The 224,092-nt window shown below is 58.8% G+C and carries 223 protein-coding genes, 1 other RNA gene and 1 riboswitch (2 of these 225 cut by a window edge); of the genes, 85 read left to right on the forward strand and 139 right to left on the reverse strand.

Features of this window, described 5'->3' with window-relative positions; all coding sequences use genetic code 11:
• The 8 genes from NOR97_RS12915 to NOR97_RS12950 all read right to left on the reverse strand — a co-directional run.
• Positions 1 to 465, reverse strand: partial view of a trypsin-like peptidase domain-containing protein gene (locus tag NOR97_RS12915; protein ID WP_257599352.1) — the 5' portion only. The gene continues 1,110 nt to the left of window position 1, outside the view; only the first 465 of its 1,575 coding nucleotides appear in the window; the start codon lies at positions 463 to 465; its stop codon lies beyond the left edge, outside the window.
• Between the two features lie 150 nt (positions 466 to 615).
• Positions 616 to 1,119 (reverse strand): Hsp20/alpha crystallin family protein, encoded by a 504-nt coding sequence (locus NOR97_RS12920; RefSeq protein WP_257599353.1) that lies wholly within the window; start codon positions 1,117 to 1,119, stop codon positions 616 to 618.
• Between the two features lie 196 nt (positions 1,120 to 1,315).
• On the reverse strand, positions 1,316 to 2,434 hold the full coding sequence (locus NOR97_RS12925) for an ABC transporter permease (RefSeq protein ID WP_257599354.1): 1,119 nt from the start codon (positions 2,432 to 2,434) through the stop codon (positions 1,316 to 1,318).
• Positions 2,435 to 5,131 (reverse strand): ribosome-associated ATPase/putative transporter RbbA, encoded by a 2,697-nt coding sequence (gene rbbA, locus NOR97_RS12930; protein ID WP_257599355.1) that lies wholly within the window; start codon positions 5,129 to 5,131, stop codon positions 2,435 to 2,437.
• A complete protein-coding gene (locus tag NOR97_RS12935; protein WP_257599356.1) occupies positions 5,128 to 6,087 on the reverse strand; it encodes an HlyD family secretion protein in 960 nt (319 codons plus the stop codon). Before NOR97_RS12935 ends, rbbA begins: the two co-directional genes overlap by 4 nt.
• 383 nt (positions 6,088 to 6,470) lie before the next feature.
• On the reverse strand, positions 6,471 to 7,010 hold the full coding sequence (locus NOR97_RS12940) for a nuclear transport factor 2 family protein (protein ID WP_257599357.1): 540 nt from the start codon (positions 7,008 to 7,010) through the stop codon (positions 6,471 to 6,473).
• A gap of 296 nt (positions 7,011 to 7,306) precedes the next feature.
• Positions 7,307 to 8,092, reverse strand: coding sequence for a formate/nitrite transporter family protein (locus NOR97_RS12945; RefSeq protein WP_257599358.1), 786 nt, complete (start codon positions 8,090 to 8,092; stop codon positions 7,307 to 7,309).
• A gap of 349 nt (positions 8,093 to 8,441) precedes the next feature.
• The gene (locus NOR97_RS12950) at positions 8,442 to 8,888 is read right to left on the reverse strand and encodes a universal stress protein (protein WP_257599359.1); all 447 of its coding nucleotides are present in this window, start codon (positions 8,886 to 8,888) and stop codon (positions 8,442 to 8,444) included.
• Between the two features lie 374 nt (positions 8,889 to 9,262).
• On the opposite strand from NOR97_RS12950, the gene NOR97_RS12955 reads away from it, so the two are divergent.
• The 3 genes from NOR97_RS12955 (at position 9,263) to NOR97_RS12965 (ending at position 10,850) form a co-directional block, all read left to right on the forward strand.
• Positions 9,263 to 9,643 (forward strand): hypothetical protein, encoded by a 381-nt coding sequence (locus NOR97_RS12955; protein ID WP_170350271.1) that lies wholly within the window; start codon positions 9,263 to 9,265, stop codon positions 9,641 to 9,643.
• A gap of 133 nt (positions 9,644 to 9,776) precedes the next feature.
• Positions 9,777 to 10,064 (forward strand): flavodoxin domain-containing protein, encoded by a 288-nt coding sequence (locus NOR97_RS12960; RefSeq protein WP_257599360.1) that lies wholly within the window; start codon positions 9,777 to 9,779, stop codon positions 10,062 to 10,064.
• Positions 10,065 to 10,092: 28 nt separating this feature from the next.
• Positions 10,093 to 10,850 (forward strand): IS5 family transposase gene (locus tag NOR97_RS12965; protein WP_257599340.1). Its coding sequence is split into 2 segments (ribosomal slippage): positions 10,093 to 10,417 and positions 10,417 to 10,850, totalling 759 coding nucleotides; the frame shifts between segments, so codons are not numbered across the junction.
• A 147-nt stretch (positions 10,851 to 10,997) separates the two neighbouring features.
• Here the strand turns inward: NOR97_RS12965 and NOR97_RS12970 are convergent.
• Positions 10,998 to 11,222 (reverse strand): helix-turn-helix domain-containing protein, encoded by a 225-nt coding sequence (locus NOR97_RS12970; protein WP_257599361.1) that lies wholly within the window; start codon positions 11,220 to 11,222, stop codon positions 10,998 to 11,000.
• A gap of 137 nt (positions 11,223 to 11,359) precedes the next feature.
• Here NOR97_RS12970 and NOR97_RS12975 point away from each other — a divergent pair, with 137 nt between their 5' ends.
• Positions 11,360 to 11,968: a hypothetical protein gene (locus tag NOR97_RS12975; protein ID WP_257599362.1), complete on the forward strand. Its 609-nt coding sequence runs from the start codon at positions 11,360 to 11,362 to the stop codon at positions 11,966 to 11,968.
• Positions 11,969 to 12,223: 255 nt separating this feature from the next.
• Here the strand turns inward: NOR97_RS12975 and NOR97_RS12980 are convergent, their stop codons facing one another.
• Positions 12,224 to 13,540: an adenylate cyclase gene (locus NOR97_RS12980; RefSeq protein ID WP_257599363.1), complete on the reverse strand. Its 1,317-nt coding sequence runs from the start codon at positions 13,538 to 13,540 to the stop codon at positions 12,224 to 12,226.
• A 122-nt stretch (positions 13,541 to 13,662) separates the two neighbouring features.
• Here NOR97_RS12980 and NOR97_RS12985 point away from each other — a divergent pair, with 122 nt between their 5' ends.
• The 4 genes from NOR97_RS12985 (at position 13,663) to NOR97_RS13000 (ending at position 18,651) form a co-directional block, all read left to right on the forward strand.
• Positions 13,663 to 13,941: a hypothetical protein gene (locus tag NOR97_RS12985; RefSeq protein ID WP_170347524.1), complete on the forward strand. Its 279-nt coding sequence runs from the start codon at positions 13,663 to 13,665 to the stop codon at positions 13,939 to 13,941.
• Between the two features lies 1 nt (position 13,942).
• A complete protein-coding gene (locus tag NOR97_RS12990; RefSeq protein ID WP_170347523.1) occupies positions 13,943 to 15,580 on the forward strand; it encodes a sulfatase-like hydrolase/transferase in 1,638 nt (545 codons plus the stop codon).
• 99 nt (positions 15,581 to 15,679) lie between these two features.
• Entirely contained in the window at positions 15,680 to 17,347 is a 1,668-nt protein-coding gene (locus NOR97_RS12995) for a sulfatase-like hydrolase/transferase (protein WP_170347522.1), read from the forward strand.
• Between the two features lie 59 nt (positions 17,348 to 17,406).
• Positions 17,407 to 18,651 carry a DUF3179 domain-containing protein gene (locus tag NOR97_RS13000; protein WP_257599364.1) on the forward strand — a complete coding sequence of 415 codons (1,245 nt, stop codon included), beginning with the start codon at positions 17,407 to 17,409 and terminating at the stop codon, positions 18,649 to 18,651.
• Between the two features lie 332 nt (positions 18,652 to 18,983).
• On the opposite strand, the gene NOR97_RS13005 is transcribed toward NOR97_RS13000, so the two are convergent.
• From NOR97_RS13005 to rpsL, 5 genes are all read right to left on the reverse strand, one after another.
• Positions 18,984 to 19,741, reverse strand: a protein-coding gene (locus NOR97_RS13005) for an IS5 family transposase (RefSeq protein ID WP_257599340.1) whose coding sequence is annotated in 2 segments (ribosomal slippage) — positions 18,984 to 19,417 and positions 19,417 to 19,741 — 759 coding nt in all. Because the reading frame shifts where the segments join, the coding sequence is not laid out codon by codon here.
• Positions 19,742 to 19,927: 186 nt separating this feature from the next.
• A complete protein-coding gene (gene tuf, locus NOR97_RS13010; protein WP_170419827.1) occupies positions 19,928 to 21,103 on the reverse strand; it encodes an elongation factor Tu in 1,176 nt (391 codons plus the stop codon).
• Positions 21,104 to 21,163: 60 nt separating this feature from the next.
• Positions 21,164 to 23,281 carry an elongation factor G gene (fusA, locus tag NOR97_RS13015; protein WP_171172533.1) on the reverse strand — a complete coding sequence of 706 codons (2,118 nt, stop codon included), beginning with the start codon at positions 23,279 to 23,281 and terminating at the stop codon, positions 21,164 to 21,166.
• Positions 23,282 to 23,299: 18 nt separating this feature from the next.
• Positions 23,300 to 23,770 carry a 30S ribosomal protein S7 gene (rpsG, locus tag NOR97_RS13020; RefSeq protein WP_010441203.1) on the reverse strand — a complete coding sequence of 157 codons (471 nt, stop codon included), beginning with the start codon at positions 23,768 to 23,770 and terminating at the stop codon, positions 23,300 to 23,302.
• 15 nt (positions 23,771 to 23,785) lie between these two features.
• Entirely contained in the window at positions 23,786 to 24,157 is a 372-nt protein-coding gene (gene rpsL, locus NOR97_RS13025) for a 30S ribosomal protein S12 (RefSeq protein ID WP_005621086.1), read from the reverse strand.
• Positions 24,158 to 24,547: 390 nt separating this feature from the next.
• Between rpsL and NOR97_RS13030 the strand changes: the two genes are divergently transcribed.
• A complete protein-coding gene (locus tag NOR97_RS13030) occupies positions 24,548 to 25,354 on the forward strand; it encodes a putative rhamnosyl transferase (RefSeq protein ID WP_170347259.1) in 807 nt (268 codons plus the stop codon).
• 4 nt (positions 25,355 to 25,358) lie between these two features.
• Positions 25,359 to 26,165 carry a putative rhamnosyl transferase gene (locus NOR97_RS13035; protein WP_257600873.1) on the forward strand — a complete coding sequence of 269 codons (807 nt, stop codon included), beginning with the start codon at positions 25,359 to 25,361 and terminating at the stop codon, positions 26,163 to 26,165.
• On the opposite strand, the gene NOR97_RS13040 is transcribed toward NOR97_RS13035, so the two are convergent.
• From NOR97_RS13040 to rplJ, 6 genes are all read right to left on the reverse strand, one after another.
• Positions 26,150 to 27,019 (reverse strand): DMT family transporter, encoded by an 870-nt coding sequence (locus NOR97_RS13040; protein ID WP_170347261.1) that lies wholly within the window; start codon positions 27,017 to 27,019, stop codon positions 26,150 to 26,152. The genes NOR97_RS13035 and NOR97_RS13040 overlap by 16 nt on opposite strands.
• 89 nt (positions 27,020 to 27,108) lie before the next feature.
• Entirely contained in the window at positions 27,109 to 27,591 is a 483-nt protein-coding gene (locus tag NOR97_RS13045; protein ID WP_257599365.1) for a hypothetical protein, read from the reverse strand.
• A gap of 186 nt (positions 27,592 to 27,777) precedes the next feature.
• A complete protein-coding gene (rpoC, locus tag NOR97_RS13050; RefSeq protein WP_257599366.1) occupies positions 27,778 to 32,019 on the reverse strand; it encodes a DNA-directed RNA polymerase subunit beta' in 4,242 nt (1,413 codons plus the stop codon).
• 50 nt (positions 32,020 to 32,069) lie between these two features.
• Positions 32,070 to 36,206 (reverse strand): DNA-directed RNA polymerase subunit beta, encoded by a 4,137-nt coding sequence (gene rpoB / locus NOR97_RS13055; RefSeq protein WP_170347264.1) that lies wholly within the window; start codon positions 36,204 to 36,206, stop codon positions 32,070 to 32,072.
• 250 nt (positions 36,207 to 36,456) lie between these two features.
• Complete coding sequence (gene rplL, locus NOR97_RS13060; RefSeq protein ID WP_152459178.1) at positions 36,457 to 36,834, reverse strand: 50S ribosomal protein L7/L12; 378 nt, start codon at positions 36,832 to 36,834, stop codon at positions 36,457 to 36,459.
• A gap of 79 nt (positions 36,835 to 36,913) precedes the next feature.
• Positions 36,914 to 37,432: a 50S ribosomal protein L10 gene (gene rplJ, locus NOR97_RS13065; protein WP_170347265.1), complete on the reverse strand. Its 519-nt coding sequence runs from the start codon at positions 37,430 to 37,432 to the stop codon at positions 36,914 to 36,916.
• A gap of 330 nt (positions 37,433 to 37,762) precedes the next feature.
• Between rplJ and NOR97_RS13070 the strand changes: the two genes are divergently transcribed.
• Positions 37,763 to 39,034 carry a DUF2254 domain-containing protein gene (locus NOR97_RS13070; protein WP_257599367.1) on the forward strand — a complete coding sequence of 424 codons (1,272 nt, stop codon included), beginning with the start codon at positions 37,763 to 37,765 and terminating at the stop codon, positions 39,032 to 39,034.
• Between the two features lie 65 nt (positions 39,035 to 39,099).
• On the opposite strand, the gene rplA is transcribed toward NOR97_RS13070, so the two are convergent.
• The gene (gene rplA / locus NOR97_RS13075; RefSeq protein WP_257599368.1) at positions 39,100 to 39,798 is read right to left on the reverse strand and encodes a 50S ribosomal protein L1; all 699 of its coding nucleotides are present in this window, start codon (positions 39,796 to 39,798) and stop codon (positions 39,100 to 39,102) included.
• 1 nt (position 39,799) lies between these two features.
• Positions 39,800 to 40,249 carry a 50S ribosomal protein L11 gene (gene rplK / locus NOR97_RS13080; protein WP_170347267.1) on the reverse strand — a complete coding sequence of 150 codons (450 nt, stop codon included), beginning with the start codon at positions 40,247 to 40,249 and terminating at the stop codon, positions 39,800 to 39,802.
• 382 nt (positions 40,250 to 40,631) lie between these two features.
• On the opposite strand from rplK, the gene NOR97_RS13085 reads away from it, so the two are divergent.
• Complete coding sequence (locus tag NOR97_RS13085; RefSeq protein ID WP_257599369.1) at positions 40,632 to 41,861, forward strand: peptidoglycan-binding domain-containing protein; 1,230 nt, start codon at positions 40,632 to 40,634, stop codon at positions 41,859 to 41,861.
• A gap of 87 nt (positions 41,862 to 41,948) precedes the next feature.
• Here the strand turns inward: NOR97_RS13085 and nusG are convergent, their stop codons facing one another.
• The 10 genes from nusG to ccoN form a co-directional block, all read right to left on the reverse strand.
• On the reverse strand, positions 41,949 to 42,482 hold the full coding sequence (nusG, locus tag NOR97_RS13090) for a transcription termination/antitermination protein NusG (protein WP_152459924.1): 534 nt from the start codon (positions 42,480 to 42,482) through the stop codon (positions 41,949 to 41,951).
• Between the two features lie 199 nt (positions 42,483 to 42,681).
• The gene (gene secE / locus NOR97_RS13095) at positions 42,682 to 42,879 is read right to left on the reverse strand and encodes a preprotein translocase subunit SecE (protein WP_050605011.1); all 198 of its coding nucleotides are present in this window, start codon (positions 42,877 to 42,879) and stop codon (positions 42,682 to 42,684) included.
• A gap of 99 nt (positions 42,880 to 42,978) precedes the next feature.
• Positions 42,979 to 43,137 (reverse strand): cbb3-type cytochrome oxidase assembly protein CcoS, encoded by a 159-nt coding sequence (gene ccoS / locus NOR97_RS13100; RefSeq protein WP_117872195.1) that lies wholly within the window; start codon positions 43,135 to 43,137, stop codon positions 42,979 to 42,981.
• 5 nt (positions 43,138 to 43,142) lie between these two features.
• Positions 43,143 to 45,320 (reverse strand): heavy metal translocating P-type ATPase, encoded by a 2,178-nt coding sequence (locus NOR97_RS13105; protein ID WP_257599370.1) that lies wholly within the window; start codon positions 45,318 to 45,320, stop codon positions 43,143 to 43,145.
• Between the two features lie 2 nt (positions 45,321 to 45,322).
• Positions 45,323 to 45,781 carry a FixH family protein gene (locus tag NOR97_RS13110; RefSeq protein ID WP_170347270.1) on the reverse strand — a complete coding sequence of 153 codons (459 nt, stop codon included), beginning with the start codon at positions 45,779 to 45,781 and terminating at the stop codon, positions 45,323 to 45,325.
• A gap of 2 nt (positions 45,782 to 45,783) precedes the next feature.
• Complete coding sequence (gene ccoG, locus NOR97_RS13115) at positions 45,784 to 47,211, reverse strand: cytochrome c oxidase accessory protein CcoG (protein ID WP_170347271.1); 1,428 nt, start codon at positions 47,209 to 47,211, stop codon at positions 45,784 to 45,786.
• Between the two features lie 420 nt (positions 47,212 to 47,631).
• Positions 47,632 to 48,495 carry a cytochrome-c oxidase, cbb3-type subunit III gene (gene ccoP / locus NOR97_RS13120; protein ID WP_257599371.1) on the reverse strand — a complete coding sequence of 288 codons (864 nt, stop codon included), beginning with the start codon at positions 48,493 to 48,495 and terminating at the stop codon, positions 47,632 to 47,634.
• On the reverse strand, positions 48,492 to 48,677 hold the full coding sequence (locus NOR97_RS13125) for a cbb3-type cytochrome c oxidase subunit 3 (protein WP_170347273.1): 186 nt from the start codon (positions 48,675 to 48,677) through the stop codon (positions 48,492 to 48,494). Before NOR97_RS13125 ends, ccoP begins: the two co-directional genes overlap by 4 nt.
• Positions 48,678 to 48,689: 12 nt before the next feature.
• Positions 48,690 to 49,418, reverse strand: a complete 729-nt coding sequence (gene ccoO, locus NOR97_RS13130) for a cytochrome-c oxidase, cbb3-type subunit II (RefSeq protein WP_170347274.1) — start codon at positions 49,416 to 49,418, stop codon at positions 48,690 to 48,692.
• 14 nt (positions 49,419 to 49,432) lie between these two features.
• On the reverse strand, positions 49,433 to 51,040 hold the full coding sequence (ccoN, locus tag NOR97_RS13135; protein WP_170347275.1) for a cytochrome-c oxidase, cbb3-type subunit I: 1,608 nt from the start codon (positions 51,038 to 51,040) through the stop codon (positions 49,433 to 49,435).
• A 201-nt stretch (positions 51,041 to 51,241) separates the two neighbouring features.
• Between ccoN and NOR97_RS13140 the strand changes: the two genes are divergently transcribed.
• Positions 51,242 to 52,081, forward strand: a complete 840-nt coding sequence (locus tag NOR97_RS13140) for a universal stress protein (RefSeq protein WP_257599372.1) — start codon at positions 51,242 to 51,244, stop codon at positions 52,079 to 52,081.
• 37 nt (positions 52,082 to 52,118) lie between these two features.
• Here the strand turns inward: NOR97_RS13140 and NOR97_RS13145 are convergent, their stop codons facing one another.
• Both NOR97_RS13145 and fnrL read right to left on the reverse strand, forming a co-directional pair.
• On the reverse strand, positions 52,119 to 52,373 hold the full coding sequence (locus tag NOR97_RS13145; protein WP_170347277.1) for a GlsB/YeaQ/YmgE family stress response membrane protein: 255 nt from the start codon (positions 52,371 to 52,373) through the stop codon (positions 52,119 to 52,121).
• A 71-nt stretch (positions 52,374 to 52,444) separates the two neighbouring features.
• Positions 52,445 to 53,188, reverse strand: a complete 744-nt coding sequence (fnrL, locus tag NOR97_RS13150) for a transcriptional regulator FnrL (protein WP_257599373.1) — start codon at positions 53,186 to 53,188, stop codon at positions 52,445 to 52,447.
• A 61-nt stretch (positions 53,189 to 53,249) separates the two neighbouring features.
• On the opposite strand from fnrL, the gene hemN reads away from it, so the two are divergent.
• Both hemN and NOR97_RS13160 read left to right on the forward strand, forming a co-directional pair.
• Complete coding sequence (gene hemN, locus NOR97_RS13155; RefSeq protein ID WP_257599374.1) at positions 53,250 to 54,605, forward strand: oxygen-independent coproporphyrinogen III oxidase; 1,356 nt, start codon at positions 53,250 to 53,252, stop codon at positions 54,603 to 54,605.
• Between the two features lie 212 nt (positions 54,606 to 54,817).
• Positions 54,818 to 56,746, forward strand: a complete 1,929-nt coding sequence (locus NOR97_RS13160) for an elongation factor G (protein WP_257599375.1) — start codon at positions 54,818 to 54,820, stop codon at positions 56,744 to 56,746.
• A 24-nt stretch (positions 56,747 to 56,770) separates the two neighbouring features.
• Here the strand turns inward: NOR97_RS13160 and NOR97_RS13165 are convergent, their stop codons facing one another.
• From NOR97_RS13165 to NOR97_RS13185, 5 genes are all read right to left on the reverse strand, one after another.
• Positions 56,771 to 58,348: an ABC transporter ATP-binding protein gene (locus tag NOR97_RS13165; RefSeq protein WP_170347281.1), complete on the reverse strand. Its 1,578-nt coding sequence runs from the start codon at positions 58,346 to 58,348 to the stop codon at positions 56,771 to 56,773.
• On the reverse strand, positions 58,345 to 59,451 hold the full coding sequence (locus tag NOR97_RS13170) for an ABC transporter permease (RefSeq protein WP_257599376.1): 1,107 nt from the start codon (positions 59,449 to 59,451) through the stop codon (positions 58,345 to 58,347). Before NOR97_RS13170 ends, NOR97_RS13165 begins: the two co-directional genes overlap by 4 nt.
• Positions 59,452 to 60,546 carry a microcin C ABC transporter permease YejB gene (locus NOR97_RS13175; protein ID WP_152459198.1) on the reverse strand — a complete coding sequence of 365 codons (1,095 nt, stop codon included), beginning with the start codon at positions 60,544 to 60,546 and terminating at the stop codon, positions 59,452 to 59,454.
• Position 60,547: 1 nt separating this feature from the next.
• Entirely contained in the window at positions 60,548 to 62,452 is a 1,905-nt protein-coding gene (locus tag NOR97_RS13180; RefSeq protein ID WP_257599377.1) for an extracellular solute-binding protein, read from the reverse strand.
• Between the two features lie 170 nt (positions 62,453 to 62,622).
• Positions 62,623 to 63,135 (reverse strand): cytochrome c family protein, encoded by a 513-nt coding sequence (locus tag NOR97_RS13185; RefSeq protein WP_170347303.1) that lies wholly within the window; start codon positions 63,133 to 63,135, stop codon positions 62,623 to 62,625.
• Positions 63,136 to 63,255: 120 nt separating this feature from the next.
• Between NOR97_RS13185 and NOR97_RS13190 the strand changes: the two genes are divergently transcribed.
• A complete protein-coding gene (locus tag NOR97_RS13190; RefSeq protein ID WP_170347284.1) occupies positions 63,256 to 64,089 on the forward strand; it encodes a prephenate dehydratase in 834 nt (277 codons plus the stop codon).
• A gap of 4 nt (positions 64,090 to 64,093) precedes the next feature.
• On the opposite strand, the gene NOR97_RS13195 is transcribed toward NOR97_RS13190, so the two are convergent.
• From NOR97_RS13195 to nudC, 4 genes are read right to left on the reverse strand one after another with little or no spacing between them, the layout of a single operon-like run.
• The gene (locus tag NOR97_RS13195; protein ID WP_170347285.1) at positions 64,094 to 64,636 is read right to left on the reverse strand and encodes a chloramphenicol phosphotransferase CPT family protein; all 543 of its coding nucleotides are present in this window, start codon (positions 64,634 to 64,636) and stop codon (positions 64,094 to 64,096) included.
• A 24-nt stretch (positions 64,637 to 64,660) separates the two neighbouring features.
• Complete coding sequence (locus tag NOR97_RS13200; protein ID WP_257599378.1) at positions 64,661 to 65,128, reverse strand: GNAT family N-acetyltransferase; 468 nt, start codon at positions 65,126 to 65,128, stop codon at positions 64,661 to 64,663.
• A gap of 24 nt (positions 65,129 to 65,152) precedes the next feature.
• Positions 65,153 to 65,623, reverse strand: a complete 471-nt coding sequence (locus tag NOR97_RS13205) for an SRPBCC family protein (protein ID WP_257599379.1) — start codon at positions 65,621 to 65,623, stop codon at positions 65,153 to 65,155.
• A gap of 37 nt (positions 65,624 to 65,660) precedes the next feature.
• Entirely contained in the window at positions 65,661 to 66,644 is a 984-nt protein-coding gene (gene nudC / locus NOR97_RS13210) for an NAD(+) diphosphatase (protein ID WP_257599380.1), read from the reverse strand.
• Between the two features lie 263 nt (positions 66,645 to 66,907).
• On the opposite strand from nudC, the gene NOR97_RS13215 reads away from it, so the two are divergent.
• From NOR97_RS13215 to rsgA, 3 genes are all read left to right on the forward strand, one after another.
• Entirely contained in the window at positions 66,908 to 68,695 is a 1,788-nt protein-coding gene (locus NOR97_RS13215) for a 5'-nucleotidase C-terminal domain-containing protein (protein ID WP_257599381.1), read from the forward strand.
• 39 nt (positions 68,696 to 68,734) lie between these two features.
• Positions 68,735 to 68,833, forward strand: an RNA gene (ffs, locus tag NOR97_RS13220) — signal recognition particle sRNA small type.
• A 168-nt stretch (positions 68,834 to 69,001) separates the two neighbouring features.
• A complete protein-coding gene (rsgA, locus tag NOR97_RS13225; protein WP_257599382.1) occupies positions 69,002 to 70,027 on the forward strand; it encodes a ribosome small subunit-dependent GTPase A in 1,026 nt (341 codons plus the stop codon).
• A gap of 39 nt (positions 70,028 to 70,066) precedes the next feature.
• Here rsgA and NOR97_RS13230 read toward each other — a convergent pair whose 3' ends face one another.
• Positions 70,067 to 70,987 (reverse strand): hypothetical protein, encoded by a 921-nt coding sequence (locus NOR97_RS13230; RefSeq protein ID WP_306977342.1) that lies wholly within the window; start codon positions 70,985 to 70,987, stop codon positions 70,067 to 70,069.
• Between the two features lie 70 nt (positions 70,988 to 71,057).
• Positions 71,058 to 71,280: riboswitch (cobalamin riboswitch) on the forward strand.
• Positions 71,281 to 71,370: 90 nt separating this feature from the next.
• Here NOR97_RS13230 and NOR97_RS13235 point away from each other — a divergent pair.
• The gene (locus NOR97_RS13235; protein WP_257599383.1) at positions 71,371 to 71,790 is read left to right on the forward strand and encodes a hypothetical protein; all 420 of its coding nucleotides are present in this window, start codon (positions 71,371 to 71,373) and stop codon (positions 71,788 to 71,790) included.
• On the opposite strand, the gene NOR97_RS13240 is transcribed toward NOR97_RS13235, so the two are convergent.
• The gene (locus tag NOR97_RS13240; protein ID WP_170347291.1) at positions 71,771 to 72,283 is read right to left on the reverse strand and encodes a dual specificity protein phosphatase family protein; all 513 of its coding nucleotides are present in this window, start codon (positions 72,281 to 72,283) and stop codon (positions 71,771 to 71,773) included. The two genes, NOR97_RS13235 and NOR97_RS13240, sit on opposite strands and share 20 nt — an antisense overlap.
• 170 nt (positions 72,284 to 72,453) lie before the next feature.
• On the opposite strand from NOR97_RS13240, the gene NOR97_RS13245 reads away from it, so the two are divergent.
• The 5 genes from NOR97_RS13245 to NOR97_RS13265 all read left to right on the forward strand — a co-directional run bounded on the left by NOR97_RS13245 (position 72,454) and on the right by NOR97_RS13265 (position 76,753).
• Positions 72,454 to 74,220, forward strand: coding sequence for a DNA polymerase III subunit gamma/tau (locus NOR97_RS13245; protein ID WP_257599384.1), 1,767 nt, complete (start codon positions 72,454 to 72,456; stop codon positions 74,218 to 74,220).
• A 421-nt stretch (positions 74,221 to 74,641) separates the two neighbouring features.
• Positions 74,642 to 74,995: a YbaB/EbfC family nucleoid-associated protein gene (locus tag NOR97_RS13250; RefSeq protein ID WP_170347293.1), complete on the forward strand. Its 354-nt coding sequence runs from the start codon at positions 74,642 to 74,644 to the stop codon at positions 74,993 to 74,995.
• 61 nt (positions 74,996 to 75,056) lie between these two features.
• The gene (gene recR, locus NOR97_RS13255; protein ID WP_257599385.1) at positions 75,057 to 75,650 is read left to right on the forward strand and encodes a recombination mediator RecR; all 594 of its coding nucleotides are present in this window, start codon (positions 75,057 to 75,059) and stop codon (positions 75,648 to 75,650) included.
• Between the two features lie 80 nt (positions 75,651 to 75,730).
• Entirely contained in the window at positions 75,731 to 75,976 is a 246-nt protein-coding gene (locus tag NOR97_RS13260) for a hypothetical protein (protein ID WP_257599386.1), read from the forward strand.
• Between the two features lie 288 nt (positions 75,977 to 76,264).
• Entirely contained in the window at positions 76,265 to 76,753 is a 489-nt protein-coding gene (locus NOR97_RS13265; protein ID WP_257599387.1) for a hypothetical protein, read from the forward strand.
• Here NOR97_RS13265 and NOR97_RS13270 read toward each other — a convergent pair.
• Positions 76,750 to 77,391, reverse strand: a complete 642-nt coding sequence (locus tag NOR97_RS13270; RefSeq protein WP_257599388.1) for a ribonuclease T2 — start codon at positions 77,389 to 77,391, stop codon at positions 76,750 to 76,752. The two genes, NOR97_RS13265 and NOR97_RS13270, sit on opposite strands and share 4 nt — an antisense overlap.
• A 131-nt stretch (positions 77,392 to 77,522) precedes the next feature.
• On the opposite strand from NOR97_RS13270, the gene NOR97_RS13275 reads away from it, so the two are divergent.
• The gene (locus NOR97_RS13275; protein ID WP_257599389.1) at positions 77,523 to 78,281 is read left to right on the forward strand and encodes a DUF1013 domain-containing protein; all 759 of its coding nucleotides are present in this window, start codon (positions 77,523 to 77,525) and stop codon (positions 78,279 to 78,281) included.
• Positions 78,282 to 78,332: 51 nt separating this feature from the next.
• Complete coding sequence (locus NOR97_RS13280; protein ID WP_170347299.1) at positions 78,333 to 78,722, forward strand: hypothetical protein; 390 nt, start codon at positions 78,333 to 78,335, stop codon at positions 78,720 to 78,722.
• Positions 78,723 to 78,777: 55 nt separating this feature from the next.
• Here the strand turns inward: NOR97_RS13280 and NOR97_RS13285 are convergent, their stop codons facing one another.
• Both NOR97_RS13285 and NOR97_RS13290 read right to left on the reverse strand, forming a co-directional pair.
• Positions 78,778 to 79,809 carry a permease gene (locus tag NOR97_RS13285; RefSeq protein ID WP_257599391.1) on the reverse strand — a complete coding sequence of 344 codons (1,032 nt, stop codon included), beginning with the start codon at positions 79,807 to 79,809 and terminating at the stop codon, positions 78,778 to 78,780.
• Complete coding sequence (locus NOR97_RS13290; protein ID WP_170347301.1) at positions 79,802 to 80,110, reverse strand: helix-turn-helix transcriptional regulator; 309 nt, start codon at positions 80,108 to 80,110, stop codon at positions 79,802 to 79,804. The genes NOR97_RS13285 and NOR97_RS13290 overlap by 8 nt, the downstream gene beginning before the upstream one ends.
• A 133-nt stretch (positions 80,111 to 80,243) precedes the next feature.
• Here NOR97_RS13290 and NOR97_RS13295 point away from each other — a divergent pair, with 133 nt between their 5' ends.
• The 6 genes from NOR97_RS13295 to NOR97_RS13320 all read left to right on the forward strand — a co-directional run bounded on the left by NOR97_RS13295 (position 80,244) and on the right by NOR97_RS13320 (position 89,275).
• Entirely contained in the window at positions 80,244 to 81,704 is a 1,461-nt protein-coding gene (locus NOR97_RS13295) for a PLP-dependent aminotransferase family protein (protein WP_257599392.1), read from the forward strand.
• Positions 81,705 to 81,829: 125 nt separating this feature from the next.
• Positions 81,830 to 83,605: a sulfoacetaldehyde acetyltransferase gene (gene xsc, locus NOR97_RS13300; RefSeq protein ID WP_257599393.1), complete on the forward strand. Its 1,776-nt coding sequence runs from the start codon at positions 81,830 to 81,832 to the stop codon at positions 83,603 to 83,605.
• Positions 83,606 to 83,627: 22 nt separating this feature from the next.
• Complete coding sequence (gene pta, locus NOR97_RS13305) at positions 83,628 to 84,635, forward strand: phosphate acetyltransferase (RefSeq protein WP_170345636.1); 1,008 nt, start codon at positions 83,628 to 83,630, stop codon at positions 84,633 to 84,635.
• Between the two features lie 90 nt (positions 84,636 to 84,725).
• Positions 84,726 to 87,545, forward strand: coding sequence for a molybdopterin oxidoreductase family protein (locus NOR97_RS13310; RefSeq protein WP_257599394.1), 2,820 nt, complete (start codon positions 84,726 to 84,728; stop codon positions 87,543 to 87,545).
• Positions 87,546 to 87,653: 108 nt separating this feature from the next.
• Positions 87,654 to 88,403: a 4Fe-4S dicluster domain-containing protein gene (locus NOR97_RS13315; RefSeq protein ID WP_170345634.1), complete on the forward strand. Its 750-nt coding sequence runs from the start codon at positions 87,654 to 87,656 to the stop codon at positions 88,401 to 88,403.
• Positions 88,403 to 89,275 carry a DmsC/YnfH family molybdoenzyme membrane anchor subunit gene (locus NOR97_RS13320; RefSeq protein WP_257599395.1) on the forward strand — a complete coding sequence of 291 codons (873 nt, stop codon included), beginning with the start codon at positions 88,403 to 88,405 and terminating at the stop codon, positions 89,273 to 89,275. The genes NOR97_RS13315 and NOR97_RS13320 overlap by 1 nt, the downstream gene beginning before the upstream one ends.
• Before the next feature lie 135 nt (positions 89,276 to 89,410).
• Here the strand turns inward: NOR97_RS13320 and dapA are convergent, their stop codons facing one another.
• Positions 89,411 to 90,283 (reverse strand): 4-hydroxy-tetrahydrodipicolinate synthase, encoded by an 873-nt coding sequence (gene dapA, locus NOR97_RS13325; protein ID WP_257599396.1) that lies wholly within the window; start codon positions 90,281 to 90,283, stop codon positions 89,411 to 89,413.
• 134 nt (positions 90,284 to 90,417) lie between these two features.
• Between dapA and NOR97_RS13330 the strand changes: the two genes are divergently transcribed.
• Complete coding sequence (locus NOR97_RS13330; RefSeq protein ID WP_257599397.1) at positions 90,418 to 92,391, forward strand: lytic transglycosylase domain-containing protein; 1,974 nt, start codon at positions 90,418 to 90,420, stop codon at positions 92,389 to 92,391.
• Here the strand turns inward: NOR97_RS13330 and NOR97_RS13335 are convergent.
• On the reverse strand, positions 92,365 to 93,234 hold the full coding sequence (locus NOR97_RS13335) for a DMT family transporter (RefSeq protein ID WP_257599398.1): 870 nt from the start codon (positions 93,232 to 93,234) through the stop codon (positions 92,365 to 92,367). The genes NOR97_RS13330 and NOR97_RS13335 overlap by 27 nt on opposite strands.
• Positions 93,231 to 93,896, reverse strand: a complete 666-nt coding sequence (gene mnmD, locus NOR97_RS13340; RefSeq protein ID WP_257599399.1) for a tRNA (5-methylaminomethyl-2-thiouridine)(34)-methyltransferase MnmD — start codon at positions 93,894 to 93,896, stop codon at positions 93,231 to 93,233. The genes NOR97_RS13335 and mnmD overlap by 4 nt, the downstream gene beginning before the upstream one ends.
• A 55-nt stretch (positions 93,897 to 93,951) precedes the next feature.
• Here mnmD and NOR97_RS13345 point away from each other — a divergent pair, with 55 nt between their 5' ends.
• On the forward strand, positions 93,952 to 94,986 hold the full coding sequence (locus tag NOR97_RS13345) for an FAD-binding oxidoreductase (protein ID WP_257599400.1): 1,035 nt from the start codon (positions 93,952 to 93,954) through the stop codon (positions 94,984 to 94,986).
• Here NOR97_RS13345 and NOR97_RS13350 read toward each other — a convergent pair.
• From NOR97_RS13350 to NOR97_RS13365, 4 genes are all read right to left on the reverse strand, one after another.
• Positions 94,978 to 95,769 (reverse strand): acyl dehydratase, encoded by a 792-nt coding sequence (locus tag NOR97_RS13350; protein ID WP_257599401.1) that lies wholly within the window; start codon positions 95,767 to 95,769, stop codon positions 94,978 to 94,980. The genes NOR97_RS13345 and NOR97_RS13350 overlap by 9 nt on opposite strands.
• Before the next feature lie 15 nt (positions 95,770 to 95,784).
• Positions 95,785 to 96,327 (reverse strand): NADPH-dependent FMN reductase, encoded by a 543-nt coding sequence (locus NOR97_RS13355; protein ID WP_257599402.1) that lies wholly within the window; start codon positions 96,325 to 96,327, stop codon positions 95,785 to 95,787.
• Positions 96,328 to 96,459: 132 nt separating this feature from the next.
• Positions 96,460 to 97,131 carry an OmpA family protein gene (locus tag NOR97_RS13360; RefSeq protein WP_170345626.1) on the reverse strand — a complete coding sequence of 224 codons (672 nt, stop codon included), beginning with the start codon at positions 97,129 to 97,131 and terminating at the stop codon, positions 96,460 to 96,462.
• 126 nt (positions 97,132 to 97,257) lie between these two features.
• The gene (locus tag NOR97_RS13365) at positions 97,258 to 97,950 is read right to left on the reverse strand and encodes a YafY family protein (RefSeq protein ID WP_257599403.1); all 693 of its coding nucleotides are present in this window, start codon (positions 97,948 to 97,950) and stop codon (positions 97,258 to 97,260) included.
• Between the two features lie 106 nt (positions 97,951 to 98,056).
• Here NOR97_RS13365 and NOR97_RS13370 point away from each other — a divergent pair, with 106 nt between their 5' ends.
• On the forward strand, positions 98,057 to 98,248 hold the full coding sequence (locus tag NOR97_RS13370; RefSeq protein ID WP_170345624.1) for a hypothetical protein: 192 nt from the start codon (positions 98,057 to 98,059) through the stop codon (positions 98,246 to 98,248).
• A gap of 2 nt (positions 98,249 to 98,250) precedes the next feature.
• Here NOR97_RS13370 and NOR97_RS13375 read toward each other — a convergent pair whose 3' ends face one another.
• Positions 98,251 to 98,898 (reverse strand): RluA family pseudouridine synthase, encoded by a 648-nt coding sequence (locus NOR97_RS13375; RefSeq protein WP_257599404.1) that lies wholly within the window; start codon positions 98,896 to 98,898, stop codon positions 98,251 to 98,253.
• Between the two features lie 99 nt (positions 98,899 to 98,997).
• On the opposite strand from NOR97_RS13375, the gene NOR97_RS13380 reads away from it, so the two are divergent.
• Positions 98,998 to 99,408 carry a nuclear transport factor 2 family protein gene (locus NOR97_RS13380; protein ID WP_170345622.1) on the forward strand — a complete coding sequence of 137 codons (411 nt, stop codon included), beginning with the start codon at positions 98,998 to 99,000 and terminating at the stop codon, positions 99,406 to 99,408.
• A gap of 2 nt (positions 99,409 to 99,410) precedes the next feature.
• The gene (locus NOR97_RS13385; protein ID WP_170345621.1) at positions 99,411 to 100,121 is read left to right on the forward strand and encodes an SGNH/GDSL hydrolase family protein; all 711 of its coding nucleotides are present in this window, start codon (positions 99,411 to 99,413) and stop codon (positions 100,119 to 100,121) included.
• Here the strand turns inward: NOR97_RS13385 and rarD are convergent.
• From rarD to NOR97_RS13450, 13 genes are all read right to left on the reverse strand, one after another.
• Positions 100,112 to 101,017 (reverse strand): EamA family transporter RarD, encoded by a 906-nt coding sequence (rarD, locus tag NOR97_RS13390; RefSeq protein WP_257599405.1) that lies wholly within the window; start codon positions 101,015 to 101,017, stop codon positions 100,112 to 100,114. The two genes, NOR97_RS13385 and rarD, sit on opposite strands and share 10 nt — an antisense overlap.
• Before the next feature lie 263 nt (positions 101,018 to 101,280).
• On the reverse strand, positions 101,281 to 103,734 hold the full coding sequence (locus tag NOR97_RS13395; protein ID WP_257599406.1) for an FAD-dependent oxidoreductase: 2,454 nt from the start codon (positions 103,732 to 103,734) through the stop codon (positions 101,281 to 101,283).
• An 89-nt stretch (positions 103,735 to 103,823) separates the two neighbouring features.
• A complete protein-coding gene (locus tag NOR97_RS13400; protein WP_257599407.1) occupies positions 103,824 to 104,801 on the reverse strand; it encodes a GlxA family transcriptional regulator in 978 nt (325 codons plus the stop codon).
• A gap of 5 nt (positions 104,802 to 104,806) precedes the next feature.
• Positions 104,807 to 105,700, reverse strand: a complete 894-nt coding sequence (locus NOR97_RS13405; protein WP_257599408.1) for a homocysteine S-methyltransferase family protein — start codon at positions 105,698 to 105,700, stop codon at positions 104,807 to 104,809.
• Between the two features lie 11 nt (positions 105,701 to 105,711).
• Positions 105,712 to 106,764 carry an alcohol dehydrogenase family protein gene (locus NOR97_RS13410; protein WP_257599409.1) on the reverse strand — a complete coding sequence of 351 codons (1,053 nt, stop codon included), beginning with the start codon at positions 106,762 to 106,764 and terminating at the stop codon, positions 105,712 to 105,714.
• 12 nt (positions 106,765 to 106,776) lie between these two features.
• Positions 106,777 to 107,253, reverse strand: a complete 477-nt coding sequence (locus tag NOR97_RS13415; RefSeq protein WP_257599410.1) for a cupin domain-containing protein — start codon at positions 107,251 to 107,253, stop codon at positions 106,777 to 106,779.
• 15 nt (positions 107,254 to 107,268) lie between these two features.
• Positions 107,269 to 109,719, reverse strand: coding sequence for an FAD-dependent oxidoreductase (locus NOR97_RS13420; protein ID WP_257599411.1), 2,451 nt, complete (start codon positions 109,717 to 109,719; stop codon positions 107,269 to 107,271).
• Positions 109,720 to 109,734: 15 nt separating this feature from the next.
• Entirely contained in the window at positions 109,735 to 110,115 is a 381-nt protein-coding gene (locus tag NOR97_RS13425; protein ID WP_257599412.1) for a GFA family protein, read from the reverse strand.
• Positions 110,116 to 110,119: 4 nt separating this feature from the next.
• Positions 110,120 to 110,743 (reverse strand): LysE family translocator, encoded by a 624-nt coding sequence (locus NOR97_RS13430; protein WP_171726145.1) that lies wholly within the window; start codon positions 110,741 to 110,743, stop codon positions 110,120 to 110,122.
• Positions 110,743 to 111,312, reverse strand: a complete 570-nt coding sequence (locus NOR97_RS13435) for a helix-turn-helix domain-containing protein (RefSeq protein ID WP_257599413.1) — start codon at positions 111,310 to 111,312, stop codon at positions 110,743 to 110,745. Before NOR97_RS13435 ends, NOR97_RS13430 begins: the two co-directional genes overlap by 1 nt.
• A gap of 334 nt (positions 111,313 to 111,646) precedes the next feature.
• Positions 111,647 to 112,396, reverse strand: coding sequence for a hypothetical protein (locus NOR97_RS13440; RefSeq protein WP_171205289.1), 750 nt, complete (start codon positions 112,394 to 112,396; stop codon positions 111,647 to 111,649).
• A 141-nt stretch (positions 112,397 to 112,537) separates the two neighbouring features.
• Complete coding sequence (locus tag NOR97_RS13445; RefSeq protein ID WP_257599414.1) at positions 112,538 to 112,993, reverse strand: GAF domain-containing protein; 456 nt, start codon at positions 112,991 to 112,993, stop codon at positions 112,538 to 112,540.
• Positions 112,994 to 113,064: 71 nt separating this feature from the next.
• Positions 113,065 to 114,237, reverse strand: coding sequence for an acetyl-CoA C-acyltransferase (locus NOR97_RS13450; protein WP_257599415.1), 1,173 nt, complete (start codon positions 114,235 to 114,237; stop codon positions 113,065 to 113,067).
• Positions 114,238 to 114,339: 102 nt separating this feature from the next.
• Between NOR97_RS13450 and NOR97_RS13455 the strand changes: the two genes are divergently transcribed.
• From NOR97_RS13455 to ggt, 3 genes are all read left to right on the forward strand, one after another.
• The gene (locus NOR97_RS13455) at positions 114,340 to 114,678 is read left to right on the forward strand and encodes an STAS domain-containing protein (protein WP_117872067.1); all 339 of its coding nucleotides are present in this window, start codon (positions 114,340 to 114,342) and stop codon (positions 114,676 to 114,678) included.
• 21 nt (positions 114,679 to 114,699) lie between these two features.
• A complete protein-coding gene (locus NOR97_RS13460) occupies positions 114,700 to 115,149 on the forward strand; it encodes an ATP-binding protein (RefSeq protein WP_170345607.1) in 450 nt (149 codons plus the stop codon).
• 217 nt (positions 115,150 to 115,366) lie between these two features.
• Positions 115,367 to 116,944, forward strand: coding sequence for a gamma-glutamyltransferase (gene ggt / locus NOR97_RS13465; RefSeq protein ID WP_257599416.1), 1,578 nt, complete (start codon positions 115,367 to 115,369; stop codon positions 116,942 to 116,944).
• A gap of 35 nt (positions 116,945 to 116,979) precedes the next feature.
• On the opposite strand, the gene hspQ is transcribed toward ggt, so the two are convergent.
• A complete protein-coding gene (gene hspQ / locus NOR97_RS13470; protein WP_050604943.1) occupies positions 116,980 to 117,306 on the reverse strand; it encodes a heat shock protein HspQ in 327 nt (108 codons plus the stop codon).
• A gap of 80 nt (positions 117,307 to 117,386) precedes the next feature.
• On the opposite strand from hspQ, the gene NOR97_RS13475 reads away from it, so the two are divergent.
• Entirely contained in the window at positions 117,387 to 118,268 is an 882-nt protein-coding gene (locus NOR97_RS13475; RefSeq protein WP_257599417.1) for an AEC family transporter, read from the forward strand.
• 60 nt (positions 118,269 to 118,328) lie between these two features.
• Positions 118,329 to 118,910, forward strand: a complete 582-nt coding sequence (locus NOR97_RS13480; protein ID WP_170345604.1) for a lytic transglycosylase — start codon at positions 118,329 to 118,331, stop codon at positions 118,908 to 118,910.
• A 12-nt stretch (positions 118,911 to 118,922) separates the two neighbouring features.
• Here NOR97_RS13480 and NOR97_RS13485 read toward each other — a convergent pair whose 3' ends face one another.
• The 4 genes from NOR97_RS13485 to NOR97_RS13500 form a co-directional block, all read right to left on the reverse strand.
• On the reverse strand, positions 118,923 to 119,519 hold the full coding sequence (locus NOR97_RS13485; protein WP_170345603.1) for an outer membrane lipoprotein carrier protein LolA: 597 nt from the start codon (positions 119,517 to 119,519) through the stop codon (positions 118,923 to 118,925).
• Positions 119,520 to 119,558: 39 nt separating this feature from the next.
• A complete protein-coding gene (locus tag NOR97_RS13490) occupies positions 119,559 to 122,483 on the reverse strand; it encodes a DNA translocase FtsK (protein WP_257599418.1) in 2,925 nt (974 codons plus the stop codon).
• Between the two features lie 14 nt (positions 122,484 to 122,497).
• On the reverse strand, positions 122,498 to 123,679 hold the full coding sequence (locus NOR97_RS13495; protein WP_170345601.1) for an aminotransferase class I/II-fold pyridoxal phosphate-dependent enzyme: 1,182 nt from the start codon (positions 123,677 to 123,679) through the stop codon (positions 122,498 to 122,500).
• Positions 123,680 to 123,787: 108 nt separating this feature from the next.
• A complete protein-coding gene (locus NOR97_RS13500; protein WP_257599419.1) occupies positions 123,788 to 125,116 on the reverse strand; it encodes an amidase in 1,329 nt (442 codons plus the stop codon).
• A gap of 52 nt (positions 125,117 to 125,168) precedes the next feature.
• Between NOR97_RS13500 and NOR97_RS13505 the strand changes: the two genes are divergently transcribed.
• Positions 125,169 to 126,431, forward strand: coding sequence for an FAD-dependent monooxygenase (locus tag NOR97_RS13505; RefSeq protein ID WP_257599420.1), 1,263 nt, complete (start codon positions 125,169 to 125,171; stop codon positions 126,429 to 126,431).
• Here the strand turns inward: NOR97_RS13505 and NOR97_RS13510 are convergent.
• The 4 genes from NOR97_RS13510 to NOR97_RS13525 form a co-directional block, all read right to left on the reverse strand.
• The gene (locus NOR97_RS13510) at positions 126,428 to 126,613 is read right to left on the reverse strand and encodes a Trm112 family protein (RefSeq protein ID WP_170345599.1); all 186 of its coding nucleotides are present in this window, start codon (positions 126,611 to 126,613) and stop codon (positions 126,428 to 126,430) included. The genes NOR97_RS13505 and NOR97_RS13510 overlap by 4 nt on opposite strands.
• Positions 126,610 to 127,251, reverse strand: a complete 642-nt coding sequence (locus NOR97_RS13515) for an LON peptidase substrate-binding domain-containing protein (RefSeq protein ID WP_257599421.1) — start codon at positions 127,249 to 127,251, stop codon at positions 126,610 to 126,612. Before NOR97_RS13515 ends, NOR97_RS13510 begins: the two co-directional genes overlap by 4 nt.
• Before the next feature lie 27 nt (positions 127,252 to 127,278).
• Entirely contained in the window at positions 127,279 to 128,193 is a 915-nt protein-coding gene (gene trxA, locus NOR97_RS13520; RefSeq protein WP_170345597.1) for a thioredoxin, read from the reverse strand.
• 75 nt (positions 128,194 to 128,268) lie between these two features.
• Positions 128,269 to 129,057 carry an exodeoxyribonuclease III gene (locus NOR97_RS13525; RefSeq protein ID WP_170345596.1) on the reverse strand — a complete coding sequence of 263 codons (789 nt, stop codon included), beginning with the start codon at positions 129,055 to 129,057 and terminating at the stop codon, positions 128,269 to 128,271.
• Between the two features lie 242 nt (positions 129,058 to 129,299).
• On the opposite strand from NOR97_RS13525, the gene NOR97_RS13530 reads away from it, so the two are divergent.
• Positions 129,300 to 130,118, forward strand: coding sequence for a DUF2189 domain-containing protein (locus tag NOR97_RS13530; protein ID WP_257599422.1), 819 nt, complete (start codon positions 129,300 to 129,302; stop codon positions 130,116 to 130,118).
• 219 nt (positions 130,119 to 130,337) lie between these two features.
• On the opposite strand, the gene NOR97_RS13535 is transcribed toward NOR97_RS13530, so the two are convergent.
• Positions 130,338 to 131,024 (reverse strand): response regulator transcription factor, encoded by a 687-nt coding sequence (locus tag NOR97_RS13535; protein ID WP_117872957.1) that lies wholly within the window; start codon positions 131,022 to 131,024, stop codon positions 130,338 to 130,340.
• A 162-nt stretch (positions 131,025 to 131,186) separates the two neighbouring features.
• On the opposite strand from NOR97_RS13535, the gene ribA reads away from it, so the two are divergent.
• The gene (ribA, locus tag NOR97_RS13540; RefSeq protein WP_170345594.1) at positions 131,187 to 132,278 is read left to right on the forward strand and encodes a GTP cyclohydrolase II; all 1,092 of its coding nucleotides are present in this window, start codon (positions 131,187 to 131,189) and stop codon (positions 132,276 to 132,278) included.
• Positions 132,275 to 132,775 carry a L,D-transpeptidase gene (locus NOR97_RS13545; protein ID WP_257599423.1) on the forward strand — a complete coding sequence of 167 codons (501 nt, stop codon included), beginning with the start codon at positions 132,275 to 132,277 and terminating at the stop codon, positions 132,773 to 132,775. The genes ribA and NOR97_RS13545 overlap by 4 nt, the downstream gene beginning before the upstream one ends.
• Here the strand turns inward: NOR97_RS13545 and NOR97_RS13550 are convergent.
• On the reverse strand, positions 132,759 to 133,418 hold the full coding sequence (locus tag NOR97_RS13550) for a YggS family pyridoxal phosphate-dependent enzyme (RefSeq protein ID WP_170345592.1): 660 nt from the start codon (positions 133,416 to 133,418) through the stop codon (positions 132,759 to 132,761). The genes NOR97_RS13545 and NOR97_RS13550 overlap by 17 nt on opposite strands.
• 101 nt (positions 133,419 to 133,519) lie before the next feature.
• A complete protein-coding gene (locus NOR97_RS13555; RefSeq protein WP_170345591.1) occupies positions 133,520 to 134,569 on the reverse strand; it encodes a porin in 1,050 nt (349 codons plus the stop codon).
• 285 nt (positions 134,570 to 134,854) lie between these two features.
• Between NOR97_RS13555 and NOR97_RS13560 the strand changes: the two genes are divergently transcribed.
• The 4 genes from NOR97_RS13560 to holA all read left to right on the forward strand — a co-directional run bounded on the left by NOR97_RS13560 (position 134,855) and on the right by holA (position 139,450).
• Entirely contained in the window at positions 134,855 to 135,337 is a 483-nt protein-coding gene (locus tag NOR97_RS13560) for a DUF3576 domain-containing protein (protein ID WP_170345590.1), read from the forward strand.
• A gap of 72 nt (positions 135,338 to 135,409) precedes the next feature.
• Entirely contained in the window at positions 135,410 to 137,947 is a 2,538-nt protein-coding gene (leuS, locus tag NOR97_RS13565; RefSeq protein ID WP_257599424.1) for a leucine--tRNA ligase, read from the forward strand.
• Positions 137,934 to 138,425, forward strand: coding sequence for an LPS assembly lipoprotein LptE (gene lptE, locus NOR97_RS13570; protein ID WP_152459267.1), 492 nt, complete (start codon positions 137,934 to 137,936; stop codon positions 138,423 to 138,425). The genes leuS and lptE overlap by 14 nt, the downstream gene beginning before the upstream one ends.
• The gene (holA, locus tag NOR97_RS13575) at positions 138,422 to 139,450 is read left to right on the forward strand and encodes a DNA polymerase III subunit delta (protein WP_257599425.1); all 1,029 of its coding nucleotides are present in this window, start codon (positions 138,422 to 138,424) and stop codon (positions 139,448 to 139,450) included. Before lptE ends, holA begins: the two co-directional genes overlap by 4 nt.
• Position 139,451: 1 nt before the next feature.
• Here the strand turns inward: holA and NOR97_RS13580 are convergent, their stop codons facing one another.
• Positions 139,452 to 140,636: a TIGR03862 family flavoprotein gene (locus tag NOR97_RS13580; RefSeq protein ID WP_257599426.1), complete on the reverse strand. Its 1,185-nt coding sequence runs from the start codon at positions 140,634 to 140,636 to the stop codon at positions 139,452 to 139,454.
• A gap of 48 nt (positions 140,637 to 140,684) precedes the next feature.
• On the opposite strand from NOR97_RS13580, the gene NOR97_RS13585 reads away from it, so the two are divergent.
• Positions 140,685 to 140,981 carry an HNH endonuclease gene (locus NOR97_RS13585; protein WP_257599427.1) on the forward strand — a complete coding sequence of 99 codons (297 nt, stop codon included), beginning with the start codon at positions 140,685 to 140,687 and terminating at the stop codon, positions 140,979 to 140,981.
• On the opposite strand, the gene NOR97_RS13590 is transcribed toward NOR97_RS13585, so the two are convergent.
• The 3 genes from NOR97_RS13590 to NOR97_RS13600 are packed head-to-tail and all read right to left on the reverse strand — an operon-like array spanning position 140,982 to position 143,064.
• Entirely contained in the window at positions 140,982 to 141,719 is a 738-nt protein-coding gene (locus NOR97_RS13590) for a VOC family protein (protein ID WP_257599428.1), read from the reverse strand.
• The gene (locus NOR97_RS13595) at positions 141,716 to 142,324 is read right to left on the reverse strand and encodes an enoyl-CoA hydratase/isomerase family protein (RefSeq protein ID WP_170345584.1); all 609 of its coding nucleotides are present in this window, start codon (positions 142,322 to 142,324) and stop codon (positions 141,716 to 141,718) included. The genes NOR97_RS13590 and NOR97_RS13595 overlap by 4 nt, the downstream gene beginning before the upstream one ends.
• Positions 142,321 to 143,064, reverse strand: a complete 744-nt coding sequence (locus NOR97_RS13600) for an SDR family oxidoreductase (RefSeq protein WP_257599429.1) — start codon at positions 143,062 to 143,064, stop codon at positions 142,321 to 142,323. Before NOR97_RS13600 ends, NOR97_RS13595 begins: the two co-directional genes overlap by 4 nt.
• A 140-nt stretch (positions 143,065 to 143,204) precedes the next feature.
• Between NOR97_RS13600 and NOR97_RS13605 the strand changes: the two genes are divergently transcribed.
• The 5 genes from NOR97_RS13605 (at position 143,205) to lpxK (ending at position 149,248) form a co-directional block, all read left to right on the forward strand.
• A complete protein-coding gene (locus NOR97_RS13605; RefSeq protein ID WP_257599430.1) occupies positions 143,205 to 144,719 on the forward strand; it encodes a DUF2125 domain-containing protein in 1,515 nt (504 codons plus the stop codon).
• Between the two features lie 172 nt (positions 144,720 to 144,891).
• Entirely contained in the window at positions 144,892 to 146,238 is a 1,347-nt protein-coding gene (locus NOR97_RS13610; RefSeq protein WP_257599431.1) for a TldD/PmbA family protein, read from the forward strand.
• The gene (locus NOR97_RS13615; protein WP_257599432.1) at positions 146,225 to 147,025 is read left to right on the forward strand and encodes a 3'(2'),5'-bisphosphate nucleotidase CysQ; all 801 of its coding nucleotides are present in this window, start codon (positions 146,225 to 146,227) and stop codon (positions 147,023 to 147,025) included. The genes NOR97_RS13610 and NOR97_RS13615 overlap by 14 nt, the downstream gene beginning before the upstream one ends.
• Positions 147,022 to 148,260 (forward strand): 3-deoxy-D-manno-octulosonic acid transferase, encoded by a 1,239-nt coding sequence (locus NOR97_RS13620; protein WP_257599433.1) that lies wholly within the window; start codon positions 147,022 to 147,024, stop codon positions 148,258 to 148,260. The genes NOR97_RS13615 and NOR97_RS13620 overlap by 4 nt, the downstream gene beginning before the upstream one ends.
• Entirely contained in the window at positions 148,247 to 149,248 is a 1,002-nt protein-coding gene (gene lpxK, locus NOR97_RS13625; RefSeq protein WP_257599434.1) for a tetraacyldisaccharide 4'-kinase, read from the forward strand. Before NOR97_RS13620 ends, lpxK begins: the two co-directional genes overlap by 14 nt.
• A 39-nt stretch (positions 149,249 to 149,287) precedes the next feature.
• Here lpxK and NOR97_RS13630 read toward each other — a convergent pair whose 3' ends face one another.
• Positions 149,288 to 149,950, reverse strand: coding sequence for a DsbA family protein (locus tag NOR97_RS13630; RefSeq protein WP_257599435.1), 663 nt, complete (start codon positions 149,948 to 149,950; stop codon positions 149,288 to 149,290).
• A 13-nt stretch (positions 149,951 to 149,963) separates the two neighbouring features.
• Positions 149,964 to 150,470 carry a DUF721 domain-containing protein gene (locus NOR97_RS13635; protein WP_170345576.1) on the reverse strand — a complete coding sequence of 169 codons (507 nt, stop codon included), beginning with the start codon at positions 150,468 to 150,470 and terminating at the stop codon, positions 149,964 to 149,966.
• An 81-nt stretch (positions 150,471 to 150,551) separates the two neighbouring features.
• On the opposite strand from NOR97_RS13635, the gene mutY reads away from it, so the two are divergent.
• Positions 150,552 to 151,607, forward strand: a complete 1,056-nt coding sequence (gene mutY, locus NOR97_RS13640) for an A/G-specific adenine glycosylase (RefSeq protein WP_257599436.1) — start codon at positions 150,552 to 150,554, stop codon at positions 151,605 to 151,607.
• A gap of 61 nt (positions 151,608 to 151,668) precedes the next feature.
• Entirely contained in the window at positions 151,669 to 152,805 is a 1,137-nt protein-coding gene (locus NOR97_RS13645) for an alkane 1-monooxygenase (protein ID WP_170345574.1), read from the forward strand.
• A 79-nt stretch (positions 152,806 to 152,884) separates the two neighbouring features.
• Here the strand turns inward: NOR97_RS13645 and NOR97_RS13650 are convergent, their stop codons facing one another.
• The 4 genes from NOR97_RS13650 to NOR97_RS13665 form a co-directional block, all read right to left on the reverse strand.
• A complete protein-coding gene (locus NOR97_RS13650) occupies positions 152,885 to 154,267 on the reverse strand; it encodes an adenylate/guanylate cyclase domain-containing protein (protein ID WP_257599437.1) in 1,383 nt (460 codons plus the stop codon).
• A gap of 140 nt (positions 154,268 to 154,407) precedes the next feature.
• Positions 154,408 to 155,508: a site-specific DNA-methyltransferase gene (locus NOR97_RS13655; protein ID WP_257599438.1), complete on the reverse strand. Its 1,101-nt coding sequence runs from the start codon at positions 155,506 to 155,508 to the stop codon at positions 154,408 to 154,410.
• 107 nt (positions 155,509 to 155,615) lie between these two features.
• Positions 155,616 to 156,233 (reverse strand): ribonuclease HII, encoded by a 618-nt coding sequence (locus tag NOR97_RS13660; protein WP_170345571.1) that lies wholly within the window; start codon positions 156,231 to 156,233, stop codon positions 155,616 to 155,618.
• A gap of 110 nt (positions 156,234 to 156,343) precedes the next feature.
• Positions 156,344 to 156,802 carry a hypothetical protein gene (locus NOR97_RS13665; RefSeq protein WP_257599439.1) on the reverse strand — a complete coding sequence of 153 codons (459 nt, stop codon included), beginning with the start codon at positions 156,800 to 156,802 and terminating at the stop codon, positions 156,344 to 156,346.
• 176 nt (positions 156,803 to 156,978) lie between these two features.
• Here NOR97_RS13665 and NOR97_RS13670 point away from each other — a divergent pair, with 176 nt between their 5' ends.
• The 3 genes from NOR97_RS13670 to NOR97_RS13680 all read left to right on the forward strand — a co-directional run bounded on the left by NOR97_RS13670 (position 156,979) and on the right by NOR97_RS13680 (position 159,620).
• Positions 156,979 to 157,266: a hypothetical protein gene (locus NOR97_RS13670; protein WP_257599440.1), complete on the forward strand. Its 288-nt coding sequence runs from the start codon at positions 156,979 to 156,981 to the stop codon at positions 157,264 to 157,266.
• A complete protein-coding gene (locus NOR97_RS13675) occupies positions 157,238 to 157,939 on the forward strand; it encodes a helix-turn-helix domain-containing protein (protein ID WP_170345568.1) in 702 nt (233 codons plus the stop codon). Before NOR97_RS13670 ends, NOR97_RS13675 begins: the two co-directional genes overlap by 29 nt.
• A 106-nt stretch (positions 157,940 to 158,045) precedes the next feature.
• The gene (locus NOR97_RS13680; RefSeq protein ID WP_170345567.1) at positions 158,046 to 159,620 is read left to right on the forward strand and encodes a DUF427 domain-containing protein; all 1,575 of its coding nucleotides are present in this window, start codon (positions 158,046 to 158,048) and stop codon (positions 159,618 to 159,620) included.
• 101 nt (positions 159,621 to 159,721) lie between these two features.
• Here NOR97_RS13680 and NOR97_RS13685 read toward each other — a convergent pair whose 3' ends face one another.
• From NOR97_RS13685 to NOR97_RS13710, 6 genes are all read right to left on the reverse strand, one after another.
• A complete protein-coding gene (locus NOR97_RS13685; protein ID WP_257599441.1) occupies positions 159,722 to 160,516 on the reverse strand; it encodes a DUF1217 domain-containing protein in 795 nt (264 codons plus the stop codon).
• Positions 160,513 to 160,914, reverse strand: coding sequence for a flagellar biosynthesis repressor FlbT (gene flbT / locus NOR97_RS13690; protein WP_152459291.1), 402 nt, complete (start codon positions 160,912 to 160,914; stop codon positions 160,513 to 160,515). Before flbT ends, NOR97_RS13685 begins: the two co-directional genes overlap by 4 nt.
• Positions 160,914 to 161,288 (reverse strand): flagellar biosynthesis regulator FlaF, encoded by a 375-nt coding sequence (gene flaF / locus NOR97_RS13695; protein WP_257599442.1) that lies wholly within the window; start codon positions 161,286 to 161,288, stop codon positions 160,914 to 160,916. The genes flbT and flaF overlap by 1 nt, the downstream gene beginning before the upstream one ends.
• A 77-nt stretch (positions 161,289 to 161,365) precedes the next feature.
• On the reverse strand, positions 161,366 to 162,577 hold the full coding sequence (locus NOR97_RS13700) for a flagellin (protein ID WP_170345564.1): 1,212 nt from the start codon (positions 162,575 to 162,577) through the stop codon (positions 161,366 to 161,368).
• 209 nt (positions 162,578 to 162,786) lie between these two features.
• A complete protein-coding gene (locus NOR97_RS13705; protein ID WP_170345563.1) occupies positions 162,787 to 163,146 on the reverse strand; it encodes a flagellar biosynthesis protein FlgN in 360 nt (119 codons plus the stop codon).
• Complete coding sequence (locus NOR97_RS13710; protein WP_171230574.1) at positions 163,136 to 163,411, reverse strand: rod-binding protein; 276 nt, start codon at positions 163,409 to 163,411, stop codon at positions 163,136 to 163,138. The genes NOR97_RS13705 and NOR97_RS13710 overlap by 11 nt, the downstream gene beginning before the upstream one ends.
• Before the next feature lie 110 nt (positions 163,412 to 163,521).
• Between NOR97_RS13710 and NOR97_RS13715 the strand changes: the two genes are divergently transcribed.
• The 3 genes from NOR97_RS13715 to NOR97_RS13725 are packed head-to-tail and all read left to right on the forward strand — an operon-like array spanning position 163,522 to position 166,331.
• Entirely contained in the window at positions 163,522 to 164,745 is a 1,224-nt protein-coding gene (locus tag NOR97_RS13715) for a flagellar hook-length control protein FliK (RefSeq protein ID WP_257599443.1), read from the forward strand.
• A 3-nt stretch (positions 164,746 to 164,748) separates the two neighbouring features.
• Entirely contained in the window at positions 164,749 to 165,411 is a 663-nt protein-coding gene (locus tag NOR97_RS13720) for a flagellar hook capping FlgD N-terminal domain-containing protein (RefSeq protein WP_257599444.1), read from the forward strand.
• 53 nt (positions 165,412 to 165,464) lie between these two features.
• Positions 165,465 to 166,331, forward strand: a complete 867-nt coding sequence (locus NOR97_RS13725; protein ID WP_257599445.1) for a phosphotransferase — start codon at positions 165,465 to 165,467, stop codon at positions 166,329 to 166,331.
• Positions 166,332 to 166,340: 9 nt separating this feature from the next.
• Here the strand turns inward: NOR97_RS13725 and NOR97_RS13730 are convergent, their stop codons facing one another.
• The 5 genes from NOR97_RS13730 to NOR97_RS13750 all read right to left on the reverse strand — a co-directional run bounded on the left by NOR97_RS13730 (position 166,341) and on the right by NOR97_RS13750 (position 171,632).
• The gene (locus tag NOR97_RS13730; RefSeq protein WP_257599446.1) at positions 166,341 to 167,642 is read right to left on the reverse strand and encodes an FAD-binding oxidoreductase; all 1,302 of its coding nucleotides are present in this window, start codon (positions 167,640 to 167,642) and stop codon (positions 166,341 to 166,343) included.
• Positions 167,639 to 168,457 (reverse strand): ABC transporter permease, encoded by an 819-nt coding sequence (locus NOR97_RS13735; RefSeq protein WP_257599447.1) that lies wholly within the window; start codon positions 168,455 to 168,457, stop codon positions 167,639 to 167,641. The genes NOR97_RS13730 and NOR97_RS13735 overlap by 4 nt, the downstream gene beginning before the upstream one ends.
• Entirely contained in the window at positions 168,454 to 169,344 is an 891-nt protein-coding gene (locus NOR97_RS13740) for an ABC transporter permease subunit (RefSeq protein WP_170345556.1), read from the reverse strand. Before NOR97_RS13740 ends, NOR97_RS13735 begins: the two co-directional genes overlap by 4 nt.
• Positions 169,344 to 170,471: an ABC transporter ATP-binding protein gene (locus NOR97_RS13745; protein WP_170345555.1), complete on the reverse strand. Its 1,128-nt coding sequence runs from the start codon at positions 170,469 to 170,471 to the stop codon at positions 169,344 to 169,346. Before NOR97_RS13745 ends, NOR97_RS13740 begins: the two co-directional genes overlap by 1 nt.
• Positions 170,472 to 170,546: 75 nt before the next feature.
• Complete coding sequence (locus NOR97_RS13750; protein WP_170345554.1) at positions 170,547 to 171,632, reverse strand: polyamine ABC transporter substrate-binding protein; 1,086 nt, start codon at positions 171,630 to 171,632, stop codon at positions 170,547 to 170,549.
• Between the two features lie 140 nt (positions 171,633 to 171,772).
• On the opposite strand from NOR97_RS13750, the gene NOR97_RS13755 reads away from it, so the two are divergent.
• Together NOR97_RS13755 and NOR97_RS13760 are read left to right on the forward strand one after the other, a co-directional pair.
• Complete coding sequence (locus NOR97_RS13755) at positions 171,773 to 172,456, forward strand: GntR family transcriptional regulator (RefSeq protein WP_171205251.1); 684 nt, start codon at positions 171,773 to 171,775, stop codon at positions 172,454 to 172,456.
• Between the two features lie 77 nt (positions 172,457 to 172,533).
• Positions 172,534 to 173,931: an aspartate aminotransferase family protein gene (locus NOR97_RS13760; protein ID WP_170345552.1), complete on the forward strand. Its 1,398-nt coding sequence runs from the start codon at positions 172,534 to 172,536 to the stop codon at positions 173,929 to 173,931.
• Positions 173,932 to 173,984: 53 nt separating this feature from the next.
• On the opposite strand, the gene NOR97_RS13765 is transcribed toward NOR97_RS13760, so the two are convergent.
• Entirely contained in the window at positions 173,985 to 175,301 is a 1,317-nt protein-coding gene (locus tag NOR97_RS13765; RefSeq protein ID WP_257599448.1) for a lytic murein transglycosylase, read from the reverse strand.
• Positions 175,302 to 175,363: 62 nt separating this feature from the next.
• Positions 175,364 to 176,077: a YafY family protein gene (locus tag NOR97_RS13770; protein WP_257599449.1), complete on the reverse strand. Its 714-nt coding sequence runs from the start codon at positions 176,075 to 176,077 to the stop codon at positions 175,364 to 175,366.
• 87 nt (positions 176,078 to 176,164) lie between these two features.
• On the opposite strand from NOR97_RS13770, the gene NOR97_RS13775 reads away from it, so the two are divergent.
• Positions 176,165 to 176,863, forward strand: a complete 699-nt coding sequence (locus tag NOR97_RS13775; protein ID WP_257599450.1) for a glutathione S-transferase family protein — start codon at positions 176,165 to 176,167, stop codon at positions 176,861 to 176,863.
• Positions 176,860 to 177,246, forward strand: coding sequence for a DUF1801 domain-containing protein (locus NOR97_RS13780; RefSeq protein WP_257599451.1), 387 nt, complete (start codon positions 176,860 to 176,862; stop codon positions 177,244 to 177,246). The genes NOR97_RS13775 and NOR97_RS13780 overlap by 4 nt, the downstream gene beginning before the upstream one ends.
• On the opposite strand, the gene rnr is transcribed toward NOR97_RS13780, so the two are convergent.
• Genes rnr through dapE form a run of 3 tightly spaced genes read right to left on the reverse strand, consistent with a single transcriptional unit; the run spans position 177,237 to position 181,261 of the window.
• The gene (gene rnr / locus NOR97_RS13785) at positions 177,237 to 179,495 is read right to left on the reverse strand and encodes a ribonuclease R (RefSeq protein WP_257599452.1); all 2,259 of its coding nucleotides are present in this window, start codon (positions 179,493 to 179,495) and stop codon (positions 177,237 to 177,239) included. The genes NOR97_RS13780 and rnr overlap by 10 nt on opposite strands.
• A gap of 47 nt (positions 179,496 to 179,542) precedes the next feature.
• Positions 179,543 to 180,118 carry a TIGR04282 family arsenosugar biosynthesis glycosyltransferase gene (locus tag NOR97_RS13790; protein ID WP_257599453.1) on the reverse strand — a complete coding sequence of 192 codons (576 nt, stop codon included), beginning with the start codon at positions 180,116 to 180,118 and terminating at the stop codon, positions 179,543 to 179,545.
• A 3-nt stretch (positions 180,119 to 180,121) separates the two neighbouring features.
• Complete coding sequence (dapE, locus tag NOR97_RS13795) at positions 180,122 to 181,261, reverse strand: succinyl-diaminopimelate desuccinylase (RefSeq protein ID WP_257599454.1); 1,140 nt, start codon at positions 181,259 to 181,261, stop codon at positions 180,122 to 180,124.
• Between the two features lie 210 nt (positions 181,262 to 181,471).
• Here dapE and NOR97_RS13800 point away from each other — a divergent pair, with 210 nt between their 5' ends.
• Positions 181,472 to 182,530 carry a transporter substrate-binding domain-containing protein gene (locus tag NOR97_RS13800; RefSeq protein ID WP_170345545.1) on the forward strand — a complete coding sequence of 353 codons (1,059 nt, stop codon included), beginning with the start codon at positions 181,472 to 181,474 and terminating at the stop codon, positions 182,528 to 182,530.
• On the opposite strand, the gene NOR97_RS13805 is transcribed toward NOR97_RS13800, so the two are convergent.
• Positions 182,527 to 182,871 carry a hypothetical protein gene (locus NOR97_RS13805; protein ID WP_257599455.1) on the reverse strand — a complete coding sequence of 115 codons (345 nt, stop codon included), beginning with the start codon at positions 182,869 to 182,871 and terminating at the stop codon, positions 182,527 to 182,529. The genes NOR97_RS13800 and NOR97_RS13805 overlap by 4 nt on opposite strands.
• 109 nt (positions 182,872 to 182,980) lie before the next feature.
• Between NOR97_RS13805 and NOR97_RS13810 the strand changes: the two genes are divergently transcribed.
• Positions 182,981 to 183,706, forward strand: coding sequence for an MSCRAMM family adhesin SdrC (locus NOR97_RS13810; RefSeq protein ID WP_257599456.1), 726 nt, complete (start codon positions 182,981 to 182,983; stop codon positions 183,704 to 183,706).
• Positions 183,707 to 183,847: 141 nt separating this feature from the next.
• On the opposite strand, the gene dapD is transcribed toward NOR97_RS13810, so the two are convergent.
• The 3 genes from dapD to NOR97_RS13825 all read right to left on the reverse strand — a co-directional run bounded on the left by dapD (position 183,848) and on the right by NOR97_RS13825 (position 186,339).
• Positions 183,848 to 184,675, reverse strand: a complete 828-nt coding sequence (dapD, locus tag NOR97_RS13815) for a 2,3,4,5-tetrahydropyridine-2,6-dicarboxylate N-succinyltransferase (RefSeq protein WP_152459315.1) — start codon at positions 184,673 to 184,675, stop codon at positions 183,848 to 183,850.
• Between the two features lie 108 nt (positions 184,676 to 184,783).
• Entirely contained in the window at positions 184,784 to 185,383 is a 600-nt protein-coding gene (locus NOR97_RS13820; protein ID WP_152459316.1) for a GntR family transcriptional regulator, read from the reverse strand.
• A 44-nt stretch (positions 185,384 to 185,427) separates the two neighbouring features.
• Positions 185,428 to 186,339 (reverse strand): threonine/serine dehydratase, encoded by a 912-nt coding sequence (locus NOR97_RS13825; RefSeq protein WP_257599457.1) that lies wholly within the window; start codon positions 186,337 to 186,339, stop codon positions 185,428 to 185,430.
• Positions 186,340 to 186,418: 79 nt separating this feature from the next.
• Here NOR97_RS13825 and NOR97_RS13830 point away from each other — a divergent pair, with 79 nt between their 5' ends.
• Together NOR97_RS13830 and NOR97_RS13835 are read left to right on the forward strand one after the other, a co-directional pair.
• Positions 186,419 to 187,261 carry an LOG family protein gene (locus NOR97_RS13830; protein WP_257599458.1) on the forward strand — a complete coding sequence of 281 codons (843 nt, stop codon included), beginning with the start codon at positions 186,419 to 186,421 and terminating at the stop codon, positions 187,259 to 187,261.
• A gap of 3 nt (positions 187,262 to 187,264) precedes the next feature.
• Complete coding sequence (locus tag NOR97_RS13835; RefSeq protein ID WP_257599459.1) at positions 187,265 to 188,362, forward strand: cystathionine gamma-lyase; 1,098 nt, start codon at positions 187,265 to 187,267, stop codon at positions 188,360 to 188,362.
• Here the strand turns inward: NOR97_RS13835 and NOR97_RS13840 are convergent, their stop codons facing one another.
• A complete protein-coding gene (locus NOR97_RS13840; RefSeq protein WP_117871931.1) occupies positions 188,363 to 188,746 on the reverse strand; it encodes a hypothetical protein in 384 nt (127 codons plus the stop codon). It abuts the gene before it with no gap.
• A 160-nt stretch (positions 188,747 to 188,906) separates the two neighbouring features.
• Between NOR97_RS13840 and NOR97_RS13845 the strand changes: the two genes are divergently transcribed.
• From NOR97_RS13845 to NOR97_RS13855, 3 genes are all read left to right on the forward strand, one after another.
• Positions 188,907 to 189,827, forward strand: a complete 921-nt coding sequence (locus NOR97_RS13845) for a J domain-containing protein (protein ID WP_257599461.1) — start codon at positions 188,907 to 188,909, stop codon at positions 189,825 to 189,827.
• On the forward strand, positions 189,824 to 190,162 hold the full coding sequence (locus NOR97_RS13850; RefSeq protein WP_170345537.1) for a hypothetical protein: 339 nt from the start codon (positions 189,824 to 189,826) through the stop codon (positions 190,160 to 190,162). The genes NOR97_RS13845 and NOR97_RS13850 overlap by 4 nt, the downstream gene beginning before the upstream one ends.
• A 63-nt stretch (positions 190,163 to 190,225) precedes the next feature.
• Positions 190,226 to 191,884 (forward strand): U32 family peptidase, encoded by a 1,659-nt coding sequence (locus NOR97_RS13855; protein ID WP_257599462.1) that lies wholly within the window; start codon positions 190,226 to 190,228, stop codon positions 191,882 to 191,884.
• Positions 191,885 to 191,890: 6 nt separating this feature from the next.
• Here NOR97_RS13855 and NOR97_RS13860 read toward each other — a convergent pair whose 3' ends face one another.
• The 5 genes from NOR97_RS13860 to NOR97_RS13880 form a co-directional block, all read right to left on the reverse strand.
• Positions 191,891 to 192,508, reverse strand: coding sequence for a cytochrome P460 family protein (locus NOR97_RS13860; protein WP_257599463.1), 618 nt, complete (start codon positions 192,506 to 192,508; stop codon positions 191,891 to 191,893).
• A 285-nt stretch (positions 192,509 to 192,793) separates the two neighbouring features.
• Positions 192,794 to 193,981, reverse strand: coding sequence for a 23S rRNA (adenine(2503)-C(2))-methyltransferase RlmN (rlmN, locus tag NOR97_RS13865; RefSeq protein WP_257599464.1), 1,188 nt, complete (start codon positions 193,979 to 193,981; stop codon positions 192,794 to 192,796).
• Between the two features lie 86 nt (positions 193,982 to 194,067).
• Positions 194,068 to 194,445 carry a lysozyme inhibitor LprI family protein gene (locus NOR97_RS13870; protein ID WP_257599465.1) on the reverse strand — a complete coding sequence of 126 codons (378 nt, stop codon included), beginning with the start codon at positions 194,443 to 194,445 and terminating at the stop codon, positions 194,068 to 194,070.
• Between the two features lie 86 nt (positions 194,446 to 194,531).
• The gene (locus NOR97_RS13875) at positions 194,532 to 194,702 is read right to left on the reverse strand and encodes a hypothetical protein (protein WP_170345532.1); all 171 of its coding nucleotides are present in this window, start codon (positions 194,700 to 194,702) and stop codon (positions 194,532 to 194,534) included.
• 142 nt (positions 194,703 to 194,844) lie between these two features.
• Positions 194,845 to 195,381 (reverse strand): invasion associated locus B family protein, encoded by a 537-nt coding sequence (locus tag NOR97_RS13880; protein WP_257599466.1) that lies wholly within the window; start codon positions 195,379 to 195,381, stop codon positions 194,845 to 194,847.
• 179 nt (positions 195,382 to 195,560) lie between these two features.
• Between NOR97_RS13880 and NOR97_RS13885 the strand changes: the two genes are divergently transcribed.
• Positions 195,561 to 196,559, forward strand: a complete 999-nt coding sequence (locus tag NOR97_RS13885; protein ID WP_170345530.1) for an asparaginase — start codon at positions 195,561 to 195,563, stop codon at positions 196,557 to 196,559.
• Between the two features lie 5 nt (positions 196,560 to 196,564).
• On the opposite strand, the gene NOR97_RS13890 is transcribed toward NOR97_RS13885, so the two are convergent.
• From NOR97_RS13890 to NOR97_RS13940, 11 genes are all read right to left on the reverse strand, one after another.
• On the reverse strand, positions 196,565 to 196,885 hold the full coding sequence (locus tag NOR97_RS13890; protein WP_170345529.1) for a YciI family protein: 321 nt from the start codon (positions 196,883 to 196,885) through the stop codon (positions 196,565 to 196,567).
• Between the two features lie 22 nt (positions 196,886 to 196,907).
• On the reverse strand, positions 196,908 to 197,336 hold the full coding sequence (locus NOR97_RS13895; protein ID WP_257599467.1) for an SRPBCC domain-containing protein: 429 nt from the start codon (positions 197,334 to 197,336) through the stop codon (positions 196,908 to 196,910).
• Positions 197,324 to 197,653, reverse strand: coding sequence for a helix-turn-helix transcriptional regulator (locus NOR97_RS13900; RefSeq protein ID WP_117872947.1), 330 nt, complete (start codon positions 197,651 to 197,653; stop codon positions 197,324 to 197,326). The genes NOR97_RS13895 and NOR97_RS13900 overlap by 13 nt, the downstream gene beginning before the upstream one ends.
• A gap of 42 nt (positions 197,654 to 197,695) precedes the next feature.
• The gene (gene serB / locus NOR97_RS13905; RefSeq protein WP_257599468.1) at positions 197,696 to 198,574 is read right to left on the reverse strand and encodes a phosphoserine phosphatase SerB; all 879 of its coding nucleotides are present in this window, start codon (positions 198,572 to 198,574) and stop codon (positions 197,696 to 197,698) included.
• Between the two features lie 35 nt (positions 198,575 to 198,609).
• Positions 198,610 to 199,338, reverse strand: coding sequence for a metallophosphoesterase (locus tag NOR97_RS13910; protein ID WP_257599469.1), 729 nt, complete (start codon positions 199,336 to 199,338; stop codon positions 198,610 to 198,612).
• A 118-nt stretch (positions 199,339 to 199,456) separates the two neighbouring features.
• Positions 199,457 to 201,052 carry a phosphoglycerate dehydrogenase gene (serA, locus tag NOR97_RS13915; protein WP_257599470.1) on the reverse strand — a complete coding sequence of 532 codons (1,596 nt, stop codon included), beginning with the start codon at positions 201,050 to 201,052 and terminating at the stop codon, positions 199,457 to 199,459.
• A gap of 64 nt (positions 201,053 to 201,116) precedes the next feature.
• On the reverse strand, positions 201,117 to 202,271 hold the full coding sequence (locus tag NOR97_RS13920; protein WP_257599471.1) for a phosphoserine transaminase: 1,155 nt from the start codon (positions 202,269 to 202,271) through the stop codon (positions 201,117 to 201,119).
• 195 nt (positions 202,272 to 202,466) lie between these two features.
• Positions 202,467 to 205,322, reverse strand: a complete 2,856-nt coding sequence (gene gcvP, locus NOR97_RS13925) for an aminomethyl-transferring glycine dehydrogenase (protein ID WP_257600875.1) — start codon at positions 205,320 to 205,322, stop codon at positions 202,467 to 202,469.
• 114 nt (positions 205,323 to 205,436) lie between these two features.
• Complete coding sequence (gene gcvH / locus NOR97_RS13930; protein WP_170345522.1) at positions 205,437 to 205,802, reverse strand: glycine cleavage system protein GcvH; 366 nt, start codon at positions 205,800 to 205,802, stop codon at positions 205,437 to 205,439.
• A 17-nt stretch (positions 205,803 to 205,819) separates the two neighbouring features.
• Positions 205,820 to 206,917: a glycine cleavage system aminomethyltransferase GcvT gene (gene gcvT / locus NOR97_RS13935; protein WP_257600876.1), complete on the reverse strand. Its 1,098-nt coding sequence runs from the start codon at positions 206,915 to 206,917 to the stop codon at positions 205,820 to 205,822.
• A 287-nt stretch (positions 206,918 to 207,204) separates the two neighbouring features.
• Positions 207,205 to 208,392 (reverse strand): Zn-dependent hydrolase, encoded by a 1,188-nt coding sequence (locus NOR97_RS13940; protein WP_257599472.1) that lies wholly within the window; start codon positions 208,390 to 208,392, stop codon positions 207,205 to 207,207.
• A gap of 136 nt (positions 208,393 to 208,528) precedes the next feature.
• On the opposite strand from NOR97_RS13940, the gene NOR97_RS13945 reads away from it, so the two are divergent.
• Genes NOR97_RS13945 through NOR97_RS13960 form a run of 4 tightly spaced genes read left to right on the forward strand, consistent with a single transcriptional unit; the run spans position 208,529 to position 212,028 of the window.
• The gene (locus tag NOR97_RS13945) at positions 208,529 to 209,179 is read left to right on the forward strand and encodes a histidine phosphatase family protein (protein WP_257599473.1); all 651 of its coding nucleotides are present in this window, start codon (positions 208,529 to 208,531) and stop codon (positions 209,177 to 209,179) included.
• An 18-nt stretch (positions 209,180 to 209,197) separates the two neighbouring features.
• On the forward strand, positions 209,198 to 209,812 hold the full coding sequence (locus NOR97_RS13950) for a glutathione S-transferase family protein (RefSeq protein WP_257599474.1): 615 nt from the start codon (positions 209,198 to 209,200) through the stop codon (positions 209,810 to 209,812).
• A gap of 14 nt (positions 209,813 to 209,826) precedes the next feature.
• Complete coding sequence (locus tag NOR97_RS13955) at positions 209,827 to 210,882, forward strand: saccharopine dehydrogenase (protein ID WP_170346655.1); 1,056 nt, start codon at positions 209,827 to 209,829, stop codon at positions 210,880 to 210,882.
• Positions 210,883 to 210,885: 3 nt separating this feature from the next.
• A complete protein-coding gene (locus tag NOR97_RS13960; RefSeq protein ID WP_257599475.1) occupies positions 210,886 to 212,028 on the forward strand; it encodes a saccharopine dehydrogenase family protein in 1,143 nt (380 codons plus the stop codon).
• Between the two features lie 90 nt (positions 212,029 to 212,118).
• Here NOR97_RS13960 and NOR97_RS13965 read toward each other — a convergent pair whose 3' ends face one another.
• The 4 genes from NOR97_RS13965 to NOR97_RS13980 form a co-directional block, all read right to left on the reverse strand.
• A complete protein-coding gene (locus tag NOR97_RS13965) occupies positions 212,119 to 212,322 on the reverse strand; it encodes a hypothetical protein (RefSeq protein WP_257599476.1) in 204 nt (67 codons plus the stop codon).
• 58 nt (positions 212,323 to 212,380) lie between these two features.
• Positions 212,381 to 212,608, reverse strand: a complete 228-nt coding sequence (locus NOR97_RS13970) for a DUF1127 domain-containing protein (protein WP_171637256.1) — start codon at positions 212,606 to 212,608, stop codon at positions 212,381 to 212,383.
• A 238-nt stretch (positions 212,609 to 212,846) separates the two neighbouring features.
• Positions 212,847 to 213,164 carry a DUF3775 domain-containing protein gene (locus NOR97_RS13975; protein WP_117871872.1) on the reverse strand — a complete coding sequence of 106 codons (318 nt, stop codon included), beginning with the start codon at positions 213,162 to 213,164 and terminating at the stop codon, positions 212,847 to 212,849.
• A 41-nt stretch (positions 213,165 to 213,205) separates the two neighbouring features.
• Entirely contained in the window at positions 213,206 to 214,024 is an 819-nt protein-coding gene (locus tag NOR97_RS13980) for a DUF1365 domain-containing protein (RefSeq protein WP_257599478.1), read from the reverse strand.
• Between the two features lie 146 nt (positions 214,025 to 214,170).
• Between NOR97_RS13980 and NOR97_RS13985 the strand changes: the two genes are divergently transcribed.
• Genes NOR97_RS13985 through NOR97_RS13995 form a run of 3 tightly spaced genes read left to right on the forward strand, consistent with a single transcriptional unit; the run spans position 214,171 to position 215,939 of the window.
• Positions 214,171 to 214,827 (forward strand): sigma-70 family RNA polymerase sigma factor, encoded by a 657-nt coding sequence (locus tag NOR97_RS13985; RefSeq protein ID WP_170346661.1) that lies wholly within the window; start codon positions 214,171 to 214,173, stop codon positions 214,825 to 214,827.
• Positions 214,828 to 214,837: 10 nt separating this feature from the next.
• Positions 214,838 to 215,488: a ChrR family anti-sigma-E factor gene (locus NOR97_RS13990; protein ID WP_257599479.1), complete on the forward strand. Its 651-nt coding sequence runs from the start codon at positions 214,838 to 214,840 to the stop codon at positions 215,486 to 215,488.
• 46 nt (positions 215,489 to 215,534) lie between these two features.
• Positions 215,535 to 215,939, forward strand: a complete 405-nt coding sequence (locus NOR97_RS13995) for a hypothetical protein (protein WP_170346663.1) — start codon at positions 215,535 to 215,537, stop codon at positions 215,937 to 215,939.
• A gap of 3 nt (positions 215,940 to 215,942) precedes the next feature.
• On the opposite strand, the gene NOR97_RS14000 is transcribed toward NOR97_RS13995, so the two are convergent.
• The 6 genes from NOR97_RS14000 to NOR97_RS14025 form a co-directional block, all read right to left on the reverse strand.
• A complete protein-coding gene (locus tag NOR97_RS14000) occupies positions 215,943 to 217,172 on the reverse strand; it encodes a DNA recombination protein RmuC (protein ID WP_170346664.1) in 1,230 nt (409 codons plus the stop codon).
• A 57-nt stretch (positions 217,173 to 217,229) separates the two neighbouring features.
• Positions 217,230 to 219,092 (reverse strand): DNA mismatch repair endonuclease MutL, encoded by a 1,863-nt coding sequence (gene mutL, locus NOR97_RS14005; RefSeq protein WP_257599480.1) that lies wholly within the window; start codon positions 219,090 to 219,092, stop codon positions 217,230 to 217,232.
• Between the two features lie 263 nt (positions 219,093 to 219,355).
• The gene (locus NOR97_RS14010) at positions 219,356 to 220,285 is read right to left on the reverse strand and encodes a metal ABC transporter permease (RefSeq protein WP_257599481.1); all 930 of its coding nucleotides are present in this window, start codon (positions 220,283 to 220,285) and stop codon (positions 219,356 to 219,358) included.
• On the reverse strand, positions 220,282 to 221,487 hold the full coding sequence (locus NOR97_RS14015; protein ID WP_257599482.1) for a metal ABC transporter permease: 1,206 nt from the start codon (positions 221,485 to 221,487) through the stop codon (positions 220,282 to 220,284). The genes NOR97_RS14010 and NOR97_RS14015 overlap by 4 nt, the downstream gene beginning before the upstream one ends.
• Before the next feature lie 3 nt (positions 221,488 to 221,490).
• Positions 221,491 to 222,294 (reverse strand): metal ABC transporter ATP-binding protein, encoded by an 804-nt coding sequence (locus NOR97_RS14020; RefSeq protein WP_170346668.1) that lies wholly within the window; start codon positions 222,292 to 222,294, stop codon positions 221,491 to 221,493.
• 3 nt (positions 222,295 to 222,297) lie between these two features.
• On the reverse strand, positions 222,298 to 223,251 hold the full coding sequence (locus NOR97_RS14025; RefSeq protein WP_257599483.1) for a metal ABC transporter solute-binding protein, Zn/Mn family: 954 nt from the start codon (positions 223,249 to 223,251) through the stop codon (positions 222,298 to 222,300).
• Positions 223,252 to 223,452: 201 nt separating this feature from the next.
• Between NOR97_RS14025 and deoC the strand changes: the two genes are divergently transcribed.
• Positions 223,453 to 224,092 carry the 5' portion of a deoxyribose-phosphate aldolase gene (gene deoC / locus NOR97_RS14030; RefSeq protein ID WP_257599484.1) on the forward strand. It continues 359 nt past the right edge of the window, so 640 of the gene's 999 nt are visible here — the first part of the coding sequence; its start codon is at positions 223,453 to 223,455; its stop codon lies off the right edge, out of view.

Raw genomic sequence — 224,092 nt, forward strand, 5'->3', positions numbered from 1 at the left:
GCCTTCGCGCAGCGCACCGGACATTTTTCTGGCGAAGGGTCGTCGGCTGGAGCGCGCATACACATAAGCGTCACTTATTATGTCTTCGACCGTGTGATGTGCCGGGAATGAGTGGTCACACACCCTGTAGCGCGACATGGGCCCCTCTGCACCGAACTCAATCATGTCGCCATGCCCAAGAACTGCCGAAGCAGTTTTTTGACCATTGACCCAGATATCCCGGCCAGGCAAAGCGTTTAGCGCGTAACCGCCTTGCGACCACTGAATGGTTGCCACGTCTTCGTCATGCGGGGGCAAATCCTCTTTTCGCCTGAACTTCAGGATACGATCAGGACCCACCGAAGCAGCCAAAGCGTTGCCGACAAGCCAGGTAACGGTTCCGCGGGACGGCCCCGTCAAGCTCTCCAGAAATGCACGGACATCGCCCGTTTCACTTTCCACATCGCTTTTGTCCGGCGTCCGCATTGTCCATCTCAGTTCTCTAGCCCTATTGGCACATTATCATGCGCAGCAGTGAAACCGCTATGGTGGGCAATAATGTGCTCGTTTTAAGAACACCAAGGGTCCGCGCATGCTGCCCGGACCATGATGGTTGCGCGTGCGCCTCTATTGCTCCTATTTCGATGAGACCTTAATCTTCCGGCTGGGATCCTGAGGTTCTGTTTTCGGCATCGTGACGTGCAGGACGCCTTTGTCGAACGCAGCGGAAATCTCCTCGATATCGACTGCATCAGGCAGCGTCATTGTCCGAGTGAAACTGCCATAGCTTCTCTCGCTAACGCGCAGATCGCCTGTGTCATCATGCGTAACATTCTTCTGGCCCCGCAGCGTCAATCTACGGTCTTTGATTTCGACTTCGACATCGTCTTCTTCGAGACCCGGCAATTCCGCGGTGAGAATGATCGCTGTATCCGTTTCGTGGATGTCAATCGCCGGCGAAATCGCACCCGTCATGTCCAACGACGGGAAGCCCGTGCGTTGCGCGGCTGTTTCCAGCGGAAGGAATGGCGCTGCGCCCCCGAAAAAGCGCGACATCATGGATTCCATTTCGCGTCGAAAATTATCAGAGAGCGGATGTGTTCCGGCAAACAGTTGCGGGGTATTTTTATCTTCAAGCATTTTCTGATCCTCCTCTTTTGGTGCGATTGGGGGGAGGCGGTATTATTGCAAAAAAAGCGTCTAATTACCTTGATCTTGCGCAACCAAGCGTCCTCGGTATCGCGCCAAAAGGACAACCCGGCCGTATCAGTATTCCGAATGAAACAAGGCGCATTTCCAATCATACGTCCAAGCCAAGGGGCAAACTGATCTGGCTTTATTGCGCCAACGAGCGTCTGAAAAGTATCAGGCTTGACACCAGAAGGATTGCGCCCAGTAACGCCATCCATAGGAACTCTGGCCATACCGTTTCAAACCCAGCACCCTTGAAGATGATGGATTGGCTGGCGGACATGTAATGGCGGGACGGAAGGATCGATGTTCCGACCTGAAGCCAGTCGGGCTGCCCCTCGATCGGTGTCTCACCTCCCGACAGCATCAGCATCGGAAGGACAGTCAGCATTACCAATAGTGCGAACTGCGCCATTGAGCGTGCAATCGTTGCAAGAAATACCCCAAGTGCGGTTGCTGTGAAAAGAAACAGCGCGGTGCCAAAAAGAAACAACACCTTCGACCCCGCGATGTAGATCCCCAGGAAACCTTGCATAACAAAGGTCAGCGATAAGGCGGCCGCGACAAGAACCACCGCTGCGTTTGCCCAAATCTTGGCCATCGCAATGTCAAACGGGGTAAGCGGCATCGCAAGCAGATGTTCGATTGTGCCATGTTCACGCTCGCGGATCATCGCGGCACCGGTGAGGATCGTGGTCAGCCACATGATCTGGCCGATGAGCGCCACGATGCCGGCAAAACGAACGGTATCACGGTTGGGATTGAACGCACTGCGCATGATGATATCGACGGGCAATGACTCAGCCAGGTCCGCACCAATGGCAAAGCGACGGATATCGGCGTTGAGGATATTGATGATATAGTTTGCACCAATCCCAGCCTGTTCCATCGCCGTCGCATCAATCAGAACCTGAATTTCCGGCGTGCGCCCGGCGCGAACATCTTTCTCGAACCCTGGTGGCACCGCGACCACAAACAGGAAATGCCCGGCATCCATCTTTTCGGCTCCGGTACCCGGTGCGATCTGGACAACGGGTTGAAACTCCGGAGGGAAGAATGCCGTGGCAAGAGACCGTGAAAGGGGCGAGCCATCCTCATCGGCAAATGCAATGGAAGCATTGTTGACCGAGTTCGAAACCCCCGTCGCCTCCATCACGGGTGCCAGCGTGAATGACCAGACCAGCAGCGCCATCATCACCCAATCACGCCGAAGGCTCATCATTTCTTTCAAGCCAAGCCAGAAGATGCAGGACAACCGTTGCATTCATTTCTCCTGTGCTCGAAGTAAAAGGGCAGCGATCAACGTCAGCACCGGTCCGAAACAGGCCAGGGCCAGAAGATCAGGGGCAAGCGCATCCCAGCCCAGCCCTTTGGTGAAGGCGCCGACATTCAGATGCAGGAAATAGGATGACGGCCAGAGCGACCCGATTGTCTGCGCGCCGCCTTCAAGCGTTGACACCGGTTGTAACAACCCGGAGAACTGAATCGTAGGTACGACCGAGGCGATCGCGGTGGCGAAGGTAGCGGCCACCTGGCTTGAAGTCATGGTCGCAATGAGTAACCCATAGGATGTTGTAGCCCAGACATACAGCAACGCGCCGATTGCCAGAGGAACCGGGTTGCCTTTGAGCGGTACATCAAAAACCAAGACCGTCATTCCAGCCAAGAGCAGGAAATTGGCGAACGCGATTGCGATATAAGGGATTTGCTTGCCAACCAGAAACTCAAGCCGCGTCGTTGGCGTTGCATAGAAATTAGTGATTGTTCCCAACTCTTTTTCACGTGCGACGCTGACCGCCATCAGAACTGCCGGTAACATTATCAAAAGGATCGCAGGCATGGCCGGGGCCATTGCGGCAATACTCTCGAAACTCTGATTGTACCTGAAGCGTGGCTCGATACGGGCGATCTCGACCGGATGCACACCGTTTTGGCGGGCCATTGCCGCCAAAAAGGTATTGTGGAGCCCCGCCACATAGCCTTCTACAGTCTCGCCTTTGAACGGAATTGCGCCGTCCACAATTGCAAGCACGTCCGTTGCTTCAACAGAGCGGATCTTGCGCCCGAAATCAGGTGGGAGTTCGACAACCAGCGAGGCATCTCCTCGGGCCAGCCGTTCATGGCCCTCATCGATACTCGTCAGTGGCTGCGTTGGGTTGAAGTAGCGCGATCCTGAAATCTCTGCAATGTAGGCGCGGCTTTCTGGCCCCTGTGACAAATCCAGTACCGCGAAATCCAGTTCTTCGATGTCCAGCGTAATCCCATAGCAAAAGACCAGCATCAGGATCACCGAGCCCAGGAACGCAAACGCCAAACGCACGCGGTCGCGCAAAATCTCGATGGTTTCACGCCTCGTATATGCCAGTGTGCGCCTGATACCCCCGCCAGCGCTGTCATCAAGGGCATGAACCGATGCCTCAGGAGCTTTCACCGGTGCCGGAGGGTCAGCTGCCTTCAATACCGTGACAAATGCTTCTTCCAGACTGTCTACCTGTGCTCCGGCGATCAACTCATCCGGTGTTCCCTCAGCCAGAACACGGCCCGCGTGCATGAACGACACCCGATCACAGCGCTCTGCTTCGGCCATGAAGTGGGTCGAGACGAAAATCGTCACTTCTTCATCTCTCGAAAGCTCGATCAGCAACGCCCAAAACGAGTCGCGCGCCTCAGGGTCCACCCCCGAAGTTGGTTCATCCAGGATCAGTACGCGAGGTCGGTGGATCACAGCGACCGCCAGGGAGAGACGTTGCTTGATGCCAAGTGGCAGCGCCGTGGCCAGCATGTCCATATGTGCAATCAGGCCAAAACGTTCCGCCAGTTCATCGATACGTCTATCGCGGTCCGTGATCGCAAAGATGCGGGCATGTAGCTGGAGGTTCTGCCGAACGGTCAACTCGCCATAAAGCGAGAATGCCTGACTCATATAGCCAATCTCGCGACGCATCCTCAGGTCGCGTGCATCAACCGGCCTTCCGAACAACAGCGCCTCACCCTCACTTGCGGGCAGAAGACCTGTCAGCATTTTCATGGTAGTCGACTTGCCGCAGCCGTTCGACCCGAGGAAGCCGAAAATCTCACCACGGTTGATCGAGAATTCGACGTTATTGACTGCCGTGAAATCGCCAAAGTGCCGCGTCAATCCGCGTGCCGTGATCACCGGGTCTGCCTCACGGTGACGTGTAGGCGCTTTCCTTGGTGCGATCAGGGGATCTCCGTGCGCCTGCAACCGCCGGTAGGACGTTTCAAGATCGCTGGCTTCCCCCTTCAATTCTGCCGGAGAACCATGGAAAAGCATGCGCCCGGCATCCATCGCGACGATAAAGTCGAATTGTTCGGCTTCTTCCATATAAGCTGTCGAAACCAGTATGGAGAGGTCGGGTGTAGTCTCTCGGACCGCGTCGATCAGCGCCCAGAACTGACGCCGCGACAGTGGGTCGATGCCGGTGGTCGGCTCATCCAGAACCAAAAGCTTAGGGTCATGGATCAGTGCACAACACAGCCCAAGCTTCTGTTTCATGCCGCCCGAGAGTTTTCCCATCAGCCGATCAGAGAATGGCGCAAGCCCGGTTGCCGACAGCAATGCTACGATCCGGATGTCACGCTCCTGCTGCCCTTGTCCGAAGAGACGCGAAAAGAACTCAAGGTTCTCGCGCACCGACAATTCTGCATAGAGGTTCCGGCCCAACCCCTGCGGCATAAATGCGATCGCTGGGCAGATTTTGTGACGATGGGCACGGTCGTCGATCGAACCTCCAAGAACCTTGATCGTGCCGGATTGAAGCTTCTTCGCGCCGGTGATCAAACCCAAAAGCGTTGATTTGCCAACCCCGTCAGGCCCGATCAGCCCAATAAGCTGACCTACCGGCAGGTTAAGCGACAGGTTATCGAGTGCTGTCCGCTGGCGGTACTTATGCGTGACACCACTGACGCAGAAATCAGATGGGCCCGCCTGGGAATTCATTCGAACAGTTCGGGTGGAATCCGCCTTTCCAGATATTCCGGCCATACACTGTCAGAAGAAAGCCTGATCACAGCGATACCGCGAAGGCCAGTTTTCACATGTTCGATCCGTTCTGTGATCAGATCCTCAGGAATGCGAACCCGAACGCGAAAGACCAACTGTTCACGCTCGCTCAATGTCTCTACCTGCTTCGGAGTGAACTGGGCTTCGGGGGATACAAAAGTGACGGTTGCAGGAACGGCAAAATCCGGCAAGGCATCAAGTACGATGCGCGCCTCAGCCCCGATGGGCAGCAACCCCGCTTCGCGTGCGGGCAGGTACACGTCCATATAGACGTTCTCTAAGCTGAGAAGCGTAAGGATCGACTCACCCGCGCCAACAACTTCACCGGGCTCAGCCAGTCTGTAAAGAATGCGCCCTGGCATAGGGGCAACAAGCGAAGCATCCTCGATCTGGGCGGCGATCCGGCGCACTTCGGCTTCGGCAGCCGCGATCTGGCTGTCCGAGGTTGCAACCCGGGCCTTGGCGGCACCCAGAACGGCGTCGGCAACCTGAAATGCGGTTTCGCGATCTTCAAAGACTGTCATCGAAATGTTTTGACCGGCCAACAGTGCCTTTGCCCGTTCCAGTTCCTGCGCCGCGCGACGCTGTTGGCTTTCTCGTTGGACAACAACAGCCTCGGCTTCGGCCTTGGCTTGACGCGCCAATGCTACTTCGGCTTTGGCGCGATCAAGCGCTGCAGACAGTTCATCGGTGTCCATCTTGACCAACAGTTCACCCACAACAACCAAGTTGCCTTCTGCCGCCAAAACCTGTGCAACCCGCCCTGCGAAGGTGGGGGCAATTTCCACTTGTTCGGCCTCTATCCGTCCATTGCCCTGTACAAATCCAACTGGCAATTCACTGCTGTCTTCTGAAACGAATATGTACAACGCCGCACCTGCGAGAAGGAGCATTACGACGATCAGTATTGCGCGCACATTCTTTTTCATGATCTGGCGTACCGCGGTTAGAGCTACTAGGTGACGTTATCTCAAATCCCGCAAAACGCTTTGTTTTGGATCAAACAGAGCCCTTTAGACGGTTGTTCAGGCCAAACTCGGGTAGAAATCCGGCGCAGCAGTCTGATTGTTAACCCGCATCAATGGCTCAATGCGGATTTCACGACGTGACTTTAGATTTCGGTTGCGCCGAACTGACGGAATTGTTGCGCATGGGCAAGCATCACGCGGTCGAAACAAATGCCCAATTGTCCATCCATCGTGTCAAAGCACTTAAAAGTCACGCTTCCAGCGTGCGGATGAAACCAACACTGCATCAGTATTGCGGGTTGCCCCTGCTACTTCGGCAACATGAAAAACTCTTCCAGTACAATCTTTCCGTCTGCTACTGAATAAACTGCAATCTCACTCAAAGTGATACGTTGCCCAGTTTCCTTCTGCTTTACGTCAGCCTTATATCGCACACTGAAGCGGTTTGGGGGATGAACATAGGGGCCATCGACGTCAAATTCGATAATTTCATGAGTTGCCAGCCAATCCTCTCTTTTCCCTTTGATAGCATCACGGCCTTTGGTGATGCGAAACTGTCGAACCGGAGGCACAACCGCTTCTATGGATTGAGCGTTCTCGGCATACATTTCATCAACATTTGTAAGGCCCCTGCGATCACGCATCGCCTGAACAAATGTTCTTCCAATATCGACTAATTCTTCCATGATAGCCCTCATTTTAGGCATCAATTGTATCACATCTTGCCTTTTCCAATCTTGACGAGGATCAATGAATTTAGATGTTGGCGAAGAATCCAGTTCGGGAACGAGAGGGCAATTAGTGCAGTGGTAAAGAACGGCCCAATTCCCGGCACCGTCATCAGCCAATGCGCCATCTCCTTGCCTCGTGGACGGTGAGTCACCTCCGCATCCAACTCTCATATCTGACTGATCAACCGACTCGCATCCCGATCAGCGGACTTAGGCAAGCCTGTGCCGCTTCCCCTTGTGTTGCAACATCATGCGACAACCGATATCGACCACGAAGACAACTATGCTCCTGGCATCTAGACTATTGAGTGCAGGAAAAACTTGTTCTGGGCTGCACAATTAGACAACGCCTTCAAAACCAACTGAAACCGATCGTTTTGTTCTGGCGGGCGCAGTGATCGAAGAAGTGGGTCTTACCCTTTAGTAGCGCCAAGGTAAGCAAACCAGTAGGCCAAGGCGACTCCTCCCGCCCCGCCGACAATGTTGCCCAGAGTAACCCACAATAGATTGGTCGCCACTGAGAAAACCGGCACAGTTGCCCCCGCCGCCCAACCCTGCGGAAAGAAAAACATGTTCGCAATCGAATGCTCGAGTCCCAGCAACACAAAAGCAGTGACGGGCCACAAAACGGCGAGAACTTTGCCGGCAACGCTGCGGGCGGCAAAGGACAGCCATACAGCAAGGCATACCAACCCGTTGCACAGTGCGCCACGGGCGAAGGCCTCCATCGGTTCCAACCCCGCTTTGGCATCGGCTATCACCACGGCGGTATTGCCCATCGGCCCCTCGAGCAAGCCGGTCAGAGAGAAGGCCAACGCAAGCCCGAGGGCGCCCACGAAGTTTCCGGCGTAGACGATACCCCAGCTTCGAAACAGCAGTCGCAGTGGTATCTTGCGGTCGACCGCTGCGATCACCATCAAAACATTGCCGGTGAATAATTCTGCACCACCTGCGATCACCAGGATAAGGCCCAGGGAAAACACCGCGCCACCCAGAACGCGGATCGGCCCCGCAGCGCTGTCTGCGCCAGTAACCGCCATCGTATAGGCCGCTGCGCCAAACCCTATGAATGCCCCGGCCAGCATCGCAAGAACGAACACGGGTGCCAATGGCAACTTTGCCTTTGTGACCCCAGCAGTCTCAACTAATGTCGCAATTTCAGAGGGTTTATGAGCGTCGAACAGGCGCGGGGTGTTCATGTCGGGCTCCAAAGTTAGCACGGATTTACGTATCAGGGATTGTACAGTCTATCTTCTGACCTTGAACCAATGCACAAATAGGAAGGGGAAGTTCATCTGTTCCGCCACAGTTCGGGTAGTTTCGCCTAACACAGTTTGGTCGCCGGTCATCGCCACAGGCACCCATGACCTCTGTTTCAGCCTCCGTTTTCGTGCCACCGTCATGAAGCAGTGGATATCTGACTCCATTTTCACAGTCGGGAGTTCAGCGTCACGGGGTAGCCATCGAAACTTAATTCTGCCACGAGATTTCAATGCAAAGCTTATTGATCGTCATCGTTTTTGTGCCGATTGGGACCAAGTTTGAAATTTAGGCAACGGTCAAAACCGCACAAGTGGCATTCCGACTGATGCCTTGAGAGGTGCTCCCTTGAATCAGGCTACCAATGCTTCCCAATCCGCGGCGGCCCGTCACAATCAGGTCAGCATCGCATTGCTCGGCGCGTGCTATGATCTCGTCGACCGGATCACCGCGTTGGGTATGCGTTTGCGAAACCGTCTGATTGTACTCTTTGGCAATCTCTTTGCCCGCGGAAATGATCTTGTCTGCTGCCTGCTGAACCTCTTCGTCTGAAGGCATTGTCGTGACGGCGTGATAGCCAGCAACAGCGCCCATTGCGAAAGCCACGGTTTGCGGCTGAGGTGTATGGACAAGGTGAATTTGGGAGCCATATTTGCTTGAGATATCACAGGCAACGCGTAGAGCTGCTTCTGACGCCTCTGATCCATCCAAGCCAACCACAATTATTTTGAACATGCCGCACTCCCTCCTTTGTGAGGGGTCAGTATGAGTGAACTTGCAGCAACTAGCATTGACTCAAATCAACACTTTTCGCTGCAAATTCGAGCGTAGCCGTCCGTCCATTTCCAGAAGATTCACGGTAACCGAACAAATTTAATGACCGTTGGAGCTGCAAACTAGTCGCGCCAAAGGGGCGACAGCGTATTTTTACTGCAAAAAGCCTCCCGCAGGCACTGCTTTGTTCAAAGGGTGTTAATTTGGGTCCAATGATAAAGATCAAGAGTAATGGCGAGAAAATTGCTATTATGGGCGTGCTTTTCAGTCCCTTTGGCGAGGTTGGCAGCTTTCATACGACACGAAATTCAATCTAATTCCTGAGGATAACGACTATGCAGCCCTCCCCGCCTTGGATTCGCCCAGCTGCAATAGCCGCGGCATTCTTCGGTCTCCTGACAATATTCTCCGGCGGAACGGCCCTGTTTGGGGGTGCCGCCGCTAAAGCAGCAGTTGGAGATGCAGTTCCACTCGTGCTTTGGTTCAATTTTCTGGCTGGATTTGTCTATTTGCTTGGTGCAATCGCGCTCTTTAAATCAACAACCTGGGCAACTCGAATTGCCTGGGTGATAGGCTTATCAACACTACTTGTGTTCGCTGTTCTGATATTAGTGGCACTGTTTGGAACGCCGTTTGAATGGCGAACCGTCGGTGCAATGACCATACGCACTGGATTTTGGCTGGCGATAGCTGTCGCGCTTTCCAGAACCGCATGAGCCGACCAAACGACGCCGCACCCGCGTCCAAAAAACTTGGCAAGACAGTCACTTTTGATTGAGATCAAGGGCTGAAGCGAACGGTTTCGGCATAGTTGGCGCGCTTTTCGGATCGATTTACGGGAGGATCGAAATGACAGTGCTGATTGCCTACGGCACCGTTGAAGGTCAGACTGCCAAGATTGCTCGTTTTATCAACGATGTCACAAGAAAAGCCGGCTACGATACAATACTGATCAACACCGGAGACCAGATACGACACGTGTCCCTGACAGGTGTGGACAGGGTCATTCTTGCGGCTCCTGTCCATGAACGCCGGCACCCCAAGCTATTCGAAGCGTTTGTTGAAACGCATAGAGACGCGCTTGCGTCCCGGAAGTCGCTAGGGTCAGGACGCATTGATTTCCCGCGCATGACGTGATTCACGGCCCCAAAAACGGAGCGGTGATATGAGCGACCTTTACTGGCTGAGCGATGAGCAGATGGCCAAGCTTACCCCTTTTTTCCCGAAGTCGCACGGCAAGCCACGTGTCGATGACAAGCGCGTCCTGAGTGGGATTATCTTCATCAATCGCAATGGTTTGCGCTGGCGTGACGCTCCTGCCGCCTATGGTCCGCACAAGACGCTCTACAGCCGCTGGAAGCGCTGGAGCGAGAAAGGCATCTTTGCGCGGATGATGGCGGGTCTGGCCGCCGAACACGGCGAACAGAAGACCGTGATGATCGACGCGACCTACCTCAAGGCCCATCGAACAGCGACCAGTCTGGCCGCGAAAAAGGGGGGCGTGGGCGCCTGATCGGTCGAACCAAAGGCGGCATGAACACCAAACTGCACGCCATCTGCGATAGCCAAGGCCGCCCACTCAACCTGTTCGTCACCGCCGGTCAGGTCAGCGACTACATCGGTGCGCGGGCGTTGCTCAGCAGCCTGCCAAAGGTCGACTGGCTGCTCGGGGATCGCGGTTACGATGCCGATTGGTTCCGGGAAGCGTTGCAAGACAAAGGGATACGCGCCTGCATCCCTGGACGAAAGCAGCGCAAGAAAGCCGTCAGATACGATAAGCGTCGATACAAACGCCGAAACCGGATCGAGATCATGTTCGGCAGGCTGAAGGATTGGCGGCGCGTGGCAACCCGCTACGACCGTTGCCCAAAGGTCTTCCTCTCTGCCATCGCTCTGGCCGCGCTCGTCATCTACTGGTTATGAATCCTGACCCTAGTCTCTTTCAGTGCGCACGACACAAAGCAAAAAGTCGTGACAAACGAGTTTTCGAGCCGACCTTGGATTACCTCAGTTGATTTTCATTTTCTCTACCCCATTCCTTTTTTGACCATGTTGTCATGTGCATAGCGTTCACGTTTTCTCTGAAGGATACCGTTCAGGGTAGAGCTCCTCGACCGGCACTCCAAGCTTACCGGCGATGGCGGCTTCGATACGTGCGGAACGTCGATAGCCCTGTGAAACAACAGTTACAGAGGAATGGGTGACCCCAATTTCTCGCGCGACTTCAGACATTGAAGACTTCGCTATCTTCAGCCTTGCTTTCGTTAATTCGTGCCGGGTCAGGTCAATAGCCATGGGTAGTCCAACTTTGTTACCTGGATAAAAGGTTCCAGGCACCAATCGGTCAACAGAAATTTAGCCTTAGAGGATTGAAAACAAAACAATATCGTGGCATACGTCTAAAATAGTGAGATGCTAATTAGTGAGATACCATGTCATATTTTGCCGAGCTTTTTAGGGAAAGATACCTCGAAGAGTATCGGGCAGCTTCGGCAACGGATGACACGGCCAAGCCACCTCCTTTGCAAAAAATCGAGGTTTGCGATTGTCCTTCCTGTTTTCGAGAAGAATTGGCCAGCCAGGCATCACGGCGATTTAGCGAAAGAAACAAGATCCACCCAAAATTGAAAAAGTGGACTCGCTCGGGGTCAGCTGTTTCTCATGCTGAGGTTCGTGGCGCTTGGAAAGCTCACAACACCTTGCGCGAGTTTGCGAAGCACTTTGCCATTCGCACCCCATTCGCTGCCCGAGTCCTTGATACGTATGACCTTAGCTTCAGCGAGACTCTTGCCCAACGGTTTCGTTCAGGCGAGTTGCTGCCGAACATAGCGAATGAACAAGGAATATCGCAGAAGCTCCTTGTCAAAATAATCCAGGCAACAGGCACAAAGGTATCCAAGGGGCGCCGCCGCCCCGTGTACGACGAAGCGAAAATCGCACTGCGATACGCCGAAGTAAAATCCGTGCGCAGAATTCAGATTGAATTTGGCATGTCGTGGGCGACCGCGGATAAGATCGTACGAGAAATGGGCCTCAAATAGACGGATACACTTTCATCAGCGCTCGCGCGAATTTCAGCAGTTAGGGGGGGGCGGGAAGCGGAAGTTCGCTGCGATTGCAACGATTATCTCATCGGGAGCCAAGAGCGGACCTTTGTCCGTCCATCAAACGCCCATTCGGTATCGATGAACTTTGTTTTGATCTCGTATGGAGGTTCGTCCACTTCGCAACCAACGCACCTCCTCCTTGGAAGCGCAGGCCTCTAAACGAATTATTACAAACCCTATAGAATATCGTCAGGGCTTGACGGGCCCTGACCAACCGGCAGCTTTCATTGCACTGATCAGTTCTTGAACTGGCTGTGGGTCGACAAACACGCGAGTCTTCAGTTCTTCGAGGGGGAAGCTTGGCCAAGTGTCCGAAAATACTTGTGCAAGCCGCTGTGCCTCTGCTTGTTCCCCGTTCCGCAAGCGGGCCGCCATAAGATAAGCCGCGGAAATTGGCCCGAATGGCCCACCGCGAGATATCGATTCATCAAACGTCCGGATTGCGGCAGCATAGTCGCCCGTATGGAACTGAGCCGCACCCAGTGCGTTGTCAAAAACAAGTCCCCCTCCTCGTGGGGCAAGTGTTCTATATCGCGCTGATTGAGACAAAACTCGGTCAAAATCGGATGTATAAAGGGAAATCAAGGCGTCGAATTCAACAACGTGTGAATCATCGGGCGCCAAACCTACAGCCCGTTGGGATAGTCGAACTGCGCTATCGTAGTTGCCCACCCCAAATTCAAACCAGGCTCGCGCTGAAAGCGGCCAAGGTGCATTCGGAGCCATTTCCAAAGCGTAAGCACTATTCTTGTCCGCTGCGTGCAAAAACTCGTCTGAACCGGGCTTGCCCGATTGCATAATGGCGAGCATTGTTTCGACCTGAGAAGCACCAGCATATCCCCCGTAATATAACGGGTCTCGTTCAATCGCTGTTTTAAAAATCAACAACGCGGGCTGAAGCCGGGCCAGATCCGTAACAGGGAAAATCAGATCCCGGCCTGCGTCGCTTAGGTTCATTGCCTCGACACGGGCAGGTGACACGTCGTAGATTGCAGTTTTGCCGGTTTTGGGTGCTACAGATTGCGAATTGCGGCCAATCAGGACACCAAAAAGAATGCTGACTATTAATAGTGAAAGCGAGATAACGACTGCGGTAGCCCGTCGCCTTCCGCGTAAGCTTCGTCTGCTTCGACTGGAGCCCGGCAAAAATTCGGGTGCGTAACCCCCGACGGGCAGTGAGATAACCAATTCGTCAGCAATCCCTTTACCGTCATAATAAGATTGCAGCTTTCGCCGAACACGCCCGGCATCCACACGCACGACGCCCTCGCGTTTCAATAACTCATCCGCGTCGTATCCATAAACATCCATCGCAATGGTCTTGGCACGTATTTCGTCGGAACGACCCTCCAGCGTTTCCGTCACCACGTAAGATAGGAATGATCGCATGCGGGCGGATCCTTTGAATTCATCCGACCTCAGAACCTTGTCCAACGCGGCACGCAACTGCTCGCCCGAGAACGATTGAGTACCAGTCTGGCCCTGATTGCCCACGCTGACGTTCAAAAACTATCCTTTCACAATAAGGGTTTGACGTCACGTTGCTACCGTAGCATGCGGCTTGAAACGTGCAATACATATTCTTTTGGATGCATGCTTAGAGGGAGAATGCCTAAAAAGCGCTGCCAATGACGGATGATGAATTCTTTGAATCTCAATTTCCCAAAGCGGGTCGTCTGCTACGGAACCTGCGGGAAAAAGACCAAGAGTTCGATCAAATTTGTCGCGACTACAAAGAGGTCTTCGCAGAAATGGCGATGCCGCCAAAGTCGCATTCAGTTCTACAGATGCGCTATCTCGCGGATCTGGCAGAAAGCCTCTCGGACCTGCGCAGCAGTATTGACGGACACCTGCGGGCTCAGGGCGCGCGTGCGGAATCGGTACGGAACAAAGATTTGGAGGTTTGACATGAAACTTAGATATATCTTGCCTACGTTGTTGATTGGTGCTGGCTCCGTGCTTGCTCAGGAAACCCCAATTGTTCATGACGGCGAGTTTGAATTCCTCCGCGCGCAGTTTGGTGAGGCATGGGATGCACAAGACGTTGAAGTCGACGCCAAGCTGGCCGAAATTCGTGCGGCCAATGGCGATAAGCCCCCTAACCTCCTCTACATCCTGATTGATGACGTCAGCTTTGGTCAGATGGGTGACCGCAAGATGAATTACGTCATGGGGATCGAGACACCCAGCATCAATCAATTGGCCACCGAAGGTTTGTCGCTGATGCGCATGTATACCGAACCTTCCTGCACTCCCACACGCACTGCCATGCTGACCGGGCGCCACCCAATTCGCGCCGGTGTGGAAGAGGTCAAAGTGGCTTTGGTCGGAGAGGGCCTTCCGGCCAGCGAAGTGACATTGCCGGAGATACTGAAACAGGTCGGCTACAATACGGCGCATGTCGGAAAATGGCACCAAGGCGACATTGAACAATCGTACCCACATAACCAAGGGTTCGACTGGGCCGCATTTCCACTACACCAGCAAGTACAGCTGAGCCTCATGACCCCCGAGGCAATGCGGTCCAACACTATGCTCGGCTATGTGCCCGAGGGGCAGAATAATCAGTTCCAACTGGATGAACGGTTCAAGCCATATGGTCTTGTCACAGGTGTCGAAGCCGAAGCCGGTGGTCCCGCCCTGGAAGTAGACATGTCGGCCGGTGAGGTGTGGACGCAGGCCAAATATGAAGAGATGAACGAGCGATATCAACGGCAGGCGCTCGAGCAACTTGAACGCGTAGCTTCCGAGGATGCACCGTTCTTCTTGCAATATTGGCCGCTTTATCCGCTGAACTTCGTTTACCCGGATCAGGCAATTTCACGAAATGGCGGATTTCACGCCGACAAGCTGCAACTGCTTGATGGTTGGATCGGAGATCTTCTGGCCAAGCTCGAAGAAACCGGCAAGGGAGACAACACGATTGTTGTTCTGATGGCGGATAATGGTTTGATGTATCACTATGAAGGCACATCCGGCCTGAGCCAGCTGATCTATCGCGGAGGCAAAACCCAGCACCTTGAAGGTGGCGTACGAACCGACGCATTCATTCGCTGGCCCGGTGTGATCGAACCCAACAGCGCCGCTGGAGACATCTTTCATGTATCGGATATCTTCACCACAATGGCGCGAATTGCCGGAGCAACCGGCTTTATACCGCGGGACCGTATCATCGACGGTATTGACCAGACCGCCTTGCTGTTGAATGGCGAGGGGAATGGTCGGCGCGACTATGTCTATGTTTACGAAGGGCCTGTTTTACGCTCGATCGTCAAACAGGAATTCAAGATGCATCTTCCTGCCCCTGGCCAGCCCGGCGCGGGTGCCCCGACTTATAATATCTATCGGGACCCGCGCGAGGAACACCCGTTGGTGGGCTACTCGCTTTGGGCCGGCGCATCTTTTCAGGATATGATCAAGCGCCACCAGAAGATGATCGCCAAGTACCCGCATTCAGAGATTGGCAAAGGTATTCCTTATGAGGGCATCGAAAACCTGCGTCCGGAAACCGAACTGACCCGCAATACATTCATGAGCTGGCAGTGAATTCGAAAAAAACAATTATTTGAATATAATGATGTTACAAATTGCCAGCACATCAAAGTTCAAACACCGAAGCTCTGCTTCAACCAAGGGGGAGACGGAATGAAACTACAATGGCTTCTGGTTTTGTGTTCAAGCGTCGCGGCACCACCTCTGCAGGCACAGGAAGGTCCGATTCAACACGATGCCGAGTTTTATGTTCTGCAAGCACAACGCGCGGAACAATGGGTGCAAGATGACACCGCTGTAGATGAGGCTCTGGCAGCCTTTCGTGACGGCAACAATGGACAGCCCCCAAACATAGTCAGCGTACTGATCGACGATATGGGCTTTGGCGACATGGGTATACCCGAACTCAACGCAGTTCGTGGGTACGACACTCCGAACATCAACGACTTTTCGGACGAAGCGCTACGCATGGTACGGATGTATACCGAACCGTCCTGCACGCCAACACGTGTAGCACAAATGACCGGCCGGTTGCCCGTGCGTATGGGAATGGGTGACACGACGGTCGATATTGCGGGATTTGGATTGCCGGGTAGCGAAGTGACGCTAGCTGAAGTCTTGAAACAGGCAGGGTATGCAACCAGCCACGTCGGCAAATGGCACATGGGTGACATTGCCGAAAGCTGGGCAATGAATCAGGGATTCGATTACGCTCAGCACGCCGTTCACCAGCAGGGCCAGCTGACCATTTTCAACGATGATGCGATCAAGGAACAGGTCTCGGTCGCGATCCGGGATTATGACGACAAATACACTTTGGATGGCTGGTTCCGACCGGACGCGTCAGCGATGATGACCGTCATCGAAGGTGAGGCCAGCGGGCCGATCCGCGAAATCCGCATGGACGCCGGTGAACGCTGGAACGCCGCCAAATACGATGAAATGAACCAGGCCTTTCAGGACAAAACGCTGAATGAGCTAGAGCGCCTTGCGGGCGGCGAAGCGCCGTTTTTCCTGCAATATTGGCCCATGATCCCGCTGGACAATACGCGGGCCGGACGCGACGGGCCGGAAAGTGCGAATGGGGGTCTCTATGTCGACAAAATGCAGCTTTTGGATCAATGGCTGGGAGACCTATTCGCACGAATGGATGAGCTTGGCCTAAGCGAAAACACCATCGTAGTCGTCATGGGGGACAATGGGCATTTCACCAAATACGCGCCGCAATCCGGGTTTACGCCGATGATCTATGCCGGGGGCAAGGGTGACACCACCGAAGGCGGCGTGCGCGTCGATGCCTTTATCCGTTGGCCCGGTATGATCGAGGCGGACGGGTTGTTGAACAGCATCGTTCACGTCTCGGATCTTTACACAACCCTGTCCCGCTTTGCTGGGGCAGACGCGTTCATCCCAAGGGACCGCGTGGTCGACGGTGTCGATCAAGCAGCAGCCTTGCTGTTTTCGGACGAGTCGAAAGCCCGCCGCGATCACGTCATCATCTATTCGGTAGCGAAACCCGAGGCGATCGTGAAAGACCAGCTGAAACTGAAACTGCCGGGACCTGGCGAGAATGCAATCGTCGCCAAATTCTTCGACCTCTACCGCGACACCCGCGAGGAATATTCGGTCTCTACCGAAGTTGGCGCCTGGGGTGGTCAGGAATTCGTGCGCATTCTGGGCCGTCACATGGCCCGAAAAGAGAAATACCCCGATACAACACCCGCCTACGGCATGCCCTATGAAGGGATTGAGAACATTCGTCCCGAGACTCAGCAAGCCGTTGAAGCCTTCATGATCAAGCGCGCATCGCCCCAGAAGTAAGACCGATCCTTCGCGATGAACCGCGAAGGACTGTAGTCACCAAAATCGAGGATCACAGCATGGTTGGCAGCATAATATTCACACTTGGATTGATTGTGTCTCTGGGCATCGGGTTTGTCTATTTCCGCGATTTGGGCGACGTCTCGCAGATGCTGCTGAAGGTAAAGCGCGCGAACATGGTGCGCTTTATCCGCAACGAATATCGCCTGATCGGCGTCGGCCTGAGCGGGTTTGCAGCGGCAACCCTTGCGCATTTCCTTTTTGGCGGCGGCCCATTCTGGATTTGGCTCGTAGCAGCTATGCTGACCCTTTTTCTTTATGGGTTTCCCTATGTTTGGGTGCATTTGGGTCTAAGGAACCAGCTGAATGACGCTCAGTATTTTCCTATTGAGGAAGCCCGGAAATATGTCGGGCCAACTGCGCCGGTCATCGTCATCGAATATAACGGTCATGCGCGCGCGCATCCGGATGCGCAGATCATGCGCCCTCATTTGGCCGGGAATGTAGATGGTCTGGGTGGCGAAGATGTGGTCATGACCTATTGCGCGATGGCCAATCTGGGTCAGGGGTACTCTCCACGAATAGAAGGGCGACGGCTGAACCTCGAGGTATTGGCCCAGCACGGTAACAACCTGATCCTGCGTGACAACGACACGGGTGAGCCGATTCAGCATATCTATGGTTTCCGTGAGGCTGACCGCGACCCCAACTCCGACGGTCCCGCTTGCCCACTTCGGCCCGAAGCGCAAATGAAGCCTTGGCCCACCTTTCGAATGACGTTCCGCGGGTTTCAGAAAGCATATCCCGAAGGCGAGGTATTTCTGAACAAACCGTCCTCGAACCCCTTGTTGCGGCTGCTGGATATGATGACCGAGATCACTTTTGGCTGGGGCATCGGGCGCCAACATCAGGAAGACGCGCCCGTGATGGACAACATGGATCGTTCAGACGATCGGCTGCCGAACAAGACCTACGTCTGGGGAGTGACAATCGGTAACGATGCGGCCTGCTGGACCGATGATTTCATCGTCGAGAATGATTGGATTGTGAATGCCAAGGTGGGAGGGCAGGATGTCGTGGTCAGTCTGGATCCGAAATACGAAAGCTTGGGCGTTTGGTATAACGACTTCGGTAAACCCGTAACCCACTGCGATTTCTGGGGCCACTCAGATCAGGGTCAGCTAAAACGCATCGAAACCTTGCGCGCTGGCGTGTTTTGGCACGTCTGGTCCGAGTTCTTCCCGAACACAGATATTAATCGTGTCGGCAGCGGTTCGACGGCAACTGAGAGAGCTGCAGAATGAAGCTCATGGCCAAACAACCACAAACATATCACCAATGGTTCAAATTTGTATGTTCGACTGGAGGTACAGAATGATTTCATCAATATGGGTGACGAGCTGTGCGTGCGGAGCAGCCTTATCTGCATCTATGGCTACGGCGGCTTCGGCACAGCAATCCGATTGGTCCTATGAGGCCACAATCTACCTGTTCATGCCTGAAACGGAAACATCATTGGGCACACCAATGGGCACTCTGGACGGTACACTCAGCTTTTCGGATGCGTTGGAAAACCTCGATTTCGCCTTTATGGGCGCGTTTTCTGCAACAAACGGACGTTGGCTAGGGTCAGGATTCATAACCAGTAGATGACGAGCGCGGCCAGAGCGATGGCAGAGAGGAAGACCTTTGGGCAACGGTCGTAGCGGGTTGCCACGCGCCGCCAATCCTTCAGCCTGCCGAACATGATCTCGATCCGGTTTCGGCGTTTGTATCGACGCTTATCGTATCTGACGGCTTTCTTGCGCTGCTTTCGTCCAGGGATGCAGGCGCGTATCCCTTTGTCTTGCAACGCTTCCCGGAACCAATCGGCATCGTAACCGCGATCCCCGAGCAGCCAGTCGACCTTTGGCAGGCTGCTGAGCAACGCCCGCGCACCGATGTAGTCGCTGACCTGACCGGCGGTGACGAACAGGTTGAGTGGGCGGCCTTGGCTATCGCAGATGGCGTGCAGTTTGGTGTTCATGCCGCCTTTGGTTCGACCGATCAGGCGCCCACGCCCCCCTTTTTCGCGGCCAGACTGGTCGCTGTTCGATGGGCCTTGAGGTAGGTCGCGTCGATCATCACGGTCTTCTGTTCGCCGTGTTCGGCGGCCAGACCCGCCATCATCCGCGCAAAGATGCCTTTCTCGCTCCAGCGCTTCCAGCGGCTGTAGAGCGTCTTGTGCGGACCATAGGCGGCAGGAGCGTCACGCCAGCGCAAACCATTGCGATTGATGAAGATAATCCCACTCAGGACGCGCTTGTCATCGACACGTGGCTTGCCGTGCGACTTCGGGAAAAAAGGGGTAAGCTTGGCCATCTGCTCATCGCTCAGCCAGTAAAGGTCGCTCATATCACCGCTCCGTTTTTGGGGCCGTGAATCACGTCATGCGCGGGAAATCAATGCGTCCTGACCCTAAGTTCTTTCATTTCCATGGAAACCAAAAAGGCCGTCCCTGTGTGGGACGGCCTTCTTTAGTTCAACCGTGTGGGCTCTCATTGCTCTTTCAGAGCAACTGCCGCCCACCGCTTTCCAAAATTATTCGATAATTTTGGAAACAACGCCGGCGCCGACGGTGCGGCCGCCTTCGCGGATGGCGAAGCGCAGGCCGTCTTCCATCGCGATGGGTGCGATCAGCTCGACGGTGAAGCCGACGTTGTCGCCGGGCATAACCATCTCGGTACCAGCTGCCAGGGTCACGGTGCCGGTCACGTCAGTGGTCCGGAAGTAGAACTGCGGACGATAATTGGCAAAGAACGGCGTGTGACGACCACCTTCTTCCTTGGTCAGGATATAGGCTTCGGCTTCGAACTTGGTGTGCGGTGTAACCGAACCCGGCTTACACAGAACCTGACCACGCTCAACGCCGTCACGGTCGATACCGCGCAGCAGGGCGCCGATGTTGTCGCCCGCTTCACCGCGATCCAGCAGCTTGCGGAACATTTCAACACCGGTACAGGTGGTTTTCTGAGTGTCGCGGATGCCGACGATTTCGATCTCGTCGCCAACATTGATCACGCCACGTTCAACACGACCCGTAACAACAGTACCACGGCCCGAGATCGAGAACACGTCTTCGACCGGCATCAGGAACGGCTTGTCAACTTCACGCTCAGGGGTGTCGATGTAGTCATCAACAGCCGCCATCAGTTCCTTGATCTTCTCTTCGCCGATTTCAGGGTTGTTGCCTTCCATCGCGGCCAGAGCCGACCCTGCGATGATCGGAATGTCGTCGCCAGGATATTCATAGCTGGACAGCAGTTCGCGAACTTCCATCTCAACCAGTTCCAGCAGCTCTTCGTCGTCAACCTGGTCAACTTTGTTCATGAACACGACCATCTTCGGGATGCCAACCTGGCGGCCCAGCAGGATGTGCTCGCGGGTCTGCGGCATCGGGCCGTCAGCTGCGTTCACAACCAGGATCGCGCCGTCCATCTGCGCCGCACCGGTGATCATGTTCTTGACGTAGTCAGCGTGGCCGGGGCAGTCGACATGCGCATAGTGGCGGTTGTCGGTCTCGTATTCCACGTGGGCGGTCGAGATGGTGATGCCGCGCGCTTTCTCTTCCGGCGCACCGTCAATCTGGTCATACGCTTTGAAGTCACCGAAATACTTGGTGATTGCTGCGGTCAGCGTGGTCTTGCCGTGGTCAACGTGGCCAATCGTGCCGATGTTGACGTGCGGTTTTGTACGCTCAAACTTTTCCTTTGCCATGATGGCCTCCTTTTTCGGTAATGAAGGGAGCGTGATACCCACGCTCCCCCAAATCTTCGCTTATGCGTATTTCGCCTGGATCTCGTCCGAGATGTTCTGCGGAACCGGATCGTAGTGGTCGAACTGCATGGTGAACTGGGCTCGGCCCGACGACATCGAACGCAGGGTGTTGATGTAACCGAACATGTTCGCCAGCGGAACGAATGCGTCGATCGCGATTGCGTTGCCGCGCGGCTCCTGACCAGACACCTGGCCACGACGCGAGGTCAGGTCGCCGATGATACCGCCGGTGTATTCTTCCGGGGTGATCACTTCGACCTTCATGATCGGTTCCAGCAGTTTCGCGCCGGCTTTGCGCATGCCTTCACGCATGCACATACGGGCAGCGATTTCGAACGCCAGAACGCTCGAGTCGACGTCGTGGAACTTACCATCCAGCAGGGCAACCTTGAAGTCGATCACGGGGAAGCCGGCCAGAGGGCCGCTGTCCATGACAGACTGGATGCCTTTTTCGACGCCCGGGATGTATTCCTTCGGAACAGCACCACCAACGATGCGGCTTTCGAACGAATAACCTTCGCCGGGCTCGGTCGGAGTGATCTCAAGCTTGACCTCGGCGAACTGACCCGAACCACCCGACTGTTTCTTGTGGGTGTAGGTATGTTCGACCGGCATCGAGATGGTTTCACGATAGGCCACCTGCGGCGCACCGATGTTGGCCTCGACCTTGAACTCGCGCTTCAGGCGGTCAACCAGGATGTCCAGGTGAAGTTCGCCCATGCCCTTCATGATGGTCTGACCCGATTCCAGATCGGTTTCCACGCGGAAGGACGGGTCTTCGGCGGCCAGACGCGCCAGACCCTGAGACATCTTTTCCTGGTCGCCCTTGGTTTTGGGCTCGACCGCGATCTCGATCACCGGATCGGGGAAGGTCATGGTTTCCAGAACCACCGGATCCTTGGCGTCACACAGGGTGTCACCCGTGGTGGTGTCTTTCAGACCCGCCAACGCGATGATGTCGCCTGCAAACGCTTCTTCGATCTCTTCCCGGTTGTTCGAGTGCATCATCATCATACGACCGATGCGCTCTTTCTTGCCTTTGGTCGAGTTCAGGATCGAGTCACCCTTGTTCAGCACACCCGAGTAAATCCGGGTGAAGGTCAGCGAGCCAACGAAGGGGTCGTTCATGATTTTGAACGCCAGGCCCGAGAAGGCCATGTCATCGTCAGCGCGACGCGCGATGTTACGGACTTCTTCTTCGTCACCGGGTTTGAAGCCCATGTAGTCGACAACGTCCAACGGGCTGGGCAGGTAGTCGATCACAGCGTTGAGCAGCGGCTGAACGCCTTTGTTTTTGAACGCGGAACCACCCAGTACCGGAACGAACGCGATGTCCAGCGTACCCTTGCGCAGCAGTTTGCGCAGGGTCGGAACGTCGGGCTCATTGCCTTCCAGGTATTCCATCATCGCGTCGTCGTCCATTTCGACGGCCGCTTCGATCATCTTGCCGCGCCATTCTTCAGCCATGTCTTTCAGGCTGTCGCGGATCGGTGCTTTGATCCAGCTTGCGCCCAGATCTTCGCCCTGCCACAGCCATTCTTCCATGGTGACCAGGTCGATCAGACCTTCCAGCTCGGACTCGGCGCCGATCGGGATACCAACCGGAACAGCACGTGCGCCGGTGCGGTCTTCGATCATGCGAACGCAGTTGAAGAAATCTGCGCCGATCTTGTCCATCTTGTTGACGAAAACCATGCGCGGAACCTTGTAGCGGTCAGCCTGACGCCACACGGTTTCGGTCTGGGGCTCAACACCGGCGTTTGCGTCCAGAACGCAGACGGCACCGTCGAGAACCGCCAGCGAGCGTTCAACTTCGATGGTGAAGTCAACGTGGCCGGGGGTGTCGATGATGTTCAGGCGGTGCTTGGGGGTATCGGCGGTTTTACCGTCTTCGGTGCGTTCCCAGAAAGTGGTGGTCGCAGCCGAGGTGATGGTGATGCCGCGTTCCTGCTCCTGCTCCATCCAGTCCATGGTGGCGGCACCATCGTGCACCTCACCGATGTTGTGGGATTTACCAGTATAATACAGGATGCGTTCCGAGCAGGTCGTCTTGCCTGCATCGATGTGCGCCATGATACCGAAGTTACGGTATAGTTCGAGCGGATATTCGCGTGCCATTTGGATAAGCCTCTAGAATTACCAGCGGTAATGGCTGAAGGCTTTGTTCGCCTCGGCCATCTTGTGGGTGTCTTCGCGCTTCTTAACGGCAGTTCCGCGGGACTGTACGGCGTCCAGCAGCTCGCCGGCGAGGCGTTCTTCCATGGTGTTTTCGTTGCGGCCGCGCGCAGCGGTGATCAGCCAGCGGATGGCCAGTGCTTCGCGGCGCTCGGGGCGCACTTCGACCGGAACCTGGTAGGTTGCACCACCAACCCGGCGCGAGCGAACCTCGACCGACGGTTTGATGTTGTCGAGCGCTTCGTGGAACACTTCGACAGGAGCGCGCTTTACCTTGTTCTCAACGCGATCAAATGCGTTGTAGACGATGCGCTCTGCGACCGACTTCTTGCCGTCGATCATCAGGTTGTTCATGAATTTGGTCAGTACCTTGTCGCCAAATTTGGCGTCAGGCAGGACTTCGCGTTTTTCGGCGGCGTGACGACGTGACATATCAGCCTCTCCTTCTTACTTGGGACGCTTCGCGCCGTATTTCGAACGACGTTGCTTACGGTCTTTGACGCCCTGAGTATCCAGAACACCGCGCAGGATGTGGTAACGCACACCGGGAAGGTCTTTCACACGGCCGCCACGGATCAGAACAACCGAGTGTTCCTGCAGGTTGTGGCTTTCACCGGGGATGTACGAGATGACCTCGAATCCGTTGGTCAGGCGCACCTTGGCAACTTTACGCATCGCCGAGTTCGGCTTTTTAGGCGTAGTGGTATAGACACGTGTGCAGACACCGCGCTTTTGCGGGCACTGCTCCAGGTGCATGGACTTCGAGCGTTTGACTTTGGGCTGCCGCGGCTTGCGGATCAGCTGTTGAATAGTTGGCATTCCGGTTCTTTCCCCGTTTTGCAACACACATGACATGCACGCGCGTTGCGTGCGGCTAAATTCGCTGCGCTTATGCGTCCACAAGCGCAAAACCCACGAGCGTTCCCATTCCGAGGTGAACGTCGCGGTTGGTTCTCAGAGGGCGCGAACTGCAAAATTGTCCGGGCCTTGACCAGTTCATTACTGGAATCGGCTACGGGGCGGCCCCCGGTACCGAGATGACGCGCGTATAGGGGGAGTCGTCCCAAGTGTCAACAGCACGATACCGGCCCCCTGGCGCACGCGTTGGATGCGGCCTGTTGGATTGTCATTCCTGCGCGACGCCATCCCGGTTGCGGCCGAACCGCGGCAAGGGCATAGTCGGGTCGAATACCTGCTGATGGATTACAGATGCAAGTGATTGGCCTTTGCCGGTTTTCCTATCCCGCAACGGGCGGTTTTCGGCTGAATCGGGATACGATCGACGAGCAGCGGCAATTCCTGTATGCCACCGACCGACTGGAAGAGCGCTTTCGCCTGTTTGAGACCGTCACCCTGCCCAGCTTTCGCACCCAGACAGATGAGGCTTTCGAGTTGTATGTTTTGACCGGGACGTGCCTGCCTCAGATCCATGCGGTCCGGCTGCGCGACCTGACCGCCGGGATCAAACAGATCCGTATCATTGCAAAAGAACCGGGGGATCATAAGCAGATTGTACGAGAGGTGCTGAACACCGCCCGCAAGGATCCGCATCAGCCCTGCGTGCAGTTCCGGCATGATGACGATGACGCCGTTTCCGTTGAATTCATAGAACGCCTCCGCGCGGCTGTTGTCGAAAACACAGGGCTGATGCAGCAGAGCGAGTCCGTCGGAATAGATTTCAATCAAGGTTACATCGCCCGGCGCGAGGCCCGCGGAATTCGGGCCGCTCGGGTCTATCGATCGCTGCTGGGCGTTGGCCTGGGCATGTATGTTCAAGCCGGCAGCACGCGGACGATATTTGACCGGTTGCACAACAGGCTCGCCCGGTTCATGCCCGTGGTCAGCTATCCGGACACGCCCATGTGGGTTAGGATGCTTCACGCATACAACGACTCGGACCACGCGCGCAAAGATACCAGCGAGCTATCGCCTTTCACGCCTGAACAGGCAGAAGACTTGCGGGTACGGTTCTCGATCGACCCTGATGCGTTCGAAGCCAGATATGCGGCGCGCTGAAAAAATGCAGGTCGTCGGTCTTTGCCGGTTTTCCTATCCCGCAATTGGCGGCTTTCAGACAACTCACGAGAGTGTCGAAGAAAGACGGCGGTTCCTGTACCAGCACGACAGGTTGGAAGAGCGGTTTCGCCTGTTCGAAACGGTCGCCCTGCCCGGTTTCAAAAAACAGTCCGACGAAGATTTCCAGTTGGTGATCGTGGTCGGCGATTGCCTGCCCAAACCGGCATTCGACCGCCTCAACGATCTGACCGGTGGGCTGAAACAGGTGCGCATAGTCGCGAAACCTCCGGGGCGGCACAGAAAAGTCATGCAGGAAATCCTGAATTCGGCGCGGAACAATCCCGACCAACCCTGCCTTCAGTTTCGTCACGACGACGATGATGCAGTGGCCGTGGATTTTGTCGAGCGGTTCCGGGGGTGTGTCAGGGACTGCATCGGCTTGTTCGAAAAGCACGCGATGGTCGCCGTTGACTTCAACTGCGGTTATCTGGCTCGCGCCAATGCGGATGGGATTCAAGCCGTTCGCGTACACCGCCCGTTGATAACAGCCGGTCTTGGAATGTACGTGCGGGGCGGACAACAGAAATCGATCATGAATTTTGCCCATAACAGGATCAACCGCGCGATGCCCGTTGTGACCCGACCCGATAGTCCGATGTGGGTACGAGGATTGAACCGGTTCAATGACTCACCACGAACCAGAAACATGGATGTCGCGCTCAACCCTCTTACCCGGCAGCAAGAGCTCGAGTTTCAAACCCGTTTCGCCATTGATCCGGACACGGTCAGACGGAGTCACGCCAAGCCCTGACGCGCACGTGCCCGGAACAACGTGAACAGGCCAGCACCCACGATCAGTGCAGCACCCAGCATCGTCAGGCTGTCGGGCCATTCGTCAAACACGACCCAACCCAACCCGAGCGCCCAGATCAGGCTGGAATACCTGAACGGTGCAACGAATCCGACATCTCCCTGACGCATGACCATGACGCTGAACAAATAGCCAAGCAGCACAAACACGGCCGCCGCCGCGACCAGGGAACCCGCTGTTGCCGAAACCGGAACCCATCCTTCGAAAACCGAGGCCATTGCCGCGGCCCCTGCAATGGAAACCGAAGTGGCCAGCGTAACCAGCATTGACGGCACGTCGGCTGACATGCGTCGCGTGATGAGGTCCCGAACTGTAATCGAGGCCACTGCAACCAGCGCATAGATGGAATACACGCTGAACCCCTCTGGCCCGGGTCTTACGATCAGCAGCATTCCGGCGAAACCCACGGCGATTGCCAATGCACGTCGCCAACCAACCTGTTCGGAAAAAACCAACGCAGCACCCAGGGTTACCGTAAGAGGCAATGCCTGAAGAATGGCCGTAACATTGGCAAGCGGCATGTTCTTCAGCGCCGTCAGGAAAAAGAATGTCGCCGCCAGCTCTGCAAGGCAGCGCAGTGCAACCAGCCACTTGTCATGGCGCGAAAAATTCAGATGCAACGCGCCTAGTGACCGGGCAAGTACATAGATCAGAAATACCGCCAGAAACCCGCGCATGGCCACCAACTGAAACAATGGCAGGTCCTGCAAGGCAACCTTCACCAGCGTGTCGTTCAGGGTAAAGGCAGCCATGCTGCCCATCATCAGCAAAGCGCCTTTTGTGTTTGGAGTCATGCTGCTTCGGGCTCCGGTGCTATAGATCGCCCCGCATTGGCCGCCGAGTCGGGCTGGATGTCAACAACGCACAAGGGGTGCAGAGATCATCAACCGAACGGGAGGATGGTCCCGAACAGATTCAGGCTTGAAGGCTCTGTCGTGTCTTTTACAAACTCCACCCAGTCTTCTCCGTATACAAGTTCAAAAAACACAGGATATTTCCACACGAAATTATGAAAGGAAAAGGTCGTCACCAACGCGCCAACCGTGAGCGCCCCGGCGAACTCTCGCAGTTTTCCTTTCAGAAACAGCATGACCATGATGCAGGCCCCGCCTGCGAGGCCGAGGCTGACGAAATCCTGCGTTCCTACCTTGCCGGGCACCGGAATGCCAACCGATTGATATTGAATCAGGCGGGACAGGAAGACCGCAAAAACACCCAGTAAAAAAGCCCCCAGAAACGCAGCGGGATAACCCAGGCGTTGCCAGATACTCTCGGTTCGAGGCAGAGGCGACTTGCGCGTGTTTTCTTCCGAGCGCTGTTTGATCCGCGCCACACGGTCCTCGAAAGAGTTGCTTTTGATGTCCATGGGTCAGCTCGAAATAATCCGAAAACACAGTACAGCGCTAAACCACCGATTGCAGAACCACAAGCCTGATGCAATAGGGTCAAAGGCTGCGCACTGTCACGAAGGTTCACAATTGCGTACCTGAAGCGGCAACAAAAAAGGCCCCACGAAATCGCAGGGCCTTTTTTTGGTTTTGAATGACGCGGTTTATTCGCGGCTTTCCGGTGTTTCGACCAGAACGTCCAGCTCATCCCCGACCATATCATCATCCATGATCGGTGCGGCCAGGGCGGCGGCGGCCTCGGCCTCTTCCCGGCGTGCTTCGATGACCACGTTGTCACGCGACTGCGCGATGTGGCGGACGGCCTGGGTTGCCCCACCGGTACCGGCGGGGATCAGGCGACCGACGATGACGTTCTCTTTCAGGCCGACCAGCTTGTCCTTCTTGCCCTGAACCGAAGCTTCGGTCAGCACGCGGGTGGTCTCCTGGAACGACGCCGCAGAGATGAACGAGCGCGTCTGCAACGAAGCTTTGGTGATCCCCAGCAGGATCGGCTCACCCTGAGCAGGGCGACCACCGCGGGCGATGGTCTTCTCGTTCGCCGCGTCGAACTCCTGCTTGTCGACATGTTCGCCTTTCAGCAGGGTGGTGTCGCCCGAATCCAGGATCTCCCACTTCTGCAACATCTGGCGCACGATGACCTCGATGTGCTTGTCGTTGATCTTCACGCCTTGCAGGCGATACACGTCCTGCACTTCGTCGATCATGTAATCCGCCAGCGCTTCGACACCCATGATGGACAGGATGTCATGCGGCGCAGGGTTACCGTCCATCAGGTATTCACCCTTCTGGATGAAATCCCCTTCGGCGACCGGGATGTGCTTGCCCTTGGGCACCATGTATTCGATGGTCTCCATGGACTCGTCCGCCGGTTCGATGCTGATGCGGCGCTTGTTCTTGTAGTCGCGACCGAAGCGCACGTAACCATCTGCCTCGGCGATGATCGCGTGATCCTTTGGACGGCGCGCTTCGAACAGTTCGGCCACACGCGGCAGACCGCCGGTGATGTCCTTGGTCTTGGCGCCTTCGCGCGGAATACGCGCGACGACGTCGCCGGCCTCGATCTTCTGGCCATCTTCGACCGATAGGATCGCATCCACCGACATCGGATAGTGAACCGGGTTGCCCGCGTCGTTGCGGACCGGCTCGCCGTTGTCGTCCACCAGAATGATCTCGGGCTTGAGGTCGCTGCCCTTGGGGGCGGCGCGCCAGTCGATCACGATCTTCTGGGTCATGCCGGTTGCTTCGTCGGTCTCGTCGCGGACAGCGAGGCCCGAAACCAGATCGACATATTTTGCAGTACCGGCTTTCTCGGCGATGATGGGCAGGGTGTAGGGATCCCACTCGAACAGCTTGTCGCCACGGGCCACCTTGGTGCCGTCCTTGACGAACAGCTTGGAGCCGTAGCCCAGCTTGTGGCTGGCACGCTCTTCGCCGTGTTCGTCCTTGATCACCAACTTCATGTTCCGGCCCATGACCAGGCTTTCGCCTGCTGCGTTGACCAGAATCTGCGGGTTCTCGAAGGAAACGACACCTTCCTGGCTGGCTTCCTGGAACGACTGCTGACCACCTTGCGCAACACCACCGATGTGGAAGGTCCGCATGGTCAGCTGTGTACCGGGTTCACCGATGGACTGCGCCGCGATGATACCGACAGCTTCACCCGTGTTCACCATGGTACCGCGTGCAAGGTCACGACCATAGCAGGTCGCACAGACGCCTTCTTCGGATTCGCAGGTCAGAGGCGAGCGGATGCGCATCGACTGAACACCGGCTTCGTCGATCATGTCGGCCATACGTTCGTCGATGAGCTGACCGGCTGCGACGATCACCTCATCGGTGCCCGGACGCAGAACATCGTCAGCGGCTACACGGCCCAGCACACGTTCGGCCAGCGAGGCGACAACCTCACCGTCATTCACGGCTGCTTCGGCGGTGATCGCACGCTCGGTGCCGCAGTCGATCTCACGAACGATGCAGTCCTGCGCCACGTCCACCAGACGACGGGTCAGGTAACCCGAGTTTGCCGTCTTCAGAGCGGTATCCGACAGACCCTTACGGGCACCGTGGGTCGAGTTGAAGTACTCGAGAACGGTCAGACCTTCCTTGAAGTTCGAGATGATCGGCGTCTCGATGATGTCACCGTTCGGCTTGGCCATCAGGCCGCGCATACCGCCCAGCTGTTTCATCTGAGTGACCGAGCCACGCGCACCCGAGTGGGCCATCATGTAGACCGAGTTCGGCTCCTGCTCGGAGCCGTCCTCTGCCCGATCCGACGATGAAATCGTCGACATCATGGCTTCGGTGACGCGGTCGTTACACTTCGACCAGGCATCGACAACTTTGTTGTACTTTTCGCCCTGAGTGATCAGGCCGTCCATGTACTGCTGTTCAAAGTCCTTCACCTGACCGCGGGTGTCATCAACGATGCCCCACTTGTCGTCCGGAATGACCATGTCGTCCTTGCCGAACGAAATGCCCGCCTTGAACGCTTCTTTGAAGCCCATCGACATGATCTGGTCACAGAAGATGACCGACTCTTTCTGACCGCAGTAACGGTAGACGGTGTCGATCACCTGCTGCACTTCTTTCTTCCGCAGCAGGCGGTTGACCAGCTCGAACGGCGCTTTGTTGTTCATCGGCAGCAACGCACCCAGACGCAGACGGCCCGGGGTGGTCTCGAAACGCTTCTGAACTTCGTTGCCTTCGTCGTCGATCTGCGTGATCCGCGCGGTGATTTTCGAGTGCAGATGCACTTCGCCGGAATCCAGCGCGTGCTGAACTTCGTCGATCGACCCGAACACCTTGCCTTCGCCCGGCATGCCTTCACGCTCTAGAGTCACATAGTAGAGACCCAGGATCATATCCTGCGACGGAACGATGATCGGCGCGCCGTTTGCAGGCGACAGAACGTTGTTAGTCGACATCATCAGAACACGGGCTTCCAGCTGCGCCTCAAGGCTGAGGGGCACGTGAACGGCCATCTGGTCACCGTCGAAGTCGGCGTTAAAGGCCGAACAGACCAGCGGGTGCAGCTGGATGGCTTTACCTTCGATCAGAACCGGTTCGAATGCCTGAATGCCAAGACGGTGCAGCGTCGGCGCACGGTTCAGCATGACAGGGTGTTCGCGGATCACCTCATCAAGGATATCCCACACTTCGGGACGCTCTTTCTCGACCAGTTTCTTCGCCTGTTTGACAGTCGAAGACAGACCCTTGGCTTCAAGGCGCGAGTAGATAAACGGCTTGAACAATTCCAACGCCATCTTCTTGGGCAGACCACACTGGTGCAGCTTGAGTTCCGGACCGGTCACAATGACCGAACGACCCGAGAAGTCGACGCGTTTCCCCAGAAGGTTCTGACGGAAGCGGCCCTGCTTACCCTTCAGCATGTCCGACAGCGATTTCAGCGGACGCTTGTTGGCACCGGTGATCACGCGGCCACGACGGCCGTTGTCGAACAGAGCGTCAACGGATTCCTGCAACATCCGCTTTTCGTTGCGGACGATGATGTCAGGTGCGCGCAGTTCGATAAGGCGCTTCAGACGGTTGTTCCGGTTGATGACGCGGCGATAAAGATCGTTCAGATCCGAGGTCGCGAAACGGCCACCATCCAGCGGAACCAGCGGACGCAGTTCCGGCGGAATGACCGGGATCACAGTCATCACCATCCACTCGGGCCGATTGCCCGACTCGAGGAAGGATTCAACAACCTTCAGACGCTTGATGATCTTCTTGGGCTTCAGCTCGCCGGTCGCTTCGGCCAGATCAGCGCGCAGCTGCTCGGCTTCGGCTTCCAGATCGATCTGGGCCAGCATCTCGCGGATGGCTTCAGCACCGATATTGGCGGTGAACGCGTCCATGCCATAGGCATCCTGCGCGTCCATGTACTCTTCTTCAGTCAGCATCTGGCCATAGGTCAGGTCAGTCAGACCGGGCTCGATGACAACATAGTTTTCAAAGTACAGAACGCGTTCCAGATCGCGCAGCGTCATATCCAGCATCAGACCGATGCGGGATGGCAGCGATTTCAGGAACCAGATATGCGCAACAGGCGCAGCCAGTTCGATGTGACCCATACGCTCGCGGCGGACTTTCTGCAGGGTGACTTCGACACCGCATTTCTCGCAGACAACGCCGCGATACTTCATCCGCTTATATTTGCCGCACAGACATTCGTAGTCCTTGATCGGGCCAAAAATACGCGCGCAGAACAGACCGTCACGCTCGGGCTTGAACGTCCGGTAGTTGATGGTTTCGGGTTTCTTGATCTCGCCATAGGACCAAGACAGGATCCGCTCGGGCGACGCCAGAGAAACCTTGATCTCGTCAAAGACCTTCGGGGGCGTCAGCGGGTTGAACGGGTTGTTGGTGATTTCCTGGTTCATTTGTTACCTCAAATCTTGCGGAAGGGGGGACGGGAGAAAGGGCAACGCCCTCACTCCTCAACCTCCGCATCCAGGAGTTCCATATTCAGGCCGAGGCCACGGACTTCTTTAACCAGAACGTTGAACGATTCCGGTACGCCCGCTTCAAAGTTATCCTCGCCCTTGACGATCGACTCATAGACCTTGGTCCGACCGGCGACGTCATCCGACTTGACGGTGAGCATCTCCTGCAGGGTGTAGGCGGCGCCGTAAGCTTCCAGGGCCCAGACTTCCATCTCACCAAAGCGCTGACCACCGAATTGCGCCTTACCACCCAGCGGCTGCTGGGTGACCAGGCTGTACGGCCCGGTCGAACGCGCGTGGATCTTGTCGTCCACCAGGTGGTGCAGTTTCAGCAGGTACTTGATGCCCACGGTCACCGGACGTGCGAATTGCTCACCGGTACGACCGTCGAACAGGATCGACTGACCGCTTTGCGAGAAGCCCGCACGCACCAGCGCATCGTTGACGTCCGCCTCTTTGGCGCCGTCAAAGACCGGGGTTGCGATCGGAACACCGCGGGTGACGTTGCTGGCCGCTTCGATCAGCTGATCCTCGTCCATGCCGCTGATGCCCTCTTCATAGACATCCTCGCCATAGGCGTGTTTCATCGCGTCACGGACCGGCGTCAGGTCGCCTGAACGGCGGTATTCCTGCAGCGCCTCATCGATGTTCAGACCCAGACCGCGTGCGGCCCAACCCATGTGGGTTTCAAGGATCTGACCAACGTTCATACGCGAAGGCACACCCAGCGGGTTCAGACAGAAGTCAACCGGCGTACCATCGGCCAGGAACGGCATGTCTTCCATCGGAACAACCTTGGAAATCACACCCTTGTTCCCGTGACGACCGGCCATCTTGTCGCCCGGCTGCAACTTGCGTTTCACGGCGATGAAGACTTTGACCATCTTCATCACACCCGGCGGCAGATCGTCGCCACGACGGACTTTCTCGACCTTGTCTTCGAAACGGGCGTCCAGAGCACGCTTTTGCACTTCGTACTGCTCGTTCAGAGCTTCGACGATCTGCGCGTCCTTCTCGTCTTCCAGCGCCAGCTGCCACCACTGACCACGGGTCAGGGTTTCCAGCAGCTCCTCGGTGATCACCGACCCCGCTTTGACGCCTTTCGGGCCTTTGACAGCGGTTTTGCCCAGGATCAGACCTTGCAGACGTGCATAGATGTTGCGGTCAAGGATCGCCAGCTCGTCGTCCCGGTCACGGGCCAGACGTTCGACTTCCTCACGCTCGATCTGCAACGCACGCTCGTCCTTTTCGACGCCGTGACGGTTGAAGACGCGCACCTCGACGACAGTACCGTAATCGCCCGGCTTCACGCGCAGCGAGGTGTCGCGTACGTCAGATGCTTTTTCACCGAAAATGGCGCGCAGCAGCTTTTCTTCCGGGGTCATCGGGCTTTCGCCCTTCGGAGTGATCTTGCCGACCAGAATGTCGCCCGGCTCCACATCCGCGCCGATGTAAACGATGCCGGCCTCGTCGAGGTTGCGCAGCGCTTCTTCACCAACGTTCGGGATGTCGCGGGTGATCTCTTCCGGGCCCAGCTTGGTGTCACGGGCGGCGACTTCAAACTCCTCGATATGGACCGAGGTAAAGACGTCATCACGCGCGATACGTTCCGAGATCAGGATCGAGTCTTCGTAGTTGTAACCGTTCCACGGCATGAACGCGACGACCACGTTCTTACCAAGGGCCAGTTCGCCCATATCGGTCGACGGACCATCGGCAATGACCTCGCCCTTCTGGACGGTGTCACCCACCTTGATCAGCGGACGCTGGTTGATGCAGGTGTTCTGGTTAGAACGCTGGAACTTGCGCAGACGATAGATGTCAACGCCAGCGTCGCCCAGTTCCAGATCTTCGGTGGCGCGGATCACGATACGCTGGGCATCGACCTGGTCGATGATACCGGCGCGTTTCGCCTGAATCGCAGCGCCCGAGTCGATCGCTACCTTTTCCTCGATGCCGGTACCGACCAGCGGCGCCTCGGCCCGCAGCAGCGGAACCGCCTGACGTTGCATGTTCGAGCCCATCAGAGCGCGGTTCGCGTCGTCGTTTTCCAGGAACGGAATCAGCGAGGCCGCAACCGACACCAGCTGTTTCGGCGACACGTCGATCAGGTCGACATTCTCGCGCGGGGCCAGGGTGTAGTCACCCGCCTGACGGGTCGAGACCAGATCGTTGATGAACTTGCCGCTTTCATCCAGCGTCGCGTTGGCCTGCGCCACGGTGTGACGCATTTCCTCGGTCGCGGACATGTAGTGGACCTCGTCGGTCACCTGCCCGTCTTTCACGACGCGATAAGGCGTTTCGATGAAGCCGTACTTGTTCACGCGGGCAAAGGTGGCCAGCGAGTTGATCAGACCGATGTTCGGGCCTTCCGGCGTTTCGATCGGGCACATCCGGCCATAGTGGGTCGGGTGAACGTCGCGCACCTCGAAGCCCGCACGCTCACGGGTCAGACCACCGGGGCCAAGCGCCGAAAGACGGCGTTTGTGGGTGACTTCCGACAGCGGGTTGGTCTGGTCCATGAACTGCGACAGCTGCGAGCTGCCGAAGAATTCACGCACCGCGGCCGCGGCCGGTTTCGCGTTGATCAGATCCTGCGGCATGACGGTGTCGATCTCGACCGACGACATGCGCTCCTTGATGGCGCGCTCCATGCGCAGCAGGCCGACGCGGTACTGGTTTTCCATCAGTTCGCCGACCGAACGCACACGACGGTTGCCGAGGTGGTCGATATCGTCCACATCGCCTTTGCCGTCACGCAGCTCCACCAGCGCCTTGATGCAGGCCACGATGTCTTCGCGGCGCAGAGTACGCAGGGTGTCGGGCGCGTCCAGTGCCAGACGCATATTCATCTTCACGCGGCCGACGGCGGACAGGTCATAACGCTCGCTGTCGAAGAACAGCGTGTCGAACAGGGCCGACGCAGCCTCGACAGTGGGCGGCTCACCCGGACGCATGACGCGGTAGATATCCATCAGCGCGCTTTCACGGTTCACGTTCTTGTCCTGAGCCATGGTGTTGCGCATGTACGGGCCGACATTGACGTTGTCGATGTCCAGAACCGGGATGTCGGTGATGCCCGCGTCGATCAGTTCCTTGACGGTACCGCCGATCAGGTCGCCATCTTTGTCATATTCCAGCGTCAGTTCATCACCGGCTTCGACATAGATCGCGCCGGTTTCTTCGTTGATGATGTCCTTGGCGACATACTTGCCAACGATGTGATCAAACGGAACCAGCAGATCGGTAACGGTGCCTTCGTCGATCAGCTTCTTGACCGCGCGAGGCGTTACTTTCTTGCCCGCTTCAGCAATCACTTCACCTGATTTGGCGTCGATCAGATCATAGGTCGGGCGGGTGCCGCGCACGCGCTCGGGGAAGAACGGAGTGACCCAACCCTTATTCTTGTCCAGCTTGTAGGACACGGTGTTGTAATACGCGTCCATGATCGCTTCCTGATCCAGACCCAGCGCATAAAGCAGGGTTGTCACAGGCAGTTTGCGGCGACGGTCGATCCGGGCGAACACAATGTCCTTGGCGTCGAACTCAAAGTCCAGCCAGCTGCCGCGATACGGGATGATACGGCAGGCAAACAGCAGCTTGCCCGAGGAATGGGTCTTGCCTTTGTCATGGTCAAAGAACACGCCGGGCGAACGGTGCATCTGCGATACGATCACACGCTCGGTCCCGTTCACGACAAAGGTGCCGTTCGGCGTCATCAAAGGCATATCGCCCATGAAGACATCCTGTTCCTTGATGTCTTTTACCGATTTAGCACCGGTATCCTCATCGACATCGAACACGATCAGACGCAGTGTAACCTTCAGCGGCGCGCTGTAGGTCATGTCGCGTTGCATACATTCTTCGACGTCGTATTTGGGTTTTTCCAGATCGTATTTCACGAATTCCAGAACGGAAGTTTCGTTGAAATCCTTGATCGGGAAAACCGACTGGAACACACCTTTGATGCCTTCGCCGTCTGTCGGCTGCTCTGCATCGCCGGAGCGCAGGAAAAGATCATAAGAAGATTTCTGGACCTCAATGAGGTTCGGCATTTCCAGCACTTCGCGGATTTTGCCGTAGTATTTACGAAGACGTTTCTGGCCAAGGAACGTTTGAGCCATGTCAGATGTCACCTTTCGATGTTCTCAGCGGGCAAAGACACCGTCGGGCCCCGGCATCTTGCACAATCGAGACAACACGTCCGGATCAATTCATGGCCACCGTCCCGAAGGCGGCCTCCCGATCCGAAAACCGTGTCTTAGAAAACGCCTCAGGTCTTGAGGCCCTTTCTAAGACAGGTTCGGCTGGACCCGGATTTCTCCGGACCCAGCCAAATTTTTCGGCACATCAGCGATGCACCTGAGACCAAGCTTAGGCCAGCTCGACTTCGGCGCCAGCTGCTTCCAGCTTGGCTTTGACGTCTTCTGCTTCTGCTTTGTCCACGCCTTCTTTGATCTTGCCGCCGGCTTCGACCAGTTCCTTGGCTTCTTTCAGGCCCAGGCCGGTGATGCCGCGAACTTCTTTGATGACGTTGATTTTCGATGCGCCGGCGTTCTTCAGAACGACGTCGAATTCGGTTTTTTCTTCCTCAGCTGCACCGCCGGCGTCGCCAGCTGCACCTGCGACCATTACGGCGCCGCCAGCTGCGGGCTCGATGCCGTATTCGTCTTTGAGGATGGTTTTCAGTTCTTGTGCTTCCAGCAGGGTCAGACCCACGATGCTTTCTGCGAGTGCTTTCAGATCAGCCATTTTATCAGCTCTTTCCGTTTACAGTGTGTGTTCCAACGTCAGGGCATGCGCCCCACGCAGATCATTCAGTGCCAACCGCTTACGCAGCTTCCGCCTTCTCTTCGATGGTGGAAAGGATGCTTGCGATATTGCTTGCAGGTGCGCCAATCGCGCCGGCGATGTTCGAAGCAGGTGCGCCAATGCAGCCCACGATCGAAGCAATAAGCTCCTCGCGAGACGGCATTTTCGAAACAGCTTCGACGCCTTTGCGGTCCAGAGCGTTCTCGCCCATTGCACCGCCAAGGATTTCGAACTTCTTGTTCTCCTTGGCGAAGTCCTCGGCCACTTTGGCTGCTGCCACAGGGTCCTCGGAATAGGTCAGAACGGTCATCCCTGTCAGCAGGTCGGCCATGTTTTCACACGGCTTACCCTCGAGGGCGATTTTGGCGAGCCTGTTCTTGGCAACACGCACGGAACCGCCCGCTTCGCGTGCACGCGCGCGCAGGTCCTGCATCTCGGCAACTGTCAGACCGGCGTAGTGGGCAACCACTACGACGCCAGAGCTTTCGAAGATTTGGCCGAGTTCCTCGACCACTTTCTCTTTCTGGGCTCTATCCACAGTTCTCTCCAAGTTAGGGGCGAAATCTCACCCCGGCTCATATTTGCCGCAGCTTTCGCTCCGGCGTTCAGGTCCTTGTTACGGGATTAGCCAAAATGCGCCCGAGGGTGGGACCCCCAGAATTCTTTGGTCTTACCCGTCTCAGGCAGGGAATTAAGGGGCCGAATGGACCCACCCACCGTCTTGGACGAAACAAAACAAAGCGCACGACGAATCGCACGCTTTGTTCCGCAGGTCTTATTAGGGCAGATGGCCGGGGTTTCCAAGGGGTAAATTGGCCCGAACGCCAAGCCGGTAGACAATGACCGCAAACCCGAACAGGATCAACGGATGATCAAGTTGAAATCCATTTCCAAGCCGCAATTCCTGTTTCGTCAGATTTCTCGCCAATTGTGGGTTCGCACCAGCCTGATCGCCGCTCTCGCCGTGGTCAGCGCAGGGATTGGCACCTACCTCGGCGGCTTCGTCCCCGACTTTCTCACACAACGGCTGAGCACCGAGGCCGTGGCAAAGATCCTCGGCATTCTGGCGTCGTCCATGCTGGCGGTCACGACCTTTTCGCTGTCGATCATGGTCGCGGCACAGCGATGGGCCTCGAACCAGTCCTCCCCGCGCGCCCAGCAGGTGATCGAAGAAGACAGTGTCTCACAAAACGTGCTGGCCACGTTTCTCGGCGCATTCATCTTCGCGCTCGTATCGCTGATCCTTGTCGAAACCGGGGTCTACACCCAGCAGTCCATCGCCGTTGCGCTTGCGTTCACCTTGGTGGTGATCTTTTTGGTGACACTGGCGCTCTTGCTCTGGATCGACCAGTTGCCCAGCTATGGCAGCATCTCCGAAACGGCGCGCAAGATAGAAAACAACGCCAGGGGCACCATGGCCCGAGCCATAGAACTGCCGTGCCTCGGAGCCATTCCGTATCAAGCCGCCGCGGATGTTCCGCAAACAGGTCACGACGTGCGGGCCAGTTCGACAGGGAATGTGCGCCACGTGGATGTCGGTATGCTGAACTCCTGCGCCGAAGAGAATGACTGCGAGATCTGGATCATGGCGCTGCCGGGGCAATTCGTGACTGAAGGCCAGCCCCTGGCCAGAGCGACCCGGAAAATGGATGGTGAAACCATCGGGGAAGCCTTCGTGATCGGGACCGAGCGCAGCTTCAATCAAGACCCCCGCTTTGGCATTCAAACCCTGTCCGAAATCGCGCAGCGCGCGCTCTCGCCGGGTATCAACGACCCAATGACGGCAATTCAGATGGTCGAGAGGTTGCTGCGGGTTCTCCTGCCACTTGGCTCGCGGCCCACCCAACCCGCCGACCCGCAATTCCCGAGAATCCATGCCCCCGAGATCGCGATCGACACGTTCCTGCGTGACGCTTATGCGGCCATTTCCCGGGATGCCGGTGACAAAGTCGAAGTCCACGAGGCCATTCTCAGCGCGCTGACCCGACTGACGCAGACTCAAGACCGAGCAATGACAACCGCGGCCCGGGCGGCTGCGAACCAGGCATTGACCGTTGCCGAGCGCGACCTCAGGCTGGAGGCCGACAAGGCACGCGTGCGCGAAATACCCAATCAGGTCACAGTCGAACCTGCTATCTGAGAGCAAAAGAAAACCCCGGGCAGGATGACCGCCCGGGGCTCGACTTTCCGAAAGAACGTGTCGGCTTATTCGCCCGAAGCTTGCGCCACATCCACGGTCACGCCTGGGCCCATGGTCGAACTCAGCGCGATTTTCTTCATATAGGTGCCCTTGGCGCCCGACGGTTTCGCCTTGGCAACGGCCGAGATGAAGGCACGAACGTTTTCCGCCAGCTTGGCTTCGTCGAACGACGCCTTGCCAACGCCTGCGTGCACGACACCACCTTTTTCCGCCTTGAACTGAACTTCACCACCCTTGGCTGCTTCCACGGCCGCTTTCACGTCCATGGTCACGGTGCCGACCTTGGGGTTCGGCATCAGGTTGCGGGGGCCCAGAACCTTACCCAGACGACCGACGATCGGCATCATGTCCGGGGTTGCGATGCAACGGTCAAAGTCGATGTTGCCGGCCTGGATGCTCTCCATCAGGTCTTCTGCACCAACGATATCCGCGCCTGCTTCTTTCGCTTCGTCCGCCTTGGGGCCACGTGCGAACACGGCAACGCGCATCGCTTTACCTGTGCCGTTCGGCAGGCCGACAACACCGCGCACCATCTGGTCTGCGTGACGGGTGTCAACGCCCAGGTTCATGGCGATTTCGATGGTCTCGTCGAATTTCGAGGTTGCGTTGGCTTTGACCAGGGCAACTGCTTCTTCAACCGACAGGTTTTCCTTGCCGGCGACAGCTTCGCGCGCAGCGCGGGTACGTTTACCGAGTTTTGCCATCTTATTTCACCTCGATGCCCATGGAACGGGCCGAGCCCAGGATGATCTTCATTGCGCCTTCGACGTCGGTCGCGTTCAGATCCTTCATTTTGGCTTCGGCGATCTCGCGCACCTGCTTGGTGGTCACGGTTGCCACGGTCTCACGGCCGGGGTTCTCCGCGCCACGGGGGCGGTTACGCTTGCCGACCGGCTTCAGACCAGCCGCTTTTTTCAGGTAATAAGACGCGGGCGGCGTCTTGATGTCCATGGTGAAGGACTTGTCCTGATAATAGGTGATCACGGTCGGGCACGGAGCGCCGGGCTCCATGTCTGCTGTCTTGGCGTTGAACGCCTTGCAGAATTCCATGATGTTGATGCCGCGCTGACCCAGCGCCGGACCAACTGGCGGCGACGGGTTCGCCTGACCTGCAGGAACCTGCAGTTTCATTGTACCAGCAAGCTTCTTGGCCATTTGGTTTTCCTTTCAACTTGGGTGAAACGCGTCCCACCCAGATTATGTTGCGTGGTCCGGTCCGGGATCGCGACCCCGGCAACCTCCCACGAGAGAATCTCGCCCGAAGACGATAGAGGCGGCGTTTACATGGGATCAGGAGAGATGACAAGTGGTTGGCGCGCCAATCGGACAACACCGAATCAAACCCCGAGAGGATTCTTGCCGCCTGCGAGGCTGCACGCGTGTCTCCGTACAGTTTCGAATTCCTCTAACAATCTGCAAAGACGTGAAAAACCACCAGTTCGCCGCCGATCAATCGCAACATAGGCGCTTGCTTCCCCACAACATGGATGACCGTGCTATAATCCGTTAAAAATGTGATTATTGGTGGAGGTTAATTATGATACTTCGTTTGGCTTTAACTCTTGGCATCGCCTTTTCTCTTGCTGCGGCCATCCCTCAAACGGCGCGGGCCGACGCTGGAGAGTTTCTTGGTGGTGCGGTCGTCGGCGGGATCGTTGGTTACGCAATTGGCAAGGACCAACAAAAGAAGAAATCTCAGCGAACAACCACATCGAACCGCACCTATCGGTCAGGTATTCCATCGACCACGCAAGGTGCGCAAACCCAGACCGCGCTCAATTACTTCGGGTACAATGCAGGACGGGTCGATGGTCAGGTCGGTCGCGGCACCCGGTCCGCAATCGAACGCTATCAGGCCTCGATGGGTTATCCTGTAAACGGCTATGATTTTCAGCCGTATCAGTATGACTTTCTGATGCAAGCCTATTACTGGGCTACAAGCGGTGGACAGGCGACGACGCAACTTGCGGGTCAACCGCTTCTGATGGCGTATCGCCGTCAGGTGCAAACGGGATCTGCTTTGGCTGCTGCCCCTCAGGCTCCGGCACAAACCGCCCCGGCACAACCTGTTCCGGTTGCGACACCGCAAGAACCTGAGCCCGAGACAACCGAAACAACGTCTGCCAGCCTGCCGAGCCTGTTTTCCGGCGGCACCGGAGGCCCGTCGCTGGCCAATCGCTGTAGCGGGGTCATGCTGCAAACATCTACCAATGGCGGCTATACGACCCTGTCGAACATGTCCGATCCCGACTTTGCGCTCAGTGAACAGTTCTGCCTTGCCCGCAGCTACGCGATGGCGCGCGGTGAAGATCTGATTCAGGATATCCAGGGACTGACACCGGAGCAGGTCAGCGCCCAATGCGATTCATATGGTGAAATGGTGGCGCCTCAGGTTGATGCTCTGTCGATCAACTCGAAAACTGAGGCTGAAACCCAGATGCGCAAGCTGGCGCTGGACTCGGGCCTCAGCCCCCAAGATCTTGCCGCGACAAGCAAGGTCTGCCTGGCGATCGGCTATCGTCAGGACAACATGGATGCCGCGCTTGGATCTGCCCTGATGCTGGTCGCAATGGGTGAGCCGGCCTATGGCGAGCTGATTGGCCACCATCTGCGCGAAGGCTTCGGTGTGCAGAAACGTCGCGACCTTGCGATGCAGTGGTATGACGCGAGCCTTTCGGCACTGGATGCCGGATCGCAGGCTGTGTTCCTGCCATCCCAGACCGACCGCCCGCAACTCTTGCGCGCGGCCATGGTTCAAGCGCAATAGGTCGATACGTTTTCAGCGAATACCTGAACAAAAAAACGCCGCGTTGCCCTTGGCATCGCGGCGTTTCAATTCTTTGGGAGAGTTTCCTCAGCTCTGCTTGGTGACCTGCGTGAAGTCCAGCTCGACCGGAGTTTCCCGTCCGAAGATCGAAACCGAAACCTTCAGCTTCTGGTTTTCGTCGTCCACACCTTCGACCATGCCGTCGAAATCCTCGAACGGGCCGTCGTTGACCTTGACCTTCTCACCGACCTCGAAGCTGATCATCAGCTTGGGTGCTTCTTCACCTTCCTGAACACGATTGAGGATCTGATTGACCTCAGCATCGCGCATCGGCATCGGGCGGCCTTGCGGGCCCAGGAAACCGGTGACGCGGTTGATCGAGTTGATCAGGTGGTACCCCTGATCCGACATTTCCATATGCACCAGCACGTAGCCGGGCATAAAGCGGCGTTCGGTCGTGACCTTCTTGCCCCGGCGCACTTCGATCACCTCTTCGGTGGGCACCAGAACTTCGTCGATATCGTCCTCAAGGCCCTGTTCAGCCACCGACGTGCGGATCTGTTCTGCGATCTTCTTTTCGAAATTCGAAAGAACGCTGACCGAGTACCACCGTTTCGCCATGAACCTGTTGTCCTTGTTTGTCTTCGGGGCATCAAGCGTACCGGACACACCCGTCATTAAAATCTTGTCACGCCATCCGGAATAAAAAGCGGCGCGCAGCCCGAATCGCCACACGCCCATTCCGAATAGTACCGCGTCACCTACTCTGACATTGCCCGCAGCGCAAGGGGGCAGAGACGTTTCAGCGCGCCGATTCCGTCTAGCTGAAAGCACCCAGGATCAGTTGCAGACCACCCCGGATACCCAGATCGACCAAAGCAAAAAATACAGCCGTCAACGCCGCCATGATGAAGACCATTACCGTGGTCAACAGCACCTCGCGCCGGGTCGGCCAGACGACCTTTGAGACTTCGGCACGGACCTGCTGAATGAACTGGATCGGATTGGTGGTGGCCATTTGGCGTGTTCTCTCTGCTAGCGGATGGGCCGGACATAGCCGGGCATTGCGGCAATTTCAAGGGCAGTTGGTTCAACTCTGCCTGTATCGGGTATTCGTTCAGGGTTTGGGTTTGTCATCCCATTCATCGCTCAGGATCCGGCGCGCGTCACCTTCGGGGTCTTCGTACTGGTTCGAACGAACGGTATAGACAAAGGCGGCCAGACCAACGCCCCCCAGAAACAGGGAAATCGGGATCAGATAGGCAAGCACTTCCATTCAGGTTACCTCAGCCGCAGGGCGTTCAGGGACACGGTAATGGACGAGGTCGACATCGCCAAGGCCGCGATCAGTGGTGTCGCCAGTCCGGCAACGGCCAGAGGAACAGCGATCACGTTGTAAATGGTTGCGATTCTGAAGTTCTCGCGAATGCGCCTGGTGGCCTTGACGGCCGTGTCGCACGCATCCGCAATGGGTGAAAGATCGTTACCCAACAGCACGATATCCGACGCGACCCGCGCCGCATCCAGCGCAGAGGCCGGAGAGATCGACACATGCGCCGCCGCCAAAGCAGCGGTATCGTTCAGCCCGTCGCCAACCATCAGAACTTTGTGGCCCTCATCGCTGAGATCCTGAATGCGTCTTGCCTTGTCCTGCGGCAATGCCTCGGCGATCCAATCCGTGATTCCAAGTTTTTCAGCCAAGGCGCGCACCGCCCCCTGCGAATCCCCTGACATCAAAAGCACATGTTTGCCCGAAGCACGCAGGGCATCCACCGCCTCAGCGGCGCCCGGGCGCAACGCGTCCGAGAATCGGAAGGCCACGGGTGCGTCCTCGCCGATTGCCAACCAGGCCGAAGTGTCGGTGCCCTGATCCGCGCCGACCCAGGCCGCCCGACCCAGGCGAACGCGTTGACCGCGAAATTCCCCCTCGGTGCCATAGCCGGGAACCTCGGCTATTCCCCGCACATTTGCTGGTTTGATCCCCGCCGCACGCGCCGCTTTTGCCAGTGATACGGACAAAGGATGCGCAGAAGCCTCGGCCAGCGCCAGAGCGACCTCGACCTTGGCGCGGGCATGGTCTCCTAGATTGACCAGTTCCGGCGCGCCGGATGTCAGCGTGCCCGTCTTGTCGAATACAACCGTGTCGGCTTCGGACAGCCGCTCCAGTGCAGTGGCGTGCTTGATCAGCATCCCTTTGCGGAACAACCGGCCCGACGCGGCCGTGGTTACCGCAGGCACGGCAAGGCCCAACGCACAGGGGCAGGTAATAATCAGAACAGCCGCCGCGATGTTCAGTGCCGTGCGCACGTCACCGGAATAGATGTACCACCCAACAAAGCTGAGCGCCGACAGAATATGAACCCCGGGCGCATAGAGCTTGGCAGCCTTGTCGGCCAACGAGGTATAGCGGGACCGGCCAGACTCGGCGATAGCGACCAGATCAGCCATACGATGGAGCGACGTGTCTTCACCCACCGCCGTTGCCCGGATTGTCAGCGGACCCGTCAGGTTGACTTCACCCGCGCTCACAACCTGCCCGGCTTCGGCAAAAACAGGCACCGTTTCACCCGTCAGAAGGGATCGATCCAATTCGGACTGACCCGAAACGATCTGGCCGTCCACCGGCATGCGCCCACCCGGTCGCACAAGGATCAGATCTCCGACACACAATTCGGCTACGGGAACTTCATCTTCGGCCCCATCGACCACACGAATGGCGCGGGGAACTTCCAACGCTGTCAATTCCTCGGCCGCAGATCGCGCTGCGGCACGGGTGCGGTAATCAAGATACCGTCCGGCCAGCAGAAAGAAGGTCAATGTCAGAGCGGCGTCGAAATAGGCATGCTCGCCGCTCAACGCGGTTTCCCAAAGCGACGTGACCAGCGCCAACAGGATCGCCAGCACAATCGGCACATCCATATTCAGCCGTCGCACGCGCAGGGCGCTCCAGGCATTGGCAAAGAACGGCTGGGCCGAGAACGCAATGGCCGGCAGTGCAATGGCCGCTGAAATCCAGTGGAACATGTCCCGTGTTGCATCCGTCGCACCGGACCACACCGACACCGACAGCAACATCACGTTCATGGATGCAAACCCGGCCACGGCCAGGCGCATCAGAAGATCACGCCCGGCCTTGTCCGTCTGCGTTGCGGACAAAGCCCCCGGATCAAGCTCATGTGCTTCGAATCCTGCCTGTTCAAGCACCGGGATCAGATCGCTTGCGCGCGTTTCCGGCGTGGCTTTGATCATCGCGCGTTTGAGCGTCAGGTTCACCCGGGCATCTTCGACGCCGGGATGCGCGTTCAGTTCACGCTCGACCGTCGCGATACAGGCCGAGCAATGAATGCCCGGCAGCGACAAGGCGATCTGCACATCCTCCGGTATGGGCCGGGCCGGTTCTGCCGGGGCCGCAAGGCAGCCCGGGCAGGCCGCTGTACCGGATGAAAGCTGAGCCGTCATGCCTACCCCTTCACGTATAGCGGAACGCGCTGCGAGAATTCGGCCCCGTTTCCGTCACGCGCCACCAATCTGATGTTCCAGTTGCCCTTGCCCAGTGTGGCAGGCGTGGCATAGGCCGTGCCATCAAACGTAAAATCCGGCACAAAGTCGTCGCGCACATGGGTTGCCCTGCCGACCACGGCCTGCAATTCGCGCACCTCAACCGGCGCACCGCTTTCGTCGGTGATGTGCAGGATCAGAAGGCCACCTTTGGTTTCAGCCCGAACGGTCCAGCCCAGCGCCTGTTGCTCTTTCAGGCGCTCGTTGAACTCCTGACTGGCGACATAGGAGTTCTTCACCTCGAGCCCGGGAAAGGTTTTCACCGCATTGTAGGCCAGCACGAGGTTCACCGCGATGATCACGCCAAAAGCGCCGACAAACACGGCCAAAGCGTGCTTTCCGGTGAATTTCCGTTCTGCCATGATCAGTTCCCTCGTCCGTTAAACGTGGTGTCCTTGTAGGCGCGTTCGCCGCTGCTGAGGTCTTCGACCCAGATCCGCACTGGTGTCGCCTCTGCTGCGGCCGGACCGCTGTCGCGAGGTGCCAACACATATACACGGGTCAATTGTGCCGTATCCGCCGTGACATTCACAGTATCGATCTTGGTTCCCTCGATTTCCAGTCGCATCGCCGGATCGCCCGCCAAAGACAGTTTGAACAGACGGTCCTCACCGTGCTTGTTGCGCAGACGAACGTCATAGGTGTTGCGGATCGTACCGTCCGACAGGGTGACGAAGGTGGGGTTGCGCACCGGCGCAACAGTCAGATCGATGTCAGAACGGATGAACAGTGCAAACAGCAGCCCGAATCCGACCAGCGCCCATAACGTGGTATACATGATCGTCCGCGGCCTCAGAATGTGCTTCCAGACATTCTTGGCGGGTTTACCGGATCGCTCATGGGCTTCGTCACTCAACGCCATGTAATCGATCAGCCCTCGTGGCTTACCGATCTTGGCCATCATGTCGTCACACGCGTCGATGCAAAGGGCACAGGTGATGCATTCCAGCTGCTGACCATCCCGGATATCGATCCCGACAGGGCAGACATTCACGCAGGCCATACAGTCGATACAATCTCCCAATTCAGAATCGGCCGTCCGTTTGCCTTTGCCACGCGGTTCACCCCGCCATTCGCGGTAGCCGACAACCAGCGTGTCCTCATCCATCATCGCCGCCTGAATGCGCGGCCATGGGCAGGCATAGATACAGATCTGCTCGCGGGCGAACCCGCCGAAGAAGAAGGTTGTACCCGTCAGGATCAACATCGTCGTGTACGCTACGGGATGCGCGTTGCCCGTCACAAGATCGCGGGCCAGCGTCGGTGCATCCGCGAAATAGAACACCCAGGCACCACCCGTCGCCAATCCGATCAGAAACCAGACCGTCCATTTGGTGATCCGCAAGCGAGCTTTTCGGAAATCGAGCTTTTCCTGACGGTGCAGGCGCAGGCGGGCGTTTCTGTCACCTTCAATCCACCGCTCGACCAGAATGAACAGATCCGTCCAGACGGTCTGCGGGCACGCATATCCGCACCATACGCGACCCAGAGCTGACGTAAACAGGAACAGACCCAAACCCGCCATGATCAGCAGACCGGCGACAAAGTAGAATTCGTGCGGCCAGATCTCGATCCAGAAGAAATAGAAACGCCGATTCGCCAGATCCAGCAGAACAGCCTGATCCGGCAGGCTGGGGCCACGATCCCATCTGATCCAAGGCGTCACGTAGTAGATGCCCAGCGTCACGATGAGGATGATCCATTTCAGGTTGCGGAACTTGCCCGAAACACGTCTTGGAAAGATCGGTTCACGCGCGGCGTAAAGGCTGGGGGCGGGATCGGAATCGCTCACTGGCTGGCTCCACAAATGGGTCTTCTGAAGACGTCTTGTTCCAGATCATGCACAGGCGAACTTTGACATGGGTCAAAAAGCGCATCGAGCAAACATCTTTTGAAGATCGCCCCATCTTGCCGGCGCAGGAAATGAAGTATTTTACCCGATTTTCAGCCGATTTTGGCGGAAAAACTGCTTGTGGCGCGATACCGGCTGCACGTGGTACATGCGGTTTTCCAAGTACCGACCAATTGTCGCAGCCCCGGGTCAGACCTGCCCGAATGCGGATGGTCAGCCGTCGTTGCAAAGAACGGAATGGCAAAACAACAGGAATTCAGTGTAAAAAAGCACCGGCTGTTCAGGAAACGCGCGAACAGATGGAACAGCCGGTGCTACAGCCTTCGGGCGGCGAACCGCCCGAAGGTTGCCCTCTAGGTCTTACTGGCCACCACCCAACTGGTGGACATAGGCGGATACCGCACGGATCTGCGCCTCGGTCAGGCGGGTATCCCAGTTCGGCATGACGCCAAAGCGGCTGTAGGTCACAGTTTCAGTCAAAGTCTCTTCGCTGCCACCATATAGCCAGATTGCGTCGGTCAGGTTCGGTGCCCCCTGGAAGATGTCACCCGTACCATCCTCGCCATGGCAGGACGCGCAATTGTCTTCGAAGACAACCTTGCCCGCCTGTGCCGCCGCGTCATCGGTCTGTGCGTTGCTCAGCGACATGACATACTGAACCACCTGCGTGATTTCATCATGCTCGAGGATTTCACCGAAGGCAGGCATCTCGGAATAGCGTGCATCGTCGCTTTCTTCGTTCCGGATACCATAGCTGACGGTGTAGACGATATCTTCCATCGTACCACCCCACAGCCAGGCGTCATCCAGCAGGTTCGGGAAACCAGGCGCGCCCTGTGCACCGGAACCGTGGCACTGCGCACACCAGGTACGGAACACGGCACCGCCAGAGTTCACGGCATATTGCTGAAGCTCAGCGTCTTTTGCGATGTCTTCCAGCGGTGTTTCCACCAGTTTGGCGTTCCAGGGTGCATTTGCCTCTTCGAATGCAACCATCTCCTGCTGGACCAAAGCCCGCGTAGACCAGCCCAGGACGCCGGCGGTTGCCGACTGCACCAGGGGCCATGCTGGATACAAGATCGTGTAGATCACGGCCCATACGATCGTGGCGTAGAAGGTCCACAGCCACCAGCGCGGCATCGGGTTGTCGAACTCTTCGATCCCGTCCCAGCTGTGCCCGGTTGTGTTCGGATCACCCGGCTGTTTTTCAGGTGTCTTGCTCATTGCCGCGCCTCCTTGGATGTGGCGGGTTTGTCTTGATGCCGGAAGGGGATGTTGGCGGTGTCCTTGTATTCCTGCTTAGCACCGGGGCGGAAAACCCAGATGACGATGCCAACGAAGAAGGCGAACAACAGCAGCAACATCCAGCTATCCGCGAACTGCCTGAGAATTGTGTATTCTTCCATCACGATTCTCCTTTAGCGGCTTGCGTCCGGGGTGAAGGTCGAAAAATCGACCAACGTGCCCAGCATCTGAAGATAGGCAACCAACGCATCAGCTTCGGTCAACTCGGGCTGGCCGTCGAAGTTTCGCACGTTGACCTTGTCGCCATAGCGCTCCAGCAGCCCGTCATAGTCGCTGTCCGGGTCGGCCTGAGCGAGGAAGTCGGCTTGTGCGTTTTCCAGCATCTCTTCGGAATAGGGTGTCCCGACCAGAGCATTGGTGGCCATAACATCACCGATGTACTTGCCGTCAATTTTGCGATGCTCGAGGAAGCCGTATTTCGGCATCACCGATTCCGGCACCACCGATTGCGGGTCGCGCAGGTGGTCCACATGCCATTGATCAGAATAGCGGCCACCCACGCGGGCCAGATCGGGCCCGGTGCGTTTCGAACCCCACTGGAACGGGTGGTCATACATCGATTCGGCCGCCAGCGAATAGTGGCCATAGCGTTCGACCTCGTCCCGCATCGGGCGGATCATCTGGCTGTGGCAGACATAACAGCCTTCGCGGATGTAGATCTCGCGCCCCGCCATCTCGAGAGGGGTGTAGGGCCGCATGCCCTCCACCTTTTCGATGGTGTTCTCAAGGTAGAACAGCGGGGTGATCTGCACGATGCCGCCGATGGTCACGACCAGGAAGCTGAAGATCAGCAGGAGGGTCGCGTTGGTCTCGAGGATCTTGTGTTTGTCGAGAATTGCCATTGCTCCGGCCCTCCTTATTCAGCCGGGACCGCGACGGTCAGGCTGGCCTCTTTGGCCGGCGCTTTCCGGACGGTCATCCACAGGTTGTAGCACATGATCAAGGCACCAGCGACGAACATCACGCCACCCAGAGCACGCACCACATACATAGGGAACTTGGCGGCCACAGTGTCGGCGAACGAGTTCACCAGGAAGCCGTTGGCATCCACTTCACGCCACATCAGGCCTTCCATGATGCCGGTGACCCACATCGACGCCGCGTAAAGCACGATGCCGATGGTGGCGAGCCAGAAGTGCCAGCTGACCATTTGCAGCGAGTACAGACGCTCACGCTTCCACAGGACGGGCACCAGGAAGTACAGCGCGCCGAAGGTGATCATGCCGTTCCAGCCCAGCGCACCCGAGTGCACGTGACCGATGGTCCAGTCGGTGTAATGCGACAGCGAGTTCACCGCACGGATCGACATCATCGGGCCTTCGAAGGTGGACATGCCGTAGAAGCCGACCGAGATCACCATCATCCGGATCACCGGGTCGGTGCGCAGCTTGTCCCATGCGCCCGACAGGGTCATCAGACCGTTGATCATACCACCCCAGGACGGCATCCACAGGACCACCGAGAACACCATGCCCAGCGTCGAAGCCCAGTCAGGCAGCGCGGTATAGTGCAGGTGGTGCGGACCGGCCCAGATATACAGGAAGATCAGTGCCCAGAAGTGGATGATCGACAGCTTGTACGAGAATACAGGGCGCTCGGCCTGTTTCGGGATGAAATAGTACATCATGCCCAGGAAGCCGGCAGTCAGGAAGAAGCCCACGGCGTTGTGGCCGTACCACCACTGGATCATGGCGTCTTGCACGCCCGACCAGACGATGACCGATTTCGAACCCCAGATGCTGACAGGAACGGTCATGTTGTTGACCAGGTGCAGCATCGCAACGGTGACGATAAAGGCCAGGTAGAACCAGTTCGCCACATAGATATGCGGCTCTTTCCGCTTGACGATCGTGCCCAGGAACACGGCCAGGTAGGCGACCCAAACAATGGTCAGCCACAGATCGACATACCATTCAGGTTCGGCATATTCCTTGGACTGCGTTCCGCCCAGAACATAGCCGGTCGCCGCCAGCACAATGAACAGCTGATAGCCCCAGAAAACGAACCAGGCCAGATTGCCGCCCCAAAGACGCGCGGCGCTGGTACGCTGAACGACGTAGAACGACGTTGCGATCAGCGCGTTGCCACCAAAGGCAAAAATCACTGCCGACGTGTGCAGCGGACGCAAACGACCAAAGTTCAGATACCCCTGCGCCCATTCGAAATTCAGCACTGGAAAGGCCAACTGAAACGCGATGAAGGTTCCCACCAAGAATCCAACCACGCCCCAGAAAGCCGTTGCGATCACGCCATAGCGGACCACGTCGTCCATATACTCTCCGGACCGATCCACGAGGATGTCCGGCTCGTCAGTGTTTCGAAGCGTCCAGATGAACAAGCCACCGGCGATAAGCATCACCAGCAGCGCATGTACCTGATACGCCAAATCACGTGCATAATTGGTTCCGATCGCTGCAAACAGCGCGATCAGACCAAGCACGATCAGCTTGATGTAATTCGACATATTGCGTCCCTTTGCCATGCCCCGCGCGCTTTTGATTCTTGTGACGCGCGAAACCCATTTGACTGGCTGCCGTTCTGAAGCACGGCGGCTGTTACTGCTTTGATCTGTATCAAGACAGTTCTGCGTTTTCTGTGACACGCATTGTAGAGGAAACAGGCCAACTGGTCACATGAGACCAAATGCCCGAATCATGAGGTCGCGATGACTTACAAATCTCTACTCACTGTCATGACCGAAACGAAGACAGCACCCGCCGCTCTGGCGCAGATGGTGGCCTTGGCAGAATCTCAGGATGCCCATGCCGAAGCCCTGTGCCTGGGGGTCGATCGCAGTCAGACAGGTTATTACTATGCGGGTGCCAATGCGCTTATCGTTCAGGAAACACTGAGCCGGGCCAACGCCGAGGCCCAGGAGCTGTTGAATTTTGCCAATGATTACCTTGGCAAGTCCGGCGTTCGCTGGTCCGCCGAGCATGGCGTCGCGCAAATTGCTGATATAGGACGCCACGTTGCACATAGGGCACGGTTTTCCGATCTGGTGATCCTGCCGCACCCCTACGGCAAAGACCGTGGGGCCGAGGCCGAGCCCATCATCGAAGCAGCCATGTTCGAAGGGCATTGCCCGGTTCTGGTCGTACCGGACGACGTCGAACCCCTGACGGTGCCGCGCAATATCATGATAGGCTGGAACGAAAGCGTCGAGGCCATGTGCGCCATTCGTCACGCCCTGCCCTTCCTGAAACAGGCCGAGCTGGTCCGAATCGTGGTCATCGATCCACCCCGTCATGGACCCGACCGGTCTGACCCCGGCGGATTGCTGTCACAGATGCTGGCCCGACACGGGGTCAAATGTGAGATTGATGTGCTGAGCAAAAGCATGACGCGCGTGTCGGATATTCTCAACCGCCACGCATCCGATACAGAATCGGATCTGATCGTCATGGGCGCTTACGGTCATTCCCGTTTTCGCGAGGCCATTCTGGGCGGCGCAACACGCAACATGCTGGAGCAGTCTAGCGTACCCGTATTCCTTGCCCATTGATCCGCCCTTCAAAAGCCGCCTGACTTGGCGGCTTTTGTCATCCTCTGCGGATGAGGCCTATCAGGAACAACAGGATCACGGCGCCTACTGTTGCGAAGAAGATAGACGACAGCAGGCCGCCGCCAACGGCAAATCCAAGTGCCGGAAAAATCAACCCCGCAAGAAACGCGCCGACGATTCCGACAATGATGTTGCCGAAAAGACCGAACCCCCGGCCTTCCATGATCTTGCCAGACAGCCAACCGGCGATTGCGCCGACCAAAAGCATTGCCAACAAACTGGTAAATTCCATGTCGATCTCCTGAATCAGACATTCCTGCGAACAAGACCGCGACGGCTGTTGGCGGTCAAAAACCGTTCGCGTCAGACCGGAAAGCCGCCATCCGAATCGTCACCTGCCTCTTCCATCAGGCGGCCCAGATCGGGGATGGTCACGTGTCGCTTTCCTTCAAGTGTGATCACCCCGTCTTTTTTCAAAGCCGAAATCTGGCGACTGACCGTTTCCAGTGTCAAACCAAGGTAATCCGCCATTGCTTCTCGGGTCAGGGGCAGGTCGAACACTATAGATCCAGTCAGACCCTTTTGGCTGACCGAAGCGTCCCGGCGCGCAATGATCGACAGCAGGCTGGCAATCTTCTCACGCGCCGTCTTTCGACCCAGAACCAGCATCCACTCGCGGGCAGCGTCAAGCTCGTCCAACGTCATCTGCAAAAGACGATGCGCAATATGTGGGGTTTGGTCCATCAGCTCTTCGAACGGTTTCTTGCGGAAACAGCACATCACGACATCCGTCGTCGCCTGAACATCATAAGGCGCAGTATCGCGACCCGGGCGGCCAACGAAATCGCTGGGCAGCAGCAGGCCAACCATTTGAGTGCGGCCATCTTCCATCGTCTGGGTCAACGACGCGATTCCGGCCACGACCGAGCCGACGAAACTCATCTGATCCCCAGACCAGATGATCGTCTGACCCGCTTCAAAGCTGCGATAATATTTAATGCCTTCAAGCTCTTCCAGCTCGTCGGCATCACATTGGGCACAGACGGCGCGATGACGAATCGGGCAATCTCCGCAATTTGAATGGTCAAATTGTGCTTTTACTGTCATGCGCGTTCCCACTTGATCTCCATCAAAGCACCAGTGTCCTCTGTCCCCTAAGGGTATCGCCATGATAGTGAAACCACAATTGGCAAAGCTTGGACTATTTGACGCGAAAGTACCGCGTTACACAAGCTATCCCACCGCCCCCCACTTCAGCAACGACGTGGGAGCAGATATGTTTGGCGACTGGATTTCCGGGATCAAACCCGGCAGTGCCATTTCCTTGTACATCCATGTCCCATTCTGCCGCAGGCTATGCTGGTTCTGTGCCTGCCGGACACAAGGAACACAAACCGACAATCCGGTGATCGCCTATGTCGACGTTCTGAAGGCCGAACTGGATCTTCTGGCAGCACGTTTGCCCGAAGGTGTGGTTCTGTCGCGCCTGCACTGGGGCGGTGGCACGCCAACGTTGCTGAACGCCCAACTGATGCGTGAACTGGCACAACACATCCTGGGTATCGTGCCCATGGGGCCTGATGCCGAATTCTCGGTCGAGATCGATCCGAACGAGATTGACGAGGCGCGTCTGGATGCGCTGGCAGACGCGGGCATGAACCGTGCTTCGATCGGGGTGCAGGATTTCGACGACGAAATCCAGAAAACCATCGGCCGCATCCAAAGCTATGACACCACGCGCGACGCCATCGACATGATCCGCGCACGCGGCATCGCCAGCCTGAATGCGGATATTCTTTACGGCCTGCCGCATCAGACCAAGGCGCGCATGACGGAAAGCGTACAGAAGCTCCTGTCGCTCAGCCCGGATCGCGTGGCGCTTTACGGCTATGCCCATGTGCCTTGGATGGCCAAGCGGCAGCAGCTTATTCCGTCGGACGCCCTGCCCACACCGGAACAGCGCCTCGAGCTGTTCGACACGGCCCGGCGTTTGTTTCTTTGGGACAATTATGCCGAAATCGGCATCGACCATTTCGCCACTCAGGATGACGGGCTGACCCACGCTTTGCGCGCGGGCCGCCTCAAGCGGAACTTCCAGGGTTACACCGACGATCAGGCCGATGTTCTGATTGGTGTCGGGGCCAGCTCGATCTCGCGCTTCCCGCAAGGCTATGCGCAAAACGCTCCGGCCACCTCTGTCCACACCAAAGCCATTCGCGATGGGCAGTTTTCGACATCCCGAGGGCACCTCTTCAAGGGTCAGGACATTCTGCGTGCCCGCCTGATCGAGGCACTGATGTGCGATTTCAAAATCGACACGGCAGAAATCCTGCGGGATCACGATGTATCAGCCGCTGAACTGGACGAGATGTATCACGCAGCCAATGCATCTTTCGACGGGATGCTGCAAATCACTGAAACCGGGCTTTTCATACCGCCCGAAGCGCGGGCGCTGACCCGGATGATCGCCCGCAGCTTTGACGCCTATGACCTCAGCAAAGCCGGGCACAGCTCGGCCATCTGACCCTTTTTCGGCGGGCAGCATTCGGCCCGTCACGCGCAAAACACATCAGGGGCTTGACGCACGCCTGCGGTTTTTCCCACACTCATGCTGTAGGGCGGCATCTCGCTCTGCGGCCTGAGGCGGGCAAAATACAGACAATCCTTGTCGACGCCAACGCGTCGGTCGGTCCCTTTCGTGCAGCCAATCTGCAACCTGAAAGAGGGACAACACTCATGCGCGTATTCACCGTCCTCGGGCCCAGTCAATCGGGCAAATCTACGCTTGTCGAGGCCATCAGCCGCCTCGACGGGCGCCCCACCACATTCGATGTTTCCGAAACCGTGCATTTGCACGGTTTTTCTTACCTGGACGAGCCCTGGTGCGCGATCGACGTTGACGGGGGCGGCGATGCTCTGGCCTATGTCGGACCGGCAATGGCTATATCGGACGCTGCCGTAGTTGTCGTGCCCCCCGACCCGAATGCCGCCGTTTTGTGCGCGCCCTACCTGCGACTGGTAGAAGAGGCCGGCATCCCGTGTTTTCTCTTCATCAACCGGATGGACAATCCCAACGGCCGCATCCGCGATATCATCGCCGCATTGCAAACATACTGCACCCATCACATCGCCCTGCGTCAGGTCCCGATCCGCGAAGGGGATACGATCATCGGGGCGGTTGATCTGATCTCGGAACGGGCTTGGAAATATCAGGAGGGCCAGCCCTCGGCCCTGATCGAACTGCCTCAATCCGTCGAAGACCGTGAGCAGGAGGCCCGAACCGAGCTGCTGGAGACCCTGTCCGATTTCGATGACACCCTGCTGGAACAGCTCATCGAAGACAAACAGCCGCCAAGCGACGAGGTCTATGGCCTGGCGGCACAGGTCCTGAAGAACCATCAGTTGATTCCCGCCTGTCTGGGTGCCGCAAGCCACGGCAACGGGCTGACGCGCCTGATGAAGGCTCTGCGACACGAAGCCCCCGAATTTGATATCGCCGCCGGGCGCGACGAGGCCGGAGACAGCGCCCGCGCCATTGCCGGTTTTGCGGATGTCAAAAAACACATCGGAAAAATCGTCATACTGCGCGGCCTGGGGGACGGCGTGCAAGCCCATGAAGCCTTGGGCGGTGAGACCGTCGGCAACCTGACAACGCTGGATGCCAAAACCCAGATCGCCACGCTTGAGGCCGGGCAGATTGGTCTGGCGGTGAAATCCGATCACCTCAACCCCGGCTATATCTACGACAGCAATTCGGCGACGGAACTGCCGGAATGGGCGGCCTCGCATCCGGTGGCGCATCGTCAGATCGTCTCGCCTGCGCATGAGCGGGACGATGTGCGCCTGTCCAACGCCCTGAGCCGTCTGGCCGAGATCGACCCCGGCCTTCACCTGCAACAGGATGAGCTTACCGGCCACGCCGTTCTTGGGTCTCAGGGTCCGCAGCACATGCGACGCGTGACCGCCAAGCTGGCCGAGGATTTCGGGATCGAGATTGAAACCGACCAAGTCGAAACCGCCTATCGCGAAACCATCCGAACACCTGTCGAACATCGCCACAGACACCGCAAACAATCCGGCGGGGCCGGGCAATTCGCGGATGTCGTGATCTCGGTCGCACCGCTGCCGCGCGGATCTGGGTTCCAGTTCGAAGAGGTGGTCAAGGGAGGCGCGGTGCCCAAGAATTACATCCCATCCGTGGAACAGGGCGCCAGGGACGCGCTGGAGCAAGGCCCCGAGGGCTTTCCGGTGGTGGATGTGAAGGTCACGCTGCATGACGGCAAGCATCACAACGTGGACAGTTCCGATTATGCCTTCCGCACCGCGGGCAAGAACGCCGTGCGCGAAGCGCTGCCACAGGCCAAGCCCGTTGTTTTGCAGCCGATCCTGAACGCCGAAATCCACCTGCCTTCTGATTTTGTTGGCGACCTGGTGCCGACGATCAGCTCTCTGCAAGGACAGGTTCTGGGATTTGAGGGCAACCCAAACGCATCAGGCTGGGAGATTTTCAACGCCCTGATACCCGCCGTGGCCGAGGATGAGTTGCATCGCACTCTTGCCAGCGCCACGCGCGGAACCGGGTGGGTCAAGCTGAGCTTTGATCACTATGAAGAACTGCGCGGACCGGTGCCGAAAGCGGCATCCAAAGAAAAGGCAAGCGCCTGACGGCCTGACGGTGGCGGGCTGATTTCAGCCCGCCGCAGCAATCAATTCACGGGTATAGTCGGTCTGGGCATTTTCGAACAAATCCTCGGCCGTGCCCATTTCAACCACATCTCCGTTTCGCATGACGATCACCTTGTGCGACATCGCCCGCACAACTTTCAGGTCATGGCTGATGAACAGATAGGCCAGCCCGTATTTCTTTTGCAGATCGCGCAGCAGATCGACGATCTGAACCTGAACCGTCATGTCCAGCGCGCTGGTCGGTTCGTCCAGTACCAGCAGCTTGGGTCGCAAGACCATCGCGCGCGCAATCGCGATGCGCTGACGCTGCCCGCCCGAAAACTCGTGCGGATACCGGTCCATCGCCGCAGGATCCAGGCCCACTTCGTTCATCACCTCAGCGACCAGCTCGCGCGGCGCGCGATGAGGATCAACGTTGTGAATGGCCAGACCTTCCGCGATGATCTGCTGACAGGTCATACGTGGGCTGAGGCTGCCGAACGGGTCCTGAAACACGATCTGCATATCCTTGCGCAGTCGGCGCAGCTCTCGCGTGGACCATTTTCGAACATCCTGATCGCGGAAGGTGATGCCGCCTTCGGACGCGATCAGACGCATGATCGCCAGCGCCAGCGTGGTCTTGCCCGACCCGCTTTCACCCACGATCCCCAAAGTCTCACCCGCGCGTACACTCAGCGAGGCGTCATTCACCGCCTTCACATAGCCGACCGTGCGTTTCAGAAATCCCCGTTGGATCGGGAACCAGACCTTCAGATGATCAGTGCGCGCGACTTCCTCGGCATCTGTTGCAACGGCGTCTGGCTGACCCGAAGGTTCCGCGGCCAGGAGCTTGCGGGTATAGGGGTGCTGCGGGTTGTCGAAGATCTCGGCAGTCGCACCGGTCTCGACGATCTCACCATCCTTCATCACACAGACCCGATCAGCGATCCGGCGCACAATGCCCAGATCGTGGGTGATGAACAGCATCCCCATGTTTTCGGATTTCTGCAAACTGGCCAGCAACTCGAGGATCTGTGCCTGAATGGTTACATCCAACGCCGTCGTCGGTTCATCGGCGATCAGGATGTCCGGCTTGTTCGCCAGCGCCATGGCGATCATCACTCGCTGCCGCTGTCCGCCTGACAACTGGTGCGGATAGCTGTCCAGCCGGTCTTCGGGGTCGCGGATACCGACCTTGTTCAACAGTTCAAGAATCCGTTCGCGCGCGACATCACCCGTCACCCCCTGATGCAGGGCCAACGATTCCGCCATCTGCTTCTGGATCGTGTGCAGTGGGTTCAGCGATGTCATCGGCTCTTGGAAAATGAAGCTGATGTCATTGCCGCGCACATCCATCAGACGCTGCTCCGAGGCGCCGATCATCTCCTGCCCGTCATAGGTGACGGACCCGTCGACGATGGCGCTGTCGCCCAGCAACGATACGGTGCTGAGCGCGGTGACAGATTTGCCCGATCCGGATTCGCCCACCAGCGCCACGGTTTCCCCGCGATCGACATGGAACGACACGCCCCGAACCGCAGCACTGATCTGACCGTCCTGCCGGAACGAGACCTTCAGGTTGTTTACATCCAGCAGGCTCATGAGAAGGTCTTTCTGGGATCGAACGCATCCCGCACGCCCTCAAAGATGAAGACCAGCAGGGACAGCATGATGGCAAAGGTGAAAAAGGCCGTGAAGGCCAGCCACGGGGCCTGAAGGTTCTGTTTCGCCTGCAAGGTGAGCTCTCCCAGCGAGGGGGCCGAAGAGGGAAGGCCAAAACCCAGATAATCCAGCGAAGCCAGCCCGCCTATGGTGCCGGTGACGATGAAGGGCATGAAGGTCAGCGTGGCCACCATCGCGTTGGGCAGCATGTGGCGGAACATGATGGTCATGTTGCCCACGCCCAGCGCCCGCGCAGCGCGCACATATTCAAGGTTTCGCGCCCGCAGGAATTCTGCGCGCACCACACCAACCAGCCCGGTCCAGCTGAACAGGATCATCAACGCGACCAGCAGCCAGAAGCTGCGCCCCAGCACCGCGAACATGATGATGATGACGTAAAGCGAGGGCGTCGCTGACCAGATCTCGATGATCCGCTGCAAGATCAGATCCAGCCAACCGCCGAAGAAGCCCTGTATGGCACCGGCGAAAATACCGATCAGACTGGCGGCGCCCGTCACGATCAGCGTGAACAGGATCGACAGGCGGAAACCATAGATCACGCGGGCAAGAACGTCGCGCTTGGTGTCATCGGTGCCCAGCAGGTTCTGGCCGTTGGGTGGCAAGGGCGCAGCCCCGGGGCGATCGACCGATGTGTTGTAGGAATAAGGGATCAACGGCCAAATCGACCAGCCACGCTCGAACCCTTCCGCCTGGAACGTGCCGGCATCGATCTGTTCGATAATGCCTTCGGGATCGTCGAAACACTCTTCAAGGCCGCCACTGTCTATCAGACACTGAACCTCGGGGTCGCGATAGATCGCCTCCGTCTGGAAGTCTCCGCCAAAATCGGTTTCCGCGTAGAAGTTGAAGACCGGTGTATAGAACTCACCCCGGTATTTAACGAGGATCGGTTTATCGTTGGCGATGAACTCGGCAAACAGCGACAGACCGAACAGCACTGAGAAAATGATCAATGACCAGAAAGCGCGCCTGTTGCGGCAGAAATTGCTCCAGCGGCGCTGGTTCAGGGGGGACAATGCCATTTACCCCTCCCGCTTTTCGAAATCGATGCGCGGGTCGACCAGCACATACATCAGGTCGCTGATGATACCGACGACCAGGCCCATCAGGCCAAAGATGAACAGCGTGCCGAAGATCACCGGGTAATCCCGCGCCACGGCAGCTTCAAAACCCAGACGTCCCAGACCATCAAGTGAGAAGATCGTTTCAATGATGATCGAGCCTCCGAAGAACACGCCGATGAACACGGCCGGAAATCCGGCTATGACGATCAGCATCGCGTTGCGGAACACATGGCCATACAGCACCTTGCGTTCGCTCAGACCTTTGGCGCGGGCGGTCATGACATATTGCTTTTTGATCTCATCGAGAAACGAGTTCTTGGTCAGCAGCGTCAGCGTCGCAAAGGCCGAGATCGTCAGCGCAATCGTCGGCAGCGCGATATGCCAGAAGTAATCCGCGATCTTGCCAAAGAGACTCAGGCTGTCCCAGTTGTCGGATGTCAGCCCCCGCAGCGGGAAGATCTGCCAATAGGATCCACCGGCGAAAAGCACCAGCAGCAGGATGGCAAACAGAAAGCCAGGGATCGCATAGGCCACGATGATCGCAGCGCTGGTCCACGTGTCGAACTGCGAACCGTCCCTGATCGCCTTGCGAATGCCCAGAGGGATCGAAACCAGATAGGCAATCAATGTTGACCACAGGCCCAGCGAGATCGAGACCGGCATTTTCTCGAGCACCAGATCAATCACGCTGATCGAGCGGAAATAGCTTTCGCCGAAGTCCAGCGTCAGATAGTTGCCCATCATGATCAGGAACCGCTCCAGAGGCGGTTTGTCGAAACCGAATTCCTTTTCAAGTTCAGCAATGAACTCGGGCGGCAGGCCTCGCGCACCGACATATTTGTCGTCGAAAACGCCGCCCGCCGGCTCTGAACCCGCGCCGGCATCGCCCGCACCTGCAAATCCGGCGAATACATCCCCCTGACCTTCGATCTGGGCAATGATCTGCTCGACCGGACCGCCAGGCACGAATTGTACCAGCGTGAAGTTGACGATCATGATGCCCAGAAGGGTCGGGATGATCAGCAACAAACGTCTTAGAATATAGGCGCCCATGTTATCGCAGCGCGCCTTTCGCTTTCAGTGCAGCCTCTTTTTCCGGATTGATCCACCACAGATCCAGATAGCCCAGCGAATAAGGCGGCAGGTTTTCCGGGTATTCATACATATCGTAATATGCCACCCAGTGGTCAGCGATGTATCCTACGGGGATCACGAAGAACTCATACCTGAGGGCGCGATCCAACGCCTTCAACGCCGCGTCCTGATCCGCCTGATTGTCGGTATCAAAGGATGCTTCGATGATTGCGTCAACCAAAGGGCTGGCCAATCCGGCCGGGTTGAAAAGACTGAATGCAGCCTCTTTCGACCCGTACATCTGGCTCAACCCGCCGCCGGTCGACAAAAAAGACCCGTATCGTGTGGAATAGACCATGTCATAGTCCCGCTCGCGGCTGCGCAGCGTGTATTGCGCCGGGTCAACCTTTTCCGCCGACGCATCCACGCCAATGGCTTGCAGGTTCTGGACATAGGTTTCAATCATCGTGGCCGTCGAGGTCGGCAGGTTTGAAGGATAGGGGAAATCCACCCTGAGCGTCTGCCCTTCCGCGTTGCGCCGCACGTTGCCATCGCCGACGGGCCACCCGGCCTCGTCCAGCAGTTTCGCGGCTTTTCGCAGATTTCTGCGATCATTCAGACGCGCGGGGTTTGACTCGTGTACCGTCACGGCAGGTTCTGAAAGAAGGTCCTCGGGCACAACCTCACCCAGCCCTTGAAGAAACGCCAGCTCATCGCCCTCGGGCAGGCCTTGCGCTTCCAACGGGGTGCCTTGTGTAAAGGAATTGCGCGGTGAATTCAGACCAAACAGCAGGGATTCATTGGCCCATTCGAAATTGAAGGCCAGGGCAAGGGCCTTGCGTACGTTCTTGTCTGAAAACTGCGGTTTTCCGAGGTTGAAGACGAAGCCTGACGGTGTTGGCGGGCTGCCATCCGGTATCTCGTCCCGTACGATCACACCTTCGTTCATCTTCGGGAAATCATATGCCGTCGCCCAAAGCTTGGGATCACTTTCAATCCGCAACGTGTATTCACCGGCCTTGAACCCCTCGAACGCCGCTGTCTGATCGGCAAAATACTCGACGCGGATCGTATCGAAATTGTTGCGACCGACATTGAATGGCAGATCCTTACCCCAATAGTCGTCTCGTCGCTTGTAAACGATACGGCGATTGATGTCATAGCTGTCGAGTTTATAGGGGCCCGATCCGACCGCCACTTCCAGCCGCGGCTCATCCAGGCGCCGGGACTCGTCCGCCTCGAACCATGCTTTCGAAAAGACGGGGGTCGACCCAACGGTTTCGATCAAACTGCGGCGGGTGACTTCCGGATTGAACGTGAACTTGACCGTGTGATCATCCAGCGCTTCGGCCCCCGTCACCATGCGGCCCACGGCTTGGGCGTACGAAGGCAGGCCCTGTTCGATGAACAGGCGGTGGCTGTAAACGACATCCTCGGCCGTCACCGGCGTGCCATCCCAAAAGGTTGCTTCGGGTCGCAAATGGAAAATGACGTAGTTGCGCCCTTCATCATATTCCAGGCTTTCCGCCAGCACGCCGTAATACTGCCCGACTCCGTCATCCGAGCTTTCGAACAGGCGGTCATATTGCAGCGTAGTCAAGGCGCCTGCGCGCCCCTTGCGGGAATAGGGATTGAGGGAATCGAACGTCCCTGAAGCCGCCAAGGACAACTCACCACCTTTGGGCGCATCTGGATTCACATAATTCAGATGCGGATAGTCAGCAGGGTAATCCAGATTTCCGAAATACGAATATCCATGACTGCGGGTAACCCCCTCGTCCAATGCCAAAGCGGCTTGCGGTGAGAGAAGAACAGCACAAAGCCCGAATATGCCAGCCAATGGCCTGACCTTAAGATCACGTGCAGCAGGCATTAGGGATATCATGTGGCTCATCCTCTGGGTCATTGTCATCTTTTTTGTCGCATACGCTAGCTAAAGTGCCAACGCTGACAGTTTCAAGTTTAGAATGCGTGTGCGCTTTGTGAAGTTCCCTTCAGATAAAAAAAGCCGCTGCGCGGGGCAGCGGCTCTCAACTTGTCTGGCCTGTCAGGCAATCAGTTGCCGATTGTTTGCAGATAGGCAATCACGTCTGCGCGGTCCTGCGGTTTTTTCAAGCCGGCAAAGCTCATCGAAGTGCCCGAGATATAGCTGCTGGGCTTGGTCAGGAACGCATCCAGCGCTTCGGGCGTCCAGTTTCCACCATGCGCCTGCATAGCGGCTGAATAACCGGTGAAACCTTTTGCCGAAGCGACCGGGCGATCAACAACGCCGTACAGATAAGGGCCGGTGCCATTCGCGCCGTCTTCCAGCTTGTGGCACGCGGTGCACTTGCGGAATACTTTCGCGCCCTTCTCGACGTCAGCGGCGGCCAGCAGATCTTCGAAGACCACCTCTTCGCCGTCGGCGCTTTCGCCCGAGCTTTCGGTTTCGATAATGTAGGCGGCCTCAGCCGAGCCATGGCCACCGGAAGCATAGAGGATGTCCGCCCCCCATTTGGCCAGAAGCAGCACCAGGAAAGTGCCGAACAGGCCTGCGGCGGCCTTGGTAACTGTCATCGTGTCGAACATTGATCGCGTGTCCATTTCAGCTGTCTGGGCAGGTGTCTAAGGCTTCCACTTGCGAGAGGCAAGGTATAGACACCGCGACGAAACGACCAAATCGCGAACTTGTTGCATGGAATCGACCAAATGACCAATCGCATTGCTTTTCAGGGCGAACCCGGCGCCTACAGTCACGAGGCCTGCCGCAACGCACGCCCCGAAATGGAGGCCCTGCCCTGCCGCACATTCGAGGACGTGATCGAATCAGTTCGCTCGGGCGCGGCCGATCTGGCGATGCTGCCGGTCGAAAACACGACCTATGGTCGGGTTGCCGACATTCACCGGCTGCTGCCGCATAGCGGGCTTCATATCATCGATGAAGCGTTCGTGCGTGTTCACATCAACCTTCTTGGTGTACCCGGCGCCAAGCTGGAGGACATCACCGAAGCGCATTCGCATCTGGTGCTGCTGCCGCAGTGCTCCGGCTTCCTGAAAGAACACGGTATTCGCGGCCGTGTTAGTCCCGACAATGCCCGCGCTGCGCGCGAAGTGGCCGAAATCGGGGATTTGCATTCCGCCGCTCTGGCCAGCGAACTTGCGGCTGAAATCTACGACCTGAACGTGCTGGCCCGCCATATCGAGGACAATGACGACAACACGACCCGTTTCCTTGTCATGTCCCGAGAGGCGGATCTGTCTCGTCGGGGTGAGTATGAAATGATCACCAGCTTCGTTTTTCAGGTCCGCAACATCCCGGCCGCGCTTTACAAGGCAATGGGTGGCTTTGCCACGAACGGGATCAACATGACCAAGCTGGAAAGCTATATGGTCGACGGGTCCTTCACGGCAACGCAGTTTTATGCGGACATCGTTGGACATCCCGAAGACCGTAACGTGCAGCTGGCCATGGACGAGCTGGAACATTTCACGACCAATGTCGAGATTCTTGGCGTCTACCCAGCGGCCCATCCGCGCGGCTGAGACATCATTCGGCATTCCTGCCAAACTCGGATCGGCGCGTATCACCGCGCCACGCCTGAAGTATCGATTGAACATTTGCCTCGACACCTTCGGCCGAGTCGATCTCGATGTCGTAAACCCTGCCGTCGTGAATCAAGGAATGGTCGCGCGCAGCGCTGCCCAGTTCGCGGTCGCCCCGAAGGCGCTCGCGCTCAACCAACAGGGCCAGCGGGCAATGAACCGCCACGAACAGGATGTCGTGCTGAGCCAACAGCGATCTCAGATCATCAGCCCATTTCGGGGTGTCCAGGATATGTTCTATTATCAGGTTGTTACCCGCATCCGCATAGGCGGCCAGTGATGCATGAAACCCGTCAAAAACCTTTGCGCGGTCTGCCTTCCAGTCAAACGCTCCGTTTTTGTACCCGGCCGTAGGCAGAACACCGGAATCGCGCAGATGATCAATCGAGATATGCCAGAACGGCTCCTTGATACTCTGCTGCAATGCCCGCGCAATCGTGCTCTTTCCGCTGCTCGACGCCCCGTGCAGGAAGATTATGCTCGCCATCCGTCCTCCACAGCGTCCGAACCGCTAGGCATCCAGTCTGAATACCTTGGATATCTCACCGGGGGCATGCCTGTATGCCCTGAAACCCATCGCCTCGTAATAGGCCAGACCTTCGGCGTTGTCCTTGCCAATCGTTGCGTCGATGGCTGGCAAACCATGCGCTCGAGCGGCTTCCAGTGAGCAGGCAAACAGCTTTCGACCAATTCCCATCCGCGCAGCAGACGGACGGATATGCGTTCCGATTACGCCCCATCCAACAGGTGTTCCGTACAGGTTGTCTTTCTCTGCCTCCTTCAGGGATTGAAAGCCCAGAATTCGACCGTCCGGATCAACTGCGACCGTGCACCTGATACGTTGGGGGTCGTGAATATAGCGCTCGTGAACAAAGTCCTTGCTGCCTGCGGTCAAACGTTTTCCTGCTTTGAATATCTCGCTCAGTACGTCAGCTAGACCGTCTGCGTCGCTTTCCCGCAGATCTCTAAGGTCGTACATGTTCAAAGCATCCTCCGCCGAGTCTTACTGCCGGCTGTGGAAATGGCGCTGCTCCAGTTCACGCGCAAACTCGCTGAACCGCACCTGGAATTGCTTGCGGAACTTTGACTGTCCAAGCTTCATGGACTGCAACAGCAACCGCGCGGGCAAGGATTTTGCGGCCAAGGACATCTCAACGCTCAGGCGTGTCCGACGCGGGGACAGGGCCAGAAAATCCACTGTCGTCAGGCCGGTCATCCCTTTGCTGGCCGCCTCGAACCGCATTTGCGACGGCTTGTCATAGTCCGTCATCACCACCGACATCTGACGCGGCTTTCCACGCAACCTGAATTCCGTTTTCCATTCGGTGCCAGCAATCACCATTGCATCCGCGCCGAGGCGCCGCACGTCGATGCCACGACGCATCGCCATACGCTCGAACCTCTCGAAATCCGACACCATGTCGAATACCGAATTGATAGGGGCTTCGATATCTTCCCGCGCTGAAAACTGCATAGTGACCTTTGCTGTTTATGGCTTCACCAGTTTTTCCTCAGTCCAGCGTATCCGCAAGCCAGTTCTGAAGCAGAAAATGAGCGATAGCCCCCTTGCGCGCCGGCAACAACCGGGGATGTTCGCCGGCAAATGCCTGCATCATTTCGGATTTGCTGACCCACATCGCCTCTTCGATCTCGACCGGATCGATCACGATGTCGCGCGACAGGGCCTCGCCGGCGCATCCGAACATCAGGGATGCCGGGAAAGGCCAGGGCTGGCTGGACAGGTAAGCCACCGCGCCAACAGGTACGCCTGCCTCTTCCATCACCTCGCGGCGCACCGCCGCTTCCAGCGTTTCGCCGGGTTCGACAAATCCTGCCAGCAAGGAAAACATCCCCTCGGGCCACCCTGGGGATCGCCCCATAAGCACACTGTCCCCATGCGTAATCAGCATGATCACAACCGGATCCGTGCGCGGAAAATGCTGCCCGCCGCAAGACGGGCAACTGCGCTGCCACCCCCCTTGCGACACATCACTGGCTGCGCCGCAGCGGGCACAGAAGCGATGTGTTTCGTGCCAACCGACAACCGCCTTGGCCGATGCGGCCAGTTCAGCATCACGGGGCGACAATCGCGCCATGATCCGGCGAAGCTCGGCAAAGACATGTCCTTGGGGCAAATCAGGATGCTGCTGTTCGGATCTGTCCACGAACTCTCCCAGGCCGGTCAGATCCAATCCCTCTGCCCCCCAGGCCGAGATATCCGCGGCAAACAGGGGTGCGCCCTCGGCACTCAGGCCCAGAAAAACCGGTGCTTCGATTACGCCGCCGGGGCCATCGCTGACCAGCGGGTGGCTCATCTGCGTCAGGGCAAGCTGATCCAGCGCCGCGCCCACGACCAGAAGCTTGCCTCGCCACAACAATATGCATCGCGCGGCAGGGTTGCGCGCCATCTCGGACAGCTTCTCTGAATCCCCACGAAGATGTGCTGCCCGATTCAGGCCCGAGCCGCCGAAAGTCACCTGCTCTGCTTTTTTCATTGGAATTCCTTCTGGTCTTGCGCACAGGGCTGCCATGTCTCAGGCCCTGTTGCAATGGCAATTCAAGACGCAAAACGCACAGACGCGCCGCCGAAAAGCCGCATGGCGGCCTCGGAAAAATCATCTAGACTGCGTTTTGATGATTTTAGCCCATTGCCACATTCAAAAGCAGAACAACAAAAGTGAAGCAAAACCCATCGACGCAGGCTCACCCCACAAAAGACCGTGGGCGTATTCGTATTCTTGCCACCTCCGACCTGCACATGCATCTGACCGGTTTTGACTATTACGCGGACACACCAGACCCAACGCTTGGGTTGACTCGCACCGCCAGCCTGATCCGCAAGGCCCGACACGAGGCCACAGACGCGCTGGTACTGATGTTCGACAACGGGGATTCGCTCCAGGGAACGCCGATGGGCGAATGGGCCGTTCGGAACGACAAACCCCACCCGATGATGCAGGCATTCAAGGCGCTGGACTATGATGCGATTGGTCTGGGCAATCATGATTTCGGGTTCGGGCTGCCTACATTGGACAAGACCCTTGCGCAAGCCCCGTGCCCGGTTCTGTGCGGCAATCTTCATCGGTCCGGAGAACGACAATCATGGCAGCGTTTTGCGATCCTCGACCGTATCGTGTCGGTGGGAAACAAGGATGTACCCATTCGCATCGGCGTGTTTTCGGTTCTGCCACCGCAGACAACACGTTGGGAAGAACACAATCTGAACGAAACCGTAGAGGCGGACGACATCGTTGTCGCGGCCCGGTCCCTGACGCGTCTTTTGCGCGTAAAGGGGTGCGATCTGATCGTGGCGCTCGCCCATTCCGGGCTTGGACACCCGGACACAGCGACCGACACTGAAAATGCCGTTATTCCCCTGGCCGCGATCGAGGGCATCGACGCTGTGGTCGCCGGGCACACTCACCTGACCCTTCCCGCACGCACCGGCGCGCAAACCCCGAATGTGGATTACGTGAAAGGGCTGGTGCATGGAACGCCGGTTGTCATGCCCGGCTCGGCAGGCGCATATCTTGGAGTAATCGATCTCGCCGTTACCCTACAGCCCCAGTCGGGGCTGCGTGTTGTTGACAGCCACGCCGAATTGCGCCCGGTTTCGGTGGACGGCACCGCGATTGGCGAAGATTTGGCAATCGCGAATCTGGTTGAACACGCACATCAGCAGACCCGTCAGGACATGGCAGCGCCCGTTGCGCACGTCTCGGAGACATTGCACAGCTATTTCAGCTTCTGTGCGCCGGATCGTGGATTGACGCTTGTTGCCGCCGCACAAGCAGCCGCGTTGCGCCCTTTTTTACACGGCACCCCGCTTGCAGAGCTGCCGCTGTTGTCAGCCGCGTCACCAGCCAAATGCGGCGGACGCTCTGGCCCCAGACACTACACGGACGTGCCGCCCGGTGAAATCTGTCTGCGTCACGTGGCGGACCTGCATGTCTTTCCCAACGAGTTGCGCGCGGTTCAGATCACGGGCGCGCAGCTGCTGGAATGGTTGGAGATGTCAGCCAGTGCATTCAACCAACAATTCCCCGATGCCGAGGCAGAACTGTTCGACCGGGATCGGGCGGGATACAATTTCGATGTCATCTTTGGCCTGTCCTATCAGATCGACCCGTCGCAACAGGCGCGTTACGATGTCGGGGGGCAAATGATCCATCCCGGCCACAGGCGAGTGCATCATCTGACTTGCGCGGGCCAAGCCGTGCGGCCGGATCAGACATTTGTCGTTGCGCTCGATAATTATCGCGCAAGCGGAGGCGGACATTTCCCGCATGTGTCATCGGCCCCTGCCATAGATCTGCCCCCGCTGGATATCCGGGACATTTTGCGGGATTACATGACGCACCGCCTGCCACCCGACCCATTGGCCCGGCAACCTTATCCGTTCTCGCTGATGCCGAAATCGGGGGTGACGACCATTCTTCGGACCGGTCCCGGTGCTTTGAAGTATGTCGACGAATTGAAGAGGTTTGCCCCCACGATTCTGGAACCTGACGAACAGGGTTTTGCGCGCATTCGCCTGACGCTCTGACGGGTTGTCTTTTTCCGAAGCCTTCCCTATATCCAGAGTCGAGAGGTTGGCGCGGGCGAGCGCCTCGCCAACCTGGTCAGGTCCGGAAGGAAGCAGCCACAACGAGCCCCGCTTGGGTCGATGTCCAACCTCTCACTTTATGAACCTTAATGAACCTTGGCCGCAGGAGGGCTTTATGATTGTAGCAAAGACCCTTCGGGCAGCACGGTTCTGACCTCACGGTATCGACTGACTGCCTGAACACATGACCCGGGGATGAGCGATTGCCATCCGTCGGGAGTACTGTTTCTGACGACAGGCAGACCAATGTTTCTTACACTTTCGGACCTGGGATGGTCCTCTCACTTTGCTGCGCAACACGCGGCTTATCCTTCCTGCACACCTTTTCGCATCACTTCCGTTCATCGGGACCGCCTGATCGGGCTGAACCCGGATGGTGAAGTCCCGTTGCTGAACCTCGATCAGTCAACCGGCACCTATGCCGTTGGTGACTGGGTTCTCACCGACGACGACAAACGCGTGCGCCATTTGCTCGACCGGCGCAGCCTGCTGCACCGGCGCGCCGCCGGAACAGGTGCCGCGACGCAACTGATCGCAGCCAATGTCGATGTGCTGATCATCGTCAGTTCCTGCAATGCCGATTTCAACCTGCCCCGGCTGGAACGATATCTGGCGCTTGCGCATCAGGCCGGGTGTTACCCGGTCGTCGTTCTGACGAAGGCAGACACATCGGCGGACCCTGACAGTTTCACGGGACAGGTACAATCATTGGACCCGTTCCTGACGGTTCTGGCGATCAACGCGCTGGACCCGGCAGAGGTTGAAAAGGTTCTGTCCTGGTGCCCCAAAAGCCAGACCGGAGCGCTGGTTGGCTCGTCGGGCGTTGGCAAGACGACGCTTGCCAATACCATGACCGGTCAGGATCTCGCCACCTCGGACATTCGCGAGGATGACGCGCGGGGCCGGCACACGACGACCGCTCGGGCACTGCACCGGATGCGCAACGGCGGCTGGTTGATCGATACACCCGGTATGCGCGCGTTGCGCCTGCTGGACGCTCAGGACGGGATCGACGACGTTTTCTCGGACCTTGCCGCGTTGAGCCGGGACTGCCGTTTTTCGGATTGCCAGCACAACTCCGAGCCCGGATGTGCCGTGCAAAAGGCGATCAGCCACGGCACGCTTGACCCGGCTCGATTGGACCGGTGGCGCAAGCTTCGGCGCGAAGATCAGCGCAACTCAGAAACTGTCGCGCAGTCCCGGGCGCGGGACAAAGCGTTCGGCAAGATGGTCCGTGGCGTCATGAAGGAAAAGAAGCTTCGCAACCGGTGATGGCAGGACGGTGCCCGGCCCGTCCTGCGCCGCGTCTGGTCAGGCGATCAGTCGCGGCCAAACCGCTGCGTTGCGCCGGGCAAATGCTCCGATATGTCCAACCTCAGGCAACCCGAAATCGGCGGGGCTCAGCAGGTGACGGTTGGCATCGGGGCCGTAAAGGTCCGCAAGCCGCCAAACCGCTTCCGGCGGCACCATCTGGTCGTCCTCGAAGGTGAACAAATCCACGGGCGTTCCAGAATCCTTCCACTGCGCCGCAGGTAACTCATGCCCGATTTCAGGCACATAATTCAAAGGCGCGGTACACCATTTGCGCCACTGCCAATAGACCGATGCCGGCAGGTCCGAGCCAAACCCGATCGCCTTTCCGGGAAGGTAGCCAAGGGCTCGGGCCAAAAGCGGAGCATGGCCGTACCAGAACAACCCCGCCAAACCCCGATAGGGCCACGGATGGTCGCTTAGGGTCACAAGCCCCGAACACACACAGATCATCCGGTCAATCAGATCGATATCCGGTTGCACAGGCCCCAACATCGCGCCGACGGAATGGCCGATGGTCCAGTGTTTCGCATTCGGGTATCGCCGACGCATTTCCGCCCGTGCCGCGGGCATGTCGATCAAGGCCCAATCCGCCATGGTCGCACGCGAATCTTTCAGGCGGCCGGTCAAGGAATGCCCATAATCCCGATAGTCATAGGTCAGGCAGGCCATACCCTTCTCAGCGGCAAGCCATCGTGCGAAATGACGGTAATAATCACGCGGCACACCCGTTGCACTGTTCAGCACGACGACGATTTCGGGCGAAGTCAGCGGGCTATACAATCGGGCGGACAGTGTTTTCTGCCCGGAAGGAAAGCGAAACTCCTCGGTCAATACCGTTTGCTCTGTATCCAACATGATCTCTGGCTTTTCGCTTGGTAAATCCGGTTTCCGAACCTCGACACCCTCGACATTATGCATGAACCTACATCGTATCCAGCATGACCAAGCGTCCGGCCAAAAGATCGGCTTGACTCGATGCGTACTCAAACGCTAGCGGTTGTGTGATGGTTTCCGGCCTCCACAAGGGGTCGGGATGAAAAGGGAACACGGTGCGGTAATGTCTGGTCATGCAGGCAACAACCAAATCCGCGACTGCCCCCGCAACTGTAAGCGGTAAGCGATGCCAAAACACCACTGGCCCGAAAGGCTGGGAAGGTCGGCAAAGCGATGACCCGCAAGTCAGGAGACCTGCCATCGGAAACGAAACCGAAACTCGGGCGGGGTGTCCGGGCAGGTCCTGACGGCATCACGCTGTCCCACCTGTCCCAAATATCCTGTCCACCACGCGCGGAGGGCGCAGGATGATCTGGAAGACAAAAACGCATGAATTCAGTGCAACAGTATGTCAGCGGACGGGCAAAACCTGCCCCGCTTTGGCGCGGCTGGCGCGCTCGATATCCGAAGCCATGACCCAGGCGACCTCGGCCACAAGTGATGATTTCGAGATTGAGGGCAGCAGCAAGCTGTCACATTGCACCGAAGGATGTCATGCAATTTTCCGCGCGCAATCAGACAATATTCGTGTCTTTTGCGGCACGCAGCCCGAAGCCGCAATTGAGCCCCTGAACCTCTATGCCGAATTGGTCTTCGGAAACACGGTCAGTGCGATGCCATCCGGCGTCGTGCAAACCCCACCCTGCGCGATGATCGAAGTTTCCACGATCCGGCCGCGAAAAACCTGTTTGCGCGCCCGCGCAGATTTCAATCTGAGTCCAGACTGACCTGTGCCTGCGCACGCTGCGAGGCCCAGGCCAGTTGCGCATCCGTTTCGACGGCGCAGGGGCGCACCGCCCGCAATCGTTCCAGCGCTGTGTCCGCGCGTTCGCCGCATTCAATCATCAGCCGCAGAACAACCATACCTGACCTGCCACAGCCCCCACGGCAATGCACCAAAACGCGACCTCCTCCTGACAGCGCGTGTCGGGCTGCGGCGCTGACGGACGGCCACGCGTCATCAATCGCCTGTGTCGGCGCTCCGAAATCTTCGATCGGCAGGTGAACCCATCTGCTGGCGCGGCTTTGAATGTCGCTGCCGAAATCCTTCGCCCCATCCTGAAGCATCTCGACATCCGTTGTCATGGATACAACAAGCCCCGGCTGCCAGCCTGCGATCATATCCAGATCGCTGAAATAATCCCCGCCACGTCCGGGCATCGAGGTCAGTGCCAGCGTTCCGCCACCGACTTGCAGGGCGTAGATCACCAACTGCGACATGAAACGTGTCCTCCCCAAAGAACTCTTTACAAAATGAGTCATTAAATCTGCTAACGCAGTTTAGTGCGAAAGCGACTCGTTTCTAAAACAAAAATCATCACACCACGCTGTGGACGCGGGCAACGGTGGCCACTACGCTGTGCCCAAGCCCCGAATCCCAACGAGAAGACATGACAGACAGCTCCAGCCCCGCCTATCAGGTTCTCGCCCGCAAATATCGCCCGGAAACCTTTGCCGATCTGGTGGGTCAGGATGCCATGGTGCGCACCCTGAAAAACGCGTTCGCGGCCGATCGGATCGCGCAGGCTTTCATCATGACCGGCATTCGCGGCACCGGCAAAACCACGACCGCGAGGATCATCGCCAAGGGCATGAATTGCATCGGTCCGGACGGAACCGGCGGCCCCACAACCGAACCCTGCGGTCAGTGCGAACATTGTGTCGCCATCATGGAAGGCCGCCATGTCGACGTGATGGAGATGGACGCCGCCAGCCGCACAGGCGTCAACGATATCCGCGAGATCATCGACAGCGTGCGCTATCGCGCCGCCAGCGCGCGTTACAAGATTTATATCATCGACGAGGTCCACATGCTCTCGACCAGCGCCTTCAACGCGCTGCTCAAGACGTTGGAAGAACCGCCCGCGCATGTGAAGTTCATCTTCGCGACCACTGAAATCCGCAAAGTGCCTGTCACTGTGCTGTCCCGCTGCCAGCGTTTCGACCTGCGCCGGATCGAGCCCGAAGACATGATTGGCCTGCTGCGCAAGATCGCCGAAGCGGAAAACGCCCGGATCGCCGAAGACGCGCTGGCGCTGATCACCCGAGCAGCGGAAGGATCGGCCCGGGACGCGACCTCGTTGCTGGATCAGGCGATTTCGCACGGGGCTGGCGAGACGACCGCCGATCAGGTTCGTGCAATGCTTGGACTGGCAGACCGTGGCCGGGTTATGGACCTTATGGATATGATCCTGCGCGGCGATGCCGCCGGAGCACTTACCGAGTTGAGCGGCCAATACGCCGAAGGCGCGGACCCGCTGGCGGTGCTGCGCGATCTGGCCGAAATCACGCATTGGGTGTCCGTCGTGAAGATCACGCCTGACGCGGCGCAGGACCCGACGGTTTCTCCGGACGAACGGACCCGGGGCCAACAGATGGCCGAGGCTCTGCCGATGCGGGTCCTGACCCGGATGTGGCAAATGCTGCTGAAGGCGCTCGAGGAAGTCTCGGCTGCCCCCAACGCCATGATGGCCGCTGAAATGGCCGTTATCCGCCTGACTCATGTGGCTGATTTGCCCAGTCCCGAAGAACTGATCAAGCGATTGCAGGATACCCCGCCGCTGCCGCCGGGCGGGCCCAATGGCGGCGTTTCGATATCCCGACCGGGCGCCGCCGGTCCGGCGCCGGCTGGCGCGGCCCATCCGCCTGCCTTCGCATCGCCCTCTCGCGGTGCCGGTGGTGCGCCGGTTGCAGCCTTGGCGCAGGATACCCAAACGGCCCTTGCGCGGTACCCGACCTTCGACCACGTGGTCGAACTGATCCGGACCAATCGCGACGTGAAGCTGCTGGTCGAGGTGGAAAACGGCGTGCGCCTCGTCTCCTATCAACCCGGGCGAATCGAATTCACACCCGCCGCCCAGGCACCGGCGGATCTGGCTCCACGGCTGGGCTCTGCCTTGCAACGCTGGACAGGAAACCGGTGGGCTGTCTCGATCGTCTCGGACGGAGAAGCCCCCACAATTGCAGAAATACGGGACGAGGCCGAGCTGGCACTGAAGTCCGAGGCTGAACAACACCCTTTGGTTCAGGCTGTGCTGGCGCAATTCCCCAAGGCGAGAATCACCAATATCGAAACGCCGGAACAACGCGCCGCCAAGGTCGAGACCGAAGCGCTTCCCGAGGTTGAAGACGAGTGGGACCCGTTCGAGGAAGATTGACCCCGCGCCGCCCTTCCCCCCCGGTTTCAATCGAACACATCCACCCTTGATGTGAGGCAGGGACTTGTGCGCATATCCCCTCTGCCTGCATGTCTCAGATCGTTTGTTGCGACATCGGCCAGCGGAAGGTGACCCGTGACAACTCTGATCCGGGTGCTCCCTGGCCATTCGAACCCCGCCCAGAGTTTCTGTGCCCCATTCAATCACTCTCGGTTGCAGACCAAATGCGCGCCAAGGACGATCTGCGCTTGTCGGGCCTGCTGGAAAATTTGGCGTCGCAGATGGGCGGTAGGTTCCTGCTGGCGCCTGCGCCGGTCAACATGCCGGACGGAACGGTTCAGCCACCCACCGGCGGGAGAACCCTTGTGCCATGTGGCTGCTGCCCGTATCTAGAGCGCAAACGGAGACACAGGAGAATACTATGCTGAAAGGACTCGGCGGGCTTGGCGGTCTGGGCGACATGGCCAAGATGATGAAATCCGCGCAAGACCTGCAAACCAAGATGACCGAGATGCAGGAAGAGCTGAACAACATGATGGTTGTCGGCGAATCCGGTGCAGGCCTTGTCAAGGCAACGGCGACAGCCAAGGGTGAACTCAAAGGTCTGGATATCGACCCGTCCATCTTCAACGGCGATGACAAGGAAGTGGTCGAAGACCTGATCCTGGCCGCCATCAAGGATGCCCAGACCAAGGCAGCCGAACGTTCGCAGGAAGAAATGGCCAAGCTGACCGAAAGCATGGGCTTGCCCGCAGACATCAAACTGCCGTTCTGAGCTTCATCTTTTCCAAAATACTCCCGCCGGAGGCTCCCTCCGGCGCAAGACAGGATTGGCCATGAGTTCGAACAGCGACATCGACAACCTGATCGACCTGATGGCCAAGCTGCCCGGCCTCGGCCCCCGCTCGGCCCGCCGCGCCGTTCTGCATCTGATCCGCAAACGTGCCCTGCTGCTGACGCCCCTGTCTGATGCCATGCAGCAGGTCGCGATCACCGCCCGCGAATGCCTGAATTGCGGCAACGTAGGCACCACCGATATCTGTGACATCTGCAACGATGAGGCCCGCGCAACCGGAGAGCTGTGCGTAGTCGAAGACGTGGCCGATCTGTGGGCGATGGAGCGTGCCGGTGTATTCAAAGGCCGTTATCACGTTCTGGGCGGCACGCTGTCGGCGCTGGATGGGGTCGGCCCCGACGAGTTGCGCATTCCCCGCCTCAAGGACCGGGTTGTGGCCGAAGGGATTACCGAGGTCATCCTGGCGCTGAACGCCACCGTCGATGGCCAGACCACCGCCCACTACATCGCCGATCAGCTTGAGGGGCAGGTCCGCCTGACGTCACTGGCGCAGGGTGTGCCGATTGGGGGCGAGCTGGATTATCTGGATGACGGGACGATTACAGCGGCGCTGCGGGCACGGAAGGAAATATAGGTTGATGCTATGTTGACCTTGCGGACCTTGAAGACAGCCGCCACTGTTCTTCTTTTCGTTTTCAGAAATTTGAGCGTTTGATGCGAAAGTTCATTGTAACGGTCTGCGCATTGGTGCTGATTATCGTGATTGGCATGCATCTATTGCTTTTTACACCGTTTCGTTTGCCACCAGAAATCGGAAGAGAGCTGCCTAGCAGTTTTTCCGAGGCTGACAAGGAGTTCGCGCGAAGGATAGCCACTGAGTTCCGCCTGCCGTTAAATGAGCGGGAGCTAGTTCGTAATCTAAAACAGAAGGGGTTCTCCGTCTTTGATGAAAAAGACTAAGCCAGTTTTGAATAACAACAGTTTCCCTGCATGCTTTTCTGGCGTGTCTTTTGGACAGACCAAGGTGGAGTTGTCACCGAATTAAAGTCGATGTACGGCGGGTCATGCCTTTAAAACTATTAGCTTCGGCAAATACAGGCATCACAAAGCCAAGCTCTTTTTGTGTTTTTCAGACATGATCAACGTTGGCCTTTGAATCAGAAATTTCGCCCACAGAGAAAATGCTTGGCAGGGTTCATTTAACTAGTAACGTGGACACCATTCCACTCCTGTACTGGGAAACACAATATGACCCGCCTTCTTGCCCTTACCTTCGCCGCCTTCACCGCAACTTCCGCGCTGTCCCAAGACCTCATTGACAAAGGCTACGTCGAAGGCTGGAACATCATGATGGACCCCGCACTTGGCAACGGGTGCCTGATCCAGACGGTGTATCAGGATCTCTCAGTCGTGCGACTGGGCTATGACGCATTGGACAATCGCGGGTACTTCGCCGTCTACAACAAAGCCTGGGGCGACATTAAGCAGGGTGAGAGTTATCCGATCCGCTTTGATCTGGACGGCAAAAGCTATGATGCAACGGCCATCGGGTTCAACGAACGTGACGTGCCGGGCGCAACCGTGTTTTTCACCGACCGGAGTTTCGTGAACGCCATCGCCCAGAACAAGACAATGACGGTCTACAATCCGGCAGGTGAGGTGGTGATGGCCATTGACCTAAAAGGGACCGCCAAGGCGCTGGATTATGCGCGGGACTGTCAGAACAAAAAGCTTTAGCGAATCGGATCGAACAGCGCGTCCTTGGCTGTGCAGTCGCGGATCACATCCCGACCGCAGGGTACGGGGTCAAGATCGCGCGACAGGCACAGGCGGACCTCTTCGATATAGCCCTGTTTGCAGGTGATCGTGATCATGTCGCGCTCCAATTCCGGGTTGGCCTTCAGGAATGCCTCCTCGACCACCGAAGCCGGCAGTTTGACGGACGAATCCAGCTTGCGGAACACCTCAGGGCGCTTGACCGCTTCATAAGCCCGCCGGGACAGGGCAAAGTAGTCGGGCGCTGACAATCCCGAACATGTGCCGTGTTTCTTCCATTGGTGCCAAGCAAGGCCGGAACTGCCCTGAATATCCTCCATTTCCCGCGTCATGCGTCGCGAAGGTGGGCTTGCGGGGGTACGGCAGTAGGACGGCCAGCCCTGATGGAACTGTGGCCATAGCCCGTGCAGTATCCAGCCGTGATCATGCCGATCGTCACATTGATCCGAGCCGCGCGCGTCACCTTCGCGCGCGCACCAGTTGGGCGACCAGCTGAGCGACAGAACGTAGTAGTCGAACTCGCCCGCCTTTTCGCCCTCGGCCAGCGCAGCGACCGCGCTGAAGACCCACAAAACCAGCCCCATAATCCCTTGGCGCATTCGCCTCTTCCCTTCTTGCCTTTGCGCGACTATATACGGGCCAAGTTCCCCGACAACGGAAACCTGCCCCAAAAACCAAGGGGCCGCCGAATTCCGGCGACGGGACAGATGTATGTATAGGAGACGGGCTGATGGCAAAACCGCTTATGGCCAAGGCAACCGCCGTATGGCTGGTGGACAACACCACGATCAGCTTCAAGCAGATCGCGGATTTCGTAGGAATGCACGAGTTGGAAGTGCAGGGTATCGCTGATGGCGACGTCGCCGCCGGCGTCAAGGGCTTTGACCCGATCGCCAACAACCAGCTGACCCAGGAAGAGATCGACGCGGCGCAGAACAACCCGCTTCACAAGCTGAAGCTCAAGTTCAACCCGTCGGCCGCTGGCGAGGAAAAGCGTCGTGGTCCGCGCTATACGCCTTTGTCCAAGCGTCAGGACCGTCCGAACTCGATCCTGTGGCTGGTCAAGTTCCATCCGGAACTCAGCGACGGCCAGATAGCCAAGCTGGTAGGCACCACCAAGCCCACAATCCAGTCGATCCGCGAACGCACGCACTGGAACATCGCCAACATGCAGCCGATTGATCCTGTTGCTCTGGGTCTGTGCAAACAGTCCGAACTGGACACCGCCGTGCAGAAAGCAGCGGCCAAGAAAGCGGCTGAAGGCGGCGTGATGAGCGATGACGAACGTCGCAAGCTGGTGTCGACCGAGCAGTCGCTGGAAATGGACGCAGCGCCGAAGATCCCGACCGCAATTGAAGGTCTGGAAACCTTCTCGCTGTCCGACGAGCCGTCGGACGAGAAAGAAGACGAGCCGATCCTCGACGCAGACAGCTTCTTCAACCTGCCCAAGGGTGGGGCGGATGACGAAGAAGAAGATCCTCGCACATAACACGCAAACAGCCTCGGCCATTTCGGTTGGGGCTTTTTTCACGGACTTGCCATGCTGAATGTTCTATCCGCGGTATTTGGCCCGCATCGCGCCGTCACAATCTATGCCTTTCTGAAAACGTGGGGGCTTGGTCTGGCCGGCGGCGTTGTCATGATTGCCATCGTCACGACATTGTTCCTGCTGGGGGATGAAGGCGAACACGAGCATGAGGCGTTCCTGACCGTCCCGGTACTGTCTGCAACTCCGGTGAACGGAGACCTGAAGAATGGCGTCGTGGCATCAGTCCGCTTGCCGGATGGTTCCGCCACATCGATTACGTCCACGGATGCGCAGATTTCGCAGACAGTGGGCACGACGGCCTGTATCGAAAAGCGCGTATATGTCGAAAGCGGAGAAGCCCGATACCGGTTCAAATTGCCGCGTCTCTGCGACGGCAGTTGATCGCCTGAACCGAAAGAACAAAGCCGCCCGATGTGACACCGGGCGGCTTTTGCGTTCATACCAATTGAAAGATGATACCAGCCACGATTGCGCCACCGACGCCCAGGGTCAGATAGGCTGCAAAGACGCGTGGTTTGACCAATGACCAGACCGCGGCCATCGCCGGGATGGAACTGACAGCACCGGCAATCATGAACGACATGGCAGCACCCGCCGTCATACCTTGCTCCATCAACCCTGCCAGCAAAGGCGGCGCCACGTAGGAGTTCAGGTATGCCGGCATACCCACCAGCGCAGCAACGATGATCGGCAGCACGCCCTCGCCGCCGACCACGCCGGCGATCAGGTCGGCAGGCACATAGTTAACCAGCAGAGCCTCAAGCACATAAGCCAGCGCAAGCCATTTCAACAGGAACAGACCGTTGTGCATGAATTCCGAACGGAACCGGACGCGGCGCTCGGGCTCCTGCCAGAATTTCCAGACAGGTTTGTCGTCCATTTTCGGACCACATCCGCAGCATCCGGCGGGCTTGTATTCGCGCAAAGGCTGGGCAAACGCACCTTTGCGCATCAGCAACCGAACCGCGAACCCACCGAACAGGCCAAGCGCAACCGCAGCGACAGCTTTGCCGATGGCAAAGGGCCATCCCAGCGCACCGGCGGTAATCAAAAGCGTCGGCGGATCGATCAAGGGTGAGCTGAGCCAGAACGCCATGACTGCGGACAACGGCGCACCAAGGGCCAGAAGACCCGCGATAAAGGGGATAACCTCGCAAGAACAGAACGGTGCAAGACCACCGAACAATGCAGCCAGAAAGATCATCCGGGTTTCGCGCCCTTCAAAGGCACGCGCCACCATCACCTCTGCGCCGGTCGCCTTGAGGTAAGACAGCAGAAGCACTGCAAACAGAATATATTGCCCTGTATGCGCCAGAGCCTTGGCAGCGAATGTCACCACCCCGGTCAAGTTTCCGGGATCCAGGATTGCCACTGCCGCAAGAATGACGACGATCAGCGTCCAGGGCGTCTTGATCAGGTCCAGTACCCCTTTGGCAGTCATGCGCGGGTTCTGTGTCAACTCAGCCATCGTTCGCAGCCTTTCCAACTTCGTCGGCGCAACACTCGCTGAGAATGAATTGCGCAAGATTTCTCAATTCGTCGTAACTGGCGCGGTTGATCGTGGTGCGACCGACCTTTTCCTGTTCGACCACACCACCGGCCGCAAGAAACCGCAGGTGATGGGCCAGTGTCGAAGGGGCAATCCCTGTCCGGTCCTGTATCTCGCCAACGGTCAATCCGGCTTTGCCAGCCCGGACCAGCGTCTTCAGGACTTTCAGCCGGGCTTCAGAGCCCATGGCAGAAAACCCGGCAGCAGCAGCTTCCCACATCCATTATCTCCACTAAACTAGATTTCTAGTTATTTAGCCCGAAGGGGATCTTCGGTCAACCCTGCTGACAAAATTTTGTGACTGCGATGTAAGTCCAGATTGCCCCGCCCTTAAGTCCACCCTATAAGCAGGCATGGGGATTTCGGTCGATACATTCTTTCTTGAACTCAATGGTCAGGGCACATTGCAGGCCCAGATCCAGCAGATGATTGCCGAAGGCATCTTGTCGGGTCGCTTTCACGTCGGAGAAAAACTCCCTTCGTCACGCAAACTGGCCGCGCATCTGGGGGTCAGCCGAATAACGGTGACATTGGCCTACACCGAACTGTTGGCCAATGACTACCTGACGGCCAAGGGGCGGTCCGGGTACTACGTTTCGCAAAACGCTCCTGTCCCCCCCAAGTATTCACCTGTCCAGCGCGGCACCGAATCCGTCGACTGGGACAAGGCACTGGCACGCCGCTTTCTGGACAGCGACGTTCTGCCAAAACCCAGCGACTGGCGAGAGTACCGTTACCCGTTCATCTACGGGCAGGCTGACCGAACCTTGTTTGACCACGCCAATTGGAGGTTATGCGCCGTCCGCGCGCTGGGGCATAAAGATTTCGATTCACTGACCGGAGATTACGTGGATCTGGATGATCCGTTGTTGATCGAGTTTATTGCCCGTCACACTCTACCACGCCGTGGCATCGCGGCCCGCCCCGAAGAGATCTTGATCACTCTGGGCGCGCAGAACGCGCTCTGGCTGGCATCGCGCATTTTGCTGACCCACAATCGCACGGCCGTCATAGAAGACCCATGTTACTATGCGCTGCGCAGCCTTCTGAACCATTGGGACTGCGCGGTCACACCCTTGAGCGTGGACCGGGACGGTCTGCCTCCCGAGGCGATTCCCGACGAAGCGGACGTCATCTTTACCACCCCCAGCCATCAAAGCCCGACGACCGCGACGATGCCGATCGACCGCCGCAACCAATTGCTGGATCGAGCACGCGAACTCGACGCGATGGTCGTCGAGGATGATTACGAGTTTGAGATGGCCTTTCGGGGTGCGCCTTCGCCGGCGCTGAAATCCATGGATCGGGATGGGCGCGTGATTTATGTCGGCAGTTTTTCCAAGTCGCTGTTTCCAGGGCTGCGACTCGGGTACATGGTCGGCTCGGAACCTTTTATCCGCGAGGCACGTGCGCTGCGCTCATTGGTCCTGCGCCACCCACCAGGTCACATTCAACGCACGGCGGCGTATTTCCTGTCCTTGGGCCACTACGACGCGCAAATTCGGCGTATGTCGAAGGCCTTGCAAGAGCGGCGCGACGCGATGGACAAAGCCATCGCGGAAAGTGGGTTGACCGTGGCTGGGCGGGGTGTGATCGGCGGCTCTTCAATGTGGATGTCAGCCCCTGAGCATGTCGACACAACTCAACTGGCATTAAGACTGCAAAACCAGGGTGTTCACATTGAGCCCGGCGCACCGTTCTTCTCGGGACCGGACAGGCCACAGAATTTCTATCGACTTGGCTACTCTTCAATTCCAACTGACCGCATCTCGCCCGGCGTGAAACTGATCGCAGATGCAATTCGGGCCGTTTAAGCCTCATCTGGACCTAATCCGGCTTTCGTTTTGGCCCTAACGCAGGTCGCACCCTTGCGCCAAAACCATATCAAACGCCGGGCACAGTGCCCGGTTTCACTCACTCTTGTTTGGAGAGCACCCACATGAAGATGACGACGGAAGAGGCGTTTGTTAAGGTTTTGCAGATGCACGGGATCGAGCATGCGTTCGGGATCATTGGATCTGCGATGATGCCGATCTCGGACTTGTTCCCGAAGGCCGGGATCATGTTCTGGGACTGTGCGCATGAAGGCAGTGCGGGGATGATGGCCGACGGCTATACCCGCGCCACCGGCAAGATGTCGATGATGATCGCGCAGAACGGCCCGGGCATCACCAACTTCGTGACGGCGGTGAAGACGGCCTACTGGAACCACACCCCGCTGCTGCTGGTCACCCCGCAGGCGGCGAACAAGACCATCGGTCAGGGCGGTTTCCAGGAAGTCGAGCAGATGAAGCTGTTCGAAGACATGGTCGCCTATCAGGAAGAGGTCCGCGATCCGACCCGTGTCACCGAAGTTCTGAACCGCGTGATCATGAAAGCCAAGCGCGCCAGCGCCCCGGCCCAGATCAACATCCCGCGTGATTTCTGGACCCAGGTGATCGATGTCGATCTGCCCGCCATCGTCGATTTCGAACGCCCCGCGGGCGGCGAAACCGCCGTGGCGCAGGCGGCCGAGCTGCTGTCGAACGCCAAGAACCCGGTGATCCTGAACGGTGCCGGCGTGGTTCTGTCCAAAGGCGGGATCGAGGCCTCGAAAGCACTGGCCGAGCGTCTGGATGCGCCGGTCTGCGTCGGCTATCAGCACAACGACGCCTTCCCCGGCAGCCACCCTCTGTTTGCCGGTCCGCTGGGCTACAACGGTTCGAAAGCCGGGATGGAGCTGATCAGCGAGGCCGACGTGGTGCTGTGCCTCGGCACCCGCCTGAACCCGTTCTCGACCCTGCCCGGCTATGGCATGGAATACTGGCCGGCCGAGGCCAAGATCATCCAGGTCGACATCAACCCCGACCGGATCGGCCTGACCAAGAAGGTCAGCGTGGGCATCGTGGGTGACGCGGCCAAGGTGGCGACCGGCATCCTGAACCAGCTGAGCGATACCGCGGGCGACGAGGGCCGCGAAGAACGCAAGGCGAAGATCGCCGAGAAGAAATCCCGCTGGGCCCAGCAGCTGAGCAGCATGGACCACGAGGATGATGATCCCGGCACCACCTGGAACCAGCGCGCCCGCGCCGCCAAGCCCGACTGGATGAGCCCCCGCATGGCCTGGCGCGCGATTCAGGCGGCGCTGCCGAAAGAGGCGATCATCAGTTCGGACATCGGCAACAACTGCGCCATCGGCAACGCCTATCCGTCCTTCGAGGCGGGCCGCAAATACCTGGCGCCGGGCCTGTTCGGGCCCTGTGGCTATGGCCTGCCGGCCATCGTCGGTGCCAAGATCGGCTGCCCGGACGTTCCGGTCGTGGGCTTTGCCGGTGATGGCGCCTTCGGCATCGCGGTGAACGAACTGACCGCGATCGGGCGTGAGGAATGGCCCGCCGTGACCCAGATCGTCTTCCGCAACTACCAGTGGGGCGCGGAAAAGCGCAACTCGACCCTGTGGTTCGACGACAACTTCGTGGGCACCGAACTGGACACCAAAGTGTCTTACGCCGGTATTGCGCAGGCCTGTGGCCTGAAGGGCGTCGTGGCCCGCACCCAGGACGAGCTGACCGCGGCGCTGAACCAGGCGATCGAGGACCAGAAGAACGGCATCACCACGCTGATCGAGGCCCTGATCAACCAGGAACTCGGCGAACCTTTCCGCCGCGACGCAATGAAAAAACCCGTCGCCGTCGCCGGAATCTCGGCCGACGACATGAAAGCTCAGGAAGCTTGATCAAAGGACGAGGCCAGAGCGTATGACAATGACACCCATTGAGCTGTTGCGTCAGTGCGCCCCGGCCTCGCGCCCTGTGATTTCTTTATGCGAAGGCAGTGATCCCCGCGTTGTCGCGGGGGCGCTGGCCGCCCAACAGGCCGGGCTGGCCGATGTCATTCTGGTCGGTCCACAAGCCGAGGTCGAAGCCGCCCTCAAAAACCAGAATGCCACTCGCTCTGACGGCGTCATGGTTCACGACCCGGCAACCTCGGACCTGACCGAGGAATTTGCCCAAACCTATTTTGAACTGCGCCAACACAAGGGCGTCGATGCAACCAAGGCCCGTGCCACTGTTGAAACACCGCCTGTCTATGCCGCCATGCTGGTGCGCAGCGGGCGGGCCACTGGAACCGTAGGTGGTGCCGTTCACACGACCGGAGACATTGTACGCGCGGCCATTCAGGTGATCGGCATGGCCCCTGATGCCGGAATGGTATCGTCTTTTTTCCTGATGTACCCGCCGGAAAACGCTCAGCCCGGAGCGCGGGCAATGCTCTATTCGGACTGCGGTCTGGTCATCGATCCCAGCGCTGACGAGTTGAGCAAAATTGCCGTCGCCTCGGCCAGATCGGCGCGGGCACTACTGCGGGTTGACCCCAAGATCGCCATGCTCAGCTTCTCGACAAAGGGCAGCGCGAAGCATCCCGATGTCGACAAGGTGATCGAGGCCACAGAAACACTGCGCCGAATGTCCCCAAATCTCGAAGTCGACGGTGAGCTTCAGTTCGACGCGGCCTTCGTGCCCTCGGTCGGGGATCGCAAATCGCCCGGATCTTCGGTCGCCGGCCAAGCCAACGTGATGATCTTTCCCAATCTCGACGCGGGCAATATCGGCTACAAGATCACGCAACGACTGGGGGGTTACACCGCGATCGGCCCGGTTTTGCAGGGGTTGGCGCGACCCGCCAACGATCTGTCCCGCGGATGCAGCGCCGAAGATGTGACCCAGATGATCGCCGTGACCGCACTGCAAGCCATCAGGGAATAATGCCCATAACTCGCGTCGTTTTCAGAACGATGTTCTCTAATCGGAAGGAAAGTGACACAGTCCTCCCGACACAACCGACAGGACCCGCCAATGACCCATCAGCAGCCGATCCTTGAAACGTCTCCGAAAGTTTCGGACGAGGTCCGCAAAACCACCTGTTATATGTGCGCCTGCCGCTGCGGCATCAACGTTCACATGAAAGATGGCAAGGTTGCCTATATCGAAGGAAACCGGGACCACCCGGTCAACAAGGGTGTTTTGTGCGCCAAGGGCTCTGCCGGGATCATGCAGGTCAACGCCCCTTCTCGCCTGCGCAAACCGCTGAAGCGTGTCGGCCCACGCGGCTCGGGTGAATTTCGCGAAATCGAATGGGACGAGGCGCTCAGCACTGCTGTGGGCTGGCTGAACGAGCTGCATGAAACCGCACCGCAAAAGCTGGCCTTTTTCACGGGCCGCGACCAGAGCCAGAGCTTCACCAGTTTCTGGGCCCAGAATTTCGGCACTCCGAACTATGCAGCCCATGGCGGCTTCTGCTCGGTCAATATGGCGGCCGGTGGCATTTACACGATGGGGGGCGCGTTTTGGGAGTTTGGTCAACCCGACTGGGATCACACCAAACTGTTCATGCTGTTCGGCGTGGCCGAGGATCATGACAGCAACCCGATAAAAATGGGGATCGGCAAGATCAAGGCGCGCGGCGCACGGGTGATCGGAGTGAACCCGATCCGCTCGGGCTATAACGCTGTTGCCGATGACTGGGTCGGGATCACACCCGGCACAGATGGTCTGTTTATCCTATCGTTGATCCACGTGCTGATGAAAGCCGGCAAGATCGATCTAGATTACCTGAGCCGCTATACCAATGCGCCGGTTCTGGTGAATGCAAGCGAGGGTGCGGAAAAGGGCCTGTTCCTGCGCGACGAGGACGGCAAGCCGCTGGTAATTGATCGCAAGACGGGCAAGCCAACCGCATTCGACAAGCCCGGCGTGCGCCCGGACCTGTCGGCGACCTATGACAAGGACGGTGTAACGCACCGCCCCGTTTTCCACCTGATGGCCGAGAAATACCTCAGCGATGAACACGCGCCCGAGGCGGTGGCCGATCGCTGCGGCATCCCCGCCAAACGTATCCGGGCCATTGCCGCCGAAATCGCCAGGGTCGCTTTTGACGAGGCGATCGAACTGGATCAGGAATGGGTTGATTTTCGGGGCGAAAAGCACACCAAGATGATTGGTCGTCCCGTCAGCTTCCATGCCATGCGGGGCGTTTCGGCCCATGCCAACGGATTCCAGACCTGCCGCGCTTTGCACGTGCTTCAGATCCTGCTGGGAACAGTCGAGGTACCAGGCGGTTTCCGTTTCAAGCCACCCTATCCCAAACCGGTCGAAGCGCACCCGACGCCCCATGGCGACAGGCGTCCGGGACGCCCGCTGAACGGCCCGCATCTGGGCTTCCCCCGGGGTCCCGAAGACCTGCTGCTGGACGACTGCGGCACACCGCAACGCATCGACAAGGCGTTCACCTGGGAAAACCCGATGTCCGCGCATGGGTTGATGCATATGGTGATCTCGAACGCGGCTGCCGGTGATCCCTACAAGATCGACACGCTGTTCATGTATATGGCGAACATGTCGTGGAACTCCTCCATGAACACCAAAGGTGTGATGGAGATGCTGACGGCCAAGACCGAAGACGGCAATTACGTCATCCCGCGCATCATCTACTCCGATGCCTATTCTTCGGAAATGGTGGCTTATGCCGACTTGATCCTGCCCGACACCACCTATCTCGAACGGCACGATTGTATCTCTCTGCTGGATCGCCCGATCTGCGAGGCCGACGCCGCAGCAGACGCCATTCGCTGGCCGGTGGTCGAACCCGACCGTGACGTGCGTGGCTTCCAGTCGGTTCTGATCGAACTGGCCAACCGCATGAGCCTGCCGGGTTTCACGAATGAGGACGGCAGCCCAAAGTGGAAAGACTACGCAGATTACATCGTCAACCACGAACGACGTCCCGGCATCGGCCCGCTGGCCGGCTTCCGGGGTTCGGACGGTGACAAGGAAGGCCGCGGCGAAGTCAATCCGGATCAACTGAACCGGTATATCGAAAACGGTGGGTTTTATGTGGCGCATATCCCGGAAGGCGCGGATTACTACAAGCCTTGGAACACCGCCTATCAGGACTGGGCCGTCGGGATGGGCATCTATGACAGCCCTCAACCCTATCTGTTCCAGCTCTATTCCGAACCGATGCGCCGTTTCCAGCTGGCTGCCGAAGGTTACGGTGACCGCCAACCGCCCGAGCACCTGCGCCAGCGCATCAAGGACACCATGGATCCGCTGCCGATCTGGTACGAAACCGACCAGCGGGGCAATGAAGGCTTCACGGTCAACGCCCTGACCCAACGCCCAATGGCCATGTATCACAGTTGGGGTACACAGAACGCGTGGCTGCGCCAGTTGCACGGGCACAACCCGCTTTATGTCCCGACCAAACTGATGCGAGAACACAACCTGCAAGACGGAGACTGGGCAAAAGTCAGCTCCCCACACGGTGAGATCACCGTGCCTGTGATGGAGATGGCCGCGCTGAACGACAACACGGTCTGGACGTGGAACGCCATCGGCAAACGCAAAGGTGCCTGGGCTTTGCAGGACGACGCGCCAGAGGCGACCAAAGGTTTCCTGCTCAACCACCTGATTCACGAATTGCTGCCGTCCAAAGAAGATGGAATGCGCTGGGCCAACTCGGACCCGATCACAGGTCAGGCGGCATGGTTCGACTTGAAGGTCAAAATCGAAAAAACCGACGCGCCCGCCGATGCGCAAAGCCAGCCGAATTTCGACCCGATCAAATCTCCGGTCGGAACCGGCCCTGAGAACCTGGCCTGGAAGGTGGGCAAATGACCCGGATCCGCACTTCATCTGGCCAAAAATATCCCGGGGGTGAATTGAGCCGCAGGCTCAAGAGGGGCTGGCCCCCTCACCTGCCCCCCAAAGCAGAGGTTCACTGACATGACCCAGCTACCAAACTCCACCGACCGCAAGATGGGTCTGGTCATCGACCTTGACACCTGTGTTGGCTGCCACGCCTGCGTTATTTCCTGTAAAGGCTGGAACACTGAAAACTACGGGGCCCCGCTTTCGGATCAGGACGCCTACGGTGCAAACCCTTCGGGCACCTTCCTCAACCGCGTGCATTCCTACGAAGTGCAACCTGCCGACGGGCACGCCCAGCTGATCCACTTCCCAAAATCCTGCCTGCATTGCGAAGACGCGCCCTGCGTTACCGTTTGCCCCACCGGCGCCAGCTACAAGAGGGTCGAGGATGGCATCGTATTGGTCAATGAAAGCGATTGTATCGGGTGCGGCCTGTGCGCCTGGTCCTGCCCTTACGGTGCGCGGGAACTGGATGTAGCCGAAGGCGTGATGAAGAAATGCACACTTTGTGTTGACCGCATCTACAACGAAAACCTCCCCGAAGTCGACCGTATCCCAGCCTGTGTTCGCACCTGCCCTGCGGGCGCAAGGCACTTTGGCGATCTGGGCGATCCTGACAGCGATGTCAGCCAGTTGGTTGCAGAACGAGGCGGCATGGACCTGATGCCGGAAATGGGCACCAAACCCGTCAACAAATACCTGCCCCCGCGCCCCAAGGACACCGTGGAAGACCAGATCGACATACTGGCCCCCCTGCTGGCACCCATCGCCGACGAGCCCAAAGGGTTCCTCGGCTGGCTCGACAAGACGTTGGAGAAACTCTGATGCATCCCGCACCATCCGTCATTCTGTTCACCACCCTGTCCGGTCTGGGATTCGGACTGCTGTTCTTTCTTGGTCTGGGGTTTCCGGCTGTCTCGGGTTGGGTGGCTTTTGTGTTCTTCGCCATTGCCTATGGTCTGGCCGTCGGCGGGCTTTTGGCCTCGACCTTCCACCTTGGCCATCCGGAACGGGCCTTGAAGGCCTTCACCCAATGGAAAACCAGCTGGCTCAGCCGTGAAGGTTGGTGTGCCGTACTCGCGCTGGTCATCATGGGACTCTATGCGATTGGCGTGGTGTTTCTTGACCAGCGTTGGGGTTTTCTGGGCTGGATCGGCGCAGGATTGTCGCTGGCGACCGTGTTCACGACCTCGATGATCTATACGCAACTCAAGACCATCCCACGCTGGAACATGAACCTGACACCCGCCATGTTCCTCAGCTTCAGCCTGGCCGGCGGTGCCTTGCTGGCAGGTCAGACAAGCGCAGCTCTGCCGCTGCTGCTGATCGCGGCGCTGGTGCAGATACTGTACTGGCGCAAGGGAGATCAGGCGTTTGCATCATCGGGAACGGATCTGGGAACAGCCACAGGGCTTGGCACACGCGGTTCCGTCCGCGCCTTTGAGCCGCCCCATACCGGCACCAATTATCTGCTGCGAGAATTCGTTCACGTGGTCGGACGCAAACACGCCGAGAAACTGCGGCTGATCTCGTTCGTTCTGGCATTCGTGTTGCCGGTTCTGCTGTTGTTGCTGCCGTTCAATCACGTCTTCGCCCTGCTGGCCGTGGCCTCGCATCTGGCGGGCGTTGCAACGTCGCGCTGGCTGTTCTTTGCGCAGGCGGAACATGTCGTGGGGTTGTACTACGGCAAACGGTAGAGGGGGCGCTGCCCCCGCCGCGGCGGGCCGCGACTCCCCCGGGATATTTTTAGCCAGATGAAGTCTGGAAACATGGAAAAGAAAGAGCGGCGCTCAAAGTCAGAGGCCGCCCTTCGTCATATTCTGAAATACCGGTCAGATCAGGCCAGCATGGGCCATTGCGGCCTCGATGGCTTCCTTGGTGCTGGCTTCCAGCTCGGTCAGGGGTGAGCGGACTTCGGTGCTGCAAAGGCCCAGTTTGCTGAGTGCATATTTGGCACCGACAAGGCCCGGCTCGATAAAGATCGCCTCATGCAGCGGCATCAGTTTGTCCTGATACTCCAACGCCTTTGCATAATCTCCAGCCAGCGTGGCCTGCTGGAATTCGGCGCAGAGCCTAGGGGCCACGTTTGCAGTCACCGAGATGCAGCCAACACCGCCATGGGCATTGAACCCAAGGGCCGTGGCGTCTTCGCCGGACAGTTGGCAGAAATCTGCGCCACAGGAAGCGCGCTGCTGGCTGACACGGGCCAGGTCGCCTGTTGCATCCTTGACCCCGACGATACGGGGAAGCTTGGCCAGTTCACCCATTGTGGCAGGCGTCATATCAATGACTGAACGGCCCGGAATGTTGTAGATGATGATCGGGATATCCGCGGCCGCATGCAGCGCCTCGAAATGCGCGATCAGGCCGCGCTGAGTCGGTTTGTTGTAATACGGCGTAACGACCAGCGCCGCATCCGCTCCGACTTTTTCAGCGAACTGAACGAAGCGGACAGCTTCGACCGTGTTGTTCGACCCGGCACCGGCAATGACCGGAACGCGGCCCGCAGCGGTTTTGACGACCTCTTCGATCACCGTCTCATGCTCTTCGTGGCTGAGCGTCGGGCTTTCGCCGGTGGTTCCCACAGGCACCAGCCCGGTCGAGCCTTCGGATATCTGCCAATCCACCAGATGTTTGAGCGTCTTCAGGTCCAACTCGCCGTTGTTGAACGGGGTGACGAGGGCTGGCATCGAGCCTTTGAACATGACACGCTCCTTCAAGGTGCATTTTGCTGTTTTTGCGCCGCGGTCCCTCACGTTTCCAGCTTTGTGAGTTGATCCCGGCGACGCACGGTTTATCCTCACAGGCTCTATCCTCGGTTGGTTGGGAAATGCAAGGGATGACACGCTTTCTGGCACTGTTGACTGCTGTGATTCTGTATTCGGTGACTGCGCCGCATTCAGCGCGGGCAGATGCTGCGGCTGATTTGCGCGCCGGGCTTGACGAAATGCGCAAAGGCGACTGGAACGCCGCGTTGCGCGTATCCGGCCAGCGAGGTTCCGTATCGCGTGATATCATCGTCTGGCACTGGCTGCGCGAGGGGTTCGGCAGCTCTGGCGACGTATTGGTGTTTCTCGAACGTCGGCCGGACTGGCCCGGTTTGGCGTGGCTGCGCCGCAAGAGCGAGCCCGTTTTCACCGGAGCCGATCCCGACAGAGCTCTGAAATTCTATGCCGCCATGCCGCCTCAGACAGCAGAGGGCGCGTTGAACTACGCCGTTGCCCTGAAAGCCAAGGGACGCATCGGAGAGGCGGAGGCCGACATTGTGACAGCCTGGCGCACCATGCCAATGGGTTCGGGCCTGCAAAAAAGCTATCTGGAGAACTTTGCCACATTGCTGAAACCGCATCACGCGGCGCGGTTGGACAGAATGCTGTGGGACGGTCATCTTGTGAGCGCCGGGCAGATGTTGCCTTTGGTCGGTCCGGACGAACGCAAGCTGGCCGAAGCGCGCATAGCATTGCAGAAACGCCAACCCGGTGTGGACGCCAAGGTGGCAGCAGTTCCCAAGTCGCTGGCGGATGCGCCCGGGCTGGCCTTCGATCGTTTTGTCTGGCGCGACAAGAAAGAACTGGATGACAGCGCCGTCGATCTGATGCTGGCACGCTCTACCGGGCCTGACGCCCTGGGTGAGCCCGACAAATGGGCCGAGGGACGGCGCCGTCTTGCACGGCTTGAGATGCGATCGGGCCGTGCGGCGCGCGCCTATGACGTGGCCGCCAATCATCACATGACCCCCGAAATGGGTTACGGCTATGCCGATCTTGAATGGCTGGCCGGTTTTCTGGCGCTTCGCAAACTGAATGATCCAGCCACCGCCGTTCGCCACTTCCAGAACTTTTCGGACGCCGTGAAATCTCCGATCTCGAAAGGCCGTGGTGGCTATTGGCTTGGGCGCGCTTACGCGGCACTGGGTGACGCGGACAAGGCGTATGACGCCTATGCGATGGGGGCCGACTACCAGACCTCATTCTACGGTCTGTTGGCCGCAGAACGGATCGGACGACCGTTTGATGAGGAACTGGCCAATCCGCGTCGCGCGCCGCATTGGCGGCAGGCGGAGTTTGCCGATTCCAGCGTTTTGGAGGCCGGGTTGCTGTTGTTGAAAGCCGGAGAAGCAAACCTGTCCGAACGGTTCCTGACCCATCTGGTGGAAGGCCTTGATCCAGTGCAGGCCAGTCAGCTGGGCGATCTGGTGATTGAACTGAAACAGCCGCATCTGGCCGTGATGATCGCCAAACGGGCCGCGACCAACGGTACTGTCCTTCCTGCGGCCTATTACCCGGTCCACCCGGTGGCCGATATGCGATTGCCGATGGCCAAGGAAATGACACTGGCGATCGCGCGCCGCGAAAGCGAGTTCGACCCGGTTGTCGTCAGCGGTGCGGGCGCGCGCGGGCTGATGCAGGTAATGCCCGCCACGGCCAAGCTGGTCGCGGGCGAGCTGGGCATTCTCGGCGGCCATCAAACCGGGCGATTGACCACGGACTGGCAATACAATGCAAAGCTTGGGGCCAACTACCTTTCCGGTTTGGCAGCCGATTTCAACGGCAACGTTGTGATGATGGCGGCGGGGTATAATGCAGGGCCAAGGCGTCCGATCTCGTGGATGGAACGCTATGGTGACCCACGCACAGGCGAGGTTGATATCGTCGACTGGATCGAGACGATCCCGTTCAGCGAAACGCGAAACTACGTGATGCGCGTGACCGAAAGCCTGCCGGTCTACCGTGCGCGCCTGGGGCAACCCGCCCTTCCGATTCCTTTTTCGCAGGAACTGATCGGATCATCTCTGGCGGCGTTCGCGCCATAAGGTGAACAAACCTGCGGCTACGACGATGGTTGCGCCCGCCACGACTTCGGGGCGCAACGTTTCGCCAAAGATCGAAATACCCAGGATCGCGCTCCAAACCAGGTGGAAATACGCAAAGGGTTGAACCGCACTGGCTTCGGCCATCTCATAGCACTTGATCAGCAGCCAGTGCCCGAACGCCCCACTGACGCAAAGCAGCGCCATCCAGAGCCAGTCGCTGTGCGCCATCGGCTCCCAGAACCACATGCCAAACACGGTCATCGCCACGGCCCCGGCGACACCGGTCCAGAAAAAGCTGGTCGCCGCGCTGTCCTGACGGGCGACATATCGCGTCAAAAGACCATAGATCGCAAACAGCAATGCGGAAATCAAAGGTATGACAGCCCACGGGTTAAAGACCCCGCCACCCGGTTGCAAAATGATCAGAACTCCGATGCATCCTACGCCGATCGCGACCCACCGCCGCCATCCGACCTTTTCACCCAGCACCGGCCCGCTCAGCGCGGCGACAAGCAAAGGATAGCAGATGAAAACCGCCATACTGTCGATCAGGCCAAGGACCGTAAAGCCGAACACCGCGATGCAGATCTCGGCCGCCAGCAGCACCCCCCGCACGATCTGCACACCCAACTGACTTGTCTTTGTGGCCGCCTTCAGCCCACCGGGGGCCCGCGCAGCCAGAGCGATGACGAAAGCTGCAAAGAACCAATAGCGGATCATGACCACCATGTAGGTGTTGTAGGTTCCGGCCAGATGGCGCGAGATACCGTCCTGCAAAGCAAAGACAATCGTCGCGCCCACCATCAATGCGATGCCCGCGCCCACATTGTTCTTCTGGGTCATGCTTTGCGTGCCCGTGTCATGTGCCGCTTGCGGCCAAAGCCGGGCGTGCGGGTCACGTTGAAACCGGCACTTTCAAGCCCCCGGCGCACAAAGCCCGCGGCCGTATACGTGGCCGCCGTCCCCCCCGTGACAGTGTGGTTTGCCACGTCCTGCATCAGACCAGCACCCCACAATTCAGGGTTCTTGGCCGGTGAAAACCCGTCGAGAAACCAGGCATCTGCCATTGCGTCCCAGTTCGGCAATGTCTTGCGCGCATCGCCGATCACCACCTCGAACTGAAGCGACTCCAATGTACATGTGCGTCCTGTCCAATGCGCCAGAAAACGGCTGCTCCACGGATGCAATTCAGGAAAGGACCCGAGCGCGCGTTGCATGTCTTCCGGCGCCATGGGAAAGGCTTCGAAACTGGTAAAGCGCAATGGCCCTTTCTGGCCGGATGCCTCCCATTCTGACCAGGCCGTCAGCAGGTTCAGGCCAGTGCCGAAACCCAACTCGGCAATGTGAAACCCCGGCGCAAACCGCGCAGGCAAATCATTTCCCGCCAGAAACACATGGCGCGTCTCTTCCAGCCCGTTCTGCAACGAGTAATATGGGTCGTCGAAGCGGTCCGAGACCGGGATCTGATCTTCGGTCCACGTCAATTTGGCGCGCTGGTCTGCCATCGGGGAATCCTGTAGCTAAGCGGCGCGACACTGAACAAGGAAAAGGGAATTGGCAATGGTCGATGTGACGGTTCGCGGCGCGGGAATTTTCGGCCTGTCCATCGCCTGGATTTGTGCGCGACGCGGCGCAAACGTGCAGGTTGTCGATCCGTTCGGACCGGGCGCGGGGTCCAGCGGAGGTCTGGTCGGCGCGTTGGCCCCGCATGTGCCGGAAAACTGGAACGCCAAGAAAGCTTTTCAGTTCGACAGCCTGATCATGGCTGAACCGTTCTGGCGGCAGGTCGAAGACACCGGCGGGGTTTCCCCCGGCTACGGCCGGCTGGGTCGTCTTCAACCGATCCCGGACGCGCGTGGTCTGGAATTGGCCCGCCAACGCGCAGGCGCCGCAGATGAGCTTTGGCAAGGCCGCGCGGAATGGCGTGTCATGACCACAGCCCAAGCGGGTTCATGGTGCCCGCCCAGCCACACTGGCTTTGTCATCCGGGATACGTTGACGGCACGGATGCACCCCCGGCGGGCCTGTGCCGCGCTGGTCGCAGCCCTGGAGGTCATGGGCGTCCACATTGTCAGTGAAGCCGAGGACAAGGGGCACGTCATCCACGCCACGGGCCTTGCAGGATTGCAGGAACTGAACGACGCCTACGGCAAGACCGTCGGAAATGGTGTCAAAGGGCAGGCAGCCCTGTTGCGCTTCGACGCCGGAGAAGTGCCGCAACTGTTCGCCGACGCGATTCACATTGTCCCACATGCAGACGGAACACTTGCGGTCGGATCGACCTCGGAACGGGACTACGATGACCCGACCAGCACGGACGAAGCTCTGAACGACGTGATAGACCGCGCCACGCGCGTCCTGCCCCTGTTGCACGGGGCCGAGGTGATCGAACGCTGGGCCGGTGTGCGCCCTCGCAGCAAAAGCCGTGCGCCGATGTTGGGCGCGCATCCCCTGCATCAGGGGCAGTTCATCGCCAATGGCGGGTTCAAAATCGGGTTCGGCATGGCCCCCAAAATCGCCGAGGTCATGGCCGATCTTATGCTGGAAGATCGGGATAGGATCCCTGATGAGTTCCGGCCCGAAGCCTCATTGTGACTGTACGACAGCCTGCATGCATCGCCGCCCGTCAGGGCCGCGCACCCACATGTTTTCACCTCTCCGGCACAACTGGGCAGTTTCGAAATGCATCAACGGTGAAGTCGCACGGAACGAAAACGAGGCGAGCGGACCGCTCAGATCCACCGCGAACAACATCAGAAGCTGCGCCAGAAGCGGCCCGTGCACGACCAGCCCGCCATATCCTTCCACATCGCGCGCATAGTCCAGATCATAGTGAATACGGTGGCCATTGAAGGTCAGGGCCGAGTATCGAAACAACAAGGTTGAATCGAACCCGACTTCGCGGGAATCGGTCTCATCGGTGTGCGCTCTGGGCGGTTGGGGCGTTTCAGCATCCGGCGCAGGATCTTCGCGATAGACGAGATCCTGCCACTCTGTCACGCGCAACTGACCGTTCTGCCAGATCTCGTGCCGCAAAGTGACAAAGCCCAACGGGCCGGACCGCCCCACCTTGGCGCTTTGGCTTTCAAGAACCGATTTCTTTTCGGCGGTGATCCCTGCGATCAGAGGAGCGTGAAAGGTCAACCGCCCCCCGGCCCACATTCTGCGCGGCAACCCCATATCCGGGATCAGGCCCCCAACCTTGGGATGCCCATCCCGGCCCAATGCGGCAGCCGGTTGCGGGGTCCAGAAATAGAGCTGATGGAAGAAGGGCGGCAATTCCGAACCACTGGCGATCGTCGGCACAGCGCCCAGCGCCACCTGAAATGCGGCCGCGCGGGCCGGATCCAGAAGATCGGTCTGTCGCTCTTGCGTCATTTGCCTGACCCGCGTTCAGAACCCGGCCTGGGCCCTAAGTTTCTGCATCAAATCGTGCAATGACTTTTCATAGCGATCGGAACGCAGCCTTCCCTGATCGTCGAATTCGTTCGAACTGTTCGCCAGATGGATTTCGGGCCCTTGCAGGATGCGCGGCTGAAAGGGAACCATACAGGCCCGCAGGATCATCTGCGCCCGCTCCCCGCCCGCACGACCAGCGGCCGCCGACATTACCGCAACCGGTTTGTCGGCCCATGGATTGCCTTGCGTTCGGCTGACCCAATCCAGCGCGTTCTTCAGAACACCCGATGGGCCCTTGTTGTACTCAGGTGTCGAGATGATCACCGCATCGGCATGTGCGATCTGATTGGCCAACGTCTGAACCACTTCGGGAATCCCTTCGCCGTCTTCCAGATCACCATCGTAGAGGGGCAGGTTCAAATCCGCTTCGACAAAGCTCGCCGGATCGAACAACCGAGCCGCCTCGCGCAGAAGCTTACGGTTGGTCGCGTTCTGGCGCAGGGACCCGGACAGGCCAAGAAGGGTCGGTTGTGACATCGGGAAAGCTCCGTTTCTGTGTTTGTCGCAAGTTAGACCGAGTTCACCCTGATCCAAACCCCATTTGACGCACAGTCATTGCGCGAAGGGGGCCGCCCAAAGGGTGGCCCCGCTGTTCACAATACGCAGGGGTTACGCGTTTCCGCTGGGCACCACGACAATCTCGACACGCCGGTTTTGCGATTTTCCTTCGGGCGTCAGGTTGGACGCGACAGGGTTGTTTTCACCTTGCCCGATCGTGCGAATGCGGTTGTAGCTGACACCATTGGCCTGAAGGATATCGGCCACTGCGTTCGCGCGGCGTTCTGACAGGCCTTGGTTATAGGTTGCGTCTCCGTCGCTGTCGGTGTGACCGATGATCTGCACGTTCGAATTCGGGTAGTTGACCAGGTTCTGGCCCACTTTCACCAGATCAGACCGCAGCGCCGGGCGTACGGTCGAACTGTCGGTGTCAAAGGTGATGTCATTCGGGACCGTCACAATCAGGCGATCGCCTGCGTTGACGATCGTAATTCCGTCATTTGCCAGCTGTTGACGCAGCTCCGCAGCCTGCTTGTCCAGTTGATTGCCGATCACTCCGCCCCCGGCAGCACCGATTGCGGCACCGGCCAGCGCACCCAGACCGGGGTTCGAGTTATTGGCAATCGCCCCGATACCAGCGCCAACCAGACCACCCAATACGGCGCCTTGTTTGGCGTTCTGGTTCGGGTCGTTTTGTACTGTCAGCGTGCCCGGATCGGTACAAGCCGCCAACACAAGGGCTGAACACAAGCCCGTGGCCACAAAAAACTTGGAAATCGTCATGATATCACCTTCTGCTCCAGCACCCGTTATTCGGGCATGCTTCGTTTTCCTCAGTATATCACTGTGCAGGCTTGGCGGCTCAAGCAACAATGCGGTGAGATCGGCGAATACCCGCCAAACGCGTATTCAAACCGTTTCAACGAACGCTTCTGCATTCTGCTGTTCCTGCCAGAGGTCGCGCAACGACCTGCTCTGTCCTGAAAAGCTTTCCTCCGTGCATTCGCTGGACCAGATACGGTCGGTGCGGAAATGGCGAAACCCGTTGCGCAGTTCGCACCAGCCTGCCAGCATCGTGCATTCGATGTGATAGATCAGCGCCACAGGGCGCACGACCCGGACCGTGCGTTCGCCTTCACCATCTTCATAGGTGATACGGATTTTCCGTTCTGCCCGAATGGCTTCGCGGTAATGTGCAATCGCAACACAACCCTTTTCCGGATCGTCCGCCGGGGCACCCCATGGGGCAACCTGCAACCAGTCAGCAGGGCAGTGCAGCGCATCGATCTTCTGACATATCCGGCTGGCGGCCCGCTGAAGATGGCTGTCACCGGTGCGCGCCAACATGGACAGTCCAACCCACAAAGCCTCGACTTCCTCTGCGTCGAAATTGAGCGGCGGCAAGTCGTAACCGCGCCGCATAATGTAACCAACGCCCGCCTCACCTTCGATGGGCGTCCGTTGCGCCTGCAACTCGGCAATATCCCGATAAACCGTGCGCACGGACACCTCCAACCTTGCGGCCAGTGCCTCTGCCGTGACCGGAGCGCCCGCAGCCCGCAGGATCTGGATGATTTCAAACAATCGGGTCGAACGGCGCATTGCATCCTCCTGTCACCATGCTGACACCCTAGCACACCCCACTGACAAGAGGGTGTCAGGAGAGATGGGTCAAATTGGAATGGCATCACGAAAAGGAGCACGAAAAATGCCATATCTCGACACCCATGTCATGATGACACTCAGGCTGGGGCAATGGTCTCAGGACCACACCCTGCGCGCCTTCGAGATCGAGCGCGAAATCGCCATGGCCCGGCAGTGCAAGCAGCCCGTTTCAAAGAAACGATCAAGACGTTTTTCGCTGGGAAATCTGAAGATGCTCTGGACCAGCACGGCCTGAGATCAGAACTCGGGCCGGGCCCGGAACTTCATCGAAACCCCGCCTTCCGGGTGTTTCAGACGCAGTTCCTCTGAATGCAGCATCAATCTGAGGAAGCCCAGCGCATCACCTGTTGCATAGAATGGATCGCCCAGGATCGGGTGGCCCAGAGCCTGCATATGAACGCGAAGCTGATGAGACCGGCCCGTTTTGGGAAACAGACGCACACGCGTCGTATCGCCTTCGGTCTTCACGACACGCCAGTCCGTCACGGCAGGTTTGCCCGTCGCATGACAAACCATCTGTCTGGGCCGGTTGGGCCAGTCCACGATCAGAGGCAGATCAACGGTACCGGTCTTGGGTTCCAACTGCCCCCAGACACGGGCGATATAAGTTTTGCGGGTCTGACGCTGCTCGAATTGCATGCTCAGGTTGCGCTGCGCGTGCGGCGTTTGGGCAAAGACCATGACACCGGACGTGTCCCGGTCCAACCGGTGCACCAGCAGGGCTTGTGGAAATGCATCCTGCACCCGGGTCAATAGACAATCGGACAGATGCGCCCCCCGCCCCGGAACGGAAAGCAGGCCGGGAGGCTTGTTCACCACGATCAGCTGTGCGTCTTCATGCAACACATCCAGCGGGGTTTGAGGGGGATCATAGGTTTCGCTCATGCAGGGGTGCCTATCCCAGCTCGTGACCTCCCGCAACGTCGTCCTTGCATGCCCGCCCATGTTCGGTGACCTTCTCCCCAAAAAAGCGGAGGAGATGCCATGCACCCGACAATAGAACGCATGCAAGAGGTTGTCGCGAAGGGCGATGAGGCCTTGATCCACGAACTCTTGGCCGAAGATGTGCAGTTCCTGCCACCAACCTACTACAGCACCTGGACAGGGCGCGCTCCGGTCGCGGCCGTTCTGGGGCATGTCGGGCAGGTGTTTTCAGATTTTCGGTATCGGCGCATCATGGGCGGCGGGAAAGACTGGGCATTGGAATTTCAATGCAAAGTCGGTGATCTGGATGGTATCGGTGTCGATCTGATTACGTTGAATGACGACGGGTTGATTCAGGTTTTCGAGGTCGTCATGCGCCCCTATAAAACGGTAGGTGCCTTGCGCGATGCCATGATGGCGCGGGTTATGACCGACGCCCGTTTTCTGGAATTCAAAAACGCGCTGAGCTGACAATGCCACGTTCATTGGCTGCCGATCAGATTTTGCGGGTGCCTTTGCTTCCGGTGCTTGCCGCGCAGGGCCTATCGGTGCGACGGAACGCTCAGCTGCTGCCGGAACCGACTGGCCCGCGCGAGGGCCGCACAGGGCGCGGGCCGCGCCTGCGGCTTCTGATCACCGGTGACAGCTCGGCAGCCGGAGTGGGCGCGGGCACGCAGGATCAGGCGTTATCCGGACATCTGGTCAACCGTCTGGCAAGGCACTACGCGGTCGAATGGCAGTTGGAAGCGACAACCGGGCACACCACCCAGGATACGATTGACCGCCTGTCGCAGATAAATGGCGAATTCGATGCTGTCGTTACGGCACTCGGGGTCAATGATGTCACCCGGGCTGTAACACGCCAGCAATTTGCGCACCGCCAGACCCGTCTCATCCGCTTGCTTTCAGAAGACCTGGGCGCTCGGCGCATCGTCGTCACCGCTGTCCCGCAGATGAACAGGTTTCCGGCCCTGCCACAGCCGCTGGCCTGGGTACTAGGATGCCAAGCCGCGCGCCTGGACCAGGGGCTGCAAGAGGTTGTAGCTGCTTTTCCGCATGTTCAACACCTGCCCCTCGATCTGCCGGACGACCCGGCATTGGCTGCACCGGATGGCTATCATCCCAGCCCCCGGGCGTATGCGCTTTGGGCGGATGCAGCCGCGCGTCTGTTGCTTCAGGCCTGACCGCGCGCCTGCCGGATCATAGGGATCGAGTAAACGACCAGAGCCGCCCAGATCAGTGGGAACGCAATCATCCGGCCGGTGTCTATCTTCTCACCGAACAGGGTTATTGCTGTAATGAAAATCATGGTCGGCGCGATGTATTGCAGAATGCCCATCGTGGACAGACGCACCAGTTTGGCGCCATTTGCGTAAACCAGCAACGGCACCGCCGTCACAACCCCTGCACAGGACAGCAACAAGGTGTCCGACATCGCCACGCCGAAATGTCCTGTGCCCTGCACACCCAAAAAGGTGACATAGGCCAGTGCCGGAATCAAAAGGATCAGGACCTCGAGCAGGAAACCCTGGTTCGGCCCAATCGGCAACGAGCGCTTGAAGAACGCGTAGAACCCCCAGCTGACCATCAACCCAAGAGCGGCCCAAGGCAAACGACCGGCCTCAACCACAAGTACCACCACACCGATCGCAGCCAATCCGACCGCGAACAATTGTGTCCGTGTCAGGGGTTCCCTCAACAGAATTGCCCCCAGCGCAATACTGAACAGAGGGTTGATGTAATATCCCAGCGCTGCATCCAACGCGTTGCCCGTGGAAATGGCCCATACGTAAATCGCCCAGTTCACGGAAATAAGCGCAGCGGTCAAAGCGGCCATGCCCAACATCTTCGGGTTGCCAAGCGCGGCCTTCAGATCCCGGGTTCGGCCCAGGACAACCAGCAACAACCCGGCCACGGGCACTGACCAGATAACACGGTGCGCCACAACCTCGACCGCGCCCATATGATCCAGCGCTTTCATGTACAGAGGCAAAAACCCCCACAGGACATAGGCCGTGACTGCCAGCGCAAGCCCCTTTGGTGTGTCCGTGTTCTGTGAAGGTAGAAGCGTGTCTGCCACATCGGGTCTCCGGTTGATACCGGTTCGGTTTAAGGCAGAAATGAACGGGTTGAAAACTCTGAAAACAGTGAAGTGTCACATAACGATGTTTGATGAGTTGTCAGACCACGCTTTTCAGCTGAGGTCTGAAATGCGAGGCTCTGCCTCGCGCTCCGGGATATTTGTGGCCAGATGAACAAGGGGCACCAATCTTCATCTGGCCGAAAATACCCCGGGGGAGTCGCCGAAGGCGGCGGGGGCAGAGCCCCCACCGAACCCCGTGGTCACACCTTGACCCGTTCGGATTTCGGGTCATACATCGGCTTGAGCGACGCTTCGGCCCGGACTTTGGTGCCACAAACGTCGATCTCATAGGTCGAGGCCAGAATGTCCGCGGCTTTTTCCCCTTCGCAGGGCACGTAACCCAAACCGATGGCGCCTACCAGCGTGTGGCCATAGTTGCCCGAGCTGAGATAGCCCACATACTCGCCATCGCGGATGATCGGTTCATTGTGGAACAGCAGCGGCTCGGGATCGGTCAGGCGGAATTGAACCAGGCGCGATTTCGGCCCGCTTTCCTTGCGCGCGATCACCGCCTCGCGGCCGATGAAGTCGCAGCCCTTGTCCACCTTGACGGCAAAGCCCAGCCCCGCATCCACCACGTGATCCTCGCAGGTGATGTCATGGCCGAAATGGCGGAAACCTTTTTCGATCCGGCAGCTGTCCATCATGTGCATGCCACAGAGTTTCAGCCCTATGTCCTGCCCCGCATCGTGCAGCGTTTCAAAGACGTGGCCCGCCATGTCGGAAGAGACATAGATCTCCCATCCAAGCTCGCCCACATAGGTGACACGGTGGGCGCGGGCGAGGCCCATGCCGATCTCGATTTCCTGCGCGGTGCCGAAGGGGTTTGCCGCGTTGGTGAAATCGTTTGGCGAAACCTTTTCCAGCAAGGCCCGCGCATTCGGACCCATCACCGCCAGAACGCCTTCACCCGCCGTGACATCGGTGATGACCACGTTGAAATCGCCCGAATGACGCATCATCCAGGTCTGATCCGCCAGCCGCGTCGCTGCCGGGGTGACCACCAAATAGGACGTCTCGGTAAGACGTGTCACGGTGACATCCGCCTCGATTCCGCCGGAACGGTTCAGAAACTGCGTGTAGACGATCTTGCCGTTGGGCACCGCGTAGTCGCCGCCACCGATAAAGTTCATGAACTTCTGGGCATCGGGGCCTTCGACGCGGATCTTGCCGAACGAGGACATGTCATACATGCCCACGTTCTCGCGCACCGCGCGGTGTTCGGCGGCCGAGTTCTCGAACCAGTTCTGGCGCTTCCAGCTATAGTTGTATTCGCGCTCTTGCCCTTCATTGGCGAACCAGTTGGCGCGCTCCCACCCGGCCAGTTCGCCCATCACGGCACCGTGTTCTTTCAGGTGGTGGTGGAACGGCGTCCGGCGCACGCCGCGCGCCGTGGCTTTCTGGCGATAGGGGTAGTGGTCGGCATAGAGCAGGCCCAGCGTCTCCTTGGACCGTTCGAACAGGTATTTCCTGTTGCCTTGGAAGGGTTGCATCCGGCTGATGTCCACATCGCCCAGGTCAAAGGGTTTTTCACCCGAATCCATCCATTCGGCCAGCGCCATGCCCGCACCGCCTGCCGATTGAATGCCAATCGAGTTGAACCCGGCGGCAACCCAGACATTGTCCATCTCAGGCGCCAGACCCAGATGATAGGCATCGTCGGGCGTAAAGCTCTCGGGGCCGTTGAAGAAGGTGTGGATACCGGCCTCGGCCAGCATCGGCATCCGTTCGCAGGCGGCTTCGAGGATCGGTTCAAAATGGTCGAAATCCTCGGGCAGCTGGTCGAATTCGAACGTGTCCGGGATGCCATTCATCGCCCAGGGCTTGGCGTTGCGTTCAAACGCACCCAGCAGGATTTTTCCGGCATCCTCCTTGTAATAGGCGCATTCATCCGGCACCCGCAGCACCGGCAGCTGGGTCAGGCCGTCGATGTTTTCGGTCACGATATAGAAGTGTTCGCAGGCATGCAGCGGGACGTTCACGCCGGCCATTCGGCCAACTTCGTGGCCCCACATGCCCGCGCAGTTCACCACCATGTCGCATTCGATATGACCCGAGGCGCTGCCGTCATCAGCCACCCAATCGACGCCGGTCACGCGGCGGCCCTGTTTGACGATGTCGGTGACCTTTACCCTCTCTTTCACCACGCCTCCGCGCTGGCGGGCGCCCTTGGCCAGGGCCAGCGCAATATTGGCGGGATCACCCTGCCCATCCAACGGCAGATAGACCGCACCTTTGACGCCCTCGAGATTGATGTGCGGATACAGCTCCTGCACGCGCTCATTCGAGATTTCTTCGACCTCGACACCAAACGCCCGCGCCATCGCAGCCTGACGATAGATTTCCTCTTTGCGTTCCTCGGTCAGCGCCACGGTGATCGACCCGCAGCGCTTGAAGCCGGTGGCGACGCCGGTTTCCTCTTCCAGCGAGCCATATAGCTCCTGACTGTACTTCGCCAGCTTGGTCATGTTTGCGGTGGCGCGCAGCTGCGCAATCAGACCCGCCGCATGCCAGGTGGTGCCACTGGTCAGTTGCTTTCGTTCAAGCAACACGACGTCCTTCCAACCCTTCTTGGTCAAATGATACGCGACCGAACATCCGATGACGCCACCGCCGATGACGACCGCTCGGGCCTTGCTGGGAAGATCAACCATCCTGAAATCTCCGCTGTGTCAGGTTTGGCATAGGTTGCCATGGAAGATCGACAATAAATGCACCAAAAGCGTCACATAATCCGCAGTTTTCACCGATGTGAAGCCGCGCGCTTTTGCCGGCGTACGACAAAAGGCGTTACCCCGAAGAAGCTTTTGTACACAGACGAAAAACCGTTCGGGAAACCACAGGCCATTCCAATTTCGCGAACGCTCATCGTGGTGTTCAGCAACAGGTTATTTGCCTTGGCCAGTCGCATTTCCCGGTAGAACCCGTTGGGAGTGGTTCCAAAAAAGGTTTTGAACTTACGCTCGAGGGACCGGTTCGACAGGTGCAGCGATTCGACAATCTGATTGATCGGCAGGGGGTCTTCGATATTGGCCTGCATGAGCTTTATGCACTGATCCAGCTTCGAATCGCCTGTCGCGGTCAACTTGGCGCCCGAAAATGGCTGCATCGAGGCAAAATCGCGGATGTTCTCATGCAGCATGATGTCGGCCACGGTCATCTTCGCAGGTCCCGAGACATGACGCCCGATCACTGCCAAGGCGATATCCGTTGTGGCCTCCATCCCGGCACATGTCACCACTGCGCCCTGTTCGGTTGCGATCGACAGCTTGGCTTCGAACCGGGCGCCGCGTTCCCGCAGGAACGATGCGTTTTCCCAATGGGTTGCCAGGTCGGCTGTTCCCTGCTCGTCGATATAGCGGCTGGCGGCTTCGGCCAGCAGGAAAACCTTGGCGCCCCGGAAGGTATAGTCCGACACCACCCGCCCCAACGACAAATCCGGATGATCCGGATCTGAATTGCCGATTACGAACAGGTAGTCCGCCTTGGGCTGAGGCGGCACCGCTTCTGTTTGAACCACGGCGTCACTGCTGCTGGCGATCGGGCCACCTTTGAGCGAGCGGTAGGTGAAGGTGAACGGAGGGCTTGGGCATACACGGTTGGCCAGCCTCAACACCTCGACCAAAGACGCCAGTTCCAGCAGCACGAAACCTGGCGCGACAAGGATGTCGAAATGCCGTATGGCCTGTTTTGGAGCGTCAGAAGTAGGTTTTGCCGCCATTTTCTTCAAACGATGTTATGACCGGCGGCCCGCACCCGGTGCGCCAGTTCTTCGATATGATCCGGCCCGATTTCGCAGCACCCGCCAACAATCGTTGCCCCCTGATCGATCCACCGCATTACCTGATCCGCATAAGCCCCTGGGCCAAGGTCATGCCGTTCTTGCAGGGCATCCACGGTCGGCGCATCCTGAAGGAAGCCATCCGAAATATGCGTAAAACCATTGGCGTACGCCCCGTATGGCCGATTCATGCCGGACAGAACCTCCAGCGCCGCCGGGATCGCTTCGGGGCGCGAACAGTTGATCAACACGGCATCGGGCGAAAACTCTTCCACCAGCGGAGCAATGTCCGCCAACGCTTCGCCGGACCTGAGAAGGCTGCCATCGTCATCATTGACCGACAGGGACAGCCAAACCGGTTTTCCGCATCCGGCCGTGCCACGCAATGCGCCCTCGGCTTCCTGTATCGAAGACACGGTCTCGATCAGAAACAGATCGACCCGCGCGGCCATCATGGCCACAAGTTCGGCGAACTTTTCAGCCGCGTCCGCCGGATCCGGGTTCAGATCGGGTCGATATGATGCCAGCAACGGCCCCAATGCACCCGCGATCCGGCCCTCGGTTTCCGAGCGGGCACGTTCGGCCTGCGTCAGGGCAGTGTCGATCAGGGTAGGCATCTGATCCTCCATCCCCACCCGCACCAAACGAGAGCGATGGACGGCATAAGTATTGGTTGTTGCGACCGTCGCACCCCGGCTGAAATAGTCGCGGTGCACTTCCGCGACCAAATCGGGGTGATCGATCATCACGCGCGTCGACCACAGCGGTGTCGCCTGATCGCCACTGCGTTTTACCAGTTCCTGCCCGATAGAGCCGTCCAAGAGAGTGATATCTGCCATGTCATTACTCCTCAGGGCACCAATACCAGTTTTCCCGGAAGAGTCTTTGACTGAAAATCAGCCTGTGCAATACCAATATCCTTCAACGGATAGGTCCGGGAAACCAGTGGCTTGATCCGTCCGGTATTCACCAGTTCAACAAGACGGGCAAAGACTTCGGGCGCCTGGTGCGTGCACCCATGTATGGTGATGTCGCGCAGATATATGTCCCGCAGATCAGCTTCGACAATCGGGCCTGCTATTGCCCCCGAAACGGCATAGTGCCCGCCGGATTTCAGGGAAAGGATCAGCGATGGCCAGGCCGGGCCACCCACAACGTCGATCACCACATCGAACATATCCTGAGGAAGCGGGTCGTTCCGGTCAAACGTGTTCTCGGCCCCCTGGGATTTCACGATCTCGGCTTTCGTGCCCGCTGTTACAGCCCAAACCGACGCCCCGCGCAGGGCGGCCAGTTGCACCGCCGCCAGCCCGACGCCGCCCGAGGCGCCGGTGATCAGCACTTTGTGCCCGGCTGTCACGCCTGCGCGGGTCAGCAGGTTTTCCGCCGTCCCGAAGGCGCAAGGAATGGCGGCGATTTCCACATCTGAAAGGGGCGAGGCGCTGACGTCATAAAGATCATCGGCTTCAACCAGACAATACTGGGCAAAAGCCCCGTCAATCTCGGAACCCAGCGCAATGAAGCCCTGCGGGTTTGCCGGGCGCGGGCGCGGCAGGTTTATCGGACAGGTCACGCGCTGACCCGGTTTGAAGGCAACACCCGGCCCAACCTGTTCCACGATGCCGCAAAGATCTCCGCCCTGAATGCGGGGAAAGTGCAATGCACCGCCCCAACCGCCCGCTTCGACCTTCTGATCAACGGTATCCGTCGCGCCGGTGACGTCCGAGGAATACCAACCGACCCGTGTGTTGATATCCGTGTTGTTCACGCCTGCGGCGGCGACCCGAACCAGAACTTGCCCTGCACCAGGTTCAGGAACCGGGATATCACCTCGCCGTTCCAGAACTTCGGGGCCACCGTGACCCGTCAGATAGACACCGGACATCGTCTTTGGAGCATTCATTTCGCTGGCTTCTCAGGTCTGGTCGTCGGGATGGGGCGGAACCGGTCCCATCGGCACGATGTCATATCGGGCATTCAGGTCGGCCATCTTGGCCTCGTCCTCGAAATCCGCCGGGGTCATGGTTGCCAGTTCCGCAAGGAAACCATCAAACCCGGATGGTTGAAAGATCATGAGCATCCGTGCCGGTTTGTTGTCGGCAACCCGGCAGGCATGAGGCACACCCGCCGGAACATGCATGGTGGTGCCCGGCGTGCACAGGTGCCAGTCTCCGTCGACATAGAAATCCACGGCGCCCTCCAGGAAATAGAACGTCTCGGCATGGCTGTCGTGGCGATGAAGGCCAAGCGCGAAGCTGGCCTTCAAGTTGTCTTCCATCAGTGTGTAGGCTCCGCCCGTGTCCTGACCGGAAACTTTCACGAAGGTATGGTCGTTTTCCCAGTCAAAGTTGGGACCCTCACCGGGTTCCAGCCTGGAATATTGCGGACGCATGGGGGCCTCCCTTCGTCAGGCGCGCAGCCGCTCATTTGCGGGGTCCCACAGCGGCTGATCCTGCTGCACCACGGCGCGGCACTTCTGGCCGTAGATTTCCACCTCGAGCTCGGTACCGGGGTTTGCATGTTCTGACTTGATCATGCCCAGCGCGATGGATTTGCCGACGCGGTAACCCCATGCGCCCGAAGTGGTCTCGCCCACGATCTGATCACCCTGCCAGATGCACGACATGTAAGGCGCATCGCAATCACCTGCGTCGACAGTCAGGGTGACGAACGACTTTTTCACGCCCTGCTGCTTTTCGTTCAGGATTGCAGCCTTTCCGGGGAAGCCCTGTGGCTTGTCCAGTTTGACAAACCGCTCCAAGCCCGCTTCCAGCAGCGAGTAGTCGGTGCTCAGATCTCCCTTCCACGCGCGATAGCCCTTTTCGATGCGCAGAGAATTCAGCGCATACATGCCGAACGGCTTGGCCCCGGCGGCGAGGATCGCGTCATAGATCGCGGGCATGTGCTCGTTCAGCGCGTGCACCTCCCAGCCCAGTTCACCGGCGAAGGACACGCGGATCAGGTGCGCGGGTTGCCCGGCCACGGTGGCGGCCTGATGGGTCAGCCAGCCCAACGAAAGGTCGGCATCGGTCAGACCCGACAGGATCTCGCGCGATTTCGGTCCGGTCACGATCAGCGTGTCGCGGGTGGTGGTCACGTCCTCGACGGTGACGCCCGCGGGCATCGCGTTCATCAGGATGTCGCGGTCGTGCCATTGCGCTGTGGCGGCGGTGATCATCACGAAATCATCCTCGCCCAGGCGCATGCAGGACATCTCGGTCAGGATGCGGCCACGGTCGTCGGCGATGTAGACCAGGTTGATCCGCCCCACCTTGGGCAGGCCACCGGTGACCAGCCCGCGCAGCGCCTCGGCCGCGCCTTCGCCCTTGACGATGAAGCGCGAGAAACCCGGCAGGTCGAGCACGCCGCAATGGTCGCGCACGGCCTCGCATTCTTCCTTGATCCGCTGCTCCCACGGGCCGGACCGGCCCCAGGTGTGGGTGCCTTCCTCGGAGGTATCGTCGCCCGGCTGCGCGAACCAGTTGGCGCGCTCCCAGCCGTTGTAGACGCCCATGACGCCGCCCAGTTCCTTGACCTTGGCATGCACCGGCGACAGTTTCTTGTCGCGCGCGGCGGGCCATTCATGATGCGGGAAGTGCATGGCGTATTCGTTGCCGTAGACCTCCATGCCCTTTTGATTGCAGTAATCCTGATCGGTGTAGTCGGTATAGCGGCGGGGATCGACGGCCCACATGTCCCGTTCGGTGGCGCCATCCACGATCCATTCGGCCAGCACCTTGCCCGCGCCGCCGCCCTGGGCGATACCGAAGGTGAAGGTATGCGCCTCGAAGGCGTTCTTGACGCCGGGCATCGGGCCGATCAGCGGCAGGCCGTCGGGCGCATAGGGGATCGGCCCGTTGATCACGCGGCCCACGCCCGAGGTCGCCATCAGCGGCACCCGCTCCATCGCGTCGGTGACGATATCCTCGATGCGGTCCAGATCATCGTTCCAAAGCTGGAAGCTGAAATCCTCGGGCATCGGGTCATCCTCGGTCATCCAATGGCCCTTGCAGTTGGGCTCGTAGGGGCCGAGATTGAAGCCGTTCTTTTCCTGCCGCAGGTAGTACGAGACGTCTACATCGCGCAGCAGCGGCAGCTTCCTGCCGCCGTTCTTCTTGGACCATTCTTCAACTTCCGGCACTTCGTCGGTCAGCAGATACTGGTGGCTCATGACCATTGCGGGCACGGTGCGGCCGCCATAGGGTTTGAACCACTCGCCGACGCGTTGCGCATAGTATCCGGCAGCGTTGACGACATAGTCGCAGTCGATGTCACCCTTCTCGGTATGCACGGTCCAGGTGCCGTCGTCATGCTGGGTGACGCCGGTGGCGGGGCAGAACCGGATGATCTTCTGGCCCATGTCGCGCGCGCCCTTGGCCAGCGCCTGGGTCAGCTGCGCGGGGTCGATATCGCCATCGGTCGGGTCATACAGGACACCCTCAAGATCATGAGTTTCCAGGAACGGGTAGCGTTCCTTGGCCTGCTCCGGCGTCCACATTTCCATCGGGATTCCCTGATAGCGGCCCATCGACATGGCCCGCTGGAACTCCTGCATCCGCTCTTTGCTGTGCGCCAGACGGATCGACCCCGAAACATGGTAGTTCATCGGATAGTCGACCTCTTCACCCAGACGCGAATACAGCTCGGTCGAGTACCGCTGCATGTTCATGATCGCCCACGAGGTCGAGAAGGTCGGCACGTTGCCCGCCGCGTGCCAGGTCGAACCTGCGGTCAGTTCATTCTTTTCCAGCAGAACGCAGTCGGTCCAGCCTTTCTTGGCCAGATGATACAGCGAGGAAGCCCCCACCACACCGCCACCGATAATGACCACGCGGGCTTTTGTCGGAAAATCACTCATGTGTCTTGGTCCCTGTTACTGTGCCCGTTGGGGCAGATCGTCCGTGATGTCGTAATAATCGCCCTTGTCAGCCACAAAGATGTGCTTCGAGAGCTTTAGGCCCGTGGGGGCATCGAATGCGCCCATGGAAATCGAAATCGTGTCCTCTTGGTTATGTTGCCAGAAGAGAAACGAGCCGCATTTGCTGCAAAACCCGCGCCGTGCGATGTCTGACGCGTGAAACCAGTTCAGCGTGTCGCGGGCCAAGAAACTCAGGTTGTCCTGATGGGTCGTGGTCGAGGCCCAGACATGGCCGGATTGCTTTCGGCACTGCCCGCAATGGCAGACCGAAGGCGGAGAAAGGTCTCCGTCGATGGTGAAAGCAACTGAACCGCAAAGGCAGGACCCGCTGTACATAAGACTACCCCCTTGCCGCAGGCGCGGTGCTGGTTCCCAACAACACGCCGTAGATTATGAAACAGGCCGCCATCACCCGGCGCACCCAGATATTGAACACCGCGCCCAGCGCCGCCTTGCCCATCAAGGCGCCCAACACGGTGAAACCGGTATAGCTGAGCGTGGTGATGATCAGCGCGGTTGGCATGATCACGACCATCTGCTGCCAGATTGGAACCTCGGGCTGAACGAATTGCGAGAACGCCGCGAGATATCCGGCGACACTTTTGGGGTTGATCGTGGCCACTGCCAGCGCGTGCAAATAAACGTGCCGGGCCGGGCGCTCTGAAACCGGTGCGGGCTTTGTTGCGTTCATCCACCCCCGCACGCCCAGCCAGATCAGAAAGCCCGCTCCGACCAGCTTGGCCATGAAGAAACCGGTCGGAGAAGCGGCAATCAGGGCTGTGACGCCCAGCGCGGACAGGATCAAAAACATGCTGGCCTGTGTCAGGATGGCCAATACACCCATCATCGCCTTTGGAAATGGCAGGCTCATCCCGTTCGAGATGCAGTTGACCGCGTTCGGCCCCGGAGTGGTGACGAATACCACCCAGAATAGCGCGAATATGGTCCAGGCCTCGAAGCTCATCAGTACACCGGCGGAGCAATGACCCAGATGGCCACGGCAGGTTCATCATAGGGGTTGGCCCATTGATAAGGTTCATGTTTGATCCGAAAGCTGTCACCAGGCCCCACCAGGAATTCACGCGCCCCGATCGTCAGGTTCAATCGACCCGAGACCATATAGCCCACTTCCTGCGTCGGGCGATTGGCTGGGGTCTGCATCCGTGAATGTGGCTCGAAAGTGGAATGCACCATTTCGAAATCATCGGTCAGATCCGGCGACAGCAACTCTTCGATCAGCCCTTCTTCGCCCGACCCCATCGGGCGACGCGACCCGGCGCGCACAACGTAGCCCTGTTCGTCTGCGGGGGCAGCGGAATGCGCAAACAGCATCGACATGGGCACGCCGAGGCATTCGGCAATCTGGCGCAGGTCCGAGATTGAAGGCTCGGACAAATCGCGCTCAACCTGGCTCAACCAACCGACAGAGCGATCCAGCCGAGTTGCAATCTCGGTCAGGGTCAACCCTCGGGCCTTGCGCAAGGCCCTCAGGTCAGCACCAAGGGTCGCGCTTTGGGGGGCTTGGCTGTTCACAGGCCGCTCCGAATCTCGTGAAATTCTTCCTTCGTTTTTCACGATGAAGCAAGACGGTGAAATTTCCAAGCGTTTTTTCACGCCCGGTTTCAATGGGGCGTTGGTCATCACTTCGTACCGACAACAGAATTGAGGACCAGAAGGCACGGAGGCCCTTGAAACACCAGAAAAACCGCAGGGACGCAGCAGCCGGATTTCAGTGTTTGCCGTACAAGGGCTTCATTTCAAAAAGACAGCACATATCGTTCCCCCGTCGCGCTGCGGCGACATGGGAAATCCTAAGCAACAGAGACAGATCTTGAATGAGCGTGAACCGTGCAAAGCCCGCCCGGGATTAGAATTGAAGGCCGGCAAAAACCTTCACTTCATCCAACACATGTTGAGGCCAACGACGGGTGAAACTGTCGGCGATCGTTTCACGCTTTTCCGGCTCCAGCCCGGCAAGCAAGCTGGGAAAGCGGCGGCGATTTCTGGGCAGCGTCCACATTTCGATGCCGTTTTCGAAACAGTAACGGGCAAAACGCACGTCGACGAACTTCTCGCTGCCTTCCATGTATTCCAGTGTCGGGAACAGCGACCCGGACACCATAACGGTTCCGGTTCCCAGTTGGTGCACCCTGGTCGAGTAGGTCAGCCGTTGGTTCATACGCAACAACGTGCGCTGCCGTATCGACCTGGGCGTCGGGTTTGTGAACGTCGTGGCATGATAGCCGAAGACACGCTTTTCCAGCCCGACGCCCCGCGCCCGGCGTATGGTCTGACGGACATAGTTGTCCGCATATTCAATATCATCGTCGACCAGAAAAACGGTATCTGCCGGATCCGGCTGGAAGATGAACTTGCCGACATCCTTGTAATCCCGGTCGGGGATCACGGCGGTGACGTTGTCGAACTCTCCCAGAAAATCGGGAACTTCCTGATATTCGTTCAGGCAGATGAAAACTCTGTCGACCTGATGCGCGATGCTTGCCACCGAATGGGGCAATACGCCGATGCGATCCGGGAATGTCGCCATATGGGCGCGTCTGATCCCTTTTGGAGGCGCTTCATCCGCGACCGTCGGATTGATGTCAGACTCTTGCATCCGTGAGAAACACCCCAAAACGAAACTTCGCTATGGATTTTGATAGGAGATCGCTTCAAAGCCTGCAAGACGAAGTCAGCCGGGCCGTTCAATCGCCCGGAAATCCCTTGGGTTGATGCACATCCGCAACGACCGCAGCGGTCAGAGCCCGGCAAACACGGCGGTCAGAATGTCTTCCAGATTTTGCGCATCCTGTTGCGTGAAAGCATCCGGCTGGTCGCTGTCAATGTCAAAAACGGCGATAACTTTTCCCGACGAATCCCGCACGGGCAGAACCAGTTCGGACCGCGTTGAGCTGGCGCAGGCGATGTGACCCGGAAACGCATCGACATCCGGCACCAGTTGCGTTTCGCCCGTTCTTGCGGCGGCACCGCAGACGCCCCGTTCGAACGGGATGACCAAACAACCATGCCCACCCTGATAGGGCCCGATCTTCAGAACGCCCGGTTTGGTGACACGATAAAACCCGGTCCAGTCAAAACGATCGTCGGAATGGTGAACCTCGCAGGCGACAGTGGCCATGAGAGCAACCTGGTCCGTTTCGCCTTCGGTCAGGGCCGCGATGGTTTTGGCAAGTGTCTCATAATCGGCAGTCATTGATTGCAACCCCTTCGGATGGTCGGGGGCACGGCCCCCGACCCCCGGAGTATTTGGAAAAAGATGAAGGGTCAAACGCGTTCGATGGCAATGGCCGTGCCTTCCCCCCCGCCAATGCAGATCGCCGCGACGCCCCGTTTGAGGTTACGTTTTTCCAGCGCATTCAACAACGTAACGATGATGCGGGCACCAGAGGCACCGATGGGATGGCCCAGGGCGCAGGCGCCGCCATTCACATTCACCTTGTCTCGCGGCAAGCCCATTTCGTGCATGAAAGCCATCGGCACAACCGCGAAGGCCTCGTTCACTTCCCACAGGTCGACGTCATCCTTGCTCCAGCCAATGCGCGACAAGAGCTTCTGCGCCGCCGGGACCGGAGCCGTCGTGAAAAGGCCGGGGGCCTGAGCATGGCTCGCATGACCCAAAATCCGGGCCCGAACCGTCATACCCTGCGCTTCGGCGGCTTCTGCCGAGGCAAGAACCAGCGCCGCCGCGCCATCCGAAATCGAAGACGAATTGGCCGCCGTCACCGTACCGTCCTTGCGAAACGCAGGTTTCAGCGTCGGGATCTTCTCGGGGCGGGCGGATTTTGGCTGCTCATCTGTCTCCAGCAGAATTTCACCCTTGCGCGTCCGGACCGTAACCGGCGCGATTTCCTGATCGAATGCACCACTTTCCTGCGCAGACAGCGCGTTGGACAAAGATTGCAGCGCGTATTCATCCTGTGCTTCACGGGTGAACTGGTACGCCTCGGCACAATCTTCGGCGAAGGTGCCCATCAGACGGCCCTTGTCATAGGCATCTTCAAGGCCGTCGAGGAACATATGATCAACCACCTGGCCGTGGCCAATGCGGGCACCGCCGCGCATCTTGGGCAGCAGATACGGCGCGTTGGTCATGCTTTCCATGCCGCCCGCAACCATCGTATCTGCGTGACCCAAGGCAATTTGGTCAAAGGACATCATTGCGGCCTTCATCCCCGAACCACACATTTTGTTCAGCGTGGTGGCGGGAACCTCTTCGCCCAATCCTGCCGCGAATCCGGCCTGCCGCGCAGGTGCCTGACCCTGCCCGGCCGGCAAAACGCAACCCATCAGCACTTCGTCGACTGTCTGTACCCCTGCCTGTTGCAAAGCCGCGCGGATCGCTTCGCCCCCGAGGTCAGCCGCAGCAACACCGTCAAACATGCCCTGAAACCCGCCCATCGGTGTACGGGCAGCCCCTGCTATAACAACGTCTCTCATCCGGGTTTTCCTCCTGCTTTCCGGCCCTTGAATACCGAATGGTAAGAATTGCCGTCTAGCGTATTTCTACGACTCAATTTCAGTTTGGAAAGCGGCAGGATCATGGGGCTGACCAGCAAGACAACCGGCGAAACTCAGATCATCACCGTTCATGCCGACCGGATCGATGCTGCAATGGCCATTCAGTTCAAGGAAGACATGCGCGCCAATACCGAGGACAGCGCTCATCGCGTTGTTCTGGATCTGTCCGATGTCGAGTTCATTGACTCCAGCGGTCTGGGTGCAATCGTCGCCTCAATGAAACAGCTGGGAAAGGACCGGAGGCTTGATCTGGCCGGGTTGCAGCCAGTGGTCGAAAAAGTCTTTCGCCTGACACGCATGGATACGGTTTTCAGGCTTTTTGAAACACTGGATGACGCGTTGTCAGAGACGGACGCCTGACGGCAGCAGGGGATAGATGGCGTGGAGCCGATTGAAAACAAGACCTGTCTGGAATTGACCTTCCCTGCGACGGAATCAGAGGCCAGTGTGGGCATTGCAAAGCTCAGCGTCGGTCTGGCGGAACGGGGGTTGCCCCCCCATAAAGCCGATGATGTGAAGATTGCATTGGCTGAAGCCATCAACAACGTCGTGGAACACGCTTACAATGGCATCGCCGCGGCCAAGGTTCAGGTCACCTGTCGGCTGGACAGGGATCTTCTGGACATCTTGATCTCGGATACGGGGCGCCCGCTGCCTGGATACCGGCTTCCGGATGGCACCCCTGCTCCAATTGGAACGGATCTACAGGACCTCCCCGAAGGCGGGTTCGGCTGGTTCCTGATTCATCGCCTCACCAGTGATATCCGGTACGAGCGGCGCGGTGGATGCAACCGTCTGTCCCTGCGGTTTGACTTTGAACCCAACGGGTGATCGACCGCAATTGGTCACAATAAGGTCATTTTCGAAACATTGTCGCGCCGCAAACAACCGCCATACAGTGACTCGTAGCTCAGATAGCTTCCCTCGGCGCCACATATCACAGCCCCCACCCAGTGAATGGCGCCGAGGAACTTCCCCCCCCCGAAACTGCTGGACAATCGCTGATCAGTGAATAGCTTTCTCTTGTTCCACAGAGAGAGAATTCGCCATGCGTGATCTGCATAATCCGGGCCGATCCGAAGTTTTTGCCACGCAAGGCATGTGCGCAACGTCGCATCCGCTGGCGGCCAAAGTGGCCATCGATATCTTGGGCCAGGGCGGCAACGCGATGGATGCCGCGATCGCCGGGGCTGTTCTTCTGGGGATTTGCGAACCTCAGATGACCGGATTGGGCGGCGATTGCTTCGTTCTGTTCAATCGTGCCGGCGAAAGCAGGATACGCGCGCTCAACGGATCGGGTCGCGCACCGGCTGCCGCGCAATCCCAGATGTTGCGCGATCAGGGCCTGTCATCCGTACCTTTGGATGGGCCGGATGCCGTGACCATTCCCGGAGCCGTCGATGCCTTCTGCCACCTGGCCCAGACCGAGGGTCGCCTGGGGTTGGGCGCGATTTTGAACCCGGCGATTCATTATGCTGAAGCGGGTGTTCCGGTGGCTCCCCGTGTCGCTTTCGATTGGAAATCGGGGGCCGCAACACTTCAGGGCGCCGCCCGCGACCACTATCTGATTGACGGGCAAGCCCCGTCGATCGGGCAGGTTTTCCGTGCGCCGGGACAGGCGGAGGTATTGCGCCAAATCGCAGCCCACGGGCGCGACGCGTTCTATTCAGGTGAAATCGCCGATGATATGATTACCGCACTTTCGGAAAGGGGAGGTGTCCATTCCGCTGAGGATTTTCATCACACAAGCTATACCGAAACGCAGCCGATACATGGGGCCTACAAAGGCGTGGATTTGGTGGAACATCCACCGAACGGCCAGGGCGCAACCGCGATTTTGCTGCTGAATATCCTCAAGCACTTTGACATGGCCTCCATGGATCCATTCGGAGCGGAGCGTATTCATATCGAGGCCGAGGCCACCAAACTGGCCTATGACGCTCGAAACCGGTTCATCGCGGATCCTGACCACATGGCAAGAGTGGAGCGCTTTCTGGATCCGGATATCGCTGCCAGATTGGCTGCTTTGATCGATCCCCAAAAGGCGATGCCTGCTGCGGCGCCTCTGACCGAAGCGGTTCACAAGGACACGGTTTACATCACCGTGGTCGACCGCGACCAAATGGCTGTTTCGCTGATCTATTCGATCTTTCACAGCTTTGGATCCGGTATAGCGTCGGAAAAATACGGCATATTGCTGCAAAACCGCGGGGCAGGATTCACATTGCAGCCCGGCCACCCCAACGAACTGGGCGGCGGCAAACGCCCGATGCACACGATCATTCCGGGAATGTTGGCGCAGGACGGTCGGGTCACGATGCCGTTTGGAGTGATGGGCGGTGCCTATCAGCCAACCGGACACGCGCGCTTGGTGTCAAACCTTGTCGATTTCGGGCTTGGGTTGCAGGAAAGCATCGATGCGCCGCGCGCCTTCTTTGACGGATCGGTTCTGAAACTGGAGCGCGGGTACAGCGAGCAGATCGCGAAACAATTGTCCGATATCGGCCATAATATTGAAGTGCCGGAAACACCACTTGGCGGAGCGCAAGCGATCCGAATCCGAAACGACGGCATTTTGGAAGGCGGCAGCGACCCACGCAAGGATGGCTGTTCGCTTGGATACTGATCTGCGGCAGACCTATGCCCGCCGGTTCGGTTCCGCTAGTTCAGGTGGAAGTGCAGGGGGTATGCACCATCTTCGAACGGTCCGAACATATTGGGTATATCCGGGTGCTCGACCGGTTCTCCTGAATAGTCGGCAACCAGATTTTGTTCTGAAACATAAGCAACATAGAAGGATTGATCGTTCTCGGCCAGCAGGTGATAGAACGGTTGCTCTTTCCTTGGGCGGCTGTCTTCCGGAATGGCCTGATACCATTCTTCGGTATTCGAAAACTCGGGATCCACGTCAAAAATCACCCCTCGAAAAGGGTGTTTCTTGTGACGAACCACCTGGCCCAAGCCGTATTTTGCACGTGTCTTTAGCATTGTATCAGCCCCCACCGCTTTTTTTACCCGTTTCCGGGCGGAAAAGCCAATCATTGATGTGAAAATCAGGGAAACAGTCTGTGAACCTTATACTGACAGTGTTCGAAATCGTGGCGCCGGTTTTTCTATTGGCGGCTGTTGGTTTTACCTGGGTCAAGCTGGGTTTCGAATACCGCCTGCAATTCGTCACCCGCTTTGCAACGATGCTGGCGATGCCCAGTCTGATTTTTGTTGCCCTGATGCAAACCGAGATCCCGGGCAATGATCTGTCACGCTTCACAATGGCGACACTGGTCGCAAATCTGCTGCTGGCAGTGTTGTTCTGGCTGATCGTTCGAGGGTTGAGACTGGACCCGCGAACATATCTGTCACCTTTGATCTTCGGCAATACCGGCAATCTCGGCCTGCCGCTGTGTATCTTTGCCTTTGGACAGGTCGGCCTGGGGTATGCAGTCATCTTTCTGTCAGTTACTGCACTGTTTTCTTTCACTTACGGGATATATCTGGTCGCCGGTAAAGGTGCGTTGGGACAGGTTGCGCGCCAACCAATGGCCTGGGCGACGATCCTTGGCGCAGTGTTTCTGTCGCAGGGGTGGCAGACGCCGACATTTCTGACCAGCACGCTGGAGCTTTTGGGGCAAATGGCCGTCCCGCTGATGCTGGTCACATTGGGTGTGGCAATCGCCCGCCTGAGCTCGCACAGCCTGGGGCGGGCGCTGTGGCTGTCGGCGCTGAAACTGGCGGTGTGCTTTGCGCTGGGATGGGGAATCGGACGATGGTTTGATCTGGATACGATCGCATTTGGCGTTCTGGTTGTTCAGATTTGTACGCCGGTTGCCGTAACCTCTTACCTGTTGGCCGAACGGTTCGGGGCCGATTCCGACGCCGTCGCCGGCATGGTCATGGTGTCCACCGTACTTTCCGTGGCGGCGTTACCGGCTGTTCTGGCCATCATTTTATAGCGATTGTGATTTCCTCAGCGCTCAATCTGCGCTAGAATAAGCAAAAAAGGCACAAGGCACATGAGCAGAATTCTTTTCGTACTCCTTGGGGTGCTGCTTCTGGCATCCTGTGGGGGCGGTTCCAAACAGCCGCCCAGCAGATTGAACGACGCGTGCAGCATTGCGCGTGAAAAACCCGACTTTATCAAGGCCTTCAAGAATACCGAGCGCAAATGGGGCGTTCCGGTTCACGTTCAGATGGCGACCATCTATCAGGAAAGCCGGTACAAGCATGACGCGCGCACGCCACACAGATATGTTCTGGGCGTGATCCCGATGGGCCGTCAAAGCAGCGCTTACGGCTATGGTCAGGCACTGGACGGGACGTGGGAACAATATCAGCGCGAAACAGGAAAACGTCGGGCCAAACGGGATCGCATCCGCGACGCCTCGGATTTCATCGGCTGGTACATGAACAAAAGCTACGAGCGCAACGGCATCCATCCCAGCGACACGCGCAATCAATACCTGGCCTATCACGAAGGCCATACAGGGTACGCGCGCGGCAGCTACAACAACAAATCCTGGCTGTTGAACGTTGCAAATGACGTGGACGCGCGCGCGCGACTATATCAGGCTCAGTTGGCGAACTGCCGGTACTGAAGCGTCAGCGGGTCAGCGATTTCCTGACCCGCTTCTCTTTTTGTCCGAGAACAGCTTCTGATCAAGGCGACCGCCTTCATTCAGGGCGCCCAGCAATACCGTTGTCTGGCTGCCTGCATTGTCGTGAATCACCCATTTGCGCAGCTCGACCGGATTGTCCGTGAACATCAGTTCGATCCGGCCCGCTTCGGGGTTTTTGGGATCCTGCGCCGTGACAACCGTGGCCGTCCCGTCAAAGCTGTGACCTACGACCATATTCGCCTGGCTCAGGTTCACGTTGCGCGCCAGCACGATGGACAGGGGCGTGCGCTTAAGCGGGTATTGCTCGGGCGGCTGATTCGATTTCGGATCAAAGATCTGAACACTTCCGGATCTCGCCAGAACCACGGCACTGTTGGGCGGGTCATATTCAAACCGCATCTTGCCGGGGCGCTGCATCCACAGCTTGCCGGTGCTCAGCGAGCCATCGTCATTCACCTGCGTGAATGTCGTCTGAACCGTCTTCAATCCGTTCAGGTAGTTGGAAATCTGTGAAAGCGGCAGTTTCTCCGCCGCCCATGCGGCGGGTGCGGCCAGTGTCAAAGCAAGGGCAAAAGCAATCTGTTTCATGCCGTACAGATAGGTCTTCTGCCCTTGTTATTAAATATCTTACTGTTCGGGGACGAGGATTTCGCGTTTCCCCACATGATTTGCTGACGAAACAACACCTTCGTCTTCCATTTGCTCAACAAGCCGTGCAGCTTTGTTGTAGCCGATGGCAAGTTTTCGCTGGATGTACGAGGTCGAGCATTTGCGATCCTTGATCACGATTGCCACCGCCTGATCGTAGAGCGCATCCTCTCCGTTCGTATTGCCACCTGTGTTCAACCCCAGAACGGCATCGATATTGTCGGCCTTATCTTCGGCCGGGCCATCCAGCACCGTGCTGACGTAATCCGGCGGGCCGAACTGTTTCAGGTGGTTGACGACTTCCTCGACCTCTTCATCCGACACGAACGGCCCGTGGCAGCGGGTAATCTTGGCACCGCCAGCCATGTAAAGCATGTCGCCCTGCCCCAGCAGCTGTTCGGCGCCCATTTCACCCAGAATGGTGCGGCTGTCGACTTTCGAGGTTACCTGGAACGAAATCCGCGTTGGGAAGTTCGCCTTGATCGTACCGGTGATCACGTCGACCGAGGGGCGCTGTGTGGCCATGATCAGGTGAATGCCCGAGGCCCGCGCCATCTGCGCCAGACGCTGGATGCAGGCTTCGATTTCCTTTCCCGCCACCATCATCAGGTCGGCCATCTCATCGACGATGACGACGATATAGGGCATCGCTTCGGGCGCGAATTCTTCCGTCTCGAATGTGGGTTCTCCGGTTTCATCGTCAAACCCGGTTTGAACCGTGCGGCTGAACATCTCGCCTTTGGCCAGCGCATCCTTCACGCGCCCGTTGTAACCCGCGATGTTGCGGACGCCCATCTTGGACATCTTGCGATAGCGGTCCTCCATCTCGCCCACGACCCATTTCAGGGCGACAACCGCCTTTTTCGGGTCGGTCACGACCGGCGACAGCAGGTGCGGGATGCCGTCATAGACCGACAGTTCCAGCATCTTGGGATCGATCATGATCAGACGGCATTCATCCGGCGTCAGCTTGTACAGCAGTGACAGGATCATCGTGTTGATTGCCACCGATTTACCTGACCCGGTGGTGCCCGCAATCAGCAGGTGCGGCATCTTCGCCAGGTTCGCCACGACGGATTCGCCGCCGATATCCTTGCCCAGGGCCAACGGCAGCGCCTGGTTGCCATCGCCAAAGTCACGGCTGGCCAGGATTTCGCGCAGAACCACCATTTCGCGGTTTTCGTTCGGCAGTTCGATACCGATCACCGAACGCCCCGGCAGGGTCGAAACCCGCGCCGACAGGGCCGACATCGAGCGTGCGATGTCGTCGGCCAGGCCGATCACACGGCTTGCCTTCAGACCCGGAGCGGGCTCCAGCTCGTACATGGTCACAACCGGGCCGGGGCGAACGCTGACGATCTCGCCCTTGACGCCGTAATCATCCAGAACGTTCTCCAACATCCGCGCGTTTTCTTCCAAGGCTTCATCGCTCAGATGATGGCGCTGAATGCTGGCCGGATTCGACAAAAGGCCCAAAGGTGGCAGTTCGAAATCAGAGTGCCGCTCTTCAAAGGACAATGCGGGCTGCGCCTCGGCCTGTGCGCGGCGAGACGGCTGCGGTGTGCGGCGTATCGGTTGTGCGACCACGGGCTTGCGCGGTTCGGCCACCGGGATTTTCATTGCCGGGCGCGGTTGCCGAACAGCTTGTTCGACATCCTCGAATACCTCTGCGTCACCCTCGTCCAGTTCGGGCGCATAGGGGGTCTGCATGGGCACGGGCGCGTTTTCAACCAGTGCGGAGTCTTGCGACTCTGGCTTGTCACCCGCTGTTACGAGTGGTTCGGGCGGCAGCCCTGCTGCTGTCACTGGCGGTTCCATCGGCAAACCATCGGGCTGGCTTGTGTTCAGAATCAGCGGCCCTGGGCGGCGGCCACGGCCTTTGGTCAGCGGAAGGTTTGGGTCGGGTTCGGGCGTCACCTCACCGGTGGCCACTTTGCGATTGCGCACAGCGGCCGAGATTTTCGACCGGATGCGATCTTCCCCCGGCATTTCGTCGAAACCCGCGATCGGTTCCGGATCGACCAGCTCTGGCTCGGGCATGGGATCGGGGCGCCTGATGAGTGACGGCATGCGCGCCAACAGGCCGGATTTGACCGGAGGTTCGGGACTTTCCAGTTCAGGTTCTTCAAAGATTGGATCGGCATAAGCCAGATCATCCTCGAACACGGCCTCGGCCGCCGCGCCACGTGCAAGTTTGCGCTCTTCCCATTGCGCGCGGCGATCTCGCGCAGCTTGCGCTGCCGAGGCTGCACCACGGCCCATCAGGGTCATCAGCATGTCGTATGCCATGACGAGACCCAGCAGGAAGGCTCGGAAGCCTTTTTTCACATCAGCTTTGGTGAAGCCCAGAACAAATATGCCCAGCGCGATCATCCCGACCGCCATGGCAAGCGACATCAGCTTCACCAGAAAATGGGACGAAATCGGCAGCAGCGTCAGCAACGCGCCCATGACCGTATCGCCGAACAATCCGCCCAGACCATAGCTGTGGGTCGCGCGCCAGTCTGCGCCAGGAACGAGGGTTGCGGCGTACACCGAGACGACGGCGATCCAGATCGGCGCAAAGATCAGACGCGCAATCGCGCGATCTTCCCCGAAATGGCCCGCAAACCGAACCCCCCAACCGATCAGAACCAATGCGATGCCCCAGCTTCCCCAGCCGACGATCATGAACAAGGGAGCGGCGATCGAGGCCCCAATCCGCCCCATCCAGTTTTGCACCGGCGCGTCGGTGGACACCATCCAGTTTGGATCATCAGGTGTGTAGGACCAGATCATCGCGGCCGCAGCCAAACCCAGCAGGATCAGGGCGATGCCAATCAGTTCCTTGCTGCGTCGCTCCAGGGCTGCCTGCGTTGTGCTGTCCAGCAATGGATCGCGGTTGCGCGCGTTATATGATGCCATTTTGCCCTCGTACCTCACGAATAGATGCAGTCGCGGAGTGTGATCAGACCACGCTGCAACTCTGTTTTTGGGGCCACCAATGCAGCCCGAATAAATCCTTCGCCCGGGTTCTTTCCCGGATCGCCTTGTGAAAGATATGCGCCCGGCAGGACCCGGACACCGGTTTCCTTCCAGACTTTCAATGCGGTGTCTTCACCATTCTCGACCGGCAGCCACAGGAAGAATCCGGCCTCGGGCGGCATATAGCCCTGCACGCCTGCGAATACCTCATCCGCTATGGCGTATTTTTCCTGATACAGCGCGCGGTTTTCGCGAACGTGTTCCTCATCCGCCCAAACCTTTGCCGCGGCAGCTTGCAAGGGCAGAGGCAGAGGCGACCCGGCATAGGTGCGCAACTGCTTGACCTGTTTGATCGACTTTGGACCACCTGCGACAAGTCCCGACCGCAAGCCGGCCAGATTCGAACGTTTGGAGAGCGAGTTGAACAGCGTGATCCTTTCAGGATCAGCGCCCAGGTCCCGCGCGACGGTCAGAATACCTGTCGGGGCCTCTTCACGGTAAATCTCGGAGTAACACTCATCCGCAAAAATGCGGAAATCGTACTGTTCGGCCAGACGGATCAGGTCGGCCCAATAATCGCGCGAGGCAACGGCCCCCTGTGGATTGGCCGGTGAACAGATATAGGCCACGGCGGTGCGGTTCAGCACGTTCGCAGGCAGGCCAGCATAATCTGGCAGATGGCCCGTCGCGGCGGTGGCTGGCACGAAGTATGGCTGCGCGCCGACTGACAGCGAGGCGACCATGTAGACCTGGTAAAACGGGTTCGGGCACAGGATGATCGGCTGCTGACCATTCTTCTGTTCCGGGCACAAAGCCATGGCGGCGTTGTATAGCCCCTCGCGCGTGCCGTTCAGCGCCATCACGTTGGCATCAGGGTCCATCTGAACCCCATATCGCCGCTTGATCCAGCCCGTGATCGCACTGCGCAGGTCATCCGACCCTTCATTCGGGGGATATCCCTGGAACCCGGCGGCGTTTTCCATGATGACATCCGTCACCCAGGCCGGAAATTCATGTGTCGGCGCACCAATGGTCATATGAACGACGTCACCGCCCGGCTGGTGATGATCCAGCAGGGCGCGCAGACGCGGGAATGCATAAGCCGGTAGGTTCGAAAACCGCTCGGGGAAAACCATAATACTGCCTCAATATCGGGGTCATTGGCGCCCCGTTTTTTTGGCAGATTACAGTCCGTATGCCTCTTCGTCCAGACAAAGAGGTTCCGAATCAGGGGATTGTGGCATTCAGGCCAGCACCGATTCCGTTGCCGAACCAAGCCGCAACAACGCCTCTTCCGAGCCGGGATAGCCCAGCATCATCAACCCGCAACCGGGGGTTCCGGTGGGCAGGCTCAGCGCTGCAAGCCCCATCAGATTGCCAATCCGCGTGTTCCGCAGGGCCAGAAGATTCTCGGTCACGTAATAGTCGTGATCGCTGAGCAAGCGCTCCAGATTAGGCGGCAAAATCGGCGCTGTCGGCGCCAGAACCGCATCAAACCCGGCGGTTGCCGCGTCCCAGGCGCTGCGGCACGCCTTGAGCTTGGCCCAGGCAGCCACATAGTCGGGGCCCGAATACCCCATGCCAATGCGGAAGCGTTCGAGTATCTCGGGATACATCGCGTCGGGATTGGCCTCGATCACATCGCGCCACAGCCCATAGGCCTCGGTCGTGTATACGATGCTGGTCAACGTCATGGCCTCGTTCAACTCGGGCACTTCCAACGGCACGATCTCGGCCCCCGCGTCCGCAAGTTTGGCAACGGCTTCGTCATATGCTTTGCGCGGTGTGTCGCGCAGATCGTCTTTGGCGATGTTCTGCAAATCGGCAAAACGGCGTCCTTTCAGCGAAGCGCCACGCAGATCGGCAGGCGCCCCCCCCTCGAGCAGAGCCAGAACATGCGCGGCATCCTCGACCGAACGCGCCACAGGTCCAACCGTGTCAAACCGCAGGCAAAGCGGTACCACACCTTCTAGGCTGAGCCGCCCCGCAGTGGTTTTCAGCCCCACCAGATCATTCCATGCCGCCGGGATACGCACCGACCCGCCCGTGTCCGAGCCGATGCCACACGCCGCCAACCCCCAGGCGACCGAGGCCGCCGCCCCTGAAGACGACCCCCCGGGCACTGCTGCCTCGTCATGAATGCAGGGCGGGGTTTCGGTGATCGGATTCAACCCGAGGCCGGAAAAGGCCAGCTCGCTCATATGTGTCTTGCCCAGACAAACCGTTCCCATCTGAGTCGCGTTGCGCAGCACCAGAGCATCCGCTTCCGGTACGCGATCCTTCAACAGAGCCGAACCGGCCTCGGTCACGGTGCCGGCGGTGTCGAACAGGTCTTTCCAACTGATCGGGACCCCGTCCAGCAACGACCGGCGCAGGCCCAGTTGCGCGCGTTGCCGAGCGGCTTCAGCCTCAGCCCGGGCACGGTCATGGGTGACGCGGGCATAGATGCGGTCCCGATGCGGATGAGCGTCAATAGCGGACAGGTAGGTTTCCGTCAGTTCGACCGGATCGATCTGGCCCATGCCAATGCCACGGCCCAAATCACACGCGGTCATGGTCAACCAGTCCTGCATCTCATCCCTCCTGATTTTTAGGCTTTGGGTGACGGTAGCGACAGGACTGCACATGGACAATCCCGAAAGGGCGCGCATATTGCAGGGCATGACACAGGCTTCTGACATTCTGATCGTGGGCGGCGGGTTGAACGGCCCTGCTTTGGCGCTGGCACTGGCACAAACCGGTCATTCGGTCACTGTGATCGATGCGCTGGTCGAAAAGGCGCGCAAGAACGCGGCATTCGACGGGCGTGCCTATGCGCTGGCTCTGGCCTCACAGCGGTTGTTGGATGCCATCGGTATTTGGGACCGCGTCGCGCAGCACGCCCAACCGATGCTGGAAATCAAGGTCACAGATGGTCATGCCGGAACAGGACCATCGCCTTTTTTCATGCATTTCGACCATGCCGAGATCGAAGAAGGCCCGATGGGGTACATGGTCGAGGATCGCCACCTGCGCCGTGCTTTTCTGGACGCGATGGCCGAAGAGCCGCGCATCACCCAGGTAAGCGGCAAATCCGTCGTTTCGCAACAGGCCGACACTGCCAACGTGACCGTGACGTTGGATGACGGCACAACCCTGGGCGGCATCCTGCTGGTTGGCTGTGACGGTCGCCGCAGCGGAACCGCGTCTCGGGCCGGCATCAAACGCACCGGTTGGGATTATGGCCAGACGGCATTGGTCTGCGCCATCGAACATGAGCTGCCGCATAATGGCATTGCGCATCAGTTTTTCATGCCACCCGGTCCGCTGGCGATTCTGCCGTTGACCGGCAATCGCAGTTCCATCGTCTGGAGCGAACGCACCGAAACCGCAAAGCACATCAACGCCCTGCCCGAAGGTGATTACGTGCAAGTGCTACGCCCGCGATTTGGCGATTTTCTTGGCGAAATCAGTCTGGCGGGTGATCGTTTCACTTATCCGCTGAACCTGACCATCGCCAATGCCTTCATCAGTGATCGCATGGCGCTGGTTGGGGATGCCGCACACGGAATGCACCCCATTGCCGGTCAGGGCCTGAATGCTGGCCTGCGCGATGTCGGCGCTCTGGCTGAGGTTCTGACTTTGGCGGGACGGCGCGGCGAGGATATCGGCTCGCTCATGGTGCTGGAGCGCTATCAGGAATGGCGCCGTTTCGACACGGCCTCGCTGGCAATGGCGACGGATGTCTTCAACAAGATGTTTTCAAACGACAATCCGTTTCTGCGCCTTGGTCGTGACATTGGCATGGGGGTTGTCGGCGCTTTGCCCGGGCTGCGTCGCGGTTTCGTTCGCGAGGCTGCCGGGCTGACCGGCGATCTGCCCAAGCTGTTGCAAGGGCGCCCGATTTAATCCAGCTGCCGGGCCTCGTCGACCAGCATGACCGGAATCCCGTTGCGGATGGGAAAAGCCAAACCCGCCGCTTTTGAAACAAGTTCCCGCCTTTCGGCGTCATAGTGCAGGGTCGTATGTGTCTGCGGGCAGATCATCGCCTCGAGCATGTGGCGATCAAAGGCGTGTTCAGGGTCGGTCATTGCAGTTTTTCCTCATTCGATCCGCCTCGCATGGCGAACTCAATTAGCGTCACCAACGTTTCGCGCCGGGTGCGCAGGCAAGGGGCTTCCAACAGGGCCTGTTTGTCCTCGGGGTCGAAATCCAGAAGCATCGACAGGGAATTCACCAAAAGCTCATCCTCGGCATCTTTGAGCGAATCCCAGTCGGTGGACAATTGACGGGATGAAAAGAAACGCTCCAGCAATGTCAGGAACGCGTTGCGGTCAAACCCGTTGTCTTTCTCGGCCTTTCCCAGATCACGATCGAACCCGTCCCACGAGACCGCACACCTCCGGTAGGGCGTGAACGCGTCCAGCTCTGACAAGACCCTGAACCGGGATATACCGGTCAACGTGATCAGATACCGGCCATCTTCAGTTTCCGAAAACTGCGTCACCCGCCCTGCGCATCCAATACGGTGCAGTTTGTCCTCGTCTTTGACCGAAGGATTCGGCTGAACCACTGCGATCAACCGTTCCTTGGTTTTCAGCGCGTCGTCCAGCATCTGAAGATAGCGCGGCTCGAATATGTGAAGCGGCAAGCGCGAGCGGGGCAGCAGCAGTGCCCCGGGCAATGGAAAAACGGATACCGTATCCGGCAGGTCGGCGGGGTGCATCATGTACCCAATTCTAGCTCTGATGAGAGATTAGGCAAATATCATCGAACTGAGTTTGCGACGTCCGTTCAGAACAATCGGGTCATTGGCCTTGAGCGCATCGAAGATGGTGAAAAGCTGTGTCTTGGCCGCGCCCTCATTCCATTCACGATCCCGGCGGAACAGCTCCAGCAATTGTGCCACGGCTTCTTCCACATTGCCGTTCGCGTGCAGCGCCTGGGCCAGATCAAAGCGGGCCTGATGGTTGTCCGGATCCGCCTCGACAGCCGCCATCAGCTCGGCGACGGGGCCGGCATCTGCCGCCTGCTTGGCAAGTTCCAGCTGCGCATGTGCGGCTTCCAGCTCGGCCGATGTGGATATCTCGGCCGGAGCGCCGTTCAGGATCGCCTCTGCCTGCTCCAGATCACCGGTGGCGATATGCGCCCGCACCAGCCCGCCATAAGCCGCGGCGTGGTTCGGATCTTCACCCAGAATCGCGGCAAAGGTCTGAGCCGCGTCCGCGGCAGCACCTTCGGCAAGCATTTCCTCGGCAGCCTGCACGGCATCATCCAACTGGCCGCCCGGGCTTTCACCGCCTGCGGCTTCGATCACACGGTCCACGAAGGCCTTGATCTCGGATCCCGGCAACGCGCCTTGAAACCCGTCCACCGGCTGACCCTTGAAAAAGGCATAGACGGTCGGGATCGACTGGATGCGCATTTGCGCGGCAATTGTCTGCGCCTCATCCACATTGATCTTGACCATCTTCACCGCGCCTTTCGCGGCTGTCACAGCCTCTTCCAGCATCGGGCCAAGGGTTTTGCACGGGCCACACCAAGGCGCCCAGAAATCGACGATCACAGGTGTTTCCTGCGAGGTTTCGACCACATCGGCCATGAAAGTGGCCTCGGTCCCGTCTTTGATCAGATCGGTTGCTGGGGCGTCTCCGCCGTTCAGAAGGTCCATGGCAATCACTCTTTCGTTCGAATTTGCGCCCTATATGCAGTCGCTGGCCGCGGAAACCAAGGGCTGAGTTGCAGATCAGACGTCGAAACTGGCAAAGACCGGAGCGTGATCGCTGGGTTTTTCCCATCCACGGGCGTCCCTCAGGATGCGGCTGGAATGGCCCGCGTTCGAGATATCGGCCGTGGCCCAGATATGGTCCAGCCGGCGCCCCTTGTCTGCCGCATCCCAATCCCGGGCGCGATAGGACCACCAGCTGTAAAGCTGCCCTTCCGGAATATCCTGACGGGTGATATCGACCCAGCCGCCTGCTTCCTGTGTCTCGGCCAGATGCTCGACCTCGACGGGCGTGTGCGAGACGACCTTAAGCAGTTGTTTGTGTGACCATACATCATCCTCACGCGGGGCGATGTTCAGATCACCGACAAGAATGGATTTAGCCGGCTTTTCCGCACGGAACCAATCGCGCATATCAGTGAGATAGTCGAGCTTCTGGCCGAATTTCTCATTGACGTCCCGGTCCGGCACGTCGCCGCCCGCCGGGACATAGAAGTTGTGGATCGTGACACCGTTTTCCAACCGCCCGGCAATGTGGCGGGCATGTCCGAGACCAGCGAAATCCTTGTCACCCACCTCTTCCATCGGCAGGCGCGACAGGATGGCGACGCCGTTGTAACCCTTCTGCCCCCGCGCGATCATGTGCCTGTAACCCAGTTCGGCAAACCCTTCGGTCGGGATCTTCTCAACCGGTGATTTGCACTCTTGCAGGCACAATACGTCAGGGGCTTCTTCTTGCAGCAATTTCAAAACGATAGGCTCGCGCAGGCGAACGGAATTGATGTTCCATGTGGCAAGGGTGAAAGGCATGTCGGGGATTCCTTTGTCGCGATTGGCGCAGGTTAGCGTGGCACAAAGCCAGTTGCCACGAGAAAAGGCGGCTTCATCCCTGGACTATCCGTCGGCAGGTCAACAAGCTTCGCCGTCGAGCTTCCCCTTGCCCTGATACCTCGCCTGATGCAGACTTGTGTGCGAATGAGGAATGTCTGTTTCACCGCTGGGTCTGTTCGCGAACAGACCGGCCCGGCACGATGCTTTGGGAGGAGTGTGTCATGGCATCCGAATCCGCAGGTTCCACGCCGCCGGAAAACCTGACGCCACAGCAGCAGGCCATGCCCAATGTCAACAGGGTCACTGTAGATGATATCACAGCGTCACTGAAGGCAGGGTTTTCCGACTTTCTGGCCCGCCCTGTCATGAGCGGTTTCTTCGGCCTTTTCTTTGCGGTTTTCGGAATTCTGTTGGTTTGGGCCCTGATCTGGCTTGGCCAGATCTGGATGATTATCCCTGCCATTGTAGGCTTTCCACTGATCGCCCCTTTTGCCGCAGCCGGGCTTTATGAAATGTCGCGCCGTTTGCAGAAAGGCGAAAGCTTTGGCTGGTCTGAAATCCTCAGCGTTATGGCCAATCAACGCAAACGCGAAATGGGCTGGATGGCCTTTGTCACTCTTTTCATTTTTTGGGTATGGATTTACCAAGTTCGGCTTTGGCTGGCGATCATACTCCAGAACGCATCCTTTTCGGATTTCGACGGGTTTTTGAACGCCGTATTCTTCACACCGCAGGGTTGGATATTCCTTGCCGTAGGCACCTGTGTCGGCGCATTCCTGTCGGCCGTACTGTTCTCGGTGACCGTCGTCGCCATGCCCTTGCTGCTGGACCGGGAAACCAACTTCATTTCCGCCATGTTGACCTCTTTGCGCGTCGTATCCGAAAGCCCGGTGGTCATGCTGGGCTGGGCAGCGATCATTTCGGTCACCATGCTGTTGTCGCTGGTTCCGGCGTTTCTGGGCCTGGTTTTCACCCTTCCGATCCTTGGCCACACCACGTGGCACCTTTATCAGCGGGCCGTTGCTCCCGTGGAAGAGTGACCCGCCGCAGAGCTCATTGTTCTATTATGGGCCAAAAATCGGTCAGTGCTGCTTTCTGTCTTGCGTAGCAGCCCCCCTTCAGCACCGAAAAAAAAGCCGGGCCATTCGGCCCGGCAGTCCAACAGGGAGGTACATGTCATGACCCGGACATGCACGGGTTGGGAGTAACCTAATTATGAGTTCAGAGTATCACTTTGATCCACATCAATCCACAACCAGTTAAGACACGAGCCTATATCCACCCGATTCTGTGACCAAAAGGCGCGCATTGGACGGATCGGGCTCGATTTTCTGACGCAAACGGTAGATGTGGGTTTCAAGCGTGTGCGTCGTGACACCAGCATTGTATCCCCAAACTTCATGCAGCAGCACATCCCGCGCCACGACGCCATCGGTCGAACGGTACAGGAACTTGAGGATGTTGGTTTCCTTCTCGGTCAGGCGGATCTTGCGGTCTTCTTCCGTGATCAGCATCTTCATCGCTGGTTTGAACGTATAGGGGCCAAGAACAAATACCGCGTCCTCGGATTGTTCGTGCTGCCGCAGCTGAGCGCGGATACGGGCCAGCAAAACCGGGAATTTGAATGGTTTGGAGACATAATCGTTCGCGCCGGCGTCCAGACCCAGAATCGTATCGGCATCGCTGTCATGACCGGTCAGCATCAGGATCGGGCTTTTGACACCCTGTTTGCGCATCAGGCGGCAAAGTTCCCGCCCGTCGGTATCGGGCAGACCCACATCAAGAATGACCAGATCATAGATCGCTTCGCGTGCGCGCTCCATTGCGGACTGGCCGTCTGACGCTTCGAAAACGTCAAAGTCTTCGGTCATGACAAGTTGTTCGCTGAGCGCCTCGCGCAGATCCTCGTCATCGTCCACCAACAGGATTTTCTTGAGTTGAGCCATTTCCCGATCCTCCAAACGCTTTTCCATCACTTGCGCGCGGAATATGCAATCAACAAGATTTGCTGCAACGGTTTCACGCCTTCGTGTCAGAGTTGGCAGAATTGTTTCACATTTCCTTTCGAAACAGCTAGGAGAAAAGCTGAGCGTTATAGGGTAACATAGATGAGTCTCATTCCCGATATCACCGAACTTCTGGCCAGGGCCCGGGCCGATCTGCGCATGGGCGTTCCAGTGGTGCTGACCGATGACAGCGGCTTTAGCGTTGTGGCGATCTCTGCGGAAACGCTCAGCCCACAGCGCCTGGCTGATCTGAAAAAGCTCGGGGAACCGGTGGTGGCCATTACCGGGCGGCGGGCCGAAACACTCAAAGCGCGTGCCTATGACGGTGATCTCGCACGGGTTTCGATTCCCGCCGATGCAGACATCACATGGGTGCAGGCGGTTGCCGATCCCTCGGACGATCTGAGCGCGCCGATGAAAGGGCCGCTGATGACCGAGCGCCACGGTAACGCCAATTTGCACCGCATCGCGATTGCGTTGGCCAAGTCCGCTCGCATTCTTCCCGCCGCGGTCGTCGTGCCGGTCGAAGACGGTCGGGCCTTTGCCGTATCGCACGGCCTGACCTGCATTGATCACACACGCGCCGCCCCGCATCTGGCGGACCGCAGCGCCTTGCATGAGGTGGTCGCCGCCCGCCTTCCGATGGAAGTCTCCGAGGCCGGTCGCCTGCATGTATTTCGCCCCGAAGATGGCGGAGAAGAGCATTACGCGGTCGAAATAGGCCGCCCGGATCGGGACAAGCCGGTTCTGGCCCGGTTGCATTCCGCCTGTTTCACGGGCGATCTGATGGGCAGCCTGAAATGCGACTGCGGTCCGCAACTGCGCGGCGCGCTGGCACAAATGGGGGCCGAAGGGGCAGGAGTTCTTCTGTACCTGAACCAGGAAGGGCGCGGTATCGGGCTGGCCAACAAGATGCGCGCCTATTTTCTCCAAGATCAGGGTTTTGACACGGTAGAAGCAAACCACAGGCTGGGTTTCGAGGATGATGAGCGCGATTTCCGACTCGGGTCGGATATCCTGAAATCGCTGGGTTTCAACTCGGTGCGCCTGCTGACCAACAACCCCGCCAAGATCTCGATGATGGAACGCACGGGGATCGCCGTGACCGAGCGCGTTCCTTTGAAAGTGGGCGAAACCGCGCATAACCGGGGATACCTGGCCACGAAAGCCGCGAAATCCGGGCACTTGCTGTGACCCCAAGTGATTTGGTTCTGACCCCGAACGGCGTTCGGTTTCTGGGCAGAACGTTTCCGTGTTCCATTGGCAAAGGCGGATTGAGCAACACGAAACACGAGGGCGATGGTGCAACACCTACCGGATGCCATCGAATCGTCGGCATGCTCTATCGGCCCGACCGGCTGGTCGCCCCCAACTTCTGGGCGATCCCGATTGGGCCGCGGGACTTGTGGTCGGATGACGTCGAGGACAGCCGCTACAATCACATGGTGCCCGCCCCTTATGCGTTCAGTCATGAAAAACTGCGCCGGGCTGATCCGCTTTACGATCTGGTTCTGTTGACCGACTGGAACTGGCCGAATGCGGTTCCCGGCAGGGGATCGGCAATTTTTCTGCACCAGTGGCGCAGGCCCGGCTACCCGACCGAAGGTTGCATCACCTTCCGTCGGGACCATTTGCACTGGATTGCAGGGCGAATCTCTCCTGGAACGCGCCTGATCATCCCAGAGGCTTGACCCGCTCGCCGAAAATGGCCGACCCGACGCGGACATGGGTCGCGCCCAAGGCGATGGCCTGCTCGAAATCACCGCTCATACCCATCGACAAGCCCTCAAGCCCGTTGCGTGCGGCGATCTTGGCCAAAAGTGCGAAATGAAGTGTGGGTTCTTCATCGACCGGCGGGATGCACATCAACCCGCGCACCGGAAGGTCCAAAGACTGGCATTCCGCGATGAACCCGTCCGCGTCCGCGGGAAGAACGCCGGCCTTCTGCGCTTCTTCACCCGTATTGACCTGAATGAACAAGTCGGGGCAGTATCCCAACTCTTGCGCCAGCCGCGCCAGGGTTTTGGCCAGTTTGGGGCGATCGACCGAATGGATCGCATCACACAGTTCCATCGCCTGCCTGGCTTTGTTGGTCTGCAACGGGCCGATGAGATGTAGATCGACGGCATCGAACTGCTCTTTGAAAGCGGGCCATTTGCTGGCCGCCTCCTGTACGCGATTCTCACCAAAACACCTGTGCCCCTGCTCAAGAACGGCCTGAACCCGTTCGTTGGGCTGCACCTTGGAAACGGCAATCAATTTGACCGAACCGGCCTGCCGTTGTGCTTTGGCTTCGGCTTTGGCGATACGCGCGGTGATCTCTTGCAACGACATGGGGCCCTCAATCTGTCTTTGGCGCAGAAAAACACCAAGTCGGCGCAAAAGAAAAGGGCGAGTCCGAAGACCCGCCCTTAAACCTTACGGTTCAGATCAGCTTAGAAGTTGAACTGAGCACCGAAGTCAGCCTTGATGGTCGAGTCTGCGCAAGAGTCACAGTCGTTTACACCCAGACCACCGCGCAGCGATGCACCGCCACCCAGGTCGTAGATTGCACCGATTGCAACCTGCTGAAGGTCAGCAGATGCGTTACCGTCACCATAGGTGAACAGCAGGGTGGTTGCAGCGCCCAGGTTGTAGGCAGCCGACAGACCCCATGCAGTACCGTCGGTCGAAGCAACTTTGGTTGCGTCGTCCGCGACAAACAGAGTACCCGAGAAGTCACCCCATTCGCCACCCAGGGTCAGAACGGTCAGGCTCGGATCGCTGCCTGCGCCACCGTCGGTCTGACCATAGGCCAGAGCGGCAGTGATGTTGTTGAAGGTGTAGGTCGCGCTGATGTCCCAGCGGTCTGCGTCAGTGGTGGTCGAAGTGGCGCCACCAGCTGCAACAGTTGTAACCTGCGCTTGGTCATAAGACGCACCAAACGAGAAGTCGCCAACCGAATACTGGAAGAACACAGCGTTCGCGCCCGAACCGGTCGACGAGTACGCCAGGAAGCTGTAGTCAACGCCCGAGTACTGACCTGCGAACAGTTCCAGACCTACTTCGTTGCCGTAGTAGTTTGCCAGGTTGTCAAACGAACCTGCGACGTTGCCCGCGTCAACACGCAGACCGCCGTAGATGACCGAGAAGCGTGCGCCGTTCAGGCCGGCCGAGTTTGCTTCACCGGTGCTGCTGTCTTCGTCAGCTTGCAGACGAACACGGCCTTCAAAACGAACGCCGCCGTCGGTTTCTGCGATGCCGTCGATGTTCAGACGGAAGCGCGAGACCAGGATAGCGTCGTCAGACTGTGCGGTCGAGCTTGCGGATACGTCATCTGCTGTGCCCATCAGGCCGTCTGCGCCAGGTCCAGTAACGGTTGTGGTTGCGGTACGGTCTTCAGTGTAACCAATACCAAAACGGCCGTAACCGCTGAAGTTAATCTCAGCTGCCGCAACGCCTGCGGTCGCGATCAGCGCCGTCGATGCGAAGAGAACTTTTTTCATCTTGTTTCCCTCGGTTTCTTTCAAAAGAGTTATCTACTCGACACATGCCTCGGCATATGTCTCAGCACGGACACCGTTTCGCTCTTTTTGCCCCCATTGCGCAAGCTTGGCATAAACCCGGTCACGTCATTGGGGTCAGATTGGTGCAAGGATGCCACAGTTCCTTTTCGCCCGGATGCGGGTGATACACTTACATTTCAGAAGAATAGGCTTGTTGCAGCGAGGGTCCTTGGCTAGGAGTATGCCCTGAATACTGCAAAACAAGTGAAACAGGACCTGCTGACAATGCGCCTGCCTACGATTTTGGGATTAATCATGCTGACCACCACGATTGCGGCATGCGGGCAGAATCGAACCACTTCGACATATTCCCCCAATCCCGCCAGCGGTAATTCCGATGAACGCGAACTGAACGATCCCGAACGTTCAACGTTGTGGGACATTTTCGATCGCAGCAAGGCCGAGCAGACCACCAATGTAAACCGGTACCTGTGGGCAGCTTCTCTGGACATACTGAATTTCCTGCCTGTGCAGGAGGTCGATCCGTTTACCGGAGTGATCGTAACAGGTTACGGCACCCCTCCGGGCGGAGGCCGGTCATACAGGGCGACCGTACACATCAGCGATCCGGCGCTTGCGGCCCGGTCTTTGTCCGTCGCCCTGCAATCCAGCGGGGGCGCCCCGGTAAGCGCGGCAACAACCCGCGCCGTGGAGGATGCGATTCTGTCCCGCGCCCGTCAGCTGCGCATCGCCGACAACAAGTTCTAGCACTCCGCCGAAAATCACACTAATACCACGCCGGGTTCCTACCCGGCGTTTTCATTCACGAAGGACCGCACAATGTCGCGCTATTCGGCCACCGAAATCGAAGCAAAATGGCAAGAGGCCTGGGACAAGGCCGGGATCTTCACCGCCAAACGGACGGCGGACAAGCCGAAATACTATGTGCTTGAGATGTTCCCCTACCCGTCGGGGCGAATCCATATGGGGCATGTGCGCAACTATACGATGGGCGACGTCATCGCGCGGCACAAGCTGGCCACCGGGCACAATGTTCTGCACCCAATGGGCTGGGACGCGTTCGGGATGCCGGCGGAAAACGCTGCCATGGCGATTGGCGGCCACCCCAAGGAATGGACTTACGGCAATATCGCCGACATGCGCGCCCAGATGAAGCCGCTGGGCCTGTCGATCGACTGGTCCCGTGAATTCGCCACATGTGACCCGGAATATTATGGCCAGCAGCAGGCGCTGTTCCTCGACATGCTCGAGGCCGGGCTGGTCTATCGCAAGAATGCCGTGGTGAACTGGGATCCGGTCGACATGACCGTTTTGGCCAATGAACAGGTGGAAAACGGGCGCGGATGGCGCTCGGGCGCGCTGGTGGAACGGCGCGAGCTGACGCAGTGGTTCTTCAAGATCTCGGATTTCGCCGAAGAGCTGCTCGAGGCGCTGGATACGCTCGAGAACTGGCCCGCCAAGGTGCGGCTGATGCAGGAAAACTGGATCGGCAAGTCGCGCGGCCTGCAATTCGGGTTCGAGCGCACCGATGGTGGGGAACCGATAACTGTCTACACGACGCGGCCCGACACGCTGCTGGGTGCGTCCTTCGTGGGGATCTCGCCCGATCACCCGATCGCCAAACAGCTTGAGGCCGAAATCCCGGAAGTCGCTGAATTCGTTGCGGAATGCCGCAAGGGCGGCACCACGGAAGAGGCCATCGAAACTGGCGAGAAGCTGGGTTTCGACACCGGCATCCGCGTCAAGCACCCGCTGGACCCGAACTGGGAACTGCCGGTCTGGATCGCCAATTTCATCCTGATGGACTATGGCACCGGCGCGATTTTTGCCTGCCCGGCCCATGACCAGCGCGACCTTGATTTCTGCCGCAAATACGACCTGCCGGTGATCGATACGTTCTTTGCGCTGGACGACGACACACCGGTCGACAAGATCGCCTTTGTCCCGCCAAAGACCGAGAAAGTCCGTTGGGTGAACCATTTCGCGGGCCTGACCGAAGCAACCGGCGAAGAGGCGATCAACACCACCATCGATTTCGCCGAAAAAGCCGGTTGGGGCGAAGGGGTCACGAAATATCGCCTGCGGGACTGGGGCCTCAGCCGCCAGCGCTATTGGGGCTGCCCGATTCCTGTCGTTCACTGCGACAGCTGTGGTGTGGTCCCTGAAAAGAAAGAGAACCTTCCGGTTCGCCTGCCCGATGATGTCACCTTCGACAAACCGGGAAATCCGCTGGATCGCCACCCGACCTGGCGCGACTGCGCCTGCCCGAATTGTGGCGCCCCTGCCAAACGCGAGACCGACACGATGGACACATTCGTGGATTCGTCATGGTATTTCGCCCGATTCACCGCTCCGCGCGCGGAAACACCCACCGATCTGGCCGAGGCGGAATATTGGATGAATGTAGACCAGTATATCGGCGGTATCGAACACGCGATTCTGCACCTGCTGTATTCGCGGTTCTTCGCCCGCGCGATGAACATCACCGGGCATTTGCCGGACAAAGCCATCGAACCCTTCGACGCGCTGTTCACCCAAGGCATGGTGACGCACGAGATCTACCAGACCCGCGATGCCAACGGTCGCCCGGTCTATCACCTGCCCGAGGAGGTCACAGACGGAAAACTGGCCGACGGCACAGAGGTCGAGATCATCCCATCGGCCAAAATGTCAAAGTCCAAGAAGAACGTTGTCGACCCGGTCAGCATCATCTCGGCCTTCGGCGCCGACACAGCCCGCTGGTTCGTGCTGTCCGATTCGCCGCCCGAACGGGACGTGGAATGGACGGCTGCGGGGGCCGAGGCCGCGTACAAGCATCTCAACCGTGTCTGGACTCTCTGCGACAAGATCGGTGCCATGGACCCGAACGCCACGGGCGAAGGCGATGAGGAGCTGCTGCGCGAGATGCACAAAACCATCCGCGACGTGACATTGGGTGTTGAAAGCTTTGGCTTCAACGCGGCCATCGCCAAGCTTTATGCCTTCACCAACACGCTGGCGAAATCCAAGGCAGGTGCTGCGGCCCAAAAGCAGGCCATCAAAACGCTGGCACAGCTGATGTCGCCGATGACACCGCATCTGGCGGAAGATATTTGGGCCCATCAGGGCGGCGAAGGCCTTGTTGCCGTTGCGCCATGGCCCGTCGCCGACGAGGCGATGCTGGTTGATGACACCGTCACCTTGCCGATTCAGATCAACGGCAAGCGTCGCGCGGAAATCAGCGTGGCCAAGGATCTGGACAAAGCCGAGGTTGAAAAAATTGCGCTCAGCACCGAAGCTGTTCAAAAGGCGCTGGAAGGGAATGCGCCGAAGAAAGTGATCGTCGTTCCAGGCCGGATTGTGAATGTTGTCGTTTGATCGCAGAACGTTTTTGCTGATGCCGCTGGCGCTGGCCGCCTGCGGCTTTGAGCCCGTCTATGCACCTGGCGGATCGGGTTCGGCCTTGTATGGCCGCGTCGAGGTGTCGGCGCCCAACACCGTGGAAAGCTATTTGTTGGTCCAAAATCTGGAACAGCAACTGGGGCGAAGCGCCGGGTCGGTGAACGATTACAAGCTGGATGTTCAGGTTTCGACCGTAACGCGTGGCGCAGCAATCACCACCACAAACGAAACGCAGCGCTACACCATCGACGGAAGCGCACAATACAACCTGCGGTCCAACGCAACCGGTCAGATCATCGCCTCGGGCTCGGTGGCGGATTTTGTGTCATATTCTGCCGCAGGATCGACCGTTTCCACATTGGCGGATGAGCGCGATGCCAAGAGACGGCTGATGATGATTCTGTCGGGTCAGATCATGAACCGACTTTACGCCACACCGGATCTGGCCGCATGAAGCTGAGCCCGCGCGAGGCTGAGGGGTATTTTGCCAAGCCGGACGCGGACAAGACCGGGCTGCTTATCTATGGCGCGGATGCGATGCGGGTTGCGCTCAAGCGGCAACAGGTGCTGGCCGCTCTGCTTGGCCCCCAAGCCGAAGAAGAAATGCGCATGACCCGCATGCCCGGTGGCGATCTGCGTGGTGATCCCGCCCTGCTGCTGGACGCGGTCAAGGCGGTCGGCTTCTTTCCCGGTCCACGTGCCGTTTTCGTGGAAGACGCAACCGAAACCGCGGCGTCGGCAATTCTGGCCGCGCTCGAAGATTGGGCCCCCGGAGACGCCCAGATCATCGTGACCGCGGGGCAATTGAAACCCAGCTCGAAGATCCGCAAGGCGTTCGAAGGCCACCCTGCCGCCTATGCCGTCGGCATTTATGACGACCCTCCCTCACGCGCCGAAGTGGAACGGGTTCTTGCCGAGTCGGGTATGAAAAACGTGCCCCGTGATGTCATGTCTGCAATCAGCGAATTGGCAGTAAGCCTCAGCCCCGGTGATTTCGCCCAAACGATTGAAAAACTGTCTCTTTACAAACGCGGTGACAGCACTGATTTGACAATCGAAGATATCGAGGCCTGCGCTCCGCGCTCGACCGAGGCGGCGCTGGATGATGTTCTCAACGTCGTTGCCGAGGGCCGCGCCGGTGAGATCGGGCCGCTGATCCGGAGGTTGCAGGCGCAGGGCACCAACGGCGTGACTCTGTGCATCGGAGCAATGCGGCATTTTCGGACACTCTATGCCTGCGCGTCCGATCCCGGTGGTGCTGCGCAGGGCATCGGCAAGCTGCGTCCGCCGGTTTACGGCAAGCGGCGTGACCGTATCCTGCGACAGGCACAAGGTTGGGGGGCGGCCAAGCTGCAAACCGCGCTGACGGTTCTGACGGATACGGATTTGGCGCTGCGCTCTGCCGGGCAGACAGCCCCTGCCATGGCGCTGGTGGAACGCGCGATGATCCGTTTGGCGATGTTGGCGCGATCCCGCTAACTCACTTGGCCGTTTCAAGCCAATCTGCGGCGGCCTGACCGGCCCAGCGCCCGGTCGCCAAGCAAGCCGTGAGCAGATATCCCCCGGTTGCGGCTTCCCAATCCAGCATTTCACCGGCGCAGAACACACCCGGCAGGGACGTCAGCATCAGCCCGTCATCCAGCTCTGTCCGTTTCACACCACCTGCGGTCGAAATGGCTTCGTCCATCGGGCGAAGTCCGGCATGCCGGATTGGCAGCTTTTTCAACATGCTCACTTGCACGGATTGAGAATGGCCGCCGTGTTTGGTCATTTCATGAAACAGGGCGATTTTCTGAGCGGACAGGTTCAGCGACTTTCTCATCCACTGGGACAGCGTTGTTTTCGACCGTTTCGCAGAAAACCGCGCCAGCAGAGCCTGTTGGTCCAGATCAGGCTTCAGATCAGCAAACAATGGCTGCCCCGCGCGCAAGGCCGGTGTCAGCGAATACAGCCCGCCCCCTTCCAGACCGGTTCTGGAAATCGCTGCCTCTCCTCGGCTCTCCAGGTCACCTGCCATCCATCGGACCGATTTCAATGCGGCCCCGAAATGAGGCTGCATATGTGGGCTCCAATCAACGGAAATGGCTGAGTTTGCAGGTTCGAACGGAGCCAGCGCCACGCCTTTTCCGGCCAATATCTGCGCCCAGTGACCGTCCGAGCCAAGGCGGGCCCAGCTTGCGCCGCCCAGTGCCAGCACGGTGACATCCGCTGAGATACTGCGCCGCCCGTCCGGGGTGTCAAACACCAGCTCTTCACCGTTCCAGCCGGTCCAACGCCAGCGGGTCCTGACCTCGACCCCGGCCTTGCCCAACCGTGCCAGCCAGGCCCGCAACAAAGGCGAGGCCTTCATGGATTCAGGAAACACGCGCCCCGTCGAGCCGACAAACAGCGTCTGACCCAGATCACGCGCCCAGTGCTGCACCGCCTCGGCATCAAAGTCAGTCATGATCGGGCGCAACCAATCCGCCGCTTCACCATAGGCACGGATCAGGTCATCAAGCGGCTCGTCCTTGGTCAGGTTCAGCCCCGATTTCCCGGCCATCAGAAATTTGCGCGCGATCGAAGGTTTGGCCTCGGCCACCCATACCGAATGCCCGGCTGCGGCCAGCTGTTCGGCCGCCATCAACCCGGCGGGGCCTGCTCCGATCACCATTGCCTGCGCCATTCGCACCCTCTTGCCTTCGCCCGTCACAGGCGCAAGTTTCACATCATCATGACGAACAGCGATCCGATCTGCCCGCTTTGCGACCGCCCGATCCCCGACGGGGGTGGCAGCCTGCATCATCTGATCCCAAAACTCAAAGGAGGCAAGGGCGGACCGACCGTTCTGCTGCATCAGATCTGTCACAAAGAGGTGCACGCCACCCTGACCGAGGCCGAACTGGCACGCAGTTTCAACACGGTCGAGGCCCTGCGTGCGCATCCAAGGCTCGAGAAATTTCTGATCTGGGTCCGCAAACGCCCACCCGGGTTTCGTTCGAAAATTCCGGGCAAGCGGCGCGGGCGGTGATCAGCCCGGCAGGATCGGGTCGCCGAAAGTATCTGTCAGGGGCTCGGACAGGCCTTCGATCTCGATACCCTGAAAGTCCGGTACATGCGCGAATTGTGCGCCCGCAACATGCTGGAATTCCAACGTCGTATAGGCGCGTTTCCACAGCCATTCGCGGTTTTCAACAGCCCAAAGATCAGGATTGGGAGGGGTTTCGTCCGTAAAGGCATAGAAATGCAGGTCAAAGCCGCAAGGGGCGACCTCCTGCATCGACAGCAACGACATGCCCCGGGCGCGCCAGAACGCGTCTTCGGCGGCAATATCGCCGGTTCGAAGGGTAATCTGACCGATCCGAGCCCGCGCGAAGGGCGCGTCGGGGTCCGCCGCATGCGGCGGTCGGTTGCCTTCGAAATCATGTTGCAGCAGCTCGATGACGAACCCTTCGGGATCCGCAAGATGGCACATGTAGCCGATGTCCAGAAACTGGTTCGGCGTGCTCACTGGAACGTCAAACCTGCGCAGATGAGCCGCGGCAAGATCGACATCCGGCACAGTGATTCCTATCTTCCAGTACCGCTGCCCCCTGTCATGGGTGTATCCTCCTCCACCCGGCAGCAACAAAATGTCTGCGTCTGCGCCGTCATAGCCGACACGGTGGCCGGTTTCTGCTTGGCCAACGTACATGCCCAAAACGTCGCGATAAAACGCGGCCAGCCGATCCGGGTCAGCGACCCGCAGGCGCAGTGCAGACAGCCTCATGAACACAACCTTGCGATTCCCGCTGCGATCTCGGGGTCGGCATTCACGCTGTCGGCCACCAGATCGCGTGCGGTTTGCATCAGGTGATCGGGATCGACAATCCGGTCCACCAGACCAAATTCATACGCTTCCTGCGCGGTGATTTTCTGACCGGCCATGAGAATCAACTTGGCCCTGGCCGGTCCGACCAGAGCCGCCAGCCGCGCGGGGTCGGACGGTTGCGGCAGAAACCCCAGCTTCATCACCGGATAGAAGAACTTGGCCGATGGCACGGCAATGCGCAGATCACAGGCCAGCGCCATACCATTGGCCCCACCGGCCAGGGTGCCATTCAGTGCGGCGACGGTCAGACAGGGCAGCGCGGCAATGGCACCAGACAGCCTTTCCCAGACATCCGATTTGGCCAGACCGGCGCGCGCCTCGTCCAGATCTGCCCCGGCACTGAACACTTTGCCCGCGCCGGTCAGGATCAACGCCTTGGCCCCTGTCGCGGATTCGGCAATCTCGGCCAGTTCCGCCAGCATGGCCCCCGTCAGGGCGTTTGCTTTGTCAGGGTTGTTGATCGTGACGGTCCAGAGGCCGCCTTCTTTGGTCAAATCGATCATATCAGCCCGGCCCGTTTGCGAATGTCTTCAAGCCGCAGCGAAATTTCGGTGCCCAGGAACTCATCTGCATCATCGGAACACATCCACAGCAGCGCCCGTGCGGGCCAGTCTGCCGGAATGTGGGCATCCCAGTCCAGTTGACTGACGGGATTGATGCCGCTGGCCTTGATCGAACGCTGCATATCGGTGGCCACCGTCCCCGGTGAAAGACCCATGGCGCGAATACCATTATGGGCTTCTTCCAGATGCAGACATTCCGTGAGCATCTTGGCCCCGGCCTTCGAGGCGCAATAATGGCTCCAGGCTTCGACCGGGTTCGACGCCGCACCGGACGAGATCGTCAGAATGCTCCCTCCTCCCGCAGCCCGCATTACCGGCAACGCCGCGCGCATCCCATAGAAAATGCCTTTCAGGTTGATGTCGATGGCCTTGCTCCACGCCTCGGTGTCAGCATTCGAGAGATGAAAGATCGGATCGATCACGCCGGCATTGCCGATCAGAACATCCAACCCACCGAACCGGTCCACGCATGTGGCCACGGCTTGTTCCACCTGCGCGAAATCGCTGACGTCACAGGCCAGTGCGATGGCCTGATCGCCCAATGAGGCCGCCAGGGCGTCAATCTGATCCTGGCTGCGGGCCACCAATGCGACATTGGCGCCGGCTGCGGCAAAAACGCGCCCTGCCTCGGCCCCAATTCCTCGGCTAGCCCCGGTTATGAGAACAGTTTTTCCCTGCATTTGCCCTTCCTCACGCATTGCAATCTCTGCCGGCTACAGCCGTAACGCGTAAACGGGGAAAGGGTCCAGCCCTTGCCCCCTTGACGATACCCGCCACAAACCCGACCATGCGCCACAAATTGATCAAGAAGGGTTACCTTATGTCCGTTTTCCTTCGCCGCAGCTGCGGCGCTGCCCTGGCTTATGCCGTTGCTACCCAAGGGGCGTTTGCAGACCTGTCGGCCAATGATGTCTGGTCCGATTGGCAGAGCTATTTCACTTCGATGGGTTACACCATCACAGGAGACGAAAGCACCTCGGGCGACGTCACCACGATTTCAAACATGACACTTTCAGTGGTCCTGCCCGAAGAGGAAGGGCAGTTTCGGATGGTCATGCCAGAAATGACACTGACCGAAAATGGTGACGGGACCGTTACCATTGACCTGCCGGAAAGCTTTCCCATGGAAATCACCGGTCAGGCCGAAGACGAAAACTTCGCAGCCACTGTCACCTATTCCCACAGCCAACTGAACATGGTCGTTTCAGGCACACCGGACGACATGACCTATGACTACAAGGCTGACAATCTGGGGGTGAAACTGGATTCGATTGAGGTCGATGGTGAGGCTCTGCCCAATGATGTGTTTGGCATCAATGTCCAAGCAAGCGATCTGTCCGGCAGCTCGCGGATGCAGATCGGCGACAATCGGAACATCAGCCAGACGTTCAACGCAGCCACTTCAACCTATGATCTGAACTTTCAGGATCCTGAAAGCGGCGAAAACGGGTTGATCAACGGTCAACTGGATCAACTGGCATTTGAAGGCAAAAACGTGATCCCGCCGGATTTTGACTTTTCGGACCCAGAAGCCTTTTACAAGGCTGGTTTCTCGTTTGACGGCACCTTCACCTATGCCGCGGGCAGCACCGATCTGAGCGGAACCAGCGAAGGTCAGGCGTTCTCGATGAACAGCACGTCCGAAGGCGGGCGTTTTGCTGCCAGCATCGATGCAGATCGTATCGTCTATGACATTGACCAGAACAGCACGAAGATGGCCGTTACCACGGCGGGCCTGCCGTTCCCGATCGAACTTTCGATGGCCAAGGCTGGCCTGAACTTCGAATTCCCCATCCAGCAATCGGATGAAGTTCAACCTTTCGGCTTTGGGCTGAACCTGACCGATTTCACCATGTCGGACATATTGTGGGGCATTTTCGATCCTGCGGGCGCACTGCCGCGTGACCCTGCGACGATTGCGTTGGATGCGACGGGAACAGCGAAAGTGCTGATGAACATATTCGATCCTGAAATCGACGTCGAATCCGACGAAGCGCCGGGGGAACTGCACTCGTTGAAGATCAACGAACTGTTGGTTTCGCTGGTTGGCGCCAAGCTGACCGGTGACGGAGATTTTGCTTTCGACAACACCAACACCGAAGAGTTTGATGGCCTGCCCAGCCCAAGCGGCGTGGCGAACCTTCAATTGGTTGGTGCCAACCAGTTGATCGACACCCTGATCGGCATGGGAATCATCTCGGACGAAGACGCGCTGGGCGCCCGCATGATGATGGGCCTGATGGCCGTCCCGGGCGAAGAACCGGACACACTGAACTCGAAGATCGAGTTCACCGAAGACGGTCAGATCCTGGCGAATGGTCAGCGTATCAAGTGACGATCAACGGAAAGGGCCGCGCAACATGCGGCCCTTTCTCCGTCCTGCCGACCCCTGCACAAACCTCTGAAACGGCACGGGTTCACCGCGATCCTCAACATACAATCCGGTCACAGGTCTTGCGAGACGGGCAGTCCAAGGCTAGGTCCTTGGCAACCAACCCGGAGGCCTCATGACCCGCACACCAGAAGAAATCAGCCAGCACTTGCTTGACGTGGCCCGCAAGGCGGGCGCGGACGCGGCGGATGCCATCGTTCTCGACGGATCCTCTGTTTCCGTCGAAGTGCGGGGCGGCGCGCTGGAACACGCCGAACGCTCGGAAGGCACTGATTTGGGATTGCGGGTGTTTCTGGGCAAACGGTCTGCCATTGTGTCCAGTTCCGACAGCCGGCCGGAAACCCTGCGCGCCATGGCGGAACGAGCGGTTGCGATGGCCAAGGAAGCCCCCGAAGACCCGTTTTCCGGGCTGGCTGACCCGGACCAGCTGGTCACAGACTGGAACACAGAGTCACTGGAATTGACAGACCCTGCCCCGGCCCCGTCCGCCGAAGCCCTAATGCAGGATGCTCTGAGGGCCGAGGCCGCAGCGCTGGCCGTTACCGGCGTTACCCAGGTGTCAGATGCGGCCGCAAGCTATGGAACCCACCATGTGCATCTGGCCGCGACAAACGGGTTCACCGGCGGATATGAACGCAGTAGCCGGTCGATATCCTGTGTTGCGATCTCGGGAGAAGGCACCGGGATGGAGCGGGACTATGACGGCGACAGCCGGACGTTCCAATCCGACCTGCGCAGCGCAGATGAGATCGGGCGCACAGCAGGCGAACGCGCCGTGCAACTGGTTGGTGCGCGCAAACCTGAAACGGGTCGCTTTCCCGTGCTCTTTGACGAACGAATCTCATCTTCGCTCATCGGCCACCTTCTGGCCGCCAGCAATGGTGCAGCAATCGCGCGGGGCGCATCCTGGCTCAAGGATTGTCTGGGGCAGGACGTTCTGCCCGCACACCTTTCTCTGATCGAAGACCCGCATCGGCCACGTATCTCGGGCTCGCGTCCTTTTGACGCCGAGGGTTTGCCGACACGACGCCGGGCAATCGTGGAAAACGGCATCCTGACCGGGTGGACGCTGGACCTGTCAAGCGGGCGAAAACTGGACATGGCGTCCACGGGTAACGCCACTCGTGGGGTCTCGGGCCCGCCATCGCCCAGCAACTGGAACCTGAGCCTGACACAAGGCGACCAAAGCCGCGCCGACCTGCTGCGCGAGATGGGGACCGGGTTGCTGGTCACGTCCATGATCGGATCGACGGTCAACCCCAATACCGGTGACTATTCAAGGGGTGCATCGGGCTTCTGGGTCGAGAATGGCGAGATCACGCATCCGGTCAATGAATGCACCATCGCGGGCAATCTGCGGGACATGCTGCGCCGGATCATCCCGGCGAACGATGCCCGCCCCTATCTGTCGCGCGTGGTTCCGTCGCTTCTGATCGAAGGAATGACACTTGCCGGCAACTGACCTGCCCCTGCTGATCGAAGCGGCACTGGAGGCCGGCAAGATCGCCACGCGCTATTCCGGCACGCAAGCACAGCGCTGGGACAAACCCGATGGCGCCGGGCCAGTGACCGAAGCGGATCTTGCCGTGAACACGATGCTGGAGGAACGGTTGTGTTCAGCACGGCCGGGCTATGGCTGGCTCAGCGAGGAATCCGAAGACTCACCCGACCGGCTGGACCGCAGCAACACTTTCATCATCGATCCGATCGACGGCACCCGAAGCTTTGCAGAAGGCGCGCGCACCTGGGCGCATTCCATGGCCGTCGCCGACAACGGCGTGGTGACGGCGGCGGTCATCTACCTGCCGATGCGGGATTTGCTGTACACGGCGGCACAGGGTCAGGGCGCGACTCTCAATGGCGAAACGATCACGACCTCGGACACCCCAGAGCTTTTGCAATCAGAAATTCTGGCTGCCAAGCCAAACCTTGACGCACGGCATTGGCGCCACGCGCAGGCACCAGAGTTCGAACGCGCCTACCGCCCGTCGCTTGCCTATCGCATGGCTTTGGTTGCGCAGGGGCGGTTCGATGCCATGCTGACCCTGCGCCCCAGTTGGGAATGGGATATTGCCGCAGGCGACCTGATCATTCGAGAGGCCGGCGGAATCTGTTCGGACCGTACGGGGCAACGGCTGATCTTCAACAATGCGCACCCCAGGCTGAACGGCGTGATCGCCGCCAGCGCCTCGATTCATCAGCAACTGTCCGCACTGCTGGACCCGGCCGGGCCGGGAATCGGAACATGAGCAAACCGCGCTCACTCAGCCTGGCCGCCTACAGGGTGTTGTCATGGGGGATGCGCAACCGGGTTGCGCCGCAATCCAACATGCCGCGCCCCGAAGGTGAGTTGCTGTGGATCCATGTTGCCACCCCGGATCGGCTGCGGGCTGTGACCGACTTCTGTCGTCGGCTGTCGCAGGTCAGGGCCAAGTTGAATTTCCTGCTGACAGCACCCCCAAATGAGGATTTGTCCAACTGGCCGGACAGCAAGTTCCCCTTGATCAACCTGCCACAGGAACAGAGTGGAGCAGCCCGCGAGTTTATCGAATACTGGCGTCCGAACATGGGGTTGTGGGTCGGTGGGGATCTGATGCCCAACATTGTCACGCGCGCTGACGAACAGGCGATCCCGCTGGTCCTGTTCGACGCTCAATTCAGCGTCACACTGTCCCGAAACGCCCGTTGGCTGCCGGACATCACACGGGTGACCTTTGACTGTTTCCGCAAGATTCTCACGCCATCTGCCGAGACGGCTCGACAGATCCGCCGTCTCGGTGTTCTATCCGATAAAGTCGCGGAATCACCGCCTTTGCGGATCAGCCCCGACCCCCGGCCCTGGCCGGAAGACGAGCTTATCGAGACCACTCATACGCTTGCCGGGCGCCCGGTTTGGTTGGCGGCATGGGTTCAGGACAAGGAGTTTATCTCGGTCCTGACAGCCCACCGTCAGGCTCTGCGGATGCTGCATCGGCTGGTTCTGGTGCTGCACGTGGCAAACGAGCCGGAAGTCACGCCGCTGAGGCGGCGGCTGGAGTCTATGGACCTGCGCTGCGTCAGCTGGGATGAAGGGGACATGATCGAAGATACCACTCAGGTCGTCCTGACATCGGACCCCGAAAACCTGGGCCTGTGGCATCGCATGGCAGCAGTGACATTCATGGGCAGCTCGCTGGAACGCGGCGCGGGCGGTCAGGACCCGTCCGAAGCAATCGCGCTGGGGTCTGCGATCATGTTCGGACCATATGTGCACCGCCATCAGGAATTCTATTCCAGCCTGCAACAGGTGAACGCCGCCAAAGAGGTAAAAACGGCAACCGAACTGGGCGACGCCGTTGTGCAGCTTCTGGCCCCGGATCAAGCTGCCGACATGGCGCTGGCGGGGTGGCAGTTGTTGACCGAAGGCGCACCACAGGCTGACGCCCTGATCGAATTGGTGCAGGATATTCTGGATCAGCGGAGTGCGGATCATGCGGGCACCTGATTTCTGGAACACGCCCCCGGACCAACCGGATCCGAGGGCGCGTCTGCTGGCACCGTTGGGGCGCCTATATGCAGCGGCAACCGCCCGAAGGATCGCCTCGGAATCCGGCGAAAAGCCGGGTGTGCCCGTGATCTGTGTCGGCAACCTAAACGCTGGTGGAACCGGTAAAACACCAACGGTGATCTGGACTCTTGAACAGCTTAGGGGCGCATGGCACGAACCACATGTCGTCACGCGGGGGCACGGAGGCTCTTTGGAGGGGCCGGTGCAAGTTGATCCGGCCAAGCACACTGCTGCCGAAGTTGGGGACGAGCCGCTGCTTCTGGCGATGTTTGCCGAAGTCTGGGTTGCCAAGGACAGGGCAGCGGGCGCGCGGGCCGCCGCGGCTGCGGGTGCCACGGTAATCGTTCTGGATGACGGTTTTCAGAACCCCTCGGTGGCCAAGGATTTCTCGATCATTGTTGTCGATGCTCAACGCGGGTTCGGAAACGGCTTGTGCCTGCCTGCCGGTCCGCTGCGGGAACCGGTCGACATCGGGTTGAAACGGGCCGACCTTGTGTTGTCTCTGGGCGATGAGGCTGCACAACAGGCTTTCACCGGTCAGTGGGGCGACAAGTTGTCCGTTCCCCATGTCACCGGTGCAATCGAACCCCTGCAAACCGGCATGGACTGGACCGGGACACGCGCTTTGGCATTTGCCGGTATCGGCCACCCCGAGAAGTTCTTCAGAACCCTGCGGCAGCTGGGCGTAGACTTGGTCCGCGCCGAAGCTCTGGACGATCACCAGCCCCTGACTCAGGCCCTGATGACCCGACTGGAAAACGAGGCGCGCCAGCTGGGTGCTCAGATGATCACAACCGAAAAAGACGCCGTACGCCTGCCTCCGGCGTTTCGGAGCAAAGTGATCACTCTGCCGGTTCGTTTGCAAGTCGGTGAAACTGACAAGGTCCGCGACATGCTGCTGAACGCAGCACCTGCACCAAAATAGGTCCGGTCGGCCCAGACAGGGCCAACCGGAAAAGGGTGGTTAGCCACCCAATTCGTCTTCGATCAACTTTTTGAAGTCCGCGTAGGACTGGTTGTCGACTTTCTTGCCGTTCACAAGGAACGACGGAGTCGCCTGGATGCCATCACGTTCGGCGTTTTCCTGATACCACGCAGCCAATGTCCGCGCCTTGGTGCCATCTTGCAGGCAAGCCTCAAGCTGGTCGCCATCGATACCGGCCAGACGACCGATCTTACGCAGCTCGTCCACGATCTCGGCCGGACCACCAGCACGTGACCATTCGGCTTGCCCTTCGTAGATCAGGTCGGTGATACCGAAGAACTTTTCCGGGCCGGCGCAGCGGGCCACCATCGATGCCCAAAGGCCGTAGCGGTCAAAATAGACTTCGCGGTAAATAAACTTGACCTTGCCGGTGTCGATGAAGTCTTTCTTGATCTGCTTGTAGGCACCCTGATGGAAACTCGCACAATGCGGGCAGGTATAGGATGCATATTCGATGATCTCGACCGGCGCATCCTCAGCGCCCTGCACCATATCGACGATCGTCGAAGTATCCAGGTCTGCCTCCTGCGCTTCGGCAGCACTGACCAGCGGAAGGGTGACGTTGGTGTTCGACTGTGTCAGCCAATAGCCGCCAGCGGCTACGGCGACAGCCGCACAGATTACGGTTGCAATACGGCTCATTCTCAGCCCTTTCTCAGCGTTTCTGTTTGGATAAAACGTTGCGCCCGAGACGTTCAAGAGCCGCGCGCAAATCTTCATCATTTACATTGCGTGACACTTTGTCAGCCTCGGCGGCAATGTCAGGCGCAATCTGGGGTTTGGTTTGCTTCGGCTTGTGGTCGAAACTGGCCTGCCCCTCGGCAAATCCGGTCGGAGCGGTCTGGGTAATGCGGACGCGGCTGATGGCGTTGTAGCCATAGACCGCATTCACCTTCCCGCGCAGCTGTTCCTTCTGCATTTCCAGCATCGGAGCTTGTGGCCCGGTGGTCAGAACGGTCAGGGTCGCACCAAAACCGCCCTTGCCATAACCCACTTTGACCGGGCGTGCGATGGCGGCGATTTCCTGGCCGACGATCTCGGCCCAATGGGTCAAAAGCCGCGACACGGCAAACCCCCGGCTTTCCCCGGCGCGCCTGATCTGATCGTTCAGCACGGACGCGGTGCGTTTGAACCCACGGGTCGAAGAACGTCTGCGTTGCATCTGGTTTCCAGCTCCTACACCTCTATTGTACTGAGCAGGGCACCGGGTGCCAGAGAAACCCGACAGGGAGATGGATAAAACTTGCGTGACTCTGCTGAATTGACCGTCAGTGATGCGTTGCTGGAGTGGTACGACCGCCACGCCCGCGAAATGCCATGGCGCACGGGTCCGGCGGATCGCGCCGCCGGCATACGCCCCGATCCCTATCGGGTCTGGTTGTCCGAAGTGATGCTACAGCAAACAACAGTTGCCGCCGTTCGTGACTATTTCCTGCGTTTCACCACCCGTTGGCCCACAGTTCAGGCCCTGGCCGCCGCACCGGACGAACAGGTCATGGGGGAATGGGCCGGGCTTGGCTATTACGCTCGCGCCCGCAATCTGTTGAAATGCGCGCGCGCTGTCACGCAGGACTGCGATGGCCGGTTTCCCGACAGCTTTGACGCCCTGCTGAAGCTACCCGGCATTGGCCCCTATACTGCGGCTGCGATCTCGGCCATTGCATTCGATCAGCCCGAAACCGTGCTGGACGGAAACGTCGAGCGTGTCATGGCCCGGCTCCACGACATTCACGACCCGTTACCCGGCTCCAAACCCCTGCTGAAGGAAAAGGCGTCAGCCCTGACCCCGGCCGCACGCCCCGGCGATTACGCGCAGGCGGTCATGGATTTGGGGGCCACCATCTGTACGCCGAAGTCGCCGACATGTGGCATCTGCCCCCTGCGTGACCCCTGTCTGAGCCGCGTCGCAGGCACCCAAGCCGACCTGCCAAGAAAAACACCCAAAAAACCCAAGCCAACCCGCTATGGGCACGTGTATGTCGCGCGTATGGCAGACGGTGCCATGGTGCTGGAACGCCGACCTGACAAAGGCCTGCTGGGCGGAATGCTGGGCTGGCCCGGATCAGAGTGGAACGATGCCCCGACCGAACGTGCCCCGTTCCCTGCGAATTGGAAGATGTTGCCGGGCGAAGTGCGCCATACATTTACACATTTCCACCTGATTTTGCGGATCTGGACCACGGATGCCGCTGATCACGACGTACCCGAACATCTGACGGTCGTCGACAAGCACAGCTTCAGGCCCGGCGACCTGCCAACCGTGATGCGTAAGGCCTATGACCTTTGGAAAGGACAATAAGTCCGCTGTGCAAGTCTTCGGGCCATGTCTAGGGTATGTCCAAAAAGTCGGAGCAGAAAAGATGATCGCAACTGGCACATTGTCCCGCTGGCAATCTGCATCCCCTTTCTGGGTGTCGCTGCTGCTGATCCCGCTGGTCTGGTTTTCAGCTGCTACCGGTGGATGGTCACTGCTGCTGGTTCCTGCCGCAACCTGGTGGGCTTTTGCAGTGCTGGACCGGATCACCGGGCTCAACACTCAAAACGCCGACCCCGAGACGCCGGACACGGCGCTGCAATGGTACATATTGCTGACAAAACTCTGGGTCCCGATCCAGTTCGTCACCCTTTTTGGTCTGATCTGGTACGCAACCCACAACACCCATCTGTCAACGCTAGAGAAAATCGGCCTGTTCTTTGGCATGGGCGTCATTTCGGGCACGATTGGGATCAACTACAGCCACGAGTTGATGCACCAGAAAAGCCGCTTGGAACGCTGGTTGGGTGACATTCTTCTTGCCATGGTGCTGTATTCTCATTTTCGGTCCGAGCATTTGTTGGTCCATCACCGCCATGTTGGAACCCCGCGCGATCCGGTGACGGCGCGCTACAACGAAGGGTTTCATCGCTTCTATCCCCGCGTTCTGTGGCAATGCTGGGTTTCGGCCTTCAGCGCCGAGCGCGACAAGCTGGCCCGCAAAGACCGACCATGGACAGATCGCTCAAACCCTTTCTGGCGGTACTGGGCGCTGCAAGGTGGGATGCTGGCACTGGCTGGCCTGATCGGAGGATGGTCCGGCGTTGCGCTGTTTGTGCTACAGGCTGGCGTCGCGATCTGGCAGCTCGAGCTGGTCAACTACGTGGAGCATTACGGCCTGACCCGAAAACACCTGGGCGACGGACGGTACGAGCATGTATTGCCACGCCATTCGTGGAATGCCTCGCAGAAAGCGTCGAACTGGTTGCTGATCAATCTTCAGCGCCATTCGGACCACCATTACAAACCCAACCGCCGGTTTCCGCTGCTGCAACATCACGCGTCGGACACAGCTCCGCAATTGCCTTATGGCTATCCCGTCATGACCGTGGCCGCGATGATCCCTCCGCTGTGGCGGCGGGTCATGAACCCGCGCGTTCGCGCGTGGCGACGCCACTATTATCCCGAGATCACCGACTGGCACCCCTACAACAAATCTCTGAACCCCATGCCCAAAGCGTGACCGCAGCGCGCACAGGCGCGCTGCTTGGCCCAACTGTCAGCACTGCATCTGCGATGCTGTTCTGACGGGCGGGAGGCCCTCAGCTTTTCATCACCCAGACATCCATCGGCGCCTCGACCCCTCGCACGGATTGGTCGCGACAGGCAACAAAACCGGCCATGGCCTCCGACATCGACGGGTTTTCTTCCGCAACCCGCAGGCGCACGGCATCACTGACAATGACACGCGCCTTGAAATCACGCGTGAGCGCTTCAAGCTTGGCAGCCACATTGACCGCATCGCCAATCACCGCGAATTCCAACCGGTTGGCACCGATATCCCCAAGTACGACCGAGCCGGAATGCACCCCAACGCCGACATGGATTTCGGGCTCTCCAACCCTGCGACGTTCCAGATTCCAACGGTCGATCGCGCCTACCATCGCACGGGCGCATTCCAGGGCATTGCTCGCGTCCAGAGGCGTTGGCACCGGCGTGCCGAAGGTCGCCATCAAACCGTCGCCCAGATACTTGTCCAATGTCCCGTGGTGCCGGAATACTTCGGTTTCCATACGGGCATGGAACCCGCGCAGCACCTCGATCACTTCATAGGGGTCCCGCCCGGCAGCGTATTTGGTGAACCCGACGATATCGATGAACAGAACGGCCACATCCGCTTTGCGGACTTGTTTCAGCGGTTCATCGTTCTGGCTCAACTCATCTACCACATTGGGCGAGAAATACCGTGACAGATTGGCCCGTTCCCGTTCCAGCCCCGCGTTGTTCATCAACAATTGATTGAGTCGCCGCATCGAGATGCCCAGCGTTACTGCAACCATCATGAACACGATCACCTGCTGAATACGTTGAGGTATCATGAAACTGTTGGGATCCAGCAGCTCGGCAACATCCGGATAGCCCTGCAAGGCCTCTGCAACCTTTTCGCTGATCTCCGGAATAGGCGTGGCCACCCACCAGGCGACGATCCAACCGATCGTCCACATCATTGCCGTCCACGAACCGATGGCAATCACCGTACGCCAGGAATAGGCCAGGGTTCCAGCCGCCAGAATGACGAAAAAATACTGAAAGTTGTCAAACCGATATTGCATGGCCAGCGGCCGGACATCATCGCTGAACGGGTTGGGTACGATCATCCCCAGGGTCATGATCAACAGATCAACAAAGATCAAAAGAAGCTCGACCCGGGATTGCCCCACCCGGCCCGCGCTGCGGATCAGCCATCCATTGGCGCAGATCAGCAGCAGGATGAAATGATACCACAGCACATCCCATTGCGGGTTCAGAAAAATAAGCAGAGCCCCGGTCAGGGCCATGGCCACCCAGCGCGCGCGTACAGCCAGTTCAAGCCCTTCGCGCTTGTGCCGCTCCAACGCGGCCTCGGTGTATTTGTTGTCCAGATCGAAAGTGTCAGGTTCCGTGAAAAACAGGCTGCGGCGGGGCTGCGCGGTTGTCTCGGTCATGGCCGTGATCTTTCTTGCAGTGTCAGGGTCATCTTCATGCAATCACTGTTGGTCCAAAAACAAAAGACCCCGCCGTAGGATCGGCGGGGCAAGGCGTAGTGCCTTGTGTCAGGCCACAGGCACCGGCGGTGTTCTTGAAATCAGTTCATCTCGGCCCGGATCTGCTGGCGCAGAACGTCGATCGGAACCGTTTTGCCGTCACGCTTGAAGCACCAATAGGTCCAGCCATTGCAGGACGGCGCATTTTCCAGATGAGCGCCCACCTGATGGATCGAGCCTTTGACGTTGTCGCCGACCAGCGTGCCATCGGCGCGAACCTTGGCCTTGTGGCGCTGGTTCATGGAATAGAGCTCTTCGCCCGGGCGCAGCATGCCGCGCTCGACCAGCTGCCCGAACGGAACACGCGGCTCGGCACGTTTGCTGGCGCTGACTTCCAGAGCCTCACGGTCGAACTTGCGCACCTTGGCGATGCGTTTCTCGGCCACCTTGCGATAGCATTCCTCGCGTTCGATACCAATGAATTCGCGGCCCAGCATCTTGGCTACCGCACCCGTGGTGCCGGTGCCGAAGAACGGATCAAGCACCACGTCGCCGGGATTTGTCGAACCGATCAGAACCCGGTGCAGCAGAGACTCGGGCTTTTGCGTCGGGTGCGCCTTGTCGCCGTTTTCATCCTTCAGACGTTCATGCCCGGTGCAGATCGGCAGCACCCAGTCGCTGCGCATTTGCACGCCTTCGTTCAGGGCCTTCAGCGCCTCATAGTTGAAGGTGTATTTGGCCCCTTCGCGCTTGGACGCCCAGATCATCGTCTCATGCGCGTTGGTAAAACGCTTGCCGCGGAAGTTGGGCATCGGATTGGATTTGCGCCAGACAACGTCATTCAAAATCCAGTACCCTGCATCTTGCAAGGCCGAACCCACACGAAAGATGTTGTGGTAAGAGCCAATCACCCAGATCGCGCCATTTGGCTTGAGCAGACGGCGCGCCGCCTTCAACCACGCGCGGGTGAATTCGTCATAGGCACCAAAGCTTGAAAACTGATCCCAGTGATCGTCCACCGCATCCACCTGGCTGTTATCCGGGCGATGCAGTTGGCCTTTCAACTGCAAATTATAGGGCGGATCCGCAAAAATCAGGTCAACGGATGCCTCGGGAAGACTGTTCATCACGTCGATGCAGTCCCCGGATAGAATCGTGTTTAAAGGGGGCGCTATTGCGCCCTTTTTGGTGGTTGTCGTCATATCACTGCCTCAAGTGTCCACGGCGCTTTTGCGCTCATTTGGTTGAGACAAGGATGAGTCAAAGACGAATCGGCGTCAATTTCTTTTTTGAATCAGCGGCTTACGATTTACTCTTGATACAAGATATTGTGCACCGGCTTGAACGAACGTCTATGGTGTGGGGTCACGCCAAGATTTTGCAGTGCTTCCTTGTGTTGTTTTGACGGATAACCGGCGTTGGTTTCCCATCCATATCCCGGATGCTGTTGCGCCAAATCCACCATCACCTGATCGCGCCAGTTTTTCGCAAGGATCGAGGCGGCTGCAATCGACACCGATCGGGCATCCCCCTTCACGATGGCCTGCGACGGGATTTTCAGGCCGCGTGGAATCATGTTCCCGTCGATCAGCAGGAAATCAGGGGCCGGCGACAGAGCCTCGACCGCGCGCAGCATCGCCAGATGCGATGCCCTGAGGATGTTGATCTCGTCAATCTCGGCGACCGAGGCTTCGGCCACGGCAAACTCGGCGCTGTGCCGGATCTCGGCATCCAGCGCGGCCCGACGTCTGGCCGTCAGCTTCTTGGAATCATTCAACCCTTCGGGGATGGCCTGTGGGTTCAGGATCACGGCCGCGGCGACAACTGGTCCCGCCAAAGGGCCGCGCCCGACCTCATCCACACCCGCGATGCGATAATGGCCCCGGTCCAGCAGCGCCTGCTCAAGTTCGAAGTCTGGTTTTGTCATGCCTTTGGAAAACCGCGTTTCACACAGCGCCGCAAGAAAAAAAGAGAGGGCAGCCCACACCGCCCTCTCTCACACGGCGCGTCATTGGCGCCGCTCCTGCTCAACCGTTGTTACTGATAAACGACACGGTATCCTTTCTGGCGCAGGCACGCGGGTTCGTATGCCCGCTTGACCTTTTGGCCATTCCAGAAACCGACTTTGCACTCTTGCGGCAGGCTATTGGCATGTTTGTAGTGCTTCTTGAGGCATTTAGGCCCAAGCAGCGGATGATCCTGTGAATACCCGTTGAATGTGCGCAGGCAGCGCTGCGGCAGATCGTATCGCGCCACGCGCGGCGGCAGAGGGCGCACTGGCTGCGGCGTGTAAGGTGCCGGGGTATATGTCTGATGGCGAGCCGCCCGATCCTTTTTCTTTTCCTTGTTGTAATAGTGAACCCCGGCCCCGATGATCGCGATGGCCGCCAGCCCGCCAAGAATGTCCTTTGCATCAGCAGCCCGCGCCTGAGAAGCAGAAACCCCGGTTATTGCAACCGCGGTCGCAACGATGAAAGCAATGAATTTCCTGTGCATGATGCGTGTCCTTCATAGTGTTTGGGCGACCGTGTGACGGAGCGCGTCGTGATTGCCCTGACACTGGGGGCGACCGGTTCAGACAAGCAATAACGGCCCGGTGTTATCGGATATCAGAACCCGCAAACCCCTTGGGTTATTGAATATCGCGACAACTCATGCGCAGGATGCGGCCTATGAAACAGATCCTCTCTTCTCTGACCTTTGCGGTCCTGATATCGCTTGGCACTGCTGCGTCTGCCGCGGATTGCTATGCGGATTACAAGGCCAAGAAAGACAACCCGCTGCGTTTGCATTATGGGGTCATTCAGGTCTCGAACTGCGACAAGGGCCAGGCCCATGCAGAAATCGCCCGGCGCCTGAGCGCGTCAGGTTGGACCTTGCTTGAAGTGCAGTCCGTTTTCGGGCCGGAAGGGTTGGATCAGAGGAAGGGCAATGCCGGACAATTCTATCTCCGTTTCTGATGCGCGCCGGTCTGGTGTCAGGCTGGTCGTGCTGGGCATCGCAGCCATTGTCGCCATCCTGATCACTGCCGCCGTTTTCCTGTTCTGGACCCTGCCGGACGCCAACGCATTCAACGCGCGGGTCGAGCGATTGTTTGTCGAGGCCGATCTGACCTCGCAAACTGAAATCCGGTTGCTTGAAATTCTGGCCCAGTCTGGCACCGCCTTCGCGGACACCCTGTCCAGTTATCGGATGGTGATCTATGTGCTGCTGGTTTTTGCCTGTGCGATGATGGCCTCGGCATTGGTCTTTCTGGTGATGCTGGTTCTGCTGAACCGGCGCATGGCGCAAATCGAACGCACCGGCATTCAAGTGACATCCCTGCTGATCAGCCGCGAGGAAAACACCGTCTACCTCAACAACATGGATTTCAAACTCACGCCCGCCGCCATGGAAACCCTCTCGGTTCTGGCTGAATCGCGACTGGATGACGAGGTGTTGTCCGGGGCCCAGATCGAGGCGATGATTTCCGGCCGCAATGCAGCCGATTGCGACGAAGCTGCGGGCGCGACGCGGATCAAACGGTTGCGGGATGCGCTTGGCAACCAGATGGTCAGTGAACTTCTGGTCAAGAACATCGCCAAAAAAGGCTATATGCTGTCCATCGAAAAAGACGTCATACAGATGGTCTGAGCCTTGCCGTGTGACCGTATGCGTTGGCACTTTTCCCTTCGCCGCCTCTTGGAATGTGCGATGCAAAGCCCCATTCTAGAACAACCCCAGGCAAGGGAGGTCGCATGTGAACGTCCACGCCGCACCAAAGATCAATGGGTATGGAATATCGGTTGAATCGCTGAATGGTAGAATTGCCATTTACCGAAACGATGTGCTTTTGGCTGAAAGTACAAATGCCAAGGTGATGTATGAAACGCGCCTGCCGCCCACGATCTATGTGCCCCGCGCGGATGTCTGTGTTGATCTGAGCGAAGAAACAGATCTGCAAACATTCTGCCCGTTCAAAGGCACTGCCACTTACCACGACATCAATCTGGGTTCGGAAAATCTGGCCAATTCTGTCTGGGCCTATGAAGAAGCCCTGCCTGAAAGCGCGGCCATACAAGGCTGCATAGGGTTTATGCCCGGCGCCTATACGAAAATCGATCTGGGCGAAAACCGCCTTCGCGAACCTGAAGACGGCAATATCAGCGGCCCGCTGATTGACTGGTTGATGCGTGGTGCTTCGACTGCAACAACACCCGAGAGCTTTACCAAAGCGCTGGCCGAGAAGATGCTGGAGCATGGCATCGCGATACAAAGGCTGAGCATTCTGGCCTGGTCTCTGCACCCGCTTATCGCGGGAAAGCACTATATCTGGGAAAAAGATGAAGACGAGATTCTGACCCGGGCCCCGACATACGAAATCTATGACCACCCGGCGTTCATCAACAGTCCTTTGCGGCATGTCTCGAACGGCCTGGGTGGCGTGCGGCAAAGATTGAACGATGAAAACCCGCATAACAGCTTTCCGATCATGGAAGATCTGCGGGCCAAGGGCGCAACGGATTACGTGGCCATGCCTTTGCCGTTTTCCGACGGGCGCACCAATGTTCTGACGCTGACCTGCGATCACCCGGACGGGTTCACGACCGAAAACCTGGGCCTTGTCTTTGAGTGTTCCTCTGTCATTGCCCGTTTCTACGAAGTGTTCATGCAGCGCGAAAACGCGCAGGTCCTGCTGGAAACCTATGTCGGCAAGCGCACCGGCGCGCGTGTGCTGGGTGGCGAAATCAGGCGGGGTGACGGGGATGAGATCGACGCCGCAATCATGTTCTGCGATCTCCGCAATTCAACAAGCCTGGAAGAAAAGCTGGGCCGGGGGGAATATATCAGTCTCCTGAACGAGTTCTTTGAAACAGTCTCGGGTATTGTTCACGACAATAACGGAGAAGTTCTGAAATTCATTGGCGACGCTGTGCTGGCCGTTTTCCCGGCAACGGACGAAGATGCCAGTACAGCCCGCGCCAATGCCCAGCGCTCGGCGATCAAAATCGTCGAAACTTTGGGTGAACTGCGCAAAGAAGGCACGGACGTGCATTGCGACTGTTCGATCGGCGTTGCTTATGGGCGTGTCACCTACGGCAATGTGGGGTCTCGTGAACGCCTTGACTTCACGGTTATCGGTCAGGCCGCGAACATCGCAGCGCGCCTGGGAGAATTCGGCAAGACGCAAGGGCACCGCATTGTCGTTTCAGAAGACATCGAACCGGCCTGTTCCAATGCCGTGCCGCTGGGCGACGTCAATCTGCACAATGTGTCCCGACCCGTCAGATCATATGCTTTACGAACCGCAGCCGATGAGATTCTGAACGGTTGAGGCCTTTCGTTTGCAGTTCTGAAGAAACCCGCATTGCCTTGATCAACGTGACGCCTGTGAGATCATGCTTCATCGATCACTTCGACCCGGAGGCACTCTGCTCAACCGGCCCCCAACAAGATCAATGCGGTCTGCGCCGGCGAGATCGTGTTCTGAAGTCGCGCAATCTGACTTCTGGCCAAATAGGTGTCGGTCAGTTTCTCGATGGACTTTGGGTTCGAAAACTGTGCCAGATCCTCCGAGCCGGTCAGTTTGAGCAACCTGGCCTTGAACTCGACCAGTTGTTTGTCAATGTCCAGCTGCGCAAAGGATGACGGCAGTCCAAGTGCCGTTTCCATCATGCTGCGCAAAGGGGGCAACCCCATCAGATCGAACCACTTTGTGTCTGCGCTTGAGGCCCTGTTGGCGAGATCCGAAAGTTCTCGTTGTGCATAGAGCGAAATGCGCATCGTTTCATCCGACTCGCCAACGGCAATTTCAAACCGTGCCGTCAAATTGGCCTGGGCGATTTGCCCCATGTCGGACGTCAGCGCGGTTTTTCGGACAGCACCGGGACCAAACCCAAAGGCGTCAGAAAACTCCCGGTATCGCTTGTCGGCCAATCGATTGGACAACGCGTCATCCGCCTGTGTCCCATCCTCGAGGATTTTGCGTATGAAAAACCGGTTGTCCAAATCTCCTTCCAGTCCGAACGCACCCAATGCGACCTGCAACAACCTGCGATCCGACACCAGCTGTTCGGCGGATTGGATTTTTCCGATGTTGTCCAGAAAATACTGTGTCTCTCTTTCATTCGCAGCTGACGACGAAAAACTCTGGAGCTGGCTTTCATACGTACGTTGCAAGAACCGCCAGCCCACGATTCCACCGCTTGGGATGACGGGCTGGAATGTCATTGCTGATAAGCCATCAGCCGCTCTTCGCGCGGCAGAAGCGAGCGAAGCGATTTGAGGCACTTGTAATAATGCTCTGCAACCAGGGCATCCGTGGCTTCGGCCAAAACCCGACGGCTATCTGCATCCGTAAAAACCTGGCTCAGCTCTTCCACGCGGCGCAACAGTTGCTGACGTGCCTGGCCAGGTTCGATGTCACCCGACAATACAAGCTGCGCAGCATAGCAGACGCGGCGCACCGGCGTATTCACCTCATCCGGATGAATCGCGTCCCGCAGTCGAAGAACATTCGCCTGTGGCGTCATGATCGAAAACCGGCCGCGGCGATCGCCGTTCTCAATCACGACCCCGTTGATCAGAACCCTTTCTTTCGGGGCAAGCTTTAGGACCAGTCCGCTCATCAAGTTACCCTCATCTGGCGCAATCCGCGCAATACAGCCGTGTTGATTTCCACCAGGGGTTCAACGGTTGCGCCGTCTCCTAGAACGCGGCTGCTGTGTTGTTCGGTGAATTCGGCAAGGTAGAAGATCCTGGCTCTCAGATCGTTGGGCAGGGCATTCTCGGAATCGGCAACGCCGGTTGCGAGCACCCCCCATAGCCGCCGGTTTTCGTGCACGGCCTGAACAAAGCCCGAAAAATCCGTTGCCTTTTGTGCTGTTGCTGCCTTCAGACGCCGTGTGATCCTTGAAATCGCTTCGTATTCCGTGTCTCGAGGCGTCCGAGTCGGCGCGGCTGTTTGCGCATAGGTTTGATGGGCTAGGGTTTGCGGTGTCACTTGAAATCCTTCCAAAGGGCCGTCATCAGGCAGTCATTGATGGGGCGCGAAATCCGCGCCCCAACCGATTATGCAAATTAACGGAACAGCGACAGAATCGACTGCGGTGCCTGATTGGCGATCGAAAGCGACTGTGTCGCCAACTGTTGCTGAACCTGAAGCGCCTGTAGCCGCGCCGAAGTCTCTTCCATGTCCGCGTCGACCAGCGACCCGATACCTGACTTGAACGAGTCGGACAGGTTCGAGATGAACTCTTTCTGAGTTTCGATCCGGCTTTGAGAGGAACCGAAAGCAGCCGACGCATCGATCGAAGTATCGATCAGCGATTCAACGGCGGCCAGGGCTGCGGTCGCACCCGCACCGGTCGAGACATCAATACCGGCCAGCGCGCCCAGACCACCTGCACCGGCATTCACGAACTGAGCCGAGAACGAAATGTCAGAGCCCGTACCGTTGGTGATGGACAGGGTTCCGGCTGTGCCCGAGTCATAATCCACGGTCAGACCGGTAATCCCAAGCTCTTCAATCTTCGATTTCAATCCAACGGCAACCAGATCACCGGTCGTTGTCGCGGCGGCGTCTTCGGCAGACACGGTATAGGACACGACCTGATCGTTGATCGCGACGACAACCTTGTCACCGGCGGCAAACACACCGCTGGATTCGTCGGTGACCAGCGCGGTTGCGGCAGTCGCGCCGTTGTCGATGGTTGCGCCAACGCGATCGTTGCCTGTCGATGCGCCGGTCGAACCGTCAAAAACCTGCTTGGTGACATAACCGCCGGTTGACAGGTTCTGCCCTGCAACGGTGATCGACGACGAGGTTACGGCGCCGGTACTGTCGCGGTCCAGCGACGCAAGGATCGAAGCGGAACCGGCAGAGCCGTCAACCAGGTTCAAACCATTGAACTGCGCCGCACTGACAACGGACGCGATCTGACCTTTCAGCGCAGTCACATCATCATTGATTTTGCCGCGGTCAACGTTGTCTTCCTGCGCGGCGACGATCTTGCCTTTCATCTGGGTCAGCAGATCAGTGACGGTTTCCGCAGCATTCCGTGCGACGGCGACGGTCGATTCACCAAGCGCGAGACTGTCCTTGATGGCGTTGAAACCTTTGACGTCCGACTCCATCACTTTGGAAATCGCCCATACTGCCGAGTTGTCCTTGGCCGTTGCGACATCCTTGCCGGTCGAGATCGCGTTCTGGGTGGAGGCCAGGTTCTTGTTAACCGACTTGAGCGTTTGCAGCGCAACCATCGCGCCATTGTTTGTCAGAATGCTGGACATAGCTTTCATCCTTTTCCGTTCGGGCCGTTTTGCCCATGTTCACCCCGCACTATTTGCGGGCATTGGTGTCTTTCTGACCTGTGCGACGCGCCGCGTGGCCGTTCGCGCCACCTGTTGATCTCAGGTGCAACACCACTTTTGAACCCGATCCCCTAACGGAGTGCTAAAACGCGTAACCCAGAAATTTCGGATTTGAATCAAACTTCTGCCTATGCCCGCTTTTCCAGCTTTGCCACGCTGCGCACCGCAAATTCACTTCGCTGTCCGTCCGCACCATAGGTGCTGAATTCCTGCCGAACGCGCCGCAATTCAGCCATTCGGCTGGCGACTGCCCGGATGCCCTCAGCCGCGCTGTTCAGCAGCGCCTGATTGCGCTCGGCTTTCTGTTGAACGCGAATCAGTGCCTCACTTTCCAGCACCTGAAGATCATTGATTGCCCCGATCAGCTTTTCTTTTTCAGGCACCATGCTGGACAAACGGTCCAGATCCCCTTGCACAAGTGCGGCACGTTCCAAATCCAGGACTTCTTCCAAAGACTTGATCAACGCATTATCGACTTTAGACGTCATCGGTTTTCTCCATCAGTGACTTGAACAGAATTTCGGAAAGGCCCACGCCACCGGACCGGGCCAGTTGCTGCGCCTGATGTTGAACAAGCATCGAAGAAAACTGATCCTCACCGGCGCCACCGCCAAAGGACTGGCGGGTTTTTCCCAACCCGGCAGATTTCAGCATTTCCGCCAGAAACGCCGCCTCCAGCTCTATGGCGGCGTTTTTCAGCCGGGTCTGGGGTGACTGTGATTGAGATACGTGAGGAAGGGTGGAAACCTTCATGGCATTCTCCGAATTTGCTTCGAACTTTCTCGATCAAAGGTGAAAGCGGTTAAAATAAACGTAACTTCCTACAGGCAGTGTTCCGACCAGTCACACGGAGCCGGAGCAAAATGCCCAACCCCCTAACGCTGGCGAACGCAACGCCGACCACACCCGAGAAAGCCGTCACATCTCGTAAGGCTCCGGGCCAAAACACCGGATCGGAGAGCTTTCAGGATGTCCTCGGGCAAGAGGTTGGTGCCACCGGCCACCCTGAAGGCGAAAACGCTGCCATCAGTGCCGAGCTGAATAATGTCGAAGCAGAGCCCGAGCCTGTGCCGGAGACAACGGCCGAGGCATCTGCAACGGCCCATCCCACCCAGATTTCAGAACGCACCGGCGAACAGAAAACCCCTTCTGCATTCCTCGAAACCCCCGGCTTGGACGAGGTAACGATGATGCCGGTTCAGGTTGCGGAGGCAAATCAAACCCCCTCCGAAATACCGGATCAACCACAGGTATTGGCATCCATAGGTTTGCCCACACAAGGCGGCACGCCTTCCCCGGTTCCGTCGCTCTCGCAGAAGGCGCAGGGTCCGGCGCCCCAACCTGTGCAAGTGGCAGCCATGACCGAAATCGGCCAGATGTCTGATCAGCTTGCAAAGCCAAAAGGCACGGTCGAACAAACGGGGGCCGTCCCCCTCCCGCTGGGCCCTGAAAAGAAACCGTTGCCCGAAGTGAACATTCTGACGCCCAAACCGTCAGCGCCTGACCGGGCGCCCTCGGTGGCGCAGCTTCAGCTGATGGCAACTGCTGTTGAAGCCGAACCGGTTGCACCCGTTGTCGAGGTTGAGGCCCTGCCTGCCGCCAGAGAGGAACCTCTGCCGCTGACCTCGCGCGACTCCGCGCCTCAACTCACGGCTCCGTCTACTGCCGCCCGAGCAGAAATCGCCCGTGCGATCGCTGGTCAGCTGTCGGCAGCGGTTCAGACACGCACCGGATCAGGAGCAACCGAAATAGCGTTGAATCCGGAAGAGCTTGGGCGTGTGTCGATTGTTCTGAACGGCCGGGAGGACGGCCTGCAAATCACCATTGCGACCGAGCGCCCGGAAACCCTCGAGTTAATGCGACGTCATTTGTCCGTTCTGACAGAAGAGTTTCAGAAACTGGGGTATGGGGATCTGAGCTTTGATCTGGGAACCTCTTGGGGTTCTGGCGCAGATCAAAAGGACGCAAATGACGCTGACACCCAATCCCCCTCACATTCAGAAGCTGCGCCGCAGGAACGGATCGATCACACAACTTCCCATCCACAGAATCTGGCCTCGGGCCGGGGCATCGACATGAGGTTTTGACCAATGATTACGCCTGTCAACACCACGCAGCCCGTTGCGGATCAACAAAAGGCCGGGGCATCACAAAAGTCCGCGATTACGTCGGACTTTGAGACGTTCTTGCTGATGCTAACGGCGCAGGCAAAGAATCAGGATCCGTTGGAGCCAATGGATTCGACCGAGTATGCGTCTCAGTTGGCGCAGTTCTCGATGGTCGAGCAACAAGTCCAGACCAATGACCTCTTGTCCACCCTGGCCAACGCATTGGGCGGTACGAAACTGAACGAGCTTGCAAGTTGGGTGGGCATGGACGTCCGTTCGACATCAGCCTTTCACTTTGACGGCCAGCCCGTAACACTGTTTGCTCAGGCCGACCCTGATGCGGACGCAACCAAATTGGTGGTCCGCGACAGTGACGGTACGGTGATCGATAAAGTCATTGTACCCACGACAACTGAAGAGTTTGTTTGGGCCGGAGTGGATTCTTCTGGAAATCCATTGGCCTCAGGCAACTACACTGCAACCCTGGAAAGCTACAAAGGCGATGAGTTGCTCTCCGAGAAACCTGTCGCCGCCTACGGTCGCGTCGTCGAAGCACAGGTTGGCGACGATACTGTTTTGCTGACATTGCAGGGCGGTCAGGTGATTCCCGCAACTCAGGTCACCGCAGTCCGAACTGGTGCTTGATCTGTCGGGCGGGACGGGCCAAAGCTTGGCAAATCGACTCGCCATAAGAAGTGATGGAACCTCTGCCCGACCTGCCTGCCCCCCCTCGAAATCTGGTTGACCATCTCTACGCGCAAGGATTGGTCAACGCGCATCCTCGGTTCGAGACCTTGTACGGCGGGCGCACCAACAGGGTGTGGAAGGTCAAGGGCCGCGACAACGACAAGGTCCTGAAACTCTACAGCACAGCATTGCGCAATCCTTTGTTTCGCAATGATGCAGAGTTGGAGGCCCAATGCCTGAAGGCGCTTGGCGCCACGGGTTTCGTGCCAAGGTTGCGGGCCACAGGGCAATACAAAGAAGCCCGCTGGGTGTTCTACGACCACGCCCCCGGAGCACCCTGGCGGCAGGATTCAGCCCAGGTTGGCGCCTTGCTGCGCAAGCTTCATACCCTGCCCATTGCCGTCCAGGCGCCAGTCGGTTGCAACGGCAGCGCAGACTTGCGAGCTCATGGAAACAGAATTCTGCAAGGCTGTACGTCACACGGGCGCGACAAACTCGCCGATTTGCAACCTACGAATCCGGTCGCACCTACGGAACGGACGTGCCTGATCCATGGCGACCCCGTGGCAGGCAATATCCTGGTGGCGACCGGCGGTCTGACCTTGATCGACTGGCAATGCCCGGCCCTGGGCGATCCCTGCGAAGACCTTGCACTTTTTTTGTCGCCTGCAATGCAGCAGCTTTACCGAGGCTCACCACTGTCGAAGAAAGAGGAAGACCAGTTTCTTTCGGCCTACGGCAGACCGGAAATCGTCGCGCGCTATCTACAGCTCAGGCCATGGTATGCGTGGCGCATGGCGGCGTATTGCCTCTGGCGCGCTGAAAATGGTGCGCCCGATTACGTGACAGGGTTGAACTTGGAAACCGCAATTCTGTAACGCCGCGCCTTATCGCAGGTCGGCCAGCGCCAGCATGGCATAGGCTGGCGGCATGAGCACGCGGCGCCAGCGTCCCAAAGGAAACCGACCCGGTGTTTGCGTCATCACGGCCGGCAGCCTGGCGTCCTGCCCCAGAACCAAGCGTGCCAGTGCTCGACCGCAATACGTGCCCATGGCGACGCCATTGCCGTGATATGCAAACCCGGCAAACATTCCCGGTTGATCCGGAACGGGGCCGACAAAAGGTGTCAGGGCCCGTGACAGGCACACCAAACCGGACCAGATATGAGTGACCTCGACCGTCGACCAGGCGGGAAACATATGTTTGAAATCCTGCTGGACCTTTCGCCGAATGGCCGCTTCAGCCCCGGCCGATGACCGCAGGCCGCCTCTCATCCCGAACAGAAAGCGCCCGTCTGGCATCAGGCGGAAATAGTGCAACAGATTGCGCGTATCGTAACACATCTGATCCGTAGTCCATCCTTGTGCCATCTGCTCGGATCTGCCAAGGGGTCGCGTTACCATGACAGTCGACTGTGCAGGCATGTATCGTCCGGACATCCAGGCCGGGATATCCTCGCTGGAATATCCGTTGGTACACACCAAGACCGCCTGCGCTTTGACTGACCCGCTCTGCGTTTGCAACACAAAGCCGGACGCCGTTTTTTCTACGCTCAGAACCGGGGAATTCCGGAACAGATGCGCGCCCATTGCTTCGGCGGCTCGGGCAATCCCGAACAGATATTTGCGAGGATTCAACCCGAAACCGACCGGCGAAGTGTATCCACCATGAAACGCGCCACCCATGCCCTTCGCAGGCAGGTCTCTGGCTTCGTGCAGGGTTCCCGCCTCGTCTGCATTGCGGCGCAGCATGTCCATCGCCTGCCTGGAATGCGCCAGCTGGGTTTCCCCGTTGGAGTGGGTATCCGCATCGATCTGATGCTGTACCAACAGATCAGCGACCAGTTGAACCGCTTCCTGTTCCGCCTTCGCATAGTCCAAAGCAGCATCGCGGCCAAACCGGCGCTGCATGGATTCGTAGCCAAGTTTTGAGCCGCCAAGACAGCAAAACCCGCCATTGCGGCCCGAGGCTCCCCACCCCGGTGCGCCGGCTTCGAACACCGCAACCGAAGCGTTTTCAGCCAAATGCAGGGCAGCCGAAACGCCTGTAAATCCGCCCCCAATGATGGCCACATCCACATGCATGTCACCCTGGAACTCTGGCCAATCCGGGCTGGCAACCGTTTCGTCCCACCAACAGCCGTCGAGAGGGTCGCTGCCATAGGCGTAGTCTGGAAAAATCCGCTTCATTCGGTGCGCGCGGCAGCCATTTCGTCCTGCTGCTGCCGTACCATAGCGCGTTTGGTCACAAGCGAGGCCGTGATTACCCCGACCGTCACCACAGCGATCATGATCGTCGACAACGCGTTGATTTCCGGGCTGACGCCAAGACGCACGGCCGAGAATATCTTGATCGGCAATGTCGTTGCCGACGGCCCCGAAGTGAAGGACGCAATCACCAGATCATCCAGCGACAGGGTAAAGGCCAGCAACCAACCCGAGATTACCGCAGGTGCGATGATCGGAAGGGTGACAAGACGGAAGGCTTGCGCGGGCGAACATCCAAGGTCCAGCGCAGCCTCTTCCAGCGAGCGATCAAAAGTTATGAGGCGCGAGGATACGACGACCGAAACGAAACACATCGAGAAAGTCGTGTGTGCCAGAACGATGGTCAGAATACCCCGATCCAGGCCGATGCCGATAAACAACAGCAACAGCGACAGGCCGGTGATCACTTCGGGCATGACCAGCGGCGCATAGATCATGCCGGAAAACAGTGTCCGGCCAAAAAAGCGCCCGCTGCGGACCAGTACATAAGCGGCGGCCGTTCCCAGAATTGTCGCCAGCGTCGACGAAAAGACCGCGACCCGGATCGTGACCCAAGCGGCATCCAGGAACGCTTCGTTCCGAAGCAGCTCTCCGTACCATTTCGTCGAGAACCCGGCCCAGACCGTAACCAGCTTGCTTTCATTGAAGCTGAAGATGATCAGGATGATCATCGGGATGTACAGAAAGGCAAATCCCAGTGTCAGCGAAACCGTGTTGAACCAGCTCAATCTGTTCATCCCTCTGCCTCCGCCTGTTTCTGCTGGTTGCGCTGGAACAGCACGATGGGAATGACAAGGATCAGCAGCAGCACGATGGCCACCGCACTTGCCACCGGCCAGTCACGGTTCGAAAAGAACTCTTCCCACAGAACCTTGCCGATCATCAGCGTACCGGAACCACCCAGAAGGGATGGGATCACGAACTCACCGATCACGGGGATCATCACCAGGAAACACCCTGCGATGATGCCTGGCTTGGACAGCGGGATGGTCACCAGCCAGAAGGCCTGCAAACGAGAGCATCCCAGATCCTCCGCCGCCTCGATCAGCGATCCGTCCATACGCTCCAACGCCGAATAGATCGGCAGGATCATGAAAGGCAGATAAGTGTAGACGATGCCGATATAGACGGCAGTTGACGTGTTCAGGATCGTCAGCGGGGTCGAGATGATACCGGTCCACAGCAAGATCTGGTTGAGGTACCCTTCGTTCGACAGAATGCCCATCCAAGCGTAAACCCGGATCAGGAACGAGGTCCAGAAGGGCAGGATGACCAGCATCATCAGTGTCGGTCGCCATTCCTGAGGTGCCCGGGCCATGCCGTAGGCAATGGGATAGCCCACCAGCAGGGTCAGGAAGGTCGAAATAAAAGCGATCTTGACGCTGGACAGGTAGGCTTTCCAATACAGATCGTCCTCGGTCAGCCAGACATAATTCTCAAGATCAAGCTGGCTGAAAAACTCCTTTATCCCCGTCCAACCGGCTGACAGGTCCAAAGTTGGCGTATAAGGCGGGATGGCAAGTGCGGTATCCGATAGCGAAATCTTCAGAACGATGAAGAACGGCACCAGAAACAGGGCCAACAGCCAGACGTAAGGAATGGCGATCAGAACGGCGCGGCGCATCAGTTGGCCAGCAGAACCGCAGCCGTGGCTGTCCAGGACAGCCAGACCGGGTCTTCCCAGGTGAACGAACGGCGCGAGATGCGGCGGGTGTTGGCCGTCTGCGCCTTGATGATCGTGCCGTTTGCCAATTCAACGTGATAGGTGGACAGATTGCCCAGATAGGCAATGTCGTGAACCTTGCCCTGCACGGCGTTGACCGCATCGACGGGTCGTTCGGCAGAGATTGTCACTTTCTCGGGGCGGATCGCCAGATGGCAGGACTGACCGTCTGAGAAAACAGCAGGCGAAGACGCCGAAAACGGGGCCTGACCTTCGGCCCATACGATCTGGTAGGCGTCCTCTCCGGATCGTGTCGCGCGACCTTCGATGATGTTCACATCTCCGATGAAGTCAGCGACATAAACAGATTCAGGGTTTTCATAGATCCGATCCGGGGTGGCCACTTGCTTTAACTGGCCCTGATCCATCACCGCGACGCGGGTGGCGACTGTCATCGCCTCTTCCTGATCGTGGGTGACGATGACAAAGGTGGTGCCCGTCTTCTCCTGAATATCCATCAGCTCGAACTGGGTATCTTGTCGCAGTTTTTTGTCCAGCGCACCCAACGGTTCATCCAGCAGCAGAAGCTTGGGCGCTTTGGCCAACGAGCGCGCCAGTGCGACGCGCTGCCTCTGACCGCCCGAGATCTGATGCGGTTTGCGACGGGCGAACTGTTCCAGCCGGGTCAGGCGCAGCATCTCTTCGACCCGGTCTTCCAGATCGTGCTTGGGCATGTTGTCTCGGCGCAGACCGAAAGCGATGTTTTCCCAGACACTCAGATGCGGGAACAGGGCATAGGACTGGAACATCATGTTCACGGCCCGCTTGTTCGGCGGGATGGGGTCGATATCCTGCCCGCCCAGCAAGATGTGGCCTTCGGTCGGGGTCTCGAACCCGGCCAGCATCCGCATCATCGTTGTTTTGCCGCACCCTGAAGGGCCGAGCAGGGCAAAAAACTCACGTTCGAAAATATCCAGAGACAGGTTGTCGATCGCCGTGAACTCGCCAAAGCGCTTGGTCACGTTCTGGAACTGGATCAAGGGTTTCGCCTGTGGGTCATTCCACGGCGCAAAAACGTCAGAACTCAAAGCAGCCCCCGCATGGTCAGTTTGGACAATAGTGCGGCGGGGCGATCGCCAGACCGCCCCGCGCTTTTGACCGGATCAGGTGCCTGACTTGATCTTGGTCCAAAGACGGGTCACGACCCGCTGTGTCTTCGCAGGGTACGGAGTCGTGATGTACAGGTTCTGCATCGTGGCTTCATCCGGATAAATTGCCGGATCGCCGATCACGTCTTCCTCAAGAAATTCCTGAGACGCCTTGTTGCCGTTGGCGTAGTACACGTAGTTGGACGCAGCAGCCATGTTGTTGGCATCCAGAATGAAATTCAGGAATTTGTGCGCACCTTCCGGATTCGGCGCGTCGGCGGGAATTGCCATCTGGTCGAACCACATCAACGACCCTTCTGCGAACGGGTGGTATTCGATGTTCACACCGTTGTCGGCTTCGGCCGCGCGGTCCCGCGCCTGCAAAATATCACCGGACCAACCCACGGCTACGCAAATATCGCCATTGGCCAGCGCGTTGATGTATTCCGAACTGTGAAACTTCTGGATGTAGGGGCGAACGCTTGTCAGAACGTCTTCGACCTTCTTGATCACTTCCGGGTCATGGCTGTCGGGGTCTTCACCGATGTACTGCAAGGTCATCGGTATCATTTCGGCTGGCGCATCAAGGAAGTGAACGCCACACGAGGCCAGCTTTTCCATATTCTCCGGCTTCAGAACCAAATCCATGCTGTTCAAGGCCACGTCGTCACCCAAGACTTCCTTGACCTTGTCGACGTTCACACCGATGCCCGTCGTTCCCCACATGTAGTTGATCGAGTAGGCATTGTTCGGATCATACCCTGCGGTACGCTCCTGAATCACGTCCCACAGATTTACCGCATTCGGCAACTTGGCCATGTCCAGTTCCTGAAATGCGCCCGCCTGAATCTGACGTTGCAGGAATGTGCCCGACGGCACCACCACATCGTATCCCGAACCACCGGCCAGCATCTTGGTTTCCAGAACCTCATTGCTGTCGAACACATCGTAGATCAGAGTCAGGCCGGTTTCTTCCTCGAATTTGCTCAGCAATTCTTCGTCGATGTAGTCGGACCAGTTGTAAACACGCACCTCTTCGGCGAATGCCGCCGAAGTCCCCAATGCGATGACCGCTGTCATGGTCAGCGTTTTGATTGTCATATTCTTCTCCCTGCAAGTGTACGGCTATTTTCCCGTTTTTTTGGATTTGATCAAGTTTTGCGTTTTTCCTCGATCCAGCGTATGGTTTCACGAGGTCTGTCACCTGACAAGTCAGGGTTAGTCGAAATGGGAAGAACCAATTGGATTTGATCAAAAATAAGGCATCTGCGTCGACAAACGACAAAGGGAAACAGCCCGCGCATGAGCAGGTTTATCAAACGCTCAGATCACAAATCCTGTTCGGCGAATTGGTTCCCGGCCAGCCTGTCACGATCCAGGGCCTGACTGATTCGCTGGGTGTTGGCATGACACCGGTGCGCGAAGCCATCCGCCGGTTGATCTCGGACGGGGCATTGGTGTTCCAAGGCAATCGGCGTGTAAGTGTGCCGCTGCTGTCCCCGGGCGACATCCAGGAAATGATCTTTGCCAGAACCGCAATAGAATCAGAGCTTTCAAGGCGCGCAACGTCGAATTTGCAAACCGAAGATATAGATCATCTGGAGCGACTCGACATGCATCTGGACCGTATGATTGCTGACGGGGATGTAGGCGGATATCTGCGTCTGAACCAGGCGTTCCACGAAACCTTGTACTCACACGCAAACGCACCGATTCTCAGCGATCTGGCCGAAAGGCTTTGGTTGCGGTTCGGTCCGTCGCTGCGTGTCGTATGTGGTCGATTCGGGACTCAAAGCCTGCCGGATCGGCACAAGGATATCATTGCCGCTTTGCGCAACCGAGACGCCGAAAAAGCCGCAAAAGCAACGGCACAGGACATTGAGCAAGGCATGGAATTGATCGCGGAGGCCCTGACTTCCACCTGACTCAACCCGATTCGATTGACAGCGATGAATTTGATCATATTGTGAACCGCAACTGCGTTCTTGTAGGAGATTCTCCGATGTCCACCATAACCAACCATATGCCGACCGCCGAATTGCAGGCGCTGGATGCGGCGCATCACATCCATCCTTTCTCGGCCAATGGTGCGCTGGGGCAGGAAGGGGCACGCGTGATTACACGCGCCAGCGGGGTTTACCTGACCGACAGCGAAGGTGAGGAAATTCTGGACGCAATGGCAGGTCTTTGGTGCGTCAATATCGGTTATGGCCGTGATGAGCTGGCCGATGTCGCGGCGCGCCAGATGCGCGAACTGCCCTACTACAACACCTTCTTCAAGACGACTCACGTGCCCGCAATCGCACTGGCCGCCAAGATCGCCGAGCTGGCACCGGGTGATCTGAATCATGTCTTCTTCGCAGCTGGTGGGTCCGAGGCCAACGATACCAACATCCGCCTTGTACGCACCTATTGGGCCGAGAAGGGGCAGCCGGACAAGAATATCATCATCAGCAGGAAAAACGCGTATCACGGGTCTTCCGTCGGGTCGGCTTCGCTGGGCGGTATGGCAGGCATGCACGCGCAGGGCGGCATTCCGATCCCGAACATTCACCACATCAACCAACCGAACTGGTGGGCGGAAGGCGGTGACATGTCACCCGAAGAATTCGGCCTGGCCCGCGCGCGCGAGCTGGAAGAGGCCATACAGGAGCTGGGCGAAGACCGCGTCGCGGCCTTCATCGCCGAGCCGGTTCAGGGTGCAGGCGGCGTGATCGTGGCGCCCGATACCTACTGGCCGGAAATTCAGCGCATCTGCGACAAATACGATATCCTGTTGATTGCCGACGAAGTGATCTGTGGGTTCGGCCGTACCGGCAACTGGTTCGGATCACAAACCGTGGGCATCAAACCGCATATCATGACCATCGCCAAGGGGCTCAGCTCGGGCTATGCGCCGATCGGCGGGTCCATCGTGAATGACGAGATTGCCGAAGTCATTGGCGGCACCGAATTCAATCACGGGTACACCTATTCCGGCCACCCCGTCGCCGCTGCTGTGGCGCTTGAGAACCTGCGCATTTTGGAAGAAGAGAAGATCGTCGAGCACGTGCGCGACGTTGCCGCCCCCTATCTGAAACAGAAATGGGAGGCGCTGGCCGATCACCCGCTGGTGGGCGAGGCGAAGATCGTTGGCATGATGGCGTCCATCGCATTGACCCCCGACAAAGCCAGCCGGGCCAAGTTCGCGTCCGAGCCCGGCACGGTCGGCTATATCTGCCGCGACCGCTGTTTTGCCAACAATCTGATCATGCGCCATGTGGGCGACCGTATGATCATCTCGCCGCCGCTGATCCTGACCCCGGCGGATATCGACGAGATGTTCGTGCGCATCCACAAGTCGCTGGACGAAGCACAGGCGGAAATCATCGCACAGGGGCTGATGAAAGCCGCATCCTGAGATCAAAAAAGGCTTCGATCAAGGGGCGGCCCGTTTGGGTCGCCTCTTTTTGTTCACCTCAGCCGCTCCAAAAGTGTCGCAGTTGGATAGCCGTCCGGCACCAAGCCCCGCGCAAGTTGGTAAGCGCGGACCGCATTGATGGTGTTCGGCCCGGTGCGCCCATCTATACCCTTCGTATCAAACCCGGCCTGGGTCAGCCGGGTTTGCAACTCTTTCTTCTCGGTGAAGCTCAGCGCCCGCTCATCTCGGGGCCAGTCGGACTGAAACGGTTCACCACCCGCAAGCCGGTCGGACAGATGTCCGATACCGATCACATAGGCATCGGCCCCGTTATAGGCCTCGATCACGCTGAAATTGTCGAAAATCATCAGCGCCACGCCCTGCCCCCCGGCGGGCAAAAGGATTGCGGCTTGCCCGTGATCCGGGATCGGTTTGCCGTCACGCCCCACCACGCCACGCGCCGCCCAATCTGACGGCAGCAGGGTGTAGTCCCGTTTGGCGGTGGCATAGTCGAACCCTTCGGGCAGGCGCACCTCAACGCCCCAGGGCTGCCCCTTTTTCCATCCGTGCCGCGCCAGATAGGACGCGGCCGAGGCCAGCGCATCCGTTGGGTCGTCCGACCAGATGTCACGCCGACCATCGCCATCGAAATCAACCGCGTGATCCAGATACGAGGTCGGCATGAATTGCGTGTGCCCCATCGCACCTGCCCAGCTGCCCAGCATGTTTTTGGCGCTGACATCCCCTGCCTGCACGATTCTCAGGGCGGCGATCAACTGCGTTTCAAAGAACTGCGCCCGCCGTGCATCAAAGGCCAGCGTCGCCAGGGAACTCAGCGTCCGGTTGCTGCCACGATAAGAGCCGAAAGATGTCTCCAGCCCCCAGATTGCCGTGACCACTTCTTTTTCAACGCGATATTCAGCCTCGATTTGCTTCAACACCTGCCGATGTTGCTGCATGGCGGCACGACCATTGGAAACGCGCGAGTCCGAGACTGCGGAATCCAGATACTCCCAGATCGGTTTCGAGAATTCCGCCTGATTGCGGTCTTTTTTCAGGATGTCCTCGTCAAAGGTCATGTCCGAGAACACCCTGTTCAACGTTCTTTCCGTTATGCCCTGCTGCTGCGCGCGCTCCTGAAACGCGCCGAGCCAGGCCTGAAACCGTGCGGTCACGGCCGCGGACACCCGCAATGCCTCAACTGCCGGGCGCGGGACCGGACGGATCGAAACCGTCACATCCGCCGAGGCCAGCCGGATCGTTTCGCCGGTCACTGCACTGTCTGGCCATTTCGTGTTTTCTGATGTTTCCGCCTGCACTATGGATGCCCACAATGCGACGGTCATGACGCCGCCTACGCATTTATGCATTCCGATTTTTCCTGATTACTGCTCAACCTCAGGGTAGCGCAAAATCGGTGAATCACAAAGTCTCAGGCATCCTCATCGCGCTCCTGTGCGTCGCGCTTTGCGCGGATTTGCGCCAAAACCTCGCGCAGCATCGGCACGCGGTTCGGTCTAAAGCTTTGATCTGTCACAGACATGTCCTGCATGCGATCCAACCGGAAGACGCGAAAATCCCGTCTCAGGTGGCACCAGCCGAGCAACACATTTGATCGATCCATGTAGACGATGCTCAGCGGGTTCACCCGTCTTCGTGTGGCATCGCCTTTTGCGTCCGTGTACGAGAACTCGACCGCGCGTTCGTCCCACGTCGCCTGCCGCAAAATGGCCACGTCGATGGTCGGCGCGGGCGGGCGATTGAACCGCGTTGCCGCCAGAACCGCGTGGCTCAGCCGATGGGACTGTCGCTGTGGCAATCGCCCCTGCAATTTCCGCAGGGCGGCGCTGGCTGCATCTGACAAGGCCGGGTCACCAATCACCTGAACTTCGCGCAGGCCAAGAACCAGGGCCTCAAGCTCGTCATCAGTGAAACCCAATGGCGGCAGCGTGGCATCTTCGATCAGAGTGAACCCAAACCCCGCTTCACCGTCGATAACGGCCCCCAGACCACGCAGCGCGTCAATATCCCTGTGAATTGTTCTGGCAGAAACACCCAGATCCTGTGCCAACTGTTCAGACGTTCTGGGCGATGGGCCAGAACGCAGGGATTGCATCAGTTGGAACAATCGGGCGGTGCGGGACATGATGAACCCTAGCCTAACCCTGATGACAAAAACTGTCATTAGGTCGGTTTACTTATCTGGCAAGTCGAAAAAACACGGAGCCGCACGATGCTGACCCTTCTCACCTATCCTTCTGCCTTCGGGCTGTTCAGCGCCAGCCCGTTCTGCGTCAAGACAGCCATGATGCTTCAACACTCCGGCCAGGCCTGGCAGCGTTCAGACATGCTTGACCCGCGCAAGATGCCGCATCAAAAACTGCCCGTCCTGCGCACGCCAGAGCGGTTGATACCGGACAGCGATCTGATCCGCGATTGGCTGGAACAGAAGGGGGCCGCGTTCGATCAGGGGCTTTCGGACGTGGAAAAAGCGCAATCCCGCGCGCTGGTGCGCATGGCCGAAGAGCATCTGTATTTCCACATCGTTCTGGACCGCTGGGGCAATGATGAGGTCTGGCCAATCCTTCGCGAAACCTTTTTCACCGGAATTCCGGCCCTGATCCGTAAGCCGGTGTCCAATGCGATCCGAAAATCCGTTCTGAAGGGGATCACGTCACAAGGGATCGGACGGTTCTCGTTGCCCGAGCGCATGGACCGGCTCGAACGCGATCTCGAGGCGATCTCGGCCTATCTGTGGCAATCCCGCTTCCTGCTGGCGGATCAACCGACATCAGCAGACATGAGCGTCGGCCCGATGCTCGCCGCCATGCGTGCAACACCTGCCGATACCCCACTGACCCGCAGGATCAAACAGGATAACCTGTTGAACAGTTACGTGGACCGGATGGAACAGGCGATACCGATTGCATGAAACCGTTTGATGACCCCTCGGTCGCATCGGCCTTTGAAGCCCTGCCCCCGCACGCACGCGCGGGGGTTTTGGCGCTTCGCGATCTGATCTTTGAAACGGCAGACTCTCTGCCCGCTGCCAATCCATTGCGGGAAGAGCTGCGCTGGGGCCAGCCCGCCTATCTAGCCCCCAAAGGATCAACGATCCGGCTGGGGGCTCATAAATCCGCGGATTTCGCGCTGTTCGTACACTGCCAAAGCCGATTGATCGGTGATTTCACCACGGCCTTCCCTGGCGAAGACAGGATCGACGGGAACCGGGCCATTCTGTTCGATGACCCGGGCCAGATAGATGAAACCCGCCATGGCTGGCTGATTGCCCGGGCGCTGACCTATCACCTTTGACGGCGCTTGCGTTCGACCTTGCGCTTGATCTTGTCCTTCTTGCGCTTGGTGCTGGCTGCCTTGCGTCGCGTCGACCGCTTGGCGGGTCCGCGCCCGCGCGGCAGGGCCTGATCGTCGATGGACAGCAGTTCCAGTTCCAACCCGCCGGTCACAGGTGTCGCCTCGGTCAGCCGCACCGTGACCCGCTGGCCGATGGCGATGATCAGCCCGGATTCCGAGCCCATCAGCGTTCCTGCCTCTCGATCAAAATGGAAGAATTCGCGCCCCAAAGACCGCACCGGCACCAGGCCATCCGCGCCCGTTTCGTCCATCTTCACGAAGGCCCCGAACCGGGCAATGCCACTGATCCGCCCGGTGAATTCGTTGCCCACACGTTCGCTGAGATAGGCCGCCAGATAGCGGTCGGTCGTATCGCGCTCGGCCATCATCGAGCGGCGTTCTGTATCCGAAATATGCGTGGCCGTTTCTTCAAGCCGGGCAATTTCGTCCTCGGTCAGCCCGTCCTTGCCCCAGCCATGGGCCGAAATCAGCGCCCGGTGCACGATCAGGTCGGCATAGCGCCGGATGGGCGAGGTGAAATGCGCGTAGTTGCGCAGCGCCAGCCCGAAATGGCCGAAGTTTTCCGGGCTGTAATAGGCCTGCGCCATCGACCGCAAGGTGCTGAGATTGATCAGCTCGGCATCCTCGGTGCCGGCGGCGGCATTCAGCAGCGCGTTCAGGTGACGGGTCTGGAGCACCTGCCCCTTGGCCAGATTCAGCCCGGCGGCCTGTGCCGTTTCGCGCAGGTTTTCCAGTTTTTCGGGCGCGGGTTCTTCGTGCACCCGGAACAACAACGGGCTGCGCTTGGCGATCAGCGTCTCGGCCGCGGACACGTTGGCCAGGATCATGAATTCCTCGATCAGCCTGTGCGCGTCCAACCGTTCGCGGAAGGCCACGCTTTCGACCTCGCCCTTGTCGTTCAGAACGATCTTGCGTTCCGGCAGGTCCAGCTCCAGCGGCTGGCGTTCGTTGCGCGCCGTCTTCAAGGCGCCATAGGCCGCATAGAGCGGCTTCAGAACGCTGTCCAGCAGCGGGCCGGTGCGGTCATTGGGGGTGCCGTCGATGGCCTCCTGCACCTCGGCATAGTTCAGGGACGCGGCCGAGCGCATCAGCCCGCGCACAAAGCGGTGGTCGATCTTGTTGCCGTTTGCATCGATGCGCATCCGCACCGCGATACAGGCGCGCGGCACGCCTTCGTGCAGCGAGCAGAGATCACCCGACAGACGGTCCGGCAACATCGGCACGACACGGTCGGGGAAATAGCTGGAATTGCCACGCTTGCGCGCCTCGCGGTCCAGCGCGGTGCCTGGGCGCACATAGGCGGCGACATCGGCAATCGCGACCCAGATCACATGTCCGCCCGGGTTTTTCGGGTCGTCATCAGCATGGGCATAGCAGGCATCGTCATGATCGCGCGCGTCCGAGGGATCGATTGTCAACAACGGCAAATCCCGCAGGTCCTCGCGGCCTTTCAGGCCAACGGGCTTGGCCTTGTCGGCCTCGGCAATCACCTTGTCGGGGAAATCATCCGGGATACCGTGCTGATGGATCGCGATCAACGAAACGGCCTTGGGCGCAGTCGGGTCGCCCAACCGTTCAACGATGCGCGCGCGGGGCAGCCCCATGCGGTTTTTCGGCCCGGCTTGTTCGGCCTCGACCAGTTCGCCATCCCTGGCGCCCAGCGCGGCGCCTTCGGCCACCAGCCATTCGGTCGATCCGGCCTTGTCGATCGGCACGATCCGCCCGCCTTCAGCCCCTTTTCGGAAGATACCCACGATTTTACGGGGGTTCGTCCCGATACGACGGATCAGGCGGGCTTCGTAATTGTGGTCTTCCTCATGCACGGCCGTCAGACGGGCCAGAATGCGGTCACCCTCGCCCAGCGCCGGGTCGCTGGCACGAGCAATGATCAGAACGATGGGCTCGACCCCCTCGCCATGCCATTCCAGCGGCCGCGCAAACAGGTCTCCATCCTTGTTCGGAGCTTTCACCTGCAACACACTGACCGGCGGCAGGCGATCCGGGTCGCGGTAACTGCGCTTGCGCTTCTCAAGATGGCCTTCGGCCTCAAGCTCCTTGAGGATACGTTTCAGATCAATCCGATCCGCGCCCTTGATGCCAAAGGCTTTGGCGATATCGCGTTTCGAGGTCAGGGTGGGGTTCGCCGAGATCCAGTCCAGGACCTCCTGCTTGGTAGGAATGCGAGTCATACGTCCGGCCTAGCATGCGTTTGCGACCGCGTCATGACCAAAAAACCTCAGGGTTCAAGATCGGCAACCGTATCCACATCGCGCAACAGATCAAGCAATGACACCCGACAGCCGGGGATCGAAGCAAGCGTGTCAGCCAATGCGTGTTCCGTCGACCAGCGCACGTCGCGGAACAGACTTGCCGGCAAGGCCGCATACCGTTGCGCTCCGACCAGCCAATAGCCACCATCGGGGGCAGGCCCAAACACCATCTGAGAACGCCCCAATGCATCGAAAGCACGGGCAATATGGGGGCGCGAAATGCCCGGAATATCCGCGCCGATCAGGCAAACCGGCCCTTTGGGCATACCGCGCAGCATCCGCGCCATGCGATCGCCCAGATCCCCACGCCCCTGCGCCGCGCGTGGCAGGTCAGCTGGCCAGACGCGGCTTTTCAGACCCTGCTGATCGGGTGAAACGGCCAAAACGATACGCCAGCGGGGATCGCGCAGCCTCCGGATCAAGGACCGGGTCTGGTGCCGAAACCACCACGCTGCGCCGACCATGCCGATATCTCGTCCAAGCCGCGTTTTGACGCGGCCCGGACGAGGTTCCTTCACCATGATCACCAATGTGCGCTGCATGGATCAGGCGAAATAGTCAGTCAGGATACGGGTATAGATAGACTTGAGCTGCTCAATCTGGGCCACATCGACACACTCGTCGACCTGATGCATCGTGCGCCCGACCAGACCGAACTCGACAACCGGGCAGTGGTTCTTGATGAAACGCGCATCCGACGTACCGCCGGTCGTCGAAAGCTCGGGCGTTGCGCCTGTTTCTGCCTTCACCGCCCCGGCCACCAGATCCGACAATGGCCCCGGCGGGGTCAGAAAGCTTTCGCCGGAAATTTTGATTGCGACATCTATTTCAACGCCGAACTGAGCGGCCACCTGATCCGCTTCCGACTTCAGCCAGTCACTCAGGCTGGCCCCGGAATGCAGATCATTGAATCGAATATTCACCGTTCCCTTGCACTGCGCCGGAATTACGTTGGTGGCCGCATTCCCGGTGTCGATTGTCACCACGGCCAATGTCGAAGCATCGAAGTGGTCCGTGCCCTGATCCAGTTCGTGCCCCGCCAACCGATCCATCAGCCGCGCCATGGCTGGCAAAGGGTTTTTGGCGCGATGCGGATAGGCTGAATGGCCCTGAACACCTGTGATCGTAAACCACGCAGTCATCGACCCCCGACGGCCGATTTTCATCATTTCACCCATCCTGTTCGGGCAGGTGGGCTCACCCACCAGGCAGACTGACATATGTTCATCTGCGCCGTCCATGTAATCCAGCAAGGCGGTCGTGCCATCCAGCGCGTCGCCTTCCTCGTCGCCGGTTATGGTCAGGATGATGGCTCCGTCCGGAGGGGTGTCGCGCACGAAATCAATCGCCGCAGCCGCAAATGCCGCAACACCGGATTTCATATCCGTTGCCCCACGCCCATACATCACACCATCGCGTATTTCGGCCCCGAAAGGCGGCATCGTCCACGCGGCCTCATCGCCGACTGGCACAACATCCGTATGGCCGTTGAACCCGAAACTGCGCGGATGGCCTTTCTGGCCCCACCGTGCGAACAGGTTGCTGACGCCACCACGGTCGACACGCGTGCATTCAAACCCCGCGTCCGCCAGCACCGACCCCAGCAGAACCAGCGCGCCGCCCTCGGCAGGTGTGACCGATGGGCAACGGATCAGATCGGCTGTCAATTGGACGGGGTCGGTCATGCAATGGCCTCTGGAACAGTGTCTTTCGCGGGTTCGCGCACAGATTCAACGAATTGGCCGGTTTTCCAACCCCAATTCGCAAAAATATCCTTTCACCCAACCGAGCTGGTATCAAAGCGACACCCAGACAAATCATGACGGTTTACCCGGCGACCATCTTGCCGCCCGCCGCATAATCGCGCTACAGGGCCGCGAAACAGGTGAATGAATATGAAGCGCGCATTCTTCGCACTGATCTGCCTGACTTTCGCCGTCCTCGCGCAGCAGAGCATGGCGCAGTCTCTCACGGTTACGACAGTGACCCGCCCCCCGTTTTCCTATGTCGAGGACGGTGCGGAAACCGGCTTTTCGATGGATCTGCTCGCGGCGCTGGCAGAGGCGCTGAACTGGGACTATTCCGTCAATCGGGTCGATTCCTTTTCGGAGATGCTGGGCGCGGTCCGGGATGGATCTGCGGATCTTGCAGTTGCCAATATCTCGATCACCGCGCAGCGGGAAACGCAAATGGACTTCACCCAGCCGATCTTTGAGGCGGGCCTGCAAATCATGGTGCCATCGGAAGCCGCGCGCCAGCCGTCGCTGCTGCATGCGTTGCTCTCAAAAGAGTTGTTCATCGCCATCGGCCTGGCCTTCGCCATTCTGTTGGGCGGCGGCATGCTGATGTGGAGCTTTGAGCGCCGCGCCCAACCCTATTTCGACCGCAAGCTGAACGAAGCCTGGTTTCCCTCGTTCTGGTGGGCGCTGAACCTTGTCGTGAACGGCGGTTTCGAAGAGAGGATGCCGCGCACGCCATTCGGCCGGCTTCTGGGTGTCGTTCTGGTTGTTTCGTCACTGTTCATCGTGTCCGTTTTCACGGCCCGCATCACCTCGGTCATGACCGTGGAGGCGATCACGGGCAGCGTGAATTCGGTGAACGACCTGTATGGCAAGAGTGTCGGGACAATCACGGACTCGACCGCGGCAAGCTTTCTGAACCGGCGTGAGATTGAATTCACCGGCTATCCCGGGCTGGAGCAGATGCTGGATGCGTTCGAGGCCAAGCAACTTGACGCTGTGGTCTTCGATGCACCGATCCTGTCCTACTACGCGGCCCATGAAGGCCGGCGGATTGCATCGATGACAGGCGGCGTCTTCCTGCGCGAAAACTACGGTATCGCTTTCCCGACAGGGTCGCCTCTGGTCGAGGATGTCAACCAGGCCCTGCTTTCGTTGCGTGAAGACGGAACTTATGACGAAATCTATCGCAAGTGGTTCGGTACGCGGAACTAGGTCTGCGCCTCGTCTCCGAAGAACGGTGTCATCTGCGCGACGATCACGGCGTTTTCATCCAGCGCGCGCTGCATCAGGGCACGTTCGTCGGGTTCGATCTCATGTCCCTGTGCCTCACGCTCGGCCAGGGTCCCGTAGCCGGTGACATCCAAAGGCGCGGTGTCGGCCTGCTTCAGAATAGCCACCGTCTCGCGCACAGCCTCGGCTTCGTCCACGCCACTGGCATAACAGATCAGTGCCGCCCCGGTCGCACCGTCCGGCAGCCCGTCTCCATCCTTGCGGCCGATCTGGACCAGAAGGGTATAGACTTGCTGACGCGAGGGCTTCTTTTGCTTTTCCATGGGCCATGCATTACGCGCGGTGTTTTGAAGGGTCAACTGCTTCCATCGATCCAGGCTTTGAGGCTAGGATCTTCCGCAGCCCGCTGCCTGGCCTTTAGGCCCTGAGGACTTGCAGGAATGCGACTCAGCAAAACCCTTTTCCCGTTTTCGCCCAAAAATTGAGCAGTGCTCGAATTCGATTCCCCAAGTTGAATCGGGCACATTTTTGCCACATTTGAGTCGTGATTCTAGCCATTTTCTGCTGAGTTCGACGCGTTTCCCGCCTTTTGCAACGATGAAGACAGGCCATCTCTACGCTGGAGCCACTGCGAAAGTCATTTTTTACAGGAGAATTAAAATGAGTGTTCTGTCCAAGTTAATGATGACGACTGCAAGTGTGATTGCGCTTTCCGGAGTACCTGCTGTCGCTGTGCTGTCGTTTGTGACGCCGGGTGCGGCGTACGCTCAGGACGGCGGCGGCGATAACGAAGGCGGCGGCGACAGCGAAAGCGGCGGCGACAGCGAAGGCGGCGGCGACAACGAAAGCGGCGGCGACAGCGAAAGCGGCGGCGACAGCGAAAGCGGCGGCGACAGCGAAGGCGGCGGCGACAACGAAAGCGGCGGCGACAGCGAAAGCGGCGGCGACAGCGAAAGCGGCGGCGACAGCGAAAGCGGCGGCGATAACGAAAGCGGCGGCGATAACGAAAGCGAAGGCGACAGCGAAAGCGGCGGCGATAACGAAAGCGGCGGCGATAACGAAAGCGAAGGCGACAGCGAAAGCGGCGGCGACAACGAAGGCGCGGAAACCAATGCTGAAAACTCAGAAGTTGACGCTATGCAGGGTGAAAACCGCTGACCCACAAAGGGTGATCCTCTGAGATGAGCCTCATGCTCAGGACAGGTTTTGGTCGGGGTTCGGCCTCACCTTGAACGACACCCCAAAAAAATCTAAAGGCCGGAGCGGGTCTGCTCCGGCCTTTCTGTACAACCGCGGCGATCAGTCCCGCAGCAACTCGTTGATGCCGGTTTTCGACCGGGTCTTTTCATCCACCCGCTTCACAATCACCGCACAATACAGGTTGATGTTGTTCTTTGACGGCATCGAACCCGCGACGACCACGGAATAGGGCGGGACTTCGCCATATGTCACTTCGCCGGTTTCGCGATCCACGATCTTGGTGGATTTGCCAATGAACACGCCCATCCCCAGAACCGAGCCTTCGCGGACGATGCAGCCCTCGACCACCTCGGAGCGCGCGCCGATAAAGCAGTTGTCCTCGATGATGGTAGGGCCGGCCTGCATCGGCTCCAGCACGCCGCCGATGCCAACGCCGCCCGACAGGTGGACGTTTTTGCCGATCTGCGCGCATGAACCAACGGTCGCCCAGGTATCGACCATGGTGCCTTCATCCACATAGGCGCCAAGGTTGACGAAGGACGGCATCAGCACCACGCCCGGCGCGATATAGGCCGACTTGCGGACAACGCAGTTGGGAACCGCGCGGAACCCGGCCGAGCGCCATTGATCTTCACCCCAACCGGCGAACTTGCTGTCCACCTTGTCCCACCAGCCGCCGTCTTGCGGACCGCCAGTCTGGATTTCCATGTCCTTGATGCGAAAGCCCAGCAGAACCGCTTTCTTCGCCCACTGGTTCACATGCCAGTCGCCGTTTTCCAGCTTTTCAGCAACACGCAGCGACCCGCTGTCCAGCGCGTTCAGCGTGTCTTCGATCGCTTCGCGTTGTTCACCTGCCGTAGCGGGTGTGATCGTGTCGCGCGCCTCCCAGGCGGCTTCGATGGCGGCTTCCAGTTGCGCGTTGGACATGGGGCGTCTCCCTACAGAATCTGTTCATGTTGGTTTGGCCTATACGCAAGCCAGGCCCATGGCGCAATGCGACGAACACGGGCCGTTTTGCGGCTGACAGGCCCGTAATCAGCTGGCGCGGCGTATATGTCGGGTCAGAATACCTTTTGCCGTGCTCAGGTCCTTCCGCCTGAGCGCCTGAACAAGCGCCGCGTGGTCCTTGTCTGTCTGCTGCACCCATTTCGACCGCCAGTGCGCAAACAAATGGCGTGCGCTGGCGATATGCAGGTCGTCAATTGCATGCAAAAGCCGGGGCAACCCGCAAGGCGTCAGAATGCAGCGATGGAACGCTCTGTTCAGAGCCTCCCATTGGGGCATCGTCTGCGCCTCGTCACAGGCGATGCGTGCGCGATCGATCTTTTCCAATGCGACCGGAGACATGTTCTGCACCGATTGCTGCAACGCCAGTGTTTCCAGCGCCACGCGCATTTCGATGACCTCTCGCACCTCTGCCGGGTCCAGCGCCGTGACCCGCATGCCCCGGCGCGGTTCATGCCGGGCCAATCCATGCGCCTCAAGCCGCAACAGGGCTTCCCGCACCGGAACATGGCTGGTGTCGAAGGCGCGGGCAATATGATCCTGCCGCAGCTTTTCCCCGGCGCTCAGCTCTCCGGTGATGATCTGCTGGCTGAGGTTCTGGTAAATCGTGTCGGAAATCGTGGCCGTCATGAATTATAGATAAAATCCGCAACGCCCATCCACAACCAGATAATTCACCCCGCAAGCGGGTCCGGCGCAATATTCGCACCGCACACCAGAACGGCCACACGCTCGCCCGGTTCGGGCCGATACACGCCCGAGGTCAAGGCTGCCAACGCCGTAGCACCAGCCGGTTCCACCAGAATACGATGCGCCTGCCACAACATCTTCTGAGCTGCCGCGATGGCGTCATCCGACACAAGGACCGAAGTCATCCCCTGCGCGAGATCAAAACAGATCTGCCCGATCCGGCGCGCGCCCAGGGCGTTCGCTGCAATCCCGGATACCGAGACATCCACCGGCTCACCGGCCTGCAACGCCGCATTCAGCGCGCACGAGGTTTCGGGCTCCACCGCGACGACTTTGCGCGCGCCGTCGAACCACGCCAACGCCCCGGCGATCAGCCCACCGCCGCCCACAGCGACCAGCACCGTGTCTGCCTGCAAGCCCTGCGCATCCCATTCCGCAAAGCAGGTCCCCTGCCCCGCCACAGTCGCCGGCGCATCATAGGCGTGTATCTGCATCGCTCCGGTTTCCGCTTCATGCGCCTGCGCCTGTGTCAGCGCATTGGCGTATTCGCCGGACACAACGCTCAGATCCGCGCCGGTCTGCCGGATCAATGCGATCTTGGACGGACCCGCCAGTTCAGGCACGAAAATCTTGGCCGGATAACCAAGCGCCTGCGCCGCAAAGGCCGCCGCTGCACCATGATTGCCGCCGGATGCAGCCACGACCCCTGCATCGGGCACGTCGAGGCTCAGCAACGTATTGAACGCGCCGCGCGCCTTGAAACTGCCCGTGTGCTGCATGTGCTCCAGCTTCAGCTCAACGGGATAGCCCGGTATTCGGCTCTCGATCACCGGCGTCACCTGCGTATGTCCGTCGATACGATCCTGTGCCGCTGATATTTCGTTCTTCCAATTCATTCTTGTCTTTCCGTGACTGGCACTCTGCCCGCGAACCCTATAGCTGTTTGGAAAACACGCAAGCAGGGATCGATCACCCATGAGAGAAGACCGCCACAATCCGTTTCGCGATGCGCAGACAGATCGCTCGACAGCGAGCGAAGTGCCGGACACGCCGCAAACGCGATCGTCCGCCTATCGCCTTGCCTTTGCCGATGACGAATTCCTGTGCCGGGACGAACTGCGCCCGGTGCGTCTGCAACTGGAACTGTTGAAACCCGAGATGATCATGAGCGAGCGCGAGATCACCTCGACCATCGTGATGTTCGGCGGCGCGCGCATCCCTGAACCATCGCAGAAACACACCGCACGAACGGAAACACTGGCCGGTCTGTCGACCTATTACGACGAGGCGCGCGAGTTCGCGCGGCTGATGACCGTGAAATCGAACGAGACCGGCTGCCGCGAAAACGTGATCGTGACGGGCGGTGGCCCCGGTGTGATGGAGGCAGGCAACCGTGGTGCACAGGACGCGGGCGGATGCTCTATCGGGTTGAATATCGTTCTGCCGCACGAGCAGGCCCCGAACCTTTATGTGACGCCGGATCTCAGTTTCAACTTTCACTATTTTGCCATCCGCAAGATGCATTTCCTGATGCGGGCCCGCGCCATCACAATCTTCCCCGGCGGCTTCGGGACAATGGATGAGTTGTTCGAATCCCTGACTCTGATTCAGACCGGCCGGATGGAGCGCGTGCCTTTCCTGCTGTTTGGTCGCGAATTCTGGGAGAGGGTCATAAACTGGAAAGCACTGGCCGATGCCGGCACCATCTCGGACGAGGATCTTGACCTGTTCCGCTTTGTGAACACGGCGCAGGAAGCGGTCGAGATCATCGAAAACTGGGAGCCCGCCCCGCCCCGCGACGAAATTCCGGGGCGCTGAACCATGGCCCCCAAGACCGGAGAGATGCTGCATCTGCGCGGAAATGCCCTGAGCAAGGGCGAACCTGTGGCGCTGCCGCTGACCCAAAGCAGCATGTACCACCTGCCGGGCGCCCCGGACGGACAGGCGAGTTACGGCCGGGTGGACAACCCGACCTGGGTGCATCTGGAACATGTTCTGTCGCATTTGGAAGACGCACCGTGCCTCAGCTTTCCCTCGGGCATGGCGGCGATTTCCGCGGCGCTGTTTGCCACCGTAAAGGCCGGGTCACGCCTGCTGATCCCCTCCGACGGCTATTACGTGACGCGCCTTTTGGCCGATCGTTTCCTGTCGCGGCTGGGTGTGATTGTTGAAGAACGCCCCACCATCGCCTTTGCCGAAGGCGGTTTTGACGGATTCGATGTTGTCTTTGCCGAAAGCCCCTCGAATCCCGGGTTGGACATGATCGATCTGACAACGGTCGCGGATCAGGTGCGTGCTGCCGGGGGCGTAACCATTGCCGACAACACGACGATGACGCCGCTGGGTCAGCGCCCTCTGGATCTGGGCATCGATGTGGTCGTCTCGTCCGATACCAAGGCGATGGGCGGGCATTCCGACATGCTGATGGGCCATGTGGCCAGCCGCGACAGCGACATCATGGAACGGGTCGGGGAATGGCGAAAAGTCTCCGGCTCGATTCCGGGGCCACATGAAGCATGGCTGCTGCATCGCGGCCTTGAAACTCTGGACGTTCGGTTCGACCGGATGTGCAGCTCGGCTGAAGTATTGGCCGAACGCCTGGCAGCACATCCCGCAGTGAAACGGGTTCGCTATCCCGGGCTGGCCGATGACCCGTCGCACAAACTGGCGCAAGAGCAGGCCACACGGTTCGGCTTTCTACTGTCCCTGACGCTGAACAGCGAAGACCAGGCCGAAGCCTTCATCAACAATTGCCCGCTTCTGCGCCCGGCCACGTCATTCGGGGGCGTCCACAGCTCGGCCGAGCGGCGCGCGCGTTGGGGCGACGACGTTGATCCGGCCTTCATCCGCCTGTCCGTCGGATGCGAACCAGTGGACGAACTATGGCACGCTATCGAAACCAGCCTGAACGCTGTGTGATTACTTTTTGGGTTCACGCAGCTCTTTGAACACGTAGATCGGCAGCACCACGCTGGCGATCAACGCCCCCAGCCAGACCAGCAGCGTCGCAGCCAGCAGGTTCGAAACCCCGCCAACGGTCAGCCCGGCGGCAACCAGGTCGGTCACGAAAAGGCCCACGAAGGTCACGATCAAGGCGATACCGCCCTTCAGGGCAGGTGCTTTCTTTTCGCCCAGTTTCAGGATCAGCGGTTCGGCCACAACCTGCACAACGGTGAAGACAATCACCACTACGATGAACGAGATCGGCTTGATCGCAAATCCAGACAAGATCAGAGAGGCAAGCAACAACCCAATGGCATTCCCGGCCAGCAAAGCCAGGGCGGATTTTATTCTGCGCGTCATGCGGCGATCTCCGTCAATCAATAGGTACAAACATGCAGATACTATCAGGCCTGCGGGATTTTACGAAACAATTCAATCGCCTCTTTCGTTTTACCCGTTGAAATCGCATGGTAGAACACCTTCATCCTGATCAAACCTGTCCCTGACCTGAGAGAGTGATATGAGCGACGACCCCTACACCGTTCTTGGTGTCTCGAAGGACGCCAGCGCAGCCGAGATCAAGAAAGCCTACCGGCGCATTGCCAAGGATTGCCATCCGGATCTGAAACCGGGCGATGACGCGGCCGAGGCCAAGTTCAAGGCCGCTGCCGCAGCCTATGATCTATTGAAAGACCCTGAAACACGTGCGCGTTTTGACAACGGGGAAATAGACGCCTCGGGTCAAGAGCGCCCGCAACAGCAGTATTACCGAGAGTATGCCGAGGCCGCTGGAAACCCCTATCGGGGGCGTCAGGCGGATCCCGACGACATGTCAGACATCTTCGCCGAGTTCATGCGCGGTCGCGGCGGTTTTGGCGGTCAGCGCAGCCACGAGTTTCACGCTCCGGGTCACAATCTGAACTACACCCTGCAAATCAGCTTTCTGGACTCCGTGTTCGGCGCCAGTCAGAAATTGACCTTGCCGGATGGGGACCGGATCGAGGTCAAAATCCCGGCCGGTATCACCGACGGCCAGACCATCCGGTTGCGCGGCAAAGGCGCGCCGGGATATGGCGAAGGCCCTCCGGGTGACGCTCTGGTGACGGTTTCGGTCGCCAAGCACCCGGTTTTTGAACGTCATGGCGACGACATCCATATCACGCTGCCGATCACAATCGACGAGGCCATTCTGGGCGGAAAAGTCCCGGCCCCGACCATTGACGGCGGTGTGAATGTCAACGTGCCAGCGGGCACCAGCAGCGGCAAAACGCTCCGGTTGCGCGGCAAAGGCGTGAAAAAGCGCGGCTCGTCCGGCCGTGGGGACCAGCTGATTGAGCTGACCATTGCGACACCGGACAAGATCGATGATGAACTGAAGCAGTTCATGGAAACCTGGCGTCAAAAGCATCGCTATGATCCGCGGAAAGGAATGCAGCTATGACCCTGACCGAAAAGGAACTGATCGAAACGGTCACCCGCCTGACCTCGGACCGCCTGACCGAATACCTGGCGGCGGAAATCGTGATTCCGGAACAGTCGGATCAAGGGCTGGTTTATCAAAATATCGACGTCGCCCGTCTGGAACTAGCCTGCGAGTTGCACGAACAGTACGACATGGAGGCCGATGCACTGTCGATGATGATCTCACTGATCGACCAGTTGCACGGGCTGCGGGCCGAACTGCGCGAAGTTCTGAATGCAATCGAGGCGCAACCCGAACCTGTGCGGCAGCAACTGGTCAAGGTCATCGGTACAGCGCGATTCCGTCGCAGATAACGGGGTTTTGGACTCAGAACATTTGGATTAGAAGGCCGGCTTGATCCTTTGACAGGTGGCGCCATGACCCAGTCCAGATCTGAATTGCTGATGCCTGCGGGCAATCTGCGCAAGCTTAAACTCGCTGTCCTCTACGGGGCGGATGCGGTGTATCTGGGCACGCCCGATATGTCGCTGCGCACAAAATCCGAGTTCTCGCTGGAAGAGGTGATCGAAGGGGTCGAGTTCTGCCACAGCCATGGCCGGCGCGCCTATCTGACGCTGAACCTGTTTTCGCACAACAAGGACATCCCGAAGCTGGACGAATATATCGACACGGTCCGCAAGGTGCAGCCGGACGGGTTGATCATCGCCGACCCCGGCGTGTTCCAGTACGTCCGCGACCGCGCGCCGGAACTGCCGCTGCATATCTCGACCCAGGCCAATATCTGTTCGTGGCTGTCGGTGAAGTTCTGGCAGGACCAGGGCGCCGAACTGGTGGTGCTGGCGCGCGAGGTTTCCTACCCCGAACTGGTGGAGATCCGTGAAAAATGCCCCGACATCAAGCTCGAGGCCTTCGTCCACGGTGCCATGTGCATGACCTATTCGGGCCGCTGCCTGCTGTCGAACTTCATGGCCGAGCGCGGCGCCAACCAGGGCAATTGCGCCAATTCCTGCCGCTGGAACTATGCGCTGAAGCTGCGCCTGAAGGATGGCACCCATCAGGAATTGCGGATCACCGAGGAAAACGCCGACCTGTTCGAATTCCTGCTGGAAGAAGGCTGCCGCCCCGGTGATCTGATGCCCATCGAAGAGGACGATCGTGGCTCGTACATCCTCAATTCGCGCGATCTGTGCATCATGCCCAAGCTGGACGAATACCTGAAGATCGGCGTGGACAGCCTCAAGGTCGAGGGGCGCGGTAAATCGGAATATTATGCCGCCATCGTCGCGCGCGCCTATCGCATGGCCATCGACGACTACTATGCCGACCCCGAGAACTGGGACCCGAAACCCTATATGCGCGAGCTGGAGACCGTGGGAAACCGCGGCTATACGCTGGCGTTCCACGAAGGGCGGCTGACCAACTACGCCCATGATTACGAGCACACGGCGTCCATCGCGCAGTGGGAATATGCCGGGATCGTCACCGAAGTGACCGAGGATGCGTTTCTGGTCGAGGTAAAGAACAAGCTGGAACCGGGCGATGTGCTGGATTTCGTCTCGCCGATCTCGCGCGAGACGGTTCTGCTGCGGGTCTATGATTTCGAACGCGCATCCGATGGTGCGCGGATCGACGTGGTGCATGGCAGCACCAAAACAGTGATCCGCCTGCCCTTCACCCTGTTCGACCACGAGGATACCGACGACCTGCGCACCCGGTTCCCCGCCTATTCCGTTCTGCGCAAGGAACGCGCCCTGACCGACGAACACTGGAGCCGCATTCGGTTCGACAAGCTGGTGCAGGGATTGGAAACCTCGGGCCGCGACAATCCCGCGGCCTATGCGCGCCGCCGCGACGAACTGGTCGAGAAGATCGGCGAAGACGGCAACGAACGCCGGTTCAAGACCAACCGCATCGGCACCGAAGGCTGCTGCGGCAAGGGCTGCAACGGTTGCCTGATCTTCTGGCAGGACGACAAATACGCGCTGGCCCGGGAAGTTCTTTCAAAGCGCAAACAAGGCGAGCAGCTCAGCCGCCGCGAGGCGACGGAATTGAAGCTGCCGGGCGAAAATGCCTGAGTTGGCTCAATCGCGCGTCCGATAGTCTTCCGGCACGTAAAACGTATAGTCCCGATCTGCCACCTGTTCGTGACAGACATGGCAATACGCCACGGCGCCGGCGCGGTCGCCCATAGTGTCCCCAAACACCGAGCCGTCTGGCAAGACCATGATGTAACGCCAATCCGCCGTGTCCGGGCTGGCACCTTCTGTCAGTTTCTCCATTATGAACATGGCACCGGGATGTACGTGACCTTCATCCGTCACGGTCATGCTGTCCTTGGCAAGAACCGACCCCATGGGAAGTTCTTCACCTTCCTGCAACGTCCCGTAGTTATGCGCCATGCGATTGGCATAGCTGTTCACATACCGCTGCCCATGGGTTGCCGAAATATAGGGCGCATCGTTGAAAAGCGGCCAGCTTTGGTAGTTTAGGATCAGGTTCAATTGTGCCACGGCGTAGCCACGCGCCATGCGGCGATTGAGCGATCGGTAGTGTTCCAAAGCCTCTTGTTTGCTCAGCTCGGCAGGGTTTTCGATCGCGATATGAGCGTTCTGGCCGTCAGCGAAGGCCAAGCCTGAACCCGAGAGGATAGCAAGCGCAGCGGCACCAAAACGGATGATCGAAAAAGAACCTGCATTCATAATCGTGGCCCACCTGAAAATCAGTTCACCCGAGCGCATTCTGCACCACCTGGAACAGTCTAGCGGAATCGCAAAAACTTGCCATCTCTGACCCAAACACCTCACCGCCTTGTGCATCGAATTGAAGAGGCAAATTCAGAAACGGGCACTGGAAATATAGCAAATTATGCATGTGGTTTCAGCATCTGAAACATTAAGTTTGCACAAAACACTTTTGACGTGCAGACAGAGCCAGAAAACACTTAAGGCGCGATCCGATCAAGCCAAGCCGAGATCGACCGAACCCTATTGGTTCAGGCCCGTTTCGGCCTCGATTTGTTTGCGTGATTTGCGCGCCCGCTCGGTTGCCGACTTCAACTGACCACAAGCTGCCATGATGTCCTCACCGCGCGTCTTGCGGATCGGCGAGGCATAGCCGGCCTGATAGATGATGTTGGCGAAAGCGCGGATACGGTTGTTCGAGCTGCGCTTGTATGGTGCCCCGGGCCATTCGTTGAACGGGATCAGGTTGATCTTGGCCGGAATGTTGTGGCGCTTGATGTGATCGATCAGACGATGCGCATCTTCGTCACTGTCATTCACACCATCCAGCATCACATACTCAAACGTGATCCGTTCAGAGTTCGAAGCATTGGGATAGCTGGCCAAAGCTGTCAGCAGTTCCTCGATGTTCCAACGTTTGTTGATTGGCACCAGAATGTCGCGCACCTCGTCAGTGGTGGCGTGGAACGAGATCGCCAGCAGGCACCCGATTTCCTCGGCCGTGCGCGCGATTTCGGGCACCACGCCCGAGGTCGACAGGGTAATCCGCCGGCGCGACAGGGAAATCCCCTCGGGGTCCATGGCGATCTTCATCGCGTCGCGGACGTTTTCGAAGTTGTAAAGTGGCTCACCCATGCCCATCAGAACGATGTTCGACAGCAGGCGGGTTTCGTCCTTGGGTGCGCCGGGGGTTGGCCATTCCTCAAGATCGTCGCGCGCCATCATGATCTGACCGACGATTTCGGCGGATGTCAGGTTTCGTACAAGTTTTTGGGTTCCGGTATGGCAGAACGAACAGGTCAGCGTGCAGCCCACCTGAGACGAGATGCACAGGGTTCCGCGATCTTCCTCGGGGATATAGACCACCTCGACCTCATGCCCGCCGGCGATGCGGCACAGGTATTTGCGGGTGCCATCCTCGGACACCTGACGCGTCACCACCTCGGGGATTTCGATGACGAAATGCTCGGCCAGTTGTGCACGATAGGCTTTGGCGAGATTTGTCATCTGGGCAAAGTCGCGCACACCCCATTGATAGATCCATTGCCAGATCTGGCCTGTGCGCATCTTGGCCTGTTTCTCGGGCGTGCCGTGTTCAATCAAGGTCTCGCGCAACCTGTCGCGCGAAAGACCGACAAGGTTTACCTTCCCGTCGGGCAGTTTGCGCGGGATGGTCATGACGTCTTGGGTGATCGGCGCTTTGGGCGACATTGGCGTATCTCAAAGGAATCGGGCTTGGGATGCGCCTCTATATAGGAACGCCGCCAAAGATCAAAAGGATTCGTGCAGCCCAGGTGTCAGTTCACGAACCGAAGCAGCTCGGCCACCCGGGCCCGGCCCAGCTCGACCCGGCACGAGGAGACCGCGATGCCCGTGCCCGATCCGCCGCCATAGGACGCACCAACCGCCTCGCATTGTGCGTCGCGGTAGGCTTTCCAAGCCTCCTGGGATGCCTCGAGCGCCGGCAGGGCCAAGGCCCGTCCGGTGACGTCGTCCAGATCTCTGGCCGCATCTGCTGCAAATCCTAAGGCCTCGGTCATTGCGGCCGCGACATTGGTCTCGGCCTGCCCGACACAGGCACCGATTTCAACCTGTGATCCGGCACCGGAACATTCCAACGCAGGGTCTGCGAGTCCCGGTACCGGAAGAAGAAATACTGCCCAAACCCAACGCATGGCTCACCCCTCACCTGTCTGCTCACGCAGTTGAAGCGAACCTTGGCGCAAAGGCAAGGCCCGGGCAGGTTTTGGGCGTGCGGCGTTTACACCCCTGCCGGCGGAATGAAGCAATCCTCGGCATCCAGCTCCTTGACCGGATCTTCCGGGCCACATTGCTCGCCCGATATTGGGTAGGAATCCGCGGTCTTTTCGCAAGCGCTCAGTACTGCGACCGATGCGGCCAGAACCAGAGTGATCCAAGTTTTCTGTTTCATCACGATGTCCTCTCTCAGTGGCTGAACCACTTAGTTCACATTGCCGGATGAGAAACTTTGACACGGATCAAAACTGGCAGATGACCATACGTCAAAAGCCCCGCAACCAGGCGGGGCCTTTTGAACAATCGGCGCGATAAGATCAGTTGGTGCAGCGCTTCTCAGCGTCTTCAATCGCTGCGGTAAAGCCCAGCAGCGAGAAGGTGTCTTTCGTCTGCGTCCCGCGCTCGGACCGGGCGGTCAGAACAGCCTCGGTTCCGCGCTTCAGGGCGGTGATGATCTTGGCATCATCCGCATCCGATGCGGCCCAGGCCCATTCGCCTTCCGTGAACAGTTCGAACTCGGTCCCGTCCACGTTCAGGTTCACCGTCGAACCCGCGGCAAACGGGTAGCCGCCGGTAAAGGTCAATTGGCCTTTCACCTCGGCATTCGGACGAAAGAACACAAACAGAAGGATGTCGCTGCGCCGTACGGAAACCACGCGCCCACCACGGGTGTTCACGGTTTCCTTGGGTGCCGAGACGCTCCAGCATTCGGTGGGATCGTCTTCGACAAAAACGCTCCAATCCGTTTTTGCAGCAACACGGTTTGTGCTTGTCGCCTGTTGGGCGATTGCAGAAGTTGCGGCGATGCCTGCCACACACAGGCCCGCTATCGTGCGAACGAGCATTGATCCCATTTGTCCAGCCTCCTAGCTCGACCCTTACCTCATACCCATCGGACACGTCTGCGAACCCTGCCGGTTCGTCTATTCGTTTGCGTCTTCCGATGTTTGCCGACATACACACACTAACGCAGGTTTCGCCACAGGCGAAAGGGCGATTGGCAGAATTTTGCGCATAAATTTCGGAGGTCCAGATGACGCAGCCCGTACCCATGACAGAACTTTGGCGCGGTGCACTGCTGGAAAGTCTGCATCTGGGTCATGCGGTTGTTTGCGATGATACGGGCCAGATCGTGCGCAGTTGGGGTGACCCGCAATCCGTCATATACCCGCGGTCATCCGCCAAGATGATCCAAGCGCTTCCGTTGGTCACATCGGGGGCGGCGGCGAAATACGGGCTGACCAGCGAGCACCTGGCATTGGCCTGCGCCTCGCATAACGGTGCGGCGATCCACACGGATCGCGTGACGGCGTGGCTGGACCATCTGGGGTTGAACGAGCACGATCTGCGGTGCGGCCCACAAGAGCCCGCCGACACGGCCGCACGGGACCGGCTGATCCTGGCGGACGATACGCCTTGCCAGATCCACAACAATTGTTCCGGCAAGCATTGTGGCTTTCTGACTCTGGGCCAGCATATGGGCGCAGGTCCGGAGTATCTTGAGATTGATCACCCGGTACAACAGGCCTGTCTGTCTGCCATCGAAGAAACGACGGGCGAGACCAGCCCGGCATACGGCATCGATGGCTGTTCTGCCCCGAATTTCGCCACATCTCTGGCGGGTCTGGCGCGGTCGATGGCATGGTTTGCCAGCGCTTCGGACAGGTCTGATCGCTCCAGTGACGCGGCAGCTCAGCTGGTGGCCGCGATGGTGAAACACCCGGAACTTGTTGCCGGTGAGACCCGGGCCTGCACCGAACTGATGCGCGCGATGAACGGACGTGTGGCCATCAAGACCGGGGCCGAGGCCGTGTTCGTGGCCATCATCCCGGAAAAACGCATGGGCGTTGCGCTGAAGATCACCGATGGCACCACCCGCGCCAGTGAATGCGCAATTGCCGCGATACTGGTAAGCCTTGGCGTGCTGGAGGCCGATCACCCGGCCACCCGCAAATTCATGAACGCCACGCAATACAGCCGTCGCGGGCTGGAATGCGGCGTGATCAAACCTGCGACGGGTTTCCCCGACTAAGGCCCTTACATCTCGATTTCGTGGATTTCGGCCACTTCAACCGAGCCTGTGCCGTTGACGACCATCGGGCAGCCCTTGGCCATCTCGGTCGCAGCGTCGATATTGTCAGCCTTGATCACCGTGAAGCCCGAGGCCGGGTTTGCGCCGCCGTTATCGACCACGCCATTGTTGCTGACGGTGTAAGACTGCCCAACCGGGTTTCCGGGGATATCGAGGGCGTCGCCCATGTTTTGAAACCAAGCCCCCCAGGCGGCCATGGTCGCCTCGATCTCGGCGGGGTCGGTCGGGGTGTGACCCCCATGATAGACAAACAAAAATTGGGGCATATCTCTCCTCCCTGATGAATATCTATTTGCAAAGTGCTTCGAGTTTGCGCAGCGAAGACGTCCAACCCTGATTGTGGTTCGCGGCTGCTTCGGCATCGGCCAGTTCCCGGTGGTCCAGCACAAGGCGGGCACCGTTTTCGGTTGCGGCAACGGAAAGGGTCACATGGCTTTCGGCACCGCGTTGATCCTGATCGTCATGCCAACCCCATGTAAAACCCACCGACTTCGGCGGGTCGACATGCGTGACGTGGCCCGAGACCTTGTATTGCTGGCCCTCGCTATTCTCCATCACCGAATACCAAGGGCCGGTGCGTGAGAAATCCAGGTTGTGGTCCGGCACGTGCATCCCCTCGGGGCCCCACCATTGCAACAGCTTGGAACCATCACTGATCCACGCAAACAGTTCTTCGGGACTGACGGGGAATTCCCGTTCCAGTTTCAGGTCGGCCATGAATTCTCCCTTTCGATAATATCGCTCAGACGGTCGAGGCTGCCTTCCCAGAATTGCCGCTTGGAAATCGTCCAGTCGGCAATCGCCCGCAACCCTTCGGATCGGATGGAATACATCCGCTGTGTGCCTTGCACACGCTGCTGCACCAACCCGGCCTCGCGCAACACCTTGAGGTGGCGCGAAATCGCGGCGCCGGACATGCCGCGCCCTTCGATCAGATCACCGGCAGGCAGTTCGCCCTGCTCCATCAATTGCTCGACAATCGAGAACCGGGTGGCATCGGACAAAGCGGAAAACGTGGTCAGAAGTGTGCTCATACCCATTATTTAACACAAATGTTAAATAAAAGATAGCCCTGATCAGCCGCCCACAAAATCGGCGCGGCTATAGCCTTGCAGGTAAAGCAGCGCCGTCAGGTCGCCGTGATTCACCCGCACATCACATTGTGCGGCCACGGACGGCTTGGCGTGAAGGGCAACCCCGGCCCCGGCCCGGCCAAGCATGCCAAGGTCATTGGCCCCGTCACCCACGGCGATCACGTCACTTTCCGACAGGCCAAGCCGGGCCGTAATCTGCTCGAGCGCTTCGATCTTGGCCTGACGCCCCAGAATAGGACGCGCGACGTCTCCGGTCAGCTTGCCATCTTCCGCCAGCAAAGTGTTGGCACGGTTTTCATCGAATCCCAACAGCTCTGCCACCCGCGCGGTAAAGGCCGTAAAGCCACCGGACACCAACGCTGTATAGGCCCCGTTTGCCCGCATCGTCGCCAGCAATTCCCTGCCTCCGGGCATAAGGGTGATCCGTTCCCGCAACACTTTGCCGATGACGCTTTCATCCAGATGCTTCAGCAAACCAACCCGCTCGATCAGGGCACCTTCGAAATCAAGCTCTCCGTTCATGGCGCGGGCCGTTATGTCCTTGACCCGGTCGCCAACGCCGGCCTCATCCGCCAGCTCGTCGATGCATTCCTGCTGGATCATCGTGCTGTCCATATCGGCCAGCAGCATCTGTTTGCGCCGTCCTTGCGAAGGTTGCACGATCAGGTCCACCCCCATCCCTTGCAGGTCTGCCCAAACGTCCCAGCGATTGTCGGGGATGGCGTTCAACTCGAACTCTGCCGCCTCATCCGGGTTGAGCCAGAGGACCTCTCCACCGCCCCAGGCATTGCGCAAGGACTCAGCCAATGCGCTGTCCAGCGACGGCGCTGCCGGATTGGTCAGCAAAGTGGCGACATACATATTCAATCTCCAGTGTCCTACCCGAAAGGGGTGACTTAAGGGGTCAACGGTAAACGGCCCTGATCGGTCAATTCCCAGCAGGTCTGCCCTTCGAACACCGCGACACCCACCGGGCGTCCGTATCCGGCGCCAGTGTCCAGATTGACGCGATTGCCATAATGCGTTGCCTGATCCACCGGGGTATGGCCATGCACGATCAGCTTGGGATGCGGGCCCGGATGGGCATGGAAATCCTGCCTGATCCAGACCAGATCGTTGGCGCGCTGCGCGTTGAGCGGCACGCCCGGGCGAATGCCTGCGTGAACAAAGGCAAGCTCGGGCGTCTGATGCATCAGAACCAGATCGCGCAGAAAGGTCCGGTGCGATTTCGGCACCGCCGCCTGCGCCATCCGATGCAGGTCTTCCAGACGAATCTGGCCTTCGAATTCAACACCATAGCTGCGCAGGGTCTCGACCCCACCCAGCCTTTCATGCAGCCAGTGATATCCTACAAGCAAATGTGGATCGTGACGCGGCGTATCCTCCATGAACCAGGCGAACATGCGATCGTGATTGCCCAGCAGAGTGATCCAGTTCAGGCCCGCATCGCGCCCGGCAATCAGACGCTCGACCAGCCCGCGACTGTCCGGTCCGCGATCCACGTAATCCCCCAGAAACACGATCTGGGCATCCGGGCCGCCATCGCCCTGGATCAGAGACAGCGCGCGTTCCAGCTCGGCCACCTGCCCGTGCAGATCACCAATAACGTAGACAGGCTGTGTCATAGATCCTCCGACGGTAGGGTCAGCTCGCTTGTGCCGCATATTACAGCCTGAGAAAACACAGGACCCGGGTATTCGATCATCCGGGTCCTGCACTGTTTCTCAAACTCAACAGGCCTCGTCAGGTGACATCAAACTCCAACGGCTTGATCTGTGTGAACAGACCCGTTTCCGCCAGCTTGGCGCGTGCCTCAGCCGGAACCGGTTCGTCAACATAAAGCAACGCAATCGCTTCACCGCCGGCCTCGGATCGACCCAGAGTAAAGTTCGCGATGTTGACGTTGTTCTCACCCATGGTCCGCCCCAGAGCACCGATGATGCCCGGCACGTCTTCGTTGGTGGTGTAGAGCATATGGGCACCGACCTCGGCATCGATATTGATACCCTTGATCTGGATGAAGCGCGGTTTGCCGTCGCTGAACACGGTGCCACCGATGGAACGTTCGCGCTTGTCGGTCACAACGGTGACTTTGATATAGCCTTCGAAGGCACCCGATTTGTCCTGATTGGTGGTCGATATCTTGATCCCACGCTCTTTGGCGACAACCGGGGCCGACACCATGTTCACCTCGGGGTTGAACTTTTTCATGATCCCGGCGACCACGGCGCAGTTCAACGCCGCCAGGTTCATTTCAGCGGCAACACCATCGTACAGGATATTGATCGCCTTGACCGGCTCATCGGTCATCTGGCCGATGAAGCTGCCGAGATGGCCGGCCAGCTTGATCCACGGCCCCATCACCTTGGCTTCTTCCGCCGTCACACTGGGCATGTTCAAAGCGTTCTCGACCGCACCTGTCAGCAGATAGTTCGAGATCTGCTCGGCCACTTGCAGCGCCACGTTCTCCTGCGCTTCAGTTGTTGCTGCACCAAGATGTGGCGTGCAGACCACGTTGGGCAGGTTGAACAAGGGGTTGTCCTTGGCGGGTTCTTCACTGAACACGTCGAACGCGGCACCGGCAACGTGACCGGATTGCAACGCCTCTGCCAAAGCCTCCTCATCAACCAGACCACCACGAGCGCAGTTGATGATGCGCACGCCCTTCTTGGTTTTGGCGAGGTTCTCGCGGTTCAGAATATTGCGGGTCTGATCCGTCAGCGGTACGTGCAGGGTGATGAAGTCGGCGCGGGACAGCAACTCGTCCAGTTCAACCTTTTCGACGCCCATCTTGGCGGCTTTTTCTTCGCCCAGATAGGGATCATAGGCGATGACTTTCATCTTCAGGCCAAGCGCGCGCTCGCACACGATGCCGCCGATGTTGCCCGCACCAATGACACCGAGCGTCTTGTTCGTCAGCTCGATCCCCATGAACTTGGACTTTTCCCACTTGCCCGCATGGGTCGAAGTCGAGGCCTCGGGGATCTGTCGCGCCACGGCAAACATCATCGCAATGGCGTGTTCGGCGGTGGTGATCATGTTGCCGAATGGCGTGTTCATCACGATCACACCTTTTTTCGACGCCGCTTCCTTGTCGATGTTGTCAGTGCCGATTCCGGCCCGGCCGATCACCTTCAGCTTGTCGGCTTTTTCCAGAATGGTCGGCGTGACCTTGGTGGCCGAGCGGATGGCAAGACCGTCATACTGGCCGATCACCTCGGCCAATTTGTCCTTGTCCTTGCCCAGATCGGGCATGAAATCCACGTCGATGCCGCGATCACGGAAAATCTGAACGGCAGTTTCGCTGAGTTTGTCGGAAACGAGTACTTTGGGAGCCATGTCTGTGGTCCTTGAATGCAATGAGAAGTCCGGGCCGATGCGGCCCGGTGAAGATGGGATGCGATCAGGCGGCTTCTGTTTGCGCCGCGATTTCGGCCTCAAAAGCCCATGTCAGCCAAGGCAGCATCGCTTCGATATCCGAGGTCTCGACCGTACCGCCGCACCAGATCCGCAAGCCCGCAGGCGCGTCACGATAGGCCCCGATATCCAGCGCGACATTTTCGGCTTCCAGCCGTTTGGCCACGGCCTTGGCAAAGCTTGCGCCGTCCTGAATACGGGCATCTGTGAATTTCAGACAGACGGATGTGTTCGACCGCGTCGAAGCGTCTTCGGCCAGGTTTTCGATCCAGTCGTTCTGGTCGCAGAACGCATGCACGGCACCGGCATTGGCGTTCGCACGGGCAACAAGGCCCTTCAGACCACCGACCGAGCGGGCCCAATCCAGTGCAAACAGATAATCCTCAACCGCCAGCATTGACGGCGTGTTGATCGTCGCCCCCGTGAAGATACCTTCGATCAGCTTGCCACCCTTGGTCAGGCGGAAAATCTTGGGCAGCGGCCATGCCGGCGTGTAGCTCTCCAGGTGCTCAACAGCACGGGGCGACAGGATCAGCATCCCATGCGCAGCCTCACCCCCCAGAACTTTCTGCCAGCTGAAAGTGGTCACATCCAGCTTGTCCCAGGGCAGGTCCATCGCAAAGGCAGCCGAGGTCGCATCACAAATCGTCAGACCCTGACGATCATCGGCGATCCAGTCGCCGTTCGGCACGCGCACGCCCGAGGTGGTGCCATTCCAAGTGAAGACGACGTCATTGGCGAAATCGACCGATGTCAGATCCACGATCTGTCCGTAGTCGGCGGTCTTCACCTCGGCGTCGATCTTCAGCTGCTTGACTACGTCGGTCACCCAACCGGACCCAAAGCTCTCCCACGCCAGCATCTCGACCTTGCGTTCGCCCAGCAACGACCACAGCGCCATTTCGACCGCGCCCGTGTCAGACGCAGGAACAATGCCGATCCTGTAATCAGCTGGAATACCCAAGATCTCGCGCGTGCCCTCGATCGCCGCTTTCAGCTTGTCCTTGCCAACAGCGGCACGGTGCGAACGCCCCAGGGCGGCATCGGCCAGTTTGGTCAGATCAAATGTGGGGGGTTTGGCGCAGGGGCCCGAAGAAAAACGCGGATTTGCCGGCCGCGTCGCCGGTTGTTCGATCGTCATGTGTATTACCCTTCCAGATACACGCCCCTCGTTGGGGAGGGGTGTCCCACGCACAGGGCTATGGGTCCTTCGCGCCCGCAGCAAGCGGAAAAGACGCTTCGTTGAGTGAAAACGACATCCAAAAAGGGCTCAAATCAGAACAGGAGTTTCCGATTGGCGAAAAACCCCGCCGAAATTCGGCGGGGTTTTTTGATGTTATTCCGCGGCGTCTTGGTATGCGTCCATTGGGGGGCATGTGCAGACGAGGTTTCGGTCGCCGTATGCGTTGTCGACGCGGTTGACGGGGGACCAGTATTTGTCGACGCCCATGGAGCCCGGCGGGAAGCAGGCCTGTTCGCGGGTGTAGGGGCGGTCCCAGTCGCCGACCAGATCGCGCACCGTGTGTGGGGCGTTTTTCAGCGGATTGTTGTCCGCATCGATCTTTCCGTCGATGATGTCCTGCGCTTCCGCCCGGATCGACAGCATGGCGTCGCAGAAACGGTCCAGTTCGGCCATGGGTTCCGATTCCGTGGGCTCCACCATCAGGGTGCCGGCCACCGGCCAGCTCATCGTCGGCGCGTGGAAGCCTGAATCGACCAGGCGCTTGGCGATGTCATCCACGGTGACATGCGCCTCGGCGTCCAGCGGACGGGTGTCGAGGATGCATTCATGCGCCACCCGCCCCGTTTCCGAGGTGTAAAGGATCGGATAGGCATCCTTGAGCCGCGCCGCGATGTAGTTGGCGTTCAGGATCGCCACTTTTGTGGCCTGCGTCAGCCCCGCGCCACCCATCAGCAGCACATAGGCCCAGGACACGGGCAGGATCGAGGGCGAGCCGAAGGGCGCCGCCGAGACCGGGCCCACGGCGGTGCCGTATTCCGGGTGGCCGGGCAGGTGCTCGGTCAGATGCGCCTTGACGCCGATCGGGCCCATGCCGGGGCCGCCGCCGCCATGCGGGATGCAGAAGGTCTTGTGCAGGTTCAGGTGGCTGACATCTCCGCCGATGTCACCGGGGCGCGACAGGCCGACCATGGCGTTCATGTTGGCGCCGTCGATATAGACCTGACCGCCGTGGTCATGGGTGATCTGGCAGACCTCCTGCACGGTGGTCTCGAACACGCCATGGGTGGACGGGTAGGTGATCATGCAGGCGGCCAGATGATCGGAGTGCTTTTCCGCCTTGGCGCGGAAGTCGGCGACATCGATATTGCCGTTCTCATCCGCCTGCACCGGCACGACCTGCCAGCCCACCATCTGGGCCGAGGCCGGGTTGGTCCCGTGCGCCGAGGTCGGGATCAGGCAGACATTGCGCTGACCCTGCCCACGGGCGAAGTGATAGTTGCGGATGGTCAAGAGGCCCGCATATTCCCCCTGCGCGCCCGAGTTGGGCTGCTGGGAGATCGCGTCATAACCGGTGATCTGGCACAGCTTGTCGTTCAGATCGGCGATCATCTCGTGATAGCCCTGCGCCTGATCTTCCGGGCAGAACGGGTGCAGGTTGCTGAACTCGGGCCAGGTGACTGGGATCATCTCGATCGTGGCGTTCAGCTTCATGGTGCAGGACCCCAGCGGGATCATCGCCCGGTCCAGCGCCAGGTCGCGGTCGGCCAGACGGCGCATATAGCGGGTGATCTCGGCCTCGGCCCGGTTCTTGTGGAAGATCGGGTGGGTCAGATATTCGCTTTCACGCAGCGCATAATCGGGCAGGCGGTACTGCTTGTTCGAGCTGTCATCCTTGCGGTCGATGCCGAAGGCGCCCCAGACCGCCTCGATGGTCTCGGGGCGGGTCTGCTCGTCCAGGCTGATGCCCACTTTCGTGTCACCGACCTTGCGCAGGTTGACGCCACGCGCCACGGCGGCCTCCATCACCGTCTTCTGCAGATGGCCGACCTCGACCGTGATGGTGTCGAAGAACACCTCGGGTTCGACCGAGAAGCCCGCCTCTTCCAGGCCGGCGGCCAGGCGCGAGGTCTTGCGGTGCACCGATTGCGCGATGGCCTTGATGCCGTCGGGGCCGTGATAGACCGCATACATCGAGGCAATCACCGCCAGCAGCGCCTGCGCGGTGCAGACGTTCGAGTTCGCCTTCTCGCGGCGGATATGCTGCTCGCGGGTCTGCAACGACAGGCGGTAGGCCTTGTTGCCGCGGCTGTCGATGGACACACCGATGATCCGGCCCGGCATCGAGCGTTTCAGCTTGTCGGTGGTCGCCATATAGGCAGCATGGGGCCCGCCATAGCCCATCGGCACGCCAAAGCGCTGGGTCGAGCCGATGGCGATATCCGCGCCCATCTCGCCCGGGGATTTCAGCAGCGCCAGCGACAGGATGTCGGCGGCGACGATGGCGATGGCTTTGTGTTCGTGCAGCGCCGCGATTTCGGCGGTGAAGTCGCGCACATGGCCATAGGTGCCCGGATACTGGAAGATCGCGCCGAATACCGCGCCCGCGTCCAGCTGATCCGGGTCGGCGACCTGCACGTCGATGCCCAGAGGCTCGGCGCGCGTCTTGATCACCGCGATGGTCTGCGGGTGGCAATTCTTGTCCACGAAGAAGGCCGCGTTGTTGGCCTTGGACCGGCCGCCGCGCTTGGCCATCGCCATCGCCTCGGCCGCCGCGGTCGCCTCGTCCAGCAGGGACGCGTTGGCCACGTCCAGCCCGGTCAGGTCGCTGACCATGGTCTGGAAGTTCAAGAGCGCCTCGAGCCGGCCCTGGCTGATCTCGGGCTGATAGGGCGTGTAGGCGGTGTACCAGGCCGGGTTTTCCAGGATGTTGCGCAGAATCGGCGCCGGCGTGGTGGTGCCGTAATAGCCCTGACCGATCAGCGAGGTCAGAACCTTGTTCTTGCCCGCCACCTGTTTCATATGGAACAGCGCATCGCGTTCCGTCATCGCCGGCCCCCAGTCCAGCGGCTGTTTCTGCCGGATCGCCGGGGGGACGGTGGCGTCGATCAGCTCGTCCAGCGTCTTGAAGCCGATCACCTTGAGCATGTCGCGCATCTCGGTGGGCGACGGGCCAATGTGGCGGCGGTTGGCGAAGTCATAGGCTTCGTAGTCGGTCAGTTTGAAGGCCATTGCAGCGCTCCTCACGGATAGGTCAGGGCCGGCGGAGACTACGGGAGCCTCCGGCGGGAGTATTTGGAAAAAGATGAAGCGGTGGAGCCCCAAAGGCGGGGCTTCGGGTTTGGGTTAGCCGATGAAGGCTTTGTATCCGGCCTCGTCCATCAGGTCCTCAAGCTGCGATGCGTCCGCAATCTTGACCTTGTAGATCCAAGCTTCGCCTTCGGGGTCTTCGTTCAGCGCGCCGGGGTTGTCGGCCAGCGCCTCGTTCACTTCGACGATCTCGCCATCGACCGGAGCATAAAGCTCGGACGCGGCCTTGACGGATTCGATCACGCCGATCTCGCCGTCTTTCTCGAACTCGTCGCCCACTTCCTGCTGCTCGACGAAGACCACTTCACCCAGCTGTTCAGCCGCGTGCTTGGTGATGCCCAGCGTGGCGGTATCGCCCTCGACGGTCAGCCATTCATGCTCTTCGGAATAATAGGTTGCCATGTCTCTCTCTCCTGACTTCAACGCTTGTAATTCTGTTTGACGAAGGGCAGCGCCACGATCTGCGCCGGTTGTGCCTTGCCCCGGATGATCAGGTTCACCTTCTCGCCCGGCGCGCCATGGCCCGCGGACACATAGCCCATCGCGATCGGGCCTCCGACCGTGGGGCCAAAGCTGCCCGAGGTGATCTGGCCGATCCTGTTGCCCTCAAGGCATTGCACTTCCACGCCCTGACGCGCCGGCGCGCGGCCGTCGGGCTTGATGCCCACCAGCTTGCGCGATGCGCCTTCGGCCAGTTCGCGCTGGATACGCTCCGCACCCGGGAAACCACCTTCCTCCTTGCGGCGCTTCTGGATCGCCCAGGCCAACGAGGCCTCAATCGGCGAGGTGCTCTGGTCGATGTCATTGCCATACAGGCACAGCCCCGCCTCGAGCCGCAGGCTGTCGCGTGCGCCCAGACCCGCCGCTTCGCAATCCTCATGCGCCAGGAAAGCCCGTGTGATCTCGATCGCCTTTTCCTCGGGGATCGAGATCTCGTACCCGTCCTCGCCGGTATAGCCCAGCCGCGAGATGCGGCATTCGACGCCGTTGATATCGGCCAGGGTGGTTTCCATGAACTTCAACTCGCGGGCCGCGGGGCAGAGTGCGCCCACCACATCCTCGGCCTTGGGACCCTGCACAGCAACCAGCGCGCGGTCGAAGATCTCGGTCACGTCGACGCCTTCAAGGTGCTCACGCATATGCGGAATGTCCTGATGGCGCAGCGCCGCGTTCACCACCACGAAGTAGTGATCCCCCGCATTCGACACGATCAGATCGTCCATGATCCCGCCTTCGGCATTGGTAAAGAACCCGTAGCGCGCCTTGCCCTCCTTCAGCGTCGCATATGCCTGCGGGCACAAAGCTTCCAGCTTCTCACCCACATTCTCGCCGCGCAGGATCACCTGACCCATGTGAGACACATCAAACAACGCCGCCTTCTCCCGGCACTGCTTATGCTCTCCCATGATCCCCAAAGGATACTGAACAGGCATCTCCCACCCAGCAAAATCAACCATCTTGCCGCCAAGCTCGACGTGAAGGTCATACAAGGGCGTGCGCTTCGGTGTGGTCATGATCCGGTCCAACTTCCGATTATCCAAAGGTCAAAATGCATAACCGTCAGTCTGCCCCAAGCCGCATAGAATGCAATGATTCCACCCGGTTTTTAGTGAAACACCGATCCGAAGAAGGGGCGGTATACAGACGCATGCATCATGAATGTTCCTATAGGAAACTTTTTTCCGTTAGGCAACAACCCTCGTTTCCATCACGTAAAATTCCCGGCGTCCTGCCGGATGCCGGAGGGAAGGATTTCACCGTCCATGCCACACCTTCCTCGCAATTTTTTGTTGCAAAGTGGCGTTTAGACAGAGAGGGACCGTACGGCACGCACCAGAACTTCGAGCCCCGCAATCAAATCGGCCTCTGCCGTATCTTCTGCAAAATCATGGCTGATTCCGTCGATCGAGGGCGTGAACAGCATCGCGACCGGCATCAGGCGCGACACGTTGGTGGCATCGTGCAAGGCCCCCGAAGGCATTCTGCGCCACCGACCCGGTGCAACCTGTTCCGCACCGCGTTCAAGAGCGCGGCGCAAGGTTTGATCCATGGCGACGGGATCCAGCCCCAGCATGGGACCGTAATCCAGGCTCATCCCCATTTGCTCAGCGGTTTCTTGTGCCGTCGCCCGAATGATTTCCTCCATCCGGGCCAAACGGTCTGCATCAGCATCGCGCCATTGCATCGAGAACCGAACCCGTCCCGGTACGATGGACGATGCGTTTGGATGCAGGTCGACCCGCCCGATGGTCCAGACCGTCTGCGGGGTGACAACATTGCGAAACCGCTCATTGAGCCGGGTGTTGAACAGGGACAGGGCCTGAAATGCGTCGCGGCGCATGTGCATGGGGGTGGTGCCGGCGTGGTTCTGCTGACCTTCGAAGGTGATCGGCATATCGCGGATGCCAACGATATCGGTGACGACTCCGATCTGGTCTCTGGACGCGTCCAGAGAGGGGCCCTGTTCGATATGCATCTCTATGAAGCCGTTGAAACGGGACGGGTCCACGAAGCCCCGGGACAAGTCTGCCATGGAGGATCGGGCCTGGCCAAAGCTGACACCGGCCCCATCCATCAACACATCGGCTTTTTCCAGAGACACCCCGCCCGACCAGACAGCAGAACCGGTTGTCACACCAAACCGCCCCTCTTCGTCCTGAAAGCTGACGACCGAAACGGGCCGTTCGCTGGAACGTGCGATTTCCAGCGCGGCAATGACGCCAAGGGCGCCGTCCAGCCAACCGCCTTCGGGCTGACTGTCGGAATGTGATCCCATCAGCAGCGAAGGACCGGACGCTAATCCGAACAGGTTTCCCACCGGGTCAAACTGCGGGGTCAGGCCTGCTTCGCGCATACGTCCGGCAAGCCACTGGCGCGCGGCGATATCCGCGTCGGAATAGGCGGGGCGGACAACCCCCTTGCCCACACCCGAGGCACCGAATTCACGCAATTTATGCAGGTCGGTCAGAAAACGCGTGTGATCGACGGTCATAAACCCCTCCGAAGGCTTGTACGGGGCGAACCATAGCCAGAAACAGAAAAGGGGCGAGGTTTTTTTCGACAGGCGTGAAACCCCTCTGGCACAGGAGGGGAACCTGCCCTAAGACTTCGGCGCAAGAGGGACCGACATGTCACATATCACATTGGTGCGTCACGGGCAGGCGAACACAACGGCGCGAGACGAGGCAAGTTACGACAGGCTCAGCGACTTGGGGCATCAGCAGGCGCGCTGGCTGGGGGCGCATCTGCGTAGTACCCGCACCCACTATACCCGGGTCTATTGCGGGACCCTGACCCGCCACGCCGAGACGGCGGCCAGTATGGACTTGCCCAATCCAATTCGTGACGTGCGACTGAACGAGATCGAGTATTTCACGCTGGCGCAACTGTTCGAGGACCAACACGGTGTTGCGATCCCCACGGACCGCGAAGGTTTCGTCGAACATCTGCCCAAAACCTTTGCGGCCTGGGCCAACGGCGAAATCGAGAACCCGCCGGAAACCTTCGAAGAATTCGAGACGCGCGTGCGTGACGCGCTGCACGAGATCGGAACCGAGGGCGGACCGGCCATTGTCGTGACCTCGGGCGGGTTGATTTCGATGGTGGTGCGTCAGGCGATGGGGTTGGATATACCGTCAATGGCACGGGTGGCCCTTGCGATCATGAACACGTCGATGCATCGTCTGCATCCGATTGGTGCTCAGCTGAGCCCGGTTCTTTTCAACGCCGTTCCGCATCTGGAAGCCCCTGATCGGCAGTTCGCGCAGACCCACCTGTAACCAGACCGGAGACGCCTGATGCAGCTTTACTATGCACCCCGAACCATCTCGGTCGCTGTTGCGATCGCACTGGAAGAGGCCGGGCTGGAATACGAAGCGGTCAAGCTCGACTTCGCCGGGGGTGAACAGACGAAACCAGCTTACAAGCAAATAAACCCCAAAGGCCGCGTTCCGGCGCTGGTGGTGGATGGCGGCATCCTGACCGAGACCGGGGCATTGCTGGAATTTATCGCTGCCAGGGCCCCCGAGGCCGGGCTGGTGCCGGCTGATCCGGTGATGGCGGCCCGGATGCGTGAAGTGATGTTCTACCTTGCGTCGACCATGCATGTGAACCACGCGCACAAATTGCGCGGGCACCGCTGGGCCGACAGGAAATCCAGCTGGAAAGACATGAAAGACAAGGTCGCGCAGACGATGACCGCATCATGCGATTATATCTCGTCGAACAGCCTGCGTGGACCATTCGTGCTGGGCGAGGCGTTCTCGCTGGCCGATGCTTACCTGTTCGTGGTGTGCAGCTGGCTGGAAGGCGATGGCGTGGACGTTTCGGCCTTTCCCAAAATCGTCGCCTTCCGTGAGGCGATGGAGGCACGCCCTTCGGTTCAGGCGGTGCGGGCCGCCGGAATGCTCTGACAAAAGGAAGTAAGATGACACATCTCTGGGTCCGGGCAGAACAGCGCCCGAACGAAGAACGGGTTGGTCTGACACCGGAAGGCGCCGCCGCACTGATCGCGGCCGGCATCCGCGTGACGGTCGAGGAAAGCCATGCCCGCGCCATTCCACTGGACGGCTACAAGGACGCAGGCTGCGAGATCGCGCCCGAGAATTCCTGGCCCGAGGCCCCGCTGGACGCGATCATCTTCGGCCTCAAGGAACTGCCCGAAGACGGCACGCCCCTGCCCCACCGCCACATCATGTTCGGCCATGCCTTCAAGGGCCAGCATTCGGGTCGGGCTCTGCTGGAACGGTTCAAGGCGGGCGGCGGCACGCTTTATGATCTGGAATACCTCGTGGATGAGGATGGTCGCCGGGTCGCGGCATTCGGCTATTGGGCAGGCTACGCGGGCGCGGCGGTGACGCTCAAGACCTGGGCGGCGCAGCAACGCGGCGAGATCTGCGGCCCCGTCGGCGTCTATCCCGGCAAGGACGCGCTGAACGCCGAACTTCTGGCAGAATTGGACGCCACCGGCGCGCCCCGCCCCCGCGCCATCGTCATCGGAGCTTTGGGCCGTGTGGGCACCGGTGCCGCAGACCTGTGTGAGGCAATGGGCGTCGCAGTCACCAAATGGGACATGGCCGAGACAGCCAGCGGCGGACCGTTCCCCGAAATCCTTGACCATGATCTGTTCCTGAACTGCATCTTCGCGCGGCCCGGCACTCCGGTCTTTGTCCCGCGCGAGGCGTTGACCGCCCCGCGCAAGCTGACCGCCATCGGCGATGTGGCCTGCGACCCTGACAGCGACTACAACCCGGTGCCCGTCTATGACCGCGCCACCACATGGGAAGAACCCGCCCTGCGCGTGGCCACCGACCCGGTGATGGACGTGATGGCGATCGACAACCTGCCGTCGATGCTGCCGGTCGAAAGCTCGGAAGACTACGCGGCGCAACTTCTGCCGTCCTTGCTGACCCTGACCGATCTGGACAGCGGTGTCTGGGGTCGGGCAGAAGCAACTTACAAAACGCATATTGAAGGACTCTGAACGATGACCATTCATTGGTGTGGCACCGGCCTCTCGGCCATTCCCGGCCTGCGTCGCCTGATCGAAGGTGGCCATAAGGTCACCGTCTGGAACCGGACAATCGAAAAGGCCAGGGCCGAGGTCGGAGACCTGACCGACGACATCCGCGCCTTCGACATCGACGCGCTTGGCGCCGTATTGGAGAAGGGCGATGTGATCGTCTCGATGCTGCCGGGCGACTGGCATGTGCCGCTGGCGGAACTGGCGATTTCGAAACAGGCCAATTTCGTCTCGTCCTCGTATATCGCGCCCGAGATGCGCGCGCTGGATGACAAGGCGCGCGAGGCCGGTGTCGCACTGGTCAATGAGGTCGGGCTGGACCCGGGCATCGATCACCTGATGGCACATGCCCTGATCGACGACTACCGCGGCTCGGATGCGTTCGACCCGGAAAACCACCTGAGCTTCATTTCCTATTGCGGCGGCATTCCCAAGAACCCCAACCCATTCCGCTATAAATTCAGCTGGTCGCCGCTGGGCGTTTTGAAAGCGCTGCGGTCGCCGTCGAAATCGATCCGCGATTACGCGCCACTGGACGTTGCCCGCCCCTGGGATGCGATCAGCAGCTACATCGCTCCGCTGCCGACACCGGAAAGCTTCGAGGTCTACCCGAACCGCGACTCGATTCCCTTCATGGCGCAGTACCATTTCGAGGATCACTGGCCGGTCAAGGAATTCGTCCGCGGCACCCTGCGCTTGAACGGCTGGGCCGACGCATGGTCGGATGTGTTCACCGAGATCGAAACCCTGTCCGGCCCGGAAGGGGATGCGCGCCTGAAAGAGATGTCGGACCAGTTCTGGGAGGAAAACGCCTATGACGAAGGCGAGCCTGATCGCGTTGTGTTGTGCGTGGGGTTGAAGGCCGAGAAAGACGGCATCCCCGTCTGGCACAAGACCTATGTCATGGATGCTTGGGGCGACGAGCGTGGCACGGCAATGGCGCGTCTGGTGTCGATTCCGGTCTCACTTGCCGTCGAGGCCGTATTGAACCGCGCCATCCCGGCCGGAGTTCACGCGGCCCCGAGCGATCCAAAGCTGGTGCAGGGATGGATGGCTGAAATCGACAAGCTGGCCCAGCATCTGCAAATCGTCGATCATACGGCCTGAATGCAAAAAGCCATTCCAGACTGTCTGGAATGGCTTTCATTGTTCTACATTACGCATGTTGTCCTCGTTCGGGTTTCCCTCACCCGGCCTTCAGATATACCGCTGGATGGTATCTTCGATATCACTGCGGTTGATACCCAGCTCGGACAACTGATGATCGGTCAAAGCATTCAGATGCTGGGCTGCGCGGACAATATCAGGGCTGATCGAACGGATTCGCATGGCACGGTCGAACAGCAAAAGCGCGCTGACAGCCGGAGCCGGTTCATTGGTGGGCGGTATGGCGTCGAACATTCTGGTAACCTCGCTGACAGGCTTTTGGGGATTGTCTCAGTTCACGCTGAATGCTTGATCACTGCCGGTATGGCTTGTTGTGATACACACTTTCATATGCGCGTCTTTTGATCTGATCCCGCTGGATGCCGATGTCGGCCAGTTGTACGTCATCAAGCTTTTCCAGATCCCGCACGGTTTTCGAAAAAATCCGGCGGCGGAAATGCTCGACCTTTGCTTCTGCATAGTTTGAAAACAGACCGTCAAGCAGGCCACCCCGGCCTTCGAATGTTTGTGTATGTGCCATGTCTTTCTCCTCCTGAACTCAATGTCTTTGTCTTCATGACATCAGATTTGGGAAGGCTGCCTTAACGTTGCCAAACCGGTTCATTAAGGTTTGTTAAGACTGTATTGGAGGGAAAGTTCGGGCTGGACCGGCGCGTTAATCGCAAACTTCGATCCAGGCCCGCGACATGTCTTTTCAGTGGCGGATCAAGATAACGCGAATATCGACCCGTCGCAGAAACCGCCCCTTTGCAGGCAGGTCACATCAGATCGTTTTCAACGTCCTCGGCTGATATCCCCAGCGCGTCCAGACCGTTCTCAAGGTGGTCTGACATGTGCGGAGTGCCGATCAGGTAGTCGGCACAGGGGGTCGAGGCCTCGGCCTTGGCAGTGGCAATCGCTTCGGCCAGATCCTCGGCGAAAAAGCTTTCGCGGCCGATCCACATGATGGCAACCAGTTCGGCTTGCTCGTCTTCGCTCATACGTTCAATGAAGGCGCGCATTTCACCTTCTGCCCGGTTCAGCTCGCGCCCCATCATGGCAATCTGAGCGACCTTTCTTGCCGATATTTCCAACATGGATCATGTTCCTCGTGTTCGCGGTTGTCATGCCATCACAATCACCGAACACCAGCCGAGTCTTTGATCTTACGCAAACAACGGCCCTCGTGCCGCGCCCGCGAAACAGGTTCGTCCGGTACCGGTTGCCTGCGAAACGGGCGAAAGGTTGCTTTTTTCAACCACAGCCTGAAAGCCTGCCAGACGATCAGTGCAAAGGTTCTCCGGGCGCCGAATGGTCGCCGCAGCAAGGACCACAGGATCACCCGGTTGGTCAGGGGTTGCCGCGGTCCGGTCAGCGTCGCGATCAGCCCACCATCAGCGCGGCCGTAATCAATCCAGACACCGACCCGATCCGGGCGATAGTCGAAGCGAAACGTATAGCTGCCTTCGATTTTCTGAAACGGTGAGACATGCATCAGCTTGTCCGCCACCACCCTGTCAGTCGGTTCGATGACCGAGAAATCAGGTTTGTGACACAGGTAACTGTGACGGGTGCCATAGGTATTGGTGACCTCGGCCACCACGGCATACAGGTGATCGCTGTCATTAAAACAGAACCAAAAACTGACTGGATTGAAAACGTGCCCCAAAACACGGGGTTGCGTCAACAACTTGAAACGCGCCGGTTGTTGCACCGACATTTCATCAAATCGCGCACGTAGCCAAAGCGCGCCTTCGCCCCGACCTGGCTCTCCCCCATGATCTCTGGTACGCCAGTTCGTGACGTTTGCGCGATCAACCGAAAACAGCAAAGGGGTGTTCAGCTCTGCTTCGGGATCCAGCAGGATGTAATCTACCGAGTATCGGAATGCATTTTCAATCGCACCCTTGCGCCCGTGATAGGTATGACCCGCGATATGGTCTATTTCCTGCGGCATCCGCTGCTTTCTAGCCTTCCCGTAAACGCCTTGAACTGCACTGATTTCCTTCAGATGCTAGTAATTCTGATACGGCAATTTGCACAATTTGGATCATAATGTCCCGATAAAGTGATCCGGCTTGGGGAACGCGCCGTAATGAGGTTATGTTTACCGAGATTGATACCGTGACCTTGGACGAACCTGCGGCTGAACCGGCCGTCCTTCAGCCTCGGCGCGAAAAGAAATGCATCAAGGGTAGACGGGTGAACGGAAGAAACGGCAGGCGCGAGACGAGAACCGAATGGGTGGATCACGTCAGGCGCATCCGCGACGCGCAGGATCAGGCGGCTTTTGCCGAACTGTTCCAGCATTTCGCGCCACGAATCAAGGCGTTCCTGATGAAGTCAGGATCAGACGCCACGATGGCTGAGGAGTGCGCCCAGGAGGTGATGGCGACCTTGTGGCACAAAGCCCATCTGTTCGACCCGACGCGGGCAACGGTGGCCACCTGGGTGTTCACCATCGCTCGGAACAAGCGCATTGACGTTCTGCGAAAGCAACGCCGCCCCGAACCCGAAGAACTGTGGTGGGGTCCCGAGGCCGAGCCTGAACAGGACGATGTCATCATGCTGCAACAGGAAACCGCGCAGCTGCGCACCGCTTTGACAGCGTTGCCGGACGCGCAGAGAGAGCTGATCGAAAAGGCGTATTTCGGTGATCTGAGTCATCGGGAAATTGCGTCTCAGACCGGGTTGCCCCTGGGAACGATCAAATCACGAATCAGGCTGGCGCTGGACCGCTTGCGCCATGCGATGAACTGAGATGAGTACGATGAGTAAATCGATCAAACATCACCTGACAGATGACCTGCTGATGGCATATGCCGCAGGCAATCTGCCCGAAGCCTTCGACCTGATGGTCGCGACGCACCTGTCGCTGTGCGACCATTGCCGTGCGCGGGCGGAAAGCTACGATGCCGTGGGCGGGCATGTTCTGGAGGAACAGACGGACTCCATCGCCATGAGTGATACATCTCTGGCCGCGACTATGGCGTTGATCTCCAAAGGCGCGCCAGCGGCCAAGCCGGCGCGTCCGAACTGCCCGGTATTGCCGGCCCCGTTGCAGGATTATGTCGGCGGTACGGTTTCAGATATCCGCTGGAAACCGATCGGCATGGGCGTAAAGCAAGCCATCCTGCCAACCACAAGCGAGGCCTCGGCCCGGTTGTTGTTCATTCCCGCCGGAACGGCTGTACCAGATCATGGCCACAACGGGATAGAATTGACGATGGTGCTTCAGGGCGCATTCTCGGACGAAGTGGATCGCTTCGCCCGTGGCGACGTCGAGATCGCGGATGAGGATCTGGAACACACGCCCGTGGCGGACATTTCGGAAGACTGCATTTGCCTGGCGGTTACCGATGCACCGTTGAAATTCACCAAGTTGATGCCGCGCCTGTTCCAACCCTTCCTGCGCATCTGAGTTTGCCTACGAGGCCCGCGTACGGCGTGTTTTGAAAGGAATGATCATGTTCGGAAGACTTCTTGTATCCGTCCTTCTCGTTGCAGTCGCGCCCGTCGTCTCGGCCCAAATGTCGGCCGAGGTTCAGTTTCAGCCCGGCAATTATGGAACGATGGTCAGTGGGACCATCTCAGGAGATGCGTACTTCGACTATACGCTTGGCGCCAAAGCCGGACAGGAGATGTTTGCCGATCTTCAGGTCAGCGACACCAATGGTAATGGCGTGATCTATTTCAACATCCTGCCGCCGGGCAGCGATGGTGTGGCGATCTACAACGGGTCGATTGACGGCAATACGGCCCGGATCACCCTGCCCGACGATGGTGACTATACAATCCGCGTCTATCTGATGGGCAATGACAGGGATACCGGTAAAACCGTGGGGTACAATCTGGACCTGTCCATCCAGTAGATTTCAACCTTCGTGTCGAGCAAGGGGCACAACGCCGGTTTCGGCCTTGGTCTCGATTTCTTCAAAGTCGAAATTGTCCAGACGCTGCGCACGTCGGCCAGCCTTTTCGGCGCTGATCTTGATTTCCGAGATATCCTTGGCCGCCTGCCCGAAATGACGATCCAGGTTCGAGACGCGATCACCCAGTCGGTCCACATCCTTGTGCAGCAGCCCCAACTCTTTGCGGATTGCACCGGCCTGTTCGCGCATACGCGCATCTTTCAGGATCGCCCGCATGGTATTCAACGTGGCCATGCATGTGGTGGGTGACACGATCCAGACTCGCGCGGCGAACCCTTCGCGCACAACATCGGGCAGGCGGGCGTGCAGCTCGGCATAGATCGCCTCGGACGGCACAAACATCAAAGCACCATCGGCGGTTTCCCCATCCAGAATATACTTCTCGGAAATCGCCTTGATATGCACTTTCACCGCAGCGCCGAATGCGCGCAGGCATCTTTCAACGTCCTCCTTGGTCTGCGCGGCAGCAAGTGCTTCGAAATCCTCGAGCGGGAATTTGGCGTCGATCACGATCGGTCCCGGCGGGTTCGGTAGATGGATCAGGCAATCCGCCCGCTTGCCATTCGACAAGGTGGCTTGCAGTGAATAGCTGTCAGCGGGCAGCGCCTTGGATACGATATCGTTCAGCTGAATCTCACCAAACATCCCGCGTCGCTGTTTGTTCGACAGGATATCCTGCAATGACAGCACGTCACCCGACAGTTTGGTGATATTGTCCTGTGCCTTGTCGATGGCGGCCAGACGTTCCTGCAACTGGGTCAGCGAGGTCGCCGTCTGTTTCGACGAGCCATGCAACGTCTCTTTCATCCGTTCCTGCATCTCGGCCAGTGCACGCGCCGATTTCATCGCATTGTCCGCCAGCCGGTCATTCATCTGTTGCTGGACCGAAGCCAACCGCGCCTCGACCGTCTGAATCACCTGCATCTGCGCGTTGGCCTGAGTGTCCGAGACATGCTGAAGGCCGCCGCGCAACTGTTCCTGGCCCTGGCCCAGTTGCTGGACGTGCTGACCCAGATGCGCCATCTGCCGCGCCAGAGGTTCCGCCATCCGGGCCGAGCGGTTGGCCGCCCGCAACGACAGGAACAGCAGCAGCAGAATCAACGCCACCACACCACCCACGGTCAGAATCACGGGATCATTCAACGCTATCTCAGTGCCTGCAATCTGGATCATGGGGTTCAGTTTGTTCTCGTTTTGTTTCTATCTTCTTAAGCCGTGTTTGAAACCAAATCAACTGCGTCCGAACAGGCGTTCGATATCGCTGAGCTTAAGTTCCACATAGGTTGGTCGCCCATGGTTGCACTGGCCGGAATGCGGCGTCGCCTCCATCTCGCGCAGCAGGGCATTCATCTCTTCGGCCCGCATCCGACGGCCGGATCGGATCGACCCATGACAGGCCACCCGGCTGAGGATCGCCTCGATCCTTGACTGCACCATCTGGCTTTCGCCCTGATCAGCAAGTTCATCCAGAATATCGAGGATCATCGCGCGCGCATCGACTTCGCCCAGAATGGCGGGGGTTTCGCGTACGGCAATGGCGCTTCCGCCGAAAGGTTCGATGGTCAGGCCAAGGCGCGTCAAGTCATCTGCGACGGCCATCAGGCGGGTGCAATCCCCTTCCGACAATTCCACGATTTCCGGAATCAGCAGGGCCTGCGCCGCGACGCCATTCTCGGCCATCTGCGTTTTCAGTTTTTCATAAACCAGCCGTTCATGTGCAGCATGCTGATCTACGATCACCATGCCATCGGCGGTCTGGGCTATGATGTAATTCTCGTGCACCTGCCCGCGAGCAGCACCAAGCGGCAGATCCTGCGCCTGAGGCTCGTGCAACTCGGCGACCTGTGCAACCGGGGTCGGCTCGACAAAGCTGCCGCTGTCGTCATTGGCCAGTTCCGCAAATCCCGGTGCCTGTGCGCGATACGCCGCCGTGCGCGCGGCAGAGGACGGGCGATCCATCTGATAAACCCGCGCCGGAGCAGGCTGTGCGGGTTCCGGTCGCATTGCGCCCAGTGTCGCATTGGCAACGGTCGAGGACGCCCTGTGCCCGGCCTCGGCCAAAGCATGGCGCAGGCTGGACACGATCAGCCCCCGCGCGACACCGGGATCCCGGAACCGAACCTCGGATTTCGCAGGGTGGACGTTCACGTCAACCAGCGTGGGGTCGCAGTCGATGAACAGAGCTGCCGCCGGGTGGCGATCCCGGCTCAGGAAGTCGAAATAGGCCGCCCGCAGCGCGCCAGTCAGCATCTTGTCGCGCACAGGACGTCCGTTGACGAAAAGGTACTGTGCCACCGCAGCGCCCCGGGAATAGGTCGGCAGGGCAGCATAGCCATAGAGCCGGATGCCCTCACGCGTGGCATCGATCCGCAGGGCGTTTTCGGCGAACTCGCGCCCGATCACGCGGGCCAGACGAGCGTGGAGCGCGTCGAAAAGGTCACCGTTCTCGCGATCCGCGCGGAATGTCACACGGCCTTCGCCGCCACCGGACACATCGCGCAGGGTGAAGGTCACAGAAGGTTCTGCCATGGCCAGCCGTTTCACTATGTCGGTGATCGCCTGCGCCTCGGCCCGGTCCGTGCGCATGAATTTCAGACGGGCTGGCGTGGCGTAAAACAGATCGCGCAACTCGACCACCGTGCCCGCGCGCAGGGCGGCAGGTTTGACCGCATCCATCTTACCGCCCGCAACGTGGATCTGCGCCGCATCCGCGCCCGGCACACGGCTGGTTATGGTCAGGCGTCCGACGGCGCCCAAGGACGGCAGCGCCTCGCCCCGAAAACCAAAAGTGTGGATGTTCAGCAGGTCCGAGCCGTCAATCTTTGACGTGGCATGGCGGGACAAGGCCAGCGGCAGATCTTCCGCCGCGATACCGCAGCCATCATCCGTGACGCGGATCAGGGTCTTGCCGCCATCAGCGATATCGATTGCAATCCGCGTAGCCCCCGCATCGATTGCATTCTCGACCAGTTCCTTGACCGCCGAGGCCGGTCGTTCCACCACCTCACCAGCCGCGATGCGGTTGATTGCGGCATCGTCGAGCTGCTTAATCACGGGGCGTTTTTCGCCGATATTGGGGTTTGCCTGCGCCATACCCCTATACCTAGCATAGCCGCGCACGATTCTGCCACCGGTTTGAACCGCACTTTTTGGAAGAGAGGGGGCGCCCGAGTGTCCGCGAACAAGAATTCATTCCGGATCACCCGGGCGTGCCAAGTGAGTGGTGTGTTTCAGCTAATCAATGGGGCAGGATGTATCATGCACGTGTCGGAAAATCTGCTTAAGATTCTCCCGCTCAGTTTCTTGGCAGAGATTGGCCGATGACGTGCGGGCAAGTGTGGCGGGAAAATGCCTGATCAGCCAGATGTGCGTACGCCGATCCTGGCCCGGCAGGGTCCGAACATCGCTGCCGCAGCGAGAATCAAGCCTGACATCGTGGCGATCATGCCCGCCGCGCTGACGGCATCCGCGCCGCCCAGCCACAGCGGGCCATAACCTGCCAGCACATAGCCCGAAACCGCCGAGGCAATGGCGAACACAACGCTCCAGGCAATCTGCGCTTCCAGCCGGTTGGTCAACATCCGCGCCGCGGCGGGCGGGCAGATGAACATGGCGATCACGATGATCGAGCCCACCGCGTCAAAAGCCGCCACCGCCGCAATTGCCGCGGTGATGACCAGTGCCATGCCCAGAACGCCGGTGCGAATGCCAACGGTCCGGGCAAAGCCCTCGTCGAAGGTAGAGATCTTCAGCGGCCGCCAGAACAGCCATGTAAACAAAGACACACCGACCAGTGTCAGCGCAATGCGAGGTAATTCCGGGGGCAATCCGGACAGCGCCTCTGTGTCCAGCAAGGACGACCATCCGGTGGCGTCCAGCCAGATCAGGCTTTCGAGATTGCCGTAAAGCGCATGTTCCACATCCAGATGCACCGTCGACGTATCCGTCTGCTCAAGCAGCAGGACGCCCACAGCGAACATGGTGGTAAAGACCACGCCCATGGCGGCCCCGGGTTCGATCTGACCCAATCGGCGAATGGCTTCGATCAGCACCACGGCCACAACGGCAGCGCCTGCCGCGCCCAGCATCATCGGCCAGGTCGATATCGTCCCTGTGATCAGAAACGCCACGACGATTCCCGGCAGCACCACATGGCTGATCGCGTCTCCGATCAATGCCTGTTTGCGCAACACCAGAAAATTGCCGGGCAACGCGCAGGCAATGGCCGCGAATGTACCGATCAACAACGGCGTCAGAGACAGCGGGACAAATTCTTCACCACTCATCCCGGCACCCCCATTGGCCCGCCGATGCGGCGGTCTATCTCGGCGATCTGATCGCGGGTCAGGACGGTTTCGATATCCCGCAACCCATCATATAGCGCGGCTGTTGCCTCATGCGCCTGATCTGCGCGCACGATTTCCCAGCGCTTTTCATCCCGCAGCGCCTTGGCCGCACGGGCTTTGCCAATGTCGGTCGCAACGCCGTCCGCGCGCACCAGCCCAGCGCGGCGCAGCAAGCGCAGGGTCAGGGGCTCGTAGATCTTCTGCCCCTGCGCCAAGGCCAAAAGACCCTGACGAATATGCACCCGACGCTGAAAGCGCAAATGGCGCAGCACCGCCGCCAAAACGCCACGTATCGGCGCCAGAAACAAAGACACGACAAAGAAGGCAAAGCTGACCAGAACGATAATCGGCCCCGTCGGAAGGTTTGGCGCCGAGGCCGAAATGGCCGCGCCAATGTACCCCGCCAACCCGCCGGCCAATCCCGCAAGCAGAACCACATGGTCCGAGCGTTCGGACCAGAACCGCGCGGTCACGGCGGGAATGATCAGCAAAGCCACGATCAGAATCAGACCCACGATTTTCAGGCCGACCACGGTCACGGCCATGACCAAACCCATCATGGCCAGATCGATCCTGTGCACCGGCAACCCGCGGGCTGCGGCATATTCAGGATCGAAGGCCACAAGAATCATCGGGCGACGAATGATCATGACCAGCAGCAGCGTCGCGGCGCCGCCGACCGCAATGATCATCGCATCAGCCCAGAGCATCCCGGCAGTGGACCCCAAAAGGAAGCCTTCCAGCCCGGCCTGACGGCCTACGCCCATCGTCTGTATGACCGTCAGCAACACGATGCCAAAGCCGAAGAAGACCGACAGGACCGCTCCGATCGCGGCGTCTTCGGCCAAACGCGTGTGACGCGTCAGCCAGTTCATGCAAAGAAGGCCGATCCAGGCCGAGATGGCCGATCCTGCCAACAGGCCCAGCAGGTTGCGCCCGTCTCCTCCGAGTGCGACCAATACCATGAAAGCCAGACAGACGCCCGGCAGGGTTGCGTGGCTGATTGCGTCACTGACCAAGGCGCGCTTGCGCAGAAACAGAAACGTCCCCGTCACACCGGCTGAAACACCCAGCAAGGTTGCACCGATGGCAACCAGCGTGGCGTTGTAGCCAAGTTGCAGGGTCAGAGCATCCCAAAGCATGCGTTACCCCAGCGCGCGCGATATCTGATCGATCTGCGCGGTTGCCAGTCGACCGCCATATGCTGATTGCAATGTTTCCGCCGTGAAGGCCTCGGCCACTGGCCCCTCGGCCACCTTGCGGGTGTTGATCAGGAAAACATGGTCGAAATAATCGGTCACGGTCGCAAGGTCGTGATGCACCACGACGACCGTCTTGCCCGCCTCTTTCAGGGATTTCAGCACCGAGATGATGGCTTTCTCGGTGGCGGCATCCACGCCTGCGAAAGGTTCATCCAGAAGGTACAGATCAGCGCCCTGAGCCAGCGCGCGCGCCAGAAAGACACGTTGCTGCTGCCCGCCGGACAGCTGCCCGATCTGGCGATTCGCGAAATCCCGCATTCCCACGCGGTGCAAACAATCCATCGCGCACGCCTTGTGGCGGGCACGCACACGGCCCAGCAAGCCAAGTTCGCGCGACAGGCCCATCAGAACCACGTCGATGACGCGTGTTGGAAAATCCCAATCCACGCTGGCGCGCTGAGGTACATAGGCAATGCGTGCGCGCTGCGTGTCCAATGGCTGGCCAAACACGGTCACCTGACCTGACAGGGGGGAAACGATACCAAGCGCCGCCTTGAGCAATGTGGATTTCCCGGCCCCGTTCGGTCCGATGATCGCGGTCATCGCCCCGGGCTGTACGGTCATGTCGACTGAAAACACCGCAGGTTTCTGCCCGTAAGAGACCGTCAGGCCGCGCAGGGCAAGGGGGCTGTCGACCAACCCCCCGTCACCAACGGTCATACCTTCATTGCTGACCAGACCCAGCATCGATCAAAACCCCGCCGACAGTTTTCCGTCCATTCCACGATCCGGCACATCACCACCCAAAGCACTGGCAATGACCGTAATGTTATGATCCAGCATACCAACATAAGTGCCTTCATAGGTTCCTTCTTCACCCATGGCATCCGAGAACAACTCGCCCCCCACGTGCACCTCATGTCCCTTGGCAGCCGCGCCCTCGATCAGCGCGCGGATTGACCGATCCGAGACCGAGCTTTCGACGAAAACAGCCGTGATCTTGCGGTCAACCAGCAGATCGACCAATTCGCCTATCCGGTTCAGGCCCGCCTCGGACTGGGTCGAGATGCCCTGAATTCCCAGAACCTCGAACCCGAAGCTTTCACCAAAATACCCAAAGGCATCATGGGCGGTGACAAGAACTTTGTTGTTGTCCGGAACGGACGCCAGAGCATTGTCTGCATAGTCTGTCAGACGATCAATATCCGCCAGGTGTGCCTGCGCATTCGCTGCAAAAACCTCGGCCGCTTCAGGACGTACCTCGGTGAGGGCTGCCTGCACTTCAAGCACCACGTCCCGCCACAACTCGGGCGTCATCCAAACATGAGGATCATATTTGTCGGCGTAATCGTCATGCGCGCGCAGCTTCGACTTGTCGATACCTTCGGCAACTGCAACCACGGTCCGCTTGCGTTCAAGGTCATGGAAGAAATCCTCCATCTGCGCTTCGAGGTACAGGCCATGCCACAGGATCAGATCCGCACGGGTCATCGCCACGATATCGCTGCGGGTCTGGCGATAGGCATGCGGGTCGACGCCCGGCCCCATCAGCCCCCTGACGTCAACATGATCTCCACCGACCTGACGTGCCGCGTCGGCAATCATGCCCGTCGTGGCCACCACCTTAAGGGGTGCATCGGCCCAGGCCGTGACTGGCAGGGATACCGCCAGCGCCAATACTGCAAGAAAATTTCGGCGAATCATCTTCGACCTCAGCTTTTGCTTCCTGTGTGAGCTGAATATGAGAACCATTCGCAAGTAAGTCAACGCTAATGCGAATTATTCGCAAGAAAGCCGTCGCATTTTGTCCATTTGGTCAAAAATTATCCAAACATTGCATGCCTGCATCTTCCATTCCCCGGTCTCCCGTGCGATTTTGTAGCAAACCTCCCAAAGGACGTGACAATGGATACGCAGAGCTCAGAAAGCCCCGTGCGCACCGCGCATCTGCCGCAAGTGACCGAAGCCCGGAATCCCGGCATGGATCTGGATCTGGACTGGGTGCGCGCCGTTCAGGCCAATACCTCGGCTATCGAGCGCCGCGCCGCGACCCTGCCGGGCCGCCGGTCGGTCAAAAAGGAATATCAGGCAGCCTGGCTGCTGAAGGCGATCACCATGATCGACCTGACCACCCTGTCGGGCGATGACACCGAAGGCCGCGTGCGCCGCCTGTGCGCCAAGGCCCGCCAGCCGGTGTCGTCCGCCCTGCTGAAGGCGCTGGACATGCCGCCGATCACCACCGGGGCGGTCTGTGTCTATCACGACATGATCGAAACGGCGGTGGAGGCGCTGAAAGGCACCGGAATTCCGGTCGCGGCCGTATCCACCGGCTTTCCGGCGGGCCTGTCGCCCTTTCACCTGCGCGTGGCCGAGATCGAGGAAAGCGTGAAGGCCGGGGCCGAGGAGATCGACATCGTGATCTCGCGCCGCCATGTGCTGACGGGCGACTGGCAGGCGCTCTATGACGAGATGAAGGCGTTCCGTGCGGCCTGCGGCGAGGCGCATGTGAAGGCGATCCTGGCCACCGGCGAGTTGGGCAGCCTGC

Origin of the sequence: Ruegeria sp. YS9 (assembly GCF_024628725.1) — a bacterium.
In the GTDB taxonomy this organism is placed as follows: Bacteria; Pseudomonadota; Alphaproteobacteria; order Rhodobacterales; family Rhodobacteraceae; genus Ruegeria; species Ruegeria atlantica_C.

What these genes read in the sequence shown, in the direction of transcription:
- NOR97_RS12920 (WP_257599353.1), bottom strand. Translation starts at nt 1,119, where the DNA reads ATGCTTGAAGATAAAAATACCCCGCAACTGTTTGCCGGAACACATCCG.
- NOR97_RS12925 (WP_257599354.1), bottom strand. Translation starts at nt 2,434, where the DNA reads ATGCAACGGTTGTCCTGCATCTTCTGGCTTGGCTTGAAAGAAATGATG.
- rbbA (WP_257599355.1), bottom strand. Translation starts at nt 5,131, where the DNA reads ATGAATTCCCAGGCGGGCCCATCTGATTTCTGCGTCAGTGGTGTCACG.
- NOR97_RS12935 (WP_257599356.1), bottom strand. Translation starts at nt 6,087, where the DNA reads ATGCTCCTTCTCGCAGGTGCGGCGTTGTACATATTCGTTTCAGAAGAC.
- NOR97_RS12945 (WP_257599358.1), bottom strand. Translation starts at nt 8,092, where the DNA reads ATGAACACCCCGCGCCTGTTCGACGCTCATAAACCCTCTGAAATTGCG.
- NOR97_RS12950 (WP_257599359.1), bottom strand. Translation starts at nt 8,888, where the DNA reads ATGTTCAAAATAATTGTGGTTGGCTTGGATGGATCAGAGGCGTCAGAA.
- NOR97_RS12955 (WP_170350271.1), top strand. Translation starts at nt 9,263, where the DNA reads ATGCAGCCCTCCCCGCCTTGGATTCGCCCAGCTGCAATAGCCGCGGCA.
- NOR97_RS12960 (WP_257599360.1), top strand. Translation starts at nt 9,777, where the DNA reads ATGACAGTGCTGATTGCCTACGGCACCGTTGAAGGTCAGACTGCCAAG.
- NOR97_RS12970 (WP_257599361.1), bottom strand. Translation starts at nt 11,222, where the DNA reads ATGGCTATTGACCTGACCCGGCACGAATTAACGAAAGCAAGGCTGAAG.
- NOR97_RS12975 (WP_257599362.1), top strand. Translation starts at nt 11,360, where the DNA reads ATGTCATATTTTGCCGAGCTTTTTAGGGAAAGATACCTCGAAGAGTAT.
- NOR97_RS12985 (WP_170347524.1), top strand. Translation starts at nt 13,663, where the DNA reads ATGACGGATGATGAATTCTTTGAATCTCAATTTCCCAAAGCGGGTCGT.
- NOR97_RS12990 (WP_170347523.1), top strand. Translation starts at nt 13,943, where the DNA reads ATGAAACTTAGATATATCTTGCCTACGTTGTTGATTGGTGCTGGCTCC.
- NOR97_RS12995 (WP_170347522.1), top strand. Translation starts at nt 15,680, where the DNA reads ATGAAACTACAATGGCTTCTGGTTTTGTGTTCAAGCGTCGCGGCACCA.
- NOR97_RS13000 (WP_257599364.1), top strand. Translation starts at nt 17,407, where the DNA reads ATGGTTGGCAGCATAATATTCACACTTGGATTGATTGTGTCTCTGGGC.
- tuf (WP_170419827.1), bottom strand. Translation starts at nt 21,103, where the DNA reads ATGGCAAAGGAAAAGTTTGAGCGTACAAAACCGCACGTCAACATCGGC.
- fusA (WP_171172533.1), bottom strand. Translation starts at nt 23,281, where the DNA reads ATGGCACGCGAATATCCGCTCGAACTATACCGTAACTTCGGTATCATG.
- rpsG (WP_010441203.1), bottom strand. Translation starts at nt 23,770, where the DNA reads ATGTCACGTCGTCACGCCGCCGAAAAACGCGAAGTCCTGCCTGACGCC.
- rpsL (WP_005621086.1), bottom strand. Translation starts at nt 24,157, where the DNA reads ATGCCAACTATTCAACAGCTGATCCGCAAGCCGCGGCAGCCCAAAGTC.
- NOR97_RS13030 (WP_170347259.1), top strand. Translation starts at nt 24,548, where the DNA reads ATGCAAGTGATTGGCCTTTGCCGGTTTTCCTATCCCGCAACGGGCGGT.
- NOR97_RS13035 (WP_257600873.1), top strand. Translation starts at nt 25,359, where the DNA reads ATGCAGGTCGTCGGTCTTTGCCGGTTTTCCTATCCCGCAATTGGCGGC.
- NOR97_RS13040 (WP_170347261.1), bottom strand. Translation starts at nt 27,019, where the DNA reads ATGACTCCAAACACAAAAGGCGCTTTGCTGATGATGGGCAGCATGGCT.
- NOR97_RS13045 (WP_257599365.1), bottom strand. Translation starts at nt 27,591, where the DNA reads ATGGACATCAAAAGCAACTCTTTCGAGGACCGTGTGGCGCGGATCAAA.
- rpoC (WP_257599366.1), bottom strand. Translation starts at nt 32,019, where the DNA reads ATGAACCAGGAAATCACCAACAACCCGTTCAACCCGCTGACGCCCCCG.
- rpoB (WP_170347264.1), bottom strand. Translation starts at nt 36,206, where the DNA reads ATGGCTCAAACGTTCCTTGGCCAGAAACGTCTTCGTAAATACTACGGC.
- rplL (WP_152459178.1), bottom strand. Translation starts at nt 36,834, where the DNA reads ATGGCTGATCTGAAAGCACTCGCAGAAAGCATCGTGGGTCTGACCCTG.
- NOR97_RS13070 (WP_257599367.1), top strand. Translation starts at nt 37,763, where the DNA reads ATGATCAAGTTGAAATCCATTTCCAAGCCGCAATTCCTGTTTCGTCAG.
- rplA (WP_257599368.1), bottom strand. Translation starts at nt 39,798, where the DNA reads ATGGCAAAACTCGGTAAACGTACCCGCGCTGCGCGCGAAGCTGTCGCC.
- rplK (WP_170347267.1), bottom strand. Translation starts at nt 40,249, where the DNA reads ATGGCCAAGAAGCTTGCTGGTACAATGAAACTGCAGGTTCCTGCAGGT.
- NOR97_RS13085 (WP_257599369.1), top strand. Translation starts at nt 40,632, where the DNA reads ATGATACTTCGTTTGGCTTTAACTCTTGGCATCGCCTTTTCTCTTGCT.
- nusG (WP_152459924.1), bottom strand. Translation starts at nt 42,482, where the DNA reads ATGGCGAAACGGTGGTACTCGGTCAGCGTTCTTTCGAATTTCGAAAAG.
- secE (WP_050605011.1), bottom strand. Translation starts at nt 42,879, where the DNA reads ATGGCCACCACCAATCCGATCCAGTTCATTCAGCAGGTCCGTGCCGAA.
- ccoS (WP_117872195.1), bottom strand. Translation starts at nt 43,137, where the DNA reads ATGGAAGTGCTTGCCTATCTGATCCCGATTTCCCTGTTTCTGGGGGGC.
- NOR97_RS13105 (WP_257599370.1), bottom strand. Translation starts at nt 45,320, where the DNA reads ATGACGGCTCAGCTTTCATCCGGTACAGCGGCCTGCCCGGGCTGCCTT.
- NOR97_RS13110 (WP_170347270.1), bottom strand. Translation starts at nt 45,781, where the DNA reads ATGGCAGAACGGAAATTCACCGGAAAGCACGCTTTGGCCGTGTTTGTC.
- ccoP (WP_257599371.1), bottom strand. Translation starts at nt 48,495, where the DNA reads ATGAGCAAGACACCTGAAAAACAGCCGGGTGATCCGAACACAACCGGG.
- NOR97_RS13125 (WP_170347273.1), bottom strand. Translation starts at nt 48,677, where the DNA reads ATGGAAGAATACACAATTCTCAGGCAGTTCGCGGATAGCTGGATGTTG.
- ccoO (WP_170347274.1), bottom strand. Translation starts at nt 49,418, where the DNA reads ATGGCAATTCTCGACAAACACAAGATCCTCGAGACCAACGCGACCCTC.
- ccoN (WP_170347275.1), bottom strand. Translation starts at nt 51,040, where the DNA reads ATGTCGAATTACATCAAGCTGATCGTGCTTGGTCTGATCGCGCTGTTT.
- NOR97_RS13140 (WP_257599372.1), top strand. Translation starts at nt 51,242, where the DNA reads ATGACTTACAAATCTCTACTCACTGTCATGACCGAAACGAAGACAGCA.
- NOR97_RS13145 (WP_170347277.1), bottom strand. Translation starts at nt 52,373, where the DNA reads ATGGAATTTACCAGTTTGTTGGCAATGCTTTTGGTCGGCGCAATCGCC.
- fnrL (WP_257599373.1), bottom strand. Translation starts at nt 53,188, where the DNA reads ATGACAGTAAAAGCACAATTTGACCATTCAAATTGCGGAGATTGCCCG.
- hemN (WP_257599374.1), top strand. Translation starts at nt 53,250, where the DNA reads ATGATAGTGAAACCACAATTGGCAAAGCTTGGACTATTTGACGCGAAA.
- NOR97_RS13160 (WP_257599375.1), top strand. Translation starts at nt 54,818, where the DNA reads ATGCGCGTATTCACCGTCCTCGGGCCCAGTCAATCGGGCAAATCTACG.
- NOR97_RS13165 (WP_170347281.1), bottom strand. Translation starts at nt 58,348, where the DNA reads ATGAGCCTGCTGGATGTAAACAACCTGAAGGTCTCGTTCCGGCAGGAC.
- NOR97_RS13170 (WP_257599376.1), bottom strand. Translation starts at nt 59,451, where the DNA reads ATGGCATTGTCCCCCCTGAACCAGCGCCGCTGGAGCAATTTCTGCCGC.
- NOR97_RS13175 (WP_152459198.1), bottom strand. Translation starts at nt 60,546, where the DNA reads ATGGGCGCCTATATTCTAAGACGTTTGTTGCTGATCATCCCGACCCTT.
- NOR97_RS13180 (WP_257599377.1), bottom strand. Translation starts at nt 62,452, where the DNA reads ATGATATCCCTAATGCCTGCTGCACGTGATCTTAAGGTCAGGCCATTG.
- NOR97_RS13185 (WP_170347303.1), bottom strand. Translation starts at nt 63,135, where the DNA reads ATGTTCGACACGATGACAGTTACCAAGGCCGCCGCAGGCCTGTTCGGC.
- NOR97_RS13190 (WP_170347284.1), top strand. Translation starts at nt 63,256, where the DNA reads ATGACCAATCGCATTGCTTTTCAGGGCGAACCCGGCGCCTACAGTCAC.
- NOR97_RS13195 (WP_170347285.1), bottom strand. Translation starts at nt 64,636, where the DNA reads ATGGCGAGCATAATCTTCCTGCACGGGGCGTCGAGCAGCGGAAAGAGC.
- NOR97_RS13200 (WP_257599378.1), bottom strand. Translation starts at nt 65,128, where the DNA reads ATGTACGACCTTAGAGATCTGCGGGAAAGCGACGCAGACGGTCTAGCT.
- NOR97_RS13205 (WP_257599379.1), bottom strand. Translation starts at nt 65,623, where the DNA reads ATGCAGTTTTCAGCGCGGGAAGATATCGAAGCCCCTATCAATTCGGTA.
- nudC (WP_257599380.1), bottom strand. Translation starts at nt 66,644, where the DNA reads ATGAAAAAAGCAGAGCAGGTGACTTTCGGCGGCTCGGGCCTGAATCGG.
- NOR97_RS13215 (WP_257599381.1), top strand. Translation starts at nt 66,908, where the DNA reads ATGCATCTGACCGGTTTTGACTATTACGCGGACACACCAGACCCAACG.
- rsgA (WP_257599382.1), top strand. Translation starts at nt 69,002, where the DNA reads ATGTTTCTTACACTTTCGGACCTGGGATGGTCCTCTCACTTTGCTGCG.
- NOR97_RS13230 (WP_306977342.1), bottom strand. Translation starts at nt 70,987, where the DNA reads ATGCATAATGTCGAGGGTGTCGAGGTTCGGAAACCGGATTTACCAAGC.
- NOR97_RS13235 (WP_257599383.1), top strand. Translation starts at nt 71,371, where the DNA reads ATGATCTGGAAGACAAAAACGCATGAATTCAGTGCAACAGTATGTCAG.
- NOR97_RS13240 (WP_170347291.1), bottom strand. Translation starts at nt 72,283, where the DNA reads ATGTCGCAGTTGGTGATCTACGCCCTGCAAGTCGGTGGCGGAACGCTG.
- NOR97_RS13245 (WP_257599384.1), top strand. Translation starts at nt 72,454, where the DNA reads ATGACAGACAGCTCCAGCCCCGCCTATCAGGTTCTCGCCCGCAAATAT.
- NOR97_RS13250 (WP_170347293.1), top strand. Translation starts at nt 74,642, where the DNA reads ATGCTGAAAGGACTCGGCGGGCTTGGCGGTCTGGGCGACATGGCCAAG.
- recR (WP_257599385.1), top strand. Translation starts at nt 75,057, where the DNA reads ATGAGTTCGAACAGCGACATCGACAACCTGATCGACCTGATGGCCAAG.
- NOR97_RS13260 (WP_257599386.1), top strand. Translation starts at nt 75,731, where the DNA reads ATGCGAAAGTTCATTGTAACGGTCTGCGCATTGGTGCTGATTATCGTG.
- NOR97_RS13265 (WP_257599387.1), top strand. Translation starts at nt 76,265, where the DNA reads ATGACCCGCCTTCTTGCCCTTACCTTCGCCGCCTTCACCGCAACTTCC.
- NOR97_RS13270 (WP_257599388.1), bottom strand. Translation starts at nt 77,391, where the DNA reads ATGCGCCAAGGGATTATGGGGCTGGTTTTGTGGGTCTTCAGCGCGGTC.
- NOR97_RS13275 (WP_257599389.1), top strand. Translation starts at nt 77,523, where the DNA reads ATGGCAAAACCGCTTATGGCCAAGGCAACCGCCGTATGGCTGGTGGAC.
- NOR97_RS13280 (WP_170347299.1), top strand. Translation starts at nt 78,333, where the DNA reads ATGCTGAATGTTCTATCCGCGGTATTTGGCCCGCATCGCGCCGTCACA.
- NOR97_RS13285 (WP_257599391.1), bottom strand. Translation starts at nt 79,809, where the DNA reads ATGGCTGAGTTGACACAGAACCCGCGCATGACTGCCAAAGGGGTACTG.
- NOR97_RS13290 (WP_170347301.1), bottom strand. Translation starts at nt 80,110, where the DNA reads ATGTGGGAAGCTGCTGCTGCCGGGTTTTCTGCCATGGGCTCTGAAGCC.
- NOR97_RS13295 (WP_257599392.1), top strand. Translation starts at nt 80,244, where the DNA reads ATGGGGATTTCGGTCGATACATTCTTTCTTGAACTCAATGGTCAGGGC.
- xsc (WP_257599393.1), top strand. Translation starts at nt 81,830, where the DNA reads ATGAAGATGACGACGGAAGAGGCGTTTGTTAAGGTTTTGCAGATGCAC.
- pta (WP_170345636.1), top strand. Translation starts at nt 83,628, where the DNA reads ATGACAATGACACCCATTGAGCTGTTGCGTCAGTGCGCCCCGGCCTCG.
- NOR97_RS13310 (WP_257599394.1), top strand. Translation starts at nt 84,726, where the DNA reads ATGACCCATCAGCAGCCGATCCTTGAAACGTCTCCGAAAGTTTCGGAC.
- NOR97_RS13315 (WP_170345634.1), top strand. Translation starts at nt 87,654, where the DNA reads ATGACCCAGCTACCAAACTCCACCGACCGCAAGATGGGTCTGGTCATC.
- NOR97_RS13320 (WP_257599395.1), top strand. Translation starts at nt 88,403, where the DNA reads ATGCATCCCGCACCATCCGTCATTCTGTTCACCACCCTGTCCGGTCTG.
- dapA (WP_257599396.1), bottom strand. Translation starts at nt 90,283, where the DNA reads ATGTTCAAAGGCTCGATGCCAGCCCTCGTCACCCCGTTCAACAACGGC.
- NOR97_RS13330 (WP_257599397.1), top strand. Translation starts at nt 90,418, where the DNA reads ATGACACGCTTTCTGGCACTGTTGACTGCTGTGATTCTGTATTCGGTG.
- NOR97_RS13335 (WP_257599398.1), bottom strand. Translation starts at nt 93,234, where the DNA reads ATGACCCAGAAGAACAATGTGGGCGCGGGCATCGCATTGATGGTGGGC.
- mnmD (WP_257599399.1), bottom strand. Translation starts at nt 93,896, where the DNA reads ATGGCAGACCAGCGCGCCAAATTGACGTGGACCGAAGATCAGATCCCG.
- NOR97_RS13345 (WP_257599400.1), top strand. Translation starts at nt 93,952, where the DNA reads ATGGTCGATGTGACGGTTCGCGGCGCGGGAATTTTCGGCCTGTCCATC.
- NOR97_RS13350 (WP_257599401.1), bottom strand. Translation starts at nt 95,769, where the DNA reads ATGACGCAAGAGCGACAGACCGATCTTCTGGATCCGGCCCGCGCGGCC.
- NOR97_RS13355 (WP_257599402.1), bottom strand. Translation starts at nt 96,327, where the DNA reads ATGTCACAACCGACCCTTCTTGGCCTGTCCGGGTCCCTGCGCCAGAAC.
- NOR97_RS13360 (WP_170345626.1), bottom strand. Translation starts at nt 97,131, where the DNA reads ATGACGATTTCCAAGTTTTTTGTGGCCACGGGCTTGTGTTCAGCCCTT.
- NOR97_RS13365 (WP_257599403.1), bottom strand. Translation starts at nt 97,950, where the DNA reads ATGCGCCGTTCGACCCGATTGTTTGAAATCATCCAGATCCTGCGGGCT.
- NOR97_RS13370 (WP_170345624.1), top strand. Translation starts at nt 98,057, where the DNA reads ATGCCATATCTCGACACCCATGTCATGATGACACTCAGGCTGGGGCAA.
- NOR97_RS13375 (WP_257599404.1), bottom strand. Translation starts at nt 98,898, where the DNA reads ATGAGCGAAACCTATGATCCCCCTCAAACCCCGCTGGATGTGTTGCAT.
- NOR97_RS13380 (WP_170345622.1), top strand. Translation starts at nt 98,998, where the DNA reads ATGCACCCGACAATAGAACGCATGCAAGAGGTTGTCGCGAAGGGCGAT.
- NOR97_RS13385 (WP_170345621.1), top strand. Translation starts at nt 99,411, where the DNA reads ATGCCACGTTCATTGGCTGCCGATCAGATTTTGCGGGTGCCTTTGCTT.
- NOR97_RS13395 (WP_257599406.1), bottom strand. Translation starts at nt 103,734, where the DNA reads ATGGTTGATCTTCCCAGCAAGGCCCGAGCGGTCGTCATCGGCGGTGGC.
- NOR97_RS13400 (WP_257599407.1), bottom strand. Translation starts at nt 104,801, where the DNA reads ATGGCGGCAAAACCTACTTCTGACGCTCCAAAACAGGCCATACGGCAT.
- NOR97_RS13405 (WP_257599408.1), bottom strand. Translation starts at nt 105,700, where the DNA reads ATGGCAGATATCACTCTCTTGGACGGCTCTATCGGGCAGGAACTGGTA.
- NOR97_RS13410 (WP_257599409.1), bottom strand. Translation starts at nt 106,764, where the DNA reads ATGAATGCTCCAAAGACGATGTCCGGTGTCTATCTGACGGGTCACGGT.
- NOR97_RS13415 (WP_257599410.1), bottom strand. Translation starts at nt 107,253, where the DNA reads ATGCGTCCGCAATATTCCAGGCTGGAACCCGGTGAGGGTCCCAACTTT.
- NOR97_RS13420 (WP_257599411.1), bottom strand. Translation starts at nt 109,719, where the DNA reads ATGAGTGATTTTCCGACAAAAGCCCGCGTGGTCATTATCGGTGGCGGT.
- NOR97_RS13425 (WP_257599412.1), bottom strand. Translation starts at nt 110,115, where the DNA reads ATGTACAGCGGGTCCTGCCTTTGCGGTTCAGTTGCTTTCACCATCGAC.
- NOR97_RS13430 (WP_171726145.1), bottom strand. Translation starts at nt 110,743, where the DNA reads ATGAGCTTCGAGGCCTGGACCATATTCGCGCTATTCTGGGTGGTATTC.
- NOR97_RS13440 (WP_171205289.1), bottom strand. Translation starts at nt 112,396, where the DNA reads ATGCAAGAGTCTGACATCAATCCGACGGTCGCGGATGAAGCGCCTCCA.
- NOR97_RS13445 (WP_257599414.1), bottom strand. Translation starts at nt 112,993, where the DNA reads ATGACTGCCGATTATGAGACACTTGCCAAAACCATCGCGGCCCTGACC.
- NOR97_RS13450 (WP_257599415.1), bottom strand. Translation starts at nt 114,237, where the DNA reads ATGAGAGACGTTGTTATAGCAGGGGCTGCCCGTACACCGATGGGCGGG.
- NOR97_RS13455 (WP_117872067.1), top strand. Translation starts at nt 114,340, where the DNA reads ATGGGGCTGACCAGCAAGACAACCGGCGAAACTCAGATCATCACCGTT.
- ggt (WP_257599416.1), top strand. Translation starts at nt 115,367, where the DNA reads ATGCGTGATCTGCATAATCCGGGCCGATCCGAAGTTTTTGCCACGCAA.
- hspQ (WP_050604943.1), bottom strand. Translation starts at nt 117,306, where the DNA reads ATGCTAAAGACACGTGCAAAATACGGCTTGGGCCAGGTGGTTCGTCAC.
- NOR97_RS13480 (WP_170345604.1), top strand. Translation starts at nt 118,329, where the DNA reads ATGAGCAGAATTCTTTTCGTACTCCTTGGGGTGCTGCTTCTGGCATCC.
- NOR97_RS13485 (WP_170345603.1), bottom strand. Translation starts at nt 119,519, where the DNA reads ATGAAACAGATTGCTTTTGCCCTTGCTTTGACACTGGCCGCACCCGCC.
- NOR97_RS13490 (WP_257599418.1), bottom strand. Translation starts at nt 122,483, where the DNA reads ATGGCATCATATAACGCGCGCAACCGCGATCCATTGCTGGACAGCACA.
- NOR97_RS13495 (WP_170345601.1), bottom strand. Translation starts at nt 123,679, where the DNA reads ATGGTTTTCCCCGAGCGGTTTTCGAACCTACCGGCTTATGCATTCCCG.
- NOR97_RS13500 (WP_257599419.1), bottom strand. Translation starts at nt 125,116, where the DNA reads ATGCAGGACTGGTTGACCATGACCGCGTGTGATTTGGGCCGTGGCATT.
- NOR97_RS13505 (WP_257599420.1), top strand. Translation starts at nt 125,169, where the DNA reads ATGGACAATCCCGAAAGGGCGCGCATATTGCAGGGCATGACACAGGCT.
- NOR97_RS13510 (WP_170345599.1), bottom strand. Translation starts at nt 126,613, where the DNA reads ATGACCGACCCTGAACACGCCTTTGATCGCCACATGCTCGAGGCGATG.
- NOR97_RS13515 (WP_257599421.1), bottom strand. Translation starts at nt 127,251, where the DNA reads ATGATGCACCCCGCCGACCTGCCGGATACGGTATCCGTTTTTCCATTG.
- trxA (WP_170345597.1), bottom strand. Translation starts at nt 128,193, where the DNA reads ATGGACCTTCTGAACGGCGGAGACGCCCCAGCAACCGATCTGATCAAA.
- NOR97_RS13525 (WP_170345596.1), bottom strand. Translation starts at nt 129,057, where the DNA reads ATGCCTTTCACCCTTGCCACATGGAACATCAATTCCGTTCGCCTGCGC.
- NOR97_RS13530 (WP_257599422.1), top strand. Translation starts at nt 129,300, where the DNA reads ATGGCATCCGAATCCGCAGGTTCCACGCCGCCGGAAAACCTGACGCCA.
- NOR97_RS13535 (WP_117872957.1), bottom strand. Translation starts at nt 131,024, where the DNA reads ATGGCTCAACTCAAGAAAATCCTGTTGGTGGACGATGACGAGGATCTG.
- ribA (WP_170345594.1), top strand. Translation starts at nt 131,187, where the DNA reads ATGAGTCTCATTCCCGATATCACCGAACTTCTGGCCAGGGCCCGGGCC.
- NOR97_RS13550 (WP_170345592.1), bottom strand. Translation starts at nt 133,418, where the DNA reads ATGTCGTTGCAAGAGATCACCGCGCGTATCGCCAAAGCCGAAGCCAAA.
- NOR97_RS13555 (WP_170345591.1), bottom strand. Translation starts at nt 134,569, where the DNA reads ATGAAAAAAGTTCTCTTCGCATCGACGGCGCTGATCGCGACCGCAGGC.
- NOR97_RS13560 (WP_170345590.1), top strand. Translation starts at nt 134,855, where the DNA reads ATGCGCCTGCCTACGATTTTGGGATTAATCATGCTGACCACCACGATT.
- leuS (WP_257599424.1), top strand. Translation starts at nt 135,410, where the DNA reads ATGTCGCGCTATTCGGCCACCGAAATCGAAGCAAAATGGCAAGAGGCC.
- lptE (WP_152459267.1), top strand. Translation starts at nt 137,934, where the DNA reads ATGTTGTCGTTTGATCGCAGAACGTTTTTGCTGATGCCGCTGGCGCTG.
- holA (WP_257599425.1), top strand. Translation starts at nt 138,422, where the DNA reads ATGAAGCTGAGCCCGCGCGAGGCTGAGGGGTATTTTGCCAAGCCGGAC.
- NOR97_RS13580 (WP_257599426.1), bottom strand. Translation starts at nt 140,636, where the DNA reads ATGGCGCAGGCAATGGTGATCGGAGCAGGCCCCGCCGGGTTGATGGCG.
- NOR97_RS13585 (WP_257599427.1), top strand. Translation starts at nt 140,685, where the DNA reads ATGACGAACAGCGATCCGATCTGCCCGCTTTGCGACCGCCCGATCCCC.
- NOR97_RS13590 (WP_257599428.1), bottom strand. Translation starts at nt 141,719, where the DNA reads ATGAGGCTGTCTGCACTGCGCCTGCGGGTCGCTGACCCGGATCGGCTG.
- NOR97_RS13595 (WP_170345584.1), bottom strand. Translation starts at nt 142,324, where the DNA reads ATGATCGATTTGACCAAAGAAGGCGGCCTCTGGACCGTCACGATCAAC.
- NOR97_RS13600 (WP_257599429.1), bottom strand. Translation starts at nt 143,064, where the DNA reads ATGCAGGGAAAAACTGTTCTCATAACCGGGGCTAGCCGAGGAATTGGG.
- NOR97_RS13605 (WP_257599430.1), top strand. Translation starts at nt 143,205, where the DNA reads ATGTCCGTTTTCCTTCGCCGCAGCTGCGGCGCTGCCCTGGCTTATGCC.
- NOR97_RS13610 (WP_257599431.1), top strand. Translation starts at nt 144,892, where the DNA reads ATGACCCGCACACCAGAAGAAATCAGCCAGCACTTGCTTGACGTGGCC.
- NOR97_RS13620 (WP_257599433.1), top strand. Translation starts at nt 147,022, where the DNA reads ATGAGCAAACCGCGCTCACTCAGCCTGGCCGCCTACAGGGTGTTGTCA.
- lpxK (WP_257599434.1), top strand. Translation starts at nt 148,247, where the DNA reads ATGCGGGCACCTGATTTCTGGAACACGCCCCCGGACCAACCGGATCCG.
- NOR97_RS13630 (WP_257599435.1), bottom strand. Translation starts at nt 149,950, where the DNA reads ATGAGCCGTATTGCAACCGTAATCTGTGCGGCTGTCGCCGTAGCCGCT.
- NOR97_RS13635 (WP_170345576.1), bottom strand. Translation starts at nt 150,470, where the DNA reads ATGCAACGCAGACGTTCTTCGACCCGTGGGTTCAAACGCACCGCGTCC.
- NOR97_RS13645 (WP_170345574.1), top strand. Translation starts at nt 151,669, where the DNA reads ATGATCGCAACTGGCACATTGTCCCGCTGGCAATCTGCATCCCCTTTC.
- NOR97_RS13650 (WP_257599437.1), bottom strand. Translation starts at nt 154,267, where the DNA reads ATGACCGAGACAACCGCGCAGCCCCGCCGCAGCCTGTTTTTCACGGAA.
- NOR97_RS13655 (WP_257599438.1), bottom strand. Translation starts at nt 155,508, where the DNA reads ATGACGACAACCACCAAAAAGGGCGCAATAGCGCCCCCTTTAAACACG.
- NOR97_RS13660 (WP_170345571.1), bottom strand. Translation starts at nt 156,233, where the DNA reads ATGACAAAACCAGACTTCGAACTTGAGCAGGCGCTGCTGGACCGGGGC.
- NOR97_RS13665 (WP_257599439.1), bottom strand. Translation starts at nt 156,802, where the DNA reads ATGCACAGGAAATTCATTGCTTTCATCGTTGCGACCGCGGTTGCAATA.
- NOR97_RS13670 (WP_257599440.1), top strand. Translation starts at nt 156,979, where the DNA reads ATGAAACAGATCCTCTCTTCTCTGACCTTTGCGGTCCTGATATCGCTT.
- NOR97_RS13675 (WP_170345568.1), top strand. Translation starts at nt 157,238, where the DNA reads ATGCCGGACAATTCTATCTCCGTTTCTGATGCGCGCCGGTCTGGTGTC.
- NOR97_RS13685 (WP_257599441.1), bottom strand. Translation starts at nt 160,516, where the DNA reads ATGACATTCCAGCCCGTCATCCCAAGCGGTGGAATCGTGGGCTGGCGG.
- flbT (WP_152459291.1), bottom strand. Translation starts at nt 160,914, where the DNA reads ATGAGCGGACTGGTCCTAAAGCTTGCCCCGAAAGAAAGGGTTCTGATC.
- NOR97_RS13700 (WP_170345564.1), bottom strand. Translation starts at nt 162,577, where the DNA reads ATGTCCAGCATTCTGACAAACAATGGCGCGATGGTTGCGCTGCAAACG.
- NOR97_RS13705 (WP_170345563.1), bottom strand. Translation starts at nt 163,146, where the DNA reads ATGACGTCTAAAGTCGATAATGCGTTGATCAAGTCTTTGGAAGAAGTC.
- NOR97_RS13710 (WP_171230574.1), bottom strand. Translation starts at nt 163,411, where the DNA reads ATGAAGGTTTCCACCCTTCCTCACGTATCTCAATCACAGTCACCCCAG.
- NOR97_RS13715 (WP_257599443.1), top strand. Translation starts at nt 163,522, where the DNA reads ATGCCCAACCCCCTAACGCTGGCGAACGCAACGCCGACCACACCCGAG.
- NOR97_RS13720 (WP_257599444.1), top strand. Translation starts at nt 164,749, where the DNA reads ATGATTACGCCTGTCAACACCACGCAGCCCGTTGCGGATCAACAAAAG.
- NOR97_RS13725 (WP_257599445.1), top strand. Translation starts at nt 165,465, where the DNA reads ATGGAACCTCTGCCCGACCTGCCTGCCCCCCCTCGAAATCTGGTTGAC.
- NOR97_RS13730 (WP_257599446.1), bottom strand. Translation starts at nt 167,642, where the DNA reads ATGAAGCGGATTTTTCCAGACTACGCCTATGGCAGCGACCCTCTCGAC.
- NOR97_RS13735 (WP_257599447.1), bottom strand. Translation starts at nt 168,457, where the DNA reads ATGAACAGATTGAGCTGGTTCAACACGGTTTCGCTGACACTGGGATTT.
- NOR97_RS13740 (WP_170345556.1), bottom strand. Translation starts at nt 169,344, where the DNA reads ATGCGCCGCGCCGTTCTGATCGCCATTCCTTACGTCTGGCTGTTGGCC.
- NOR97_RS13750 (WP_170345554.1), bottom strand. Translation starts at nt 171,632, where the DNA reads ATGACAATCAAAACGCTGACCATGACAGCGGTCATCGCATTGGGGACT.
- NOR97_RS13760 (WP_170345552.1), top strand. Translation starts at nt 172,534, where the DNA reads ATGTCCACCATAACCAACCATATGCCGACCGCCGAATTGCAGGCGCTG.
- NOR97_RS13765 (WP_257599448.1), bottom strand. Translation starts at nt 175,301, where the DNA reads ATGCATAAATGCGTAGGCGGCGTCATGACCGTCGCATTGTGGGCATCC.
- NOR97_RS13770 (WP_257599449.1), bottom strand. Translation starts at nt 176,077, where the DNA reads ATGTCCCGCACCGCCCGATTGTTCCAACTGATGCAATCCCTGCGTTCT.
- NOR97_RS13775 (WP_257599450.1), top strand. Translation starts at nt 176,165, where the DNA reads ATGCTGACCCTTCTCACCTATCCTTCTGCCTTCGGGCTGTTCAGCGCC.
- NOR97_RS13780 (WP_257599451.1), top strand. Translation starts at nt 176,860, where the DNA reads ATGAAACCGTTTGATGACCCCTCGGTCGCATCGGCCTTTGAAGCCCTG.
- rnr (WP_257599452.1), bottom strand. Translation starts at nt 179,495, where the DNA reads ATGACTCGCATTCCTACCAAGCAGGAGGTCCTGGACTGGATCTCGGCG.
- NOR97_RS13790 (WP_257599453.1), bottom strand. Translation starts at nt 180,118, where the DNA reads ATGCAGCGCACATTGGTGATCATGGTGAAGGAACCTCGTCCGGGCCGC.
- dapE (WP_257599454.1), bottom strand. Translation starts at nt 181,261, where the DNA reads ATGACCGACCCCGTCCAATTGACAGCCGATCTGATCCGTTGCCCATCG.
- NOR97_RS13800 (WP_170345545.1), top strand. Translation starts at nt 181,472, where the DNA reads ATGAAGCGCGCATTCTTCGCACTGATCTGCCTGACTTTCGCCGTCCTC.
- NOR97_RS13805 (WP_257599455.1), bottom strand. Translation starts at nt 182,871, where the DNA reads ATGGAAAAGCAAAAGAAGCCCTCGCGTCAGCAAGTCTATACCCTTCTG.
- dapD (WP_152459315.1), bottom strand. Translation starts at nt 184,675, where the DNA reads ATGTCCAACGCGCAACTGGAAGCCGCCATCGAAGCCGCCTGGGAGGCG.
- NOR97_RS13820 (WP_152459316.1), bottom strand. Translation starts at nt 185,383, where the DNA reads ATGACGGCCACGATTTCCGACACGATTTACCAGAACCTCAGCCAGCAG.
- NOR97_RS13825 (WP_257599457.1), bottom strand. Translation starts at nt 186,339, where the DNA reads ATGAATTGGAAGAACGAAATATCAGCGGCACAGGATCGTATCGACGGA.
- NOR97_RS13830 (WP_257599458.1), top strand. Translation starts at nt 186,419, where the DNA reads ATGAGAGAAGACCGCCACAATCCGTTTCGCGATGCGCAGACAGATCGC.
- NOR97_RS13835 (WP_257599459.1), top strand. Translation starts at nt 187,265, where the DNA reads ATGGCCCCCAAGACCGGAGAGATGCTGCATCTGCGCGGAAATGCCCTG.
- NOR97_RS13840 (WP_117871931.1), bottom strand. Translation starts at nt 188,746, where the DNA reads ATGACGCGCAGAATAAAATCCGCCCTGGCTTTGCTGGCCGGGAATGCC.
- NOR97_RS13845 (WP_257599461.1), top strand. Translation starts at nt 188,907, where the DNA reads ATGAGCGACGACCCCTACACCGTTCTTGGTGTCTCGAAGGACGCCAGC.
- NOR97_RS13850 (WP_170345537.1), top strand. Translation starts at nt 189,824, where the DNA reads ATGACCCTGACCGAAAAGGAACTGATCGAAACGGTCACCCGCCTGACC.
- NOR97_RS13855 (WP_257599462.1), top strand. Translation starts at nt 190,226, where the DNA reads ATGACCCAGTCCAGATCTGAATTGCTGATGCCTGCGGGCAATCTGCGC.
- NOR97_RS13860 (WP_257599463.1), bottom strand. Translation starts at nt 192,508, where the DNA reads ATGAATGCAGGTTCTTTTTCGATCATCCGTTTTGGTGCCGCTGCGCTT.
- rlmN (WP_257599464.1), bottom strand. Translation starts at nt 193,981, where the DNA reads ATGTCGCCCAAAGCGCCGATCACCCAAGACGTCATGACCATCCCGCGC.
- NOR97_RS13870 (WP_257599465.1), bottom strand. Translation starts at nt 194,445, where the DNA reads ATGCGTTGGGTTTGGGCAGTATTTCTTCTTCCGGTACCGGGACTCGCA.
- NOR97_RS13875 (WP_170345532.1), bottom strand. Translation starts at nt 194,702, where the DNA reads ATGAAACAGAAAACTTGGATCACTCTGGTTCTGGCCGCATCGGTCGCA.
- NOR97_RS13880 (WP_257599466.1), bottom strand. Translation starts at nt 195,381, where the DNA reads ATGGGATCAATGCTCGTTCGCACGATAGCGGGCCTGTGTGTGGCAGGC.
- NOR97_RS13885 (WP_170345530.1), top strand. Translation starts at nt 195,561, where the DNA reads ATGACGCAGCCCGTACCCATGACAGAACTTTGGCGCGGTGCACTGCTG.
- NOR97_RS13890 (WP_170345529.1), bottom strand. Translation starts at nt 196,885, where the DNA reads ATGCCCCAATTTTTGTTTGTCTATCATGGGGGTCACACCCCGACCGAC.
- NOR97_RS13895 (WP_257599467.1), bottom strand. Translation starts at nt 197,336, where the DNA reads ATGGCCGACCTGAAACTGGAACGGGAATTCCCCGTCAGTCCCGAAGAA.
- NOR97_RS13900 (WP_117872947.1), bottom strand. Translation starts at nt 197,653, where the DNA reads ATGAGCACACTTCTGACCACGTTTTCCGCTTTGTCCGATGCCACCCGG.
- serB (WP_257599468.1), bottom strand. Translation starts at nt 198,574, where the DNA reads ATGTATGTCGCCACTTTGCTGACCAATCCGGCAGCGCCGTCGCTGGAC.
- NOR97_RS13910 (WP_257599469.1), bottom strand. Translation starts at nt 199,338, where the DNA reads ATGACACAGCCTGTCTACGTTATTGGTGATCTGCACGGGCAGGTGGCC.
- serA (WP_257599470.1), bottom strand. Translation starts at nt 201,052, where the DNA reads ATGGCTCCCAAAGTACTCGTTTCCGACAAACTCAGCGAAACTGCCGTT.
- NOR97_RS13920 (WP_257599471.1), bottom strand. Translation starts at nt 202,271, where the DNA reads ATGACGATCGAACAACCGGCGACGCGGCCGGCAAATCCGCGTTTTTCT.
- gcvP (WP_257600875.1), bottom strand. Translation starts at nt 205,322, where the DNA reads ATGGCCTTCAAACTGACCGACTACGAAGCCTATGACTTCGCCAACCGC.
- gcvH (WP_170345522.1), bottom strand. Translation starts at nt 205,802, where the DNA reads ATGGCAACCTATTATTCCGAAGAGCATGAATGGCTGACCGTCGAGGGC.
- NOR97_RS13940 (WP_257599472.1), bottom strand. Translation starts at nt 208,392, where the DNA reads ATGACCGTCGATCACACGCGTTTTCTGACCGACCTGCATAAATTGCGT.
- NOR97_RS13945 (WP_257599473.1), top strand. Translation starts at nt 208,529, where the DNA reads ATGTCACATATCACATTGGTGCGTCACGGGCAGGCGAACACAACGGCG.
- NOR97_RS13950 (WP_257599474.1), top strand. Translation starts at nt 209,198, where the DNA reads ATGCAGCTTTACTATGCACCCCGAACCATCTCGGTCGCTGTTGCGATC.
- NOR97_RS13955 (WP_170346655.1), top strand. Translation starts at nt 209,827, where the DNA reads ATGACACATCTCTGGGTCCGGGCAGAACAGCGCCCGAACGAAGAACGG.
- NOR97_RS13960 (WP_257599475.1), top strand. Translation starts at nt 210,886, where the DNA reads ATGACCATTCATTGGTGTGGCACCGGCCTCTCGGCCATTCCCGGCCTG.
- NOR97_RS13965 (WP_257599476.1), bottom strand. Translation starts at nt 212,322, where the DNA reads ATGTTCGACGCCATACCGCCCACCAATGAACCGGCTCCGGCTGTCAGC.
- NOR97_RS13970 (WP_171637256.1), bottom strand. Translation starts at nt 212,608, where the DNA reads ATGGCACATACACAAACATTCGAAGGCCGGGGTGGCCTGCTTGACGGT.
- NOR97_RS13975 (WP_117871872.1), bottom strand. Translation starts at nt 213,164, where the DNA reads ATGTTGGAAATATCGGCAAGAAAGGTCGCTCAGATTGCCATGATGGGG.
- NOR97_RS13980 (WP_257599478.1), bottom strand. Translation starts at nt 214,024, where the DNA reads ATGCCGCAGGAAATAGACCATATCGCGGGTCATACCTATCACGGGCGC.
- NOR97_RS13985 (WP_170346661.1), top strand. Translation starts at nt 214,171, where the DNA reads ATGTTTACCGAGATTGATACCGTGACCTTGGACGAACCTGCGGCTGAA.
- NOR97_RS13990 (WP_257599479.1), top strand. Translation starts at nt 214,838, where the DNA reads ATGAGTAAATCGATCAAACATCACCTGACAGATGACCTGCTGATGGCA.
- NOR97_RS13995 (WP_170346663.1), top strand. Translation starts at nt 215,535, where the DNA reads ATGTTCGGAAGACTTCTTGTATCCGTCCTTCTCGTTGCAGTCGCGCCC.
- NOR97_RS14000 (WP_170346664.1), bottom strand. Translation starts at nt 217,172, where the DNA reads ATGATCCAGATTGCAGGCACTGAGATAGCGTTGAATGATCCCGTGATT.
- mutL (WP_257599480.1), bottom strand. Translation starts at nt 219,092, where the DNA reads ATGGCGCAGGCAAACCCCAATATCGGCGAAAAACGCCCCGTGATTAAG.
- NOR97_RS14010 (WP_257599481.1), bottom strand. Translation starts at nt 220,285, where the DNA reads ATGAGTGGTGAAGAATTTGTCCCGCTGTCTCTGACGCCGTTGTTGATC.
- NOR97_RS14015 (WP_257599482.1), bottom strand. Translation starts at nt 221,487, where the DNA reads ATGCTTTGGGATGCTCTGACCCTGCAACTTGGCTACAACGCCACGCTG.
- NOR97_RS14020 (WP_170346668.1), bottom strand. Translation starts at nt 222,294, where the DNA reads ATGCTGGGTCTGGTCAGCAATGAAGGTATGACCGTTGGTGACGGGGGG.
- NOR97_RS14025 (WP_257599483.1), bottom strand. Translation starts at nt 223,251, where the DNA reads ATGATTCGCCGAAATTTTCTTGCAGTATTGGCGCTGGCGGTATCCCTG.